Below are 223,841 nucleotides of genomic sequence, written 5' to 3'. Positions count from 1 at the left end.
CTTGTGGTGGATACGGTTGCGGGGGCGATCGAGAACGGGGAGATCAACCCGGATACACCGTTCAAGGTCAGCGAACATGCCTGGAGAACCGGCGGCGCCCCCTCCGGCACCGCGACCATGTTCGCTGCACTCAAATCCGAAATCTCCGTCGGTGACCTCCTGAAAGGGGTGATCATCCTGTCAGCCAACGATGCCTGCATCATCCTCGGCGAGGGGCTTTCCGGTTCGGAGGAGAAGTTCGCCGAACGCATGACCAGCCGTGCCCGCGATCTCGGCCTCAAGGTCACCACCTTGAAGAACGCGTCCGGACTGCCTGATCCTGGAAACCGCACGACAATGAAGGAGCTCGTCCTGCTGTCCCGGCACCTGCAGCAGACCTATCCCGAGATCTACAAGACCTATGTCGCAGCCGATTTCGAGTGGAACAAGATCCGCCAGCGCAATCGCAATCCGCTCGCAACCCAGGGCCTCGGCATTGATGGTCTTGCGGCAGGCTTCACGGAAGGGCAGGGCTATTCCATCGCGGTTTCCATCGAGCGCGACGGCAAGCGGCTGTTCCTTGCGCTGGGCGGGCTTGCCACCGATAAGGAGCGCCAGGAAGAGGCCAAGCGTGTTCTCGAATGGGGCCTCGCCAATTTTGACTACCGCAAGCTCTTCGCGGCCCAACAGCCCGTAGGCGAGGTCAGCGTCTATGGCGGCGTACGCTCCTCGGTGGAAGTGGCGGCGAAGGAGGATGTCGATGTCTTCATCCCCTCGACCAACCCCGAGCGCATTACAGGACATATCACCTATCGCTGGCCAATCTATGCGCCGGTGGAGCCAGGCAAAGAAGTGGGCAGACTGTCACTTTACGCCGGGCCCAAGCTGCTGCGCGAGGTTCCTCTCTACACGAGCGGCAGCGTGGCAGAGGGAAGTCTGACAGACCGGGCGCTGGATGCCGTGAAGGAGCTTCTGCTTTTCTGGTGGTGACCGCCTAAAAGTACATTGGAAGCGGCGGGAACGGTTTGCCTGGAACCGAAGTTCGATTAAAGGAAGAGGTAAGGCAGCGGTCTGCCTCCCATTTCAGGAAGTTATCCTTGGCGCGCTCGGGTCTATTCATCAGTTTTGAAGGCGGGGAAGGGGCGGGAAAGTCCACCCAGATCCACCGTTTGGCCGGTGCCCTGCGGGCTAAGGGCCATGATGTTCTGGTGACCCGGGAACCTGGCGGGTCGCCGGGGGCCGAGGCCGTGCGCCATGTTCTGCTGAACGGTGCGGCAGAGGCCTATGGCACCCGCATGGAAGCCCTTCTCTTCGCGGCAGCGCGGTCCGATCACGTCGAGCAGGTCATCCGGCCGGCTCTGCAAAGAGGCAGCATCGTTCTGTGCGACCGGTTCATGGACAGCTCGCGGGTCTATCAGGGCGTAACCGGCAATCTGGAACATGACTTTATCGAGGCGCTGCAGCGGGTCGCGGTCAATGGTGTGGTTCCGGACAGAACCATCATCCTGGACATTCCGGCCGATATCGGTCTTGAACGGGCGCGCAGCCGTGGAGAAGCGGAACGCACCGGTCCCGACCGGTATGAACGGGAGCAACTCGATACACACGAAAAGCGGCGGCATGGGTTTCTGGACATTGCGATCCGCGAGCCGGAGCGCTGCAAGGTGGTGGATGCCACGCGCAGCGAGGACGAAATCGCCGCAGAAATCAGAAAGCTTGTGGAAATCCTGTTGAAGCCGACATCCGCCCGGGCCAGTCAGCGCATGGACAATGCGCGATGAGCGAAACCGACCCCGGATTGCTCGACGGCGCGATTCCGCCCGCCGCAAACACTGCTCTCTTCGGCCATGCAGATGCGGAATCCTTCCTCGCTGAATCCTACCGGTCCGGCAAGGGACACCACGCCATCTTGATCGAAGGGCCGGAAGGGATCGGCAAGGCGACGCTGGCCTTTCGGTTTGCCGCGCACGTCCTGAAACACGAGAGCCCTCTCGATGCACCGGGGCAACTCGATGTGCCGGATCCCAGTTCCGTGTTGGGGCGACAGATGGCGTCTGGCGCGTCGCACAATGTCTTGCATGTCGAACGCCCGGTCGACGAGAAAAGCGGTCGGCTGAAAAGCGCGATCACGGTAGACGAGGTGAGGAAAGTCGGGAAGTTCTTCGGCCAAACCTCCGGCTCCGGCAATTGGCGGATCGCCATCATCGATCCGGCGGATGACATGAACCGGAACGCCGCCAATGCTCTGCTGAAGATCCTGGAGGAACCGCCAAAGAAATCGCTGCTCCTCCTTCTGACCCATGCGCCGGGAAAATTGTTGCCCACGATCCGGTCCCGCTGCATGCGCCTCAGGCTGGAGCCCCTCGGTACCCATGATATGGAGGCCGCTCTCGGCCATCTCGGTCTGACCGTTCCCCCCGCCTCCCGGGACACAGTGCTGTCGCTTGCGGGCGGAAGCGTCGGCGAAGCTTTGAAACTCGTCAATTATGGCGGGTTGGACATTATCGCGGCTTTTCGCGAGGTCCTGTCCTCGCAAGGTCCGGTCCGGCGCCGCAAGATGCACAAGCTTGCGGATGTGCTGGCTGCGAAGGACGCCGAGGTGATCCACGGGTTCTTCATCAGCCATGTGACGGGCGAGCTGATGCGCATGGCGCGGGAACAGGCTATCGCCGGTGATTTGGCCGAAGCCGACCGCCTTTCCCGTCTGTCGACCGATCTCGGAGAGCGGATCGCCATTTCCCAGGGCTATAATCTGGACAAGAAGCAGACGATCATGTCCATTCTCGAAGCCTTCGCCTGACGCTTTCTCCAAACTTGCTGTTTCACCCGCCGCAAACATGCGCTAAGAGCGGGCAGCCAAAGATTTCAAGACCATCGGACACCCCGGATCATGACCGACAAGACGCCTTTTTACATCACGACGGCAATCTCCTATCCCAATGGCAAGCCCCATATCGGCCATGCCTATGAGCTGATTGCAACCGATGCCATGGCGCGTTTCCAGCGGCTTGACGGCCGCGAGGTCTTCTTCCTGACGGGCACGGACGAGCATGGGCAGAAGATGCAGCAGACGGCCCGCAACGAGGGCATTACTGCGCAGGCACTCGCTGATCGCAACTCCGCTGAGTTCCGGGCGATGACCACGCTTCTGAACGCCTCCAACGACGATTTCATCCGCACCACCGAACAGCGCCACCACAAGACCGTGCAGGAACTGTGGCGTCGCATGGAAAAGAACGGCGACATCTACAAGGACAGCTACGCGGGCTGGTATTCGGTGCGCGACGAAGCCTTCTACGCCGAGGACGAGACCGAGGTGAGGGCGGATGGGGTGCGCTACGGGCCACAGGGCACGCCGGTGGAATGGGTGTCGGAGGAAAGCTATTTCTTCCGCTTGTCCGCCTATGGCGACCGGCTTCTGGCGCACTACGAAGCGAATCCCGAGTTCATCGGTCCGCAGGAGCGGAAGAACGAGATCATCTCCTTCGTGAAGTCGGGCCTGAAGGATCTTTCGATTTCACGCACCACCTTCGACTGGGGCATTCCGGTTCCCGGCGATCCCGCCCATGTCATGTATGTCTGGGTGGACGCGCTGACCAATTACCTCACCGCCACCGGCTGGATCGAGGGCGGCGAGCGGGCAAAGTTCTGGCCCGCCAACATTCACATCATCGGCAAGGACATCATCCGTTTCCACGCGGTCTACTGGCCCGCCTTCCTGATGTCGGCAGGCGTTCCGCTTCCGGAGAGGGTCTTCGCCCACGGCTTCCTGCTCAACAAGGGCGAGAAGATGTCGAAATCGCTCGGCAACGTGGTGGACCCGGTCAATCTGGTGAACCATTTCGGCCTTGATCAGGTGCGCTATTTCTTCCTGCGCGAAGTCTCCTTCGGCCAGGACGGTTCCTATAGCGAAGAACAGATCGGAATTCGCATAAATGCGGATCTTGCGAACGGCATCGGCAATCTGGCAAGCCGCTCGCTGTCCATGATTGTCAAGAACTGCGATGGTGCCATTCCCGCGCCGGGTGAACTGACCGATGCGGACAAGGCAATCCTTGCTCTTGCCGACGAGACCGTCGCGACCGCGCGTGAGGAAATGAACCGGTTGCAAATTCACAAGGCGCTGACGGCGATCATTGCGCTGGTTTCCGAAGGCGATCGCTATTTTGCGGGCCAGGAGCCCTGGGCTCTGAAAAAGACGGACCCTGCCCGCATGGCGACCGTGCTTTACGTCACCGCAGAAGTGGTGCGGCAGATCTCCATCCTGCTGCAGCCCTTCGTGCCTGCCTCGGCGGGCAAGCTGCTTGATCTCGTCGCCGTCCCGGAAGACCGCCGCTCCTTCGAATGGCTGGGCGAAAAGGGCAGGTTGACCGCCGGCACACCGCTCGTTGCGCCGACGCCGGTCTTCCCGCGTTATGTCCCCAAGGAGGATTGAGCCGGTGCTGATCGATACCCATTGCCATCTGGATTTCCCCGATTTCGCCGAGGAACTGGATCAGGTCGTGGCCCGTGCGCATGCGGCAGGCGTCAAGCAGATGGTCACCATTTCGACCCGGGTGCGGAAGCTGCCTCAGCTTCTGGACATATGCGCCCGTTTTCCTTCCGTATTCTGCTCGGTGGGCACCCATCCCAACAATGCCAACGAAGAGCTTGACGTTACGGCAGACGAGCTGGTGCGTCTTTCCGACAACGAGAAGGTCGTGGCTATCGGCGAGGCTGGACTGGATTATTTTTACGACACGCAGAAGCCGGAAGACCAAAAGACCGGCCTGCTGGTCCATATCGACGCCGCTCGCCGGACTGGGCTGCCGCTGGTGATCCACAGCCGTTCGGCAGACGAGGATATGGCTTCCATTCTGAGAGACGAAACAGGGAAGGGGGCGTTCCCCTTCATTCTCCACTGCTTCTCCTCGGGCGCCGAGCTTGCCCGGGTGGGCGTGGAGATGGGCGGTTATGTGTCCTTTTCGGGGATTCTCACCTTCCCGAAGTCGGAAGAGATCCGCGAGATAGCGGCCACGGTGCCGATGGACCGTCTGCTGGTGGAAACGGATGCGCCATATCTCGCGCCAAAGAAATGGCGAGGGAGGCGAAACGAACCTTCCTATGTGGTCAACACGGCGGAATTTCTGGCCGACGCCAAGGGCGTTTCTTACGAGGATATGGCGGCGGCCAGCACGGACAACGCCTACCGGATCTTCTCAAAACTGCCAAGGATCTGACGCGTGGCGATAACACGGCGCTTCACCATTCTCGGATGCGGATCTTCGCCGGGCGTGCCGCGCATTACCGGCGACTGGGGCGCCTGCGATCCGAACAACCCGCGCAATCGGCGGCTCCGGGCGGCCTTTCTGGTAGAGCAGATCGGCGAGGATGGCGGCAAAACCTCGGTTGTCATCGATACAGGCCCCGATTTCCGGCAGCAGATGATCAATGCCGGCGTGCAGCATATCGATGCGGTTCTTTATACCCACGCGCATGCCGATCATCTGCACGGGATCGACGATCTCAGGGGCTATTTCCACGCCACGCACAAACGCATTCCCATATATGCCGAACCCATCACCATGGAGCGCATCCGCCAGGGCTTCGGCTATTGCCTCGAAACGCCGCCGGGTTCCAGTTATCCGCCGATTGTCCGGCCGGAACTGATCGAAGACCTGGAAAAACCGGTCGTGATCGAAGGGGCGGGTGGGGCGATCGAATTTCGCCCGCTGAAGCAGATTCATGGCGATATCATCTCGCTCGGCTTCCGCATCGGTGATCTCGCCTATTGCAGCGATGTCAGCGACTTTCCGGAAGAGACCGTGGGCAAACTCTTCGATCTCGATGTGCTGATCATCGATACGCTGCAATACCGCTTTCACCCGAGCCATCTTTCGCTCGAGCAATCGCTTGGCTGGATCGAGCATGTTCAGCCGAAGCGTGCCGTGCTGACCCATATGCATACGCCTCTGGACTATGAGACGGTGATGGGGGAAACTCCGCCGCATGTGGAACCAGCCTATGACGGACTCGTCATGGAAATTGACGTAACCAACTGATCCATCAGGAGAAATGCAGTGGATGTCCGCAAGCCAATGGACGGACAGGCCGTTCTCCTGATGCTGATGTGCTGCTCGATCTGGGCGGTTCAGCAAATCGGGCTGAAGGTGACCGCTGCGGATGCGCCACCGGTGCTCCAGATCGGCTTGCGCTCCGGGATAGCAGCGGCCTGCGTTCTGATACTGATTGCCATCCGGCGCGAGCGCATTTCTCTGGCGCGCAATCTGCTGATCGCCGGGATCGGGGCAGGGCTCGTCTTCTCCATCGAGTTCATCCTTGTCGGCGAAAGCATCAAGCTGACATCCGCCTCCCATGTCGTGGTCTTCCTCTACACGGCGCCGATCTTTGCGGCACTGGGCCTGCATTGGCTTCTGCCATCGGAGCGACTTGCTCCCATGCAGTGGGCAGGAATAGCCGTGGCCTCAGCGGGCATCGCGATTGCCTTTCTGGCCCATGAAACCAATGTCGGACAGGATTTGCCGCAGATGCTGATCGGCGATCTCTTCGCGCTGCTTGGCGGCGCATGCTGGGGTCTGTCCACAGTGATCATTCGCGGAACGGCGCTCAGCCGTGCGCCCGGTGCCCATACGCTGTTCTACCAGCTGGCCACCGGCTTCGTCTGCATGACATCCGCCGCCATCTCCATGGGCCAAGGCACCATCAATCCCGGTCCTGCCGTCTTCGCCAACATTGCCTTTCAGGGCTTCGTCGTATCCTTCTTCAGCTATCTCGTCTGGTTCCAGCTGCTGACGAAGTACAAGGCTGGACAGCTGGGCGTCTTTTCCTTCCTGACGCCCATTCTCGGCGTAATCGCCGGCATCGTTCTTCTGGGCGAACCCTTGACGCGCGAATTCGTCATCGGCGCCGTCTGCGTCCTGACCGGTGTCATCACCGTCAGTGCTTATCCCTGGCTGCGCAAGGATCGACGCAATCCAGCCTGATGGACGCGATGCCGGATCGGGCATATCAATAAGTTCCATAATCTATCTTATGTGATTTGGATTTTGCCTTTGGTGCGGTCGTTCTTTTCAATGCCGCCGGTCTTCCCGCGCGCTTGGCTCTGCCCTAGCTTAAGACTGTCGATTTTCCCACGCTCGGAAGGTTTGAGAGATGCGCCGCACGGAATTCTGCCTCACTGGACGCCGTTGGGTTTTGGCTGCCCTTGTCGCGGGCCTGGCACTTCTGCCATGGACCGGTACGGCATGGGCAGATCCGACAACAGATGCGCAATCGGTTATCACCAAACAGATCGAAGCATTTCTCACCGATGACGCCGATACCGCCTATGCCTTTGCCTCGCCGTCCATAAAAAGCCTGTTTCCCGACAAGGATCGCTTCTTTGCCATGGTGCGGAAAAGCTATCAGCCCGTCTACAGGCCCGGAAACTATGCTTTCGGTCGTTCCCGTGTCGTCGGCAATGGGGCTGCCGTTTTCCAGGAAGTCCTGATTCAGGGAAAGGACGGACTGGATTGGTCTGCGGTCTATGAATTGCTGCGCCAGCCGGACGGCGGCTACCGCATCAATGGTGTCCAGATGTTCAAGAACACGACCAGCCAAGGCATCTGAAGCTGATCAAGGGTAGGGGAGCCCCCTACCCTAAGCATCTGTTTTTATTTTGTTTTATACGGGCTCGATATCGCCTTTTGCCCACATTTCCTGCGTTTCCGCCATGAAATCGGCGAACCTGTCCTCGGCAATCGCCGTCCGGATACCCTGCATCAGCTCCTGATAGTAAGCAAGATTGTGCCAGGACAGCAGCATGCCGCCCAGCGCTTCGTTGGCGCGGACGAGATGGTGGAGATAGGCACGGGAATAACCGCGGCTGGCCGGGCAGCTCGACTGCTCATCCAGCGGACGCGTGTCTTCCGCGTGGCGCGCGTTGCGGATGTTGACCTTTCCACGCCGGGTGAAGGCCAGCCCGTGGCGGCCCGACCGGGTCGGCATCACGCAGTCGAACATGTCGATTCCGCAGGCGACGGATTTCAGGATGTCGTCCGGTGTCCCGACGCCCATGAGATAGCGCGGCTTTTCCGTCGGAAGAACCGGCAGCGTCGCGTCAAGCATGCGCAGCATGACGTCCTGCGGCTCGCCGACAGCAAGCCCGCCGACCGCGTAGCCCTTCAAGTCCAGCTCCTTGAGGCCTTCCGCGCTTTTCACGCGGAGCGCCTCGATATCGCCCCCTTGAACGATGCCGAACATGGCCTTGCCCGGCTGGTTGCCGAAAGCAACCTTGCAACGATCCGCCCAGCGCAGCGACATTTCCATGGCTCGCTGGATTTCCTTCGGTTCTGCCGGAAGTGCCACGCATTCGTCGAGCTGCATCTGGATATCGCTGCCCAGCAGGCCCTGTATCTCGATGGAGCGTTCGGGCGACATGTGGTGTTCACGGCCGTCGATATGGCTCTTGAAGGTCACGCCCCGTTCGTCGAGCTTGCGCAGCCCGGAGAGCGACATGACCTGAAAGCCGCCGCTGTCCGTCAGGATCGGGTGCGGCCAGCGGATCAGTTCGTGCAGACCGCCGAGGCGCGCCACGCGCTCCGGGCCGGGCCGCAGCATCAGATGGTAGGTGTTGCCGAGAATGATATCTGCGCCGAGATCCCTCACTTGATCCAGGTACATCGCCTTGACCGTACCGACGGTGCCGACAGGCATAAAGGCTGGCGTTCGGATCGTACCGCGCGGCATGGTGATAGCGCCAAGCCGCGCCTTCCCGTCGGTCTTCTTCAGGTGAAACTGGAAGTTCTCGGTGGGTGCGTCACGCACCGTATCGTCATAGGCGAAGGTCATCGGTCATCCCGGAAAAGCAGGCTGCCATCCCCGTAGGAATAGAAGCGGTAACCCGTTGAAATGGCGTGGTTATAGGCGTTTCGCATGGTTTCCAGCCCGGAAAAGGCGGAAACCAGCATGAAAAGCGTCGATTTCGGCAGGTGGAAATTGGTCATGAGGACATCGACAAAACGGAAGCGGTAGCCGGGCGTGATGAAGATGTCGGTCGCGCCTGACCATGCCTTTAGCGTTCCATCCACTTCTGCGGCACTTTCGAGCAAGCGCAGCGAGGTGGTGCCGACGGAAACGATGCGCCCGCCCCTCGCCTTCACCGCATTGAGCGCCGCGGCAGTCTCCGCACTCACATGGCCGATTTCGGAATGCATCTTGTGATCGGCCGTATCGTCCGCCTTGACGGGCAGGAAGGTCCCCGCGCCCACATGGAGGGTCACGAAGTGCCGTTCGACGCCCGCCGCATCGAGGCGTGCGAAAAGCTCCGGCGTGAAGTGCAGGCCAGCGGTCGGGGCGGCCACGGCGCCCTCTTCGCGCGCATAAATGGTCTGGTAGTCCTTGCGGTCGCGTTCGTCCTCGTGCCGCTTGGCGGCGATATAGGGCGGCAGCGGAATGTGGCCGACGGCAGCGATGGCCTGGTCGAGATCCGGTCCGGAGAAATCGAAAGCAAGTTCGATCTCACCCGCCTCCCCCTTTTCGGCGACGGTGGCGACCAGCGTGCCCAGCAGGCAAGTCTCGCCCGTTCCGCTACCGAAATCGATCCGGTCACCCTGCTTGATCCGCTTGCCGGGACGGGCAAAGGCTTTCCATCGGCTCGCGCCGACACGCATGTGCAAGGTGCAGGAAACGGGGGTGCGTTCCGCTCCGTCGCGCAACCGGACCCCCTCCAGCTGCGCGGGGATGACACGGGTGTCGTTGAACACCATGGCATCGCCAGGCCGCAGGAAATGCGCGAGATCCCTGACCACCTGATCGGAAAGCTCCGGCATTTGCCCGGGCTTCACGACAAGCAGGCGAGCGCTGTCGCGCGGTTCGGCAGGCCGAAGCGCGATATTCTCCTCAGGCAGGTCGAAATCGAACAGGTCTACGCGCATGCAGCGCCCTTCCCTTTACAAAGCGAAACCCGCCCGGCGCCATGGAGACATCGGGCGGGTTGTTTCCTGGTACAAACCGATCAGAGATCGGCGGCAACCCGCATGGAGACGATGACGTCGGGATCCTTCACGGGCTCGCCGCGCTTGATCTGGTCGACAGTGTCCATGCCTTCGATCACCTGACCCCAGACCGAATACTGGCGGTTCAGCCAGGGTGCATCGGTGAAGCAGATGAAAAACTGCGAATTGGCCGAGTTGGGGTTCTGGCTGCGGGCCATGGAGCAGGTGCCGCGCACATGGCTCATGTTCGAAAATTCCGCCTTCAGGTCCGGCTTTTCAGAGCCGCCCATGCCGGCCCGGGCCGGATTGAAGCTGTCGGAACCCTGCTTGCCATACTGGACGTCGCCGGTCTGGGCCATGAAGTCCTCGATCACGCGGTGAAACACCACGCCGTCATAGGCCTTTTCACGCGCCAGTTCCTTGATGCGGGCCACATGGCCGGGGGCCACGTCGGGAAGAAGCTGGATCACAACCTTGCCCTTCGTGGTTTCCATGACGATCGTGTTTTCCGGATCCTTGATCTCGGCCATGTCTCTTCTCCTTCGTTGGGGGTCCCGTGCCCCATTTTGGCGAGGGCGACGTCATCGCCCCCTTCGTTGCGTGCGGCGGCTCACTGCGCGCCGACGGTAACCTTGATCATCCGGTCAGGGTCGGTGACTTCCCCGTTGCCGCCCTCACCGCGCTTGATCTTGTCCACGGCGTCCATGCCGGAAACGACTTTGCCGACGACCGTATACTGGCCGTTCAGGAAATCGCCGGGCGCGAACATGATGAAAAACTGGGAATTGGCAGAATTCGGGTCCTGCGCGCGCGCCATGCCGACGGTACCCCGTTCGAAAGGCTTGTCGGAGAATTCGGCAGGCAGGTCGGGCAAGTCGGAACCGCCGGTGCCGGCGAGCAACGGTTCGTAACCCTTGTCGGCATTGCCGTATTTCACGTCGCCCGTCTGGGCCATGAAGCCGTCGATCACCCGGTGGAAGACCACGTTGTCATAGGCGCCCTTGGAGGCGAGTTCCTTGATGCGCGCCACATGCTTGGGCGCGACATCATTGGCAAGCTCGATCACGACCGGACCGTCCTTCAGCTGGATGGTCAGCATGTCGGCTGCGCGCGCCGCGCCCGTAAGCGAGGCGGCAACCAGAAGTCCGGCGAAGGCCAGTTTGAAGATCTTCATGAAAGCTCCGTTCTCTTCAGATCGATAAAGGCTTTTATCGTTTTTGCATCTTCGCAGCGAGCGGTCCCAGCACCTGCGGCGGTACGAATGGGCTCACATCGCCACCCATGCCGGCTATCTGCCGCACCAATGTGGCCGTTATGGGCCGCGACAGGGTGCCTGCGGGCAGAAACACCGTCTGCACATCAGGCGCCATGCGGCTGTTCATGCCGGCCATCTGCATTTCGTAATCGAGATCGGTTCCGTCGCGCAGACCGCGGATCAGCAGAGAAGCACCCTGCGCCCGGGCCGCATCCACCACGAGATTGGCGAAGGAGACCACGCTTACACGCTGGCGCGCTTCGGGCAGCGCTGCAGCCAGGCTTGCCTCAAGCAGGCCGGCCCGTTCCTCGAAGGTAAACAAGGGCACCTTGCCCGGATGAATGCCGATACCAACCACCAGCTTGTCGGCGATGTTCAGCGCCTGAAGCAGCACGTCCATATGGCCATTGGTCAGCGGGTCGAAAGACCCGGGATAAAAGGCGGTCGTCATGGTCGGTCCGATTTGAATTTCCGGCTCGCCTTTTGTCACGGATGGCCGTGCGCCGCAAGTGCAGCGCCGCCAGACGCGAGCGAAGCGGGCAAGATGAACGGCAGATGAACGGACTATTCAAGATGGTTTCAGGCGACGGATGGTTAAACATCGCTCATGGAACCAAAAGGACGCCCGGCCATTTACCCCGGCGACGTCCCGACCGGTTCCAGCCGGCCCATGAGAGGACGGTTGGATGAGGAAGATTACGATCATGCTTAATGCTTTCCTCACGGAACTTTCCTCTCGCGTGCCGCGTTGAAGTTCGAATTCCAGACACCAGGCACAGAGAAATTATATTGGAGGATCAGCGAGATGCCCGATAAGATTACCATGATCAGCGTGTGCTGGATGACCCTGATGGGTGTTATGTTCGCTGCGATGTTCACGCTTTCCGACAATGATGCGCGAACCATTCACCACACCACCTCACGGGTCGTAACCGCCCATTCATAATCGCATTTCATGCTCGTGGCTGCGGGACGAGACAGTCCCCAAGGATGGAGGGAATTGAGATGGTAATGAGTTTGATAATGCTCGCCGCCCTCATCGGCCTGATGTTTTTCGGAAGCATGGCCTCCGCATTTTCGGAGATGCGCCGCGAACAGCACGACGGCGACGATATGCCCGTACTGCACTCCTGATCGCTGCGACTTCCCACGCGGCCAGTTCCAGAAATAGAAAAAAGCCGGAGGTTCGCCACCTCCGGCTTTTTGATTTGTCGAACCGGGGTTGGGCGCCTCAGGCGCCCTCGCCCTCTTCCGTGTCAGGAGCAGGCTCGCCCTGCGCCATCGTTTCCACGACTTCTGCCTCTGCAATCGGATCGTCATCGCCCTCAGGCTCACTGATCCGCTCGACAGACACGACCTTTTCATCTTGCGCCGTCGAGAAGATCGTTACGCCCTTTGTTGCGCGGCTGGCGATGCGAATGCCATCAACCGGCACGCGGATGAGCTGCCCCCCATCGGACACCAGCATGAGCTGATCCTTTTCCTCGACGGGGAAAGCGGCCACCAGTTCGCCGATTTCGTTGGTCTTCGACGTGTCGGTGGCGCGGATGCCCTTGCCGCCACGGCCGGAGATGCGGAAATCATAGGACGATGAACGCTTGCCATAGCCTTTCTCGGAAACGGTGAGCACGAACTGCTCCCGCGCCTTCAGCTCCTGGTACCGCTCTTCCGAGAGATCGCCCATTTCGGTGACTTCTTCGCCGACCAGCGCAATATCTTCCTCGTCAACACCGCTGGCGCGGCGTTCGGCGGCGGAACGCTTGAGATAGGCGGCACGCTCCCAGGCCTCCGCATCCACATGGCTGATGATCGTCATCGAAATGAGGCGATCACTCTCCGCCAGCGAAATGCCGCGGACACCGATGGAGTTACGGCCAGCGAAGACGCGCACGTCATCGACCGAGAAGCGGATGGCCTGACCGAGCGCGGTCGTCAGCAGCACGTCATCGCGATCCGTACAGGTCTCGACCGAGAGGATTTCGTCGCCGTCATCCTCCAGCTTCATGGCGATCTTGCCGTTGCGGTTGACCTGCACAAAGTCCGACAGCTTGTTGCGGCGCACCGTGCCACGCGTGGTCGAGAACATGACGTCGAGGTTGTCCCACGTCGTCTCGTCCTCGGGCAGCGGCATGATGGTCGTGATGCGTTCGCCCTGCTCGAGCGGCAGCATGTTGATCAGGGCCTTGCCCTTGGACTGCGGCGTGCCGATCGGCAGGCGCCAGACCTTCTCCTTGTAGACGATGCCACGGGAGGAGAAGAACAGAACCGGCGTATGCGTATTCGCCACGAAGAGCCGCGTGACGAAATCCTCGTCGCGGGTTGCCATGCCGGAACGGCCCTTGCCGCCGCGACGCTGGGCGCGATAGGTGGTCAGCGGCACCCGCTTGATGTAGCCGAGGTGGGACACGGTCACGACCATGTCTTCCCGGGCGATCAGGTCCTCGTCGTCCATGTCCGGGCCGCCATCGACGATTTCCGTGCGGCGCGGCGTGCCGAATTCGTCGCGGACCGCGGCGAGTTCGTCCTTCACGATGGTCTGGATGCGCAGACGGGACGAGAGGATATCGAGGTAGTCCTTGATCTCGCCGCCGATCTTGGCAAGTTCGTCGCCGATTTCGTCGCGGCCAAGTGCCGTTAGGCGGGCAAGACGCAGCTCGAGGATGGCGCGGGCCTGCTCCTCGGAAAGGTTATAGGTACCGTCCTCGTTGATCCTGTGGCGCGGATCGTCGATCAGCAGGATCAACGATTCCACGTCGGCGGCCGGCCAGCGGCGCTCCATCAGCTGCTCGCGCGCCGTCTGCGGATCGGGTGCGGTGCGGATGAGGCGGATGATCTCGTCGATATTGGCGACCGCGATGGCAAGACCCACCAACACATGCGCCCGCTCGCGCACCTTGCGCAGCAGGTACTTTGTCCGTCGGCTGACCACTTCCTCGCGGAAAGCCACGAAAGCACGCAACATGTCGAGCAGCGCGAGCTGCTCCGGCTTGCCGCCGTTCAGCGCCACCATGTTGCAGCCGAAGGAGGTCTGCAGCGGGGTGTAGCGATAGAGTTGGTTGAGAATCACTTCCGCATTCGCATCGCGCTTCAGCTCGATCACGACGCGGTAGCCTTCGCGGTCCGACTCGTCGCGCAGATCGGAAATGCCCTCGATGCGCTTCTCGCGCACCAGTTCGGCCATCTTCTCGATCATCGTCGCCTTGTTCACCTGATAGGGAACCTCGGTGATGATGATCTGCTCCCGGTCACCGCGCATCGGCTCGATGCGGGCACGGCCGCGCATGATCACGGAGCCCCTGCCCGTCTCGTAGGCCGATTTGATGCCGGCCCGGCCGAGCACCAGCGCGCCCGTCGGAAAGTCCGGACCCGGAATGATCTTCATCATCTCGGGCAGGTCGATGGCGGGATCGTCGATCAGCGCGATGCAGCCGTCGATCACTTCGGAGAGATTGTGCGGCGGGATATTGGTCGCCATGCCGACCGCGATGCCGCCCGCGCCGTTGACCAGCAGATTGGGGAATTTCGCGGGAACGACGACCGGCTCATGAAGGGTGCCGTCATAGTTGTCGCGGAAGTCGACCGTTTCCTTGTCCAGGTCGTCGAGCAGCGAATGGGCGGCCTTCTGGAGACGGCATTCCGTGTAGCGCTCGGCTGCCGGCGGGTCGCCGTCGATAGAGCCGAAATTGCCCTGCCCGTCGATCAGCGGCAGGCGGAGCGACCAGTCCTGCGCCATGCGCGCCAGCGCATCATAGATCGCCAGGTTGCCGTGCGGGTGATATTTACCCATCACGTCCCCGGTCACACGGGCGCATTTGACGTATTTCTTGTTCCAGTCGATGCCCAGTTCCGACATGCCGTACAGGATACGGCGATGCACGGGCTTCAAGCCGTCGCGCACGTCGGGCAGCGCACGGCTCACGATCACGCTCATTGCGTAATCGAGGTACGACCGCTGCATTTCCTCCATGATGGAAATGGGTTCGATGCCTGGGGGGAGCTTCCCGCCGCCTGGTGTGGATAAGTCAGTCAATTCGGATCACATCTCTGTTGAGAATCAGTCAGATTTTTATAGCGGAAAGCGCCCTGTAGCGCCAATTTGCGGGGCGTTTTTGGCCGGTAGAGCAAGGTTTTACACAGGAAGTGAGCCAATTCGAAGGCAGGGCTCCGGGCCATGCCCGCGCTCTCAGCCCGGCCCATCCGCGATGCCGTGCATTCGCTGTCGTTTATGCCTATAATCGACCTCTGCCGGATGCGATTCTGGCCACGCAAAACGATCCGATGGAGAACCAAGGCCTATGGAAGCGCTGATCAGTGCCTTTACGACGCTCATCGTGACGCTCGATCCTCCCGGCATGGCGCCCCTGTTCCTCGGTCTCACCGCCGGCATGAACCGGGACCAGCGAAAGCAGGTGGCGGTGCGCGGCTGTCTGATCGCGTTTGGGATCCTTGCGGTCTTCGCGCTCTTCGGGTCGAAAGTCCTCGGAACGCTCGGCATTTCCATCGGCGCCTTCCGTATCGCCGGCGGCATGCTGCTGTTCTGGATCGCCTTCGAGATGATTTTCGAGAAGCGTCAGGAGCGCAAGGAAAAGACCTCGGAAGTGGCCATCACCAAGGACCACATCCATCACGTCGCCGTCTTCCCGCTCGCCCTGCCGCTGATCGCCGGTCCCGGTGCAATTTCCGCCACGATCCTGATTGCTGGCTCCATGCCCGGCACGCTGGAGCGTGTGGAGCTTCTGGGCGTCATCGGCTTCTCGATCGGCTTGCTGTTCCTGGTCATGCTGATTGCAGACCGCTTCGACAAGCTTCTGGGCGTCACCGGACGGGCGATCATGACCCGCCTTCTGGGCGTGATCCTCGCGGCGCTCTCTGTCCAGTTCGTGGTGGATGGCGTGAAATCCGCTTTCCGGCTCGGCTGAGCCGGCTCAGGCGGTCCGGCGACGTGCCCGCACCTCCTGGCATACATCCAGGGAAGACAGGACACGATTGCTCGACGGCGGGTACTTCTCAAGCAGATGTGTCGGCCGGATAGGACGTGAAACCAGGTTGCCGCTACAGTTGGGGCAACGCATTCCCAGCACGGTCTCCGCACAATCGAGGCACCAGGTACATTCGAAAGTGCAGATCAGCGCATCGGCGCTCTCCGGCGGAAGATCCCGGTCACAGCATTCGCAGTTGGGGCGCAGCGCGAGCATCATGATCCTTTCCTGAAAACACAAAACCCGCAGGCAGAACCTGCGGGCTTGAAAAACGTCGATCAGAACGGAATGTCGTCATCGAGATCACTGGAGAAGCCACCCCCGCCTTGTGCGCCGCCGCGGCTTCCGCCGCCGCCGCCGCGGGCAGGCGAACCACCGCCGCCGCCGGAGCCGTAATCGTCGTAGCCACCGCCGTAATTGCCGCCACCGCCGCCGAAGTCACCACCCTGGGACATGCCGCGACCGCCGCCCTGCCCGGCACCGTCGCCGCGGCCCCCGAGCATGGTCAGCGTGGAGTTGAAGCCCTGCAGGACGACTTCCGTCGAGTAGCGATCCTGACCGTTCTGGTCCTGCCACTTGCGCGTCTGCAGCTGGCCCTCGACATAAACGGTCGAGCCCTTCTTGAGGTACTGCTCGGCCACCTTGCAGAGGCCTTCGTTGAAAATGACGACCGTATGCCATTCGGTCTTTTCGCGGCGCTCGCCGCTGTTGCGGTCGCGCCAGCTTTCCGAGGTCGCAATCCGAAGATTGGCAATCGGCCGACCGTCCTGCGTACGACGGATTTCAGGATCCGCCCCCAGATTTCCGACCAGGATCACCTTGTTGACGCTGCCAGCCATGCTCACCATCCCTGCTGCCCTGATGGCAGTCGATCTTGCTGCCCGGCCAGGCCGGGTCTCTTCCAAAAATTCGTCAGCACCTTAACGCATGCCGGGAGGAAAGGTCGCCCTCCCCTCCCCAAAACGCACAGGTTTTTTGTTCTTTTTTTGTTCTAGTCTTTCGCTAAACTCACGTCAACCGAATCGATTTCCTGCCGCTGCTGTCGCTTTCCCGCTCGACAGCGCCGACGTGATCACTACATAGAGGCTTCCTAATCCAAAAGCCGATAGCCCGAGCGAAGACGATGAGCGAACTGAAGACGATTTCCATACGCGGCGCGCGCGAACACAATCTGAAGGGCATCGATCTCGATCTGCCCCGTAACTCGCTGATTGTGATGACCGGACTGTCCGGTTCGGGCAAGTCGTCGCTCGCTTTCGATACGATCTATGCGGAAGGCCAACGCCGCTATGTGGAAAGCCTGTCCGCCTATGCGCGCCAGTTCCTGGAAATGATGCAGAAGCCGGATGTCGACCAGATCGACGGCCTGTCGCCGGCGATTTCCATCGAGCAGAAGACCACCTCGCGCAATCCCCGCTCGACGGTCGGCACGGTGACGGAGATCTACGACTATCTTCGTTTGCTTTTCGCCCGCACCGCCGTGCCCTATTCGCCGGCGACCGGCCTGCCCATCGAAAGCCAGACCGTCAGCCAGATGGTGGATCGCATTCTCGATCTGGAGGAAGGCACGCGCCTTTATATTCTTGCGCCCATGGTTCGCGGCCGCAAGGGCGAGTACAAGAAGGAACTCGCCGAGCTGATGAAGAAGGGCTTCCAGCGCGTCAAGGTGGACGGCCAGTTCTACGAGATCGCGGAAGCCCCTGCCCTCGACAAGAAGTACAAGCACGACATCGATGTGGTGGTGGACCGTGTCGTGGTGCGAAAGGATATCGCCGCCCGCCTGGCGGACAGTCTCGAAACCTGCCTCAAGCTCGCCGACGGCCTGGCGGTCGCCGAATTTGCCGACAAGCCCCTGGCGGCTGAGGATACCGCGGCCGGAGGTTCTGCGAACAAATCGCTGAACGAAACCCATGAACGGGTGCTTTTCTCGGAAAAATTCGCCTGCCCGGTATCCGGCTTCACCATTCCCGAAATCGAGCCCCGGCTGTTTTCCTTCAACAATCCGGCCGGCGCCTGCCCGACCTGCGACGGCCTCGGCTCACAGCAGAAGATCGATCCGGCGCTGATCGTGCCGGAGCCGGAGCGGACCTTGCGCGATGGGGCGATTGCGCCCTGGGCCAAATCCACCTCGCCCTATTATAACCAGACGCTGGAAGCGCTCGGAAAGGCCTATGGTTTCAAGCTCGGCAGCCGATGGAACGACCTGCCGGAAGAGGCGAAGGACGTGATCCTGAACGGAACGGAGCGGCTGATCGAATTCCAGTATGCGGACGGTGCCCGCAGCTACAAGACGACCAAGAATTTCGAAGGCATCATTCCGAACCTCGAGCGCCGGTGGAAGGAAACCGACAGCGCCTGGTCGCGCGAGGAAATCGAGAAATACATGTCGGCGGCACCCTGCCCGGCCTGCAACGGCTTCCGCCTGAAGCCGGAGGCCCTCGCGGTCAAGATACAGGGTCTGCATATCGGCCAGGTGACGGAAATGTCGATCCGGACTGCCCGGGACTGGTTCGAGGAACTGCCGGCAAAGATGAGCGCCAAGCAGAACGAGATCGCCGTCCGCATCTTCAAGGAAATTCGTGACCGGCTGCGCTTCCTCAACGATGTCGGGCTCGATTATCTCAGCCTGTCGCGAAATTCCGGCACCCTCTCCGGCGGCGAGAGCCAGCGCATTCGTCTCGCCTCGCAGATCGGCTCGGGACTGACGGGCGTGCTTTACGTCCTGGATGAACCGTCCATCGGTCTGCACCAGCGCGACAATGCCCGGCTGCTCGAAACCCTGAAACATCTGCGGGATATCGGCAATACGGTCATCGTCGTCGAACATGACGAGGACGCGATCCTGACCGCTGACCACGTTGTCGATATCGGCCCGGCTGCCGGTATCCATGGCGGCCAGATTGTCGCCGAGGGTACGCCACGGCAGATCATGGACAATCCGAAGTCTCTCACGGGAAAGTATCTTTCCGGTGAGCTCGGCGTCGCCGTTCCGGCCGAACGGCGCAAGCCGAAGAAGGGCAAGGAAATCAAGGTTATCGGCGCCCGCGGCAACAATTTGAAGAATGTGACGGCCGCGATCCCGCTTGGCCTTTTCACCGCTGTGACGGGTGTTTCAGGTGGCGGCAAGTCCACGTTCCTGATCGAAACGCTCTACAAGGCCGCCGCACGCCGCGTCATGGGCGCGCGCGAAAATCCCGCAGAACATGATCGCATCGATGGCTTCGAGCATATCGACAAGGTCATCGATATCGACCAGTCGCCGATCGGCCGCACCCCGCGCTCGAACCCGGCGACCTATACGGGCGCTTTCACGCCGATCCGCGACTGGTTCGCCGGTCTGCCGGAGGCGAAGGCGCGCGGCTATCAGCCGGGCCGCTTCTCCTTCAACGTGAAGGGTGGGCGGTGCGAGGCCTGCCAGGGCGATGGTGTCATCAAGATCGAAATGCACTTCCTGCCGGACGTCTACGTGACCTGCGACGTTTGCCACGGCAAGCGCTACAATCGCGAAACGCTGGATGTGCAGTTCAAGGGCAAGTCGATTGCCGACGTGCTGGACATGACCGTGGAAGAAGGCGTGGAATTCTTTGCGGCCGTGCCCGCGGTGCGCGACAAGCTGCAGGCGCTCTCCGATGTGGGGCTCGGCTATATCAAGGTGGGCCAGCAGGCGAACACGCTTTCGGGTGGCGAGGCGCAGCGCGTCAAGCTAGCCAAGGAATTGTCGAAGCGCTCGACCGGCCGCACGCTCTATATTCTGGACGAGCCGACGACCGGCCTGCACTTCCACGACGTCGCGAAGCTGCTGGAAATGTTGCATGAACTGGTCAATCAGGGCAATTCGGTCGTGGTCATCGAGCACAATCTCGAAGTCATCAAGACCGCCGACTGGATCCTCGATATCGGACCTGAAGGGGGCGATGGCGGCGGCGAGCTTGTCGCTTGCGGGCCGCCGGAGAAGATCGTCGACGAGCCCCGCTCCTATACGGGCCAGTTCCTCAAGGAGCTTCTGGAGCGGCGGCCAGCCCGCCGCGCTGCGGCGGAATGAACCGATAGAACGCTCGGGAGGAGCGATATGACCCGATCAGGAACAGTGCGCGTGGGTATCGGAGGCTGGACCTTCGAGCCCTGGCAGGGACATTTTTACCCTGAGAAACTCAAGGCGAAGGACGAGCTTGCCTATGCCAGCAGCAAGTTGAGGACGATCGAGGTCAACGGCACCTATTACAGCACCCAGAAGCCGGAGACTTTCGCCCGATGGGCTGCGGAAGTGCCGGACGGTTTCGTCTTCACGCTCAAAGCGAGCCGTTATGCCACCAACAAGAAGGTGCTGGGGGAAGCGGGCGAATCCGTCTCCCGCTTCCTGAATTCCGGCGTTGCGGAGCTTGGCGATCGCCTCGGCCCGATCCTCTGGCAATTCATGGCAACAAAGAAGTTCGATCCCGAGGATTTCGAGGCCTTTATGAAACTGCTTCCGGCCTCGCAGGCAGGCGTTCCGCTGCGCCACGCCGTGGAGGTCCGCCATGAGAGCTTCGGCGTGCCCGAGTTCGCGGCGCTTTTGCGGAAATATGGCATTGGCCTCGTGATCGCCGATCACGCCGAGTACCCCATGTTGGCGGATGTCACCGCGGACTTCACCTATCTGCGCCTCCAGACGGGCTCGGATGCCGAACCTTTCTGCTATGACGAGGTGCGCATGGCTCAATGGGCCGAACGCCTGGCCGCCCTCGCAGAAGGGGAAGCCCTGTCCGGTCTCCCCTTGGCCGATTCCACGTATAAGACGAAAAAACAACCAAGAGATGTATTCGCTTACTTCATAACGGAGGGAAAGGTGAATGCACCTGCGGGAGCCATGCATTTGCAAGCGATAATCGATGCTAAATAAGGTGTTTGGCCGCCTGGAGGTCAAATATTTTTGTTAGCCGTCTACGCACGTGCTGGTTAGTAAATTGTGACAATGTCGTGAATGGGGTAATGAGAGACGCAGGACTCGTCGCAACGCAAGCCTGGAAATAGGAGTGTCATGCGATTGTGTTTAGGCAAATAGACTTTGCCGTTTCTCGCACCCTTTTCAGGATACCCGCATGACCGGTTCCATTGTCTTCATCAATCTGGCAGGCGCTGTGGCGCTTCTTCTGTGGGCCACCCGCATGGTGAGGACAGGAGTGGAACGGGCTTATGGCAACCTGCTCCGTGAAAAGCTGCGCCACGCCATCGGCAACCGTCTGACGGCAGCCATTGCGGGCTTCTTCATGGCCATCGGGCTGCAAAGCGCCACGGCGGTGGCCCTGATCGTGTCAGGATTTGTGGCCTCCAGTTACATTTCCACCACCATCGGCATTGCGACGCTTCTGGGGGCGGACTTCGGTTCGGCCTTCGTCGTACGCCTGCTTCGGCACGATCTCTCGCTGCTCGTGCCGGTGCTCATGCTGCTCGGCACCCTCTGTTTCCGCGCCAGTGAAAAACGTGACTGGCGCCAGTTGGGTCGCATCTTTTTCGGTCTCGGGCTTCTGCTGCTCTCCCTGAGGCTCATCGGCGAGGCGTCGGATCCGCTGAAGCACAGTGATCTGCTGCCGGTCGTCATCAACTATCTCTCCAAGGACTGGATCACCGCATTTCTGCTCGCCGCGCTTCTGGCCTGGGCCTTTCATTCCAGCGTGGCGTCCGTGCTCCTCTTTGCCTCGCTCGCCGACCGGCACCTGCTCACCAACGAACTCCTGATTCCGCTGGTGCTCGGCGTGAATTTCGGCGGAGCGGTCATCGGGGCGATGCTGACGAGAAGCGAAGCGCCGGCCGCCCGCGTGGTACCGCTCGGGAATGTGGCCATCCGTGGCTTCGGAACCCTTCTGGCGCTCGTTCTGCAGCTCGTATTCAAGATCTCGCCGGACATCTTCGCGTCAGGACCCGGCGATGCCGTGGTGCTGATCCACATGAGCATCAACCTCGCGGTCATCATTCTCGGCTTGCCGGTGTGCCATCTGGTGGCCAGAGCTCTCGAGGGTTGGCTCGGAAAACCGGTGGCCACCGAGGCGGCCAATCAGGACGACCGCATTTCGGCTCTCAGCCCCGCCGATCTTGCCAATCCCCGGCAGGCCATCAACAATGCGACGCGTGAAGTCATGGCGGTCTGCGACAAGATCGAGGTGATGCTGACCCGCATTCCGGAGGTCTTCGAGAAGGCGGACGAGAGGGGCATGGCTCGCATCGAGGCGCTGGACGATGAGGTTGACCGGCTGCATCGGGACATAAAGTTTTACCTGGCCCGTATTTCCCAGACAGCGCTCGACCCCAAGTCGGCGGCCCAGTGCCAGGACCTTCTGGGGGCCACGATCAAGCTCGAACAGACCGCCGATATCATCTCCCAGAACATGCTGACGCGGGCCCGCAAGAAGCATGCCCGCGACATCCAGTTTTCGGCGGAAGGCTGGAAGGAACTGCGGGAGATGCATGACGAAGTGGTGCGGAATGTCCGCATGGCGTTCAATCTCCTCGTCAATCCCGATGTCGAACAGGCCCGCCAGCTGGTGGCGCAAAAGGAAGCGGTGCGCAATCTGGTGCGCTTGAGCGAGGAAAAGCATATGCAGCGGCTGCGCGACGGCAATGTGGCGAGCTATGACTCCAGCTCCATTCACATCGATACGATCCGCGATCTCAAGGAAATCAACTCGCTGGCGATTTCCATCGCCTACCCCGTGCTGGAAAGCGCAGGCATGCTGCGCCAGAGCCGCCTGCTTTAAAAGGCGCCAAGCCGTTCACCATCCTCCCGGTCGGCGAACAGAGTGGAAATGGCGGCCGGTAAATCTTCGGCCGTCAGCCCCTCGCCCGCTTTTGCACCTGCGGCCCCATGCAGCCAAACACCGGCAGCCGCCGCATCGAAAGCGGGCATGCCTTGCGCCATCAATCCTGCGATAAGACCGGCGAGCACATCGCCGGAACCCGCTGTTGCCAGCCATGGCGGGGCATTGTCGTTGATATGCACGCGGCCGTCCGGAGCGGCGATCACGGTGTCGGCGCCCTTGTAAACGATGATGGCCTTCGAGCGGCGGGCGGCCTGAAGGGCCTTTTCGACCTTGCCTTCCCCTTCCGCAGCAAGATCGGGAAACAATCTTGCAAACTCTCCTTCGTGAGGCGTCAGAACCAATGTGGGGTCCGCATTGTCGTCATAAAGCGAAAAGAGTTGGTCTGGATTGTCGCGAAAGCTGCTGATCCCGTCTGCATCGAGAACCAGGGGACGTCCCGCAATCCGTTCGACGAAATCCCGCGCGGTCTTTCCAGCTCCAAAGCCGGGCCCCAGAACAAAGGCTGTCAGGCGCGGATCCGCGACCCACGCGTTCAGCGCGGCAAGATCCGGCAAGGGGCGGATCATGACTGCGGTGAGATGGGCGGAAAGTGTGGCCACCGCCGCCGGCTCGGCACCGATCGTTACAAGTCCGGCGCCGGCGTGAAGGCCCGCCATGGCCGAAAGCCGGGCGGCACCGGTTGCCGCAGCTGGACCGCTGAACACGGCGAGATGCCCTCGCCGAAACTTGTGACTTCCGGCATCCGTCCGCGGCAGCCGCCACAGCGAGGGCCCATTGCGACGGATCGCACCCGCCTCGGAACGGATGATCCGCCCGGGGATGCCGATGTCGAAAACCTCCACTGGGCCGCAAAGCATTCGTCCCGGCAGCAGCAGATGGCCCGGCTTGCGCGTCATGAAGGTGATTGTTCGGGTCGCACGAAAGGCTGCGCCGCGGATCTGACCCGTGGAACCGTCCAGACCGGAGGGCAGATCGACCGCAAGGACGGGAATGCCGCAATCGGCAATTCGCGAAATCAGGCTTGCGAGTTCATCGGGAACGTCGCGGGCAAGGCCGGCGCCGAAGACGGCGTCAATCACCACATCGCCGGGAGACGGTCTGTAATGGAAGAGCGGCTCTGCATGGACGGGACACCGTCGCCACGCTTCCGCCGCATCGCCCTTGAGTTGATCAGCTGCACCGAGCGCAAATACGGAACAGGACGCACCGGACTGAGCAAGCGCGCGCGCAGCTACATAACCATCGCCCCCGTTGTTGCCGGGTCCGCACAGGATCACGAAACGGAGCGCTTCGGGAAAGTGCCGCAGCGCCGCAGCGGCCACGGCCTGACCGGCCCGTTCCATCAATCCGAAACTGTTTATGCCGGAGCGAGCAGCCGCTAGATCCGCCTGTCCCATCTCCCGGGGTGTCAAAAGAATGTCGTTCAGTAAAGTGTGCATAAGCCCAATTTGAAGCCATTCCGGATGCTTTGCAACCGGACGCCAGGGTGGTCACATGATGAATAATTAGGCATTTGCACAAAGTACAGGCATTCATATTTTGTACTGCACGCATCGTTTCGCTCGAGACGCCTTTCTGGGCCAATTTCGGGTAAAAAACTTGGATTGGGAGGCTCCAGAGGCCCGAAAATCCGGCCACTTGCCGCTATTCGAAAAAAAATCATAAATTTTCGGACCAAATCGAAGTTTGGCACGCGGTGTGCATTCGTTAATGGCGAGCGGGTCAAAGCCTGCTTTAACCGGAACGCGGAGAGACATTTTCTCATGAAAAAGATCGAAGCCATCATCAAGCCGTTCAAGCTCGACGAGGTCAAGGAAGCCCTTCAGGAAGTAGGCCTGCAGGGCATCACGGTAACCGAGGCCAAGGGTTTCGGCCGCCAGAAGGGGCATACGGAATTGTACCGTGGCGCTGAGTACGTGGTCGATTTCCTCCCCAAGGTGAAAGTTGAAGTCGTCGTTGCCGATGAAAATGCGGAAGCAGTCATTGACGCGATCCGCAAGGCGGCGCAAACCGGACGGATCGGGGATGGCAAGATCTTCGTATCGAATGTGGAAGAGGTCATTCGCATCCGCACCGGCGAAACGGGCACAGACGCAATCTGATCCCGCCTGAGCCGGTGTCGGCTCGGGTTCCCTCTCGTTGTTTACAATCTCAAGGAAAACGTCAAATGACGACTGCAAAAGACGTTCTGAAGCAAATCAAAGAAAACGACGTAAAGTTCGTTGACCTGCGCTTCACGGATCCCAAGGGCAAGCTGCAGCACGTGACCATGGACATCGTCTGCGTAGACGAAGACATGTTCGCTGACGGCGTCATGTTCGACGGCTCGTCGATCGGTGGCTGGAAGGCCATCAACGAGTCCGACATGGTGCTGATGCCCGACCTCGACACCGTGCACATGGACCCCTTCTTCGCCCAGTCCACGATGGTGATCCTCTGCGATATCCTGGACCCGGTTTCCGGCGAAGCCTATAACCGCGATCCGCGCGGCACCGCCAAGAAGGCCGAAGCCTACCTGAAGGCATCCGGTATCGGTGACACCATTTTCGTTGGCCCGGAAGCAGAATTCTTCGTCTTTGACGACGTCAAGTACAAGGCCGATCCCTATAACACCGGCTTCAAGCTCGACTCCACCGAACTGCCGTCCAACGACGACACCGACTATGAGACCGGCAACCTCGGCCACCGTCCGCGCGTCAAGGGCGGCTACTTCCCGGTTCCCCCGATCGACAGCCTCCAGGACATGCGCTCCGAAATGCTGACGGTCCTGTCGGAAATGGGCGTCGTCGTCGAAAAGCACCACCACGAAGTGGCTGCCGCACAGCACGAACTGGGCGTGAAGTTCGACGCGCTTGTCCGCAACGCCGACAAGATGCAGATCTACAAGTATGTCGTGCACCAGGTTGCCAATGCCTATGGCAAGACCGCAACCTTCATGCCGAAGCCGATCTTCGGCGACAACGGCTCGGGCATGCACGTTCACATGTCCATCTGGAAGGACGGCAAGCCGACCTTCGCTGGTGACGAATATGCCGGCCTGTCCGAGAACTGCCTGTATTACATCGGCGGCATCATCAAGCATGCCAAGGCCCTGAACGCCTTCACCAACCCGTCGACCAACTCCTACAAGCGTCTGGTCCCGGGCTATGAAGCGCCGGTTCTGCTGGCCTACTCCGCCCGCAACCGTTCGGCCTCCTGCCGCATTCCGTTCGGCACCAACCCGAAGGCAAAGCGCGTTGAAATCCGCTTCCCGGATCCGACCGCCAACCCCTACCTCGCCTTCGCTGCCATGCTGATGGCCGGTCTTGACGGCATCAAGAACAAGATCCATCCGGGCAAGGCCATGGACAAGGATCTGTACGACCTGCCGCCGAAGGAACTCAAGAAGATCCCGACCGTCTGCGGCTCGCTGCGCGAAGCGCTGGAATCGCTGGACAAGGACCGCAAGTTCCTCACCGCCGGCGGCGTCTTCGACGACGACCAGATCGACTCCTTCATCGAACTGAAGATGGCCGAAGTGATGCGTTTCGAAATGACCCCGCACCCGGTCGAATTCGACATGTACTACTCGGTCTGATGACCTGAAAGATCGGGACGGCTTCACGCGAAGCCGTCTCTTTCAAAAAAAACCGGCCCATTGCGATGGGCCGGTTTTTTGTTGCCGGAAGCCGGAAGGATCAGGGTTTGCTGAGCCGTTGCTTCAGAAGCTTCAAATAATCGTCGTTCTCCCCCTCCGAACCGCTGGAAGCCTGGCCTTTGCACTGCGGGTCGTAGTCGGGCTGCATGCCCATCCTGACACAGGAGGCCACCTTCCAGCCCGGCGGAAGGGCTGTCAGATCCACCTGCTTCCACTTCGGATGTCCCTTGGCCGTCAGGTCGGAGAGATGGGTGAGGATGAGGTTGGAGATATCCGCGACTGCGGTGCAGCTTTGCCTTTGGTAGGCTTTCCCCTTGGCATCATAATCGAAGGTCATCAGGACCGCCTTGACCGCCACCGCATCCACCGGCTCCTTCTGGAACGGATAGGTACCGCCTTCGATGCGAGCCGGAATGTAGCTGGCGAGCAGGGGCTCCTCTTTCACCGGCACGAGATGGAACTTCTGCGGGTCGATCTCCGCCCCGGCAAAGAGGGCGGCCGGCGCGCCGGCGACGTAGAACAGGGCGTCGATTTCGCCTGAAAGCAGCTTTGGAAGCGCCTCGTCGGGGTTGATCGGCAAACGCTCCCCACCCTTGACCTGAAGAATGTCGAGCATCAGGGAGGACGTCAGATAGGTACCGCTATCCTTCTTGCCGACGGCGAAGGTCTTGCCGGCCAGATCCTTCAGCGACCCAATGTCCCGCCGGGCCAGCACATGCACCTCTTCATTGTAGAGAGGGAACATGATGCGGACACCGCGCACCGCCTTCTGTAGTTCCTTGTCCTCCGCTTCGAAGGTTTTCAGGTAATCGAGGACATCGCTCTGAACGATCCCGAACTGGGTGTTCTTCCGGTTGCGCACCGCGGCAAAGTTTTCGAGGGAACCGGCGCTTTCCACCACATTCAACGGCTTGCCGCAGCGATCGGCGAGCCCGGCGATGTCGCGGCCTATCTGGATATAGGTCCCCTTCGGGCCTCCTGTCATGATGCTCCGCTCCACATCGGCCGCCGCTGCCGGCAATGTGAGCGAAACGGCAAGCGAGGTGAGAAACAGTCGCCGCGAAATCATCAGGCAAATCCTTTCAGCAGGGGCTATCGAGGTCTCGGATGAGGCTGCGCAAGGTCAGAACCGGGACACGCACGAAAATGTCCTCAAGGGCATCGGTAATGCAAGCCCCGCCCTCCAGCGTTTCCGCCAGTCGCTGGCGCTCGGCGAACGAGATCGATTTCAGGCCGGGGGCCCGCGCAAGGGCGTCGGCAACCCGATCGCCCGGTCGGGGGCCAGCCTTGCGGTCGCCGGGTGCGTCCGGCTGTTCGGGCTCCGGTTGTTCAACGGCCTGGTCTGTCGCGATTTCTTGCCGGGCCTCCGCCTCCAGTTGCTCGAGCCGTTGACGGGCGGCAGCAAGGTCTCTGGCGAGACTGTCGCGCTCGGCCGAGATCCGCTCGTTGGATTTCCGCGCGTCCTCCAGTTCTTTTCCCGTTTGCCGGCTGTGAAGCTCCACATTTTCTTTCGCCGCTTCCAGCGCATTCATCTGTCCGGTCAGGTCGGACAGCTTCAGCTTCAGCTCGCCGGCTTCGCGCAGGGCCTGCTCCCGTTGCCGGGAGAGCCTTACATTGGCGCTCTGTTGCCGGTCGAGATCGTCTTTGACCTTGGCAAGCTCGGCCGCTGCCAGCTCGATCTGACGGTGAAGCTCGTCTTCCGCGCTCGTATCGGCCTGCGTGCCCGTGGCCTTGAGCCGCAATGCCTTCAGTTCGGCCTCTACCGATGCCGCGCGGCTTTTCAATTGCACCAGTTCGGTGCGCAGCTCAGCGGCATCCCGCATCGCATCCTCGCGTTGCTTCAGCGCATCCTGGTAGAGCTTATAGAGCGGACCGTCGCTGGAAGCCGGCGGTGTCGCCGGCTTTGCCGGAGGCTCGGCGCGGTCGATGAGAAAGCGTGCACCGGCGTAACCGCCACCCAGTCCCAGAGCCAGCGCCAGAACCCCGGTGATGATGATCGCGGCAGCCCCGCCGCCTTGCCCGCCGGAATTGCCGTCCCTGCCCCATTGATTGGCCAAATTATGCCCCCTTGATAATCGTCAGGATTGCGCGGAACGATTTTGCCGCCCGCCCGCTTGCAATCATGCATACACAAACGCTTGAAAACCATCGAAATCAAGGGCCTCTTCCAAGGAAACCCTTGATGTCCGCTTCGAGTGTCACCACATTGTCATTGAAAGGAAGTGCCCATGAAACAACGATTTGCCAAGTTCAGAATAGGTGAAGTTGTACGCCACCGGGTCTTTCCCTTCCGTGGCGTCATCTTCGATGTGGATCCGGAATTTGCCAATACCGAGGAATGGTGGAATGCCATTCCGGCGGAAGTCAGGCCGTCCAAGGATCAACCCTTCTATCACCTGCTCGCGGAAAACGACCAAAGCGAATATGTCGCCTACGTCTCCGAGCAGAATCTGGTTCATGACGATAGTGGAGAGCCCCTGCGCAATCCGAACATCGGCCAGATCTTCGAAGGGCAACTCGGTCATTACAAACCGAAATTCACCACTGCCCATTGATCGGGTCGCTGTCTGCAACGGAAAAGCCCGGCACGTAGGCCGGGCTTTCTCGTTTGTGTCGACAGAGCGAGATTACTGAGCCTGAGTGGCCTTCTTCTGGGCTTCCTCGAGCTTCTTGCGTGCTTCCTCAGCCTTCTTCTGCAGGCCTTCTTCCAGCGAACGCTGGGTTTCGGCAAGCTTGGATTCGGAGATCGGCTCACCGTCGAATACGCCGGAGAAACCCTGCAGCGAAATCTTGATCGGGTTCGGCTGGCGACGGAAGTTCATCGAGGTCAGAACCATCTCGTTACCCTTGCGGATCGAAGACAGCATTCCGTCGGTCAGCGGAACTTCGGCCGTGCAACGGTCCGGCAGGCAGACGACGTAGTCAAGCTTGGAACCCTTGCCGCCATCGATCTGCATGACGATGCCCGGGGGGATCAGGCGGGCGGACGGGACCGAGACCTGCATGATCTTGCGATTGACTTTGCCGGACACGGAGATCAGGCCAACCGCCGTGATCATCTGGCCGTTATTGGCGCGCTGGATGTTCTGAACCGCGCAGATATCGTTGTCTTCCTGCTTGGCGCAGGTCTTGTACCAGCCGAGCGGTCCGGCACCGGCAGCGGGTGCTGCGGACTGGGCGTTAGCGAAGGACGGCACAGCAGCGGCAGCCGTGGCAATCGCCAGCGCCGAAAGAGCCGTCTTGAGGGTTTTGTCTGCCTTGAAGATCATAACGATGTCCGTCTCCTGAAATCCTGTCGCCAGCATCGCGGCGGTGCCGGAATATCTCCTCACCAGTCGCTCTAGGGCCTTGCCAGACCACCTGTGGGGCAAATGAGGCAATTGAATGACCCTGCTGCTTCGGCCCTCCTGTTACATTGCCGACGGAGGGATATCCAGTCTTTCTTTAGGACTTTTTGGGCGCTTCTTGCGGTTTTCGGGCAGGCGTGTTGGATTTGAAACGCTCATGATACGATTTCGCTCGAATCATACTCCACCGAGCGGATCGACGATCATGAAACGGCTTTTCATTTCCCTGTATTTATTGCTTTTTTGCACGATTGCCCACGCAGAACCCCTCCACGGAATAGCCATGCACGGAAGTGCGGCGTTGCCTGCGGATTACACGGCCTTCCCTTACGTCAATCCGGGCGTGAAAAAGGGCGGCAAGATCAGCTATGGCGTGGTCGGCACCTTCGACAGCCTCAACCCCTTCATTCTGAAAAGCATGCGTACCACGGCGCGCGGCATGTGGGATCCGGAATATGGGAACCTCGTCTTCGAATCGCTGATGCAGCGCTCGCGCGATGAAAATTTTGCCCTTTACGGTCTCCTCGCGGAAACCGTGGAATGGGATGATGCCCGGTCCTTCATCCAGTTCAATCTCAATCCAAAGGCAAAATGGTCTGACGGGCAGCCCGTGACGCCAGAGGACGTCATCTTCTCGTTTGAGCTCATGCGGGACAAGGGGCGGACGCCCTTCTCCAAGCGCCTCGATGGCGTGGCGCGGCTGGAAAAAGTGGGCGATCGCAGCGTGCGTTTCACCTTCAACGAAAAGGCCGATCGCGAAACGCCCTTGCTGATCGGCATGTCGCCCATCCTGCCCAAACATGCGGTCAAGGTGGAAAGCTTTGACCAGACATCGCTCGAGCCGCCCATGGGGTCCGGGCCCTACAAGGTCAAGTCGCTCAATCCCGGCACATCGATTACCTACGAGCGCGACCCCAACTATTGGGCCAAAGACCTGCCGTCGAAGATCGGCTTCGATAATTACGACCAGATTACTGTCCAGTACTTCCTCCAGGACACAGCGCTTTTCGAAGCATTCAAGAAAGGCGATGTCGACATCTATGCCGAGGGCAGCCCGACCCATTGGACGCGGGCTTATGATTTCCCGGCCGTGAAGAATGGCGATATCGTCAAGGCGGAGTTCAAGCCCGCCCTGCCCTCCGGCATGTTTGGCTTCGTGTTCAATACGCGCAAGCCGATGTTTGCGGATGTGAAGGTCAGGCAGGCGCTCAGCCTCGCGTTCGACTTCGAATGGGCCAACAAGAACCTCTTCGACAACGCCTATGAGCGCACGCAGAGCTTCTGGCAGAATTCCACCTTCTCCAGTTTTGGAGTGGCCGCAAGCGACGCGGAAAAGGCGCTGCTCGGCCCGGCGGCTGCCAAGGTCGAACCGGCGATTCTCGATGGAACGTACAAGCTTCCCGTGTCAGATGCGTCAGGGCGGGACCGCAAGCTGTTGCGGCAGGCCGTCGATCTCATGAAGGAGGCGGGCTACACGATCAAGGGGTCCCAGATGGTGGATACCACCGGCAAACCCCTCGCCTTTGAAATCATGACCCAGAATGCAGACCAGGAGAAATTGGCTATCGCCTATCAGCGTTCGCTGAAGGCCATCGGCATCAGCGCGAGCATCCGCACGGTCGATGACAGCCAGTACCAGTCCCGCACCAACAGCTTCGACTATGACATGATCCTGAAGGGCTATGTCTCCTCGCTTTCGCCGGGGGTTGAACAGTCGGGCCGCTGGAGTTCGGCGGCGCGGGACAGGCAGGGAGCCGACAGCTTTGCCGGGGCCAACGATCCGGACCTTGACCGCATGATCGAGGCGATGGAAAAGGCCCATTCTCCGGAGGAATTCCAGACCGCCGTCCGTGCGTTCGACCGGTTGCTGCTTTCTGGCCATTATGTTGTGCCACTTTACTTCTCGCCGCTGCAGCGGGTTGCCTATCGCAAGACGGTCGGTCATCCCGAGAAGCTGCCGCTTTATGGTGTGCAACTCTCCACTTGGTGGGATCAGCGTGCACAGTGAATGACTGGCGCGAGGGGGGCAGACAAAGTCTCCCCTGTCGCGAAAGTGAACGGACGGCGGTTTTTCTTTTGGGTAAGCTGTCGAATAAGAGGCCTCGTATTTGGCCGGGAAAGGACATCCCATGGAAAATATCGTGATCGACATCATTTCGGATGTCGTATGCCCCTGGTGCTATCTGGGCAAGGCGAGGCTCGATCTCGCCATTGCCGAAGTGCAGGACACCGTTGGGGTGGAAATCAATTGGCGCCCCTATCAACTCAATCCCGATTACCCGCCGGAAGGCGTCGACCAGAAGCGTGCGCTTGCCGCCAAGCTCGGCGGCCAGGAGAATGTGGACCGCGCCCATGCCATGCTGACCGATTTCGGCAAGCAGGTGGGCATCCACTTCAATTTCGATGCCATCAGCATCGGGCCGAATACGATGGACGCGCATCGTCTTCTCCTGTGGGCCCACACCGAAGGCCGGGACATGCAAGGACGGGTGGCGCAGGCGCTTTTCAAGGCGAATTTCGAGGAAGGTCGCAATGTGGGTGACCACGCCGTCCTCCTCGACATTGCAGAAAAGGCAGGCCTTGACCGGGCCGTGATCGCCCGGCTTCTGGCGAGCGATGCGGATAAGGATGTGATCCGCGGCGAGATCGCCGCCGCCCAGCAAATGGGTGTTTCCGGGGTGCCTTTCATGGTCTTCGATCAGCAATATGCGATATCCGGCGCGCAGACCCCGGATGTGCTGGCTGGCGCGTTGCGTGACATCGCCCGCATGAAGGCGGAGGCTCGGGCCAAGGCAAACTGACCGATACCTCAGGCGTATCTGAGTACGATCTGGCCGCCGGCTCCGTCAGGGACCGGCGGCTTTTTGCGCGGAGGCCAACAGGGCAGCGGCAAGGTTTCCCGCTTCCCGAAAATAGTCTGGGTCGCGATGCATCAGCACGGTTGCAAAGCCCCCATCCATCAGAAGCATGAGCTGCCTTCCAACCTTTGCCGGTTCGGCGCATCCTGACGCGCTGCTGATGTCGACAAACCAGGATTCCACCCGTTTCTTGTGCTCCCTGGCGGCCACAATGGCAGGGTGACCGGGCATGTTGGCGAGTTCAGCCGACGTCCTCAGAAAGCCGCATCCGCTCCATTTTCGATTTGTTGCTGCACGGGCAAGGCCGTTGAAGACGGCCCTTATCCGGTCCGGCGCGGCACCGTCGGCCTTGTCGAACCAAAGGCGGAACCGGTCGAGATTGGGCTGGTCCCGTTCCGCCAGATAGGCGGCAATCAAGGAATCCTTGCTGTCGAAATGGTAATAGAGCGTCCGCTTGGTCACGCCGGCACGCTCGGCCACCGCATCCATGCTGACAGCACGGATGCCGTCGCCGTAGAAGAGATCGGCGGCAGCGGCAATGATCTTCTGGCGGGTATCAGATGGAGCTTTCATACCGGTTATGTATACCGGGTAGTGAGTATACACAAGCCATTACGTTGGTCAGATTTGTCTCGTAAAACCAAACGGAAAGGAATTTACGATGACACATCTCGTCTTGTTCGAACGGCGTGGAGAAATCGCCATCCTGACACTCAATCGTCCGGAAAAGCTGAACGCCCTGTCCTACAACCTGATCGACGAATTGCTCGGCCTCCTCGACCGGGTGGAAACCGCACCCGATCTGCGCGCCATCGTCCTCACCGGCGCAGGTCGCGCCTTTTCGGCTGGCGGAGACATCCCCGAGTTTGCCGAAAGCGTGGCCCGGGGCACGGACGAGGCCCTGCAGAAGTTCCTGGCCCGCGGGCAACGATTGACTGCCCGCATAGAGTCCTATGCCAAGCCTTTGATCGTAGCGGTGAACGGCCTTGCCTATGGCGGCGGTTGCGAAATCACCGAAGCGGCACCGCTTTCCCTTGCGGCCCAATCGGCGGTCTTTGCAAAGCCCGAAATCCGGCTCGGCATGCCGCCGACCTTCGGCGGCACGCAACGCCTTCCCCGCCTCGCGGGGCGTAAGCGCGCCATGGAACTGCTGCTGACCGGAGAGCATTTTTCCGCCGGCCGCGCACTCGAGCTGGGGCTTGTCAACGCGGTGGTTCCCGATGCCGAGCTTATGGAGCGGAGCCTGGATTTGGCCGCGCGGATCCTTCGGCATTCATCGCTCGCCATTGCGACGGTGATGACAGCGGTCACGCGTGGGCTGAACCACAGCATCGCGGAAGGGCTGGCTGTCGAGGCGGCGCAATTTGCGCGCATGGTGCCCACACGCGATCTCGCGGAGGGCTTGGCGGCCTGGCAAGAGCGCCGCGCCCCGGATTGGCGCGGCGTGTAGGGTTTAGCTGCCGACCAGACCGGCCAACTGGGTCATGATGACAGCCGCGCCGGAGAGACGCTTTTCCGGTGTCGGCAGATCCCGCGACAGGAAGACCGAATGATCGGGGCGGATCTTCGCCATCGATCCCTGCTTGCCGATATAGCCGACCAGCGCTGCGGGATTGGGAAACTCCCGATTGCGGAACTGGATGACCACGCCCTTGGGCCCGGCTTCCAGCTTTTCCACATTCGCCACGCGGCAAAGAGACTTGATGTAGACCACCTTGAGCAGGTGCTGCACTTCGATGGGCAGCGGCCCGAAACGGTCGATCATCTCCGCGCCGAAACCGTCGATGTCCTTCAGGTCGTCGATCTCGCCGAGGCGGCGATAGAGGCCCATGCGCAGATGCAGGTCCGGCACGTAGTCTTCCGGGATCATCACGGTCGCACCGACGGAAATCTGCGGCGACCAGCCGCTTTCCTGCACGTCCTCGTCGCCCTTCACTTCGGCGACAGCCTCTTCCAGCATCTGCTGGTAAAGCTCGAAGCCGACTTCCTTGATGTGACCGGACTGTTCCTCGCCAAGCAGGTTCCCCGCCCCGCGAATATCCAGATCGTGGCTTGCAAGCTGGAAGCCCGCGCCGAGCGTATCCAGCGACTGCAGCACTTTCAGCCGGCGTTCGGCCGTCGCCGTCAGCACCTTGTTGACCGGCAGCGTAAAGAGCGCAAAGGCACGGATTTTCGAACGGCCAACGCGGCCGCGGAGCTGATACAGCTGGGCAAGACCGAACATGTCGGCCCGGTGCACAATCAGTGTATTGGCGGTCGGCACGTCGAGTCCCGATTCCACGATGGTCGTCGAAAGCAGCACGTCATATTTGCCGTCATAGAAGGCGTTCATCACGTCTTCCAGTTCGCCGGCCGGCATCTGCCCATGGGCAACGGCGACCTTCAGCTCCGGCACGTCCGATTGCAGGAAGGCCTGGATGTCTTCAAGATCCGCAAGGCGTGGGCAAACGTAGAAGCTCTGCCCGCCGCGATAGTGCTCGCGCATCAGCGTCTCGCGGATGACGAGCGGATCGAAGGGCGAGATGAAGGTACGCACCGCCATGCGATCGACAGGCGGCGTCGTGATCAGCGAAAGCTCGCGAACCCCGGTCATGGCAAGCTGCAACGTACGGGGGATCGGCGTCGCCGAAAGCGTCAGCACATGCACGTCGCTCTTCAGCTCCTTCAGGCGCTCCTTGTGCTTCACGCCGAAATGCTGCTCCTCATCGATGATCAACAGGCCGAGATTGGCAAACTGGATGCCGGAGCCGAGCAGTGCATGGGTGCCGACGACGATATCGACCTTTCCGTCGGCGAGTTCCTTCTTTGTCAGCGCCAGCTCCTTGGCGGTGACGAGGCGGGACGCCTGCGCCAGCCGGATCGGCAGACCGCGGAACCGTTGCGAAAAAGTCTTGAAATGCTGACGGGCAAGCAGCGTCGTGGGCACGACCACGGCCACCTGCACTCCGTTCATGGCGGCCAGGAAGGCGGCGCGCAGTGCCACTTCCGTCTTGCCAAAACCCACGTCCCCACAGACGAGGCGGTCCATGGGTCGACCGAGGGACAGGTCGTCGCGCACGGACTCGATGGCCGTCAACTGGTCCTCGGTCTCGTCATAGGGGAAGCGCGCGGAGAACTCGTCGTATAGCCCGTCCGGGGCGGCCAGCACTGGCGCCTTGCGCACCATGCGCGCGGCGGCGACCTGAATAAGCTGGCCGGCCATGTAGAGCAGGCGCTTCTTGAGCTTGGCCTTGCGCATCTGCCATGCGCCGCCGCCAAGCTTGTCCAGCACCGCTTCGTTTCCATCCGAACCGTAGCGGGAGAGCAGATCGATGTTCTCGACCGGCAGGAAGAGCTTTGCCTCATCGGCATAAAGAAGCTCGAGGCAGGCATGCGGCGCGCCGGCAGCCTCGATGGTGCGAAGGCCGATGAACTTGCCGATGCCGTGCTGCGCATGAACGACGAGCGAGCCCTCGTCCAGCCCCGCGACTTCAGCAATAAAGTCCGCGCCGCGCTTTCGCCGTTTGGAGCGGCGCACCATGCGGTCGCCGAGAATATCCTGTTCGCCGATGATGGAGAGATTGCCGGTTTCGAATCCTCCCTCCAGACTGAGAACCGCCGATGCCGCCTCACCCTTGCCGAGGCGCTCCAGATCGGAGAGCGCCTTGACCGGCTTGACCTTTTCCAGCCCGTGTTCGTTCAGAACCTGCATCAGCCGGTCAAGCGATCCTTCGGTCCAGCCGGTCACGAGCACCTTGCGGCCCTTGGCGCGGCGCTCGGCAATATGCTTGACCGCAAGATCGAAGACATTGGCCCGCTCGCCATCCGCATTCTCGGCCTGGGTCTTGGCCCAGCGCGGGCCGGTCTGCGCGTCGATGCTGATAACCTTGCGGCCTGCCGCATCCATCTCGTTGAAAGGCGACAGCCGAAGGGCGCCCAATGCTTCCAGCATCGCATTGAAATCCCGGGGAGCCAGATAGAGCTCGCCCGGCGAAACGGGCTTGTAGGGCGCGCCCTGGGCCATCTGCCCCTTTTTCTGCTCGCCCGCCTGCAGGCGCGCCTCGAAATAGTCATGCACCAGCTTCGAACGCTCTTCGGCGGACTCACGCAGCGTATGGTCGCTGACGATACGGAAACCCTGGAGATAGTCGAATACCGTTTCCAGCTTTTCGTAGAAGAGCGGAAGCCAGTGTTCGAGACCCGCATAGCGGCGCCCTTCCGACACCGCCGCATAAAGCGCATCGTCGCGGGTGGCCGCGCCGAACATGGAGAGATAGCGGCTGCGGAACCGCGAAATCGTGTCCGGCGTCAGCGACACCTCGCTCATCGGGTTGAGATCGAGGGAGCGGGCCTGCCCTGTCGTGCGCTGGCTGGCCGGATCGAAGGTGCGGATGCTCTCCAGCGTGTCGCCGAAGAAATCGAGGCGCACCGGCTCTTCCTGTCCCGGCACGAAGACATCGAGAATACCGCCGCGCACGGCATATTCCCCGACTTCCCGCACCGTCGGCACCCGGTCGAAACCGTTCCGTTCCAGCCGCGCCGCGATATCGTCCATCTTCAGCTGATTTCCGGGCCGCGCCGAAAAGGCAAGGCTTTCGATCACGTCCCGCGGTGCGACCTTCTGCAACATGGCATTGGCTGTGGTCAGCACGATGGCCGGATGGGGCTTGCGGGCATGCGCGATCAGACCGGAAAGTGCGGCCAGCCGGCGGGCGGAATTGTCTGCGCTCGGCGATACCCGGTCATAGGGAAGGCAATCCCAGGACGGAAGCGTCAGCACGGGAATGTCAGGCGCGATGAAGCCCAGCATTTGCTCGAAATCCGCAAGCCTCTGCCCATCGGACATGATGAAGGCGACAGGCGCGCCCGCACGGGCAAGCTCGGCCAGAATCAGCGGCTCCATGCCGGCCGGGACATTGGCAAGGGTCAGAGGCTCGCCGGCCGCGGCGATCTTCCGCGCGTCAAATCCAGAAATCATCGGTTCTCACTGTCCCGGTCTGTCGTTCCGGCCGGTCACCGTCACGGGGTCGAAGTCCGGACTATAGCTCGCAACACGGCGGAAGAGTTCCGTATGGTGGCGCTCGGGCGTCGGTGCCGCACCGGTTACCCAGGACAGGAGGTCATGGTCGTCTTCCGCCATGATCACCTCGAGCGCGTCGAGCTGCTCCTCGCTGAGATCGGCAATTTCCGCTTCGGCGAACTGGCCGAGCACCAGGTCCATCTCGCGGATGCCCCGATGCCAGCACCGGTAAAGAATCCGGCGCCTGCGGGGATCGAGATCGGCACTCGTGCGGCTAAGCCCAGTCATATGAACCATCCCTTGCTGTGGTTGCGCCTCTATACCCCCTGCGGGATGGTTTGTCAGCCTTGCCAAGGACGCATTTTCCATAGCATTTACTGCATCATGCGCCCGCAATTGCTCGATCCCCTGTTTGCCTCCGTCACATCGCTATCCGGCGTTGGGCCGAAGCTCGCTGCCCTCATTGCCCGCCTGCTCGGCAAGGAGGATGTGGAGGATGCGCGGGTGGTCGATCTCGTGTTCCATGCGCCCTCCTCCATCATAGACCGGCGCAACCAGCCGGGCATCGCCCTGGCGCCCCAGGGCGTCGTCGTGACGATCACCGCGCGCGTCGATCGTCACCAGCCCCCGCCAAGGGGAAAAAGCAATGTGCCCTACCGCGTGATGCTGCATGATGACACGGGAGAGCTGTCTCTGGTTTTCTTCAAGGGCAATGCCCAGTGGCTCGAAAAGGCGCTGCCGCTCGATGAAACCGTGATCGTCTCCGGCAAGGTCGATTGGTTCAATGGCCGGCCGAGCATGGTGCATCCCGACTACATCATGCGGGAGGCGGCAGCCGAAGACATGCCGCTTGTCGAGCCGATCTATCCCCTGACGGCGGGTCTTTCCCTCAAGGTGCTGCGGCGCGCGGTCGGCGAAGCGGTCGTGCGGGTGCCATCGCTGCCTGAATGGATCGATGCGGAATTTGCGCGCCGCCAAGGATTTCCCGACCTGAAACAGGCCTTTACCGAGCTCCATAGCCCCCGGGACGGCATCGATCTCGAGCCGCAGGCACCCCATCGCCGACGGCTTGCCTATGACGAATTTCTGGCGGGTCAGCTCTCGCTGTCGCTGGTCCGGCAGCGTCTCCGGCGGGTGCCGGGTACGCCGGTGCGCCCCACGGGAAAAATCACAGATGCCATCCTCGCCGCCCTTCCCTTCCGCCCGACCGGCAGTCAGGCCGCCGCAGTCCGGGATATCCTGAAGGACATGGCCAGCGACCAGCGGATGCTCCGCCTTCTGCAAGGCGATGTCGGTTCCGGCAAGACGCTGGTTGCCCTGCTTTCCATGGCCGCCGCAGTGGAAGCCGGCGGGCAGGCCGTGCTGATGGCGCCGACGGAAATCCTCGCCCGCCAGCACCACGCCACCATCTCGAAGATGGCCGCGCCTGCGGGCCTTGGGGTGGAAATGCTGACCGGTCGCACGAAGGGCAAGGAGCGTGAAGCGATCCTCCAACGCATTGCTTCCGGGGAGGCCCAGATCATTATCGGCACCCATGCGCTTTTTCAGGATCAGGTTTCCTACAGCAACCTGTTGATGGCCGTCGTGGACGAGCAGCACCGCTTCGGCGTTCACCAGCGATTGCGCCTGACCGCGAAAGGCATCTCGCCGCACATGCTGGTCATGACGGCGACCCCCATTCCGCGCACGCTCGTGCTGGCGGCTTTCGGCGATATGGACGTTTCGAAACTCACGGAAAAGCCGGCCGGCCGCAAGCCGATCCAGACGATCACCGTCCCTTCCGAACGCACCGGCGAAATCATCGACCGCCTTCGCGCTGCGCTTTCCGAAGGCAAGAAAGCCTACTGGATCTGTCCGTTGGTGGAAGAATCGGATGTGGTGGAGCTGATGTCCGCCGAAGAGCGCTTCGCTGTCCTGCAAGGCGAATTACGCGCCCCGATCGGTCTCGTGCACGGCCGCATGACCGGTCCGGAAAAAGATGCGGTGATGCAGGCCTTCAAGGCCGGCGAAACCCGCCTTCTGGTGGCAACCACCGTCGTGGAGGTGGGCGTCGATGTACCGGACGCGACGATCATGGTCATCGAACATGCCGAGCGATTTGGCCTTGCGCAGCTCCATCAGTTGCGGGGCCGTGTCGGGCGCGGCGACGAGGCCTCCACCTGCATCCTGCTTTACAAGGGGCCGCTCGGCGAAACCGGCAAGGCACGGCTTTCGATCCTGCGGGACACGGAAGACGGTTTCGTCATTGCCGAAGAGGATCTCAAGCTGCGCGGCGAAGGCGAATTGCTGGGAACACGCCAGTCCGGAACGCCAGGTTTCCGGATTGCCAGCCTGGAAGCCCATGCAGACCTGCTGGAAGTGGCGCGCAAGGACGCCGCCTATGTCCTCGAGAAGGATCCCGATCTCGTGTCACCGCGCGGTGAGGCGCTGCGCGCCCTTCTCTATCTGCACCGACGCGACGAGGCGATCCGTTTCCTAAGAGCTGGTTGAACCAGCCGGTGCCGTATCCATTATTTGCGGCACGACCTTGGGCATATAATCCGGCGTGATCAGACCCGCCGACAAGAGAACCTTGGCGGCATCCTCGGGGCTCATGTCCAGCATCACGATCTTCCGCTTCGGCACATAGATCAGGAATCCGGCCGTCGGGATGGGCGTCGGCGGCAGGAATACCGCAACGACCTCTTCCCCCAATTCGTTGAAACGGACGGCAAGCTCACCTTTCGGCTCCCCGGAAATGAAAACCAGCGACCAGAGCCCAGGGCTCGGATATTCGATCAGTCCGACCTTCTTGAACGAGGTCGACTGTTCCTTCAGCACCGACTCGAAGATCTGCTTCACACCCTTGTAGATGGAGCTGACCAGCGGCATGCGATGCACCAGCCGCTCGCCGAAATCCACGACGCTGCGCCCGATGAGGTTCTTGCCGAGCAGCCCGACGACAGTAATCAAAACCACCGCGATCAGCAGGCCGAAGCCGGGAATCGCAAATTTCAGATAGCTTTCCGGGTTGTAGCGGACAGGAATATAGGGCTTCACCCAGCTGTCGGCCCAGTGAATAAAGGTCCAGGTGAGCCAGATGGTGATTGCCATCGGCGCACAGATGATCAACCCGGTCAGAAAATTGTTCCGAAGCCGGGTTGTGAAGCTTTCGCGCTGAATTGAAGGCTCCATCGGAAGGAAACTCTCCTCATCCGGTGGTTAGAAGATGCTACGCCGACAATGCAGGATCGAACCGGGACATGCAAGGGCGCAGTTGCCGCTGCCTGCACCCACCTTCGTTTCAGAGAAGAAAGTCCGAAGCGGACAGTGCCGATACATTCTTGACCAGAATGGAGAAATCTGCGCCCGCGAGGCCATCGACATCCGCATAAACGACGACGTCGGTGCCAGATTTCACGTACCAGACATCATAGCCATGGTGAGCGCTTGCCAAATGGTAGACGAACTGCTGATCGCCGCCGACGCGGACATTCGCATCGACGCCAGTCAGATCGATCTTGTCGGAACCCCGGACGAAATCGAAGATCGTATCGCGGCCGGCAACGGCCACGGTTGATTCAGAAATCGCGTTGAAATCGAAATAGTCCTTACCCGCGCCGCCGAACAGCCGGTCAGCCCCCATGCCCCCGTTCAGGAGGTCGTTGCCGGTATCGCCGGCGAGCGAGTCGTTGCCGGCGCCGCCATAAATGCGGTCATCGCCGGCAAAGCCTGACACGATGTCGTTGTCTCTGGACAGGCTGATCGTATCATTGCCCGCGAAGATGGCCTTGAGAAGGTTTGCGTCGTCGGCTCTGGTGGCAGAGGCCGCCACCCGTGCCAGTGTCGCCCCGTCAAGAGCGAGGCCCTTCAGGGTCCAGTCACTCCGGAACAAGCCCGCAGCATCGTCATGCAGTCCTGCGGAAAGGGCATTGACCGGTCCGCGAAGATATCCGAATCCGGTCATCTGCAACGTGCTTGCACCGCTTGCCGCAAAATCCTGACCGCTCGCATTGTCGTACACGAATGTGTGGAAATATCGGGTTCCGCCGATCGACAGGAAGTTGTCCGCCGTTGCCGTCGTGCCTGCGCCAAACATCCCTGACAGGCTGAAATTGCCGTAGTTGAAACTCTTGCTCGCGATAAACTGCACCATCGGCATCCCTCCTGAATCGATGCCATTTAAAACAATTTATCGGCAAACACACAGCGGCCGCGCTGGACTAGTCCAACGCGGCCTGCTCAAGCCGGTTTCGGGCAGTTGTAGTTGCGTCTCATTCCACCGTGACGGATTTCGCCAGGTTACGCGGCTGGTCCACGTCGGTGCCCATGAAGACCGCCGTGTGATAGGCAAGCAGCTGGATCGGCAGCGAGAAAATCATCGGCGCGATCAGTTCGTCGACTTCGGGCAGGACGATCGTGGCCATGGTCGGCAGGGTCGAGGCAGCAGCGCCTTTGGCGTCGGTCACGAAAATGATCTTGCCGCCGCGCGCGGCGACCTCCTGCATGTTCGAGACCGTCTTCTCGAAGAACCGATCATGCGGTGCAATGACGATAACCGGCATGTTTTCATCGATGAGGGCAATCGGCCCATGCTTCAGCTCGCCGGCCGCATAGCCTTCGGCATGGATATAGGAGATTTCCTTGAGCTTCAGCGCGCCTTCCATGGCGAGCGGGAAGCTGGTGCCGCGTCCGATATAGAGCACGTCCTTGACCTTGGAGAGATCGCGGGACAGCTGCTCGATCTGACCATGAATGCTGTTCAGTACCGCGCTCATCACGCGGGGAACCTCGGTGAGGTGGCGCACCAGTTCCTTTTCCTCTTCGGCCGTCAGCGTGCCGCGGGCCCGGCCGGCAGCGATGGCCAGCGAGGCCAGCACCGTCAGCTGGCAGGTAAAGGCCTTTGTGGACGCAACGCCGATCTCGGGACCAGCCAGGATCGGAAACACCGCATCGGATTCCCGGGCAATGGTCGATTCCTTCACATTGACAACCGCGCCGATCTTCAGGCCGTTTTCCTTGCAATAGCGCAGCGAGGCCAGGGTATCGGCGGTTTCGCCGGACTGCGAAATGAAAAGCGCGGCCTGATCCGGGGAAAGCGGCATTTCCCGATAGCGGAATTCGGAGGCGACATCGATTTCCACCGGAAGACGGGCGTAGCGTTCGAACCAGTATTTGCCGACAAGGCCGGCGAGATAGGCGGTACCGCAGGCGGAGATCGCCAGACGCGAAACACCGGAAAAGTCGATCAGACCGGTTTCACCATTCACGGTATGGTTGGCGAAATCCACGTAATGGCCGAGAGCATGGGAAATGACCTCGGGCTGTTCGTAGATTTCCTTTTCCATGAAGTGACGGTGGTTGCCCTTGTCGACCAGGAATGCGGATGCCTGGGAGATCTGGCGGGGACGTTCTACCGGATTGCCCGCGAAATCGGTAACTTGCGCGCCCTCATGGGTGATGATCGCGCAGTCGCCATCCTGCAGATAGGCAATCTGGTTCGTGAAAGGAGAAAGGGCGATCGCATCCGACCCGAGGAAGGTTTCGCCCTTGCCGAAACCGAGTGCCAGCGGCGGGCCGGAGCGCGCACCGAGCAGTGTGTGGGGATCGTCCTGGAACAGGACAACCAGGGCATAAGCGCCGCGCACACGGTTCAGCATCTTCAGCATGGCATCGCGGTGGGAAAGCCCCTCGCGGGTATATTTCGCGAGCAGATGCGCCACCACTTCCGTATCGGTCTGGGAAGCGAAATGCGCGCCTTCGGCCTTCAGTTCGTCGCGGAGTTCGGAGAAGTTTTCGATGATCCCGTTGTGAACCACGGCCACGCCTTCGACGAAATGCGGATGCGCATTGGTCTCGTTCGGCACCCCATGGGTAGCCCAGCGGGTATGGGCAATACCCGTCGCGCCCGGCAAGGGCTCTTCGGCAAGCTTCTTGCGGAGGTTGACGAGCTTGCCTTCGGCGCGGCGGCGGTCGAGGACGCCGTCATTGACGGTGGCAACACCGGCGGAATCGTAGCCGCGATATTCGAGGCGGGTCAGGGCTTCCACAAGCCGGTCGGCAACCGGTTCAGTCCCGACGATACCTACAATTCCGCACATGAAAGCCTCTCCGTTTTGCAGTGCAACAGTTGCGCCTTTCCTAGCGAATTCCCCCAGGAACTCAACCGTCGAGGCGGTCACATTCGGTTTCGAAGCGTTACAACCGGCCCGCTTCTTTGATCGTGGTAAAAATGGGCGTCAGCTACGCTTCTTCGCGGCCTTGATCGCCGCATTGCGCTCGCGGATCACCTTGGCGCGCCCTTCCTTCAACTGCTGTCGACCGCGCCCCAGAGCCAGTGCATCTTCCGGCACATCCGCGGTGATGACACTGCCAGAGCCGATGATCGCACCATCTCCGATTGTGACGGGGGCGACGAGGGAGCTGTTCGATCCCACAAAGGCATGCGCGCCGATGCGCGTCTCGAATTTGTTGTATCCATCATAATTGCAGGTAATGGTCCCCGCGCCGATATTGGCATGGGCGCCGATAAAGGCATCGCCGATATAGGTGAGGTGATTGACCTTTGCGCCCTCGCCGATTTCCGCCTTCTTCACCTCGCAGAAATTTCCAACCTTGGCATTCTTGCCGAGTTGCGTTCCGGGACGAAGCCGCGCAAAGGGGCCGACCGCAGCGCCGGTGGAGACATGGGCGCCCTCGATATGGCTGAATGCATGAATGACCGCACCGGACTCGATGCGGACGCCTGGACCGAAAACCACGTTCGGTTCGATCAGCACGTCGGGTTCGATGACCGTGTCATGACACAGGAACACGGTCTCCGGCGCAATCATGGAAACGCCTGACAGCATCAGCTCCGTACGGCGGCGCTGTTGCCACATCCGTTCGATGACGGCCAGTTCGGCCCGGGTGTTGCAACCGGTCATTTCCTCTTCCGGCGCATCGACAGCCGCGACCTTGCCGCCGAGAGACCGGGCGATTTCGACGATATCCGTGAGATAGAATTCGCCTTTGGCATTGTTATTGGTGATGCGCGAGAGAAGGTCGGCAGCCTTCGCTCCGCTGATCGCCATCAAGCCGCTGTTGCACCAGGTGACTTTCCGCTCTTCCTCCGAGGCGTCTTTCTCCTCGCGAATGGCGATAAGCTCGCCCTGATCCACCAGCAAGCGGCCGTAGCCATGGGGATTGTCGGTTCTGAAGCCGATGACGACCACGTCGAAGCCTTCGCGCAGCTTGGCGCGGGCTGCGACCAGCGGGGCCTTCGTCAGCAGGGGTACGTCGCCATAGGCGACCAGAATGTCGTCGAAGCCTTCAGCAATGGCGTCCTTCGCCATTTGCACCGCATGGCCGGTTCCCCTTCGCTCGCTCTGGAAATAGGAGCGGACCTGCAGGCCCCCGATCTTGGCAGCCTCGGTGACTTTTTCCGCATCACGCCCCGTCACCAGCGCGATATCGCCGATATCTGCATCGCGGATCGCCTGCATGACATGGGCAATCATCGGACGTCCGCCCACCGGGTGGAGGACTTTGGACATGGACGATTTCATGCGGGTGCTGTCCCCGGCGGCAAGCACTACGGCCAGGCAACGATTTGCGGTCATCATCTCTCTCCCCATTCCCGAAACAGCCCGCCTCGCGCCAGGGCGCAGACGGTTGCAGGGCCAGCAAAATCTTTCCGTGCTCTATCAAAAAAGCCGGCATTATCAATATGGGCGCATTCAACCTTCGCTGCGCGCGTCCACCCGGGTCAGAAGAATCTTGTCGATCCGCCGCCCATCCATGTCGATAACCTCGAAGCGATAGCCGAAGCGCTCGAGCACGTCGCCCTCCTCGGGTGACTTGCGCAGTTCCTGCACCAGATAACCCGCAATGGTCTCGAAGTGCCCTTCGGTTTCGATGGCATCCAGCTCCAGCGCCAGCTCCACTTCGTGGATCGGCGTGCGGCCGTCGATGAGATAGCTGCCATCGTCCCGTTGACGGATGAGGGCGGAATCCTCCTCGTCGTAATTGGAGGGCAGAATGCCGACGATCGCTTCCAGCAGGTCCGATGGTGTGAGAATGCCTTCCGTGCTGCCATATTCATCGACGATGATGGCGATGTGCATGGGTGTGGCCTTGAAGATTTCCAGCGCCTTCAGGCAGGACGACGTTTCCGGGATCGCGGGAATATCCTTGACCAGATCGCGCAGGCTGAACGTGTTCGGGTCGATGGCGCTGGAAAGGATTTCCCGCGCATGAACCGCGCCGATCACATTGCGGTCGTCGCCTTCCACCACGAGATATCGAGAATGGCGGGTCGCCTCGATTTCCTGGCGGATTTCATCAAGACTGTCATGAACGTCGAGCGACACGACCTCTGTGCGATGGGTCATGATGGATTTGACCGAACGGTCACCGAGACCGATGATGCGGCGGAGAATATCGTGCTCCCCCTTCTCGATCACCCCGCTCTCCGCGCCTTCGGCAAGGACCGCATGGACTTCCGCTTCCGTTACTTCATCGGCGCTTTTGGAAAGCATGCCGGTCACCCGCATCAGCACATGCGCCGATGCCTCGAACAGAAAAACCACGGGAGCCGCGATTTTCGACAACACGGACATGGGCTTGGCGACGAAAAGCGCCAGCGCTTCAGCATTCCCGAGAGCGAGCTGTTTCGGAATCAGCTCGCCAATGATGACGGAGAAGTACGTAATGCCGGTCACGACGACGGCAACGGCCACGGAATCGGCGTAGGGACCGACCCAGGGCATGGCCGCAAAGACAGGGGCAATCTTGTCGGAAATGGTTGCGCCACCATAGGTACCGGCGAGGGTCCCGACGAGGGTAATGCCCACCTGAACCGTCGAGAGGAAGTTGCCCGGATCCTCAGCAAGCCTCAAGGCCGTCAATGCACGGCGGTCGCCCTGCTTCGCCTTCTGCCGCAGAATCGGCTTGCTGGCCGAGACGATGGCCATTTCGGACAACGAAAAGAAGGCATTGATCAGAAGCAGGATGAAGATGACTGCCAATTCAGTCGTAATCATAAACCACCATGGGTTGGGTCGCACCGGTGCCGGTCCGGACGATCAGCGTGTCAGGCGGAACCGCGCCCTTATCCGGCTGGGTCGCACGGCGCCAGAAGGAGCGCGGAACCCAGGAGGCAAGACGGAGCCGTGCTCCGTCAGATAGAGCAGGCGGCGGGCAAATACAATCTCCCGCAGCTCTAAATGAAAAGGGCGCCACGAAAGCGCCCTTTCCCAGACCGTTTGGATCGACGCTTTCCGCGTTTACTGCGGCAGCTTGTCGTCAACGCCTTCGATGTAGAAGTTCATGCCGAGAATGGTGCCATCATCGGCGCTCTCGCCATCCTTCAGCCAGTCGGAACCGTCCTGCTTCTTGATCGGGCCTGTGAAGGGCTTCAGTTCGCCGGACTTGATCTTGGCTTCGGTTTCCTCGGCCATCTTCTTCACGTCATCGGGGATGTTCGTGTACGGCGCCATGGTGAGAATGCCGTCCTTCAGGCCGTCGAAGCTCTGTTCGGACTTCCAGGTGCCGTCGAGCAGCGCCTTGGTGCGCTTGACATAGTAGGCGCCCCAGGTGTCGACGATCGCGCTCATCTGCGCATTCGGGCCGGCCTTGATCATGTCGGATGCCTGACCGAAGGCCTTGATGCCGCGTTCTTCGGCAACCTGCATCGGCGCAGTCGTGTCGGTGTGCTGGGTCAGCACATCGACGCCCTGGTCGATGAGCGCCTTGGCCGCATCCGCTTCCTTGCCCGGATCGAACCAGGTGTTCACCCAGATGACCTTCAGCTTGAAGTTCGGGTTGACGGTGCGGGCGCCATGCAGGAACGAGTTGATGCCAGCCACCACTTCCGGAATCGGGAAGGACGCGATGTAGCCGGCAACACCGGTCTTCGACATCTTCGCAGCGATCTGGCCGTTGATGAAGCGACCTTCATAGAAACGGGAATTGTAGGTGGAGACGTTCGGCGCAGCCTTGTAGCCGGTCGCGTGCTCGAACTTCACGTCCGGGAACTTGGCAGCAACCTTCAGCGTGGCATCCATGAAGCCGAAGGATGTGGTGAAGATCATGGCGCAGCCGGAACGGGCCATGCGCTCGATGGCGCGCTCGGCATCCGGACCTTCCGGCACGTTTTCGAGAAACGGCGCTTCGACCTTGTCGCCCATTTCCTTTTCAAGCTGCTGGCGGCCGAGTTCGTGGGCCTGTGTCCAGCCGCCGTCCGTCTTGGAACCGACATAGACGAAGCAGACCTTCGTCTTGTCGGCGGCCAGCGACGCGCCGGCAGACACGACCATGGCCGCGGTTGCAGCCAGTGCGAGAGCAAGTTTCTTCATGCGTGTACCCCTCTTTTGTTTTGGGTCTTTTCAATTGGTGGCGGGTTGGGAGCTCGCCATGGTATCCGGATGCAAGCGTTTCACATTTTCGATGGGAGACGCAAGCATCCACTTCGGATTTTTATCGGTCCGGAACAAACGGCTTGCCGAGGCAGGCAGGCGTGTTGATCAGCGTTGTCCGACGGTTGTGGGAAATCACGATCAGCACGACGACCGTGGCGATATAGGGCAAGGACGACAGGAACTGCGACGGGATCGACAGGCCGAGCGCCTGAGCGTGCAATTGCCCGATGGTCACGGCCCCGAACAGATAGCCTCCCGCCAAGACCCGCCAGGGGCGCCAGGATGCGAAGACCACCAGCGCCAGCGCAATCCAGCCACGCCCGGCCGACATGTTCTCCACCCATTGCGGTGTATAAATCAGCGACAGCTGCGCACCGGCAAGACCGGCGCAAGCGCCTCCGAACATGACCGCCAGATAGCGGGTCCGGATCACGGAAATGCCGAGCGCATGGGCCGAACCGTGATTGTCGCCGATGGCGCGGATCTTCAGACCGGTTCTCGTCTTGAACAGGAACCAGTTGACGCCCGCCACGAGCGCAATCGACGCATAGAAGACAATGTCCTGCTTGAAGAAGATCGGCCCCACGAAGGGAATATCGGAGAGGACGGGGAACACGATTTGCGGCAGCTTGATGCCGGGAACACCGACGAAGCTTTCACCCAGATTGCCCGAAACACCCAGACCGAGAATGGTCAGCGCAAGCCCGGTCGCCACCTGGTTTGCCACCAGTGTCAAGGTGAGGAAGCCGAAGAGCAGCGAGAAAAGTGCCCCCATGGCAATGCCGGCAAGAATGCCGAGGTAAGGTGACCCGGTCGTTTGCGCCGTTGCGAATGCGGCGACGGCGCCCATGATCATCATGCCTTCGACGCCGAGGTTCAAAACCCCTGCCCTTTCGGTCACGAGTTCGCCCATGGCGGCGATGACCAGCGGTGTCGCTGCGGTAATGACGGTGAGGATGATGGCTTCGAGAATCATGTCACGCGCCTCCCTGAACCTTGCTGGAGAAGGCGTTCCACACCACCCTTATCTTGTAGCGGATGAGCGTATCGCAGGACAGAACGAAAAACAGCAACATACCCTGGAACACCCGCGTCACCTTGTCGGACACGCCGATCGAGAGCTGTGCGGCCTCGCCACTGACATAGGTCAGCGCCAGGACGAGACCGGAGGCAATCGCGCCCAGGGGATTGAGGCGGCCAAGAAAGGCAACGATGATTGCGGTGAAGCCGTAACCCGGGGAAATGCTGGGCTGGAGATGCCCGATCGAACCGGACACTTCGGAAATGCCGGCAAGACCCGCCAGCCCGCCCGAAAGCAACATCGAGAACCAGATCATGCGCCGGCTCGAGAAACCGGCAAAGCGTCCTGCCCGCTCGCTCTCGCCCAACACCGTGACTTCGAAACCCTTGAGGGTGAAATTCATCATGATCCACACGGCAACGGCCACGACGATCGCGAAGATGAATTCCGCATGCATGGAGCCCGTGGAAAAAAGCGGCTGGAGCACGGCGGACGGAGAGAAATCCAGCGAAACCGGAAAGTTCATACCCCCCGGGTCTCGCCAGGGTCCACGCACCAGCCAATCGAGGAACAGCTGCGAGATATAGACGAGCATCAGGCTGGTCAGAATTTCGCTTGTGTTGAGCCGGCTTTTCAGGAAAGCGGGAATGGCTGCATAGGCCGCGCCCCCGATCATGCCCATGATGAGCATCAGGGGCAAAAGCGCTGCATTCTGGAACCCGGGAACGAGGATCGGCAGCATCGAACCGGTGATGGCGCCAATGGTGAATTGCCCCTCGGCGCCGATATTCCAGTTGTTCGACCGATAGGCCACGCAAAGACCGACGCCCATGAGAATGAGCGGACCGGCCTTGACCGCGATCTGGTCGAGCGACCATGGATCGACAAGCGGCTCGATGAAGAAGGTATAGAGCGCCTCGGTCGGGCTTTTGCCCAACAGCGCAAAGAGAATGGCGCCAGCGATTCCGGTCAGGATCAGGGCCAGCAAAGGGGAAACGAAAGCATAGAAGGCCGATTGCCCCGCCCGCTTTTCCAGTTCAATGCGCATGGGCAGCCTCCGGCGCGGATTTTGTCTCGTGAATACCGCCCATCAGCAACCCGATCTTTTCCAGCGTCAGCTCGCCGGCCGGATAGGGTTTTGAAAGCCGTCCCTCGGAAATGACCGCGATTTCCGTGGCCACTTCGAAAATTTCGTCCAGATCCTGGCTGATCACCAGCACCGCGGAGCCACTGCGCGCGAGATCGACGAGCGCCTGACGGATCCGGCTGGCCGCGCCTGCATCCACACCCCAGGTGGGTTGGTTGACGATGAGCACGGAGGGCTGGCGGTCCAGCTCCCGGCCAACGATGAATTTCTGCAGGTTGCCGCCGGAAAGCGAACCCGCGGCCGGATCCTCTCCGCTTTTGCGGACATCCATGGCGTCGCAAATGCGCTTGGTCGCCGCCTTGACGGCCGCATGGCGGATGATCCTCAGGGAACCGGATATGAAGGCCTTCCGGTCGGACTTGTGACGCGCCAGGACGAGATTGTCGGACAGTGGCAAGGTTGTCACCGCGCCGTGACCATGCCTCTCCTCGGGAACGAAGCCCGCACCGAGGAGGCGCCGCGCGGAAATGCCGAGCCGTCCGACGGGTTGCTCCCGAATGCGAACCGCCGTGTTGTCCGGTGTGGGATATTCGCCGGAAAGCGCGTCGAAGAGTTCACCCTGGCCGTTCCCGGCTACGCCGGCAATCGCAAGGATTTCTCCGGCCCTGACGCGCAGGTTGACGTCCTTCAGCGAGACCGCAAAAGGTGTTCGCGCAGGCACGTTGAGGTTCACCGCCTCGAGCTGCGTGCCGCCGGAGGGAATATCGGCAATGCGCTTCACCGATTCCACATCGCTGCCCACCATCATGCGGGCCAGCGAGGCCGGCGTTTCCTGGCGCGGGTCGCAGGCCCCTGTCACCTTGCCATGCCGCAAAACGGTGGCCCGGTCGCAGATTCGCTGCACTTCCTCGAGACGGTGGCTGATGTAGAGAACGGAGCGACCCTCCGCCTTCAACTTCGCCAGCGTTTCGAACAGCCGGTCCGCTTCCTGGGGGGTGAGAACCGAAGTCGGTTCATCCAGAATGATCAGGCTGGGATTTTGCAGGAGCGCGCGCACAATCTCGATGCGCTGGCGCTCACCGACGGAAAGGTCGGCCACATGCGCCTTCGGATCGAGCGGCAGGCCGTAGTTTCGCGACAATGTTGCCGCTTCGTCGGAAATCTTGGCGAGCGAAATTCCCGGGTCGAGCGACAAGGCGATATTCTCGGCAACGGTCAGTGCCTCGAACAGGGAGAAATGCTGGAAAACCATGCCGATGCCGGTCTTCCGGGCTTCGCCCGGCGATCCGATGCGCACCGGTTCGCCCTTCCATATGATTTGCCCAGACGTCGGCGCGAGAACGCCGAACAGCATTTTCACAAGTGTGGATTTGCCCGCGCCGTTCTCACCGAGAAGGGCGTGTATTTCGCCTGGCTGTATTTCCAGGTCGATGCCGTTGCAGGCTGCGAATTGACCGAAAAGCTTGGTCAGCTTGTTCACGGTCAGCAAGGCGACGTTCCGAGACGCGTCCAATGCCGGCACCTATCCCCCATTTTCTCCTGCCATATCCCTCCGGATATGGGTCCGGATCTTCAGGGGATCAGCAGCGTTGTTCCGCTCGTTTTTCTGGCTTCAAGGTCCGCATGGGCCCTGCCCGCCTCTTCGAGCGGGTATTGCTGGTTTATATTGATACGCACTTTGTCCGTTTGGACAATATCGAATAGCGCATTTGCACAAGCCTGCAGCGCCTCCGGAGTGGCAGTATAGCCGAAAAGCGTCGGCCGTGTCGCAAACAGTGAACCTTTCTGCGAAAGCATCGCCATTTCGAAGGGCGGCACAGGGCCGGAAGAGTTCCCGAAACTCACCCACAAACCCCGCAGCTTCAGACAATCCAGCGAGCCCGGAAACGTATCCTTGCCGACGGAGTCATAAACCACGTCCACGCCCTTGCCCCCGGTCAGCTCCCTGACGCGGGCAACAAAATCCTCTTTTCGGTAATTGATGATGTGGTCATAGCCATGGGTGCGGGCAAGCTCGGCTTTTTCCTCCGAACCGACGGTGCCGATGACAGTCGCGCCGAGCGCCTTGGCCCATTGTCCGGCGATCAGCCCGACACCACCGGCTGCCGCATGGAACAGAAGAACAGTTTCCTTGCCCACCTGAAAGGTCTGGTTCAGCAGATATTGCGCTGTCATGCCCTTCAGCATCATGGCTGCGGCCGTTTCGAAGGACACGCCTTCCGGCAGCTTCACCAGCTGGCGGGCTGCCAGATTTGCCTTTCGGCTGTAGGCCTTGTCGCCCGTCCCGTAAGCCACCCGGTCGCCCACCGAAAAACCCGTGACATCAGGGCCGACCTTGACCACAAGCCCCGCCCCTTCCTTGCCGGGAATGAAGGGCAGTCCGTTTGGTGCCTTGTACAGGCCGGTGCGGAAATACACATCGATGAAGTTGAGGCCGATGGCCCTGTGCTCCACCTGCACCTCGCCGGACGACGGTTCGGGGAGATCCACCGTTTCGAGCCTGAGAACTTCCGGGCCGCCGAGTTCGCGGATGAGAATCGCTTCGGTCTTTTCCATGTCAGAGTTCCTTGCGCCCGAGATTCGGGAAAAGCTGGAGGACTGCACCGATGAAGTAGAGGTAGAGGCCCGTTGCCGAAAACAGCACGATGACCCAGACCGGCGTCACGAAGTGCAGAAGCAGCGAGTAGGCGCCGAGAACACACCAGAGCAGAAAGATGGCGAGATTGACCGGACGCAACCGCTGAACCCGGACCGGATGCAGGAAGTGCACGGGCAGGAAGGTGAGCAGCACCGAACCGAAGACCAGAATGCTCGTCACAACCGGTCCCGCACCCGTCACGAATATGGTGAGGATGATCATGTTCCAGACCACCGGAAATCCCGAGAAGAAATACTCGTCCGTCTTCATGCCCGTATCGGCATAATAGATGGCGCTGGAAACCACGATCAGACCAGCCGCGACAAAGGACCAGGGTGCACCCAGGATGCCGCTTTCATACAGCGCAAAGGCCGGCACCAGCACGTAAGTCACGTAATCGATGATATTGTCGAGCGTATCGCCCGACCAGTTCGGCAGCACTTCCTTGACGCTGAGCTTGCGGGCGATGGGCCCGTCGATTCCATCGACGAGCAGCGCCAGACCGAGCCACCAGAACATATCCACGAACCGGTGCTCGGCCGCCGCAATGACACTGAGCAAGGCGAGGAAGGAGCCGGATGCCGTAAGGATATGAACGGAAAAGGCGCGGATTTCCGCATAGGGAACCGGCTTGTAGTTGAAGATTCGCTTCAGCAGAGTCATGGCCTCTTTCGCCTTCTCCCAGAACGACCCGGCGCATGTTTCCGGTCCGTCGAACCCCGAAAGGCCTGTCCTGCCGGCCCTCTCTCCCTTTCGGATGCCACGTATGGGCTGCTGTCGTCCAGCAAAAACACCGCCCATGCGTTGTCCGTCCCCAAAAGCTGCGTCCAATCATCCCATGGATTTCATCACGGAAAAGGCCTAAATTTTGTGACATCTGAATGAGATTCCGGACGTGTATGATGGACATTTTCGAGGTTGCGGTCGTCGGTGGCGGCTTGGCAGGGCGTATTGCGGCTTTGGCGCTGGCCCGCGCAGGCCGCAAGGTTGTGCTTCTGGCTCCGGAGGCAAAGCCCGACCAGAGAACCACCGCACTGATGGACCAGTCGATCGCCTTCATGGAGAGGCTCGGCGTGTGGCAGGAGATGGTAGAAAGTGCAGCCGCGCTCTCGACCATGCAGATCATCGACGGAACGAGCCGTCTGCTGCGCGCGCCCCCCGTTGCTTTTCGGGCCTCGGAAGTGGGCCTTCCGGCATTCGGCTATAATTTCCCCAATGCAGCCATGCTCCCGGTTCTTGAAAAGGCGCTTTCCGCCGAAGCCAATGTGAGCGTCATCGAACAGGCGGCGCGAGACATCCATCCCGGCCCGGATTCCGTCCGGCTGACCCTTGAGGATGGCCGCGAGATCGAAGCGGCCTTTGTTGTCGGCGCCGATGGACGCAGTTCCGCTGTCCGCGAAAGCGCCCATATCGATGTTCGCACCTGGTCCTATCCCCAAAGCGCGCTGGTGCTGAATTTCCGGCACGAACGCCCGCATCGCAACATGTCGACGGAGTTTCACACGGAATCGGGGCCTTTCACGCAGGTGCCCCTGCCCGGCAATCGCTCAAGTCTCGTCTGGGTTCTGAAGCCGGCGGAAGCCGAAGCCTTGCGGGACCTGCCGGCAGAAGTGCTCGGCGCCCGCGTCGAAGCGCGCATGCAATCGCTGCTCGGCAAGGTCGAGGTGGAGGCCGGCGTTCAGGCCTGGCCGCTGTCCGGCATGATGGCGAAGGCATTCGGCAAGGGACGCGTTGCCCTGGTCGGCGAAGCCAGTCACGTCTTTCCGCCGATCGGCGCCCAGGGCCTGAACCTCAGCTTGCGCGATATCATGGCGCTTGTCGAAATCGTGGCGCCGCTGTCAGGCGGACCGATACCTGCGGATGCAGGCAATCGCTTCGACCGCAGGCGCCGGGCGGATGTCATGACCCGAACCGCCAGCGTCGATATGCTCAACCGTTCGCTCCTGTCGGATTTCTTGCCGATGCAGGTGCTTCGGGCAGCCGGTTTGCACGTGCTGGCTGGTTTTTCGCCGCTGCGCAATCTGGTGATGCGCGAAGGCGTAGAGCCAGGGCGTGGTTTCCGCTCGATACCCTCAGTGTTGCGCGAGCAGTTCCGTCGGAAGCAGGCCTGACCGCAAGGCGTAAAGAACGGCGGTAATCGTTCCTACGGACAGGACGGTCGAAATCAGGATCGTGGCTGACGCCCGCTCCTGCCAAACGCCATATTGCTGACCGATGACGAAGACATTGGCCGCTGTCGGCAAAGCCGCCAGCAGCACGGCCGCCTGGACCCAGACCGGATCGAAGCCACCGACCGTCGCAAGAACCAGATAGACCGCCAGGGGATGAAGCAGCAGCTTGGCGGGGATGATATAATAGATTTCCGCCGGAACCCGCCGCAGCGGTCGCAGCGCCAGTGTCACCCCCATGGCAAACAGCGCGCAAGGGGCCGCCGCCTGGGCCAGTGTATCTATGAACTGTTGCGCCGGCCGTGGCACGGGGATGGCAAAAAGCACGAAAAGAAAACCCGCCGCGCAGGACAGGATGAAGGGGTGGAACGCCACCTTCCTGACGATGTCGTAAGCAAGTCTGCCAAGCGAGCGCTTTTCCCCGCCGGCAAGAGCCATCATGGCCGGTGCGACGACAAAATGCATGGCATTCTCGAAGCACACGATCAGCGCGACCGGAACGGCCGCCCTTTCGCCGAGAGCAAGCAATGCCAGACCGGGGCCCATATACCCGATGTTTCCATAGGCAGCGCCGAAGGCTTGGAGCGTCGCTTCTCCGACCGGGTTGCGCCGGAGCCATCGTCCCGCACAAAAAACCAGGGCAAAGACGCAATAGGTCGCCGCAATATCGGCCAGGATGAAATCGGCCCGGGTGAGATCCTCCAGCGGCGTTCTGGCCACAAGTTTGAAAAACAGCGCAGGCAAAGCGGCATAGATGATGAACGTGTTCATCCATCCCAGCGCATCGGCTGGCTGCCGGGTGATGCGGGCCGCGATGTAACCGATCAGGATCAGGCCGAAAAACGGCAGGAGGAGCGCCAGAATATCGAGCATCGGCCTGTCTTCATGCGATGGAATTCGGGATAGGCTCTATCCGATTTGACCGAGGATTGGAAAGGTCTGCTGAAACCAGATGGCCATATCGCTGATATAGCCGAAGATGAAGGCAAGGCCCGTCAAGACGAGGAGGAGGCCGAGAATCTTTTCCACCATCCCGAGATGCCGGCGGAAACGGGTGAGGAAACGCATGAACGCGCCGGAAAAACCGGCGGCGATCCAGAACGGAACCGCAAGCCCCAGCGAATAGATGGCCAGCAGAAGAGCCCCGCCACCGACCGTATCCCTGGAGGCGGCGACGCCCAGAATCGCGCCGAGGACCGGGCCGATGCAGGGGGTCCAGCCAAAAGCAAAGGCAAGACCCATGATATAGGCGCCCGTCAGCGTGGCCGGTTTGGCGCTGGCCTGAAAGCGGGCTTCGCGCGCCAGCAGTCCGATGCGGAAGACCCCCAGAAAATTCAACCCCATGATGATGATGATCAGCCCGCCGATCTTGGAAAGAAGATCGAGATGCTGGCGCAACAGCCCGCCAATCGTTGAGGCCCCTGCCCCAAGCGCCACGAAGACGGTCGCAAAGCCGAGCGTGAAGAGGAAGGCCGGACCCAGAACGGCCCAGCGTCCCGCGGAAGCCCCCTTGTCGCGCTCCATTCCGGACCGGAAATCATCCACGGAAATACCGGCCATATAGCAGAGGTAAGGCGGCACGAGCGGCAGGACGCAGGGCGACAGGAAGGACAGGGCTCCCGCGAGGAGCGCGCTGAAAAAGGAGATATCTGCGATCATGGGGTGGCCTTGTTTTTATTCGCCTTGCGCTGGCGTTGTCCTACCCAAACCACCCCTCCCATGCCAATCACCTTTCCGTTTGCCGGCTCGGCAAATTGTCGCGGAAAAAGCGAAAAAAGCACGAAAATCTGGGTTGACCGGACCGAACCTCGTGCCTATGTTCCGCGCACTTCCCGCCGGGGTGCTTCGAAGCGCCGATAGCGGCTCGGGAGCGCGTAGCTCAGTCGGTAGAGCAACTGACTTTTAATCAGTAGGTCCAGGGTTCGAATCCCTGCGCGCTCACCATCGTTTTCCTGTCCATACCGAAGATATCGATAACGGCTCGTGCCGTGCGTGCCAGCGAACTCCCGGTTATACCCCTGCTTTGCGATAGAGGGCGGCGAGCTGTGTCTGGGAAGACGGCAGTTCCGGTACGACGACCATCGTGGTGATCTTGCCGCGCTTGAAGGCGTTGAGGAAGGGCTGGTAGTCCTGGAAAGCGACGCAGCCATGGGAGCCCTTCTGGCCGCGCAGCAGATTGGTATGGGTGAGCAGACCCGTGCGATTCTTGGGATCCCGGCCGTCGATGGACGTCATGCGGATCGCCTCGACGCCATAGAAGCGCTTCTCACGCATCGAAAGGCGATAGATGCCGGCAGGCGTCGGACCGCGCATCTTCACGTGTTCGTAACGCGGATTGTCTCGCATTGCGCCAATGCCCGAATGCGCGCGAAGCTTCGTGCCGTCGGGCAGATAAACCGTCGCGTTGGAAACGTCGTAAATGGCGACTTTCCTGTTGTTGCCGGTCCAGCCGCCGCCATCCGATTTGCGCTTGAAGAGATCGCCGAACAGGGAGCGCTCCGGCTTTGCCACCGCCACCGCGTCGGGCGTGTCGGTATTCTTGCGAATGGAAGGCTTTTGCGGAGCAGGCGTCGCATCGGGAATCACCTTCGCGACAGAGGGCCGAGCCTCAGGCAAGGGGATCACGCTCGGCAGGGCAAAATCCTGTTCCGTCTTGCCTTCGTCCAGCACCAGGTCGAACGGTTGCGCAGACCGGGTCGGCAGATCCTCCACCAGCGCGGTCATCAGGGACGAGCCTGCGGCAATTGCCTGCCCCTGGAAGAGAGGCGAAGGCTTGGCGGGAGCCGCCGCCGCGACGAGGGTGACCCGGTCAGCCTTCTCGGCTTTGTCGGCCAGCGCGAGCTTGGCAAAGACACTCCGATGATGCGCCTTCTGAATGGCCTCTGCGGTCAATTGGCTCTGGCGGATCTCGCTTTCCGACGTCTTCCTGTATCGGCCGGACTTGATCGCGGTCGGTTCCTGCTCCAGAACGCGGCCATTCGCCAGCGCGACCGAGAATTGCATGTTGTGATCAGAAATGGTGCGGCCTGCTTCGTGCAGGGCACTCAAGCCTGTCGCCACGGCCCAGATGGAGCCGGCGACAACGCCACAGGAGAGCACGGCGCTCAAAGCGATGCTCAGGGAAAGGCTGCGGGACGATTTCGCCGCAGAACGCGCAAACCTATTCACAGACGCCATGACTACCGTTACCCGAAACACGTTACTGGACCCGGACCAACACCCTTGTCCGTGGGTCGTTACACTGGCCGAAGCACGGGGCCATCAAGCCTCCGCACCTGAGCTGAACGGGTAAAGCATGAACAAATATGGTAAGTAATTTCTAAACGGATGTCCCGTCCCGGGATAAAAAAGCGAAATTTCACAGTGTCTTGTAGAATAGCTCGGTTTGTCCGGGCGGGCTTGTACGGGAACAATCGGCCGACTGTGCTGTTGAACCATAACGAAAGGAGACCTGCCATGTTCACGACAAATACCTGGCTGCGGATCGTCGTTTCCATGCAGCTGAACGCCATCCTGTTCGGCATCGGCGCAATTACTGTCCTGTCGGTTCCCGCACTTGCGGCACACGCAAAGTTTCTGATTCCCGCGGTTGTGGTTGCCGCTTTCGGGTTGGCGCCATTCCTGTCGCTGGTGGTTTACCCGCGCATGCGGCTACGGCATTGGGGCAAACGTAACTGGATCCGCGGCGATATCGTTTCCGGACACGGCTAAAAGCCCGCGCACCCTTTGAGGGCACCGAGCCATTTGACACATGTTCCCTTCGCTCCGCACCCGCGAAGCGAAGGGGTACATTCCTGACTGGAGCAAGGCAGGCCCTACGGCATCTTATCCGTTTGCGTCGTCCATCTTGGTATTCAGCGTGTTGAAAGTCGTGCCGATCTGTCCGCCGAGCGACGTCGCTCCTGCAATCAGCGCTACCGAGATCAGGGCCGCTATCAGTCCATATTCAATAGCCGTTGCGCCTGCTTCATCCCGAAGGAAGCGGGAAAGAATGCTCATCATGGTCGTACCCTTCTACAAATCGAACCGTCGATCACAAAAAGCATCACAGGCAATGATGGAAAGAAGCTTACATAGGAGTACAATTTATTACTCAATAAAACCTATAGATTATAATCACATCATAGGAAATGTTTACGCCCTTACATGCTCCGGACCGGAGGGTGCCTTCCGGTCCGGAGCAGAAAATCGCCCTTCACACGCTCGTGTCGCTCAGGGTATCCAATCCTGCGCATAGGCCCATTGGTTGAATTTCCACCAACACTCCTTGGCATTGCCGCCGGCCGCAAAGTCCAGCAGCTCGTCGGGCAGTTCATCGCTTTCAATAGACCGAGGCAAGATCAGGATGGCCTCGCCTTCGGCCTCTTCCAGCACCCGGATACGGATAGCGGGGATAGGATCGTTACCCAACAGCTGGCGGAGTGCCGCATGGGGGTCCGTCAACAGCAAGGCGCGGAACGCGCCATCCTCCTGTGCACGCTGAAGCGCTGCACTTTCAATGCGTGCGCGCGCCTGTCGGAACATTTCCGGCTCGATCAACATGGAGAGACTGTCCTTTCCGTGCTTCAATTGACCCGGCTGCGCGGGCACGGTGTCTGGCCCACGCCGAACGGGTATTCGAGGAAGGCCATGAAAAGCGTCCCACCCGAGGCCAGATCCAGCAGCTCGTCAGGAAGTTCGTCATCGGCAATATTGCGCGGAAGCACCAGCGTCACCTCGCCGGGCGCCTCTTCGATGACTCGAATTTTCATCGACGGGATCGGATCGCTGCCCATGAGGTCCCGCAGCGCTGCGTGGGGATCTGCCTTCAGCAACTCCCGGAAAGCGGGATCGGAGCTGGCGCGCGAGATCAGACCGGTTTCAAGATGGGCACGCGCCTTGGCAAGGCCCTCACTAAAGTCACTCATGACAATTTTCTCCGATTGGGTTCGTCCTTTACAAACCCCGAAAAGAAAAGCCGCTGCAAAAAGCAGTTTCACGACAGCTTAAAATTCGCTGGTCCGAAATTTATCTCGATTTTTATTCGGGATATTCGGCGAAATCCGGGGCTGGTGATGAAGGTTATAAAACAGACTTGCGCTCTCGATATTGAAGTACCCGAAAAATTTCATGTCATCTTTCACCGGCGTCCTCGCCCGGGAACGGGATCACAGCATGAAGCAAGCCCCCTGCCCGTGAATGCAAGCGCAGCGAGCAGGAAGGCAAAACAAACTCTATTTTCCCGCGCGGTATAATTGACGTTTGGCATGATTAATTTATGGTAAATTTCAATCAAAGGTGGGAGGAACATGCAATGGCTCTATTTACATACACGCTGGGAACTCCGGTTTTCCCGAGTTACGACTACAACCCCTTTTTCGATGCGCTTGTGGATTTCAGAACGGCGACAGAAGGGGCGAAATCGGCAACGCTTCTGAACATGACCTTGGCAAACGGTCTAAAAATTCAGATTGCCGGTTCTGGATTTACTTATGATTCTGGAAATGAATTTGTCGGCGGTACCATTAGCTCCATAAAAGTGTTCAAGGCCGATGGCATAACGCAAGTTATGTCCTGGATGAATCTGTCGGTTGCCGCGGGGACATTCAGCGATATTGCCGGGTTCTTCTCGCCTTATGACCTGACGGCGTGGATCGGGCGGAACAACGACACGATCAACGGTGGCGCTGGCGATGACGACCTGTTCGGCTTCGATGGTAACGACATCATCAATGGCGGCGGCGGTAGCGACTTCATCGATGGGGGCCGCGGCGACGACACCTATAGTGGCGGAGACGGATATGATCAGTTGTCCTTCGCAACCACCTTTGGCGATCCGCTGGCATTCCGGGGCATAGACCTGAACGCGACGACGGGCACGGTCATCGATCCCTATGGAAATTCGGAGACGTTTACGAGCTTCGAATCCTTCCGCGGGAGCAGCTTCGGCGACCGTATCGTCGGCAGCGGGGCTGACGAGGAGTTCATGGGCCTGGGTGGCAGCGACTACATGGATGGCGGCGGGGGCTTCGACATGGTCCGCTATCATCGTGACGACAGAAGCGGTGGCCTGGGCGGCGTGACCGTCAATCTGACCACGGGCATTGCAATCGACGGCTTCGGTCGAAGGGATACGCTTGTCAGTATCGAGGGCGCGCGAGGCACCGAAAAGAACGATACGCTGATTGGCTCGAGCGTGCACAATGTTCTGATCGGCGGCGGCGGCAATGATTATCTGGACGGCGGGCTCGGGGCGGACACACTGCGCGGAGGCGCTGGAAACGACACCTACATCATCGACAATGCGGGTGACGTCGTGCAGGAAAATCCGGATGGAAACCTGGGCGTGGACACCGTCCGCGCCTCGATTTCCATCAATCTGGCCTCCACCGCGATGTTCAATGGAACGGTCGAAAACCTCATACTGCTCGGCTCCACCGCCCTCAATGGCATCGGCAATGCAGCAAACAACGTCATCACCGGCAACGATGCGGCAAACACGCTGATGGGGCAGGACGGGATCGATACGCTGAATGGTGTCGGCGGCAGCGATACGCTGTATGGCGGTAACGGAAACGATGTGCTGACGGGCGGACTGGGTGCCGATTTCTTCGTCTTCAATACCGCACTCAATGCGTCGACAAATGTGGATCGCATTACCGATTTCACCGTAGTGGATGACACCATCCGGTTGGAAAACGCCATATTCACCGCACTGACCACAGCGGGTACGCTCAATGCCGCCTTCTTCGTCAAGAATACCACCGGTCTGGCCGGCGATGCGGATGATCGGATCATCTACGAAACCGATACCGGCAAGCTGTATTATGACAGCAATGGCAGCGCAGCAGGCGGGGCGATTCACTTTGCGACGCTCGCACCCAATCTCACCACCCTGACCGCTGCCGATTTTGTCGTCATCTGAACGAAGGCGGAGCGTATCTCACGGAAAAAAGGGGTCCGGTCGGAATGGCCGGACCCCTTTTGATGGAAGGCGTTTTTCTCTTGTCAGGCAGCGGTGATGCAGGCCTTCCGTCCAGCCTGTTTCCCACGCCTTCGCGCCTCTACTCCTACGGCGCGCTGCAATGCCTCGCTAATGGCGCGCTGCGGTAACTAATTGATATTTATGCGGAACTCCATCCATCCTTATCCGTTTTCAGGACGCGGGGCAATGATACACAACAGGAGTTACGACAATGGCAAATCAGCAGCAGCAGTCCTCCGGTGATACCTCCAAGCGCGGCTTTGCGTCCATGGACGAAGACAAGCAGCGCGAAATTGCATCCAAGGGCGGACAGGCCTCTGGCGGCAATTTCAAGAATGATCCGGAACGGGCTGCCGAAGCCGGCCGTAAGGGCGGACAGCACTAAAGCGTGCCATTCCTTGACGAGAGAGGCGGGGCGATTGCTCCGCCTCTTTTCCGTGAAAGCCCTTACCAGGAAAAAATCCCATGCAGGAACAAACCGTATTACGCGACATCTTTGTAACGGGCTTGCGAAATGCCCATGCGATGGAAAATCAGGCCTTGTCCATGCTGAAACCGCAGGTCTCGCGCATCGAAAACTATCCGGAAATGGCTGCACGCCTGCAAACCCACATTTCCGAAACCGAAGGCCAGATCGAGCGGCTGGAAACCATTCTCGGCAGTCTGGATGAGGACCACTCCACGCTGAAGGATTTCGCCCTCTCCATTGGCGGTTCCGTGGCGGCGATGGGGCATACCCTGGCCGACGACGAGATTCTGAAGAACACCCTCGCCTCGTTCGCTTTCGAAAATTACGAGATAGCGGCGTACCGTTCCCTGATTTCCTTGAGCGAACGGGGCGGCTTTCAGGCGGCTCGGCCCCTTCTGGAGCAGAACCTCCGGGAGGAGAAGGATATGGCGGGCTGGCTCGAGACCGAGTTGCCCTCCATTACCGGACGGTATGCCGATCTTTCCATGGCCGGCCAGGACGCGAGTGCCTGACCCGGTCGCCGGACAAGGGAAATAGGCCCCGAACGGGGCTTATTTTCACGATGCATAAAATTTTGTCGAATTTTTTCAGCGGATTTCCTTCCCTTGTCACTACTGTTGTCCTTGGCAGCTACTTTCGACCCGGTCTCCCGGAAAGAAAGCGCTGATCTCAATCCAACAGAGAATTGGAAGCGAAAATGTACAAGATAGCCCTCACATCCCGCGTCATCGACACTATCCATTTTACGGACGAAGACGGCCGCCTTCGGGTCTGCTTCATCAACGGAGCGGAGAAAGTGTTCACGGGTGTCCCCGCAGCGGTGGTTCAGGAAATGGCCTCGTCCCCGTCGCCCTGCGATTACTATCTCAACAAGGTCCATAACTGCTATCGCCGCGCCGCCTGAGGCGTGTCCGGCAAAAGGCTGAGAGCGCGGCTTTCGGACGGCCGGCGCGTCATGCACCGGCAACCGACGGCCACAGGATGTGACCCGGTTCGGAAACGGATCATCTGTCTCCGCGCCCCGCCTTGCGGCAAGCGGACAATGGCTCGTTTCGCTTGGTAATGCACCTCCGAAAATCTACGGGGTTTTTTCGTTATAGGTGGCAGGCCGGATCTGCATCCATTCCGGATCGTCACCGGTGAGGTCCCGGATAGATCTGTTCACCGAGTCCGAAAGCGCCAGAAGCGCCAGATAGTCGGCCGATCCAGGCTGAAGATTGGTCATGTCGATCCGCAGATGTCGATGAAGCCTCGCGGCTGCCTCCACCGCGGCAGCCCGTTCCCGATCGCTCAATTCCTTTCGTCGCTTGTGTCGCGTCATGGTTCTTCTCCTGCTCAAGCGGAAAAGAACATAAAGTGAACAAATTTCATTTCAAGCAAAAACTGTTCGCTTAGACGCAGAAATGCAAAGGGAGGGTTTCCCCTCCCCTTGCAAGCGGCCTGTTGCGGTCCGTCGGATCAGGCAGCGTAACGGCCTGCCTGATAACCCTGGCCCTGGGACAGGGTAAACCGGGCCACCAGATCGCGCAGGCGGTCGGTTTCGGCGGCGAGGGTCGCGCTCGCTGCGTTGTTTTCCTCCACCATGGCCGCATTCTGCTGGGTCATCTGGTCCATCTGGTTGACGGCTGCGTTGATTTCCCGAAGGCCGACGGATTGTTCCTGTGCCGAAGAGGCGATCCGCTCCATATGGCCATTGACCGCGGAGATGAGGTCCTCGATCTTGCGAAGGGCAGCGCCCGTTTCGCTGACATACTGGACACCGCCCCGAACCGCGACATTGGACGTTTCGATCAGGCCCTTGATCTCTTTCGCCGCATTGGCGGATCGCTGCGCGAGTTCCCGCACTTCCTGGGCGACGACGGCGAAGCCCTTGCCGGCTTCGCCTGCCCGGGCGGCTTCCACCCCGGCATTGAGTGCCAGGAGGTTCGTCTGGAAGGCGATTTCATCGATGACACCGATGATGTTGGAAATCTGGTTGGCGGAGCCCTCGATACGGCCCATGGCATCGACCGCCTTGGACACGATTTCGCCCGAGAGACGCGTGCTGGAATTGGCTTCGGTGGTCACCCCCCGCGCCTCTTCCACGCGACGCTGCGCATTGCTGACATTGACCGTAATCTCGTCGAGAGCAGCGGCGGTTTCTTCCAGGGATGCCGCTTGTTGCTCTGTCCGCCGGGAAAGGTCGCCGGCACCCGCATTGATCTCCCGGGTACCATTGTCGATATTGCCAACGGCCGCGGCCACGGACCGGATCGTTTCTTCCAGCGCTTCGGCCGTACGGTTGAAATAGTCCCGGACGACGTCGAAATCATTGTTGAAGGCGGTCGTGATCCGGACCGTCAGATCGCCAGCCGCAAGGCGCGCGAAAGCCGGTTCGACGGCATCGATCAGCGCGCGCCGTGCGTGAATGGTCGCCTGTTCCGAGGCCTCCGACATTTCTTCACGGCTGCGCAGCTCCATCTCGGCCGCCTGTCTCTGCATCTCGTCGCGCTCGTCCTGCGCCCGGCGCAGCACTTCGAGCGCCACGAACATGGATCCGATCTCCGCCTTGTTGGTGGTCTTGGGAAGAGCCAGACCCCGCTCTCCGCCGGCCAGGCGCCGCATGACATCCGTCAGCACGTTGATCGGCTTCGCAATGCTGCGGCCGAGCGCCGTCACGATCACGGCTGTCGCCAGCGCCAGAAAGCTCGCCATGCCGAAAACGGCGATGTTCACATAGAAGGCAGCGGTATCGCGGGCATCTCCGGCTTCGGCGGCGGCCTTGTCCAGCTCTGCATCCAGACCTGAAATGGTCGCCGATATGCTCTCGAAAGCCTTGTTCATCTCACCACGCGCCGCCGTCTCGTCGGCGATGGCTTGAACAATGGCGTTGAAAGCAGCGGTGTAGGCATCGAGCTTCTCGAAAGCGCTCTTCTTGTTGTCAGCCCCTCCGAACGAGGCTTCGGGAGAATTGCGGATCGCTGCCACCGTATCCAGCACATTCCCGGCATACTTGTCGGTCCGGTGCAGCAGGAAGTCCTTCTCGTTGCGGCGCAGAGACAGAAGGATGATTTGCAGGCTGGCATTGTTCAGCGGCCGGAAGTTCACTTCCAGCGAATGCGCCGCCTTGCGCAGCGCGCCGAGCTGTCCGCTTTCGTCATCCAGACCGACCGCCATTTCCCGATCGATGACCCCCTGAAGATTGGTGCTATAGGCCTCGAGGCTTCCCTGCAGGGCATCGATACTGGGTTTCATCGACGGGTCGATGGACTGCGACAGCGTCTGAGACGCCGAGACACCGGCCTCCACGCTGCTCTTGACCGTCCCGACCAGCGTCTCCACCTTGGTCAGCAGGAAGTCGTTCATTCCCGACCAGGACTGAAGCAGATGGACCTTGATCGTCTGCGCCTGGCTTCTGGCACGGGCCATGTCGTCGAGGCGACCATCGTAGTGTTTATTGATAAAAGTCCCGACGACGAAGGTCGTTACCAGGCCGCCAAGCCCAAGGCAGGCCAGCACCGCAATCAGGGTCATCTTGGCGGTAATTGTCATCCGGTTCAAAAAAGGCATGGCGAAGCATCCGATAACGAAATTTCCGGGACAGGCGGATACGCCGGAAGATCATCGACCGGGAGCCGAACTCGGCTAGACGCATAAAAGCGGTATTCACAAGCTATGCGCTGTTAATTTTAAACGAATGTTACTTTTTGGCCCGTGAGACCCCGTGAAAGGGCCAAAAAATACCCGATAAATTGTAGGGTTACACCAAAAAATAGATCCAGGCGCAAATCGCTTGCCGTTAGGGCGCATCGTCAGCCGTCTGTCCTTTCTCCACAGCCCGACCGTCATCTCAGGCAACAATCAAAGTTGACTCCTTTAATCATCTATTGCAGTAAACATGACAAAATGACTCATATTAAATGGCAGTGCAGGAGGCGGAATGACCAGCCGTGAACCCCTTGGCGGAAAAGAACCACCCCCGACCCTCTGCCTGCACCGGGTTGAGAACGGTCAGGGCAGGATGGTCGACGGCGAATCCCTTTTTGGCGGACGCCGGGAGATCGACATCCGCTTCGGTCAGTCCGTCTACCGTCTCCGCATTACCCGGCAAGGCAAGCTTATCTTGAATAAATGAGGATCCCCATGACGTCCAAAATGACCCCCGACGCCATTCGTGCCGCGCGCGAAGACCATGCCAACCTGCGCGAAAGAGATATTGCCGCCCGGCTGGGCATATCGGAGGCAGAACTTGTGGCCGCCGATACGGGCTATTCGGCGACACGGATTCAGGCCGATCCAGCCGCCCTACTCGCCCATGTCAAACCTCTGGGCGAAGTCATGGTGCTGACGCGCAACGAGACCGCTGTCCATGAGAAGATCGGCCTTTTTGAAGAGCTGCACCCGGGGAAACAGGTATCCATGACCCTCGGCGAAAACATCGACCTGCGCATATTCGGCAATCGCTGGAAACATGGCTTTGCCGTCCGCCGCCCGGTCAATGGCGACATGCGCCGCAGCCTCCAGTTCTTCGATGGAGCCGGCAGCGCCGTTTTCAAGCTGCATCTCCGCCCCGCTTCCGATATTGACGCCTTCGACCGCCTCGTTGCCGCCCTCGCCCTGCAAGATCAGAGCCGGACATTTTCGGCGGATCCCGGCCGGGCTGAAAACATCGATGACACCCTCGTCGACCGGGACCGGCTGCGCCGCGAGTGGCAGGGCATGACCGATCCCCACCAGTTCTTCGGCATGCTGAAGCGACTGAACATATCAAGGCGTACGGCGATACGCGAAGTCGGCGACGATATTGCCTGGTCGCTGGATCGATCGGCGGTGGAAATCCTGCTGGAGCGGGCTGCCGCCAGCGAAGCCGAACTCATGTGCTTCGTTTCGAATCCGGGATGCGTGCAAATTCACACCGGTCGCATATTCCATGTGCAAAAGATGGGTCCCTGGATCAATGTGATGGACCCGACCTTCCACCTTCATCTGCGACAGGATCGCATCGCCGAGGTCTGGGCGGTTCGCAAGCCAGCCGATACGGGCCACGTTACCTCCATCGAAGCCTATGACCGGGACGGCGAAATGGTCATCCAGTTCTTCGGCAAGCGAAAGGAAGGCAAGGCCGAGCTCGACCTCTGGCGCGATCTTGCCGAGGCGCTCCCTCGCGCATCGAGCAGCGTGGCGTGAGGGGATCTGCCATGCTCATGCGTTGCTCCCTTCTGGCGTTCACCCTGCTTTGGCCCCTGCATTCCAATGCCATGGCTGCCGACTACAAAAGGATCGTGTCGATCGGCGGTGACGTAACGGAGATCGTCTTCGCGCTCGGCGAAGGCAATCGCCTCGTCGCCCGCGATACGACAAGCACCTATCCCGCCGAGGCGAAGGCCCTTCCGGATGCGGGCTATGTCAGGGCTCTTTCGGCGGAAGGGATTCTCGGCATGCGCCCGGATGCCGTGCTCTCCAGCGCGGGAGCCGGCCCACCGGAGCAAATGGAGGTGCTCAAGGCGGCCGGGATTCCCGTGGCGACCGTGCCGGAAGGCCATGACGGTGCGGCCATCATGGCCAAGATCGAAGCGGTCGGCACGTTCCTTGGCCGCAAGACAGAAGCCGACCTGCTGGCGCGGAAGGTCAAGGCGGATCTGGACGAGGCGATTGCCGCCGCCAGCAGGCCGGCCGACCGGCAAAGCCGGGTTCTTTTCATTCTGAGCCTCGCCGGAGGAAAGATCGTTGCGGCAGGGGAAGGCAGCTCTGCCGATGCCATGCTGCACATGGCAGGCGCGCAAAACGCCGTCTCCGGCTTCCGCGGCTTCAAGGCCTTGACCACCGAAGCCATCATCGACGCAAGACCGGATGCGATTTTGCTCATGGACCGGGCCGATCACGCCGCGGCAATGGACCAGATCGAGAATGACCCGGCCCTCGGCACCACGCCCGCCGTTCGCAACCGACGCATTATCCGAATGGATGGCCTCACTCTCCTGGGGTTCGGACCACGCACCGCGACGGCAGTCCGGGATCTTTCCCGCGCGCTTTACGGCTCAAAACCATGAGCGCCATCGGAAATGCCTTGCCCGGAGCGCCGGAACAGGAAGACCGTCCGGCCGACGGCGGGGCGCAACCCTTGGCTTGGATCCTGCCCGGGCTGGCGATTGTCTCGCTGCTCGCCATCGGCTTTGCGGTGACGGTCGGCGCGTCCGATGCGTCGCTCCTGCGCCTCGTCCGGGCCCTCCTCGGGCAGGGCGTGGATATGACGGCTCTCGAGCGGGATCGCCTGATCCTGCTGGACCTGCGCCTCCCCCGCGTCATCATGGGATTTCTGGTCGGCGCCTCCCTTGCGGTTTCCGGCGCCGTCATGCAGGGCCTGTTCCGCAACCCGCTGGCAGATCCCGGTCTGACCGGCGTTTCGTCAGGCGCAAGCCTCGGTGCGGTCCTCGCAATCCTGCTGGGAGACCGCCTTTTCGGTGGATTCGCCCCTTCCCTCGGAACGTTTGCATTGCCCGTCGCCGCCTTTATGGGCGGATTGCTCAGCACCTGGCTGCTTTACCGCGTTGCAACGCAGGGAGGGCGCACCTCGGTCGCGATCCTGCTTCTGTCGGGCATTGCGCTCGCCGCCCTGACCGGGGCGCTGACGGGGTTCCTGATCTTTCTCGCCGATGATCGCGAATTGCGCGATCTGACATTCTGGAGCATGGGATCGCTGGCCGCCGCAAGCTGGTCCAAGCTCGCGGCCGCAACAGCCATCATGCTTCCCGGATTGCTTGTGGCACCGTTTCTGTCGCGGGGCCTGAATGCGCTGGCCCTGGGAGAAGCGGCGGCTTTCCACATGGGCATCCGCCTTCAGCGGCTGAAGGCGGTCGCCATCGCCAGCGTTGCAGCGGCAACGGGAGCAGCCGTAGCCCTGAGTGGCGGAATAGGCTTTGTGGGCATCGTCGCACCCCATCTGGTACGCATGATGTTGGGGCCGGATCATCGCCGCCTTCTGCCCGCATCGGGTCTGATCGGAGGGGCCCTGCTGGTGTTGGCCGATAGCGCCGCCCGCACCCTCGCCGCCCCTGCGGAACTGCCCATCGGCCTTCTCACGGCTGCGGCGGGCGGACCGTTTTTCCTCTGGATCCTGTTGAAGAACCGCGCCCGTCTGGCTGCGTGAAAGGAACGATCATGATCGAGGCCAACACCCTCTCGGTCGCCATCGGCGGTCGACCCATTCTCCGTGGAGTGGATTTGGCAATAAAGCCCGGCCGGCTGACGGCCATTGCCGGCCCGAACGGTTCCGGCAAGAGCACCCTGCTGAAGACACTGGCAGGCGAATTGCCCTACACCGGAACCCTGACCCTTTTCGACCGATCCCTGAGCCTCTACGCACCGGAACAGCTGGCCGCCCTGCGGGGCGTCATGCCCCAGTCCTGCGACGTCGCTTTTCCATTCACGGTGTCGGATATCGTCGCTCTGGGGTTTGAAAGCAGCCGCAGGATGCGCGGGCAGGAAAGGTCCACGGCCATCGCCCGCGCCCTGGATCGAGCCGGATTGGCCGGCTTCGCAACGCGGAACTATCTGGAGCTATCGGGCGGGGAACAACAGCGTGTCCAGTTTGCCCGCGTGCTTTGCCAGATCCCGCAGCCGGTTGCCGAAACGGGCCGGCCAAGCCTGCTCCTGCTCGACGAACCCGTGGCGAGCCTGGACATACGGCATCAGATCGCCATCATGCAGCAAGCCCGCGCCTATGCCCGGCAGGGCGCCATGGTGGTGGCCGTGATGCACGACCTTAATCTCACGGCTCTGTTCTGCGATGACCTTCTCCTGATGCGGGAGGGACACCTTCTCATATCCGGCCCCGTGGGCGAGGTGATAACGGACGCCATCCTCGAAAAGGTCTACGGATGCCGGCTCAAGGTCAATGCCGTTCCGCCGGCCGGAATGCCTTTTGTGCTGCCCCAGACAGCCGCGTAAATCCCGTCTGAGCACCAGCAGGCCCCGTGGCCTTCCCGACACGCCGAACGACGAAGCCCGGTTTTCGGTTTTCAAACAGTCGAAAGGCCCGCCTGGACGCGGGCCTCCCCGTTTCGGTCTATGGCAACGGTTCAGAAGGTTGCCTTTGCGGTGACAAGGAAGGTCCTCCCGCGCCCCGTGTCGATGCTGGAGCCGCCGGGCGGCGTGCTGAGCGCCGGCGTATAGGTTTCATCGAACAGATTGACGACATTGCCGGACACTTCGAAGCCGTTCCGGAATTTGTAGTTGGCAAAGAGATCGACCAGACCGTATCCGGATTCGAAAGGCGATTGTCCGGGAGCGGCATTAACCTGCCCCACATAGCTTTCCGACACGGCGTAAAGCCGGGTTCCGACCGTCAGGACCTGATCTTCGAGGAAACGCGCGCCGAATGTTGCCGAGAAGACGTGATCCGGCACATAGGATTGCGCGCCAAGACCGTTGACCTGTGAAGGCAGTTGGCTGTCCGTGTAGGTATAGGCAGCACTGGCGAAATAGTCGCCATTGTCATAGGCCGTTTGCAGTTCGACGCCCTGGACCGTGGATTCACCCGCATTGTTGCGGAAATAGGCCCCACCGGTCGGAGTAAAGGCGGCCGTAATGTAATTCTCGATCCGGTTATGGAAATAGTTGGCCTTGAACCGAAGGCTGTCCGTTTCCGTGACCACGCCATCCAGAACGAAGTTCGCGCCCACTTCCCATCCACGCGAGGTTTCCGGTTCGAGGAAGGGATTGGGGAAGAAGGATTGCCGAACGCCCGACGAAGGATGGCTACCGCCCATGAAAATCTCGTTGATCGTCGGCCCGCGCGAAGTTTCCGCATAGGTGACGTAGGGCTGGAACCAGTCGAGCGGCTTCAAGGCCAGCGTGGCGCTCGGGTTGAGCCGCCCCTCGCTGCGGTCGACGCTGTAGGGACCGGCAGGAAGGCCCACCGGATTTCCCGCCGCCACCGAACCATCGCCCGTCAGGTGGAACCGGTCGTAGCGCAGACCGAGTGTAAGGTCGGTGATCCCGTAGGAAAACGTGGTGCTTGAAAAGACGCTTGTCGTCTGGTTTCTGCCCGAGCCGTTCACGCCCCGGTCCGTCACATTGCGGCTGTTCACGACATCATAGATGTCCTGAAAGAATTCGACGCCGTAGTTCGATGTGACGGCCACTTCGCCCAGATCAAATCTCGACGTATTGGACAGATCGAAGCCTGTGCCCCGGTTTGAAATGTTTCGGCCCTGCGCGTTGCCACCGCCCGGAAAGATCGGGCTATGGTCATAGTGCATGGTGACATCGCTGAGATAGGCATTGGCCCTGAAATCGATCAGGTCGTCATCCGGCGTATAGGCATAGTTGAGGGCGTAGTTTTGGGCATTGACGGTCTGGTAATAGGAGTTGGCGAGGAAATCGTCGTTGAACAGGTTACCGGTCAGCTTGAGGCTATGGGCATCGGAAGGCGTAAGCTCCACTTTGAACAGGCCGTTCAGCACATCCTGCTCGGTTCCACCCACAATATCCCCGTTGCCGTTCCGATAGTTGCCGGGATCGCGCTTCGATAGGCCACCCGTGATGACAATCGCATCATTGGGCCTGATCGCACCGATGATCGCCTCCGACCAGCCAGCGCGATTGGTGCCATAGGTAGCCGTGGCAAATCCGCCATAGGACTTGCCCTCCCCGATCAGGTCAGCCGCATCGTAAGTCTTGAAATTGACCGAGCCGGCAAGGCTGTTGCCGGAGCCGGCGCCGCCTCCATAGCCCCTGGTGATGTCGATCCCGCCGAGAAAGGCCGGGTCCACATAGGCGAGGCCCTGCGCTTCATGGCCGGTGAAGCGGAAATTCTGACGCACGCCATCGATCATCATGTTGACGCGGCCTGAGCCCTCGAGACCCCTTATATTCACGGCAAGGCCGGGGTTCTGGACGTTGTCTCGCGTGAAGGTCCCGGGCGTGGCACGCAGCACGTCGTCAAGGTTCTTGCCCCCGAACTGCTCGATCTCGTCCGCCGTCACATGGCTCTTAAGTTGGGCGGTCCCGTAAGCATCCGCCTCGCCTCCGTCGAGAATGATGGGTGTGAGGTAGCCGTCATCCTTCTGTTCTTCAGCAGCGGAAGAAGTTTTCTTTTCCTCCTGCGCGGCAGAAACGCCTGCGGCAGCAAGAAGGGCAAGGGCGGTGCAGGCGAGAAGAGCTGGCTTCGAAAACCGGGCAGCCATGATCGTTCCTTTCGGTGAGAAAAGGCCGGGCTGGCTGGGTCGCACAGGCGAGGTGGCTGGCTGGGCAGGACTGGAGCGCCTTGTCAGGCGGTGCTGTCGATCTATTTTACATGAGTTTTTGAGTCAAGTATTTCTGCCCGCTTTTCGCCGTGTTTTCCAATGGTCCTCAGCTCTCGATCCGGAGCTTGATACGGTCCGCCGCAAATCGGGTGCGCGAGTATTGAAAGCGCCGTCCGTCCGGATCCGCATTCACAGCAAGCGTTTCCAGCAGAATGGCGCCAGGGGAGAGTTTCAGTTCCGCAACCTCCTCGGCAAGGGCATGCCGGGCGATGACGTCAGTGGAGTGCCTGACATAATCGGCGATGCCCACTTGTTCCAGCGCCCGGGTAATCGAGCCGTAAATTTCGAAAAGCCGGGGAATGTCGGCAAATTCCAGACCGGCGAAAACATGGCTTGCGCGGGACAGCGGCACGCCATCCGCCCCGCCCAACGTCTCCAAGGTGATGCACTCCGTGCCTTCGGCAATGCCCAGCGCCGCAGCAAGGTCCACATCCGCCCGTTTCCTGCCATGGCCGAGGGACTGAAAACCGATCCGCTCCGCCTGTCCCTGAAGCCCTTCGGAAAATCGCGTCCGTCGACCGATGGGATAGCTGAGGCGGTCGCGCCGCAGAATCATCGTGCCCCTGCCCTGCACGGCCTGCACCAGGCCTTCCGAGGCAAGCGAGGCAAGCGCGTTGCGTACCGTGTGACGGTTGACGCCGAACCGTTCCGCCAGCTGCATTTCCGACGGCATCATCCCGCTGTCACCGAACTCCCCCATGGTGATGGCCTGCCGGATACGGTCGGCAATCTGCCGCCACAGAGCGACACCAACGCGCCGCTCGACCAGTTTTTCCCGCTGCGAACCGTTGGCCATGTCATCCCCCTGTCATTTGCACCGGGTAATCCTATAATCAACATGTATGGTTGTCTATATAAATAGACATTTCGACGGGACAAACAGGAGTACCGCGATGGAGAAGGACTTCCCCTCCCGCCCGGAACGGGCGGAGCGCATGGGGTTGCTGGCAAGGGCAAGCCTTGCGGAGCTGCAAGCATATCTCGCGCACATCGGAGATGCGATGGAAGCCGAGCCCGTACGCGGCCCGGAAACCGGACTGGTGATGCTTCGTGGTCGGATCGGCGGCGGCGGCAACGCCTTCAACCTCGGCGAGGCAACGGTGACCCGCGCGACGGTACGACTGGGAAGCGGCGAGATCGGCCACGGCCAGCGTCTGGGGACTGACCGGGAGGCCGTTCGCCTGTCGGCCATCGCCGATGCGCTCGCAGAAAGCGGGCGTCATCAGGCGGAACTGAATGCTCTTCTCGATCAGGTGCGAAAGCGGGTCACGGAGGAAGCAGCCCGCCTTGCCGAGGAAACGGCGGCCACCCGCGTCGACTTCTTCACCATGGTCCGCGGAGAGGATTGAACCATGCAGGACACCAGCATTTTCACCGGCGGCTTTGCCGATCCCGTCTTCCAGGGACAGGCCGCTTTCCGCGCCGTGATGGATGCCATGGCCAATCCGGGTCGCATCGGCGAAACCGATGGTACGGCAACGGCTCCGGGGAATGTGCCCTCGGCCATGGCCGCACTGGCGCTCACGCTGTGCGACCATGAAACGCCCGTCGGCCTCTCCGAAAGCCTGAAACAGTCGGCCTTTCCCGCTTGGCTTGCCTTCCATGCGGGCGCACCTCTCGCCGAAACCGCCTTCGATGCGGCTTTTGCCTTCATCACCGCAGCCGATGGCTTCCCCGACTTCCAGGGCTTTCCGATCGGCAGCGACGAATATCCTGACCGTTCCGTGACGCTTGTCGTGGAAATCGACGCGCTGGAGGGAGGTCCGGACCTGACCGCCCGTGGCCCCGGCATTCGCGACCGTATCACCATCGCGCCGAAGGGCCTGCCCGCCGATTTCCTCGCCCGCTGGCAGGAAAACGGCGCGCTCTTTCCCTGTGGCATTGATCTCGTTCTGGTCGAGGGGCAGCGTTTCCTCTGCCTGCCCCGCACCACCCGTCTGCAATCCAGGGAGGCCTGAGCCATGTATGTTGCCGTCAAGGGCGGGGAAGCCGCCATTGCCCATGCCCATCGCCTGCTTGCCGACCGCCGAAGGGGCGAGCGCGCCATTCCCGCGATCGGAATCGACCAGATCGAAAGCCAGCTTTCGCTTGCCGTCGACCGCGTGATGGCCGAGGCGTCGCTGTACGATCCGGCGCTTGCCGCACTCGCCATCAAGCAGTCACGCGGTGACATGATCGAGGCGATCTTCCTGCTGCGCGCCTATCGCACCACGCTGCCCCGCTTCGGCTACAGCCAGCCGGTGGATACGGGCGAGATGCGGATCGAGCGGCGCGTATCCGCCACCTACAAGGACCTTCCGGGCGGCCAACTGCTCGGCCCCACCTTCGACTACACCCATCGCTTGCTCGACCCCGCCCTTCAGGCAGACGAGAGCGTGGAAGAGCCGGTCACCCGCACGCCCTCGCCCGAGAATACCAGCCGGGTCACGGACATCCTGAACGGCGAAGGCCTGATCGAGGCGGACAGCAGCATGGATGTAAACCACCAGCCGGGCGATATCACCCGCACACCCATGGATTTCCCCATGACCCGCGACACGCGCCTGCAGGCGCTTGCCCGTGGCGACGAGGGTTTCCTGCTGGCGCTCGCCTATTCCACGCAGCGCGGCTATGCCCGTACCCATCCCTTCGCCGGTGAAATCCGGATCGGGATGGTCGAGGTGGAGATGGATCTACCGGAACTCGGCTTCAGCGTGCCACTCGGCGAGGTGCGCCTCACCGAATGCCAGAGCGTCAACCAGTTCAAGGGCTCGTCCACCCAGCCGCCGCAATTCACCCGCGGCTACGGCCTTGTCTTCGGCCAGAGCGAGCGCAAGGCCATGGCCATGTCGCTGGTCGACCGGGCGCTTCGTGCAGAGGAGTTCGGCGAGGACATCGTCGCCCCCGCGCAGGACGAGGAATTCGTCATCGCCCATTCCGACAACGTGCAGGCCAAGGGCTTCGTCGAGCATCTGAAGCTCCCGCATTACGTCGACTTCCAGGCCGAACTGGACCTCGTCCGCCGCATGCGCGCCGAACAGGGAATAGCGCCCTCCACCCCTACCAGCGAACACAAGGAGGCAGCCGAATGAGCGGGCTTGCGACCTATAATTTCGCCTATCTGGACGAACAGACCAAGCGGATGATCCGCCGCGCCATCCTGAAGGCCATCGCCATTCCCGGCTATCAGGTCCCCTTCGCCTCTCGCGAAATGCCCATGCCCTATGGCTGGGGCACTGGCGGCGTGCAGGTGACGGCAGCGATCCTCGGACCCTCCGACGTGCTGAAGGTCATCGACCAGGGCGCCGACGACACCACCAATGCGGTCTCCATTCGCGCCTTCTTTCAGAAGGTCTCCAACGTGGAGGTCACCACTCACACGAAGGATGCCACGATCATCCAGACCCGCCATCGCATTCCGGAAGAGAAGCTCACGGAAGGCCAGGTGCTCGTCTATCAGGTGCCGATCCCGGAACCCTTGCGCTTCCTCGAACCGCGCGAGACCGAGACCCGCAAGATGCATGCGCTCTCCGAATACGGCCTCATGCATGTAAAGCTCTACGAGGACATTGCCCGCAACGGCCATATCGCCACCACCTATGCCTATCCGGTGAAGGTCGAGGGGCGCTATGTGATGGACCCCTCGCCGACCCCGAAATTCGACAATCCAAAGATGCACATGTCGGAGGCGCTCCAGCTGTTCGGCGCGGGCCGCGAGAAGCGCATCTATGCGCTGCCCCCCTTCACCGATGTGGTCAGCCTCGATTTCGACGATCACCCCTTCACTGTCCAGCACTTCGACAAGCCCTGCGCGCTCTGCGGCGCGGACGGCGTCTATCTGGACGAGGTGGTGCTGGATGACCGTGGCGGACGCATGTTCGTCTGCTCGGATACCGATCATTGCGAGGACCGCCGCGCGCAGGGCTTCCTCGGCGATCAGGGCGTGCCCCTGAAGGAGGCTGCGGAATGAGCACCCAACCGCTTCTGAAAGTGAATAACCTGACAAAGATGTACGGGGCGCGGATCGGCTGTGCCGATGTCAGCTTCGATCTATGGCCGGGCGAAGTGCTCGCCATCGTCGGGGAATCCGGCTCCGGCAAGACCACCCTGCTTTCCTGCCTCTCGACCCGGCTCGAAGCGACCTCCGGTTCTGTCGAATACCACATGCGCGACGGGGCCTACCGGGAGCTTTCGCATCTGACCGAGGCCGAACGGCGCTTCCTCATGCGCACCGACTGGGGCTTCGTGCACCAGAACCCGGCAGACGGGCTGCGCATGACGGTATCGGCCGGTGCCAATGTGGGCGAACGGCTGATGGCCATCGGGCATCGCCATTATGCCGAGATCCGCGAGGCCGCCTCCGACTGGCTGTCCCGGGTGGAAATCTCGCCGAGCCGCATCGATGACCAGCCGCGCGCCTTCTCCGGCGGCATGCGCCAGCGCCTGCAGATCGCTCGCAACCTCATCACCGGTCCGCGCCTCGTCTTCATGGACGAGCCGACCGGCGGCCTCGATGTCTCGGTGCAGGCCCGCCTCCTCGATCTCGTTCGCGGCCTCGTGCACGATCTCGGCCTGTCGGCCATCGTCGTCACCCATGACCTTGCGGTCGCCCGGCTGCTGTCACACCGGATGATGGTGATGAAGGACGGCCACGTGATCGAGCAGGGTCTCACCGACCGTGTGCTGGACGATCCGCGCGAGCCCTACACCCAGCTTCTCGTTTCCTCGATCCTGCAGGTCTGATGTGATGACCCATCCCCTCGAAGTCTCCCGCGTGGCGAAAAGCTTCACCATGCATCTGCGCGACGGCATCCGGCTGGATGTGGTGCGCAATGTCTCCTTCTCCGTGCCCTCCGGTCGCTGCGTCGTTCTCGGCGGCCCCTCGGGCGTCGGAAAGAGCTCTATCCTCAAGATGCTCTACGGCAATTACGGCGTCGATAGCGGCGAAATCCGCGTTCTGCATCGCGGCGAACCGGTCGATCTTGCGACGGCCGATCCTCGCACCGTGCTTGAAGTACGCCGTGAAACCCTCGGATATGTCAGCCAATTCCTGCGTGTAGTCCCCCGCGTCAGTGCGCTGGATGTCGTTGCCGAACCGCTGGTTGCCCGTGGCACTCACGTCCATGAGGCCCGAGCAACGGCCGCCTGTCTTCTGGCGCGCCTGAACCTGCCGGAAACGCTCTGGAGCCTCCCGCCCGCGACTTTCTCCGGCGGCGAGCAGCAGCGCGTGAACATCGCCCGAGGTTTCATCACCGATCACAGAGTCCTGCTCCTCGATGAGCCGACCGCCTCGCTCGACGCCCGTAACCGGCAAGTGGTGGTGGAGATGATACGCGAGAAAAAGCAGACCGGTACAGCCCTGCTCGGCATTTTCCATGATGAGGAAGTGCGCGATGCCGTCGCCGACGAGATCCTCGATGTGTCGACCTTTTCAGTCCGGGAAATGGCCGCATGACCAAGCTGAGCGAAACACCCCTCATTCATCCGACCGCCGAACTGCACGACGTCAAGCTCGGTCGTTACACCGAAGTGGCAGACCGCTGCCGCATCAGCGAGACGGAGATCGGCGATTATTCCTACATCATGCAGGATGGTTCGGTCTGGTGTGCCACTATCGGCAAGTTCGCCAATATCGCATCGTCGGTTCGCCTGAATGCCACCAACCACCCGACCTGGCGGCCAACGCTTCATCACTTCACCTACAGGGCAGGTGATTACTGGACCGAAGAGCAGAACGAGACGGACTTCTTTGCCTGGCGACGCGATAACCGTGTGATCATCGGACATGATGTCTGGATTGGCCATGGCGCAACGGTGCTGCCCGGCGTGACCGTCGGCGACGGAGCCGTGATTGGCGCGGGCGCCGTCGTCTCGAAAGATGTGGAACCCTACACGATCGTCGGCGGCGTCCCGGCCCGCACCATCCGCGAGCGCTTTGACAGAAAGACTGCAGAAGCCTTCATCCAGCTTGCCTGGTGGGATTGGGACCATGACAGGCTCCGTTCAGCACTTCCGGATTTTCGTACCTTAAGCGCTGCGGATTTCATCTGCAAATACAGCGCCTAACAGGCAATTGTTACAGTTAATGTATAACTTTCATACTGCAACAAAACCGCCTTCGAACTGACATCCAGCCTTCATGAAGCTCCTGTATGTCAATGATCAGACGAATGAAGGGCGCGCTTCCGGCCGCCCGAACCGAGAAGAGGGATGAACCCATGTTCCAGCTCCGAGACGTGACCTGCCAGTTCGGCCGCAAGCTTGCGGTGAACAATGTCAGCCTCACCATTCCGCAGGGACAGATGGTGGGCATTATCGGGCGCTCGGGGGCGGGCAAGTCCACCCTTCTGCGGATGCTGAACCGGCTGGCCGCTGCCACCGCAGGTTCGATCCACTACGGCGATCTGGAAGTCGGCCGACTGAAGGGCGCCGCCCTGCGCGCCTGGCAGAAGGACTGCGCCATGATCTTCCAGCAGTTCAATCTGGTCCCGCGACTGGACGTGCTGACCAACGTGCTTCTCGGACGCCTCAACGAGCGCTCCACCTTGATGAATGTCCTCGGGCTTTTCAGCCGCGAGGAACGCATAGAGGCGATTGCAGCGCTGGAGCGTCTGGGGATCGAGCAGGTGGCCCTGCAGCCCGCCGGTACGCTTTCCGGTGGCCAGCAGCAGCGTGTCGCCATTGCCCGGGCACTGATGCAGCGTCCAAAGGTCCTGCTCGCCGACGAGCCCATCGCCTCGCTCGATCCGCTGAATGCCAAGATCGTCATGGATGCGCTGCGCGACATCAACGAGCGGGAAGGCATCACCGTTATCGTCAACCTGCACACGCTCGATACCGCCCGTGCCTATTGCCAGCGCATCGTCGGCATGGCCGATGGTCGCGTGGTCTTCGACGGCCCGGCGGAGCATCTGGACGGCCAGGCCGTCGCCACCATCTACGGAACCGAAGACGGACTGGACGAAACGATGACCTCGACCGCCCTGCCCGAGCGCCCCGCTGTCGCGGCTCGCAAAACCGCATCCTCCAGCCTCCAGCCACTGGTTCTGGCGGGCCTGTAACCGGTCCGGATCGTCAGCCCGCGTCAAGGGCCCCCACTTCATCTGCCACGCAATGTTCCGGCAAGGACCGGACGAGGGAGACTATTGTCATGAAGAAGATCCTGTTCAGCACGGTCGCGCTGCTGTCGCTCATGGGTGCAGCCCATGCCGAAGACCTGAAGGAGTTCCGCATCGGCCTGATCGGCGGCGAGAACGAAGCAGACCGTCTGCGCAATCATCAGTGCCTCACGGAAAAGCTTCCGGCCGTTCTGGGCGTCGAGAAGGTCTCGCTCTTCCCGGCTGCCGATTATGACGGCGTCATTCAGGGCCTGCTCGGCGGTACGCTCGACTTCGCCGAACTCGGCGCCTCCGGCTATGCCAAGGTTGCGCTTGCCAAGGCCGATGCCGTGCAGCCGATCCTGACCACCGTCCAGACCGACGGCTCCAAGGGCTATTACTCCATCATGGTCGCCCGCAAGGACAGTGGCATCACCAAGCTTGAGGACCTGAAGGGCAAGAAGCTCGGCTTCGCCGATCCGGACAGCACCTCCGGCTATCTCGTTCCGCTGGTTTCGCTGCCGAAGGACATCGGCATGCCGGTGAAGGAATTCTTCGCCGAAACCGGCTTCGGCGGTGGCCACGAAAATCTGGTTCTCGAAGTGCTGAAGGGCACCTTCGATGCCGGCACCACCTTCGGTTCGGGTGTGGGCGAGTTCAAGACCGGCTACACCTCCGGCAACCTGAAGAAGATGGTCGACAAGGGCATCCTGAACATGGACGACCTGGTCGAGCTGTGGCGTTCGCCGATGATCCCGAACGGTCCGCTCGTCGTCCGTACCTCGCTCAACGACGACATGAAGGCCAAGTTCAAGCAGTTCATGCTCGATCTGCCGAAGTCCGATCCGGCCTGCTTCGCGGCTATCGAAGGCGGCGACTTCCAGTCCTTCACGGAAGTGACCCCGGATTTCTACGCACCGATCATCGAAGCCCGCAAGGCAACCGTCGGCGGCTGATCCCCTTCCGCCCCCCTGGCCGGCAGAGTCTGAGGGCTCTGCCGGCTTTTTTCCGATCCGGCGAATGGCGTAACGACATGACAAATCCCCAGCCAAACCACGCGCGGCTTTCCCCCCGGGGCAGCGACGTCGAACGCCACTGGGCGGAACTGGCCGCCCGTCGGCGCATGTACAGTATCCTCGGCCTCGTGGGCATTATCGTCGCGACCATGGGATCGCTCTGGTTCGCAAACGAAACGAATGCAGGCAAGTTTTTCGACCGCCTGCCCTATTTCTTCGACTTCTTCCGCGATTTCGTCCCGCGGGACGGATGGGAGATTTTCCGCGCCCTTCTCGACCTGCCCTCGCCCTATGACAATGGCAGTTTCGAGTATAATTATCCGGAGGGGCGGCACTATCTGACCAGAAGCCTCTACCTTCCCGAATATGTCTACAAGATGATCGAGACGCTGAACATCGCGCTCTTCTCGACCGTTATTTCCGCCATCATCGCGTTCTTCCTGGCTTTTCTGGCCGCCCGCAACCTCATGCCGAATGCCTGGCTTCGCAACGGCGTTCGCCGCCTTCTGGAAGTGCTGCGGGCCTTTCCCGAAGTGGTCGTGGCCGGCTTTTTTCTCGCCATCCTCTCACTCGGGCCGCTGCCCGCCATCGCAGCCGTCACGCTGCACACGATCGGCGCTCTCGGGAAGCTCTTCTTCGAGGTGATCGAGAATGCCGACATGAAGGCGGAGGAAGGTCTGCGCGCCGCCGGCGCCAACTGGATCGAGCGGGTCTGGTTCGGCATCGTGCCGCAGGTGCTTCCCAACCTCGCCAGCTATACGCTTCTGCGCCTTGAGATCAATGTGCGCGCCTCCACCATCATCGGCGCCGTCGGTGGCGGCGGCATCGGGGAGTTGCTCCGCCTGTCGATCAGCCAGAACCACGAGGCGAAAACCCTCGCCATTGTCCTGCTGCTCCTGCTCACCATCATCGGGGTAGACCAGCTTTCCGCCTGGTTGCGGGAGCGGATGGTCGGCGCACAGGCCTTCCGCACGGCATAAGGAAAAATTTGCATGCAACAGGTTGTCGACCGCCCCCCGCTGCAGACCGTGGCTCTCCGATACGGCGAGATTCTCCGGATCAGCGACCGCCGGAAGTACCGTATGCCGCTGGCCCTCCTCGCGCTGACGCTCTATTTCGTTGCGAGCTGGTGGTTCTTCTCCATCGGCACGGTCCTGTCCCGCGCAAACTGGTCCATTGCCGGAAGCTATCTCGCCCAATGGGTGAGCTACGAAATCCGGCCCGAATTCCGCATTGCCCCCGACGGCTCGATGACCCTGAATTACGGTCGCCACTCCCCGCTCGGCGACAATCCGCAGCCGGATTGGGTCACGGTCCAGACCGAAACGCGCACTGTCAGCCTTCCCGCAACCATCCCCTCCGCGCCGGCACCGGCACCGGCACCAGCGGCGGCGGCAAGCGGCTTCATGGCGCCCTCGGCCCCGACCACGACGACCGCGCCAACCTCCGCGCCCGCCCCCGTCAGCCAGACCGTGATCACCCATGCCGAGGTCACCTACGACCGGAGCACCGCGATGGTTCTCGACCCCGGCAAGGTCACCATCCGTCATCGCGGCGAGATCCTGGAAATCGCCCTGTCGGGAGGCCGGGCCGAGCCGCTCGGCCCGTTGCCGGTCTGGGCCGAGCAGAAACGCCCCGGCGAGAAGATCGTGCTCTCCTACGGCCTGACCGGATGGGCGGAAGTCTCTGCGGATCGGGTGGTTGCCCGCAATCGCTTTTTCGGTTGGGCGAACTTCTTCTTCGACACGCAGTCGGCTTTTTTCGGCAAGCCCTACACCGACGTGCTGGGTCTGATCCTGTGGGGTGAGCGCCTCGATCCCGCCCGTTCCAATCTGGCGCTGGCATGGGACGATATCTGCCACAATGCGGAATGGCAGCACTTGGACGTCTGGACCAAGCTGCTGCAGACCATCGTGATGGCCTTTGCCGGGACTTTGTTCGCCTGCCTTGTCGCCTTTCCCATGGCGTTCCTCGCCGCACGAAACGTGACCCGATCCTGGCCCGCGAACCAGCTGACGAAACGATTTTTCGATTTCCTTCGATCGGTGGACATGCTGATCTGGGCTCTTTTCTTCACAAGGGCATTTGGTCCCGGGCCGCTCGCCGGCATGTCGGCGATCTTTTTCACCGATACGGGGACGCTCGGAAAACTCTACTCGGAAGCCCTGGAAAACATCGACGACAAGCAGCGCGAGGGTGTCCGGTCCGTCGGTGCCTCGCCGGTCAGCGTCCAGCGTTTCGGCGTGCTGCCGCAAGTCATGCCGGTTTTCGCAAGCCAGGCGCTTTATTTCTGGGAGTCCAACACACGCTCCGCCACCGTCATCGGCGCGGTGGGAGCCGGCGGCATCGGTCTCAAGCTCTGGGAAGCGATCCGCACCAACTCCAACTGGCACAACGTCGCCTACATGGTCCTGCTGCTGCTGATTGTCGTCTTCCTGTTCGACGCCATCTCGAATGCGCTGCGCAGCCGGCTGATCAATCGCAGCCGGGCCTGAAACCGGCGCCTCATTCTCAAGGACCCATTCCATGACCAGCGAATTTGCGATCCGCAACGCCCGCATCGTTCTCGGCGACGAAGTGATCCGTGGCGACCTTCTCATCCGGGACGGCACGATTGCCGCCATCGCCAGCGGATTGTCGGTACAGGGCGAAGACTGGGACGGCGATTATCTGATCCCCGGGCTCGTCGAACTCCACACCGATCATCTGGAAGGGCATTATGCCCCGCGGCCCGGCGTGCGTTGGGACAAACTGGCCGCCATCCAGGCCCATGACGCACAGGTGGCGTCTGCGGGCATCACCACCGTCTTCGATTGCCTTCGTCTCGGCTCCGACGAGAAGAAGGGCTTTGATGCCGGTGAAATGCGGGACATGGCCGATGCGCTCGAGCAAGCGGCCGGAGACGGTCGCCTTCGCGCTGAACATGCCCTTCATCTGCGCTGCGAAGTCTCCGCACCTGATGTCCTCGACCATTTCGAGCCTTTTCTGGAAGACCGCCATGTCGGATTGATTTCGCTGATGGATCACGCGCCTGGCCAACGCCAGTTCCAGACGCTCGATCAGTACACGCTCTACTACAAGGGCAAGACGGGCATGTCCGACACAGAATTTGCCACGTTTGTGGCCCGTCGGCAGGCCAATTCCCAGGAATTCGCCGCCCGTCATCGCCGCATTCTCGCCGATCATTGCCAGGCCCGCGGAATTCCGGTCGCCAGCCATGACGACGCGACGCTCGACCATGTGAAGGAGTCGCTGGACCATGGTGTGGCTCTCGCAGAATTCCCGACGAGTATGGAAGCGGCCCGGGCTTCGCACGCCGCCGGTCTCAGCGTCCTGATGGGCGCGCCCAACATCGTGCGTGGAAAATCCCATTCCGGAAACATCGCGGCGCGCGATCTCGCAGACGCCGGGGTGCTCGATGTACTCTCTTCCGATTATGTACCCCTGAGCCTGGTGCACGCTCCCTTTGTTCTGGCGGGCGAGATGGAGGCCATGAGCCTGCCGCAGGCGATCGCGCTCGTGACGTCTACCCCTGCGAGAACGGTCGGTCTCACCGATCGCGGCGAGATTGCCCCCGGCAAGCGGGCGGATCTGGTCCGCATCCGGCATCGGCAAGGCGTTCCGGTGGTCCGAAGCGTCTGGCGTCAGGGCATGAGGGTTGCGTGACGGTGCAGCGACAATTGTACAAATCTTCAAATAAAACCTGAGCATAGGTGCAATTAATTTCAGGTTTCGCTCCCCTAGCGAAAGGCCGGCCTTTCCGCTTAGTCTCTGTTCGAAACCGAGCCCGAACGGCTCGCGGCCGAGACCCGTCATCATCCATGGCGGGTCTCGGCCTCTTTGGAAGCGAGGCAGACTCATGAGCACCCTGGAACAACGTCTGGCGCAGGCACGAGCAGAAGCGGGTCTTGCCGATCTGCCCCACGGCCATTTCATCGACGGCGCTTACCTTGTTTCTCCGGGCACGGAGGAGATGGAAAGCTTCGATCCCGGACTTGGCAAGCCATTTGCCCGTTTCGCCAACGGAACGGCGGAGGATGTGGATCGCGCGGTGACGTCCGCGCGAAAGGCGCAACGCGCCTGGGCCCGCACCGCACCCGTGGAGCGCGGCCGCGTGCTCCGTCGTATTTCCGATATGATCCTCGCCGAAGGCCGGCGCCTGGCACTGGTCGAGATGTTCGACGCGGGCAAGCGATTGAGCGAAGCGGAGGGTGACGTCCGCAGCGCGGCGCGAACCTTCGAATATTATGCCGGCGCGGCCGACAAGCTCGAAGGGGCGCAGATCCCCGTCGGCGACGACTATCTGGCCTACACCGTGCATGAACCCGTGGGCGTTGTGGCCCAGATCATCCCCTGGAACTACCCCCTCACCTCGGCTGTGCGCGGCGTGGCGCCGGCGCTTGCCTGCGGGTGTTCCGTGGTGCTGAAGCCGGCCGAGCAGACGCCCTTCACCGCCCTGCTGCTGGCAGATATCGGCCATAGGGCGGGCGTTCCCGCCGGCGTCTTCAATGTGGTGACCGGTACAGGCCAGCGCGTCGGCGGCCCCCTGACCGCCCATCCCGATATCGATCACATCACCTTCACCGGCTCGGTTCCGACCGGCAGCCGGGTGATGACCGAGGCAGCGCGCAACATCACCCGGGTAACGCTGGAGCTCGGCGGCAAGTCGCCGCACGTGCTGCTGGCCGATTGCGATCTCGACCGTGCCATTCAGGATGCCATGGGCGCCATCTTTGAAAATGCCGGCCAGATATGCTCCGCCGGCTCCAGGCTGATCGTCGAGCGCAGCATTCGCGACGAAGTCGCGGAGCGGCTGGCAAGCGCCATGGCAAAGCTGAAAACCGGCCATGGCTATGCCAATCTGGATGTCGGCGCCGTGAATTCCGCCGAACAGCTCGACCGCATCGAAGCCCATGTGGAGCGTGCCCGGGGCCAGGGTGATCCCGTCATTGCCGGCGGCAGCCGCATCCGCCCGGACGATGCGCCGGAAGGTTGGTATTTCGCACCGACCGTGGTCGAGGCTGCGAGCCCGCAGGATCCCATCGTCCAGGAAGAGATCTTCGGACCGGTGCTGGCCCTTCAGGTTGCCGAGGATTTCGACCACGCGATCGCCCTCGCGGACGGGACGGATTATGCCCTCGCGGGCGCGATCCATACCCGCGACCTGACCAAGGCGATCCGCTTTGCGCGGGAAGTGGATGCAGGCCAGATCTACGTCAACGAATATTTCGCAGCCTCCGTGGAAGTCCCCTTCGGCGGCAATGGAAAATCGGGCTTCGGACGAGCCAAGGGTCTGGAAGGCCTCAAGACCTATTGCAAGCTGAAATCGGTTGCGATGAAGCTCGTTTAACCAGTCGGCGCCTTCCCTTCCCCGCACTCCGCGCTTTCCCTTCGGAACCAACGCTGACCTCGCCGGTTTTCGGCGAGGTGCCCGCCTTACGCGTTGGCCCGGAAGGAAGGAGTGTCCTCATGAAACCCGAACCCCACCATCTCCAGCCGGATCCGCCCGAAGGCGACCCGGCCGTGATTGATCGCGAGCTGGCCCGTCAGGACCGGAACGAAGGTCGGCAGACGGCCCGCGAGATCCTCTCCGGGCAGGCAAAGCAGCCGGGAGAAGGCCCCTCCAGCGATGCGCGCGCCGCCGCAGAACTGCGAGAGGGCGCCGAAGCGGATACGGCCAAGCCCGTTTCCGAGGCGCCTGCCCGCAAGAGCGCAGCCGCGCGGTCCATGGACGAAGCGGCCCCACAGACCGGCGTGCGTCCCGGTCCCTGATCCCAACCGACCCGGAGAATACCATGGGAAGAAAGAACCTGCATGAATCCGTCGTGGTCATCATGGGTGCTTCGAGCGGCATCGGCGAAGCGACCGCACTGGCCTTTGCGCGGCGTGGCGCGCGCCTCGTCCTCGCCGCCCGAAATGCAGCCGCCCTTCAGGCTGTCGCGAAACTCTGCCGCGATGAAGGAGTGGACGTGCTGGTGCACCCGACCGATGTGACCAAGGCCGAGAAGGTCCGTGCGCTTGCGGAAGCGGCCCAGAGTTTCGGCGAGATCGACATCTGGGTCAGCAATGCCGGGGTCGGTGCGGTTGGCGCTTTCGAGGAAACGCCCATTGAGGCCCATCACAAGGTGATCGAAACGAACCTCATCGGCCACATCAATGACGCCCATGCTATCTTGCCGATCTTTCGCAAGCAGGGGCACGGCATTTTCGTCAACATGATCTCGCTCGGCGGCTTTGCCTCCACGCCGTTTGCCGCGGCCTATGGCGCCAGCAAGTTTGGCCTCAAGGGATTGTCTGAAGCCCTTCGGGCCGAGGTGTCGGATATGCCGGATATCCATATTTGCGATATCTACCCCGCCTTCATCGACACGCCGGGCCTTCATCACGGGGCGAACTATACCGGCGCGGAACTGGCGGCGCCTCCTCCCGTCTACGATGCGCGCAGCGTGGCGGATGCCATCGTCCGCGTGGCCACACAGCCGAAAGACACGACCACGGTCGGGAGCTTTACCGATCTTGTGCGGGTCGGACATTTCCTTGCGCCGGCACTGACGGCACGCGCCATGGCCTGGGTGATGCGTCGGCATTTCGAAAAGGCTCGCCGGACGACGGCTTCGTCGGGAAACCTGTTCCGACCGGCAGCGGATCCGGGCGGGATCGATGGAGGGTTACGTCCCTCCGTTCCGGCTTCGATCGGCATCGGCCTTGCAGCGACCTTGTTCGTGACCGGCTTCGTGTTGGGCGCCTCGGGCGAAACACGACGCATGTAACAGGAGAAGGGCCCGCCGTTTCAGCGGGCCCTTTCCATCAACGCTTGCGATCAGGCGCTTCGGTCGCGGGGTCCTCGCCGAGAACCGAGGTGTTTTCCTCGAGCAGAGATTGGGGCGCCTCGGGCCCGAGACGGCGCTCCGCCTCCATCCAGTGCTCCAGATCCTGCCCATCCGGTTGACCACGCTCCAGCCAGATGGCGTGGGCCTGCTCCCGGATGAGATCGGCGCGGTTTCGCGATGAAGTCTGTGACGGGCTGCCTGTGTTCATGACTGTCTCCTTTTTGCGGGCTGATAACGACCCGCAAATTCAGATGGTTCCGTCACGCGGCGGCTTTCGGAGAAGCGGTCAGTCCGGGGCAATTCAGGCCGGCTTCCTCGCATGCATCCAGGAGCGCGAAGCGGGCCGCCGTGCAGGTCTCGCCGTCTTCAAGCGCGCTTCGGCATGCCTCAAGCGCCCTTTGATAGGCAGCGCCGGAGCGGATGGGCCATTCGTTTTCCAGAAAATCGAGAGCGTCGTAAACGTTCAGAAATATTCGCTCCAGTCCCCCCTGCAGCTCGACGCGAAAGGGTGGGGCGAAAGGCATGGCATTCAAAGTCATGGATATGCGGCTCCTTGTCGGCCCACAAACGTCCCTTTCGGTGAAAGGTTCCATCGGTCCTGTTCCTGCGCTTCCAATGTTGTGCAGACCTGTCCTTTGGAAGGGCGCGGCGGGAGAACTCCAGCGCAGCATTCTTTTTCATGCGCGCGGCGCTTCAATTCCGCTGCGGTTTCCTCTAAGGAACGGTATTTGCGTGCCGCCCCAGGGGTGGCAGGACTTCATCGATTGCGAGGAAATGGCATCCCATGCTCGAACTGCTCAGAAAAGCGTCCAAAACGGTGGTTGCGAAGGCCCTGTTCGTTCTGCTCATCGCATCCTTTGGCATTTGGGGCGCATCCCAGCGCATGGAGCATGGCTCATCCACGACGGTCATGACTGTCGGCGACGAACAGATCAGCCTGTCCGAATTCCGCCTCGCCTTCCAGCGGCAGGTGGCGAATCTCTCGCAGCAGCTGGGTACGCAGCTGTCCACCGAACAGGCCCGCGCCTTTGGCGTCGAACAGCAGCTCTACGCCGAACTTTCGGCCGGCGCTGCGCTCGACCAGCTGGCCTCCGACATGAAGCTTGGCCTTTCTGAGGATCGCCTGGCCCGCATCATCGCGGAAGATCCGGCCTTCAAATCCGTCAACGGCGCCTTTGACCGCCAGCTTTTCGAAAGCCGTCTGCGCAATGCAGGTCTGGCTCCCGACCAGTATATTGCGGAACGCAGCAAGGTGGCCGTGCGTGGCCAGATCGTGGATGCCGTCTCCGACGGGTTTACGGCCCCGAAGGCGCTGGTCGATGCGCTGACGCTCTATCGCGATGAAAGCCGCACGATCGACTATCTGCTGTTGTCCAATGCCAATATCGATCCGATCAAGGCTCCCGCAGATGATGTGCTGGCGAAGTGGTTCGAGGGCGTAAAGGCGCGCTATCGTGCGCCGGAATTCCGCAAGATGTCCTATGTCCACCTGAAACCGGAAGATATCGCCGATGGTTCGGCCGTGACCGAGGATGCCATCAAGGCCGAATTCGAGAAGCGCAAGGAAAGCTTCAAGACGCCCGCTTCGCGCACGATCGAGCAACTCTCCTTCCCGAGCAAGGAAATGGCGGAAGCGGCCGAGACGGCGCTGAAATCCGGCACCACCTTCGACCAGCTCGTCAAGGATCAGGGCAAGGCGGAAGCCGATGTCCTTCTCGGCGAATTCACAAAGGACAAGGTTCCCGATCCGGCGATTGCGGATGCAGCATTCGCGGTCACCAAGGATGGCGGCACGTCGGATGTGATCGACGGCTCCTTCGGTCCGGTCATCCTGCGCATCACCAACATCAAGGCGGAAAGCGCGCGGGACTTTGACTCCGTCAAGGAAGAGATCCGCAAGGAACTGGCCCTCGTCAACGCGGGCGAGGAAATCCTGAACGTGCATGACCGCTTCGAGGACCTCCGCGCGTCCGGCATGACCATCCCGCAGGTGGCCGCGCAGCTGAAGCTGAAGACGGCAACTGTCGAAGCGGTCGATGCCAATGGTCAGGATCCGGACGGCAACCCGGTCAAGGACCTGCCGGAAGGCAAGAAGCTGCTCGATGCGGTCTTCAAGACCGAACAGGGCGCGGAAACCACGCCGCTCGCCGCTTCCGACAACGGCTACATCTGGTACGAGCTGACCGAGGTGAAGCCTGCCCGCGACCGCACGCTTGCCGAGGTTAAGGACAAGGCCATTGCCGACTGGACTGCCGAGCAGCAGGCGGCCGCGCTGGCTGCGAAGACCGAAGAGCTGGCCAAGGAAGTCAAGGCCGGCAAGGCGCTCACCGATATTGCAACCGCCATGGGTCTCCAGGTCGAGAACAAGGCAGGCCTGAAGCGCGGCGCGGAGGACACGGTTCTCGGACGCGGCGCAATCGCTGCGGCCTTCTCCGGCCCGGTCGGCACGGTTGCCCATGATCTGTCAGCCGATGGTACCGGCCAGATCCTGCTCAAGGTCACCGACGTTTCCACGACGGGCACCACGGACGCGCTCTCGCCCGAGCAGGACGTGACCGGCCTTGCCCGCGCGGCCGGCGACGACATTCTCGACCAGATGGTGTCGCGCCTCCAGACGGACTATGGCGTGACCGTCAACCGTGACCTCGCCCAGCAGGCGATGACGCTGAGATAAGCCCGCACCGGAGGGGCAAAAATGGCCGAACTGAAACCGCTCATCGCAAAAGCCGCCAATGGCGAGGCGCTGACGCGCGACGAGGCACGCGCTGCCTTCGAGATCCTGATGTCCGGCGAAGCGACGCCCTCGCAGATCGGCGGCTTTCTGATGGCCCTGCGTGTCCGCGGCGAAACCGTCGACGAGATCGTCGGCGCCGTCGAGGTCATGCGCTCCAAGATGCTGCCGGTGGAAGCCCCGGCCCATGCCATCGACGTGGTGGGGACCGGGGGCGACGGAAGCCATACCTACAATATCTCCACGCTCGCCTCGCTGATTGTCGCCGGCGCGGGCGTTCCTGTCGCCAAGCATGGCAATCGCGCCCTGTCGTCCAAGTCGGGCACAGCGGATGCGCTGTCAGCACTCGGCGTCAATCTGGAGATCGGTCCGGATCAGATTTCCCGCTGCATTTCCGGCGCCAATATCGGCTTCATGTTCGCGCAGCTGCACCATTCGGCCATGCGCCATGTGGGACCGACCCGTGTCGAACTCGGCACCCGCACCATTTTCAATCTGCTCGGTCCGCTCTCGAACCCGGCCGGCACGAAAACGCATCTTCTCGGCGTCTTCGCACCGAAGTGGGTAACGCCCATGGCAGAGGTGCTGAAGGACCTGGGTTCCGAAAGCCTCTGGATCGTGCACGGCTCCGGGCTTGATGAAATCACTACCACCGGCAAGACCGAGGTGGCTGCGCTGGAACATGGAAAGATCCGCACCTTCGAACTGACGCCGGCCGATTTCGGCGTGGAGGTTGCCACCATCGAATCGCTGCGCGGCGGCGATGGCGTGGCCAACGCAGCCGCCTTGAAGGCGGTGCTCGAAGGCGCCCGCAATGCCTATCGCGACATCGCGGTCTGCAATGCGGCGGCAGCCCTGGTGGTCGCCGGCAAGGCGGAAACCATCCGCGACGGCGTGCGCCTCGCCAACCTGTCGCTGGACGATGGCGGCGCCGCGGAAGCCCTTTCGCGGCTCGTCGCGCTCTCCAACGAAGCGTAAGGAGCGCCCGATGAGCGATATCCTGAAGAAGATCGAAGACTACAAGCGGGTGGAAATCGAGGCTGCCAAGGCCCGCTTGCCGCTTGCAGACCTCAAGGCCCGAGCCGCCGATGTCGAGCCGCCGCGCGGCTTTCTCGATGCCTTGCGGCGGAAGAAGGCAGCCGGTCAGTTCGGCCTGATTGCGGAAATCAAGAAGGCCAGCCCGTCCAAGGGCCTGATCCGCCCGGATTTCGATCCGCCGGCGCTGGCGGAAGCCTATGAGGCCGGCGGAGCCGCCTGCCTTTCCGTTCTGACCGATACGCCGAGCTTTCAGGGCGCGCCCGAATTTCTCACCGCGGCCCGCGCTGCCTGCAGCCTTCCCGCGCTGCGCAAGGATTTCATGTTCGACACCTATCAGGTCCATGAAGCCCGGGCCTGGGGCGCGGATTGCATCCTGCTGATCATGGCGTCGCTCACGGACGACGATGCCCGCCGGCTGGAGGACGAAGCCTTCTCGCTCGGCATGGACGTGCTGGTGGAAGTCCACGACGCGCCGGAAATGGAACGGGCGCTGACACTCTCCTCGCCGATGATCGGCATCAACAACCGGAACCTGCGGACCTTCGAGGTCAGCCTGTCCGTCAGCGAGGCACTGGCGCCTATGGTGCCGGAGGACCGGCTGCTTGTCGGCGAGAGCGGCATTTTCACGCCTGCGGATTGCGCCCGCCTGCAGCAGGCCGGCATTACCACCTATCTGGTCGGCGAAAGCCTGATGCGGCAGGAGGACGTGACGTCTGCGACGCGCACGCTTCTCGGGCTCGACACCAGGGCAGCGGCCGAGTGATGAGCGGCGACGGTCTCACCCATATCGGGGCATCCGGCGAGGCCCACATGGTCGATGTGGGCGACAAGGCGGAAACCGTGCGCAGCGCAACCGCCGAAGGCACCGTTCGCATGAAGCCGGAAACGCTGGAGATCATCCTGGCGGGCGACGCCAAGAAGGGCGATGTCATCGGCACGGCGCGTCTTGCGGGCATCATGGCGGCGAAGCAGACCGCCAACCTCATCCCGCTCTGCCATCCGTTGATGCTGACCAAGGTGGTGGTCGACATCACCCCGGATGCGGCGCTGCCCGGCCTGAAGGTTCAGGCCACCGCGAAACTGACGGGCAAGACCGGCGTTGAGATGGAGGCCCTCACCGCCGTTTCCGTCGCCTGCCTGACGATCTATGACATGGCCAAGGCCGTGGACAAGGCAATGGAAATCGGGGGTATCAGGCTGCTCGAGAAAACCGGGGGGAAATCCGGCGATTTCAGACATCCAGAAGGACGCTAGACGATGACACTGCTTCCCGTTGCAACGGCTCTTTCCCGCCTGCTCGACAAGGCGTCTCCCATTGACGAACGCGAGGATGTCTCGCTTGACGAAGCCGTCGGGCGCGTTCTGGCCGATGACATTGCCGCGAAACTGACCCAGCCGCCCTTCGATGCCTCCGCCATGGACGGCTATGCGCTTCGTGCAGCCGATATTGCCGAAGTGGGCGCGGAACTGAAGGTGATCGGGGAATCGGCCGCAGGCCATGGTTTTCCCGGCACGGTCTCCGAAGGGGAGGCCGTGCGGATCTTCACCGGTGCGCCCGTTCCCGAGGGCGCGGACACCGTCATGCTCCAGGAAGATGCCGAAGTGCTCGAAGGCGGGCGCATGCGCTCCAGCTTCGCGACCGCCAAAGGCCGCCACATTCGCCCGAAGGGGCAGGATTTCGCGCTCGGTGAAGTGGTGCTCGAAACCGGCCGCCGGATGGATTTCGCCAGCCTTCTGGTGGCAGCGGGCATGAACCATGGCACCCTGCCCGTCTGGCGCAAGCCGGTGGTCGCCCTTCTCGCGACCGGTGACGAACTGGCAAGCCCCGGCACGGAACCCGGTCCGAACCAGATCATCGCCTCCAGCACCTATGCGGTGGCGGCGCTCGCCCGCCAGTCCGGTGCAACGGTCATCGATCTCGGCATCGTGCCCGATCGACGCGAAGCGATCTCCGCCGCCATCGCCGAAGCGCGGGCGCGCCGTGCGGATGTGCTTGTCACGCTCGGCGGCGCTTCCGTCGGCGATCACGATCTCGTCCAGGGCGTGCTGACCGATGCGGGCATGGAGCTCGATTTCTGGAAGATCGCCATGCGCCCCGGCAAGCCGCTGATGGTCGGCAATCTCGGCGCCATGCATGTGCTGGGCCTGCCCGGCAATCCCGTCTCCAGCATGGTCTGCGCGCTGCTCTTCATGGAGCCGCTGATCCGCAAGCTGGCGCATCAGCCTTCGGCCCGTCGGGAAGCCATGGCGACCACGGTCACGGCGCTTGCCCCCAACGATCACCGTCAGGATTACATCCGCGCCCGTCTGCAGAAAGATGTCGCCGGCAAGCTCTCGGTGGAAAGCTTCGGCAAGCAGGATTCATCCCTGATGAAGCAGTTCAGCCAGTCCGATTGCCTGATCATCCGCCCGCCGCACGCGCCCGCCCTGCCGGCTGGCATGGGCTGCCCGGTGCTGCTCCTGCATCCGGAAAATCTCTGATCCCACCGGATAAAACGTTTCTGGCCGTCCGTTTGGGCGGCCTTTGCTTTTTTATTGTTATGATAATTCTATAAAAGCAATAGACCGGGGCCAGCGTCCGGCTATGCTGGGCCATTGCCGAATCCAGTCGTGACGTGAGGGGTGCCATGTTGGAACGAAGCCCGAGGCATCGTGAAATCCAGATCAGCTTCCGCTCGCTTGCCGAGAAGATCCTCGCCCGCGAGGGGGCGATCGTGGTGGAAACGGGCTGGAAGAGCAAGACCGGGAAGGCCCCGGCCACCACCGCCGATTTCGTCTTCAAGCGGCCGCCGGAAAACGAGCTGACCGTGGTGGAAGCCCGCCTTTCGCGGACCCGGCGCATGGATGACGGCCTGTTCCGCAATGCGCTGGAAGAGGTCAAGCGCCATCGAGAGGCAAAGAAAGCCAAGAATGCCCTTCTGATCCTGACGGCGGAGCCGACCTCTTTCCAGGCGCAGGACGCCGAGCGGCAGGGCGTTGCGCTCTGGGGCATCGCGCAACTCGTGCCGCTCGCCATCAAGACGCCGACCCTGGCCGAAGCGCTGGCGGATCTGCTCCGGGAAATTTCAAGCGATCCCCACCATTTTGCCGAGCCGATGCAGGTGCTGGAGGCCCACACCGCCCGCGCAAAGGCCCGTGGCGAGGGTGCAAAGCTGATCGCGGAGCTGGACCAGACCAAGCCCGGCCGGGAAAATCACCGCAAATTCGAGCAGATCGGCGAAAAGGCCGTCCGCCTTCTGTTCTCCGAACAGGTCCAGCGCTGGAGCGTGCCCGTGATCATCGAGGACGGGCTGAACCGGCCGACGCTGGTGGTGCGCCTCGCCCCCCGCCACGATGTCTGGCAGGCCCTTTCGACAGAGTTTTCAAGCCGGTACATGACCATGGGTTTCGCCAATGCCGCCGAACCCGCCGGACAGGGTGAGGTGCTGGCCGTCAGCCGGCACCTGCATCCGAAAGCACGCCGCTCCATCGGCATCCTGATTGCCCGTGGCGGCTTTGAGCAAGGCGCGCGCCGCGCGGCCGTGGAAACGCTGCGCGACCATGGAAAGCTGGTGCTGCTCGTCAGCCTCCAGGAGCTCAAGGAGATGCTGATCGCCCGCGACGCAGGCGACGAGTATCACGATTTCTTCCACGAACGCGCCAGCGACCTGATGGCGGACAATCTCGTCTGATCACTGCTTCTCACGCTCGGACTGCTCCCCCTCCTTCTGCTCGATCAAGCGCAGAATATGGCGGTTGACGGCAGCCTCGTCGCCGGAAAGAGCCAACAGCTGAGCCTCCAGCACGTCGATGTCGATTTCATCCCGCTCGAGCCGTACCGGAGTCGCATCCGCGAGCTTTGCGCTGGAAAGGTTCGGCGGAAGCGGTGCGGGCTCCGGTCGCGGCGGGGGGCTGGTGGCGGCCCTGTTGCGCAGCAGGGCAAGCCTTGCGATGCCATAGGCGGTGAAAAACGGCGCGATGACCAGAATGACCTTTATCCAGTCCGGTGAGTTGAAATAGATCTGGTTCACGTCCAAGCAAGCGGCCCTCCCCTTCGGAACGAGTGCCACCGGAGGCTGACGAAGCCACCGGTGACCGGGAAGTTAGAAAACCGTCAACGAACGGCCGCCCCGGCTTTTAAACCGAAGTTCTGGACATGACCGAGGCCTCCCGGCCGCAATGGCCAAGACGCTAGAGCGGGCGGGATGCACCTTGCAAGATGCCGCCGCTTCGTTGACAGGGTTTCTACGCCCCTGGACACGGGATTTTGCCCGTATCCTGAAGGCAACGTTAGCAGGCCTGAAAATGCAGTCAACGCTTAATTAGGATGACATCAAGTTTCCCATTCGCAGCGGGTGACAGCGTCCCTGCTTTCCCGTTCGGAACGAGTGCCACCGGAGGCTGACGAAGCCACCGGTGACCGGGAGATCAAAAAACCGCAAACCTACGGCCGCCCTGGCTTTTAAACCGAAGTTCTGGACATGACCGGGGCCTCCCGGCCGCAATAGCCAAGGCACTCATGGCTTCGGGGGTTGAACCCCTGTGCTGAGGTAAATGGTAGCGGCAGGAAATCTGCAGTCAATTCTTAATTAGATTTCTCTGCAACTGCTGACGCTATCACAAGCGCCAGCAAAAAGGGCAGGACCCTTTCGGACCCTGCCCCTGATTGTCACACCAGCCGGCTCTGTTCGAGTGCGGCGGAGATGAAGCTCTGGAAGAGCGGATGCGGTTCGAGCGGCCGGCTCTTCAGTTCCGGATGGTACTGAACACCGATGAACCACGGGTGATCGGGATACTCCACCGTTTCCGGCAGCACGCCATCCGGCGACATGCCCGAGAACAGCAGGCCGCACTGCTCCAGCCGCTCCTTGTAGTCCACATTCACCTCGTAGCGGTGGCGGTGGCGCTCGGAAATATCCGTGGAGCCATAGATGTCGGCGATACGGGTGCCCTTCTTGAGCGCAGCCGTGTAGGCGCCGAGGCGCATCGTGCCGCCGAGATCGCCGGATGCCTTGCGCTTTTCCAGCTGGTTGCCCTTGACCCACTCGGTCATCAGGCCGACCACCGGCTCCTTGGTCGGGCCGAATTCGGTCGACGAGGCATTGTCGATGCCAGCGAGGTGACGGGCTGCTTCCACGACGGCCATCTGCATGCCGAAGCAGATGCCGAAATAGGGCACCTTGCGCTCACGGGCGAATTTCGCCGCCGCGATCTTGCCTTCCGATCCGCGCTCGCCGAAGCCGCCGGGAACGAGAATGCCATGCACCTTTTCCAGATAGGGCGACGGATCTTCCTTTTCGAAGATCTCGGACTCGATCCATTCCAGCTTCACCTTCACCCGGTTGGCAAAGCCGCCGTGATGCAGCGCCTCGATGAGCGACTTGTAGGCGTCCTTGAGGCCCGTATACTTGCCGACGATGGCGATGGTGACTTCGCCTTCCGGATTGTGGATGCGCTCGCAAACCTGCTGCCAGGCATCCAGACGCGGCTTCGGCGCCGGCTCGATGCCAAAAGCGGCCAGCACTTCCGAGTCGAGACCTTCCTTGTGATAGGCCATCGGCACGTCATAGATATTCGCAACGTCGAGCGCCTGAATGACGGCGGACGGACGGACGTTGCAGAAGAGCGAGAGCTTGCGGCGTTCCGCTTCCGGGATTTCCCGGTCCGCACGCACCAGCAGGATGTCGGGACGCAGGCCAAGCGCCTGCAGTTCCTTCACCGAATGCTGGGTCGGCTTGGTCTTCAGTTCCCCGGCAGCCGGGATATAGGGCATCAGGGTCAGGTGGACATAGACGGCCGTGCCGCGCGGCAGATCGTTGCCGAGCTGGCGGATCGCCTCCATGAAGGGCATCGCCTCGATATCGCCGACCGTGCCGCCGATTTCGCAGAGCACGAAATCATAGTCTTCGTTGCCCTCGGTGACGAAATCCTTGATCTCGTTGGTGACGTGCGGGATCACCTGAACGGTCGCGCCGAGATAGTCGCCGCGGCGTTCCTTGTCGATGATGTTCTTGTAGATCCGCCCGGTGGTGATGTTGTCGCTCTTGGTCGCGGAACGCCCCGTAAAGCGTTCGTAGTGACCGAGATCGAGGTCCGTCTCGGCACCGTCATCGGTCACGAACACTTCGCCGTGTTGCGTGGGAGACATCGTGCCGGGATCGACGTTCAGGTAGGGGTCAAGCTTGCGAAGGCGAACCCGATAGCCTCGGGCTTGCAGCAACGCGCCAAGAGCTGCGGCCGCGATCCCCTTGCCAAGGGAGGAAACCACGCCGCCAGTGATGAATACATATCGCGCCATGGGCTTCACCGATTACCGTTTCCGAATTGATTCCGCCAGCCCCCGAAACGACATTTCTGCCGAAGACCTGTGGATGCTGACGTCTGCACAAAAGAAATCCGGCAGGCTTTTGGCCTGCCGGACGGGGTGATGTTCAGGGACCTCACTGGCCCGTGGGAACGCCGGACTTGTCGGCGGGTGCCGCCGGCTGGGCCGGAGCGGCAGGAGCAGCCTGACCGTTGGTGGCGGGCGCTGCGGGCGCAGCCGGAGCCGCCTGGCCGTTCGTTGCCGGTGCCGCGGGCGCCTTCTCGCCGCCGAGCTGGTCGAGAACGCCGTTCTGGCCGGCGCCCTGCGGGATCCTGTCCAGAATGTCGGTCGGCTTCGCCTCGTACTTGGCCAGGATGCCCATACCGAGCGCCAGCACAAAGAACAGCGTCGCGAGGATCGCTGTGGTGCGGGTCAGCGCATTGGCCGTGCCGCGCGCCGACATGAAGCCGGAGCCGCCGCCGATGCCGAGACCGCCGCCTTCCGAGCGCTGGATGAGAACCACGCCAATCAGCGCGATCACCACCATGAGATAGATGACAAGCAATACGGTTTGCATGGGTGTCCAATCCTGCCCCGTCATGCGGGGCGAAAGTCGTTTTGCGGGCTCTTTACAGGAGGCAGGGGCTTATTCCAAGCCCCCTGCCGCCCTCAGGCCAGCAATTCTTCATAAGCATTGTAGATGGCAAGGAAGTCGGCGGCTTTCAAGCTCGCCCCACCGATAAGCGCGCCGTCCACATTGGCAACGCCCATCAACTCCTTAGCATTGCCCGGCTTTACCGAACCGCCATAGAGCAGGCGCATCCCCTCGCCTTCCTTGCCGAAGCGCGCCTTCAGCTCGCTGCGCATGAAGGCATGGGCCTCGGCCACGTCGCCGGCCGTCGGGGTCAGGCCGGTGCCGATCGCCCAGACGGGCTCATAGGCAATCACGGTATTCTCGGCGGTTGCCTCGTCGGGAACAGAGCCGGCAAGCTGGCGCTTCAGCACGTCGAGCGTCTCGCCCCCCTTGCGCTGCGCCTCGGTCTCGCCGATGCAGATGATGGCGACAAGGCCGGCCGACCAGGCAGCCGCCGCCTTTTCCGACACCAGTTCATCCGATTCGGCATGATCGGTGCGACGCTCGGAATGGCCGACGATCACATGCGTGCCGAAGCAATCGGCAATCATGTCCGCGGAAATGTCGCCGGTATGGGCGCCGGATTGCTTGGTGTGGCAATCCTGCGCGCCGATCATCAGCGGGCTGTCGGTTGAGAGCGCGGTCGCCACGTAGAGCAGCGTCGCCGGCGGGCAGATGAGGCTTTCCACCTTTTCGCTCAAGTCCCCCTGGACGCCAGCGGCCATCGCCTTCAGCTCGTCGAGGGAGTTGCGAACGCCGTTCATTTTCCAGTTGCCAGCCACGAGCGGCTTAACGTCAGGTGTCATCGGTCCTCATCCTTCAAATGGTGCCGCCTCCCCTAGCAAAAGCCTTGCGAAAAGGGAAGCGAAGCCTTGTCATTCCGGATAGGCGCTCAGCGCGTCAGCAGCCAGTTCAGCACCCGGCGCCAGTCGGTCATCCGCACCGGCGTTCCGTGCGAGCCCGAATTGTAGAGCGTGAAGCGCACCGGATAGCCCTTGGCATGCAGCTTGTCGTAGATCGCCGCCTGATCCTTCGCGCTATAGACCTTGTCCGATCCGCCATGGGTAAACCACAGCGGACGCTTGGACTTGAAGAAGGCGCTCTTGAAAAAATCCGGATCCGGCGCCCCGCCCATGATCAGCATGCCCTTCAGATTGGCCACCGCATCCGCCTCGCGGGTAATGCCCCAGCAGAGAAAGCTGCCCATGGAGGCACAGGAAAGAATGACCGGATTGCCGCCGCTCGCCGCCTTGGTTGCCGCAATGAGTTCCGCCACCTGACGGACGCCATCCGTATCGAAATGCCGGATCGTCGGCGCGTAGTAGACGCCTCCATTTTCTACAGCCAGGTTCTTCAGCCGGTTGAAATTGCCGCCAAAGCGGTAATCGTTGGAGCCGAGCCGGCGATCCCCGTCGCGGCCATGGATGAAGATGACGGTGAAACTCGCCCCTTCCGCCGCGCCGACCCGTGTTACCTCAAGGGGACCCGAGGGAAGCGCGACCGCCTCGTCCGCCTGCATCCTGCGCGGCGCAAGATCCACCCAGGCACGCTTGACGCGCCGCTCCGGCTCCTCGTCGCGCCCGTTGATATCCCGCATCTCCTGATAATCGATGACCTCGTAATCGCCGCCGTCGCGGCTTTCCATCACCGTCTGGGTGGAGAAAAGCTCGTCCTTGAAGGGGGCAAGCGGACCGTTTTCGGCAGCAAGGGCCACATCCGAAGCCACGGACAGCAGCACAAGGCAGGCTGCAAGGGAACGTTTCAGCATGGCAGGAGCCCTCCGGACCGCAAAATCTGCCGGCTAATGGCACGCAAATAGTGGAAATCGCAAGGGCCGGGGGCAATTCCACGGCGGCGTCCATCGCGAACAAATGCGGAATCTGCCAGTATCCGACAAGCGATTCGCAGCCTTCGAACGATTGCGGTGAAATTCCGACTATCCTAGAAGGCAGGCGCATCACCCCCTGCATTCTGTGAAGAACCGATTGGCCCATGGACGATAACAACGATCTCTTCTCCTCCATCCCCCCGGAACCGAGGCGGGAGAGCCAGAGCCCAAAGGCTGACCCCGTGACCCCAAAGCCCGCAAAGGCGGAAGCGCCGCGCGCACCCGCAGCGCCCGCGTCACCCTCCGGTGACAGCTACGATGCCTCTGCCATCCGGGTTCTCGAGGGACTGGAGCCGGTGCGCATGCGTCCCGGCATGTATATCGGCGGCACGGACGAAAAGGCGATGCATCACCTTTTCGCCGAGGTGATCGACAATTCGATGGACGAGGCCGTGGCCGGCCACGCCAATTTCATCGAAGTGTATCTGAACAAGGAAGGCTTCCTCTCCGTCACCGATAACGGGCGCGGCATGCCGGTGGAAAACCATCCGCAGGTGCCGGGCGTCTCCACGCTCGAAGTCATCATGACCAAGCTGCATGCCGGCGGCAAATTCGACGGCAAGGCGTATGAAACCTCGGGCGGTCTGCATGGCGTGGGCGTTTCGGTGGTGAATGCGCTGTCCGACTTCGTGGAAGTGGAAGTCGCCCGCAACCGCAAGCTCTACCGCCAGACCTTCTCGCGCGGCATTCCGCAAACGGGCCTGCAGGAACTCGGCGACGTCCATAACCGGCGCGGCACGAAGGTGACCTTCCGCCCCGACAAGCAGATCTTCGGCGAGCATGCCCGCTTCGATCCGGGCCGCATTTTCCGCATGGCCCGGTCCAAGGCCTATCTCTTCGGCGGCGTCGAAATCCGCTGGGCCTGCGATCCCGACCTGTTGCCGCAAGGCTCCGAAGTGCCGGAAAAGGCGGTGTTCCATTTCCCCGGCGGCCTCAAGGATTATCTCCAGGCCAATCTCGGCAAGGATTTCACCGTCACCCGCGAAATCTTCGCCGGCAAGTCGGAGAAGACCGGCGGCCATGGTGCGATCGAGTGGGCGGTGACCTGGTATGGCGGCGACCAGCAGATCCATTCCTATTGCAACACCATCCCGACGCCCGAAGGCGGCACCCATGAGGCGGGCCTGCGCATCGCGCTTACCAAGGGCCTGAAGAACTATGCCGAGCTGATCCAGAACAAGCGCGCCGCGCAGATCACTACCGACGATGTGATGATCTCGGCCATGGGCATGCTCTCGGTCTTCATCCGCGAACCGGAATTCGTCGGCCAGACGAAGGACAAGCTGGCGACCGTCGAGGCCCAGCGCATCGTGGAAAATGCGCTGCGCGATCCCTTCGATCACTATCTGGCGGACAATCCGGCGGAAGCGGCCAAGCTGCTCGACTGGGTGATCGAGCGCGCCGAAGAGCGCCTGCGCCGCCGCAAGGAAAAGGAAGTCAACCGCAAGACGGCGGTGCGCAAGCTGCGCCTCCCCGGCAAGCTCGCCGACTGCGCGCAGAACACGGCCGAAGGCGCAGAACTCTTCATCGTCGAGGGCGACTCGGCAGGCGGTTCCGCCAAGCAGGCCCGCAACCGCGCCAACCAGGCCATCCTGCCGCTGCGCGGCAAGATCCTGAACGTGGCGAGTGCCGGGCGCGAAAAGCTCTCCGCCAACCAGCAGATCGCCGACCTCATCCAGGCGCTCGGCTGCGGCACCCGCACCAAGTATCGCGAGGAAGACCTCCGCTACGAGCGCGTCATCATCATGACCGATGCGGATGTGGACGGCGCGCATATCGCCTCGCTGCTGATCACGCTCTTCTATCAGGAAATGCCGGAGCTGATCCGGGGCGGCCATCTCTATCTGGCAGTCCCGCCGCTCTATCGCATGACGGGCGGGGGCAAGACCTATTATGCCCGGGACGATTCCCATCGTGCCGAACTGATGGCGTCGGTCTTCAAGGGCAAGAAGGTGGAAATCGGCCGCTTCAAGGGCCTCGGCGAAATGATGCCGGCGCAGTTGAAGGAAACGACCATGGACCCCGCCAACCGCACGCTGCTGAAGGTCGCCATCGACGATGCCGATTTCGAAGGTACCCGCGATGCGGTGGATGCCCTGATGGGCACCAAGCCGGAAGCCCGCTTCCGCTTCATCCAGGACCGCGCGGCCTTCGCGGACAACCTGGACATCTGACGGGCGGCGGTGACCCCGCCTGCCCGTCCGACAAGAGGCGCGAGAAAAGAAGTGTAATCTAATAAAGATTTGACTGATCCAATTTTCGTGATAGCCTCCTTGTGATTGGGTAGGCGACGCTTGATAGTTTCGTCCCGAACCCATGAGCGTCTTGGCCGGTGCGGCCGGGAGGCCTCGGTCATGTCCAGAACTTCGGTTTAAAAACCGGGGCGACCGTATGTGTGCGGTTTTTTGAGCTCCCGGTCACCGGTTGCCTTACGAGGCTTCCGGTGACTTTACCCCAAGGGAGAAAGCCAATGGACTTCACACAAATTTACATGGCATCGCCGGACTGGATAAAGGGTCTATTCGTGGTCCTGCCGTTTCTGACGCTCTATGGAACGGCGCGCCTGTTTGCCCACCCCAAGCGCCCAGATGAAAGACACGTCGCACCGCCCGTCATCATCGCGGTCCCGGAGAAAAATCCGGCGGACACATTCCCACCGGAAATTTCGTCGGAGGCCCTGAAAGCCCTTCCGCTCGCCGATACGTCGGAAACGCAAAAGGACGGGTCTAGGCCAGACTCTTCTCCATAAAGACGCTGAGCGGGTCGGGCTGATAGCTGCCGAAGGGGCCGATCTCCCGGTAGCCGAAGGCGCGATAGAGGCCGAGGGCTTCCGGCTGGTAAATCCCGGTTTCGAGACGGATGGCGCCGAGGCCCTTCTCCACACCGATCGCCTCGAGGGCTTCCAGCAACCGACGGCCGAGCTTCAGCCCCCGGGCCTCCGGATCCACGAACATGCGCTTGATTTCCGCTGTCCCGTCGCCGGCGTCGACAAGCGAGGCGCAGCCGAGAACCACATCACCCTGCCGCGCAACCAGAAAGGTCACCTCCCGCTGTTCCAGGGAACGAATATCGAGCATGTGGTTGCTTTCCGCAGGATAGAGCGACGCCGCATAGGCATCGGACATTTCGAGCAGGCGTAGCACGCCGGGTTGTCTGGGCGGTTCAGGCTGGATCGTAACGGTCATTGCGGGCACATGTATCGTGAAGGATCATGCGACTGTTTCCGAGGCTGCCGTTGCGGTCAAGCCCCTTGCCCCCGATGCCATTTAGGGGGATACGTAATGACATTCGCATGTTTTAACGGATTCTTGACCGGTTTTTGCGAGCCTCGCGGAATGTGATGTTTTCGTCCGTGCAATGATTGCGCAAGTGTGATCCGAGGCCTGTTCCATGCGTCCCTTCGCCATTCTTGCCAGCAGCCTGCTGCTGCTCGCCACCACTGCATCCGTCGGCATGGGCAGCAATACGCCCCACTGGACCTACGAAGGCGAGGAAGGCCCCCAGCACTGGGCAAAGCTCGACCACTCTTTCGAGGCCTGCGAGCTCGGCCAGCAGCAATCGCCGGTGGATCTCGTCACGCATATCAAGGCCGACCTGCCCTCGATCAAATTCGATTACGGAGAAATCCCCACCGAAGTGGTCAACAATGGCCATACGATGCAGGTCAACGTGCCCTATGGTTATTCGATCACCATTGAGGACCACACCTACCAGCTCGTGCAGTTTCACTTCCACACGCCGAGCGAATATCAGATTGCCGGAGAAAGCTTCCCGCTGGAGCTGCATCTGGTCCACAAGGATGAAGATGGCAATCTTGCCGTCGTGGGCGTGCTGATCAAGGAAGGCGGCGTCAGCCCGGCGCTGGAGCGGATTTTCTGGGATGGTCCGGCCGAAGCCGGCAAGACAAAGCGCCTGATCGACGTCAAGACCGATCTTGAGTCCTTCCTGCCAAAGGAAAAAACCTATTTCCGCTTCATGGGTTCCCTCACCACGCCGCCCTGCTCGGAAGGGGTGAACTGGTTCGAGATGCGCAATCCGATCGAGGCTTCGATGGCCCAGATCGAGAAGTTCAAGCAGCTCTTCCCGATGAATGCGCGGCCGATCCAGCCGCTCAACAACCGGCTTGTCGTTGAAGACATCAAATAAGGCGGGAAAGGCTCAGGCCGCGCAGGCGACCTGAACGGCAAAACTCCGTGCTCTGGCGCGTTCTTCCATGATGGCCAGCTTCTCGACCATTTCCAGGAGGTCGCTGGCGGCGCTGCGGGCGGCCCCCTGCTTGCGGAAGACCGCGAGAAGGGCGGCGGCAATGGTAACCGCACCGGTTCCCCGGGCCGCCTTGCGCAACTGGAAGACGGCTTCGACGAAAACGACGCTGATATCGCGCTGAAGGCCTGCCGCCTCGAACAGGGCGCGCACCGCATGCATCCGCCCGTTGGACAGCACGGAGCGTACACGCCGCTCCTCGACGCCGGTCAGATTGACCAGCACACAGGCGATGAAATCGATGCGTCCTGCACAAAGTGCATGCATGAGAAAGGCAGGCGTGAGCCGGCAACCGGCACGAAGATGCTCCACCAGCGCCGGAATATCGCGCTCGTCCGCATCGGCAGCGATGGTGAGGGTGCCGGTATCGGCCGCTTCACGGGCTATGCGTTCGACACGCTTTTCCCCAACGGTCAAGCGTACGAAATCGAAGGCCGCGAGCGCCTCGCTGACGTGTTGCATCAACATATGGCGGACATCCGCTGGAAGATCGTCGCGTTCGAGGAGCAGGCTCCGAACCTCCGCGCTGCTGCCATGGCGGCGCGCGATCTCCCGGAATGCCGCGGGTGCGAACTGGTGTTCGGGATTTTCGAGCAGAAGCAGGATTTCGGGCTCGTCGCCGACTGCGGCAATCGCAGCCGAAACAATCACCGAAACCGACCGGCGCGAGGCAATCAGGCTGCGGCGCAGGCTGTCGCCGCGCGCGGCAAGCTCGACGAAATCGTCATCGGTAATCACGGGAGACTGGGTGATCACGGTTGCGGCAATTTCGGGCTGGTCTTCGGCAAGCGACAGCACCAGCGTGCGCGGCACGTTGGGCGAATCGGCGAGGGCTTCGGCGAGCGCAAGGCGCACCTTGGGGGACGGATCGTCCAGCAGATAGGTCATCGCCATGATGGCAGCCCGCTTTTCCTCCTCTCCCATGGTGGATCGAAGATAGGCGCGCCCGAGCGCATTGGCCGCCCTGGCGCGATCTGCAACCCTTGCCGTTTCCGACCACTTGAGAAAAGCCTGTACAATCACGGATACTGCCCCACAACGTGAATGATCACTGCATTCAACCCTTGAGGCAGCCTAGCGATGAATGGATTACGATTGGTTAACTACGTTCATTAAGAATATAAAGAATAGCCACCGCGATCGCCGGCCTTTCCCTCAATCCTGCGCAGAAATTGCCGCAAATCGCGGCTAGAATGGCTTTCTTACGATTCCCGGACTGGAATCCCGTCTTGGCCGGAAGGCCCGCAAGGAGACATGGAACCGGATGACCCTGCCCCCGAACGGCCTCCCCGTGGATTTCCTCACCCGATCCTGGCTGCTGATTCCCTCGCTCGAGGAGGCCGCAATCGCTGCCGGTTTCAGGAGCGGCGCCGACATCGTGGCCTTCGATCTTGCGTCGTTGAGTGCCGTCCGCCGCCCGGTCGCCGCCGAAACGCTCGTGCAGTTTCTCTTGCACGCCGAGCCTGGTTCCGAAAACGGGGGTGCGCCCGCAGTCTTCTTTCTGCTGCCTGAAATGGACGATATCACCGATCAGCTTCTGGAAATTCTCATGCCCGCGCAGCCGGCTGGCATTCTCTTTCATCTGAAGGATCCGCGCGACGTTCAGGAGATGGATGTTCTGCTCGCCGTTCATGAGGCCCTGAACGACTTGGAAGACGGCGTCACCCGTCTTGCCTGCGTGCTCGGCCATGGCTTCGAGCGCAACTTCGCCGGGCTTTCCCGTCGCCTGATGGCCCTTGGCTGGGATGCGGAGGCTTTTCGGGAGCATGTCGGCGCGCACCGCATGTTCGATTCCGAAGGCTCGTTGACCGACGGCTTCCGCATGGCGCGGGTTTCGGTGCTGAATGCAGCCGCCACGGCAGGCCTGGAGGCCATCGACGCCTCGTCCGGCCTGTGGGGGCCGGATCGCCTGATGCGAGACGTGGCGGAAGCGGCTGCCGACGGATTTACCGGCAAATTCGCACTCTCGCCCCGGCAGGTAACCGCGATCAACCACGGTTTCATCCCGAGCGAAGAAGAACTCGCTGCGGCGCAGGCTGTCCTCCAGCAGGCGGATCCCTCTGACGGCAAGCGCGCTCTTCGCGCCCTCAGAACAGTGCAGCGGGCCGCACCGCCAAAGGCACGAAACGATCAGGGTGCCTTGGGGCGAAGCATTTCGAAGACATCGCCGCCGTCGCAGTAATCCATATAGCCGAGCCGTCCGATAGGGCGTACGATCCCCATATCGATACGGCCGTCCCGGATGATTGCCTCATCCAGATGGATACCCACAACCTGCCCGAACGTGATGACCGTATCGGCGGGCTCGCCGGATAATCCCGTTGGCGCATGCACCTGGGTGACCTTGCATTCCAGCACCGCATGCGCCTCCCCCACAAAGGGAGCCGCAACGAGCGTTCCAGCCACAGGGGTCAGTCCGGCGATGGCAAATTCGTCGATCCCATAGGGCACGGCGACCGAGGATTCGTTCATGGCGCGCATCAGATCCCGGCTGACCATGCTGACCGTGAATTCGCCCGTTTCTGCAGCATTTCGCGGCGAATCCTTCCCGACCCCGGCCGCAAACATCACGATCTTCGGTTGATCCGAGACGATGTTGAAGAAGGAATAGGGAGAGAGATTGCGCGAACCGTCGCGACCCCGGGTTCCGATCCAGCCAATCGGTCGCGGCGACACGATCGCCTTGAACGGATCGTGCCGGAGGCCGTGGCGATTGCCGGACGTCTCATAAAATCGCATCAGTCCCCACCGACCCAGGTGACCGTGTCCGCAAGCTCCGGCCTTGGGCGTTCGACAGCCGGAAAATCGGTCGAGCCGATATGGATGAATCCGGCGACTTTCTCACCGGCATGGATGCCGAGCAGCGGATAGGCCCGGCTGTCGAAGGCAAACCATTCCGTCAGCCAATTGGCCACATAGCCAAGCGCATTGGCGGCAAGCAGCGTATTCAGGCAAAGCGCCCCTGCAGACATCACCTGCTCCCATTCGGGAATCTTTGCATGCGGTGCGGCCTTGCTGACGATGGCGACCACGACGGGCGCCCGGGTAAACCGGGTTTTCTCCACCGCGATCAGTTCGTCGCTCAGTCCCGGCTCTACGGCCAGACGCAAGGCCAGCAGCGCCTCGCCAATGCGCGCCCTCTCCTCGCCGCGATAGACGATGAAACGCCAGGGAGCCAGTTTTCCATGATCGGGAACGCGCGAGGCGAGCCGGAGCAGCTCCTCGATTTCCGCGCGCGAAGGCCCGGGCTCGCGCATCTGGAAAGCGGGGATCGACCGACGAACGGAAAGATAATCCTTGAGGGCCTGGTTTTCAGTCATGGGGCATCCATCGGGGTTTGTTGCAGGGAAAGACTCCGCGCAGAAGCGAGGCGGGTCTTGAAATTGCCATGGGCTTCGTTTTGAAGTGAAGCGGCGCGCAACAGATGTCAACCGGGTATCGCACATGTCGAGACTTACACGGGTTCTCCGGAGCCTTCTTCTTCTCCTGGCCATGCTTGGCTGGATGGGCAGCGCCCACGCCCAGGATGCGGGTTCGCTGAGTACCCCCGATGGCGGCACAGGCGGCGAGTCCGTCGGCAGCATGGCGGGCGGGGGAGAGGCGCCGGACGATTCCCTCAACGCTTTTCAGCAACTCGATGGCGTGGCGAAGATGCCGAAGCTCAACGCCTTCTCGGCAACCAACGACCCGCTGTCGCCAGCCGCCATGCTGAAGACCGTCAAACTGCAGGCGAAGCTGAAGGCTGACGGCAAGCCAGTGGAAGACGGCCTGATCTGGAGCATTTTCAGCCCCAATGCCGGTCCGGACGAAAAATTGCCGCTGGTTGCCACCGCCACCGGAGGATCCTCCACCTTCCAGCTGGCCCCCGGTGATTATTTTGTCAACGTGGCCTTCGGGCGCGCCGGCGTGACCAAGCGTCTGAAGGTGCCCATGGTCGGGGAAGTGGATCGGCAGTCCCTGGTGCTGGATGCCGGCGGGCTTCTGCTCAACGCCGTCTCCGGCACCGATCGGCGCATTCCGGCCGACGATCTCAGCTTCACCATCTATTCCACCGATATCAAGGAAGACGGAGAGCGCGGCCTGGTCATGGACGATGTCAGCCCGAACGAGGTGGTCCGTCTTAACGCCGGTACCTACCACATCGTCTCGAATTACGGTGATATCAACGCCATCATTCGCGCCGACATCCAGGTGGAGGCCGGCCGCCTGACCAAGGCAACCTTGCAGCATCGCGCGGCCCAGATCACCCTGAAGCTCGTCTCCGACAAGGGCGGCGAGGCCCTGGCCGATACGGCCTGGTCGGTTCTGACCTCCGCCGGCGATACGCTGGCGGAAAGCGTCAGCCCCTTCCCCACCGTCATCCTGGCTGAAGGCCAGTATACCGCGGTCGCAAAGAACAAGGACAAGATCTACCAGAAGGATTTCAAGGTGGTCGCGGGCGAGAACGTGGATGTCGAAGTGATTACCAGCCAGACCCTGCACCGACCGAATGGCGATCAGGCTTTCGTGGCGGACTAACCATGGCTGGGCAGCGCTTATGGACCGGTGGCTGCCTCTGCGGATCGATCCGCTTCACCGCGGAAGGAGAGCCGGGCTTTCCGCATAGCTGTTCTTGCCGCATGTGCCAGCGCGCCACGGGCGCCCTCACGGCCGTTTGGGTGGAATTTGATCGGCAGCGGGTGCATTGGACGGGAGACGGCGGCGCGCCGACACTTTACCGGTCCTCGGCCCGATCCAGTCGCGCTTTCTGCCCCCGATGCGGCTCTTCGCTCGGCGCAGTCGATGACGCACCCGTGATCGCTCTCTTGACCGGCTGTTTCGACACGCCGCATCATCTGCCGCTCAAGCCGAAGTCCCATTCCTATCGCGGTTCACGGCCGCGATGGTGGCATGTGACGGTCGATGACTAGCCCGCAGCAACCCGTCGCTGTCCCGTGGGAGCGAGGGAGAACACGGCATTATACAGATAGGTCAGAATTTCCTGCCTGCCCGCCATGCGGCTCAGCTCTTCCCAGTAGATCGTGCTGCCCACCGTTGAATTGATCATCGATCCGGACAGGCGACGGAATTCGCGGATAAGCAGCGAAATCCGCAGCGTGAGGGAGAAGCGGCTCACCAGATGGAAGAGCCGGCCATTCTGCCCCTCGAAATAGATCGGAATCACATTCGCTTTGGCCGCCTGGACCAGTTTGGCGGTGAAAATCTTCCAGGGCAGGTCTTCCGCCTTGCCAAAGGCCTTTTTCGCCGTTGCAACGCCGCCCGCCGGAAAGACCACGATGGTGACCCCTTCCTTCAGAAGGCGTACGGCCTCATTGCGCGTCTGCATGTTCATGGCAAGCGCTTCCTTGGTTTCCTCGAAACACACGGGAAGCGAATAGGGTGCCATTTCCGGCACCTTCAGAAGCTCGTTGTTGATGAGAACCCGGAAGGGACGACCAAGCTGTTCGGCAAGCGCCAGAACGGCAATGCCATCGCCAATGCCATAGGGATGATTGGCAACGATAACGACGGGGTTTTCGGAAAGATCCTGCGGCGGCCACTGTCCGTTCACATGCATCTTGACGTCGATGAGCTCGAGCATCTGCCCGAAGACACGATCACCCCGCGCGACGATCTGATCCCTCCAGGTCTCGTAGAGGTCGACGAAGCGGTCACGGCCCGACAACCCCTCAATCGTCCGGATAATCCAGCGCTTCAGCCTGGGATCCCGTTCGTTCGCGTAGGAAAGTTCCTTGAACCGCACCTTCGTCCGGGCCTAGTGCCCGCCCCCTTGATGTGCGGCGGTCCGATCCCCGGTCCGCCGCCTGCATTCGCTGATGATCATACTGATTACCATCATACTCCATTTGCGGAGATGATAACTAAGCAATGTTACGGATTTCTGACGGAAATCTGTGCATTTCGCCTCGATTTCCGTTCAGACGATCCGAACCTTGTCTCAGCCCCGGCGGGCTGCGGCCTTGCGCTTCAGGTCCGGGGCGGTTGCCTCGTCCTTCAGCGCGGCGATGGCATCCTCCAGGGAGAGCGAAACCTGGGCCTGCGAACCGAGTCGACGGATGTTCACCGAGCGCTCTTCCGCTTCCTTCTTTCCGCAGACGATGATGACCGGAACCTTGGTGACCGAGTGTTCCCGGACCTTGTAGTTGATCTTCTCGTTACGGAAATCGGTTTCCACGTTCAGCCCGGCATCGCGCAGCGCATCGGCCACTTCCTGGCCATAGGCATCGGCTTCGGACGTGATGGTCGCGACCACCACCTGCAACGGCGAGACCCAGAGCGGCATATGGCCGGCGAAGTTCTCGATCAGAATGCCGAGGAAGCGCTCCATCGAACCGCAGATGGCGCGATGGATCATGACCGGCTGGGTCTTTTCCGAATTCTGGTCGATGTAGAAGGCGCCGAAGCGCTCCGGCAGGTTGAAGTCCACCTGCGTAGTGCCGCACTGCCAGTCACGGCCGATGGCATCCTTGAGCGTATATTCGAACTTCGGACCGTAGAACGCGCCCTCGCCCGGCAAAATGCCGGTCTTGATGCGCCCGCCAGACTGCTCCTCGATGGTCTTCAGCACGTCCATCATCACGCGCTCGGCGCGATCCCAGAGATCGTCGGAGCCGACGCGCTTTTCCGGACGGGTCGACAGCTTGACGACGATTTCCTTGAAGCCGAAATCCTCATAGACCGAGAGAATGAGATCGTTAATCTTCAGGCACTCGGCCGCCATCTGCTCGTCGGTGCAGAAGATATGCGCATCGTCCTGCGTGAAGCCGCGCACACGCATCAACCCGTGCAGCGCGCCGGAGGGCTCGTAGCGGTGCACGGCGCCGAACTCCGCAAGGCGGATCGGCAGTTCGCGATAGGACTTCAGGCCATGCTTGAAAATCTGGATATGACCCGGGCAGTTCATCGGCTTCAGCGCGAAGACACGCTCGTCGTCGGTCTCGTCACCGGCAACCGTCACCTTGAACATGTTGTCGCGATACCAGCCCCAGTGACCGGAGGTTTCCCAGAGCGACTTGTCCAGCACCTGCGGCGCGTTGACTTCCTGATAGTCACCCTCGAGCCGGCGGCGCATGTAGGACACCAGCGACTGGAACATGCGCCAGCCCTTGCCGTGCCAGAACACCACGCCCGGCCCTTCTTCCTGGAAATGGAAGAGATCCATTTCGCGGCCCAGGCGGCGATGATCGCGCTTCTCGGCTTCCGCGAGCACGTGCAGATAGTTGTCGAGGTCTTCCTGCTCGGCCCAGGCCGTACCGTAGATGCGGGTCAGCATCGGATTGTTGCTGTCGCCGCGCCAATAGGCGCCGGCCACCTTCATCAGCTTGAAGGCGGTACCGATCTGGCCTGTCGAGGCCATGTGCGGACCGCGGCAGAGGTCGAACCAGTCGCCCTGATAGTAGATCTTCAGGTCCTGCCCTTCCGGAATCGCATCGACCAGCTCCACCTTGTACTTCTCGCCCTTGGAGGCAAAGACGTCCTTCGCCTTGTCGCGCGACCAGATCTCTTTGGTGAAGGGCTTGTTGCGCTGGATGATTTCCTTCATCCGCTTTTCGATCTTGGGCAGATCTTCGGGCGTAAAGGGCTCGTCCTTGGCAAAATCGTAATAGAAGCCGTTGTCGATGACCGGACCGATGGTCACCTGCGTGCCGGGCCACAGCTCCTGCACGGCTTCGGCCATCACGTGGGCGCAGTCATGCCGGATCAGTTCCAGCGCGCGCGGATCGGTGCGGGTGACAATCTCCACCTTTCCCTCGGATACGGGATCGGCAAGGTCCTGGACGGTACCGTTGACGGCAAAGGCAAGCGCCTTCTTCGCAAGCGACTTCGAGATCGACTCGGCCACTTCGCGGCCAGTCGTCCCCGGCGCAAACTGCCTGACGGAACCATCGGGAAATGTGAGGGAAACAGCTTCGGACATCTTCAAACTCCTTGATCCAGTCCCGCCAACGAATGCGGGTGGTCTGCGGTGGGGCACCAGGCCCCGGAAACGGGGCGGGTTTAGTATGATTTGACGCTCAAGTAAAGGAAGCGGCTTGCCTCAGCCCTGCCAGAAGTCAAGCGCAAGAGCGGTTGTCGGGAACGCGACGATCACCGCGGACGGAGACGGAAATCTGCCCATGTCATTTCAGGCGATTTTCAAAACGTCCGCGAATTTTGCGTCCCGGGGTGGGGAGATAACCATGAAACACCCGGCTAGCCGGTCGTACCCTGCCGCCAATAGCTCCACGGCTTCCACCACACCTGCCGCTCCGCCAGACGTTCGGGCACGGGATCGAAACCGGACGTTCCGCCGGGCCCGCAGCGTGTGACGCGGAAGAAGGTCATCCAGCCGCCGGCCCAGAGCCCGTGGCGGGCTATCGCCTCGTAGCCGAATTCGGAACAGGTCGGCATATGCCGGCAACTGTTGCCGATGAGGCTGGAAAGGGTCAACTGGTAGAGGCGGATGAAACCCATGCCGAAAAGCCGGTCGGGTGTCCTGGCGAAAGGGCCGGACCAGTTGCGGCCCCGCCGGGTCGGCTTGGACGGGCCGGGCGTCTCGTGCCGACATTCCGGAGCATTGCACATTGTGTCCGTATCCTCAGGCCGGAACGGCGCGTCTGGCCTCGATCTCGTCGATGGCTTTCACCACCGCATCGAAGGTCAGCATCGTGGACGCATGGCGCGCCTTGTAATCCTTGACGGGCTTCAGGAAACGCATGTCCTCGAAACGACCCTCAGGCCCCTCGCCGCCCTCCTTCAGCATGGCGAGCATATCCGCCCGCGCCTTGCGCACCTCGTCCACCTTTGCGCCCACTACATGCCGCGCCATGATCGACGAGGAGGCCTGGCCGAGCGCACAGGCCTTCACCTCATGCGAGAAGGCTGAAACCGTATCGCCCGTGAGCTTCACATAGACCTTCACCCGGGAGCCGCAGAGTTTCGAATGGGCATCGGCGGCCGCATCCGCATCCGGCATGGCCCCGGTCAGGGGAATATTGCCGGCAAATTCGAGAATCTTTGTGTTGTAGATGTCGTCCATGGACAAGTCCCGTATCCTGCGCCCCGCGAAAACCCTTGCTTCCGAAGCGCTTCAAAAGAAAAACAGAGCGTGTCGTTTTCCAGCTCTTTTCCGTGCCTTCCTCCATACTATATGTTAGGTCGTGTGCCGGTCACGAAAAAACAATGGTCTTTCGCATAAGCAGGCGACATGAGCAGAGTGAACAAGCGTGGTGCCGGCCAACACCGGAAAGCGTGATACGCCGGGCCACCCGACAAGGGCGATGCCCGGATTTTGCGTTTTTGGAATGGCTTGCGGTCAGGACAGCACGGTCCGCCCCGGCGGATCAGGAGGCAACAGACGAATGGATGCAATCATCAAGAACTTCCCGCGGGGCGCAGCCGACCAGGGCCGCCCGACGCAACAGGAAGCCGAAGACGCCGTTCGCGTATTGCTGCGCTGGGCCGGTGACGACCCGAGCCGTGAGGGCCTGCTGGACACGCCCGCCCGGGTCGCGAAAGCCTATCGGGAGCTGTTCGGCGGTTATGACCTCGCCGCCGAGGACGTTCTCGGACGCACCTTCGAGGAAGTCGCGGGCTATGACGAGATGGTCCTCGTGCGCGATATTCCCTTCTATTCCCACTGCGAACATCACATGGTGCCGATCATCGGCAAGGCGCATATCGCCTATCTGCCGGACGGGCGAGTGCTGGGCCTTTCCAAGATGGCGCGCGTCGTCGAGATCTACGCCCGCCGTCTCCAGACCCAGGAAACCATGACTGCGCAGATCGCAAAGTCGATCGACGAAACCCTTCGTCCCCGTGGTGTGGCCGTGCTGATCGAGGCCGAGCATATGTGCATGGCCATGAGAGGCGTGCAGAAGCAGGGTTCCACCACGCTCACATCCACCTTCACCGGTGCTTTCAAGTCCGACGCCGCCGAGCAGGCGCGCTTCATGATGATGGTTCGCAACCGCTGAAACCGACTGCAGGACAGAAAAATGACGACCTCTTTCGCCGCCCCGTCGGCCGACAAGGCCGTGCTGGAAGGTGCTGGCGCCTTCACGCCGAAATTTGACCGGAACGGGCTCGTGACCGCCGTGGTCACGGACTTCACCGACGGCGAACTGCTGATGGTCGCCCATATGAACGCAGAAGCGCTGGCGCTGACGCTCGAGACGGGCATTGCCCACTATTACAGCCGCTCGCGCAACATGATCTGGAAGAAGGGCGAGACGTCAGGAAACCTGCAGAAGGTCATGGATTTCCGCACGGATTGCGACCAGGACGCTGTCTGGCTGAAGGTAACGGTGGCCGGCCATGATGCGACCTGCCACACGGGACGCCGCTCCTGCTTCTACCGCACCGTATCGGCAGGCGCGGACGGCCCGCAACTCACCATTGCCGACGACAAGAGGCACTTCGATCCGGCGACCGTTTATGGAAGCGTTAAAGACGTTTCCAGATAGTCGAATCCGGTCTGCAACGGCCGTCCGGACAATTTGAAATAAATACTCGTTATATTCCAGAACCTTATCCGGGCCGCTGCGTTGAAAGCGCAGTGTACCGCATTACATGCATGGAAGAGTGGTAGCGGCTTAAACCAATTTGAAACCGGAACGGGCGCTTCATAGGGGCGAGGAGTGTTCAGCCAGGGGAAAATGATCATGCTGAACTGGAACTTGCACAGGTCCAACGCAACGCCGACACTCGATCCGATCGGCCCCAGCCCGCCGGCCGCCGATATCTCGCCGCCCGTTGCGCCGAAGAAGCCACGCACCCGCATCGCGCTTGCGCTTGGCGGCGGTGCAGCTCGCGGCTGGGCCCATATCGGTGTGCTGCGGGCGCTCGACGAGGCGGGAATAGAAGTGGGCATGATTGCCGGCACATCCATCGGTGCCCTTGTCGGAGGCTGTTATCTGGCCGGAAAGCTGGATGAACTGGAAGCCTTTGCCCGCTCCCTTACCATGCGGCGCATCGCAGGCCTGCTCGATTTCACCATCGGCGGCGGCGGCCTTTTCGGCGGCATGCGCCTGACCCGCCGGATGCAGGAGCATCTGCAAGGATTGAACATCGAAGATCTGGACCGCCCCTTCGTGGCGGTTGCAGCCGAAGTGAACACGGGCCACGAGGTCTGGATCACCAATGGTTCGCTGATCACCGCGCTCAGGGCCTCCTACGCCCTCCCCGGCATTTTCGAGCCGATCACCTGCAACAATCGTACGTTGATCGATGGCGCCATCGTGAATCCGGTCCCGGTCTCGGTCTGCCGCGCCCATGAAGAGCCGCTCGTGGTTGCGGTCAACCTGCACTACGATCTGTATGGACGCTCCGCAGTGGTCAAGCACAGTGCCAGCGTGCAGACGCAGGAACCCGCTCCGGCAAAGACCAGCGACATGCGTCTCGGTCTCACGGGCGTCATGGTGCAGGCGTTCAACATTATTCAGGACCGGATATCCCGCGCACGCCTTGCCGGCGATCCGCCGGATCTCGCCCTGCTGCCTCGTCTCAACGATATTGGCCTGTCGGAATTCCACCGGGCCGGCGAAGCCATCGAGCGCGGTTATGAAGAAGGGCGATCCAAGATCGCCGAACTCAAGCGACTTCAGGAAACCTTCGCCCGTTGACGAAGGTTTCCACATCGCGGGTCTTTCAACCGGCGATGTAAGCCTTGATATGCTCGGCTTCCTGCTCGATCTCGCGAATGCGGGATTTCACCACGTCCCCGATCGATATCATCCCGGACAGCTTGCCTTCCTTTTCCACCGGCACGTGCCGGAAACGGCGGCTGCTCATCATTTCCATAAGCTGGTTGACCGTATGGTCTTCGGTGCAACGATGGACGTTGGAGGTCATGGCGGTGGCAACCGGCATGTCGAGGGCCTGCGTGCCATGTTTGGCGATGGCACTGACCACGTCGCGCTCGGAAAAGATCCCGGCTATCTTGCCTTCCACTCCGACGATCACGATGGCACCGATTTTCCGTTCATGCAGAATGCGGGCCGTATCCCCGACTGTCGTATTCGGGCCGGTGGTGACGACGTCACGGCCCTTCTGGTCGAGAATAGACTTTACAGATACAGACATTCGCTTCCTCCCTTAGAAGATGCAACGTCCGGATCACACGGCCAGCAGACCGTCCTCCCAGATCCGGTCAAGGAATGGTGCCTGTCCTCGCCCGTGAATGCAATAGATTGTTTTTAGAGATCGTTAACTGGTGGCGCAGGCGCTTCCCAGGAAGAGCGCTCGAACAACGGGAAGGCGAAAAATCCGAAGACCAGACCACCGATATGGGCCTCCCAGGCCACCGCGGCCGAGGCATTCCCGAGAATCGGCAGGCCGAAAGCGACAAGAACGTTGCCCGCGAGCCAGACCAGGAGGAAGCTCACCGCCGGCCGGCTTGCCAGCACCTGGCTTACGGACAGGAGCGGATAGGCGAACACCGGGCGCCTCGAAAAGCGCATGCCGCGCGGCGGAAAGGCGAATCGGCAGGCCGCCCCCATGAAGGCGGAAATCACGCCGGATGCCCCGATCACCAGTTGCACTTCGCCCCAGTGGAGGACGGCGAAAAAGCCGGCCGATGCCACCGCCGAAACAACCCAGAAGACGGCCGAGCGAACCGTGCCGATCCGCATCGCGACAGGTGTCGCAAAACAGGCCAGCCACAGGCAGTTGAAAATCAGATGCTCCATGCTCCCGTGGAGGAAGGAATAGGTCAGTGGCGTCCACAACCAGGCCGGATCATCCATTGTCAGCGGATGAACATAGCGCGCCGGAATGAATCCGAACTCCCAGTCGATCCAGTTGGCCACGGCCGGACGAAGCACATAGGCTTGCGCCACATAGACAGCGGCCATGAACAGGATGATGGCGAGGAGCGGCCCGGGCACATTGATGGCCCGTTCACGTCGGGGATATTCGGGTTGGGGAAGCCGGTTTTCCGGCAGGTCTTGCGATTCGGTCATGAGGGGGAGCTTACTGCGGATTTGGTTTTTTCTGCGAGCGGATAAAAAAAGAGCCGTCCGGTTTTCACCGAACGGCTTCCGGGTCCCCCGGGCATGCCCGCTCCCGATAGTCGAGTGCTGAAGCGCGTGTCTTCAGATGTGCTGGATCTGCTTCTGCCATCAATCGGCCGACCCGGCAACGTCAACCCTTTGTTAACCTTAACGGTCCTTTCGTGGCACGGTTCTCGCTCCATGCCCTGCGTCCGGTCATTACGGCAGGCCGGGCGTATCAAGAGAGGACAGGCAGAATGAAACTGGCAGTCTCAAGGGCCATCGTCAGCTACTGGAATGAACTCCGGGGGATGGACCCTGCACCCACACGCGCCGCCCTGAAGCCTGGCTCGATCTCGAGCCTGCTTCCGGATCTCTTCATCCTGCAAAGGGACAAGGTCGGTACACCCCTCTTCCGGCTCGCGGGAACGCGGGTCTGCACCCTGATGGGCAAGGAATTGCGTCAGCAATCCTTCGCGGCCCTTTTTTCCGAAGACCAGCAACACAAGCTGAAGATGATGGTGCATGGCGTCGCCGACCGGTTGCGCCCCTGCATCCTTGCGCTGTCTCCGCGCCCCGATGACAGGGATCCCCTGGATCTGGAAATGGTTCTGTTGCCGATCATCGAGGAGGATCAGGATCTCCGGCTTGTTCTGGGCGTGATTTCGCCGGTGAACCGCAACCCTTCGCGTATCCTCTCCCCCCTCCAGAATCTGTACATCAGGGAGGTACAACCGCTGCGGCCGGAACAGGAGCAGATTGACCCGTTTCCAGTCGAGAATGGCGATGACGGCATCTTCACCATCCTGAAACGGATCATGGGTTTCGAAGGCAGTAAGCGCGGAAACACAATTGCTTAAGCCGCGGCGGCGAAAGTTTTAGAGGTTGAGAAGAATCAATCTTCACCCCAACCGAAACACGAACTTTTAACCGGGGATATTTATTGTCTGTGCAAACGCAACAGCAAGAAGACGTCTATGCAATCGTTTTCGGCCACATTCCACTCCGCAGCCGCGCAGCGCCCGCCTGAAACGCGGTCGTTTCAGCGTGTTACGGTCAATCTTCCTGGCCGCCTCATGCTTGCGAACTACGATGAGTTCGAATGCGTTGCAGCAGAAATGTCTCCCGGCGACACCCTCATCACCTGCCGCGGAAAACCCTCCGCCGGCGAACGCGTGATTGCCTATATCGACCACCTCGGCCGCATCGAGGGCACCGTGCTGCATCTGGTTCACGGCGGCTTCGTCATGAGCATCGTCGCCTCGGAGCGCAAGCGCGAAAAGCTGGCCGCCCAGCTTACCTGGATTGCCAACAAGCATGAACTCGGGCTGCCCGAAGATCGCCGCCATGACCGCCTGACGCCCCGCGACACCCGTGCCGAGTTGCTGCTCGACGACGGTCGTCGCTATGTCTGCCGGATCATGGACCTCTCGCTGTCCGGGGCCGCCCTGGACGTGGAATACCGTCCGCCGATCGGCACAGCCGTCCAGCTGGGCAACATGAAGGGCCGCATCGTTCGCCATTTTATGGAAGGCGTCGCGATGGAGTTCGCCTCGGTACAATCGAAAGATACGCTGCGCGAATTCCTGTAACCGCAACCGATCAGATCAATCCCACCGACCCGCCGAAAGGCGGGTTTTTTCATGGGCTCGACCAAGAAAAATCGCCCTTCTCCGAAAAAAGATTCAGGATATTTTTGCGCCATAACCGGTGCGACGCGAAGAATTGATATTAAAATATGTTTTATGCCGCATTTTATTCAATTTATACTTGTCGCAACGCGAAACGGCATCGCCCCAGCCGACCGAAAAACATCTGCAGTGATGCCAACCAAGCCACTGATAAAAAACATGTTTTTCCTAAACTCAGACAATTTTACGGGCTTTTTATCGGTGTTTTAGTCGATTACGCCTCGCATTTTCCGCAAATTTTCCGAAAGTTTAATTCAAGTCAAATTCAAACTATAATAGAGTTAAGCGCGCATTTGTACTTCATTTGAACGTGAAATTTCGCGAGGAATAAAAACATCCGTGTCATTGTGCTCTCAATCGGGGAGAACAACGATGACAACAAAAACAAAAATCAAGAACTGCATCGCCGTACTGGGTTTCACGCTTGTTTCTGCTGGCATGGCCCACGCAACTCCAGCCACGATGAACGTCATCGGCCGCGCCAACCCGCCGATCGGTGCCTATGAATTCTGCAAGGACAATCCGGGTGAATGCGACCAGACCTATTCGGATGTTGGTCCGATCGAGCTGACGGAAGCAAGCTGGAAACAGATCCTCAAGGTGAACTACAAGGTCAATTCCACGGTCGTACCGATGACTGACCAGGACATTTATGGCGTCGAAGAGAAATGGGCCTACCCCACGGATGTGGGCGACTGCGAGGATTATGCGCTGGAAAAGCGCAAGGAGCTGATCAAGGCCGGCTTCTCGCCTTCCGACCTGCTGATTGCGGTTGTCCTTCAGCCGAATGGCGAAGGCCATGCGGTTCTGACGGTCCGCACCGACCGGGGCGATTTCATTCTCGACAACATGCAGAACAAGGTCCTCCTCTGGTCTGAAACACCCTATCGCTACCTGAAGCGCCAGTCGGTGAACAATTTTGCCAGCTGGGACAAGATCCAGGACGGCCGGGCCACCGTGGTGGGCAGCGTCGGTCAGTAAGTTTTTTCGCTGGTGCCGGCCCCTGCCCGGCACTGGCACCCCCCTTGCACCGTCCCGATGCCGTCGGGCTGGCGCAGGATGGCAAGCCGGTCAGTCCCCCGCACCCGTCCCCCGACCGGAGCCATTGAGCCGATCCCGACTGTCCCCGGGATCGGCTTTTTCTTTTCAGGCCAAAAGCCGCGCCAGGCTCACGACGCACTGGCCGTAACTCCCGGACCAGAGCACCAGAACGAATCCTGCGGCCACAAGATCGCCCGTCCGCGCCCGGCCCTGCCGGGCCCAGACCGCCGCGACATCGTAGAGCAGCGCCGGCCCCGCAAGGAGCGTCAGCAGCCAGGGCAAGGGCCGGAGCTCCAGCCTTAGTCCGGGTTCCTGGACGGGCCAGCAAAAGCCGAGCGACAGGCGCAGGCAATCCTCCATCAGCAGGGAAACGAGAAAACCCATCAGGGCATGGGCCACCAGATCGATCAGGTTCATGTGTTGTTAACCATATTTGCAGAGTCTCGATGCATCGATTCCAGTGCAAGTGCCGTGCCGGCGCGCCACGAGGTCAAGCCTGACCCGAGACGCCCGAACCGCCCATCGAAGCGATTGCGAGAGACAGATGACGATTAGCATGCAGGCGACGGCCGAAGTCGAGGAAGAACCGCTGATTTCCAACAGCTTTCTCCTACGCGCCCTGATTTATCTCGGAATCATGGCCTCCCTGACGCTGATGCTCGTGTTTGGCGGACACTGGCTTGGCAAGCGCATCACCCTGGCCGGACATACGGATAGCCGCGAAATCGTGACCATAGACATCGGCCGGGACCGGCTGATGGTTCCGGCCAACGTGATCCGTTTTGATACGCAGCGTCATTCCGGCACAGCCGAACGGGTGGATCTCTACCTCGCCTGGCCGACGATGGAAGGCTATTCCCGCGAGGACTCCGCCCGTTTTAACAATGTTTCGGGAAGCCGTTCGCTGATCTTCCTGCAGATGACCCAGTCCGTCATGTCGCGCGACATGTCCGGGCGCATCCAGCCGATCTATAGCCATTATTTCGACGGTCAGCCGGAAGCCTTCGGGAGCGGCCTGACCCTGCATCGGTTCAAGCCGGAGGCCGGCTATCAGGATGACGTGCTGCTGACAGCGCCTCGTGGAGACGAGCCGGAATATGCGGTTCGCTGCATCCTTCCCGGCGCCGATGCCGGCGCGACGGGCGGGGATTGCCAGCGCGATATCGTGGTCGGCAACGACCTGTCCGTGCTCTACCGCTTTTCCAGCAATCTCCTTCCCCAATGGCGGGAAATCGATCGCGCCGTGACCGACTACATCGGCGATCGCGTCAGCCAACCCTCGGGCGCACATCGATAAAATGCGCGTGGTGAGAAGAACCGATCATTAAACATAAACCGATTGGTAACGCTAATCCGATAGCGTTCCAGTCAAGCGGCAGTCCGGAGATCGATCCGGCCATGGCAATACAAATGCAAGCAAAGAGTAGTGTAGTGTCAAAAACAGCATCCACCGTAGCAGCCGGACGCACCGGCATGTTCGTCATCCGTACGGTCACATGCCTGCTTTTCGCAGCGGCCCTTCTTCTGACCGGTACCGGTACGGAGGCCTTCGCGAAAGGCTCCAAATATGCCGGCATCGTCGTCGACGCCAAGACGGGAAACGTCCTCTACAGCGAAAACCCGGATAGCCTGCGTTACCCGGCCTCGCTGACCAAGATGATGACGCTCTATCTGGTGTTCGAGGCGCTCGAAAGCGGACGCATCACGCTCAACACCCGCGTTCCGGTCTCGAAGAATGCTGCGGCGGAACCCCCGTCCAAGCTTGGCCTGCGCCCGGGCAACACGATCACCGTGGAACAGGGTATTCTCGGTCTGGTGACCCGGTCTGCCAACGACGCCGCCACCGCACTCGGTGAATTCATCGGTGGCTCGGAAGGCCGCTTTGCCCAACTGATGACGGCAAAGGCCCGCGCGCTCGGGATGACACGCACCACCTACCGTAACGCCAATGGTCTTCCGAACACCGCACAGATGACGACGGCACGGGATCAGGCCCGCCTTGGCATCGCTCTTCGCAAGCATTTTCCGCAGTACTACCACTATTTCTCCACCCGCAGCTTCAAGTTCGGCAAGCAGGTGATCGGCAACCACAACCGGCTTCTTGGCGCGGTGAAGGGCGTTGACGGCATCAAGACCGGTTACACGCAGGCTGCGGGCTTCAACCTGGTTACCTCGGCACAGGCCGGTGGCCGCTCCATCGTCGGTGTCGTCATGGGCGCTCCGTCCGGCGGTTGGCGCAATGCCCGCATGACCAAACTCGTTCAGGCTTACCTTCCGCAGGCCTCGCGCCGTGGCGGCGGCGAAGAAATCGTCGCAAAGGTCGATCCGGCGCCCGAGCCGGTCGAGGAGCAGTCCACCCAGGCAGCCTACGCGCCGGAGCAGTCTGAAGACAATGCAGCATCCGCCGCTCTTGCGCCCGCCGGCCATGGCGTCGTCCTGCCACAGACCGGCCCGCTGCCCGACAGCCGCTACCAGGCCGAGCCCGATCTCGCCAATGCGACGCTGACGCCCGACGGCACCGCTGGCGTTCGCCAGAAGGCTTCCGCCGACGAGAATTCCGGTATACAGCCGCTTGCCGCCCCGATCCCTGCTGCCAGCGTCGGCAACGACGACCAGGATATCGACACCCTCACCACCGCTTCCACGCCCAAGGGTTGGGTCGTTCAGGTCGGTGTCTCCCCCACCCCCAAATTGGCCATGGGCCTGCTTGAAGCAGCCAAGGCCAAAGGCGGAAAGGTATTGCGTTCCGCCAAACCCATCACCGTTGCTGTCGCAAGCGGCAGCGGCAAGCTCTACCGCGCCCGCTTCGCCGGTTTCGATGGCCAGTCCGATGCCGTCAATGCGTGCAAGGTGTTGAAGCGCCGCGGTGTGAGCTGCTGGGCCAGCGCCCAGTAAAGGCAGCCCGACCAATGCCCCTCCGCACCGGGCGGAGAGGCACCCCGGGGACGGAGGGCATCCGTCTCGAAGACCCTCGATTTGTTTGTTTTGCGTGACGAGGAAAATAGTAATGGCCATCAATGAAAACCGGCCCGGACCGGTGGACTATCCGGTCAAGCCCATGAGCAGCCTGGGGCCGACTCTCCATCCCCTGCACGAGGCCGCGCTCAAGCTCGCCGATTTCGGGCTCACCCGGGTCCGGTCGAAATCCAAGACCCGCGATCTTGTGGCCATGCTGCTCTCGCACGGCGCCCGCGCCTGGCGGCTCAACCAGCCACCCGTTTCGGTGCATCTCTATGTGGCGCCGACCGAAGGACGGTTCCCCGTCTATCTGCGTATACGCTAGGCGGCGGACCCATTCGATACGAACAGGGCGGCATCCCGCGATGCCGCCTTTTTTCATGCCCTATTTGAGGTTGGATCTATCCAGGATCGCTGTCCCCACACGGCCGGCTCCTGGTGAGCCCGCCCCTCACGCCCATGTTCTCGATAGAATCGAGTTCGCGGAGAACCTCTTCCAAACAATCCATGACGAAATCATCGGCCCGTTCCCGAAAGCGCTTCGGGGTGGGCTCTGGCGGTAACCGGATCACGAGGGGCTCGGGGCGGGACATATAGCCCAGCATGAACATGCTGCCACCGATCAGGCTGTGATAGGCCAGGACCATGACAAACTTGATCCAGTCCGGCGAAACGGCATAGATTTTCAAGAATTCCATTCCCGGCGCTCCCACGAGAGGGCGTCACCGGAGCCCGCAGGCTCCAGTGACCGGGAGATAGAAAACCGCTAAAAGACGGCCGCCCCGGCTTTTAAACCGAAGTTCTGGACATGACCGAGGCCTCCCGGCCGCAATGGCCAGAAACGAATGGGTACGGGACTCGACTATCAAAGCATGGTCGCTCTTTTGGACGGGGTTTCCATGCCCCGGGGCACAGTAATTTGCTGGCACCCTGAAGACGACGTTAGCAAGCGCTGAAATTCAGTCAAGCCTTTTTTAGATAACACGAAATCTCGATGTGGCGGGCGGGCTTAGAGAAGACCCAGCTCCATCAGCTCCCGCTTCAGGTCGTCGGGCATGTCGGTCACGCCCTGCCCCAGACTGGAGACATCCTTCGGCGCATCTTCAGGCTTGAGATAGCGCCATCCCTGAAACGGCCGCTTCGGCTGGAGCGCGGTTTCGATCACTTCCGGCCCCAGCACCAGATCGCAGCGGGTAATCCCGTCCTCGCCCTGGAACGTCCTGATATCGATGAGGATCTGGCGCGCCTGCACCTGCCCCTTGATCACCCAATACAGCGAGCCGCCGTCGAGCAGCTCCTCGATGCGCTTCGGCACCATGCGGGTCGTGTGGATGCTGTGCGGTTCAAGTCCTACCGCCATGGCAATCAGCGAACGCCGGCTGACCCATTCGCGCAGGTCCTCGATGCTTTCGGCACCGACGCAAAGTTTGAGCATATGAAGGGCCATGCCATGCTTTCCATCACGGGAAGGGCGCGCCCTTCCCTCAGCACTCCACGAGGTTGACGGCGAGGCCGCCGGTGGAGGTTTCCTTGTATTTTTCGCTCATGTCGTAGCCGGTCTGGCGCATGGTTTCAATACAGGCGTCCAGCGGCACGAAGTGCGTCCCGTCGCCCTTCAGCGCCAGGGACGCTGCGGTCACCGCCTTCACGGCACCCAGCGCATTGCGCTCGATACAGGGAACCTGCACCAGTCCCGCAACGGGATCGCAGGTCATGCCGAGGTGATGCTCAAGGGCAATCTCGGCAGCATTCTCGATCTGGGCCGGCGTGCCGCCCATGACGGCTGCGAGACCGGCCGCCGCCATCGCGGCCGCGGACCCCACTTCACCCTGACAGCCCACTTCCGCGCCGGAAATGGATGCGTTGTGCTTGATGATGCCGCCGACCGCCGCCGCGGTCAGCAGATAGTCGCGAATGCCGCGCTCGTCCGCATCCTCATGGAAATGCAGGTAATACCGGATGGTCGCCGGCACGACGCCCGCCGCCCCATTGGTCGGCGCGGTCACCACGCGGCCCCCGGCGGCATTCTCCTCGTTTACCGCCATGGCATAGACGCTCAGCCAGTCATTGGCGAGCAGCGGATTGACCCGGTTGCTGCGCCATTCCTCATGCAGCTTGTCGTGGATCGAGCGCGCGCGGCGGCGGACGTTCAGGCCGCCCGGCATGATGCCTTCGCCACGAAGGCCCCGGTCGATACAACTGGTCATCGCCTGCCAGATCCGGTCCAGACCGGCATCGAGCTCTTCGCGGCTCATCCGGGCCTCTTCATTGGCGCGCTTCATCTGGGCAATCGTCTTGCCGGAGCGCGCGGCCATGGCCAGCATTTCCTCTGCCGTCCCAAAGGGATAGGGCACATTGGCGGGCGGCTTGGCCGACTGGTCGCTGCGGCGCATCGCCTCCAGTTCCAGGTCTGTCACCACGAAACCGCCGCCGATGGAATAATAGATCTGCGTCAGCAGCACCCGGCCGTCCCGGTCGAGCGCCGAGAGGCTCATCCCGTTCGCATGACCCGTCAGCGGCGTCTTCTTGTCGTAGACCAGATCGGTGGCGGGCTGAAAGGCGTAAGACGGATGTCCCAGCGGCTGCACGGTTCCCGTGCGCTCCACCTCGGCCACGATGGCGTCCATCCGATCGGGATCGACGAGATCAGGACGCTCGCCGGTCAGGCCAAGAATGACTGCCCTGCCCGTTCCGTGCCCGATGCCGGTATAGGCCAGCGATCCATGCAAACTCACTTTCAGTGCCTTCACCTCGGCACCGGCGGGGCGCGGCCAGTCGGACGAGGCGACGAGATCGAGAAAGCGGTTCGCCGCCGTCATGGGTCCCATCGTATGGGAGCTCGACGGACCAACGCCGATCTTGAACACATCGAAAACCGAAAGAAACATCCTGATACCCCCCGAATCCCGGCAATTTGCCGGGTAAAATTGACGGATGCAAGGCAGGTATAGGCTCTTCAGGCCCTTTGCCATGGCGATCCACCGACACACGATCCTTAAGCGGCGACATCCGATTCCGCCATCGCCTTTCGCTCGGGCAGGGCGGCGGCCCGTGTTATTGTACGGGCGGAATCACAGGCGCGGCACAGGCTGGAGACATCGAATGCAGGCCATAGACTATTTTGCCCTGACACTCTTCATTCTCGCCTGGACCCTTTATTCCCACGTCACCAACGGCACCATACGCCTGTTTAAGCGGGAGAGCCTGACCCGAATCATGACCGAGTACCGCCGGCGCTGGATTCTGAATTCGCTGGGCCGTGACCTGAAAATGATCGATACGCAGATTCTGGCCGGCCTGCAGAACGGCACGGCCTTCTTTGCCTCCACCTCCATTTTCGCGCTCGGCGGCTGCTTCGCGCTTCTCGGCGCCACGGAAAAGGTGGATGCGATCTTCCGCGATCTGCCGATTGCCTTCCATGGGGGCCGCACCGCCTTCGAGCTGAAGGTTGGCGGCCTGACGGGGCTCTTCGGCTATTCCTTCTTCAAGTTCGGCTGGTCATACCGGCTGTTCAACTACTGCACCATTCTCTTCGGTGGCTTGCCCATGCTGGAGGACACCCGGAAGAATCCTGTAGCGGCCCGCGCCGCGGCCGAACGCGTGATCCAGATGAATGCCATAGCCGCCAGCCATTTCAATGCGGGCCTGAGGGCCATTTTCCTTTCCATCGGCTATCTCGGCTGGTTCGTGAATGCCTATCTTTTCCTGATCACCACCGCCTTCGTGCTGGTCATCCTGATCCGCCGGCAGTTTTTCTCGCCGGCCCGGCGCGTTCTCATGGAAGACATTGCAGCCGGCGACAAAGGGCCTTCACCGGCAATTCATTGACGGCAGGCTGTCCATGACCGGGCGGCTGCGCTATGTGACGCCTCGTCCCGATCACAACAGGCACAACCGATGACCGACCCCGCAAGCCGTCCCGAGACCCAAGCCCCCGCCATCCGCATCGGCTGGCTCGATGCCTTCAGAGGCCTCGCGCTGGTGGCCATGGCGAGCTATCACCTGATCTGGGATTTCGAGTATTTCGGCTATCTGGCGCCGGGCACGGCGGGCCATGGCCTGCCAAAGCTCTATGCACGCGGCATCGCCACTACCTTCCTTTTTCTTGCCGGGCTCGGTCTCGTGCTGGCGCACCGAAACGGGATCCGGTGGGATCGCTTCGGTCTGCGCTTCGCCAAGGTGGCCGGCGCGGCCGCGCTGGTGACGGTTGCGACCTGGTTCGCCATGCCCGAGGGCTTCATCCATTTCGGCATCCTGCACCAGATCGCGCTGGCAAGCGTGGTCGGTATTGCCTTCCTCAACCTGCCGCCGCTGGTCACCCTCATGGCAGCGGTTGGCGTTCTGGCGCTGCCCTTCTTCTACCAGTCGACCCTGTTCGATCACCCGGCCCTCTGGTGGGTGGGCCTTCAACCAAAGCCGCGGCTCTCCTTCGATTATGTGCCCTTCTTCCCCTGGTTCGCACCGGTGCTCGTCGGAATCGCGGTGGGAAACATTGGGGCATTCAGGGCCTGGCTCGGCCGTTTGGGGCAGCCGCCCAAGAGTGCGCGCCCGCTGGGATTTATGGGCCGGCACAGCCTGCTGGTCTATCTGCTGCACCAGATCCCGTTGTTCGGCCTCGTCTGGCTGCTCAGCATGGTCGCACCGCCAGATCGCGCCGCATCCTACACCCAGGAATGCATGCAAAGCTGCTCCGCCTCAGGCGGTGAGGCTTTGTGCCGCAAATTCTGCCAATGCACCCTGGATGCGCTGCAGGCCGATAACATGCTGGAGCCGCTCCAGACCGGGAAGATCAGGGTCGAGGATGAAAAAATCCAGTCGCTGGCGCTGCAATGCTCGATGAAAGCCCAGCAGCAGTAAAAAGCGGGAACGGCGTCAGGTTCCGACGCCAATTTCCGCAAGCCGCGTCAGGCACGCTTCTTCGACATTGTCGAGTTCGGACAGGGTATCATCAATATCCTTGCGCTTCTGGCGCAATTCGTCCCGCTTTTCATCCACCCGCTTCATGAGAAGCTTCAGTTGCCCGATCTCGCCCGGGGGTTCCTTGTAGACCTGAATGATTTCCCGGATTTCGGCAATCGTGAAGCCGATGCGCCGGCCCCGCAAAATCTCCTGAATGAGGGCCCGATCCGCAGGCCGGAACAGACGCGTACGCCCCCGCCGCTCCGGATGAATCAATCCCTCATCTTCGTAAAAACGAAGCGTACGCGTGGAAACGCCGAACTCGCGCGTCAACTCCGTAATCGAATAATACTTCTTCACAGCTCTTGCTTCCTGTCCGCCGGTCGACGCAGATCCCCGCGCAACCTCTTTGCCTTCCGGAAAGGCTCATTCCCGTCCTGTTGCCGGTCATACTAATTTGATTTACGTAAAAGTCAATTTTCGTGGCGCGGCGTCCACCTAGGACAACATGAACCACCAGGTCGCGAGGCCCAGGAAGGAAAAGAAGCCACAGACATCGGTCAGCGCCGTCACAAAGACTGCCGATGATACGGCCGGGTCCGCTCCGCTTCGGTCAAGCAGAAGCGGAATCAGGATGCCGCCCAGCGCGGCCACCAGGAAATTGATGATATTGGCGGTGGCGAAGACACAGCCGAGTTGAAGATCGCCGAACCAGAGGCCCGCGACCAGCCCCATCACCGTTGCCAGCACCAGCCCGTTGGCCAGACCGACACCCGCCTCGCGCCGGATGATGCGGGGCGCATTATAGAGATCGAGTTCCCGGGTCGCGAGCGCCCGCACGGAGACCGTCATAGTCTGGGTGCCCGCATTTCCGCCGATGGCGGATACGATCGGCATCAGCACCGCCAGCGCCACCATTTTCTCGATGGAATGGTCGAACAGGCCGATGATGCTCGCGCCGAGGGCTGCCGTCAGCAGATTGACGAACAGCCAGGGCAAACGCGACCGCGCAATGGAAATCACGCTGTCGGACAGTTCTTCGTCACCCACGCCGGCGAGACGCTTGATATCCTCGTCGGCCTCCTCGTGGATCACGTCCACGATGTCGTCGATGGTCAGCACGCCGACCAGACGGTTGTTCTCATCCACGACAGCGGCGGAGAGAAGGTCGTATTGTTCGAAGAGCTGCGCCGCCTCTTCCTGGTCCATTTCGGCCGGAATGGGGTAGCTCGTATCGCGCATGATCTCTTCGATGCGCACCTGGCGCTTGGTCCTGAGGATCTTGTCCAGATCCACGGCACCCAGCAGCTTGAAGGTGGGATCGATCACGAAAATCAGCGAAAAATGCTCCGGCAGGTCCTCTCCGTTGCGCATGTAGTCGATGGTCTGGCCCACGCTCCAGAAAGGGGGGACGGCGACGAATTCCGTCTGCATCCGTCGACCGGCCGAGCTTTCCGGATAGTCGAGCGCGCGGCGCAGCCTGACCCGCTCCGTAAAGGGCAGTTGCGCAAGGATTTCCTCGCGGTCTTCCTCATCCAGATCTTCGAGAATGTAGACGGCGTCATCCGAATCGAGATCGCCGATCGCCTCTGCGATCCTCTCGTTCGGTATCTGCTCGAAGATTTCGAGACGGATCGCTTCGTCCACCTCGGTCAGCGCCGTCATGTCGAAGTCGTCGCCGAGCAGGCTGATCAGCGCGATGCGCTGCTCCGCGCCCAGCGCCGCAATCAGGTCGCCCAGTTCCGATTCGTGCAGCCGCGCCACATCGCGTCGAAGGAAGAGAATGTCGCGGTCCGCGATGGCCGCGCCGACAAGCGCGAGGAAATCGGGCCGGATGGAACCGTCTTCGGTATAAATGTCGAGGGCAGGTTCGTCGGCTGGTTTGCGGGGGCGGACCTGTTCCAGCGTTTCCGTCATCTGACCGCCCTCCCCGTATGAAATGACTGACCGTTCGTCGTGCAAACCCCGAAAGGCTCAAAAACAAAGTATGTGCAAGCGCATAGCCTGTTGTCGAAACCGCACCGGACTGCCTGTTTCAACCCGCCTCGCCCTGCCCTCCTGCTACTCCAAGAGCGGCGCAAGGTCCAGCGCTGCCGGCGATTTTTGACGCCCTGCCGAAGGCATTTTCATGGCTGCCCGAAAGGTTTAGGGTCCGCACCGAAAACTCCACCCGTGAAAGCGCCGCAATGCCCGTTCTGACGATCCTCCAATATCCCGATCCGCGCCTGAAAACGCCCGCCGTCCCCGTCACATACTTCGATGACGCCCTCTCGACGCTCGCCGACAATCTGCTCGAGACCATGCGGGCCGCACCCGGTGTCGGCATTACGGCCTGTCATGTTGGCATTTTCGAACGTGTCGTCGTGATCGAGCTGAAGCCCGGCGAACCGCGGCTTTACATCAACCCTGAAATAGAGGCCTTTTCAGACGAACGCATGACAGCCACCGAAGGCAGCGTCTCCATGCCGGGCGTGACGGACGATATCGAGCGGCCACGCGCCATCAGGCTCCACTGGCAGGATCTCGAGGGCAAACGCCACGAGGGCGTCATGTCCGGATTCGAAGCCGTCTGTATGCAGCACGAGATCGACCAGCTCGATGGCATTTTCTGGCTGCAGCGCCTCTCGCGCCTCAAGCGGGAACGGCTGGTGAAGCGATTCCAGAAGGCAAGCCGTTGATCGCTTCCGGCGCGGTCGTGACCGCAGGTCCGAACACCGCCTCGAACGCCGCCTTGAGCAGGATATCCACATCGCTCATCATCACCGGCAGCCCCAGATCTACCAGGCTGGTCACGCCATAGGCGGTGATGCCGCAGGGGACAATTCCCCCGAAATGGGAAAGATCCGGATCCACATTCAACGAAAAGCCATGGAAGCTCACCCAGCGGCGCAGGCGTATGCCCAGCGCCGCCACCTTGTCTTCGGCCATCGATCCGTCGGGCAGCGTCGGCTTTTCCGGTCTGCGAACCCATACGCCCACCCGGTCTTCCCGGCGCTCGCCCTTGATGTTCATCTGGTCGAGCGTGCCGATCACCATCGCCTCCAGGGCGGCGACGAAGGCGCGGACGTCCTGCTTGCGCCGCTTGAGATCGAGCATCACATACCCCACCCGCTGACCGGGCCCGTGATAGGTATATTCGCCACCTCGCCCCGTTTCATGAACGGGGAATCGGTCCGGATCGATCAAGTCCTTCGAATCGGCACTGGTGCCTGCGGTATAGAGCGGCGGATGCTCAAGCAGCCAGACAAGCTCATCCGCCCGACCGTCCGCAATGGCCGCGACGTGATTTTCCATGAAATCGACGGCATCGCGGTACGCGATCAGACCGTCGCTGACCACCCAGCGCACCGGCGGAGAGCCGGCTACAGCAGAAAAGAGCGGCGCGAAATCATTGCGGTCCATCGGGATTCTCCGGTTCATCAGGCAGCCCGTCCCGGATTCATCGAGCGGCGGACAGCATAAGCCTATGTGGCAAAAAACTTTTCCGATGCCAAGATGCCCGGAAAACAAGGCGCTCCGGCGCGCTTCGTCCCCGGCAATGTCATAGTTTTGAAAAATTCTCTCGGAGTGCCCTTGCACCCCCCAAACGCTTTTGCTACATGCAGCCCCGCCGGAGCAATTCGGCCTACCACGATGCGGTCGTGGCGGAATTGGTAGACGCGCAGCGTTGAGGTCGCTGTGGGGCAACCCGTGGAAGTTCGAGTCTTCTCGACCGCACCAAATAAAACCCGCTTCGGCGGGTTTTATTGTTTTTGGCAAAGCCTTTGCCGTTGTTTCCTGAAGTCAGATGTTAAACGCGTCCGCGCCTCTGCCGGTGAAGCTTCCGGCTGAAATCGCGCGACACGAGCGGAAGAAGCGGCGTGTCGGGGCATCCATGGCCGGGCCCCTCGCCATCCCCTGTCAGCAACCAGAGCTGCGACACACCGAGAATGGCGGCAAGCTTGCGCAACGCGCCATGGGAGGGTGCGGCACGATCCGCTTCCCAGTACCGAATGGTCGCGGAATGAAGGTTCATCTCGCGAGCGACGGCCTCCAGCGTCATTCCGGCCGCGTCACGGGCGTGACTGAGCCGTCCACCGAGCGTGTCGTCCAGATCGCCTTCCGCCATGTCGTCAGGCGGGCGGGAATGCGGCATGCCGAACCTCCTGCTGGCGAAAGAGTTTCGCCGGTTCACTGCGTCCACGGGGCGCCGCTCTGCCAGAGCTTTTGCGCGTTGGACATAAGCTATTACAAAAATCCCGGATTTAAAGGGGCAAAGACGACATTCCTCGCCGGATGCGGTCAAGAGGGAACGCTTCACGGCGTCGCCGCGCTTGCGGCAAGGGGGCGACTCTGCTTCTCGTGTCCTCCGCCTCCGCTCGCACCCAACCGGTTCAACGCACCATGTCTGAGACACCCACGATCATCCGCGGCATGCTCCTGATGACCGCCTGCATGGCCGTGCTTCCGACCATGGATGCGATTGCCAAATACATGGCCGTCGTCGAAGGCATGTCGCCCGGACAGGTGACCTTCTACCGGTTCTTCTTCCAGATGGTCGCAACCGTGCCCCTGCTGGTTTCCATGAGCGGCCGGGATGCCTTTCGCGCCAAGCGCCCATTTGCCAACCTGCTGCGCGGCGTTCTGCACGGGGCCGCGAGCCTGCTGTTCTTCGTTGCGGTAAAATACATGCCGCTGGCCGACGTCTTTGCGATCTATTTCGTGGAGCCCTTCATGCTGACGGCTCTGTCCGCCCTGTTTCTCGGCGATAAGGTGGGCTGGCGGCGGTGGCTGGCGATTGTCATCGGCTTCGGCGGCGCCATGATCGTCATCCAGCCGAGCTGGGAGATTTTCGGATGGACGGCGCTTCTTCCGGTACTGTGCGCCTTTCTCTTCGCGCTTTACATGTTCCTGAACCGAGCGATCGGTGATGCCGATCCTCCACTGACCATGCAAACGGTTGCCGGGATGGGCGGCACGGTGTTCATGGGCCTTGCTCTCTTTGCAGGCCACCGGATCGGCAATGCGGACTTTGTGCCCTCCCTGCCGCAAAGCGGGCTTTCGCTCGCCCTTCTCGTCATTCTCGGCGCCATATCCGGTTATGCCCATCTGCTGGTGGTAAAGGCCTTCCGAATGGCGCCCCTGTCTGTTCTGGCGCCCTTTCAGTATTTCGAAATCATCTCGGCCACCATCCTCGGCTATATGCTTTTCGGTGATTTTCCCAATCCCGCCAAATGGTTGGGCATATCGATCATCGTCGGCTCGGGCCTGTTTATTCTCTGGCGGGAGCAGGTAAGGGCCAAGAGCGCCGCGGCACCCGTATAAAATTGCACCGCAGGGTGTAAGCTCGCGTTTACCGCCCTTCTTGCGAGTTTTTCAACATTGGGTGGGTAAGTTGCAACTCGGTTTCATGATGAAACGGAGCTGCAAGATGAGTGAACTCAGACTCCCGTTCCCGGCCAATGTCATCGCCGGAAAGGGCAAGATTACCGCCCGCGACGTCGCCCAGCTGAAGGCCGAGGCGTTTTCCGAGGGGATCAAGGATGCCGAAGGCGCGGTGCTACTTTTCGCCCTTAACGGCGCCTGCCGCGAGACCTGCCCGGAATGGGCGCAATTCTTCGTCGAAAGTCTGTCCGAATTTATCCTGAATCGCTGCCACCCGAAGGGAACGCTGGACGTGACCAACGCCTTGTGGCTGGAGCGCATGCTGGCCGCGGACGGCATCATCGGGACGCCGCTGGAGTTTGAATTGCTCCACAGCCTTCTCAAGCGGGCGCCCTACGTCCCGGACAGCCTGAAAGTGTTTGCTCTGAGCCAGATCCGGCATGCCATCCATTCCGGCAGCGGAGCGTATGCCCGGCTTCGGCCCGCGCCGCAGAAGGGCGTCTCTGAAACCGACATGGCATTTGCCCGCCTGGTCATCGATGCCGGCGGTGGAGAAGGCGTCGCCTCCCCGGCCCAGTACCGGGTGCTCCTGTCCATCGATGCGATTGCGCATCCGGGATTGAACGAAAACGGCTGGGTACGCTTTCTGTTTATGGTTCGGCCTCAACCGGAATCCCGCAGCGACCGCAAGCGGACAAACCGCGCCGCTGCGTGACCGCTTCCGGCAGCGGATCGTAGGCTTTGCTAAAATTGTCAGCCCGATGGTAACGGATCGTCGTGGCCGGGAATGCTAGAGACCTGAGGGACAACCCGTATTAACCGGAGGTGTGACTTGAACGGTCTGGTTGCCGCTTCGCTGCTGCTCGTCATCAATTTGGGGCTGATCTGGCTTCTGATGGCCGCCCCTCTGGGGCGCCGGACCCTGACCTTTCGCCGTCGGTACAAGCTGCACCAGGACGCGCTCTGGCAGGCTGTCTATCCTCTGGGTGAAAATGCTGCCTGGAACCCAAACATCGTGGAGAGCGGCCCGGCGGGTGAAAAGCCGGGCCATGCCCGGCAGGCCTATTCCTACCCGGATCGTCACGGCAGACCCATCACACGCATATTGGCGCTCGAAACCCGGGTGGATGAGACCGGGAAGTCCTTTTCGAGCCAGATCGTCGAAGACAGTGCGCTGGATCCATCCTACTGGAAGCATTTCGATGAACGCAGGCGGGTCCTGCCCACCGTCGATGGCGCTGTCCTCGAAGTGGAGGTAACGGATCGCTATCGCGGGCTTGCCATGTTGCTGTTCCGCTATTTCGCCACGCGCCGCGAGCTGGACAAGCTCGCACAATGGGCGGAGACCGGGGCCGCGACGAGCGGCGGCCTGATCGAACATCCGCTGACGCAGGTGGCGAGCGCCATTCTTTCGACCCTGTTGCTGTGGCCCTTCTTCGGGCTCAGCCGTTACGGCCTGATGCTCTCGACAATGCTCACCGTGGTCATCGTCCTGCACGAATTCGGTCATGTCGCCGCATACCGCACATTCGGACATCGGAGTGCCCGGATGATTTTCGTGCCCTTCCTGGGCGGGATCGCCATCGGCGGACGCCCCTATAACAGTCTGTTCGAAGTGGCGACCTGTGCCCTGATGGGTCCCGGCCTGTCCGCATTTCTCGTGCCGTTGATCATCGCCGCCCAAGCATTTCTTACCGCCGGTCACCAGCCGGAGGCATGGTCGACCATTGCCATGACCTTTCTGCTGATTCTCGGCGCGTTCAACCTTCTCAACCTCCTGCCTATGTATCGCTTCGATGGCGGGCAGGTGCTGCGGCAGATATTTCCCACGCGGCGCCTGCTGATCCTGGGCAGCTTCACCATGACCCTGGTCATTCTCGCGGTGGGCTGGCGCATCGGTTTGCCGACCGTTGCCCTAATTGCCGGACTGGCCGTATTCACACTAATGAGCCTGATGTCCGCCGGTCGCGTGAAGCCGCGAGAGGCATTGGTGCCGATGTCGGGAGCGGAAAGATTGCTGGCTGGATTTGGCCTCTATGCCGCGCTTGCCATACACGCATTTGCCGTCGTGCATGCCTGCGAGAAGCTCTTTCTCTGACCGGCGCTCTGACGCTTTATGACCATAAAGCATCGCTTCAGAGACACTCCCATTCATAAAAGGACTAATATAAGTTTTGGACTTGCCGCAGGGTAAGCCGTGGGGCAAAACATGTCCCGAAACGAATATATTGGGAGTGTTGAGATTATGGATGTACGCGCCGCAGTAGCCGTTCAGGCTGGTAAGCCCCTGGAAGTCATGACGGTCAAGCTGGAAGGTCCGAAGGCGGGTGAAGTCCTGGTCGAGGTCAAGGCTACCGGCATTTGCCACACGGATGATTTCACCCTGTCCGGCGCCGATCCCGAAGGCCTTTTCCCGGCCATTCTGGGCCATGAGGGCGCTGGCGTCGTGGTTGACGTCGGTCCGGGCGTCACCTCGCTCAAGAAGGGCGACCACGTCATCCCGCTCTACACGCCGGAATGCCGCGAGTGCTATTCCTGCCTGTCTCAGAAGACCAACCTCTGCACCTCGATCCGCGCAACCCAGGGCCAGGGCGTGATGCCCGACGGCACCTCGCGCTTCTCGATCGGCAAGGACAAGATCCATCACTACATGGGCTGCTCCACCTTCGCGAACTTCACGGTGCTCCCGGAAATCGCGCTGGCCAAGGTCAACCCGGACGCCCCGTTCGACAAGATCTGCTACATCGGCTGCGGCGTGACGACGGGCATCGGCGCCGTCATCAACACCGCCAAGGTGGAGATCGGTTCGACGGCCATCGTCTTCGGCCTCGGCGGCATCGGCCTTAACGTCATCCAGGGCCTGCGCCTTGCCGGCGCCGACATGATCATCGGTGTCGACATCAACAATTCCAAGAAGGAATGGGGCGAGCGCTTCGGCATGACCCACTTCGTCAACCCGACCGAAGTGGAAGGCGACCTGCTGCCCTACCTCGTCAACCTGACGAAGCGCGGCATCGACCATATCGGCGGTGCGGACTACACCTTCGACTGCACGGGTAATACCAAGGTGATGCGCACCGCGCTTGAGGCCTCCCATCGCGGCTGGGGCAAGTCCGTCATCATCGGCGTTGCCGGTGCGGGCCAGGAAATATCCACCCGTCCGTTCCAGCTCGTGACCGGCCGCCAATGGATGGGCACCGCCTTCGGGGGCGCTCGTGGCCGCACCGACGTGCCGAAGATCGTCGAATGGTACATGGAGGGCAAGATCCAGATCGATCCGATGATCACCCACCTCCTGCCGCTCGAAGACATCAACAAGGGCTTCGACATGATGCACTCGGGCGAGTCCATCCGTTCGGTCGTCGTGTACTGATTGACAGGCCAGCGCCCGCCGCACAGGCCGGCGCTGGCCCTCCCCGCATGCTCCTTTCCGAAATGACCGATTTTGCCGGACCCGATTCCGGAGAGGCATCCCCATGGCTGCGAGCCGACGCAGCGGAAGCGATTTTTCGGCACGGAGGAATATTGAAATGTCTAATATTACATTGCATCCGTCGATTGACGGCGGCGTAACCAAGGGTTCGGCCGATTTTGCTGGCGGCACGCTCGTCTGCAACTGTGCGGAGCAGCCTGTACGTCTGAAGATCAAGGGAAATGTGGCGCACAATCACGCCTGCGGCTGCACCAAGTGCTGGAAGCCGGCGGGTGCGAAATTTTCCGTCGTCGCGGTCACGGGGACCGAGAATGTGACGGTGGAAGCCAATGGCGACAAGCTCGCCGTGGTCGATCCGTCCGCCCTCATCCAGCGTCACGCCTGCAAGGCTTGCGGCGTCCACATGTACGGCCCGGTCGAACGCGACCACCCGTTCAAGGGTCTGTCCTTCGTGCACCCGGAGCGCTTCGAGGAAGCAGGCTGGGCTGAGCCCGGTTTTGCCGCGTTTGTCTCCTCGATCATCGAAGCCGGTGTTGCCCCGTCTGACATGGACGATGTGCGCGCGCGGTTGAAGGACATCGGCCTTGAACCCTATGACTGCCTGAACCCGCCGCTGATGGACTACATCGCCAGCTGGACCGCACGAAAGAGCGGCGCGCTCAAGGACTGACGCCGGAAAGGCCCATTGCCGGGAGAGAGCGGCGATGGGCCATCCACCAGCTGCCAAAATGATTGAGTACCTGAATGATGGTCCAATTAAAGTAATTGCAAAATGCCGGACGCGGTGCAGTGTTCCGCCCGATAGGCCCTTGGAATCAAGACATTCACGGCCTGTCTTTACGGAAACACCATAGGGGAACCTGATGAAGATTCGCTCGATTGCCACCGCCCTCGCCCTGTTTGTCCTGCCCGGCCTCGCCGCCGCCGACCCGGTCGGCACCTGGAAGATCAGCGGCACCAACCTGGAAGATAATTCTCCCTACGAGGGCACCGTTTCCATCGAACGCGTCGGCGGTGTTTACCGCGCTGAGTGGGAAATCGATGGCAAGAAGCTGCACGGCATCGGCCTTGGCGGCAAGCTCGTCGGTTCCGATTTCACCGTCGGCCCGGCAAGCCCTGACGACAACGTGATCTCGCTGGGCTATACGCAGGACGATGCAACCGGCATGGGGATCTATCTCCAGATGCCTGACGGCACCTGGCAGGGCGTCTGGACTGCGGGCGATTCCGAAAAGTCGAACCCGGAAGCCTGGACCAAGGCAGAGTAAGGATAAAGATGACTGACAGCCCCGCAAACGCACAGGGCCCCGAGATCCTCGTCGATGCGGATGCCTGTCCGGTCAAGGCGGAAATCCTGAAGGTGGCGGAACGTCATGCAATGCCCGTCACCTTCGTTGCCAATTCGGGTCTGCGCCCCTCGCGCGACCCCATGGTAAAAAACGTCATCGTGTCCGCCGGCTTCGACGCGGCGGACAACTGGATCGCTGAAAAGGCGAAAACGGGGGTTATCGTGATTACGGCCGATGTTCCCCTCGCCGTGCGTTGCGTTGCCGCCGGTGCGCTGGTAACCGGTCCCACGGGACGCGTATTCGATGAAGCGAATATCGGCATGGCCAGCGCAATGCGCGATCTTTCGGCGCATTTGCGCGAGACCGGCGAAAGCAAGGGCTATAATGCCGCCTTCAGTCCGAAGGACCGCTCCCGCTTTCTTGAAGCGCTTGACCGGCTTTGCCGCCGGGCAAAATCCATGAAACCGCAATCCTGAGCCCACGCCGGAGATATCCATGAAAGTGCTTTCCCAGAACACCGCATTTGGCGGCATGCAGGGAGTTTTCTCCCACGAATCCGAAGCCACGAAATGCGAGATGACCTTTGCGGTTTTCGTGCCGCCGCAGGCAATCAAGGAAAAGCGGCCCGTGCTGTGGTACCTGTCCGGTCTGACCTGCACCCACGCCAATGTGATGGAAAAGGGTGAATATCGCCGTCTGGCCGCGGAGCTCGGCCTGATTGTCGTCTGCCCCGATGTCAGCCCGCGCGGCAATGACGTGCCGGACGAACTGACCAATTGGCAGATGGGCAAGGGTGCCGGTTTCTACCTGGATGCGACTGAAAAGCCCTGGGCCGAACACTACCAGATGTACACCTATATCACGGAGGAACTGCCGGCCTTCGTCAGCCAGCATTTCCGCATGGACATGGATCGCCAGGGCATATTCGGCCATTCCATGGGTGGCCACGGCGCCATGACCATCGCGCTGAAGCATCCCGACCGCTTCCGGAGCTGCTCCGCTTTCGCCCCGATCGTGGAACCGTCTACGGCCCACTGGTCGGTCGATGCCTTCGAGAAATATCTAGGCTCTGACCGCGCCGCCTGGCGGAAATATGATGCCTGCGCGCTGGTAAAGGATGGTGCCCGCTTCCCGGAATTCCTCATCGATCAGGGCAAGGCAGACAGTTTCCTGGAAAATGGCCTGCGCCCCTGGCTGTTCGAGGAAGCCGTCAAGGATACGGACATCAAGCTGACGCTGCGCATGCACGACCGCTACGACCATTCATACTATTTCATCTCCACCTTCATGGACGATCATCTGCGCTGGCATGCAGAGCGCCTCGGCGCTTGATGCAGGGGCGGGCATGCCCTGCCCGCCTGGCCTTTTCCCTGCTGAGGGAAAAGCATGAGCCTTGGGGATTGCCATCCCCCGCGCGCTTTGCGAGATTTGCCCGACCGCAGACGGCTGCGGCGATGGATTCGCCATCGACCATTCGCGTGGGACGGCCCCGCATTTTCAAAATGAGGAGTCTCCCATGGCATGGGTCTATCTGTTTATTGCGGGCATTTCGGAAATTGGCTGGGCCATCGGCATGAAATACACCGATGGCTTCACAAAGCCCGTTCCGACCATTCTCACACTGGCCGTGATGGCCGTCAGCGTCGTCTTTCTGGCGCTTGCAGTAAAGCATCTGCCGCTCGGCACCGCTTACGCGATCTGGACCGGTATCGGCACGCTTGGCACGGTCATTCTGGGAATATGGCTGTTCAACGAGCCCTCAGACCTGGTGCGCCTTCTGTGCATCGGCCTGATCATCGTGGGCATTGTCGGCCTCAAGATCGTCAGCTGACACCCTTGGCCGTTTCCGGCGCATGGAGCGCCGGAAGCGGTCTTCAGCTGGAAAGGGCAGCCAAGGCATCGGCCGCAGCCGTCGCCTCGCCGAAACGCTTGGCGCGGCGGGCAACCGCTTCCTCGTCTTCGCCCCAGTGCTCCACCGTCCAGTCTTCTTCCAGATGGGCAAGAGCCCAAAGGGTGTGGAGATCGATACGCCCGAGCGCATAGGCCAGCGTTAGCAGAGCGGAACCGGAAATGGTGGTTATCGTATGCAGCGCGGCAAGCGCGACCGGATCGGTGAAACGCGCCACGGCCGCTGCAACCGCATCCAGCGCTTCCTGAGGCTGTGCCTGATACATCACCCCTTCCGCCAGGATCAGACGGGCGCCCAGCGTCTCGCCTGCCCATTCCAGAATGGGATCCCACCGTTCTGCCTGCCGTTCGACGAGCGCTGCAGGCTCGGAGGCGCGGTAGCACAACATGTCATTGCCGGCATAACGCGCGATGTCGTCGGCAACCGGCTGCATATCCGGCGCGATGCCATCGATGGCCGTATTGACGAGCTTGGTCACGGGCATCGTATTCGGATCGATGAAGTCCGTCTGCGCGTCCCATTCCCGGGCGATGATTTCCGCAAGCGCCCGCGTGGGCAGCGTGAGTGCCTTTTTGGCTGGCGTCTTGAGTGTGCGGCCATCCAGACGGAGTCCGAAACCGCCATCTTCCTCCTCGATGGTCACCGCCTCGTAGAAGCGCTTCGGAAGAGGCTTCTTCATCTGGATCTGCGCCCGACGGATGGGATCGGGATGGCTCAGGCCTTCGGAAAGGTCGTTGAGGAGGTCACGCATGGTCTTTACTCGCCAATCAGGTCAATCAGGTCTTCCGGCGTGCGGGCGATGCCGTCAGCGCCGGCTGTTACCAGCTCCGGCACGGTCGCATAGCCCCAGGCAACGCCGATCGCCCTTGCGCCGGCCGCCTTCGCCATCTGCATATCGTAGATCGCATCGCCGATCACGACGGTTCGGGAAGGCTCGATGCCGGCCTCGTCACAACATTCCGACACCATGGCCGGATGGGGCTTCGAGGGGCAATCGTCCGCTGTCCGCGAAACATGGATATGGGGCCGGAGGTCGTGGCTGTCCATGATCATGTTGAGCCCGGCCCGCGACTTTCCGGTGACGGCGCCGAGGATCAGGCGCTTGTCGGCAATGACCGTGTCGAGCATGGTGCGGATACCCGGGAAAAGAGGCTCCTTGAAGCCCGTCTCACCCCGCACATCGGCGTAGATCGACTTGTAATAGGCCATCATGCGGACCGCTTCGTCATCCGCATGGGTCTTGCCCTGGATCCGGGCGATGGCAATGTCGAGCGTCAGGCCGATGATCGATTTCGTCGCCTCGAAACTGGGGCGGGCAAAGCCGAAATGCGCGAACGTGCGTTCCATCACGTCATGGATCAGTCCGGCGCTATCAACGAGTGTGCCGTCGCAATCGAAGAGGACCAGTTTCATTCGCCGTCCCGATCTCCGTCCTCGATGTTCAGGCCAAGCAGGTTCCAGGTCTGTTCCATGTGAGGCGGCAGGGGGGCAGTTACCTTCAGGCGGCCACCGTTCGGATGCGGGATATCGATATGGCGCGCGTGGAGATGCAGGCGTTTCTGGACGCCCCCGGGGAAGTCCCAGTTCGGATCGTCGATGAAATACTTCGGATCGCCGATGATGGGATGGCCCATATGAAGGGCGTGGACACGCAGCTGGTGCGTGCGCCCGGTATAGGGCTCCATTTCCAGCCAGCAGAGGTTCTGCGCCACCGTATCGATGATCCGGTAGAAGGAGACGGCGTGATCGGCCCCCTCCTCGCCGTGCTTGGCGATCCGCATGCGGTCCCCGTCCGGCGTCTGTTCCTTGACCAGCCAGGTGGAAATCTTGTCTTCCCTCTTGCGCGGCACGCCCTTGACCAGCGACCAGTAGGTCTTCTTGGTGTCGCGTTCGCGGAAGGCAGCCGTGAGCTTCTGTGCCGCGCCGCGCGTGCGGGCAATTACGAGAACGCCCGACGTATCACGGTCGAGGCGATGGACGAGGCGGGGTTTTTCACCCCGCTGGTTGGTCCAGGCTTCCAGCATCTGGTCGATATGGCGGTTGACGCCGGAACCGCCCTGCACGGCAAGACCGGCGGGCTTGTTCAGCACGATCACCTTGTCGTCCTCGTGCAGCAGCATGCGGGACAAGAGCTCGTGATCACCGGCGTGCTTCAGTTCCTTTCCGGCAATGGGACCGGTTTTGACCTTGTCCACGTCGAGCGGGGGCACGCGCACCACCTGCCCGGGCTGCACCCGCGTATCGGACTTCACCCGCCCGCCATCGACCCGGATCTGGCCGGACCGAAGCAGCTTCTGAAGGGGGCCGAAGCCAAGGCCGGGATAATGCACCTTGAACCAGCGGTCGAGGCGCATGCCCGCTTCGTCCGTGTCCACCTTGATATGCTCGATGCCTGCCATGTAACCGATCCACGTCTGCCGGGCGCTTGCCCGAGAAAGTCAAAGGCTGGCTTTAGAGTATTTCTCCCGGGCTGGGAAAGGGAAAAATGCCTCAAAGCACGGCACGGGTGACCGTCAGGCCGGCAAAGACCGCGCCCAGCGAGAGAATGAGACTGCCGCCCACATAGAGCAAGGCGTAGGCGGTCGCGCCGCGCTCCAGCAAGGCGGCGGCGTCGAGCGAAAAGGACGAGAACGTCGTGAAGCCTCCGAGGAAGCCGGTCACCAGCAGAAGCCGCACCGGTTCCGATGCCCCGAAACGCCGGGCGATGCTCTCCACGAAAACGCCGATCACGAAGGATCCGACCACATTGACGATCAGCGTACCCCAGGGAAAGCCGGGGCCGAACAGGCGGGTCGCCCCCAATCCCGTCGCATAGCGCAACATCGAGCCAATCGCTCCGCCTAAGGCTACAAGCAGGAAATTGAGCATGTCCAGTCACTCCGGGGCACGGGCCGATTCCATCAAAATGATTGTGCCGCTGCCGACTTGCCGATGAAAAGCGCAAGGTCGCTCAATTCTTATCGAATTCCGCAACAAAAGATGAAGCCGTCCTTCCTAGTCTCCGCGAAAGAAATGAAACGCGGTGATGACGGCAGTGACACAGGTTGTGACATTATCGGCGAACACGGCGGCTATTGCGATGGAGATGCTGAAACCGGTCCAACGCAAGAGCCCCAAGACGGCCGTGCGAGAAAACGAGCGAACGGCCATGCTCGCCGAACCGGAACGCAATGTGGAATCGATCCTTCCACCATCCGAAAGCATTTCGGGCGTGTCCGCACGCCTTTCCATGCTGGAAAACCGCTTGAACCAGAACCACACCACCCTCGACCAGGCGGTGGAAGCCTATCTCCGCTCCGGCGGCTGATCACGCAGAACAACGAGCGAAGGGGCGGCGCCGGGAAACCGGCGCCGCCCCAATCTGTTGCTTTACTTGTGCATATGGGCTCCGGCCTTGACCTTTGAGGGGTCGACGACCGGGAAAGCAAGCTCCACGGCTCCGGCCTTTTCGAAGGTCAGTGTGACCGGCACGGTATCGCCTTCCTTGAAGGGCGCCTTCACGCCCATGAACATCATGTGCAAGCCACCCGGCTTCATTTCGACCGTCGCCCCGGCGGCAACCGGAAGGCCTTCCGGGAGAGCCCGCATCTTCATCACGTCGTTTTCCATGGTCATTTCATGGATCTCCACGTGATCGGCCACCGGCGAGGATGCGGAAACCAGACGGTCATCCGCCGCGCCGCCATTGGCGATGGTCACGAAGCCGCCACCCACGGCCTGACCGGGCAGCATGCCCTTCAGGAAACCACCGGACAGCGCAAGATCGCCCGCCTTGCCCGCACCCTGCTCCATCATCATTCCGGCATGAGCGCCATGCTCATGGCCTTCGCCGGCAGCCACGATGGAAATCGTCGGAGCCGGATGTTCGAGATCGTGGGGGTTCTGCCCTTCCTTGGCGATGTCGCTCCAGGTGACGGAACCGTCCGCACCGCATTTCTGCGTGGTGACGAAAGGCAGAGCGGTACCGGCTTCAACGCCTGCAATCTTGCCGGTAATCTCGAAGCCATCGAACATATCGTCGGGAATTTCGCCTCCGGTCCAGCGGATTTCCACGGCGCCGGACGTGACCTTCTTGCCGTGCAGTTCATAGGTCTTCTGATAGTCGCCCTTGACGATCTCGATCTTCCAGCCCGTCTTCAGCTTTGGCTTGGCATTGATAAAGCCTTCCGGGATCTTCACCGACACTTCGTTGGTGGCCTTGCCGTCGCAACCGTGGGGAATGCGCAGCTCACCCGTGTAATAGGACTCGGCCGGCGCTTCCCCGACGGAGAAACTCGCATGGGCAAAGGCGGCAGTGCCCGAAAACAGCATGGCAAGGGTGGCAGCGGCGGAAAAAAGGGTCTTGTGCATGGTTATGTCCTTCCATGACGGGCGGCCTCTGGCGGTCGCGCCCCGTCATCCGGCTTCGTCGGAAGCCTCAATGTCGACGTTGTATGAAGAGGTCAGGCGTCGACGGAGGAAGGTGGTCCACGGGCTGCGTGGATCAGAGCCACCCACCTGCGCGGCTCGGCAGGGGTGACGGCAACATAGGCGGGCCGTTCGCCCGTTGCGACATAGGCGATCGCTGCAGGCGCGGCGGGCAGAATGACCGATGCGGACAGACGGCATGCGTCGCAGGCAGGATAGGAGATCTTGTGCTTTTCCGGAGCCTGCGGCAGGCAGAGATCCGGCGCGCTGCCATCGGGCAGCTGATAGGCAAGCGCCAGGGGATCCTGGACCGTAACCTCGACGGCGGGCCTATGGGCCAGACCCAGGAACAGCAGCGACAGCACGCATGCTAGGCGTACCAGATGCCCTGCCCTTTCCATCGTCCGTTCCATGCCCGTCTCCGTTGTCGCCTCCCGTTAGCGCATCCCAACGCGCTTTGCAAAGGCCTGCGCAACTTAGCCGCAGTTTCAGAAAGCCTGTTTGATCCGGCGCAATCAGCGAAGATTTTTTGCGGGAAACGACATTTTCGTCTTGCCAAGGCCGGTATCAGGACGATAATTGCCGCATTCTGCTGGGAGAAGCCGCTTCGATGCGGTGCCGAAGGAGCAACCGCCCCGGAAACTCTCAGGCAAAAGGACCAGCAGAAGCCGAACGGAACTCTGGAGAGGGGGCTGCCATGAGGGTAGCCACGCCGAAGGGATAACAATCTCAGGCGCAGGGACAGAGGGGGCTCAAAACCAAGGCAGACATGCCGCGATTCGAGCCCGGTGCAAAGCACCGTATCCTGGAGGCCCCGCTTGGACGAGCACACCACCCTACTCAAGACTCCCCTTCACGGGCTGCATCTTTCGCTTGGCGCGAAGATGGTACCCTTTGCCGGTTACGACATGCCCGTGCAGTATCCGCTCGGGGTCCTGAAGGAACATCTCCACACCCGCGCCGCCGCCGGCCTGTTTGACGTGTCGCATATGGGGCAGGTCACCATTCGCGCCCGTTCCGGCAACAACGCCGATGCTGCCCGCGCCCTCGAGACCCTTGTACCCGTCGACGTGGTCGGGCTCGGCGTCGGTCGCCAGCGGTACGGCCTCTTCACGAATGACGACGGCGGGATCAATGACGACCTGATGATCACCAACCGTGGCGATCACCTGTTCCTGGTCGTCAACGCTGCCTGTAAGGAAGCCGATTTCGCCCATCTCGAAAAGCATCTCGGCGACACCTGCGAAGTGACCCCGATCCGCGACCGCGCGCTGATCGCGCTTCAAGGTCCGCTATCCGAGAAGGCACTTGCCACGCTCTCTCCCGATGTGGCCGCCATGCGCTTCATGGATGTGATGTCCACAACGCTGGTCGGGGCGAAATGCATCGTCTCCCGGTCGGGCTACTCCGGTGAGGACGGCTACGAAATTTCCGTTCCGGAAGCCAAGGCAGAAGAACTGGCCCGCGCCCTTCTCGCCCTCGATGGCGTTGAAGCCATCGGTCTCGGCGCTCGCGACTCGCTCCGCCTCGAAGCGGGTCTGTGCCTCTATGGCAACGACATCGACACCGGAACAACCCCGGTCGAAGGCGCCCTTGAATGGGCGATCCAGAAGGTTCGTCGCACCGGCGGCGAGCGCGCCGGCGGCTTCCCCGGCGCCGAGCGCATTCTCTCCGAACTCGCGAATGGCGCTGGCCGTCGCCGGGTCGGCCTGAAGCCCGAGGGCAAGGCGCCCGTGCGCTCCCATGCCAAGCTTTACGCCGACGGCGAAGGCCGGACCGAACTGGGCGAAGTCACGTCAGGTACCTTCGGCCCCACGGCGGAAGGTCCTGTGGCCATGGGTTACCTGCCGAAGAGCCATGCGGCACCCGGAACAACCGTCTATGCGGAAGTGCGCGGCAAGTACCTGCCGATGACCGTTTCCACCCTCCCCTTCATCACCCAAACCTACAAGCGCTGAGCGCCTCCAGACTGGACAAGAGGAAAATCCATGCTGAAATTTACGTCTGAACACGAGTGGCTGAACATCGAGAACGGCGTCGCGACCGTAGGGATCACCAACCATGCTGCCGAGCAGCTGGGCGATCTGGTGTTCGTCGAACTCCCGGCCGTCGGCAAGAGCTTCTCCAAGGGTGGCGATGCCGCAACCGTGGAATCCGTGAAGGCGGCCTCCGAGGTCTATTGTCCGCTGGATGGCGAAATCACCGAAGTGAACGAGGCGATCGTTGCCGATCCGTCGCTCGTCAACTCCGATCCGCAGGGCGCCGGCTGGTTCTTCAAGCTGAAGCTCGCCAATCCCGCCGATGCCGATGGCCTGCTGGATGAGGCCGCCTACAAGGAGCTGATCGCCTGATGTCCTCCCCGGTCGAATTCTCCTTCACCGACTACCAGCCCTATGACTTTGCCAACCGGCGTCATATCGGCCCCTCCCCGCGCGAAATGGACGAGATGCTGAAGGTCATCGGCTATCCGTCCCTCGATGCGCTGATCGACGACACGGTGCCCGCCTCCATTCGCCAGAAGCAGCCGCTTTCCTGGGGCGCGCCCATGACCGAACGCGAGGCGCTCGACCGCCTGCGCGAGATCGCCAACAAGAACACGAACCTCGTTTCGCTGATCGGCCAGGGCTATTACGGCACCATCACGCCGCCGGTCATCCAGCGTTGCATTCTGGAAAACCCCGCCTGGTACACGGCCTATACGCCCTACCAGCCGGAAATTTCCCAGGGCCGTCTCGAGGCGCTTCTGAACTACCAGACCATGGTCTGCGACCTCACCGGTCTCGATGTCGCCAACGCTTCGCTGCTCGATGAGGCAACCGCGGCGGCCGAAGCCATGGCCATGTCGCAGCGCGTGGCAAGCTCCAAGGCCAACGCCTTCTTCGTCGACGAGCACTGCCATCCGCAAACCGTCGCGCTCATCCACACCCGCGCCGAGCCGCTCGGCTGGGAAATCATCGTCGGCGATCCGGAAAAGGATCTCGACCCGGCTAAGGTCTTCGGTGCCCTCTTCCAATATCCCGGCACCTACGGTCATGTGCGCGACTTCACCAAGGTGATCTCCGCACTGCACGCCGCCGGCGCCATCGCAACGGTCGCCGCCGATCCGCTGGCGCTCGCGCTGCTGAAATCGCCCGGTGAAATGGGCGCCGACATTGCCGTTGGCTGCACCCAGCGCTTCGGCGTGCCGATGGGTTACGGTGGTCCGCATGCGGCCTACATGGCCGTCAAGGACGCCTACAAGCGCAACATGCCGGGCCGTCTTGTCGGCGTGTCCGTCGATGCCCGCGGCAATCGCGCCTACCGCCTGTCGCTCCAGACCCGCGAGCAGCATATTCGTCGTGAAAAGGCGACGTCGAACATCTGCACCGCCCAGGTGCTGCTGGCCGTCATGGCCTCGATGTATGGCGTGTTCCATGGTCCCGAGGGAATCAAGGCCATTGCGCAGAGCGTGCATCTCAAGGCCGTCCGCCTTGCCATGGGCCTCGAAAAGCTGGGCTTCAAGGTCGAGCCGAAGGTGTTCTTCGATACGATCACCGTTCATGTCGGCCCGCTTCAGGGCGCGATCATGAATGCCGCAGTCGCCGAGCAGGTCAACCTGCGCAAGATCGGCAATGACCGCATCGGCATCTCCCTGGACGAGCGCTCGCGCCCGGCCACGCTGGAAGCCGTGTGGAAGGCCTTCGGTGGCAATTTCCGCATCCGCGAATTCGAGCCGGCCTATCGCCTGCCCGACACGGCGCTGCGCAATACCGAATACATGACGCATCCGATCTTCCACATGAACCGCGCGGAAAGCGAGATGACCCGCTACATCCGCCGTCTCTCGGACCGCGATCTGGCGCTCGACCGGGCGATGATTCCGCTCGGCTCCTGCACCATGAAGCTGAATGCGACGGCGGAAATGCTGCCGATCACCTGGCCGGAATTTGCCGAACTGCACCCCTTCGTGCCCGAAAACCAGGCCGTCGGCTACAAGGAGATGATCGACGACCTCTCCGCCAAGCTCTGCCAGGTCACCGGCTACGATGCCTTCTCCATGCAGCCGAACTCCGGCGCGCAAGGGGAATATGCGGGGCTTCTGACGATCCGCAACTATCACCTCGCCCGCGGCGAAGGTCATCGCGATATCTGCCTCATCCCCACCTCTGCCCATGGCACCAACCCGGCCTCTGCCCAGATGGCCGGCATGAAGGTCGTTCCGGTCAAGGCCAAGGAAAACGGCGATATCGACATGGAAGATTTCCGCGCCAAGGCGCAGCAGTATTCCGCTCAGCTGTCCTGCTGCATGATCACCTATCCCTCGACCCATGGCGTGTTCGAGGAAACGGTGCGTGAAGTCTGCGAGATCACCCACAGCCATGGCGGCCAGGTCTATCTCGACGGTGCCAACATGAATGCCATGGTGGGCCTGTCCCGCCCCGGTGACATCGGCTCCGACGTCAGCCACCTGAACCTGCACAAGACCTTCTGCATTCCGCATGGCGGCGGCGGTCCCGGCATGGGTCCGATCGGCGTCAAGGCGCATCTGGCGGCCTATCTCCCGGGTCATCCGGCTGAAAACACCGAAGGGGCCGTTTCGGCCGCTCCCTTCGGCTCGGCCTCGATCCTGCCGATTTCCTGGAGCTACTGCCTGATGATGGGCGGCGAAGGCCTGACCCAGGCGACCAAGGTGGCGATCCTCAACGCCAACTACATCGCCGCCCGCCTCAAGGGCGCCTATGACGTGCTCTACACCTCGAAGTCCGGACGGGTGGCGCATGAATGCATCATCGACACGCGCCCGCTGGTGGACAGCGCCGGCGTGACCGTGGACGACATCGCCAAGCGCCTTGTCGATTGCGGCTTCCATGCTCCGACCATGAGCTGGCCGGTTGCCGGCACGCTGATGATCGAGCCGACCGAGTCCGAAACCAAGGCGGAGATCGACCGCTTCTGCGATGCCATGCTGGCGATCCGTGAGGAAGCCCGCGCCATCGAGGAAGGTCGGATGGACAAGGTGAACAACCCGCTGAAGAACGCTCCGCATACGGTGGAAGACCTGGTCGGCGAATGGGATCGTCCCTATAGCCGCGAACAGGCCTGCTTCCCGCCGGGTTCCTTCCGCGTGGACAAGTACTGGGCCCCGGTCAACCGCATCGACAATGTCTACGGCGACCGCAACCTCGTCTGCACCTGCCCTCCGATGGAGGAATACGCGCAGGCGGCGGAGTAAGGCTTTCAGGAAAGAAAATCAGATGGCCGCTCCGGGAAACCGGGGCGGCTTTTTTATCAAATGACTTGAAGAGCGGTCGTCACCAAGGCGAATAACCCGAAGCAAAGCAGGATCAGACCTGAAAACCGCGACACCCAGAGTGAAAATCCGTCGGGCAGTCGATGCTTCAGGCCCGTAACGAGGCCGCACAAGAAGAACCACCAGAGCAGCGAGCCGGTAAACACGCCCGCCGTCGTGACAATCGCGCCGGAACCGTCACTGGCAAGGCCGAGCCCTGCGAAAATTGCTGCGAAAGCCAAGATGGTCGTCGGATTGGAGAGGGTGAGGAAAAAGGTTGTCGCCGTAACCTTGAGGAGATCGCTGACACCGGCGTCCGTGGCGGCGGCTTTCGGCGCGCCTGCCGATCGAAGAGACTGAATGCCAAGCCAGAGCATGAAGAAGCCCCCGATCAGGCCGAGCGGAACGGATATTCTGGCGAGGATGGAGGCAAAAACGGCAAAACCAGAGGCCGCGAGCAGGGCATAGGCCCCATCGGCCAGCGCCGTCCCCAAACCACCCGCCACACCGGCCCAGAAGCCGCGCTGAAGCGTGCGGTTGATGCAGAGAGCCCCTATGGGCCCGACCGGCGCTGCAATGGCAAGGCCGAGCAGAATACCTTTGAGAAAAAGAATGAAGGTCATGAGGCGCTTTTCAGGATGGAGAGCAATCCCTCCTGCTTAGCACGCCCTACTTGGCCGGCAAACTCGCCTTCATTTTTGCATAGATCTCGGGAAACACCTCAGAGAACGGCCGGGCATTACGGAGATCTTCTTCGCTCGCTTCCCACGTATCAGGGTCGCTCGCTATAGCGCGCTGGATCTCTTCCTCCTCCTCATCTGAGAGAGAGCGTATGTTAGACCATCTCGTCATAGTCGTGTCCTTTCCCGCCTACTCGACCTTCGCATGGAAACAACGGAAATAGCCTCACTCCCCATAAACCGGAAAATGACGGTCACCATCTCGGACCGAAATTCTCCGATGGCCATCATGCGGTTGCCTCTGGCACTCACGATGACAGAGCGTTCCAGAAATCCCCGATCCAGATCGGCAAAATCCAGCCGGTGCTTCCTGAGATTGCTGATCCGCTTCGGCTCATCCCACAATATGATCATGCGCGCATCTTACCCATAAGGCAAGATGCGTCATTCTTAAATTTAGGGAATTATAAATTACAGATCAGCCTGAACGACCGGGTTGCCCTTGGCAGCAAGGGCCGCCAGATCCGCAGGCTTCAGCTCGACCGATTCCCCACATCCGCAGGCAGATGTCTGGTTCGGATTGTTGAAGGTGAAGCCCGAGCGCAGGGTGGTCTGTTCGAAACCCATTTCGGTGCCGAGCAGGTAAAGGGTCGCATGCGGCGCGACCCAGACGCGGGCACCGTCGCGCTCGACCAGATCATCCTTCGGGTCGGGTTCGATGACAAGATCCACCGTATATTCCATCCCGGCGCAGCCGCCCTTCTTGACGCCCACACGGATGCCCTTGGCCTCCGGGCCGGATTTCAAAACGATAGCCTTCACCCGTTCGGCGGCGGCCTCGTTGATGGTCATGATGGCAAAGCCCATGTCTTCACGTCCCTTTCCACAACCGGGTTCAAGGCCCGATGCTTCGAAACATAATGTAAGCGCAGCCGGTAAAGGCTTCAATACCAGCCGACGGCCACCTGCGCCTCTTCCGACATCCGGTCCGCAGACCATGGCGGATCGAAGGTCAGCTCCACCTGCACGCCGGAAACACCTTCCACGGCGCCAACGGCATTCTCGACCCAGCCCGGCATTTCGCCGGCCACCGGGCAGCCCGGCGCGGTGAGCGTCATGACGATCTTCACCATGCGGTCGTCTTCGATATCGATCTTGTAGATCAGGCCGAGTTCGAAAATATCCGCCGGAATTTCCGGGTCATAGACCGTCTTGAGCGCCGCGACGATATCATCGGAAAGGCGCGCAAGCTCCTCCTGTGGGATGGCCGAATTCACCAGCCCTTCGCGCGGATCGGCTGTTTCCTCGGTCGTGGTCATGGCAAATTCTCCTTACGCAAAGAAGGTGCGGGCGTAATCCAGCGCTTCCACCAGCGCATCCACTTCGGCGCGCGTGTTGTAGAGCCCGAAAGATGCCCGGCATGTGGAGGTGACGCCAAAGCGTTTCAAGAGCGGTTGGGCGCAATGGGTTCCCGCCCGGACGGCCACGCCCCGGCGGTCGATCACCATCGAAACGTCATGGGCATGGATGCCCTGAAGCTCGAAGGAGAAGATGCCACCCTTATCCGGCGCATTGCCGATGATACGGAGTGAATTGACCGAACGGAGCTGCTCTGCGGCATAGGCCGCCAGATCCGCCTCATGCGCCGCAATCGCGGCACGGCCGATCTTCTCCATATAATCGAGCGCGTAGCCAAGCCCGATTGCCTGCACGATCGGCGGCGTCCCCGCCTCGAACCGGTGCGGTGGATCGTTGTAGGTTACGGCTTCTTCGGAGACGTCGACGATCATCTCACCGCCGCCCATGAAGGGACGCATCTCCTTCAGCCGGTCCATCTTGCCGTAGAGCACACCGATCCCCGAGGGACCGTAGAGCTTGTGGCCGGTCATTACATACCAGTCGCAGTCGATGTCGCGGACATCGACCGACATGTGGACAGCCCCCTGGCTGCCGTCGACCAGCACGGGAATGCCGCGCTCGCGGGCAATACGGCAAACTTCCTTGACCGGCACGATGGTGCCGAGCGCGTTCGACATGTGGGTGATGGCGATGAGCTTCGTCTTCTCCGTCAGGCTCTTTTTGAAAGCCTCGATGTGGAAGGCGCCGTCATCATCGACCGGCACCCACACCAGCTTCGCGCCCTGACGCTCGCGGATGAAATGCCACGGCACGATATTGGAGTGATGCTCCATGATCGTGAGGACGATCTCGTCGCCCTCCCCGATCTTCGGCATGCCATATCCATAGGCGACCGTGTTGATCGCCTCGGTCGAGGACTTGGTGAAGATGATCTCGTCCACCGAACCCGCATTCAGGAAGCGGCGCACCTTCTCGCGCGCCCCTTCATAGGCATCGGTGGCGGCATTGGAGAGGAAATGCAGGCCGCGATGCACATTCGCATATTCCTGCGAATAGGCATGCGCGACCGCATCGATCACGACCTGCGGCTTCTGGGCCGATGCGCCATTGTCGAGATAGACGAGCGGCTTGCCGTAAACCTCCCGCGACAGGATCGGGAAATCCTTGCGGATGGCTTCGACATCATAAGGGGTCGCGGGCGTGATCCTGTCCATGTCAGCCATGCTTCTCCAGCCAGCCGGCGATGACGCCTTCCAGCGCCTCGACCAGGGCTTCCTCTTCCAGTTCCTCGACGATTTCGGCCACGAAGGCATTGACCAGAAGCGCGCGCGCTTCCTTCTTCGGAATACCGCGTGCCATCAGATAGTAGAGGTGCACCTTGTCGATGTCGGCAACGGTTGCGCCATGGGCGCACTGCACGTCGTCGGCAAAGATTTCCAGCTCCGGCTTCACCGAGAATTCAGCCTCGTCGGAGAGCAGCAGCGTGTTGCAGGCCATGCGCGCATCGGTCTTCTGCGCATCCTGCGCCACCCGGATTTGCCCCTGGAACACGCCCTTGGCGCGGTCGAACACCACGTTGCGGATGATTTCCGTCGAGGTCGTGTCCGGCACGTCATGGCCGAGCGTCAGCGTGACGTCCGTATGGCTGTCGCCGCCGAGCAGGTTGACGCCACGCAGCGTCAGGTCGGCGCCACCGCCTGCGGTCACCACGTGGATTTCCTGGCGAACGAGCTTGCCGCCGGCATTGATGACGTAAAGCTTCAGCTTCGCATCCGCATTCAGCACGATCTTGATCTGCCCGAGATGGGTATCGGCGGCCCCCTGCTGCTGCAGGATGATCCAGGTGATTTCGGCACCGTCTTCCAGCACCAGATCGGACACGGAAGAAACAAAGGCGGCATTGTCAGTCACCGCACGGTGACGCTCAATGACCACGGCCTTCGAACCCGCGCCGAAGCGAACCGGGAAGCGGCTATGCGCCTGTCCACCGGCCTGGTTGGCCTGCAATTCGATGACCTCGGCAAGCTCTGCACCAGCAGGCACGTCGAGTGCGTATCCGTCCCGGACGAAGGCGCCGTTGATGCGGCCGATGGCATCGTCAGAGCCGCGCTCGGCAAGGCCGGTGGCGGCTTCACCGCTTAGCAGCTGGCCGGCAAAACCGGTAACGGTGACACCCTCCACATCGGCGGAACCGGAAGGCTTGCCACCAGACAGGGCGAGAACATGCGAACCGGCCACGACCGGGTCGGTGGCGGAGGCGATCTCGGAGCTTGCGGCCGGCACCGTCTTCAGCAGCGTGCGCAGGTCGGTATAGTGCCAGCTTTCGATGCGCCGGGTCGGCAGACCCTGCGTCTTCAGTGCGTTGAGCAGCCGGTCGCGGGCGACCATGACCGCGCCATCGCCCGGAAGCTCGGAAAGAGCCGCCTGATAGGCGTCGAGGATCTGCGCCTCGGCAGCGGTCTGGCGGTTGAGTTGCGTGACATTCATGAACGTCGTCCTTTTATCTCAAGCGTTTCCTGGCGGAACCGCCTCAGGCCGCGGCACCGATGATATCGGCATAGCCATTGGCTTCGAGTTCATGGGCAAGGGTCTTGTCACCGGTCTTGATGACCTGGCCCTTGTAGAGAACATGCACCGTATCCGGCACGATGTAGTCGAGCAGGCGCTGATAGTGGGTGATGACCACGACCGCACGGTCGGGCGAACGCAGCGCGTTGACGCCATCGGCCACGATCTTCAACGCATCGATGTCAAGACCGGAATCGGTCTCGTCGAGAATGCAGAGCTTCGGCTCCAGCAACGCCATCTGCAGGATTTCGGCGCGCTTCTTTTCGCCGCCGGAGAAGCCCACGTTCAGCGGGCGCTTCAGCATGTCGGGATCGATCTTCAGGTGGCTTGCAGCCTCCTTCACGCGGCGCATGAAATCCGGCGTGGTCAGCTCGGCTTCGCCGCGCGCCTTGCGCTGGGAATTCATGGCCACCTTCAGGAACTGCATGGTGGCAACGCCAGGGATTTCGACCGGATACTGGAAAGCCAGGAAAATGCCCTTGGCCGCCCGTTCGGCCGGATCGAGTTCAAGAATGCTCTCGCCATTATAGAGGATATCGCCGGAAGTGACTTCGTAATCGTCACGACCGGACAGGATGTAGGAAAGCGTGGACTTGCCGGAGCCGTTTGGGCCCATGATGGCAGCCACTTCGCCAGCCTTCACGGTCAGGTTCAGGCCCCGGATGATCTCGGTGTCCGTATCGGCGATCTTGGCGTGCAGGTCTCTGATTTCAAGCATGTTTCCGTCCTTCCATAAGCGGGGTCAAGGCCCGCCGATATCGTATGTCCTCAAAGGCCACTTTTGGCCGAACCCTCGAGATAGGTTTCCATAATCACAATGGCTTCCGCGATGACCGCATCGGCCAGAAGCTTGAGTTCCCTCAGATGGTTCTCTCCGATATCCATCAGCGTCCCGTTCGCCGTCGGATAACGGTAACGCGTGGACGCCGAGGAAAGCGGCTCCAGTTCAATGAAGAGCTCTCGCATCGGATGATCCTTGGGTAGAAGATCCGATAGCCCGCGAATGCTGTGCATCGGTCCTGCTGCGATACCTTCTACCTCCAGAACGCCGCGAAGTGCCTTCTCCACCGCCTGTTGCAGGAAATAGGCGGATTGACGCCTGTGTGCCTGCATCAGGTCCGCCGATACCGCGAGCTCCTCGCGCACGAGCTGAATGAACGACCTGACCCGCGCCGCCCTGATCGTCTCCGCGCTCGTCACGGCATTTCTCCGTAAAGGAGCCGGCCATGCTCGACGATCTGGCTTATCATCGAGGTGTTGAGCCCGAGACTGGCGCGAAACGTCTCCAGATCGCAGGGAATGACATCCGTTCCGATCCAGCATCCTTTCAGCGGCGCATCGACACGCTCGTAGTCATCGCAGCCGAAACCACCATCTTCCTTCGCCACCACCAGCAGGTCGAAATCGCTATCGGGACGCGCCGTGCCACGGGCGCGGCTGCCGAAAAGCCAGATCATCTGCGGGTCTAGAGCGTCCCTTAGCCGGCGCACCAGCTCCCCAAGCGCTTCCGCTTCCGAGCCGTGAGGCCCGAAATTCGGCGCAACCGCCAGGGAAGTCGAACGCGCGCCCATCATCAGCCCACGCTGCCTTCCAGCGAAATATTGATGAGCTTCTGGGCTTCGACGGCGAATTCCATCGGCAGTTCCTGGATGACTTCGCGGACGAAGCCATTGACGATGAGCGCGATGGCTTCCTCTTCCGGAATGCCGCGCTGCATGACGTAGAACTTCTGGTCCTCGGAGATTTTCGAGGTGGTCGCCTCGTGCTCCACCTTGGCCCGCGGGTTCTTCACCTCGATATACGGCACGGTGTGCGCACCGCATCGGTCGCCGATCAGGAGCGAGTCGCAGTTCGTGAAGTTGCGGGCGCCTTCCGCCTTGCGGTGGATGGAGACCTGCCCACGATAGGTGTTGTTGGAACGACCCGCCGAGATGCCCTTTGAAATGATGCGGCTCGAAGTGTTCTTGCCGAGATGGATCATCTTGGTGCCGCTATCCACCTGCTGATAGCCGTTCGAGACGGCGATCGAGTAGAACTCGCCACGGGAATTGTCGCCGCGCAGGATGCAGGAGGGGTATTTCCAGGTGATCGCCGAACCGGTTTCCACCTGCGTCCAGGAGATCTTGGAATTGTGGCCGCGGCAATCGCCACGCTTGGTGACGAAGTTGTAGATGCCGCCCTTGCCTTCCTTGTCGCCCGGATACCAGTTCTGGACGGTGGAATACTTGATCTCGGCATCGTCGAGGGCCACGAGCTCGACCACGGCCGCATGCAGCTGGTTTTCGTCGCGCTGCGGCGCGGTGCAGCCTTCGAGGTAGGAAACATAAGCGCCTTCCTCGGCGATAATGAGGGTGCGCTCGAACTGGCCCGTGTTCTTCTCGTTGATGCGGAAATAGGTGGAAAGCTCCATCGGGCACCGTACGCCCTTCGGCACGAAGACGAAGGAACCGTCGGTAAACACCGCGGAGTTCAGGGTCGCATAGTAATTGTCAGTCGTTGGAACCACCGAGCCGAGATATTTCCTGATCAGGTCCGGATATTCGCGGATGGCCTCGGAGATCGACATGAAGATCACGCCGGCCTTCTTCAGTTCTTCCTTGAAGGTCGTCACGACCGAGACGGAATCGAACACCGCATCGACGGCGATCTTGGAGGTCTGGACGCCCGCCAGAACTTCCTGCTCGCGCAGCGGGATACCGAGCTTTTCGTAGACCTTCAGAAGCTCAGGATCGACCTCCTCGAGCGACTTCGGGCCGGCCGTGCTCTTCGGCGCTGCATAATAGTGGATGTCGTTGAAGTCGATCTTCGGATAATCCACCCGCGCCCAGGTGGGCTCTTCCATGGTCAGCCAGCGGCGATAGGCGTCAAGGCGCCATTCCAGCATCCACTCCGGTTCCTGCTTCTTGGACGAAATCAGGCGGATGATATCTTCATTCAGGCCCTTCGGGGCCTTGTCCACTTCGATTTCCGTCTCGAAACCGTATTTGTACTGGTCGACATCGATCTGGCGGACCTGATCGATCGTTTCCTGCACAGCAGCCATTCTCGTTCTCCAATCAGGCCGGGATCAAGGCCCGGCAGCTTGTCAACGTGACGGTTGAACACCGCCCTCATGTAGTTCTGCAGAAGGGTGTTTTCACCCCCTCTTGTCCAGAGGAAAATTGCATTTCCTCAAATTTATTGGCGCTTATGCAGCACCGCTCATCCGCCTGCGAGCCGCGATACGGCCAAAGGCAGCAATCGCCCGGTCTATCTCAGCCTCCGTCGTTGTCGGCCCCAGGGAAATGCGCAGCGCGCCGAGCTTCGGATCGAAACCCATGGCAGCCAGTACATGGCTTTCCCCCACCCGTCCCGACGAGCAGGCGGAGCCGGCCGAAAGCGCAATTCCTTCCAGATCGAAGGCGATCTGCCCGGTTTCCGATTTCAGTCCGGGAAGCGAAAAGAAACTCGTATTGGGAAGACGCGGCCCGCCTTCGCCATGGATGATCACATCAGGCGCTGCGGCCCGGAACCCAGCCTCCAGCCGGTCGCGCAGCACAGCAAGACCGTCCGACCGCGCAGGCATGTCCTCAGCCACCGCCTCAGCCGCCGCACCGAAGCCGATGATGGCGGGGAAATTCTCTGTCCCCGAACGGTGACCTTTTTCCTGCCCGCCACCCCGGATCAGGGCAACAGGCATCAGCGTTTCCCCCTTGCTGATCAAGGCTCCCACGCCCTTGGGTCCGCCGATCTTGTGTGATGACAGAATAAGGAAGTCCGCCTCCTGCGCATCGGCAAGATCGAGACGACCCGCCGCCTGTACGGCATCGACGACCAGAAGACCGCCCGCCGCCTTGACGCAGGCAGAGACATCCGCAAGGGGCTGGACGATGCCGGTTTCGTTATTCGCGAACATGACCGCGACCATGGCGATGCCTGTTGCGCCGTCGTGGTTCGCGAGAAGATGGGAGAGAGCATCCAGATCGACACGACCGTTCGGCAGAACGGGGATTCCGCTCATCTGTTCCGGTTGAAACCGTCCCCCCTCGCGGATGGCGGGGTGCTCGATGGCCGACACATAGAGATGCCCGATCCGTAGCGGGGCCCGTCCCATGCGGAAATCGGGCGTGAGCACCAGATTGGCCGCTTCGGTCGCTCCGCTCGTGAAAATCACCTGTGCGGGATCACGGTGAGCAAGGGCCGCAACCTGACGCCGTGCTTTTTCGACTGCCGCCCGGGCGGCCCGACCTTCCGCGTGCACCGAAGAGGGGTTTCCGGGCAGCGCCAAGGCTTCGACAAAGGCCGTCCGTGCCGCTTGCGAAAGCGGGGCCGTGGCATTCCAGTCGAGATAAAGCCGTGATCCGCTCATGGGCCTGATTTCTTACCGGCAAGGGCCGGCGGTGCATTTTTCTTGAATTTCCTGTCGCGCTTGCCTTAAGACACCAAAGCACCCAAGTGCAGCCGCACAGACAGTTTTTAATGGTTCTAAACTGGGTTTTAGAAAACATGACAACAGGAGTCAAGTCAGCTCCCCTGTCATGCCCAAGGTTTGGTGACCGAAAAACGCGACACCGGAGTACCGATGCCTGAAGTCATTTTCAACGGCCCCGCCGGCCGCCTGGAAGGCCGTTACCAGCCTTCGAAGGAAAAGAGCGCCCCGATCGCCATCATTCTTCATCCGCACCCCCAATTCGGCGGGACGATGAACAACCAGATCGTCTACCAGCTCTTCTACCTCTTCCAGAAGCGTGGCTTCACCACCTTGCGGTTCAATTTCCGCTCCATCGGCCGCAGCCAGGGCGAATTCGACCATGGCGCAGGCGAGCTTTCGGATGCCGCGTCGGCGCTCGACTGGGTGCAGAGCCTGCATCCGGACAGCAAGAGCTGCTGGGTTGCCGGTTATTCCTTCGGTGCCTGGATCGGGATGCAGCTTCTGATGCGCCGCCCGGAAATCGAAGGCTTCATATCGGTCGCGCCGCAGCCGAATACCTATGATTTCTCCTTCCTCGCCCCCTGCCCGTCCTCCGGCCTGATCATCAATGGCGATCAGGACAAGGTGGCGCCCGAAAAGGACGTCAACGGCCTCGTGGAGAAGCTGAAGACCCAGAAGGGCATTCTGATCACCCACAAGACGGTACCCGGAGCCAACCACTTCTTTACCGGCCAGATCGATTCGCTGACCGCCGCCTGCGAAGACTATGTCGATCGTCGCCTCGCCGGCGAACTGGTGCCGGAACCGGCCGCCAAGCGCATCCGGTAATTCAGACATATCTGATAAAAAGCATTGAGACGGATCCTGTCTTCGGATAGGATCCGTTTTGTCGTTTGTGGGAGCACGCCATGGATCCGCTCATCAAGTCACCCGAACAGCCGCTGGATGAAGACGACGGCCTCTATGGCTACACGGCGGCCGAACTGGAGGAACTCCTTCGCGAAGGCGAAGAGTCGGGGATCTGCGAGCAACCTTTCGAAGAAATTTTTGACGAATTATTTGAGAAGCACTTTGGCAGGAAGCCGACCCTTGAAGAACGTTCAATTGACCCTCCGAGCCAGGAAGGACTTTGACTGAGCGTTCCGCTACACGGATCGTCATTTGGTGAGAACAGACGACCACCTGCGCGGCGGCCCTGAATCGCATGCTGCAAAATCTTGGTCGACAACCCTTTCTCGGCAAACCCGTCGATGGCATGGATCCGGGTACAAGGGTGATCGTGCACAGGTCGCACATGATTTACTGTCGCATCCTGCCAGACAGTGTTCAGGTAGTCAGAATAATGAACGCTCGCCAGCGCCCAATTTCCTAGGGCTTTGAGAGCACGCCGCCCGTGACTGGTTCGCTCACGCCCGTCGTCCCCGGAAACGTGAGCGGCAGGCCTTTCATCGACCGGACCGCCAGATAGGCCCAGGCCTCAGCCTCCATGGCATCACCGTTGAAATTTGCCTCTTCGGCAACGATCACCCGTGCACCTCTCGCGGCTGCCAGCGCCTTGAGGTCCTGCATGATCACGCCGTTGAGGCGGCCACCGCCACAGATGACGAACAATGCCGGGAAAGGCTCGAGATGCGCCGAGGACTGGATGATCGAAGCGGCGGCGACATAGGCCAGCGTACGAGCCCCATCGGAAAGCTCGGCCTCGCCGCGAAGGGGCGGTGCAAAATCGTTGCGGTCAAGCGACCGGCGCCGGGCATCCGTGAAGAAAGGGTGATCCAGATAGCGCCGGGCAAGGGCGTGCAGCACCTGCCCCTCGCTCGCGATGCGCCCGCCCTGGTCGTAGGGAACACCCGCCTCGCTATCGACCCACTGGTCGATCAGCGTATTGCCGGGGCCGCTGTCATAGGCGCGGATGTCACCGGCGGGTGAAATGGCGGTGAGATTGGAGATGCCGCCGATATTGACGAAGCAGACCGTTTCATCGGCCCCGGCCACGCCTGCAGCCAGCGCCGCATGATAGGCGGGCACGAGCGGCGCCCCCTGCCCGCCATGCTCCATGTCCCTCGCCCGCATATCGTAAACCACCGGGATCCCGGTTTCCCGGGCAAGAAGGCCGCCATCGCCCAGTTGCACGGTCAGACCCTGCTCGGGCCGGTGCAGCACCGTCTGGCCATGAAAACCGATAACATCGATACTCTCCGGCGACAGCCCGTTGGCGTTTAGAAACGACCTTACCGCAGCGGCATGCCGCAAGGTCAGTTCCCGCTCGATGACCGCGAGGTTGGCCGGCCGCTCCTGTCGATTGCGGATGGCCCTTGCCTCTTCCAAAGCCTGCTTCAGGCTCTGCCGAAACGCGGAATCATAGGCGATCCCGAGGAACGGTCCCCGCTCCACGATCCGCTCACCGTCCGTTCGGACAAGCGCCACATCGATACCGTCCATGGACGTGCCGCTCATCAGGCCGATCGCCGTCATCAGGTCTTGTGTCATGAGGTCCAACCCCGAAAGGCCATGAATTTGATGCATGGCGAAAAAAACAATGCTAAAGCCCCGCCAGACGATCTACCGGCTAACAGAGTTTGAGGTCATGACCGAGTTCAAATCCGATTTCCTTCGCACCCTTTCCGAGCGCGGCTACATTCATCAGATTTCCGATGAATCGGGCCTCGATACTCTTCTACAGAAGGAAACCGTGACCGCCTATATCGGCTTCGATCCGACGGCGCCTTCGCTGCATGCCGGATCGCTGATCCAGATCATGATGCTGCACTGGTTCCAGGAAACCGGTCACCGCGCCATTTCGCTGATGGGCGGCGGCACCGGCATGGTGGGCGATCCGTCCTTCAAGGACGAAGCCCGCCAGCTGATGACCATCGACACGATCGAAGACAACATCGCTTCCATCAAGAAGGTTTTTTCCAACTACCTGAATTACGGCGATGGTCCGAAGGACGCGCTGATGATCAACAATGCCGACTGGCTGAGGAAGATCAACTACCTGGAATTCCTGCGCGATGTCGGCCGCCACTTTTCGGTCAACCGCATGCTGTCCTTCGATAGCGTGAAGACGCGTCTCGACCGCGAGCAATCGCTCTCGTTCCTGGAATTCAATTACATGATCCTCCAGGCTTACGATTTCACCGAGCTCGCGCGCCAGTACGATTGCCGCCTGCAGATGGGCGGCTCGGATCAGTGGGGCAATATCGTCAACGGCATCGATCTCGGCCATCGCATGGGCACGAAGCAGCTCTATGCGCTGACCTCGCCCCTCCTGACCACCTCATCCGGCGCGAAGATGGGCAAGTCCGCCAACGGTGCGGTCTGGCTGAACGCAGACATGCTCTCCGCCTATGATTTCTGGCAGTACTGGCGCAATACCGAAGATGCGGATGTCTCCCGCTTCCTCAAGCTCTACACGAAGCTGCCGATGAGCGAGATTGCGCGCCTCTCGGCTCTCGGCGGATCCGAAATCAACGAAGTGAAGAAGATCCTCGCCACAGAAGTGACGTCGATCCTGCATGGCCGGGCGGCCGCCGAACAGGCAGCCGAAACGGCGCGCAAGACCTTTGAGGAAGGCGCCCTTGCAGAAAACCTTCCCTCCATCGAGGTGCCGGCGGCTGAGCTGGAAGCCGGTATAGGCGTTCTCGCTCTGTTTGTTCGGGCAGGCCTTGCCGAATCGAACGGCGAGGCGCGCCGCCACGTGAAAGGCGGCGCCGTAAAGGTCAACGACAAGGGCGTCACAGACGAGCGCCAGATGATCGGCACGGCGGACGTGTCGGCAGACGGCGTGATCAAACTCTCGCTCGGCAAGAAGAAGCACATTCTGGTGCGGCCCTCCTGAACCCGATCAGGATTGCGCCAGGGGAATAGGCCGGTTTTTACCGGCCTTTTTCATGGCCGCCTACTGGAACTCGAAGACCTGCCGGAAAATGCCCGGTGCAATGATGGAAAGAGGATTGATTGTCAGGTTCGGCTTTTCAAACGGCCCGGTCAGCTTAAAAGTGATGCCAAGCAAGCCGCGATCGCGACCATTTCCCAACAGGATTCCGATGACCGGCAGCTCCCCGAACAGGCGATTGAGGCCATAGGCTGGCATGAAGGTGCCGGTGACATCCATCTTTCCAGCGGCATCACGCACGACACCCTGGAACGTCGCGCCGACCTGGGTCCCGCGCAGAACCCCGTTTTCAATGCCAAGCGTGCCGTTGCTGTAGGTAAAGTAGGCAAAGCCACGCTGGAATTTTTCCGAGCGCACGTCGATATCGCGCTTGACCGCCTTGTTCAGACTGCGCCCATCCTTGCCTGCCGGCGTGGAAACCATGGTCTGCAGGCGCTCTTCATTCGCAAGGCTAAAGTCCCGCAGATCGATATTGCCATTCCAGCTACCCTGTTTTCCCGGGCGAAGGCGCATGTTCAGCAGCCCTTTCTGCAGCCGGCTATAGAGCCCCAGGAAACGGAAGGTGGAGCCGGCATCGCCGCTTGTCAGCTGCATGAAGCGCCCGCGGCCGTCTTCCACCACCTGTCCCACCACTGGCTGCCCGTTTCCGGTCAGCGCCGACAGCTGCAGCTTGCCGCTATCGGATGTCAGGGGCGCATAGGCCAGATCGACATTGCGAAGGGTCTCGTCGCCAAAGCCGTAAATCTTGTCCACTTTGGCCCGCAGCACCATGGCAACGGATTTTCCCGGCTTGTCATCGGTGCCCGCATTGCGAAGCCGGTCGATGGCCGCGCGGACATCGATGGCCGAACCCGCGACGGCCACATCGAAGCCCGACCGGATCGGCCGCACGGAAAGGCTGAAATTGTCGTTCGCCGCCAGCTTTACCTTCTCGAACGAAGCGACGACGAGTTTGCCGTTTCGAGCGTCGATCTTTCCGGTTGCGCCGAAACCGTCACCGGTAATGACAAGGTTCCGCACCTCGACCTTGTTGTCTTCAGCGGGTCTGACATCGAATTGGGCCTTGGCGGGAATGCCCGCTCCCTTTTTCCAGCCGCTTCCGGGCACGGTGAGCGTCGCCGCAGAAAGATCCGCCTCCACCGTCTGGAGGCCTTCCGGCCTTACAGAGACTTTTGCCTTGACGGTGCCGCTGACCACCTGGTCCAGCTTGGGGAACAACCGGGCGATATCGGCGGTGCCGAGGTTCAGGGTCATCATCCGGTCGCGGATGGCCTCGTCAGCTTCGTCGAAAGGCTCGGTCGCCGCAAGCTGCATGGGAACGCCATCGATCTTGCCTTCCGCATTGAGAACCGCCTTCTCGGGCGTGATCTCGGCAGTGCCGGTCAGAGCGGTCAGGCGCCGGCCCTGAAGGGGTTTCATGACATCCACATTTGTCAGAGTCATGGATGCTTTCCAGTCCGGTTGAACATCGTCCTTTGCGTTCAGACCGAAATGGGCCTGGACCTTTGCACGGATATTGCCCGCCAGATCTTCCGGCTTCAGATCGGCCCTACCCAGAAACTTGATCGGGCGATAGGTGATCAGTTCGGCGACCGCATCCGCAGCCCCGGATACCGTGATATCCGTATCGGCGGTCAGCGGGTCGCTGAAGAAATCCGGAATCGCAAAGGTGCCGCCGTCGATATTCACGGAGCGATCCGTGGCGAAGTAGGACGTACCGGATTTGATGTCGGCCAACAGGCTGGAGCCCTTGATGTCGATGTGACCGGTCGTGCCTCGCACGGGCGGAATATCCCCGGCAATGTTCATTCGCGCATTCGTCACATCGAAGCTGATGTTGAGCTGATCATCGGCAAGCCTGAGACTGCCGTCCTTGTTCCGCACACGCTCCGAAGGGACGAAGACCTCGATGGATCCATTCGAGACCGAACCTGCGAACATGTTTTCCGCCACCCATTTGCGGGCATTGGGAGCGATCCAGTAGGGCCAGAGTTGCTTGAGCGTCTGCATCTGCGCACTGGCCACCTGCGCCGCGAAGCTGATTTCCGGCTCCTTGCCCCCCAGTTTCATCTTCAGCGAGCCGATAATCGAGCCGCGATGGGTCGATGCGGTCATCTGATCGAAGATCAGCTCCCGGGTTCCGGAAAGATAATAGCCGGCGGCCTGCGCATTGAGGTCGGTCGGTGGTGCGGCGGCCGCTTCGGTGAAAACCTTGCCGTCCTTGACGAGAAAATCGATGCCGAAACCTTTTCCCGCCTCCGGCCGGATCCGATCGAGATCGATGAGGCCTCCGGTGAAAGGCAGTTTCGTCTGCGCGAAAACCATGGAGGAAGGCAGAAACTCGACCGAATTCTTGTTGAAATCGTAGACCGCGTTCACATCGGCGCCATCGAGCGGCTGCGGAATGCCATGCAGGGTCAACGTGCCCGGATTGACCTTGGCCGACATCGAGATTTCCGGAAAGACGTCGGCCGATTTCCGTTTGGCGGAAATTTCCGCAAAGGCCGTCGCCTCGAGTTTTTCCTCGATCCGCCCTCGCCAATCCGGCCCCGGACCGAAATGAAGAAGAGGCACGTCACGGGCGGAAGCCCTCAGGGAAACGGCCTTGCCCAGCTTGCGCTCGGCAAGGACGGTAAAGGGAATGGCATCGCCCTTGATCTCCAGCCCGCCGTCCATCGACAGGGAACTGTCCTCTCGCCTTTCAAGCACGAAATGCGCCTTTCCGACCGTGACATCCTTCCCATCAGGACCGGCCGCCAGCAGTTCCATGCCACGGATTTCCAGTGCATCGGTCCGGGCGCGGTCCACGAAGCCGCCAAAGAGATCGAGCTGGGCAAAGCCGTTATCGACGAGATCGGGGATCTGATCGACGCGCATGCGGGTGAGATCGAGACCTTCCCCGGTGGAAAACAGCGCCGTATCGAAGCTCACATCGTCTGCCTCGATGCGCGTGATGGTCAATTCACCCTTCAGCAGCCGGAATGGATCGAGAGCGAGGCGGATTGCGCCCGTTTTCGACACGACGCGGCCCGTTTCCTGATCCTTCATCACGACTTTGCGCGCCTCGATGGCCAGCTGGCGATTGTTGGCGAAGCGGATGGCCGAGCTGTCGACGGTCGCAAGATAACGCGGCCCCACGGCGCCATTCAGGGCGCCCTCGGCACGGGCCGTCAGGGTCCTGTCGAGCAGCCCCGCCTCGATGGCCATGAACGCGCCGCCCGTCAGCAACGCCAGCAGCATGACAAGCGTCATGCCCGCTTTCAGCAGGAACAGGGAAAACCGCACGACAAGCGACCGCGGCCGGCGCGCAGCCTTTTCTTTCGCATGCCGGCGCCTGCGCCGGCCCTCGCCACGGGCCTGCCGATCCTTCATTGATCCTCCTCACCCCCGGAACGGACTTTTGATCCGCCGCCTTGTCTGGACGCATCGCGTCCATGCCCTATATTCGAAGATGCTATAACCAGATGGCGCTTGGCCACAATGCAGTCTCTATGCCGATGGAAAGGTTTCCACATGTCAGCCGAACAATCTCCGATCGCCGCCGGCTCCCCGGCACCTGAATTTACCCTGCCGCGAGATGGCGGCGATACCGTGTCGCTTGCCCATTTCAGCGGCCGTCCGGTCGTGCTCTTTTTCTATCCCAAGGACAATACGCCGGCCTGCACGAACGAAGCGATCGCCTTTACCGCACTGGCCGATCAGTTCGCCGCCCTCAACGCAGCGGTCATTGGCATTTCCGCGGATAACGTCAAAAGCCACGACAGGTTCATAAAAAAACACAGCTTGTCGGTGATTCTGGCATCCGACGAGGACCATTCCGTACTCGAAGCCTACGGAGTGTGGAAGGAAAAGAGCATGTATGGCAAGACGTACATGGGCATCGAACGCACCACGGTGCTGATCGACGGGAACGGGAAAATTGCCCGTATCTGGGAAAAAGTGAAGGGTGATGGCCATGCGGAAGACGTGCTAGCGGCTGCCCGGGCCCTTTGAACGGGCTCGCTTGGCAAAGGGTGGCAAGGGCGTGGGCAAGGATAGCCATAAAAGCTTCGGTTCTCTTCGGGAGGGCTGTGTGGCCGCCATCCTTGCAACCGATCTGGACAGGAAAACCGCCATCGCCCGGGAAGCGGCCCGTCGCTGGTTCAGCCGGTCGATTTCCTTGCGTTCTCCCCTGGACCCAGCGCTGCCCGACCGGCCCGGCCGGCCCGAGAAACCGCCTCTTGTTCCTCCCCGCGAGATGAAGAAGCGCTCCCTTCATACCGAGAAGGGACGCATCGCCATGCTGCATGCCCTCGCCCATATCGAGCTCAATGCGGTGGATCTTGCGCTCGATATCGTCGCCCGTTTTGCGAGCGAGCCGGTTCCGCAGTCCTTTTTTGACGGTTGGATGCAGGTGGCTTTCGAGGAAGCCAAGCACTTCGGCATGGTACGGGAGCGCCTGCAGGCGCTGGGCGCCGATTATGGCGATCTACCAGCCCATGACGGGCTCTGGCAGGCCGCCCATTCCACCCGCAATTCCCTCAGCGCCCGTCTTGCGGTCGTCCCCCTGATTCTCGAAGCCCGCGGCCTCGACGTCACGCCCTCGCTCCAGGAAAAGATGGTCGAAACCGGCGATCTCGAAAGCGCAGCGGTCCTGTCCGTCATCTACAACGACGAAAAGGGCCACGTCGCAATCGGCGCCAAATGGTTCCGTTTCCTCTGCGCCAGGGAGAGAAAGGACCCGGCAGAAACATTCCGGCAGCTGGTGCGGGCCAATTTCCGCGGCCCGCTGAAGCCACCGTTCAATGATATTGCCCGCGCAGAAGCCGGCCTGACGCCCTCCTTTTACCGGTCCCTTCCCTCCATCAGCAACGCTTGAAAAATCAGCGTTTTCAGGCCTTGCAGCGGACCCGCAACGCGCAAATAAAGAGATTATTAACCTTAATGGTTTCTAATCATCCCAATTTGGCGGAGTTCTCATGCTCCGCTGCAAGGGAGCCAGACCGTGAGCCAAAGCCATGACAGCCGTGTATTCGGCAAGCGCAAACCGGATCACTTCCTGATTCTTGCAAGCGGCGAAAAGATCCGGCATGTCCGCATTCGCCCCTGGATGACCGGCGTTGCCATGACCGTGCTGGGGGTCTTCAGCGTCGGGTATCTGACGGCCACCGCCTATCTCGTGCTTCGCGACGACCTGATCGGCGCCACCATGGCCCGTCAGGCCCGCATGCAATTCGAATATGAAGACCGCATTGCTGCGCTTCGGGCGCAGGTCGACCGGGTGACATCCCGGCAGATGCTGGATCAGCAGGTCGTGGAAGACAAGGTCGAGAAGCTGCTTGAGCAGCAGAATGCCCTCGCCTCCCGCCATGGAAAGATGGGAACGCTGATCGAGCGTGCCGAAGCCTCGGGCTTGACCGAAGACAGCGCGACGGCGCCGGTTCAGACGGCTTCCGCCGGGGGTGGCCTCAAGGCCATCGACGCGCTGATGGGCAATGCGCCCGCAACCGCAAACACCGTTTCGGCCCTCGGATATCAATCGGCGGATGCGGATGGGCACGAAAGCACCGGCGACCGCGCCGACCGGCTTTTTTCCAAAATGACCCTCTCGCTGAAGTCGCTCGAACAGGAACAGAAAGACCGGGTCCAATCCTTGACCACGGGCGCGACCGAAACCGCCGACCAGATCGAATCGATCATGGAACGGACTGGCGTTCCGATTGAAACCACGACCGAAAGCAAGGAAAACGATGGCCAGGCCGAAGGAGGTCCATTCGTGGCCGCTCTTCCCGAAGACACGTTCGACCTGTCGCTGGCTCGTCTCGATTCGGCCCTGAACCGCCTGGAGTCGATCCGCGCCACCGCCCTGCGCCTGCCTTTCACCAATCCCGCCCCGGGACGGGATATCACGAGCACGTTCGGCAACCGCACCGACCCCTTCCTCGGCAAACTCGCCATGCATACGGGCGTCGACTTCCGCTTCGAGACCGGTGAACCGGTCAGAAGCACCGGAGCTGGAAAGGTCATCGCTGCATCCGCAGTTGGCGGCTATGGCAACATGGTGGAGATCGACCACGGAAACGGCATTACCACCCGCTATGGCCATCTCTCGAAGATCTCCGTCGCCGTGGGCGACCAGGTGGACAACGGAACCATGATCGGCCGCGCCGGCAGCACGGGCCGCTCGACCGGTCCGCATCTGCACTACGAAGTCCGATATCAGGGGGAGGCCGAGAACCCCATGCGCTTCATCAACGCTGCGACGAAACTCAAATCCTACCTGCGCTAGGTTTTACCGTCTGGCGGGCATCGCCCGTGGCATTTTGGACGCGTTCATCATATTTCCGCCGGAAATTTACTGTTCAGACAAACTTAGACCCGTGTTGCCGGCTAAAAAGCCTGCATTTCCTTGACTTTGGGCCCCAATCGGACTATTCCGCCCTGCGCCCGCAGTGATTGCTGGCAGATTCAACACGTGGTTTCCCTTAAACCAGAACGGATTCAAATTCCCTTTGACCACCTTTGCTGACCTTGGCCTGAGCCCGAAAGTCCTCGCCGCTGTAACCGATGCAGGTTACACCATTCCTACTCCCATCCAGGCTGGCGCCATTCCGCCGGCCCTGCAGCGCCGCGACATCTGCGGCATCGCGCAGACGGGTACGGGCAAGACGGCGTCCTTCGTGCTGCCGATGTTGACGCTGCTGGAAAAGGGTCGCGCCCGGGCGCGGATGCCCCGGACCCTCATTCTGGAGCCGACGCGCGAGCTCGCGGCGCAGGTTGCGGAAAATTTCGAGAAATACGGCAAGAACCACAAGCTCAACATCGCCCTCCTGATTGGCGGCGTGTCCTTCGACGAGCAGGACCGCAAGCTGGAGCGCGGTGCGGATGTCCTGATCTGCACGCCCGGCCGCCTGCTGGATCACTGCGAGCGCGGCAAGCTGCTGATGACCGGCGTCGAAATCCTGGTCATCGATGAAGCAGACCGCATGCTGGACATGGGCTTCATCCCGGACATCGAGCGGATCGCGAAGCTCATTCCCTTCACCCGGCAGACCCTGTTTTTCTCGGCAACCATGCCGCCGGAAATCCAGAAGCTCGCTGATCGCTTCCTGCAGAATCCGGAGCGGATCGAGGTGGCCAAGCCCTCCTCCACCGCTAAGACCGTGACGCAGAAGCTGGTCGCCTGCCACAACAAGGATTACGAGAAGCGGGCTGCCCTGCGCGACATCATCCGCGCACAGGACGATCTCAAGAACGCAATCATCTTCTGCAATCGCAAGAAGGATGTGGCCGATCTGTTCCGCTCGCTGGACCGGCACGGCTTCTCCGTCGGCGCGCTCCACGGCGATATGGACCAACGCTCGCGTACGACCATGCTGCAGAACTTCAAGGACAACAACATCACGCTGCTCGTCGCCTCCGACGTGGCGGCCCGTGGTCTGGACATCCCCGATGTCAGCCACGTCTTCAACTTCGATGTTCCGATCCATTCCGAGGATTATGTGCACCGCATCGGACGTACCGGCCGCGCAGGCCGTTCCGGTGCGGCCTTCACGCTGGTCACCAAGTCCGACCTGAAATACGCGGAAGCGATCGAAAAGCTGATTGGCCAGAAAATCGAATGGCTGAACGGCGACCTCTCTTCCCTGCCCGCCCCGATGGAATCCACCGAGCGGCCGCGCAAGGGCAAGGAAAGCCGTGACGGCAAGCGCCGCGGCGAACGGAAGAACCGCCATGAAAAGCCCATCGAGGAAGATATGATCGAAGCCGTCGAAGTCGTGAGCGAAACCCGCGCCGAGCGCCCGCAGGAGGTTCGTCAGCCGCAGCCGCAGCAGCCGGCCCCCGCGCGCCAGAGCCGGCCGAGCCCTGCGAACGACGACGGACGTCGCGACCGCCGCAACCGCCATCGTGACCATGATGATGGTCCGACCCCGGTCGGCTTCGGCGATGACATTCCCGCATTCATGCTCATCGCGGGTCTGGCTGCGAAGGCCTGATCCATGTCCTCCGACAGACCCTCACCCTTCAGCCCCGGTTTTCCGGGGCTTTCCTTTCCTGGGGTGGGCGCAGGACTTGCCGTCCTGCGCGATGGCAGGATGTTGTTGTACCGCCGGGTCAAGGCGCCCGAGGCCGGCAGCTGGAATATATTGGGCGGCAAGGTCGATCACATGGAGCCCGCCGCGCAGGCAGCGCGTCGCGAGGCGGAGGAAGAAAGCGGTCTTTCTGTCGGAAACGTCGAGTTTCTGTGCCTCTCGGAACAAATTATTGCCGATGATCAACAGCACTGGCTTTCGCTGATCTACAGCTGCAGCGAATTTACCGGAGAGCCGGCTATGCCAGAGCCGGACAAATTCACGGCCTTCGGCTGGTTTGGCCCGGACAACTGGCCCGAACCCTTGTCGCGCTTTGCCGCTGATGCCGTGCGCGCCCTGACGGATAAGGGTTACTTCGAACGCAACGCCGCCTCGTAGGCGCGCCGCGCCCACAGCGCCATGACATCGGGATCGTCAAGCGCCTCGTCCGGAATCGACCAGTAGGGCATATGCGCCTGCTTGCCGGTCTTGCTTTCATAGGCCCACTGCACCGACCCGGCGGCTGCAAAATGCGGCGCCGTTTCCGCGTCCGCCTTGAGAAGCAGCTCGCCCTGATAAACGATCGCGAGAATGCGGCCGTCACAGTACACGCCCTTTCCGCCGAACATGCGCCGGATCGTCACGGTTCCCAATGCCCGGAACATATCCTCGATATCGTTATTCTCCATGCTTCTGTCCCTCCAGAATGCCCCCGGCTTCAAGCACCGCCTCCGGCGTATCGACATCGAGATGGGCTGCCTCGCCCAGCTCCACGTCGACGACCGGAAGGCCTGAGCCCTCGATGATCACACGGGCGCCGACATCGCCTTCGAGACGCCGCAAGGCCGGGTAAAGCGCGCGTGGCAAAATGACGGGATTGCCCCGTTTGCCCCCGGACACGGAGCGGATGATGGCACGCCCGCCCTGCTCGTGGAAGGCATCGATCAGCCGTTTGATATCCGCCGCGGTAACGCGCGGCATATCGGCCAGCATGACCAGCACGCCGTCCGCCGCCGCGACATCGGGATCATCAAGTCCTGCGGCAAGCGAGCTTGCCATGCCGCTTGCAAAGTCCGGATTGTGGATGAAGCGCGGCGCGAGTGCGCCAACGGCTTGGCGAATATCCTCCTGACGATATCCCGTGACCACGGCAACGCTGTCGCTGCCTCCTTCCATCACGGCCCTCGTTGCATGCCTCACCAGAGGCTCGCCGGCAAATTCCGCCAGAAGCTTGTGGCCACCTGCGCCCATACGGCTGGCCCGCCCTGCGGCGAGGACGAGTGCGGCCACGCTTACCGTCCGCGGCGCGGCTTCCGATCCCGCCCTCGGGCTCGGACGCAAGGGAATTTCCTTGAGCAACCCACCCACACCCCAGCCCGTCAGATCTTCGGGGTCAGGCATCCGGCCCGCGAGAATGCGGTTCAACACCCAGTCAAACCCGTTTTCCGCCGGGCTTCGCGCGCAACCGGGCGCGCCGATGACGGGAACGCCGCCGATTTCGCCGAGAACCAGGAGATTGCCGGGATCGACCGGCAAGCCGGCATGGATGATCCGTCCTCCCGCCTGCCGGATGCCGGCTGGAATGACATCGTCGAAATCCGTCAGTGCAGACGCACCGAAGATAACGATCAGCCGGCGCGGGCCGCCTTCCGCATGAAGATGGGCAATGGCCTCGGCCAGCGCCTTCGAATCATGATCGACACGCAATTCCCGTTCGATGCTGCTGCCGGAAGCGTGCAGTCGCCTGGCCAGCACGCGGGCTGTCTTGTCCATCACCGAAGGCTTGAGTGTCGGCAGCACCGTCGCAATAAGGCTGACCGAATGGGGCTGAAAGGGAAGAATCTCGAAGGGAAGGTGGTCCGCCAGCAGGCGTTCGGCATCGCGCACGCGCGCCTCCTCCGCCGCAAGCGGAATGATCTTGACGGTCCCCACCATTTCTCCGTCCTCGACCGGCACGTGGCTGGAGAGGCAGGCGAAGGTGATGGCCGGGTCGATGCGGTTCAGGCGATTGACGGCGTCGCGGTCGGCAACGAACAGTCCGTTCGCCGTCGCATGAATGTTCACGCGCCCCGTCGCCGCCTCGGTCAAGCGATGGTGACTGCCGCGAAACGCGCGGGCTATGCGCTCCGCTGCCCGGTTTTCATCGAGATCCCCGCTTTCCAGGCGTACGGCAATAACCGTTTCATGCCCATGGGCGCGCAGCAGGTCTGCCTCTTCCTCTGTCAGGCGGTGCCCCTTGGGAAAGGACGGTCCCTCGGTCCGTAGCGCATGCGCAAGCACCAGGCCCGCACTGTCTGCCAAAGGATAGCGGCCAAACTTCATGCCCTATCACCGACCGGTGATACCAGGTCACGCCGGCGATAGGCGCGGATGATATCCGCCAATACGGCAACCGCAATCTCGGCGGGGCTGGCGGCCCCGATATCCAGTCCGATAGGTGCGGAAATCCGCCCGATCTCCTCCTCCGAATGACCAAGCGCCATCAGCCGTTCCACTCGTTTGGCATGGGTCTTCCGGCTTCCCAGCGCCCCGACATAGAAACATCCGGTGCGGAGCGCCGCTGAAAGCGGATAGTCGTCGATCTTCGGATCGTGCGTCACCGCAGCCAGTGCGGTATGCGGGTCGAGCGGGCGATCCCGCAGCGCATCCTCGGGCCAGTCCGCCCGGACATCCACCCCGTCGAAACGTTCCGGCGTGGCGAAGGCTGTGCGAGGATCGATGACTGTGAGGTCGTAACCGGCAATCCGGGCCATGGGGGCAAGTGCCTGGCTGATATGGACCGCGCCGATGACGACGATTCTCGCGGGAGGCAGGTATATGTTGAGAAAGGCCGGTCCGGAGGCGGTTTCCACCATGCCGGGCTTGCCACTGCGAAAGGCCTTCGCCAGCACCTCCGCCTCGATGCCCTCTATGGCCTCGCCCTCGCCAACCAGCCGCACGGTCTGGCCATCCGGCCCCGCCAGCGTTCCCACAGCCTGCCGGTTGACCCGCGCCCGGTTGAGTGCATGCAACAGCTCGCGCTTCATGCGGAAATCCTCTCGAGCTGGACCCGGATTCGCCCACCGCAGGAGAGCCCGACCCGCCAGGCGGTTTCGTCTGCCACGCCAAAGTCCAGCTGCCGGACGGTACCGCTGGCAATCACATCAGCCGCTTCTGCAATAACCGCCCCCTCGACGCAGCCGCCGGAAACGGAACCGAAGAAGTTGCCGTCACTATCGATGACCAGATGGCTGCCGACAGGGCGCGGAGCGGAGCCCCAGGTTTCGATGACGGTAGCGAGTGCCACGCCCCTGCCCTCTGCCAGCCAAACCTCGGCAGCGATCAACGGGTCCTGCATATCCTCAGCCATACTCATGCTCCTTGTCTTTACCGGGGTGACGGCCGAAAGCGTCCGAGCGCGTCCCGATCGTCCTGATCCTGGGCTCCACCTCCGGACAGAGCGTCCACAAGCGCCTCCAGGGAGTCCAGGTTATGAACCGCCCGGAAAGAATCCACATGCGGCAAAAGGGCCTTCACACCCCGCGCCCGCGCTTCGAACCCCTCGAAACGCAGAAGCGGATTAAGCCAGATAAGACGCCGGCAGGATCGATGCAGACGGTCACTTTCCTGTTCGAGAAGCGCGACGCTGTCCCGTTCCAGCCCATCGGTGAGCAGCAGCACCACGGCGCCTTGTCCCAGGACGCGCCGACCCCAGAGGCGATTGAACTCCCGCAAGGTTTCGCCGATGCGGGTTCCACCGGACCAGTCGGAAACCATGGCCGTGCACGCATCGACCGCCAGATCCGGATCGCGATTGGCGATCTGGCGGGATACATTGGTCAGGCGCGTTCCGAAAAGAAAGACGTGCACTCGCTTCCGCCGGGAAGCCAGCCCATGGAGAAAGTGCAGGAAGACCCTGCTATACTGGCTCATCGAGCCCGAAATGTCCGCCAGAACCACCAGCGGCGGCGGCACCTCCCGGGCCTTCCGGAAGCGCGGCAGAAGCAGATCGCCACCCGTGCGCAGGCTGGCCCGCAAGCTTTCCCGGGGATCGAAGCGGCCGGAAGACGCGCGACGGTAGCGCCGAAGCCGCATGCGGTCGTCGGGAAGGGCAAGCTTTTCCAACGCCTTTCGCGCTTCCGCCAGTTCGGCCGCCGTCATCTGCGCAAAATCCATCTTGCGCAGCACCTCGTTGCCGGATGCCGTGAAGCGGCTGTCGGAAATGACCTCCGGAGGCGTCTCCTCGGCCGGGGTTCCCTCCTTGCGCCCCTTGAAGGCGTCGCTGACGCGTGCCGCAGCCGCGCGCTGTTTTTCGGGCTCCTTGCGGGCGCCGGCAGGCAACATCATGGCCATCATCTGGGAGAGATAATCGCGCGTACGCCAGAAAAGCAGAAACGCCTCGTCAAAGACCTGCTGGTCCTCCCGGCGTTTGACGAAAACCGCAGACAGTGCGGCTCGAAACTCCTCGCGCGATCCCACCCCCAGCGCAACCGCCGCTTCGATCGCATCGGTCACCGATGCCGTCCCGACCTTCATGCCGGCCTTTCGGAGCGCGCGCGCGAAATAGACGATGTTGTCGGCAAACCGGCCATCGCCTTCGGCCAGCGCCGGCAGCACGAGACCCTGATGCGGCTGGTCGGAAACGCCGCCCGTTACCACGGTTTCAACCCTCCGCCTGCTGGGCGGCGCGAACCTCGGCCAGAAGTTTTGCGCCCTCGCTACCGGCGATCCGGGCAATGTCGTCCTGGTACTTGAGAAGCGCCCCGACCGTATCGCCGATGGTCTCCGGGTCGAGAGCCACCCGGTCCAGCTCCGTCAGCGCCGTGGCCCAGTCAATCGTTTCGGCAACACCGGGGTTCTTGAACAGGTCGAGCTTTCGCAAACCCTGTACATAGGCCACGATTTCCCGCGAGAGCTCTTCCCGGCAACCCGGCACCTTCTGCCGGACGATCGCGAGTTCGATCTCTGCGGAGGGATAATCCACCCAGTGATAGAGGCAGCGGCGCTTCAGTGCGTCATGCACTTCGCGGGTTCTGTTGGTCGTGATGATGACGATTGGCGGCGCTTCGGCGCGAATGGTTCCAAGCTCGGGCACCGTCACCTGAAAATCGGAAAGGACCTCCAGCAGGAACGCCTCGAAGGCTTCGTCCGCCCGGTCGAGCTCATCGATCAGGAAAACCGGCGGCCCCTTGCCGAGCGACGGCGAGAGAGCCTGAAGCACCGGCCGGCGGATCAGGTGACGTTCGGAAAACAGCCCTTCCTCGATCCGCGACCGGTCCCGCTCGCCAGAGGCTTCGGAAAGCCGGATGTCCAGCATCTGCGCGGGATAATTCCATTCGTAGACGGCCGTCGAAACGTCGAGCCCTTCATAGCACTGGAGACGGATCAGATCACGACCCAGGACCCGGGAAAGAACCTTGGCGATTTCTGTCTTGCCGACGCCTGCTTCTCCTTCCAGGAAAAGCGGACGCTTCATCTTCAGCGCCAGAAATACCACCGTGGCCAGAGAGCGCCCGGCCAGATAGCCCTGGCTGGCCAGCATCTCGATCGTCTGTTCGATATTTCCGGGCAATGTACCGGATGAATCCGCCGTCATGTCTCCCCCATGATGAGCGAAATGCCGCTCTTAAGGAGGAGCTTATAACGCGCGATAGCCCCGGTCCAGATAGATCAGCGCCTGATCCTGCGAACCGAAATGCACGGCCTGCACCTCGCCGAACAGCACCGTATGCGTGGCGGTGACCTTCTGGTCCACGACGCGGCAATCGAAGGAAACGGTGGCCGTTTCGAGAATCGGTGCGCCTGTTGCCAGCGTGGTCCAGCGACCAAGGGCAAACCGTTCTTCCGCCGTCAGCGTGTTGCGCCCGGCAAAGGCATTGGCCAGCGGCTGCATCGTGGCCCCGAGACTGTTCAGGGCGAAAATGCCGCTTTCGAAGAAGATCCGGTTATTTTCGTTGCCATTGTTGAGGCAGGCAAGAACCATGGGCGGGTTGTCCGATACCGAACAGGCCGCGGTGATCGTGACTCCGCGCCGCACGCCGTCGAGCGCAGTCGTAACGATCTGTACGTGACCCGCATAGCGGGCCATGGCGTCGCGATAAACCTGCGCATCGACCATATGCTTGTCCAACACCCGTCGCCTCCCGATGGTCCGCGGCCCTCACGGCCGCCGGAACGCACATAAGCCCATCGGCCACCAATATGGGATTGAGATATTACCTTTTCCACAATGTCCTGAATTGCGAGATGATGCGAAACGGCAACCTTCGCTTTTCCTTTGACGGAATGTGCGGTGAGGTTAATAGGTAGGCAACAGGTTCAATCCGGAGATCGCGTCCTTGATGGCTTCCGTGCGACTGTCTCTCGCCGCACTGCTGTGCCTTGCCTCGACAGGCCTCGCACGGGGGGAAGATTTCGTCATTGGCGTGGTCGCGCCCGCCAAAGGCGCCTATGCGCTTCTGGGCAGTCAGGTAGCGCAGGGCGCTTCCTTTAGAGCGGCCGAAACGGGTAACCGCATCGTCCCGATCGCCGATGGCTGCGAGGCGGCCGACGGGTCCCGCATCGCCACCGAACTGATTGCCGCCGGGGCACAGGCAGCCATCGGGTTTCTCTGCACGGAATCCCTCGAAGCGGCATTGCCCGCGCTGAAGGAAGCGGGCATTCCGGCTCTGACCGTCGGTGTCCGGTCCGACATTCTCATGGAAGACGCCCTCAAGAACGACTGGCCGCTCTATCGGCTTGGCCCGTCCGAGTCCGCGGAGATCGAGCGCCTGGCCGCTGAAATCGGCACGGCCTGGAGCGCCGAGCCCTTTGCCCTGGTAGACGATGGCGCCGTGGGAAATCACGACCTCGTCGAGCAGCTCCGTGACCGGCTGGAGGAAAACGGCGTGAAGCCCGTTCTCTTGGAAACATTGAGGCCCGGTCAGGACCAGCAGCTGACCCTTGTGCGCCACCTGTCCTCTGCGGGGGTCCTCCGTGCCTTTGTCTCTGCCGACCGGGACGACATAGCGGTCCTGATGCGTGACCTGATCGGCGAAGCGGCACCCATATCCGTTCTTGCCGGCGCTTCCGTCGATACGACGCCGGGAACCGTGCCCCTTCCTGCCGGCCTGGACGTGCTGGTGCTGAAGAATGCGGCCGCCGACCCGGCCAATGCGGAAAAGGTCGCGGCCATCAGGGCAAAGGGCATCGAGCCGGAAGGCTATGTCATTCCGTCGATAGCCGCTGTCGATGTGGCGGACCAGCTGCTCAAGGCCGCTGCAGCGGAAAGCAAGGCGGCCCTCGACGTGGTGAAGGGTCGCGCATTCGATACGGCCTTCGGTCCGATCCGTTTCACCGATACCCATGAGCTGAACGAGAACCCTTACGAAATTCGCCGCTGGGACGGCAGGAAATTCGTCGCACCACCCGCCAATTGAGTGAATCCGCCGCCTGGAACCGTTGCCGCCTGGGTGAGCCCGATGCTATGAGGCCGGCACGTGCCGCCTTTTCTCTTCCGGAGTGCCCGATGTCCCTTCCTCTTCGCATTGCCCCGTCCATCCTCGCCGCCAATTTCGCCAAGCTCGGGCAGGAAGTCGCCGATGTGACCGCGGCCGGAGCGGACTGGATTCACCTGGACGTCATGGACGGCCATTTCGTTCCGAACATTTCCTATGGTCCCGATGTCATCAAGGCACTGCGGCCGCACACGGACGCAATCTTCGATTGCCACCTGATGATCTCCCCTGCCGACCCCTATCTCGAAGCCTTCGCCAAGGCAGGTTGCGATATCATTACGGTTCATGCGGAAGCGGGCCCGCACCTGCACCGGTCGCTCCAGGCCATTCGCGCCCTGGGCCGCAAGGCCGGCGTGTCCCTGAACCCGGCAACGCCGCTGTCGGTTCTGGAGCACGTGTTGAACGATATAGATCTGCTGCTCATCATGAGCGTCAATCCCGGTTTCGGCGGACAGAAGTATATTCCTGCCATGACCGACAAGATCCGCGCCGCGCGGGCCCTGATCGGCGACCGCCCGATCGAACTCGAAGTCGACGGCGGCATAACGCCAGAAACTGCGCCGCTTGCCTTCAAGGCAGGCGCCAATGCCCTCGTCGCAGGCTCCGCCGTCTTTAAAGGCGATGGCGTCGAGGATTACCGCAAGACAATCGCACTGCTGCGCCAATCCGTGGAGGCGTAGGGCTTGGACAAGGGGACAGCACCAAACCGAACGGCCCGCCTATCCGGCGCAGCCGATGCTGACCCCTCCTTGCCCTTCGGTATGGTTCTCCTGATCGGAGCGCCCCTGTGGGGGGCGGCCATGGTCCTCAGCCTGCTTCTCTGGCAGTGGCATGCCAACCGGCTCCTGACATATCATCTGTGGGAGCTTTGCGGCTTCTTCTTTGCCGGCGGGATCCTCGGCTGGCTGGCAAGCCTCGCCATCGCCCGCAGGATCAGCCGCAATCGCCGTCAGGACTATCGGTTGGCGGCCTGCTTTTTTGGCTTGATCCTCGGGACGACGGGCTTCACGGCCCTGTTGGTCGCCATCCAGTACCGCGCCTTCTATGCCCGCTGGCATGATCCCTTCCTGACTGTAACCTGGTGTATCCAGCTGGTGACAACCCTGCTCGGTTCGATATACCAGTTTCTCGTGCTGGGCTTGCCCAATTACCTCCCCGTCGCCCTGCCGCTCGGTCTGATCGTCAGTTTCGCACTTGCGAAACGGATGCGTTGAGATCGGGGCCGCCATTTGATAAAGCGACGCCAACACCGACGCTCCCAAGGAAGGCTTTCGCATGATCCCCCGCTACTCCCGGCCTGAAATGGTTTCCATCTGGTCCCCGGAAACCAAGTTCCGCATCTGGTTCGAAATCGAGGCGCATGCCTGCGATGCGCTGGCAAAGCTGGGCGTCATCCCCGCGGAAGCGGCCCGGACGATCTGGGAAAAAGGCGGCGCGGCCACCTTCGACGTCGCACGCATCGACGAGATCGAAGCCGTCACCAAGCATGACGTCATTGCCTTTCTCACCCATCTGGCCGAAATCGTCGGCCCCGACGCCCGGTTCGTGCATCAGGGCATGACGTCGTCGGACGTGCTGGATACCTGCTTCAATGTGCAGCTGGTGCGGGCCACCGACCTGCTTCTGGCGGATATGGACAAGCTGCTGGCCGCCCTGAAGCGTCGGGCCTTCGAACACAAGGATACCGTCACCATCGGGCGGTCCCACGGCATCCATGCCGAGCCGACCACTTTCGGGGTCAAGCTGGCGCTGGCCTATGCGGAATTCGAGCGCTGCCGCGCCCGGCTCGTCGCCGCCCGCGAGGAAATCGCCACCTGCGCGATCTCCGGCGCTGTCGGCACGTTCGCCAATATCGATCCGCGCGTGGAAGAACATGTCGCCGAAGCGATGGGCCTGAAGGCAGAGCCGGTCTCCACCCAGGTCATCCCGCGTGATCGGCACGCCATGTATTTCGCGACGCTGGGTGTGATCGCCTCCTCGATCGAGCGCCTCGCCACCGAGATCCGCCACCTGCAACGCACGGAAGTTCTGGAAGCCGAGGAGTATTTTTCTCCGGGTCAGAAAGGCTCTTCCGCCATGCCCCACAAGCGTAACCCGGTGCTGACAGAAAATCTGACCGGCCTTGCCCGCATGGTTCGTTCTTACGCCATGCCGGCGATGGAGAATGTGGCCCTCTGGCATGAGCGCGACATCTCGCACTCTTCGGTGGAGCGCATGATCGGACCGGATGCGACCGTCACGCTGGATTTCGCCCTGGCGCGCCTGACAGGTGTCGTCGACAAGCTTCTCGTCTACCCCGATAACATGATGAAAAACCTGAACAAGTTCCGGGGCCTCGTGCATTCCCAGCGCGTGCTGCTGGCCCTCACCCAGGCGGGCCTCTCCCGCGAGGACAGCTACCGCCTCGTTCAGCGCAATGCCATGAGGGTCTGGGAGGAAGGCAAGGACTTTCTGGAAGAGCTGCTCGGCGACAGCGAAGTTCGCGCCGCTCTCTCCGAAGCGGAAATCCGGGAAAAATTCGATCTCGGCTACCACACCAAACATGTGGATACGATCTTCGCACGCGTCTTCGGCACGTCGAACCTCTAGACCCCACGCATCGGACGAATTTCATGCCCCGCAAATTGCGGGGCATTTTGCAGGTTCCTTTAGTCATTTTTCATAAGAATTTGCCCTATAGCCTCCTTCGTCGATAACGACTCAATCGGACGGATGATCGATGCAAAAGAACGATATTCGACATTATGCGCCGGTCCCGGGCGCCAGCAGTTTCGGCAAGCTGAAGCAGCGGGAGCAGGAAGAACGGGAGCGACGGGATGCCTGCACCTATCCCGTCAAGTTGGACGCAGACGGATTTTCCGCACGAGCGGAAATCGTCAACATGTCCCGCTCGGGCATGGCCATTCATATCCAGTCGAAACCGCCGCATCTGGCAGGACGTCGGGTCAGCGTCACGGGACGGACCGTCGGCGTCCTGAACGGAACGGTGCGCTGGCAACGGGGCCAGGAACTGGGCGTCCAGTTCGATGCCTTGACCAATACCAAGGCACGGATCAAAGCCTATTTCGGCTTCATGAAGCGCAATCAGCAAGGGTCTTGACGGAGCGGGCTCCGGCACGCACATAAGCGCCATGAAAGCATCTGACGCAGACATTCTCATCATTCCCGGTTACACCAACTCGGGCGAACACCACTGGCAAACCCGCTGGCAGTCGAAACTGAAGACAGCGCGGCGGGTCGAACAGGCCGAGTGGTCGAAACCGGTGCGCGAAGATTGGGTTCGCCGGGTGGTGGAGGAAGTAAACGCGTCGGAAAAACCGGTGGTCCTGGTGGCCCATTCCTTGGGCGTGCCCACGGCAATACATGCCATTCCCGATTTTCGGAACAAGGTTGCGGGGGCCTTTCTTGTCGCCCCCCCTGAAGTCACCAATCCCGCGATCCGGCCCAAGCATCTCATGACCTTCGGGCCCTACCCGCAGACCCGCCTGCCCTTCCCCTCGATCACCATTGCCAGCCGCAACGATCCTTTCGGCAGTTTTGAACATGCGCAAGACATGGCAGCAGCCTGGGGATCGCATTTCATCGATGCCGGGGAGTCGGGGCACATCAATTCCGAGTCCGGACATGGCCCCTGGCCGGAAGGCACAATGGTATTCGCCCAGTTCCTCTCCAGGTTATAGAAGATTTTACTACATTCCACTTAAGTTGCATGACGCCCCTGGAAAAACGTGTTACGATTTAATACGAAATTAAGGCGTCGCAGAGATAGTTTCGGCTATTCGATTGGACGGATAGTTAACTTGCCATCTAAACCGCTCTTTTTCAGCACGAATCAAGCGGAACCGCCGCACGAGCCGGGGGACGACAAGTGGCGTGACTATCAGTTCGAGTATTGCCTGATCGTCATCGGTCCGGATACGCGGGTTCTTTCCAGCACGGTCAGCGATCACTGGCCGCTGCCTTTTGAAAACAACGCGATTATTGGCCGCTCCCTGACCGAACTGATCCATCCTCACGACCAGCCTGTTCTGCTCCGGATGATTACCGAGAGCGCACGACGCCCGGACATTCCCTTTCACGCACAGGTCCGCTTCGGCACCCGGGACACGCATCATTGGGTTCTCGTGATTCTCGGCGGCCATCACGGCAATGCGCTTGATGGTCTGGAGGTTCAACTCGTGCCGACCCGCAATCCGGCCGATGTGCTGGACGATATGGTCGAGCGTGAAAGCCGGTGGAACTATGCGCTTGTCGGCTCCGAACTGGGCGTCTGGGACCACAATTTCAAGACAGGCACCTACTACTATTCCGATGTGTGGAAAGGTCTGCGCGGCATTCCTGCCGAAGAAGACGTCAATCCCGATTTCGAAGACTGGATTGGCAACATTCACCCCGATGACCGGGAAAAGGTCATCGAGGCGGTGGCGGGACAGAATGCAGGCGACGAGCGCTATCAGGTCTTCGAATATCGCGAGCGTCACCGGGACGGACACTTCGTCTGGATCGAGTGCCGCGGTTCCGTCGTGGAATGGGATCAGAACGGGGCTCCGCTGCGGGTTGTCGGCACCGACACCGACATCACCAAGCGCAAGGAGGACGAGGCAAGGCTGGAAAAGCTCTCGCAGCGTCTGGAAATGGCGCTGGACGTCTCCCAGATCGGCGTTTTCGAGGCCGATCTGGAAACTGGTCTGGCCGACTGGGACGACAATGTCCTGAAGATCTTCGGCCTGGAAGGCACGGAACACATCAAGCCCTTCAGCGTGTGGGAAAGCATGGTTCTGCCCGAGGACCGCGACATGGCGCTTTCCAGGGCGGATAACGGAGCCAACGAGAAGAAACCGTTTCGCAACGAATATCGCATTCGCCGGCCTGACGGCAGCGTGCGTTACATAAGGGCGCGCGCGGCCCCCTTCCGGAATTCCACCGGACAGGACCGGATGATCGGCGCGAACTGGGATGTCACGGAAGACGTCCTGCTGCGCCAGGAACTGGCGGCGGCAAAGGATCTCGCCGAAAGCCGCAACCGCGAGCTGGAAGAAGTCCACGCGCGCATCCGGCACAATGCCCTTCACGATTACCTGACCGGATTGCCCAATCGCCGTTATCTGGAAGAATTCCTCGAGCGGGAAACCGCCTTGGGCGTGCGCGACCGCCGCCCTCTGTCGGTTCTTCATATCGACCTCAATCGCTTCAAGCAGATCAACGATACGCTCGGGCACGAGGCGGGCGATGTGCTGTTGAAGGAAGCCACCAAGGTGTTGCGCAGCCTGGTACGCGGCGACGACTTCGTGGCCCGTATCGGCGGCGATGAATTCGCCTTCGTATCGCGGTCCATGGGCACGCCGCGCCGCCTTGCAGCCCTCGCAGATCGCATCATCCGGGAACTGTCCAAGCCGGTTCCCTATCACAGCCACTTCATCCGTATCGGCGCCAGCATCGGGATTGCCATGGCGGAGGGTGAGAATATCGACGGCAAGCAACTGCTTTTGAACGCGGATATCGCGCTTTACCGCGCCAAGAGTCGCGGCCGGAACCGGCACGAGTTTTTCTCGCCCGAAACCCAGAACGCCATCATCCGGACCAAGCGGCTCTCCGACGAATTGCTGCACGCGCTGGAGCACAAGGAATTCATCCCCTTCTACCAGCCCCAGTTCTTCGCCGACGACCTGCGTCTTGCCGGCATGGAAACGCTGGTGCGCTGGAACCATCCCGAGCGGGGCATCATCACCCCGGACAATTTCCTGTCGGTGGCGACCGACCTGGATGTCGTCTCCTCCATCGACGCTTTCGTTCTGGAGAGAGCCCTCGCCGACATGGCGCAATGGGAGAAGGACGGCCTGAAGATCGACCGCATCTCGGTCAATGTCTCCGCCCGGAGACTGGACGATCCCCAGCTGATCCGGAAGCTGAAATCGCTGAAGATCAAGCCCGGACGCGTCTCTTTCGAGCTTCTGGAGTCGATTTTCCTCGACGACCACGACCAGTCTACAGCCGATACGCTGGCCGCTCTTCGCTCGCTCGGCATCCAGATCGAGATCGACGATTTCGGCACGGGCCACGCCTCGATCATCAGTCTCATGAAGATCAATCCGCATATCCTCAAGATCGACCGGGCCCTGGTTCGCACGCTTCCGGAGTCCTCGGAACAACGGCGCCTGGTTGCGTCCATCGTGGAAATCGGCAAATCGCTGGATATCAAGGTTCTCGCAGAGGGCGTCGAAACCCGGGATCATATCCGCATCCTGCAGGATGTCGGCTGTGACATCCTGCAGGGATACGGGCTCGCCCGGCCCATGCCGGCGGAACATATTCCGGACTTTATCCGGGAAAAGCGCTGGATGGCCTGACCCATGAAAAAAGCCGCCTCAACGGGCGGCTTTTTCACTTCTCATGCGGGCTGCTTACTCGTCGAACAGCTGCTGTTTCGCGACAGCGTGCAGCTCGGTCAGCTTGGCGATGATCTGCTCCTCGGTAATCTTGACCGAAGCAGCGTCGAAATCGCCCTTCACCTTGCGGATCACGTCATCGTCGCCCGCTTCGATGAAATCGGCAGCGACAACTTCCTTGGCATAGGCGTCGGCATCGGCGCGGCCGATCTGGCCGGCAGCCCAGAGGCCCAGAAGCTTGTTGCGGCGTGCGACCGCCTTGAACTTCATTTCTTCGTCATGGGCGAACTTGTTTTCGAACGCCTTTTCGCGATCACTCATGCCAGTCATGGGGCAATCTCCAGAATCTCAACCAGAATGCTTTGCTGTTTCCATTAATAGAAGGTGGGGGACAAGTTCAATCCGTACAAGGCGTGAAAATGCGGATTGGCGGACATTGACCGTCGGGCGCACTTTCCAAGCGAAGATGGGACTGCCGCATTGTGAATTGTGATCTTTTCCTTTATGGGACGCGCTAACGAAAAAATCCGCGCGCCGGCCAAAGGCGCCCAATAGCAGAGACATTCATCATGAACCGTCGCCGCCGTATCTACGAAGGCAAGGGCAAGATCCTTTACGAAGGTCCCGAACCAGGCACGCTCATCCAGTTCTTCAAGGATGATGCCACGGCATTCAACAAGAAGAAGCACGAAGTCATCGACGGCAAGGGTGTGCTCAACAACCGGATCTGCGAATATATCTTCTCGCATCTGAACCGGATCGGCATACCCACCCATTTCCTGCGCCGGCTGAACATGCGCGAGCAGCTGATCCGCGAAGTGGAAATGATTCCGCTGGAAATCGTCGTGCGCAACGTCGCTGCCGGCTCGCTGGCCAAGCGCCTGGGCATCGAGGAAGGCACCGTCCTTCCCCGCTCCATCATCGAATTCTATTACAAGTCGGATGCGCTTGACGACCCGATGGTTTCGGAAGAGCACATCACGGCCTTCGGCTGGGCCAATCCCGCCGAGCTCGACGACATCATGGCGCTCGCCATCCGCGTCAACGACTTCATGACCGGCCTTTTCCTCGGCGTGGGCATCCAGCTCGTCGATTTCAAGATCGAATGTGGCCGCCTCTTCGAAGGCGACATGATGCGCATCATCCTGGCCGATGAAATCTCGCCGGACAGCTGCCGTCTGTGGGACATCGAAACCCGCAACAAGCTGGACAAGGATCGCTTCCGCGAGGATCTCGGCGGCCTGCTGGAGGCCTATCAGGAAGTGGCCCGGCGTCTGGGCATCATCAATGAAAACGAGCCCGTGCGTGGCACTGGGCCGGTACTCGTCAAGTAAGCAGGGGATTAGACAAGTGATCAAGGCACGTGTGACCGTCACGCTCAAGGACGGCGTTCTCGATCCGCAGGGCAAGGCCATCGAAGGCGCACTCGGCAGCCTGGGTTTCTCCGGCATCGGCAATGTCCGTCAGGGCAAGGTCTTCGATCTGGAACTCGCCGAGACCGACAGGGCAAAGGCCGAGGAAACCCTGAAGGCCGTATGTGAGAAACTGCTTGCAAACACCGTGATTGAGAACTATTCTATCGCCCTCTCCTGAGGTGCGATAAACATGGCAGAGATCACCAACGAGCTGATGTACGAACTGCTGAAACGAATGCAGGCCGATATTCACGGCTTGAAAGACGGACAGCGTGAGATAAAGGCTGAGATCAACGCCATGCGGGGAACACTGGTTTCTGTGCAGCAGGATATCCATAATATTTATGGAATACTGGCAGACCATAGTATGCGGCTTGACCGCATCGAGCGCCGGCTGGACCTGCGCGAACTCGCGGAAGCAGGCGTTCCCTTCGATTATCACGGCTGATATTCTTTGCCGCATATTCGCCCATCCGCCGTGCCAGAACACACGGCTGATGGACAGAGCCAGACCAGAACCCGGAGACCCGAGCCCATGAAATCCGCCGTCGTTCAACTTCCCGGCCTCAATCGCGACCGCGACATGATCGCCGCGCTGACGAAGATTTCGGGCAAGGCGCCGGTCACCATTTGGCAGACCGAGACCGAGATTCCCGATGTCGACCTGATCGTGATCCCCGGCGGCTTCTCCTACGGCGACTATCTCCGCTGTGGCGCGATTGCCGCCCGGATGCCGGTCATGCAAGCCATCAAGGCGAAGGCCGAACAGGGGGTGAAGGTTCTGGGCGTCTGCAACGGCTTCCAGATCCTGCTGGAGGCCGGCATGCTGCCGGGTGCGCTGATGCGCAATGCATCGCTGCGCTTCGTCTGCAAGGAAATCAGGCTGGAAGTCGCCAATGCCGACACGGATTTTACCCGCGCCTATGCCAAGGGCCAGGTGATCCGTTGCCCGGTGGCGCATCATGACGGCAATTATTTTGCCGATGCGGAAACGTTGAAAACCATCGAAGGCAATGGTCAGGTCGTTTTCCGCTATACGGAAGAGTCCAACCCCAACGGTTCCATCAATAACATTGCCGGCGTCATGAATGTGAAGGGCAATGTGCTGGGCATGATGCCGCATCCCGAAAACCTCATTGAAAGCGCCCATGGGGGCAATGACGGCCGTGGCATCTTCGCGTCCGCCCTGGACGTGATCGCAGCCTGAGACGGCTTTGACCCGCAACCGCGGCCGAATGGGCGCGGTGCGCCCTTCCCCGCAGGATCGATCCCATGACACTCTCTCTCCGTACGCTGCTGCATGTTGTTCCGGCGCTCGCCGCCGCAAGCTTGGCCCTAGGCGGCTGCACCACGTCCAGACCCAGTCCGGTTACGGGCGCATCAAAGGCCGCCTTGCCGGTGATGGAGCGGGTCGCGCTCGGCGCCAATGCCTGCTGGTTCAAATCGAAAGACCCGGCCTTCGCCGGCTACCGTCTGGCACCCGAACTCAATTCCTTCTCCGGGCGTCCCCGTATCCTGCTGGTCAAGGCGCATAGCCCGGAATCGCGGCCGCTGCTGGTGGTGCAGGCGGAAGGCAATCCGGCTCGTCTCGATGCCTTCGGTCCGATGATGGGAGAATCGGTTTCCGGCCGCATTTCCAAGGATGTAAACCGCTGGGCGCAGGGCGGCAGCGGCTGCTAGGACTGGCCTTTCCGTTTAGGCCAACGCGGATAAAAAGCAGATCGAGCACGCGCCCTTCCGGGCGCGTTTTGCTGTCCGGAGCGCCTATCCGATATAGCGGGAACGCCTGTATTCGCGGTTGGCCTCCGCCCGGCTGAGGCCGATATCCCGCAACTGCGCTTCCGTCATCTGGCTGAGAGCCTTCCGGCTTTTCCGGATCTGCCGCCATTTCTCGAACCTTTGTGACAGGCGCTGGAGCCAGGAAGGTTGCCGCCCGCCGGAAACGGAAAGAGCCCTGCCCGGCAAGGGATCTGAGTTTTGTGATACAATTGGGACAATTTTGCTGATTTTCTGCATTTCGCATCGAACTCTCTGGTAGATATCGCAGAAAAAATAGATACATTACGGAAAAATTGTCACAACCGGAGACATTGTCCCCATGACAACTTGGCTTCCCGATCTCACCAAGGGCTCCGGCCCGCTCTATGTGCGGCTTGCCGATCAGATCGAGGCAGCCATTGACGATGGCAATCTTCCACCGGGCACGAAGCTTCCACCACAACGCAATATTGCTTTCGATCTCGGTCTGACAGTCGGGACGATCAGTCGGGCCTATGCCCTCGTGCACGAGAGGGGGCTGGTCTCGGGCGAAGTGGGGCGTGGGACCTATGTTCTGGACAGAAGCCGGACCTTGCCCGGAACGGAGGCTGATCCCGTTGTGAATGCTTTGGCGGGCACCCGGGTGCAGAATGCCGAACCCGACAAGTTGCGCTTCGACAGCGCATCCGCGCCCGATATCGGACAGGCCCTCGTCATTGCGGATATTACCGCTTCGGTGATCCGCAGCCATCCTTGGGAAATCGCGAGCTACACCCGCAACTTTCCGCTGGACTGGTCGGAAGCAGGGGCGAGATGGCTGGGTCGCGCTGGTTTTTCGCCGTCTCCGGATGCCATTGTTCCGACGGTGGGGGCCCATGCGGCCGTGGTCGCCATCCTGTCTGTCGTCACGGTGCCGGGCGACAAGGTCGCCTTCGAGCATTTAACCTACTCGCAGGTCAGCCGGGCCGCAGGCTTGACCGGACGCCGCTGTGTGCTGGTGGAGAGCGACGAGCACGGGCTGATCCCGGACGATTTCGAGAGGGTTTGCGCCCAGCAGCATCCCAAACTGCTTTTCGTGATGCCCAACGTGCAAAATCCCACGCTGACCATGCTGCCCGAGCAGCGCCGCCGCCAAATTGCGGAAATCGCGCGGAAACACGGTGTCTGGATCGTCGAAGACGACCTTTACGGAACGCTGATCACCGATCCGCCACCGCCCATGTCCGCCTTTGCGCCGGAGCGTACCTTCCTTGTCAGCGGTCTGTCGAAGTCGGTTGCGGCCGGTGTGCGGGGCGGATGGGTTTCCTGCCCTCCCCTGTATGCGCCGCGGGTGCGCATTGCCCACAAGATGATGACGGGCGGCCTGCCCTTCCTGCTTGCGGAAGTGACAGCGCGGCTCGTGCTGTCGGGCGAGGCGGAACGCTTGATGGCATTGACCGTTCACGAACTGGCGGCCCGTGAAGTCATGGCGCGACAGGCGTTTTCCGGCATAGAATTCCGCTCGCGACCCGGTGTTCCCTTCCTTTGGATGAAGCTGCCGGAACCCTGGCTCTCGGGAACATTCAAGAAGGCTGCACAGGACGAAAACATCCTGATCGACGATGAGGATGAATTCAAGGCGGGCCGTTGCGGCAGCCCGCATCCGCATGTGCGCATCAGCTTCTCCACGCCCGCCAGCCGGGAAACCGTGTTCAAGGGCTTCAACCGCCTCTCCTGCCTCCTTGCCAGCGGCCGGACGGGATATGAACGGCTTGCCGGCTGACCGGCAGCCGGCGGATGCAGCGAAAGCTGGAAGGAGCGCGTCACCGGAAGTTCTGAGAAAGGTGGGCCGAGACGCATTTTTCCTGTCGCGCCGGAGAAAGGCTTGGGTTAAAGAGACGCGGAATTCATCTGCCTGTCTGAGGGGCCTCCGCCATGAGCGTTTCGAACACCCGCCCGATCACCCCGGATTTGATTGCCGCCCACGGCCTGAAGCCCGACGAGTATGAGCGTATTCTCTCGCTCATCGGCCGTGAGCCGACCTTCACGGAGCTCGGCATCTTCTCGGCCATGTGGAACGAGCACTGCTCCTACAAGTCGTCGAAGAAGTGGCTGCGCACCCTGCCGACCAAGGGCCCGCGCGTCATCCAGGGACCCGGCGAGAATGCGGGCGTGGTCGATATCGACGACGGCGATTGCGTCGTCTTCAAGATGGAAAGCCACAACCATCCCTCATACATCGAGCCCTATCAGGGTGCGGCGACCGGCGTAGGCGGCATCCTGCGTGACGTCTTCACCATGGGCGCCCGCCCGGTAGCCGCGATGAACGCGCTGCGCTTCGGCGCGCCGGATCATCCGAAGACGCGCCACCTCGTTTCGGGTGTGGTTGCAGGGGTCGGCGGTTACGGCAATTCTTTCGGCGTTCCGACCGTTGGCGGCGAAGTGGAATTCGATGCCCGTTACAACGGCAACATCCTCGTCAACGCCTTTGCCGCCGGGCTGGCGAAGTCGGATGCGATCTTCTACTCGAAGGCCGAAGGCGTAGGCCTCCCCGTCGTCTATCTGGGCGCCAAGACCGGCCGTGACGGCGTCGGCGGCGCGACCATGGCCTCTGCGGAATTCGATGAGTCGATCGAGGAAAAGCGCCCGACCGTACAGGTCGGCGACCCCTTCACCGAGAAGTGCCTGCTGGAAGCCTGCCTCGAACTGATGGCGACCGGTGCGGTCATCGCGATCCAGGACATGGGCGCGGCAGGTCTCACCTGCTCGGCGGTGGAAATGGGCGCCAAGGGCGATCTCGGTATCGAGCTGAACCTCGATCTGGTACCGGTCCGCGAAGAGCGGATGACGGCCTATGAAATGATGCTGTCCGAAAGCCAGGAGCGTATGCTCATGGTGCTTCGTCCCGAAAAGGAAGAAGAGGCCAAGGCCATTTTCGTGAAATGGGGACTGGACTTCGCCATCGTCGGCAACACCACGGATGACTTGCGCTTCCGCATCCTGCACCAGGGTGATGAGGTCGCCAACCTGCCGATCAAGGAACTGGGCGACGAAGCGCCTGAATATGATCGCCCCTGGACGCCGGTTGCCCCCAAGGCCCCTCTGGCGGCCGGCGACGTTCCGCAGGCCGATGTGGCAGACGCCCTCGTCAAACTCGTGGGTTCGGCGAACAATTCGTCCCGCCGTTGGGTGTATGAACAGTATGACACCCTCATTCAGGGCAACTCCCTTCAGCTCCCCGGCGGCGATGCCGGCGTCGTCCGTGTGGAAGGTCACGCCCACAAGGCGCTGGCCTTCTCCTCCGACGTCACGCCGCGTTATGTGGAAGCCGATCCTTACGAAGGCGGCAAGCAGGCTGTCGCCGAATGCTGGCGCAACCTGACGGCCACCGGTGCCCTGCCACTGGCAGCCACCGACAACCTCAACTTCGGCAACCCCGAGCGCCCGGAAATCATGAGCCAGCTGGTTCATGCCATCAAGGGTATTGGCGAAGCCTGCCGCGAGCTGGAATTCCCGATCGTTTCAGGCAACGTGTCGCTGTACAACGAGACCAACGGCCAGGCGATCCTGCCCACCCCCACCATTGGTGGCGTCGGCCTGATCAAGGACTGGGCGAAGATGGCCCGCATCCGCTTTGCCGAACAGGGTCAGGCCATTCTGCTCGCCGGCGCGCCCGGTGAATGGGGTACGCATCTCGGCCAGTCCGTCTATCTCCGCGATATTCACGGCCGCACGGACGGCTCCGCGCCGCATGTGGATCTGAAGCACGAAAAGCGCGTCGGCGAATTCGTACGGGGGCTCATTCTCGAAGGCCTGGCAACGGCCGTTCACGATTGCTCGGCCGGAGGCATCGCGCTTGCAGTGGCGGAAATGGCGATGGCCTCGGGCATCGGCGCACATTTGAACCAGCCTGAAGGCAAGGATCCGATCCCGGTCTTCTTTGGCGAGGATCAGGGCCGTTATGTGCTGACCGTCAAGGAAAGCAACCTCGACCGGGTCTTTGCCCGCGCAGAGGCCGAAAACGTGTTCTGCCCCTGGATCGGCCGCACCGGCGGCTCCTGGGTAACGCTCGGACAGGCCCGTCCGGTATCAATAGAACAATTGCGTTCTGCCCATGAATCATGGTTCCCTGATTTCATGAGCGGCGGCGAATCCCTTCCGGCTGCCGCTGAGTAAGTGACGGTCGAGGAGACAAACGTATGCCCATGAACCCCGGCGATATCGAAGACATGATCAAGGCTGGCATTCCCGGCGCAAAGGTCACCATCCGTGACCTGGCCGGTGACGGCGATCATTATGCAGCCGAGGTCATTGCGGAAGCCTTCCGTGGAAAGACCCGTGTGCAGCAGCACCAGATGGTCTATCAGGCCCTTCAGGGAAATATGGGGGGCGTGCTTCACGCCCTGGCGCTGCAAACAAGCGCTCCGGATTGACATAAAAAAGGGCGCCCGAGGCGCCCTTTTTTCATGCCGGGCTTTCGACCGGAACGATGCCGGCCGGATCGGGCAACAGCTCCGATGTGAAGGCCGTATATTGAAGCGCGGGAATAGGCCCTGCGGTGAACAGAGTGAAATCGAAGTTTCCACGCCGGCTTGGCCCCAGCACATATTGTCTGTGCACCCGCAGGAAATCCCGCTTGATGCGGCGATAGTGATCGTCGGTGAGCACATTGCGGAAACGCAGGCGAATATGACGCGGCTGGCGCACATCAGGGTGCCCGCAAGCGGCGGGCACATTCGCCTTGTAGAAATTGATGATGTCGGTCAGGGATTGCACATCGATCCATTCAATATCGGAACAGGCGGCAATCAACCGGACCCGCGCCCGCATCCGGTGCGCGGAGCGCAAGAGCGCGCATTGCAGGGCCGCGCCCCCAAGCGTCGCGAAGATGACCTGCTTGCCCCGAAAGAAAGCGGGATCCTGTTCGAGAATCCGGCCCACGACCTGAACCGCGAGGTTCGATCCCATGGAATGGGAGGTAATGACATATTCGTCGGCCGGTGCGTCAAAGGCCCGTCGAAGCGCTTGCACATGCCGCTCGATCCAGTCGTTGAATTCCGGATCGTTTTCTCGCGCGACCTTCACCGCCATTTGCCAGTTCGCGAAAAGCGCGCGGGTGTGAAGGCGCTCCGCAAAGGGCACGAGCACGCCGCGAAACAGGATCGCGCCGAGCGGAATACTCCAGAAGAGATGCATGGGCGGGAAGCCGAGGAGCACCGGCAAGAAGGCGACCAAGCCCGCAAGCAGGATGCAGGCTGCCATATACAGAAAGGGAAACACGAAAAAGGCGGCAAAGCGCCAGGCGGTGCGCAAAAAGGCCAGCAATCCGCCCTCCGCAAAAGCCGCCGTCAGAAAGGCCCGGAATCCGCGAACGATCTCCGTCAGGGTTCCGCATGAGCGCAGCGAGCGAATGAGGTCATTGTGATGGAAAAGATGAATTCGGCTTTCAGTGCGCCATCCAGGGCCTGTTGCCGTGACGGTAAATGCCTGGTCGTCCAGGGGCAGCACGGAAAAGTCCGTCTCCCAGACTTTGCCGGCCTGAACTGCGGAACGCTGATATCGGCTGTAGTGATCTTCCGCCGAAAGGGGCTCAAATCCTGAAAAGTGAACCACTACACGCTTTTCAATAGGCAACCCGCTACTCCTCGATGATCTGCTACCCGTGTGAAATATCGCAGTCGACAGCTCAAAATATGGCCTTATCTTTATGGCGTCACAGCGAAGCGACCAACGCCGGCGCTTTCGCCGGAACGATTATGTCAGGCTTATCAACAGGATCTTGCACGGTGTTTTTACCGGAAACGGTCTGGAATTTGTACCGGGAAATGATATCTACTGCTCACGACCCAAAACCGGCGGGCCTTGAACCCGATTGCGAAAGGACAGAACCATGAGCGGTATCCACGAATTCATCGACAATGAAGTGAAGAGCAACGACGTCGTGCTGTTCATGAAGGGCACGCCTCAGTTTCCGCAATGCGGTTTCTCCGGCCAGGTCGTCCAGATCTTGGATTACCTCGGCGTGGGCTACAAGGGCGTGAACGTCCTCGCGGATCAGGAAGTGCGCGAAGGGATCAAGGCCTATTCCAATTGGCCGACCATTCCGCAGCTCTACATCAAGGGCGAATTTGTCGGCGGTTGCGACATCGTGCGGGAAATGTTCCAGGCTGGCGAGCTCCAGTCGCATTTCCAGAACCAGGGCATTGCCGTTCGCGGCGCAGCCTGAGGCGCAAGCGGCTATAGGCCGCCTCTGACGTGCTCGATCGAAACAACGAAGGCGCTACCACCCCGTGGCGCCTTATCGCATTTTTACGGGATTTGATTGAACCATGTCCACCACTGCTAAAACAGCGGCCGACCGCCTCGGGCGGATGGGCCGGAACGAATTCATTGCCATCATGGCCGCTTTGATGGCGCTCAATGCGCTCGCCATCGACATCATGCTTCCCGGCCTGCAGGAAATCGGCGCCAGTCTGGGCGTCACCAATGAAAACCACCGCCAGTATGTGATCACGGCCTATCTGATCGGCTTCGGCATCGCGCAGCTGGCCTATGGTCCCGTGTCTGACCGATTCGGTCGCCGCATTCCGCTTCTGGCTGGCCTCGCAATCTATATCGTCGCCGGGCTGTCCATTGTGGCCGTTCCTTCCTTCGGGCTGATGCTCGCGCTGCGATTCCTGCAGGGATTGGGCTCTGCAGCCATGCGGGTCATCACCGTCTCCATCGTGCGCGACATTTTCGGCGGGCGTCAGATGGCGGAAGTCATGTCGCTGATCATGATGGTGTTCATGATCGCGCCCGTTGTCGCGCCGGCGACGGGCCAGGCCGTCATGCTGTTCGGCAATTGGCACCTCATCTTCATCTTCATATCGGTCGTCGCGCTGATCGTCGGCACGTGGACCTATTTGCGCCTGCCGGAAACGCTCGATCCGAAGGATGTCCGTCCGCTCAATCCCCGTTCGGTGTTCGAAGGCTTCCGCATCGTCCTCACCAACCGCATAGCCTTGTGCTACACCTTGGCGAGCACCTTCATCTTCGGAGCGCTCTTCGGCTTCATCAACTCTGCACAGCAGGTCTATGTCGGCGTTTACGGGCTGGGACTGTGGTTCCCCCTGGCATTCGCGGGTGTGGCGGCCTTCATGTCGCTGTCCTCCTTCCTGAATTCCAGGCTGGTCGGGCGCTTCGGCATGCGGCGTCTTTCCCACGGTGCCCTGATGGGCTTCATGGCGGTCAACGGCCTGTGGCTGCTCACGCAGATGATGTTCGACGGACCGATGCCCTTTGCGCTGTTCATCGCGTTTTTCGGCCTCGCCATGTTCCAGTTCGGCTGGATCGGTTCGAACTTCAACTCCCTGGCCATGGAACCGCTCGGCCATGTCGCGGGCACGGCATCCTCGGTGCTGGGCTTCATGGGCACGATCGGCGGAGCCATTATCGGCGCGGGCATCGGCCAGGCCTTCGACGGCACGGCGTTGCCGATGATCGAGGGGTTCTTCGGCGTGTCTCTGATGGGGCTGGTCTTCGTTTTGATCGCCGAGAAGGGAAGCCTGTTCCAGCCGCAGAACAAGAACAAGCCGGCCTGAGCCCCACGCGTGTCTTGACCTTTTCAGGGCCGGCGGATCATTCGCCGGCCTTTTCCTTTTGCTGCGCGTGCAGCGCCGCGAAATCGAAGAGCTGCCCGTCCAGCAGATGGGATGGGTTCACATGCCCCAGCGCGCGCAGCATGGTATCCTTGCGGCCCGGCATCTTGCGCTCCATGTCGGCGATCATCGCTTTCATGGCATTGCGTTGCAGCCCGTCCTGCGAGCCACAAAGATCGCACGGGATGATGGGGAAGCGCATGGCATCGGCGAAACGGGCCAGATCCTCTTCGGCGCAATAGGCCAGCGGCCGCAGCACCATCAGGTCCCCTTCGTCGTTCCGAAGCTTCGCCGGCATGGCGGCAAGCCGACCTCCATGAAAGAGGTTCATGAAGAAGGTTTCCAGAATATCCTCGCGATGATGCCCGAGAACGAGCGCATCGCACCCCTCCTCCCGCGCAATCCGATACAGATTGCCGCGCCGCAGCCGCGAGCAGAGCGAGCAATAGGTTGCCCCCTCCGGCACTTTCTCCTTCACCACCGAATAGGTATCGCGGTACTCGATGCGATGCCTGACCCCGATCGAGGCTAGATAGTCGGGCAGAATGTGCTTCGGAAAATTGGGCTGCCCCTGATCGAGGTTGCAGGCGACAAGATCCACCGGCAACAGACCGCGCCATTGAAGATCCAGCAGGATAGCAAGAAGACCATAGGAATCCTTGCCGCCCGAAAGACCGATCAGCCACCGTTTCTGCCCGTCGAGCATGCTGAAATCGGCCAGAGCCTGGCGCACCTGCCGCAGCAGGCGCTTGCGCAGTTTCTTGAAGGCAACGCTGTCCGGCGCATCGCGGAAAAGCTGCGCCACCGGCCCGTCTGCGGGCGCGAATTCCTCCATCGTCTCCTCGGGAATCGGAATGTTCATGGATTTGCTCCCTGCAGGATGGGAAGAGGCGAACGGGCGAGCAGCACGTCGAGTTCGGCTTGGCGCGCCTCGATCAGCCCGTCCCGCTCACGCAAGCGGGCATCGATTCCACCGGGGTGGCACATGATCACCGCACCGTCGGCCGGATGATCGAGCCATGTTTCCAACGCGGCGGCAAATCTGTCCGGCTGACGCCAGTCATAGAAGCCGATCAGCGGGCCGCGGACCGGGTAGCCTGCAGCCCGCATGGCCTCGTCGAAGCCGCGCGCCAGAGCCCGGACGAAGCCGATCTTGGCGGCAAGAGCGACAGTCCCGGCTGCCGTGACAGAAGGAGAACCCCTCAACCACGGGCGGCTTGCCCGGGCGGCGAAATGCCCGGCCCGCGCTGCCAGCCAGTGACGGACGGGGCGAAGAAAGTGCACATGCTGATGGCCATCAAGATAGGCTGGCGGACCGCCCCAATGCAGTTCGAACGCTTCGAGCTGTCGGTCGAGCTCGGCAGCGATAGCCGCGTCATGAAGCCGGCTGGCCGCGACCGCGGTAATGAGGCTCCGAAGCCCCGGCATCCGGCCGCTGCCGTCGAGCGACAGTCCGGTCAGCCCCTGAAAATCCGTCAGCGTCAGGTGAAGCCCCGGCGGCGCCGCGTCGATCCCGGCCACATGCTTCAGGCGTTCCGCCTCGTCCGGCCATTCGGGAAACAGCGTCATGCAGCCTGTCCCTGACAGGCGCCCCGCCTCGATCAGCTGCCGGATGCCGGCGCTGACGGCGGGCGACAAGGCATAATCATCCGCAACGAGATGGAACCGCGCGCTCACTCTGCCTCCTTGCTCCCGGACAGATGGATATCCCGGACGATGTAGAGCGGCCGGTCCTTGGCTTCGCTGACGCCCACCCAGAGATATTCGCCGATCAGGCCGAGCAGCGCGAGGTTGAAGCCACCGAACACGGCGACCGCCACCATCAGGCTCGGATAACCCGGGACGTCGATCCCGTGAAACAAGACTTCCAGCAGGATTTTCAGCCCGTAGGCCAGGCCGCAGAAACCGGTAAAGATGCCGATTGCCGAGAAGATGCGCAGCGGAATGACCGAAAAGGAGGTAATGCCCTCGATGGAAAGGCCGATGAGCGCGAGCCGCGACCACCGGGAGCCCGAGCCGATGCGCTCGTCGGGCGTATAGGGAACTCCCTTCTGGCGAAAACCCGTCCAGGCGTAGAGACCCTTGTTGAAACGGCGCTTGTCGCGCACGGTCAGCAACGCATCCCGCACGCGCTTCCGCATGATGCGGAAATCGCCGGCATTCTCGGGCACGAGATAGCGCTGCTGGAAATTGATCAACCAGTAGAAGGCGCGGGAACCCAGGCTCTTCTTCAGCGATTCCTGCCGTCGATCATCGCGCACAGTGTAGACAACGTCGAGAGTCGGGACGGAAACCAACTCTTCGATGAGCTGGATGCAGACGGCATAGGGATGCTGAAGATCCGCATCCACCATCATGACATAATCGCCCCCAGCCTGCTCCAGACCGGCGAAGAGCGCGATTTCCTTGCCGAAATTGCGGCTGAGTTCGACGATCTTCCATTTTCCTGAAAGATGCTCCCGGTAGGCCGCAATACTGTCGTCCCGGCTGCCGTCATCGACGAGCACCGTTTCGAGCGCCAGACCGAAGCGATCGTGGATCTCGGCTTCCAGGCGGCGCAGGAAGTCCGCGAGGCGCTCCGCGCTTCCGCTCTCATTCAGAAAGGGTATGACGACCGACAGGACCGGCATGGATGTCTCCCGTAAACTTATCCGGTTCAATGGCCTCTCGATACGGCGAAGGCAAGGCCTTGCGACAAGATTCCCCTTCAGGGCATCGGCTTGAGCAGCCAGATATCGAAGGTCCAGGGATGCGCGTGACCGTCAAGCGTGAAGCTGTCCGGTTGCAGGACCGAGGGCATGATGGCTTTCACCCTGCCGACGCATTCCTTGTCGCTGCGCAGGCACAGGCCAATCATGCCACGCTTCTGGGCCTGTTCCGGCGTGATGTAGTGGCGGGCGACATCGAAGCTGTCCGCCTCGAGCGTGATCAGATCCATGGAGGAATAGAAGGAGACGGGATTGGCGAGAGCCGCCTGCCCGATCACCATGGCACCATTGGGTCCACCCACATCTTTCCACCGGCGGTCCACCTCGGCCGCAATCGCCGGCAGAGGCGCATTGTAATACCCGGAATCCAGCGAGAGTTCGTAACGGTACCAGAAGGGCGATATGCCGACGATGATCACGCAAAACAAGATGGCCGCCCCCACGGCGCGCCGGATGCGGGCCTCGTAATAGGCCGTCGGCACGAGAAGCGCGATGATAAGGGCGTAGGCGGTGTAAAACGGCACACCCCAGACGGCGCTCAGCTCCGCATCGGCGAGGTAACCCAGCAGGATCGTCAGCAGCAGAGGCCAAACGGCAAAATGCAGCAGCGCCCTGCCCTTGGCGCTCGATGCGAGCGCGGCCACCTGTCCGATGGGGACCACCGGAAAGCGGTCCACGAGATCACGCATGCAGCGGGCCACGAGGAACGACAATGCAGTGTAACCAAACGGAGTGACGAGGAACAGCGCGGAATCCGCCAGATTGGGGCCCTCGCCGTCATCCTGTGCTGCGGCATAGGTAATCGGCAGAAACCCGTTGCCGAAAAGCCAGGCGACATGCGGCGCCACCACAATTGCGAAAGCGGCGGTTGCCACAAGACCGAACCGCGAGAACAGAAGCGTGCGGACCTCCCGATCCGTCAGCGCGTGGATCAGCAGGGCTGCCAGCATCACCACGGAATGGTACTTCGTGAGCATCGCCAGACCACCGAAGAAACCGATGGCGAAAGCATCGCCCATTTTCCCGTTCTCGATCCCGCGCAGATAGAAGAGGAACAGCAGCGCCCAGATGGGAGTCATGGCTGCATTGGCATTGAAATTCAGGCCAATGAAGGAAATGGGCGGCATGACCATCGCGAGAACCACGACAAGCACCTGGAAGCCGTATCCGCCATACCGGGTCGCGATACGCCAGAGCGCGAGAAGGGCGACGCCCGCATTCAACCCCGCCAGAACATAATAGGCAAAATCCGTCTTTGGGAAAATCCGGAACCAGGCGGCGGTTTCCCAGGCGAAGAATGGAGGATGCTTGAAATACCCCCACTGCCAGAGGACGCCCCAGGCATAGTTTTCGTACATGTCGCCATGCCGGTCCAGACCGGGACGGGACAGATAGCCGTGCAGTGTCAAGGCCACCACGAACAGGCCGATCAGCAGCAGCGGCAGCATCGATGGGGAACGCCGGTAAGCGTGTTGTTCGGTCATGGACTCCAGACACTCGACGGAAAAGGGCGGGAAAGACAGTCGCGCCCATGGGCTGATGCTGGGTAACATCCCGCCTTACTGCGGGCAAGCCCAAGACAACAGCTGTAACCAACAACATCGTGAACGCAAAAAGGCCGCCCGGAGGCGGCCTTCTCTGAATGCGGTTCGCGTCGATTAACGCGAATAGAATTCCACCACCAGATGGGGTTCCATGATGACCGGGTACGGAACGTCGGAAAGGGTCGGTACGCGGGCGAAGGTTGCAACCATCTTGTTGTGGTCGACTTCGATATAGTCAGGAACGTCGCGCTCGGCGAGCTGCGAAGCTTCCAGAACCATCGCCAGCTGCTTGGACTTCTGACGAACTTCGATGACGTCGCCGGCCTTGCAGCGGTAGGAACCGATGTTGACGCGAACGCCGTTCACCATCACGTGGCCGTGGTTCACGAACTGGCGGGCAGCGAAAACGGTCGAAACGAACTTGGCGCGGTAGACGATGGCGTCGAGACGCGATTCCAGCAGGCCGATCAGGTTTTCCGAGGTGTCGCCCTTGCGACGGTCAGCTTCGGCGAAGATCGCGCGGAACTGCTTCTCGCGCAGGTCGCCGTAATAGCCCTTCAGCTTCTGCTTGGCGCGCAGCTGCACACCGAAGTCCGAAAGCTTGCCCTTGCGGCGCTGGCCGTGCTGGCCCGGGCCGTATTCACGGCGGTTGACCGGGGACTTCGGACGACCCCAGATGTTTTCGCCCATACGGCGATCAATTTTATACTTGGCAGATTCGCGCTTGCTCATCGCATTTCCCTTGTGTTCGATCGTGATGCCGACACGAATGCCGGCAGGTCAGGAAACGCGCCCTCCTCTGGATCCTCTCGGACCCTGACAGGACCGCGCCATTGGCGAACGGGCGATCCACGGGACACGTCAAATGAAACACCGGACATTTCTGCCCGGCGTTGGGGCGGTCTTTAGGGCCTGGATGCAAAATTGTCAACAAGGGTGCCTAAGCGGTCTTGAACTTTGATTTTCGTCAACCCATCTGGGGTGGACGCAGCACCGGGCCCCTCTGACGCGAGCGCCGGATTCCCGTGATGTCGGAGCTGTGAACATTAATCCATCCGGCAAAGGAAACCCTCCATGGATTTTCTTTGGACAGACTTCCTGGGCACCGCATTGTGGATGTGGCTTGCCTTTCTCGCCCTCGTCATAGTTCTTCTCGTTCTCGATCTCGGGCTGCTGCACAAGGACAGCAGGGAAATCGGCATCAAGGAAAGCTTCGTTCTTTCCGCTTTTTACATTGCGCTTGGCCTTGCCTTCGGCGGCTTCGTCTGGTTTCAGAACGGCGCTCAATCCGGCATGGAATACCTGACCGGTTTCGTGGTCGAAAAAAGCCTGGCGATGGACAATATCTTCGTCATCGCCATGATTTTCGGCACATTCGCCATTCCCCGCGCCTATCAGCACCGCGTTCTTCTCTTCGGCATTCTCGGCGTCATCATCCTGCGCGGCATCATGATTGCGGCGGGCGCTTCCGTGGTCGAAAACTACCACTGGGTTCTCTATCTCTTCGCAGGCTTCCTGGTGCTGACCGGCATCAAGATGCTGTTTGCCGCAGACCACGCCTATGACGTGGAAACCCACCCGGCCCTGAAGCTCATGCGGAAATATTTCCCCGTGACGCAGACGCTGCGGGGCGAGCGCTTCATCGTTCGGGAGCCCGACCCGAAAACCGGCAAGCTCAAGACCTATATCACGCCGCTGCTGCTGGCCCTCGTGATGGTGGAACTGGCGGATCTGGTCTTTGCCGTCGATTCGATCCCTGCAGTCTTTGCGATCACCACCGATCCCTTCGTGGTCTACACCTCGAACATCTTCGCGATCCTCGGCCTCAGGGCTCTCTACTTCGCCCTTGCCGCCCTGATCCATCGATTCGTCTATCTGAAATATGCGTTGTCGGTGGTCCTGATCTTCATCGGCTCCAAGATCTTCATCGCCGACATGCTGGGCTTGGCGAAGATCCCGCCGATGATATCGCTCGGCGTCACCGTCGGCATTCTCGCCACCGGTATTCTCGGTTCCCTGTGGGCCACGCGGAACGAGGAGAAAAATGAGGCGATTGGCGGGGCGTAAGCGCCTCCGGTCTCACTCAGCCGCAACGCCCTGCCCGGAAAGCGGGGCGTTCGGATCTCCCGGTGCGGTCTGCGCGTCCAGATCGGGGAAGGCGACAATTCGCTTGCCCGAAAAATCCGTGTGAACGACCACCAGACCCTGCTCTTCGAAATAGCTGAGAAAGCGGCGCGCGCGACGCGTGGAATGGGTTCCATAAGCGCGTGCAATGTCGGCGTCGGAGGGGCAGGTCGATTTTTCAAGCGCATGCCGCGCCAGGAGCAGGAAGACGCCCTGGAGGTCGTCGGTAACCTGGCCGGACAGACGAACGGCCTGCTCCCATTCGCCGGTCGCCGCCATCAGCGCATCGACCCCGGACCGGGTGACGGCAAGCCGCCGACGAAACTCGGGCAAGGGCATGGGCGGACCGGGAATGCGCCGCATGCGCACCCGCACGAGAAACTCCTGAAACAGCACGGCATCGGATCGGAAGGCCGCTTCCGGATCGGACAGAATCTCGGTCATAACGCCTGTCAGGCGCTCCTGCCGCTCTTCCGGGCTGATATCGGGCTGGCTCGTCTTCGTCTCCGGCTGCGGGGCGATTGCCGCCGGCGGCGCCTTGGAAAGCTCCGCAAGAATATCGGTCGTGGGCTTGGGCTCGCGAACCGGTCGCCGCGCGATCGGACGGTTGAACTCCTCGGGGTCGGGCGTGAAGATCAGGTCCTCGACATCGACGGGTGCATCCGGCAGCGGCATCAGTTTCGGGCTCGATGAACGGGCCGAGGTCTCCACGGCGCCGATTGTCACCGGCAGGGGACGTCGCGAAAGCGCAGGGCCGAGCGCCACAAAGCTGCCGCGCTTGAGATCGCGGAACATTTCTGCCTGACGGCGATCCATGCCAAGCAGATCGGCAGCCCGGGCCATGTCGATATCGAGAAAGGTGCGCCCCATCAGAAAGTTGGAGGCTTCGGCAGCGACGTTCTTCGCCAGTTTGGCCAATCGTTGCGTGGCGATCACACCGGCAAGTCCACGTTTGCGTCCCCGGCACATCAGGTTCGTCATCGCCCCGAGCGAAGCCTTGCGGGCATCGTCCGCCACCTCGCCGGCGACTGCAGGCGCAAACATCTGGGCCTCGTCCACCACCACAAGCACGGGATACCAGAACTCGCGATCCGCATCGAACATGCCGTTGAGAAAGGCGGCGGCGGCCCGCATCTGCTGGTCGATCTCGAGACCTTCCAGCGTGAGGACGCAGGACACCCTGTGTTGACGGATGCGGTTGGCGATCCCGGCGAGCTCCGCCTCTGTTCGCTCTCCATCCACGACCACATGGCCGAACTTGTCCGCAAGGGTCACGAAATCCCCTTCCGGATCGATGATGCATTGCTGCACCCAGGGAGCCGATTGTTCCAGCAGGCGGCGCAGCAGATGGCTTTTTCCGGACCCGGAATTGCCCTGCACCAGAAGTCGGGTCGCCAGCAGCTCCTCGATATCGAGCTTGGCCGGCTCACCGCCACCCAGCGTTCCCATATCGATGCCAACTTTCAATTCACCACTCCGGACCAGTTCAGACGTTGCGATTCTTCGCCGCGCAGGCAGGACAAGCCTTTACCAAGCTTTGCGGGCGAGCGCCTTCGAAAAGCGGCGCTCATTCACAACCTCTTTGCCCGCCTCCATCGACTTCCGGCCGCTTTTTCTATATTATTAATTTCGCATTTTATTGATTTCAATGTTTTGAATGGGACGAGTCATGCACGAGAACACAGGATTTTCCGGTATCGACCCCTCGGCGGAACCCTTTTCCTGGCCCCGCGAAGAAACGATTCGGGAAAAGGAAGAACGGGACGTTCTCACGCGCACGCTGAAGCTCATTCACGATTTCGCAGAAATGCTTGTGGCGGACCCTTTGGGAATCGAACTGCGCGATGAAATGGAACTGCCCATTGCGAAAGAAACGATGATCAGCTGCTTCGCGCTGGTTCTCATGGCGGAGACCCGTCCGGAATGGCGGAAGGCCTTCTATAATTCCGGGCTGAAGCTTGCCCATTTCTGGCCGGATATCGGTCCCCAGCGCCTCTGCCTGCCTGCCAGCCTGTTCGAGGATGGAGGGGATGCCGGAGCGCGCCGGACGGATCTTCTGCTCAATGCCGATCGTATCCGGGATTTCAGCAAGGCCTACAGCCGTGTCGGCCCTGAACACAAGCGGATCGCCTCCATCTTTGACGAAGCGATTGCGAGGCTTGTCGGGTTGCTCGAGTCGTGAGGGACGAGTCAGCGGACCGAAAGTCCGAACCCTTGCATCAGTCGCCGGGTGGGAAAATCGGGGTTGCCGGAGGTGAAGATGGCGAAATCCTGATTGTCGGGATGCACCGCATCGGCCACCTGGGGAACCAGGCTGCGCGCTCGCCGCGCAATCGCTTCTGCCGGATCGATCCAATCCACCGGCCAGGGTGCAAGCCGCCGGAACATATTCGCCATGAAGGGATAATGCGTGCAGGCAAGCACCACGATATCCGTCTTCCGGCCATCCGGCATATCGACAAAGCACTGGGCGATTTCTTCCAGCACGGCTTCATCGGATAGGCCTTCGCCGCGCACATAGGCTTCCGCCATGCGTGCGAGGTTCTGCGAGCCGACGAGGCGCACATGGCACTGGGAGGCAAAGGACTGGATGAGATCCCTGGTATAGGCTCGCTTGACCGTGCCGGGCGTGGCCAGCACCGAAACGAGGCCCGAGCGTGTGCGCTCCGCGGCAGGCTTGATGGCGGGCACCGTGCCCACGAAGGTCATGTCGGGAAAAGCGGCCCGCAAATCGGCGCCGACCAGCGTGAAAGCGGTGTTGCAGGCGATGACGCAGACTTCAGGCCGGTATTCCTCCAGAAGACGGGCGAAGAGACCGATGATCCGCTCCTTGAGCGCCTCCTCTTCCCAACCGCCATAGGGAAAGCCGGCGTCATCGGCCACATAGATGAAGCCGCGCTCCGGCATCAGCACCCGCGCCTCGCGCAAGACGGTAAGACCGCCGATACCGCTGTCGAACATCAATATCGGCTTGAGTTCAGCCGTCATTGCCCTGTTCACCATCCTGCCCGCCCCTCTCTGCCGCCGGTGCCGCCCCCTGAGGGTACCGGCGCTGGAAACGGTCCAGCGACGAAACCACGCCGCGGATGACCCCGATTTCCTGCGATGTAAAGGCCCGGCGCGACAGCACGGCGCGAAGATTGTCCACCATCTTCGGCTTTTTGGCGGCAGGATGGAAGTAACCGCGCGCGTCCAGCGCTTCCTCCACATGGTCGAACAGGCCGAACAGCTCCTCCTTCGTCGCGGGGCGCTGTTCCACGGGCTGAAACAGGGTCACGCTCAGGTCTTCCATGCCGGATTTCATCCATTCATAGGACATGAGCAGAACTGCTTGCGCGATATTCAGCGAGGCGAAGGCGGGGTTGACGGGGAAGGTCACGATCTCGTCTGCCAGCGCCACTTCCTCGTTGGACAGTCCCCAGCGTTCCCGCCCGAACAGCACGCCGATGCGCTCTCCGTCGCGGTGCTTCTGGCGCAGCGTCTGACAGGCCGTCACCGGGGATCGAACAGGCTTGAAGCCGTAGCGTTCCCGTGCCGTCGTCGCATAGACGAAATTGAGGTCGGCAATGGCCGCTTCCAGCGTTTCGAAGACGGTCACCCCATCGATGACGTGATCGGCCTTCGACGCTGCCGAACGCGCCTTCTCGCTCGGCCACCCGTCCCGGGGATTGACAAGGCGCAACTCCGCCAGGCCGAAATTGGCCATGGCGCGCGCGACCATGCCGATATTCTCACCCAGCTGCGGCTCGACCAGTACGATGACTGGGCCGTCCTCGATGCGTTCCTTCTCGCTGTTTGTACCTGACATGGTGCGACCGGTTCCGTGAATACTTACCGGCCGCTCTCCTGACACATTCAGCCGTCCTTTGCAAAGGCCAAGGACAACGGTCGGCCATCATCCGGCAGTCAGCCGGTAGGCCTCTACCCCCTCACCCAGGTTCGAGTTGTTCGCCACCCGTACCCGCGCCGCCTGCTCGTCATAGAGAAAGGGCAGAAAGGCGAAACGCTCTCCCCGGGTCACGGCCGAAACTTCATGCAGAAGCGAGCATGAAAAGACGATAGCGCCACCCACAGGGGCGCGGAACTGTTTTGCTCCGAACTCCGGGAAGCGCAGATCGCCTCCGTCGAAATCATCGTTCAGGTTGACCGACACGGCAAAGCGGCGATGCGCGGTACCGCCCGTCGTATTGTCCCGATGCGGTTTGAAATGCGCCTGATCCCCGGCCGCATAGCAGGACACGATATACCGTTCCATGCGGGTGGCGCGAAACTGGAAGGCCTTGAAAATCTCCGGTACGATCCGCTTGATCACCCGCGCCTGCGTCTGGGCGATCATGCCTTGCTCGGTGATGACGAAATCCTTGCGCCGTTTGTGGGTCGGATCCGTGACGACCACCGTCTTGCCGCCCACTTCGCGCATGAAGCCGCTCTCCTGGCCGCCATGTTCCCGGTAGAGCTCCATCAGCTCGTGGCAGAAGTCGGGCTCGAAGACATTCGGCAAAACGAGGACGGGGGCATGAAGGCCATTCCCCGGATAGTCTTCGATCGCGGGCAATCCTTCGAGAAGGGCAAAAAGCGCGGCAATATCCGGCCGCCCGGTCCGAAACGGCAAGACCGACAGCACGCGCAGCGAGGGATCGAGGACGATCCAGCGCATCACCACATCCCGGCTTCCCTCCTCCAGGGAGGCGGCGCCGAAGGCGCGCGAAATATGCAGATGGGGATCGAGGAAGTACCGGTAACCGGGAATGCTGTCGGCGATCCGCTTTTCCCCCACGTCGGAGGCGTCATTGGTAATGCCGAAGAAGGAAGCCTTCCTGTCATCGAAAAGATCAGGCCTGGACTTTACCGCCGCAATGGCGGCCTGCGCTTCCTCATGCTGTGCGGTGGCAAAGAAGGCGAGAACGATATAGCGACCGCCCACGGTATCGAAGCGGAAATCGGGATTTGAAAGCGAGGCAGCCCGAAACCAGGGTGCAGGATCGCCCGTCATCACGCGTCTAAATTTCATATAGAAACCCCATTATTTAGATATAATGGAATTTCTAATATGATTCATGCAGCCTGTAAATCCTGGAGCGTTTACTCCGCAGGGGCAGTCAGGTTAGCCACCCGGCGCAGATCGCCCTCTGCAAAGCCGACGAGCTGCTCCTTGACGGAAACGCTTTTCTCCTGATCGTTCGTGACGCCGTTCTCGTAATCGTCGATCACGAACTTCCCCTCTTCCTCGATCACCCGGAACCGGCGCCTTGCCGGGGGTTCCTTTTCGAAACCCTGGAAGCATTTCATGGCGTTGAACTGGACCTCGACGGGCGTGACCTGCACATCCCGGTCGGTTTCCGCCGGCAGGGCCTTGAAGGAAATGTCTTCCAGCGGGCAACTGTCCTGGCCGCCGATCAGCGGATCGTAATCGAAGAGCATTTCCTCGGATTCGGCCATTTCCGCCACCTTGTAGGCAATCCGGTAGGTGGCGGCAAAACTCCGGGAGAAAACGCTGTCGAGACGCTTGTCGTCGAAGATCGCGCCTTGGGTTTTTCCGGACGCAATGTCGAACAGAACTTTTACCGGGGCCGTGGCATCGCCAGCCAGAGCGGCGCTGGACAGGGTCATGAGGATAGCGGCGACGAAAGCCGGACGGACAATCGACATGGTCTGCACTCCGAAACGGGTTGTGGCGCCTTACTGCTTCGCGATCTCGAGCATCTGCTCCTTGATGCCTGTCCCGGAGCTGCCATTCTCCACGATATAAATGTCATCGATGACAGGACGACCGGCTTCTTTCTTCACATGGAAGATGACGACGGAATCGTCCTTGTTGGCCGGATCGTCGCCCATGCAGGCCCGATTGTTGAAGAGCGCCGTCACCTGACCGTCGCCATCGTCCTCGATGCGGACATTCTCGAACGGGCAGCCATCCTGACCGTTGGCAATCACGTCATGATCGAAGGGGCTGCCGGTCGTCTCGCCTTCCGGAGGATCGTAAGCCGGGTGTTTCGATGCCTCGCGATAGGCATCGGCGAAGGCCTCGCTATAGATGCTCTTCAGCAGATCCTCGCTGAAATAATCGTTGCTCTCGGGATCGTCGGCCTTCCAGTTGCCCTCCACCAGCGTCATCAGCTGCTTGACCGGAGCGGTCATGTCGGCCGCAAGCGAAGGGGTCGCGGCGGCGAGGAAAAGCGGAAAGAGAACAACGGAGATCTTCTTGAGCACGGAGGTCGGTCCTTTCATCGGGCTGGACGCCGGTTGACTGGCATCCTCTGCACCTTTTAGCAAGACATAACCATTATACGCGTGACGGACAATGTGAGCGGCTGGCGCAGCGCGCTTCGCAAATCGACCAATTTTGGGGGCGAAAAGGCAAGCATCGACTTTCTGGTGCCTTTGCGATCCTCTCGGGGGATGCTATAGCGCGGCATCTCGCATCAACTCCCATGGGGGAATTCCCGTCTTGGCTCCCCCGATACTCTAGAGGATGGTTTTCATGAACAAGATCAAGGTGGCAAATCCGGTCGTCGATCTCGACGGCGACGAGATGACCCGCATCATCTGGCAGCTGATCAAGGACAAGCTGATCCTCCCTTACCTTGATCTCGACATCGAATATTACGACCTTTCGGTGGAGAACCGCGACGCGACCAATGACCAGGTCACCATCGACGCGGCAAACGCGATCAAGAAGCACGGCGTCGGCATCAAGTGCGCCACGATCACGCCGGACGAAGCGCGCGTAAAGGAGTTCAATCTCAAGGAAATGTGGAAATCGCCGAACGGCACGATCCGCAACATCCTGGGTGGCGTGATCTTCCGTGAGCCGATCATCTGCAAGAACGTGCCGCGTCTGGTTCCCGGCTGGACCAAGCCGATCGTCGTCGGCCGCCATGCCTTCGGCGACCAGTACAAGGCCACCGACTTCAAGTTCCCCAGCAAGGGCACGCTGACCATCAAGTTCGTCGGCGAAGACGGCCAGGTGATCGAAAAGGAAGTCTACAAGGCGCCCGGCGCCGGTGTCGCGCTTGCCATGTACAACCTCGACGAATCGATCCGCGAATTCGCGCGCGCTTCGATGATGTACGGCCTGATGCGCAAGTGGCCGGTCTACCTGTCGACCAAGAACACCATCCTGAAGGCCTATGACGGCCGCTTCAAGGACATCTTCGAGGAAGTCTACCAGAACGAGTTCAAGGCCAAGTTCGACGAAGTCGGCATCATCTACGAACACCGCCTGATCGACGACATGGTCGCCTCCGCCCTGAAGTGGTCGGGCGGCTATATCTGGGCCTGCAAGAACTATGACGGCGACGTGCAGTCGGACACGGTCGCGCAGGGCTTCGGCTCGCTCGGCCTGATGACCTCCGTGCTGCTGACGCCGGATGGCAAGACCGTGGAAGCGGAAGCCGCCCATGGCACCGTGACCCGCCACTACCGCCAGCACCAGAAGGGCCAGGAAACCTCGACCAATTCCATCGCCTCGATCTTCGCCTGGACCCGTGGCCTCGCCCACCGCGCCAAGCTGGACGACAACAAGGAGCTGGCGAAGTTCTCCGAAACGCTCGAGCGCGTGTGCATCCAGACCGTCGAATCCGGCTTCATGACCAAGGACCTCGCGCTCCTCATCGGCCCGGATCAGCCCTGGCTCTCCACCACCGCCTTCCTCGACAAGATCGACGAGAACCTGCAGATCGCAATGGCCGCCTGAACGTCCATTGAGCTTTGAAAAAGTGAAAACCCGGCCAGGCGCCGGGTTTTTTCTTGGTCGTATCGGGCAGCCCGGCTATCCTGCCGCCCATGCACCAGGAGGATCGTGTCATGACCGGCAATCTCACGCTTTACACCAATCCCATGTCTCGCGGCCGCATAGCCCGGTGGATGATGGAAGAATCGCACCAGCCCTACGAGGTGGTGAATGTGCCCTTCGGCCCGTCGATGAAAACATCGGACTACAAGGGCATGAACCCCATGGGCAAAGTGCCGGTTCTGAAGCATGGCGAAAACATCGTCACGGAATGCGCTGCCATCTGTGCCTATATGGCCGAGGCCTTTCCGGAACGCGGCCTCGCACCCCACCCGGAAGAACGGGCCAATTACTATCGCTGGATGTTCTTCGCTGCCGGTCCGCTGGAGCAGGCCGTCACGAACCGCGCCATGGGCTTTCAGGTTCCGGACGACAAGCGCGGCATGAGCGGCTATGGCTCCTATGAACAGGTCATGGACACGCTGGAAAAGGCGGTTTCCGCCTATGATTTCATCGCCGGCAACCGCTTCACCGCTGCGGATGTCTATGTCGGCTCCGCGGTCGCCTGGGGATTGATGTTCGGCTCCATCGAAAAGCGTCCCGCGTTCGAGGACTATGCACGGCGCATTTCCAGCCGGGAAGCCTATCGCCGCACCCATGCCCTCTGCGAACAGGAGGGGGAAGCGATGAAGAAGGCTGCCGGCTGATCACCCGATTGCGCGCACCGGCTGCCGAAGGATGGTCTTGAGCTTCTCCGGCACGACCCGACGCGGATCGGACAGATAAACCTCATGATGATGCCCGTTGAAGGTCAGGCCTTGCGCGGGCATCAGTTCGTCATGCAGGCGGGCGAGAACCGGCGCTTCCGCATCGTAGCTGCCCACATGCAGCGTCTGGAGACATTCGCCCTCCGCAAGCCGCAACCGACGGAGATCTCCCGCCGCCGGCGCGCCTTTTCTCCTGGCGCCCTGGATGGCCTGCTCCATCATCGTTTCATCCACGAAAGGCGGCACCGCGATGAGCATGGTCCACTTCCAGGTTTCCTTGCGCCGCAGGATGAAATCCCTGGGATCGTCGGCCCACCAGAGTCCTTCGAGAGGCGGTACGATATAGTCTTGCCCGGCCGCCTTGCTCAGGAACTTCAGACCATAGGATGCGGCATAGAGCGTTTCGACCGCCGCCCGATAGGCTGCAGTCCGGTTCGGATCGCCCGTCCCGTCCACGGCCAGATAGTCCATCGCCGGCAGATTGATCCGCTCGAACCGTCCGAGGGGCGCCCGGAAGAAGCCGGGCAACGCCTTCTTGAGGTCGTGCTTGATCATGACTGGACCGGTATGCAGATTTCCGTAATCAGATCCTGCGGCGCGGTATCCTGCGGGGTGTTGACGTAGATCTCGATGGCCGGCTCGTTTCGAATTTCCAGATTGGCCGCCGGCAGCCATTGCCCGTAAAGCCAGCTATAGGCCAGATGCAGCTCGCTATAGGGTCCCCTGTGGGTGAGAACGGCGTAGCGTCCGCCGGCAATGGTCAATCGCTTCAGGGGCGGCTCAACTGCCAGATTGGGATCGGCAACCTCCACACAGGCCATCGAACGCAGCGCATCGGCCGGCTTGCCCTCGGGGTCGTCATAATACACGCCGTAAAGTCTGGCTCCCGGCCGCGCGAGATTGCGCGTCCACAGGAGACCCCACAGGGTCTCGAATGCCTTGCCGATCGTGATGTAGGGGCCACTATGGTCCACACCGATGGCAGGGGTTGGTTCAAGCGTTCGGAACGTTACGTCATACATCCACATGTCTCCTTGCCGGATGGCAGTCTTGAGCGCCACATGCCCGCCATTGCGCCGATAGGCGGCGGGCGACAGGCCGTAGCTGGCCTTGAATACGCGGGAGAAGGAGGAAAGGCTTGGATATCCATTCCGGCGGGCAATGGCGATGACCGGCTCTGCCGTGGTCGCCAGCGCATTGGCCGCCCGCTGCAGCCGCAGCCGCCGCACGGTCTGGGCCAGGGTTTCCCCCTGGACGCCCCTGTAGATCCGATGCCAGTGATAGGGCGACAGGCAGGCAATTTCCGCCAGCCTGTCCATATCCAGTTCCTCGTCCAGATGGTCGTGTATATAGGCCGTTACCCGTCTCAGCCGTGCCTCGTAATGCGTCCAGGTGCCTATCTGGTTCATACCGCCTTCCACTTCTTCCCCCGCCCTCTTTCCAGCATGGAACGACTTCACAAATCCTGCGGACCTTTCGAAAAGCAAGGCATAGTATCGGCAGAAATGCTACGGGCAATCTTGGTCGCGGAGCCTGCCCTTCGGCAGCACGCAATGGCAGAGAGAGGGAAGCTGGATGACGGACAGGCTGGTTCCGAAACTGGTGACGGTGTTTCAGGAGGGGTATGATTTTTCCCGTCTGAAACAGGATGCGCTTTCCGGCCTCACCGTCGCCATTGTTGCCCTGCCCCTGTCTATGGCCATAGCCATAGCCTCGGGCGTAACGCCGGATCGCGGGCTGTTCACCGCAATCGTCGGCGGCTTCCTGATTTCCGTGCTCGGCGGCAGCCGGCACCAAATCGGCGGTCCTGCCGGCGCTTTTATCGTGCTGGTGTCGGCAACCGTGGCCCGCGAAGGCATAGACGGTCTGCTGATTGCCACCTTCCTCTCCGGCCTTTTCCTGATGGCGGCGGGTTTCCTGCGCCTCGGGCGCTTCATTCGCCTGATTCCCTATCCGGTCACGGTGGGCTTTACCGCAGGGATCGCGGTGATCATCTTCGCCAGCCAGATCCGCGACCTGACGGGCATTCGCCTCGACGGGCCAGAACCCGGACCTGTCATCGGCAAGCTCTCGGCACTCGCATCCTCCGCCGCAACGCTCAATCCCGCGGCGCTCGGCCTTTCCCTCGCCACCATCGTCCTCATCTTGGCAATCCGGCGCTTCCGGCCCACCTGGCCGGGCCTGTTGATCGCCGTCGCCCTCATGGCCACCCTCACCCAGTTGCTCCACCTGCCGGTCGATACGATTGCCAGCAAATTCGGCGGCATACCCCGCACCCTGCCGCTGCCGCAACTGCCCTCCTGGTCGATGGAAAAGGTGATTGCGGTGCTGCCGGATGCCATCGCCTTTACCTTGCTGGGCGCGATAGAATCGCTGCTGTCCGCCGTCGTCGCCGACAGCATGACCGGGCGGCGCCATCGCTCCAGCATGGAACTGATTGCCCAGGGAGCGGCCAATATGGGCTCTGCCCTGTTCGGCGGCATCTGCGCGACCGGAACGATTGCCCGCACTGCCACCAATGTGCGCTCCGGTGCCACGTCGCCGGTATCGGGCATGCTGCATGCCCTGTTCCTGCTCGCCTTCATGCTGGTGGCCGCCCCGCTTGCGGGCTACATACCGCTCGCGAGCCTGGCCGGCGTGCTTGCCGTCGTGGCCTGGAACATGGTGGAAAAGCCGGCCTTTGCCGCCTTGCTGCGCTCGTCCCGGGCGGATGCAGTCGTGCTGATGGCCACCTTCCTCCTCGTCGTGTTCCGCGATCTGACGGAGGGCATCATCATCGGGCTTGCGCTTTCCTCCATCCTCTTCATCGACCGCATGAGCAAGACGCTGAAGCTCGAAGAACGGCCCGACCGCGACGAAGAGACGGAAAATCCCCTGCCCGGCACGCCCCGCGACACCCTGATCTACCGGATCGAAGGCATTCTCTTCTTTGGTGCCGCGCCGCAGGCCGGACCGGTGCTCGACCGCATCGCAAACGGCTATCGCTATGCCGTGCTCGACTGCCAGGCGGTACCCTTCATGGATTCCACGGCCGCAAACCTCATCGAAGGCGCTGTCCGCAAGGCCGAGAAAACGGGTACGGCGGTGTTCATATCCGGGGCATCGGACACGGTCCGCAAGACACTGGAAAGCCATGAGGTCCACGCACCGCGCGTGACCTTCTCGCCATCGCTGGACGCCGCCCTCGCGGCCATTTCGGCGGCGAAGGGTGCGCCGGCAGAGGCCACGCCCACCTGACGCCTGCTTTCGACGCAGATCGTTCGTGACCCTGCGGCCATCCCTTTATCCACGAAAAAACCTCCCGTCTTGCGGCGGGAGGTTCTTGTGCCTGCGGGAAAAAGGATCAGCCGGCCAATGCGGCCTTGACGGCTGCAATCGCCGCCTCGGCCTGCGCTCCGTCCGGACCGCCGGCCTGGGCCATGTCGGGACGGCCGCCGCCGCCCTTGCCGCCGAGGGCCGCAGAAGCAATCCGCACCAGATCGACGGCGCTGAAGCGGCCCGTCAGATCGTCGGTCACGGCCACCACGGCGCTGGCCTTGCCATCGGGAGAGACACCGATGAAGGTCACGACGCCCGAGCCAAGGCTTGCCTTGCCCTCATCTGCCATGGGCTTGAGGTCCTTGGCATCGACGCCCGACATGATCTTGCCCATGAATTTCACGCCGCCGACCTCTTCCGGCGCATCGCCGCCGGCGGTCCCGCCGCCCATGGCGAGCTTGCGCTTGGCATCGGCGAGCTCACGCTCCAGCTTCTTGCGCTCTTCCATCAGGCTTTCCACGCGCGAAACCACATCGCCCGGCTGGACCTTGAGCGTGGAGGCCAGCGCCTTCACGCGCTCGTCCTGCTCGGCCAGATAGGCGCGGGCGGCATCACCCGTCACCGCCTCGACGCGTCGAACGCCAGCGCCTACAGCGCTTTCGGAGAGAACACGCACGAGACCGATCTCGCCGGTTGCGGCCACATGCGTGCCGCCGCAGAGCTCGAGCGAATAGGCTTTGCCGGCCTTCTCGCCACGCACCGCCCGGCCCATGGAAACAACACGCACTTCATCGCCGTATTTTTCCCCGAAGAGCGCCATGGCGCCCTCGGCAATCGCATCGTCCACGCTCATCAGGCGGGTGCTCACCGGCGCGTTCTGAACGATGATTTCGTTCGCCATGTCCTCGATGATCTTCAGTTCGTCGGCGGACATGGGCTTGGGATGGGACACATCGAATCGCAGCCGCTCCGGCGCCACGAGCGAGCCCTTCTGCGCCACATGCGTGCCCAGCACTTCGCGCATGGCTTCATGCAGCAAATGGGTTGCGGAGTGGTTGGCACGAAGCGCGCCACGGCGGGCATGATCGACGGTGAGGATCACCGCGTCACCCGGCTTCACCGATCCCTCGACCACCTCGGCCACATGCACGAACAGGCCTTCGCCCTTCTTCTGCGTATCCGTCACCTTCAGCTTGGCGCCATCGGTTTCCATCACGCCGGTATCGCCCATCTGGCCGCCGGATTCGCCATAGAACGGCGTCTGGTTGACCACGACCTGCACGCTCTCGCCGGCAGAAGCGCTGTCGACAGCCTTGCCCTCGCGCACCAGCGCCTGCACCACGCCTTCGGCGCGCTCGGTGTCGTAGCCGAGAAACTCGGTCGCGCCGTGCTTTTCCTTCAGCTCGAACCAGATCGTCTCGTTCGCCTTGTCGCCGGAGCCGGCCCAGTGGGCGCGTGCCTCGGCCTTCTGGCGCTGCATGGCATCGTTGAAGCCGGTCAGGTCCACATGAATGCCGCGGGCGCGCAGGGCATCCTGCGTCAGATCGAGCGGGAAACCGTAGGTATCGTAGAGCTTGAAGGCGGTTTCACCATCCAGGCTGTCGTCCTTGGAGAGATTTGCGGTCGCATCGGACAGCAGCGACAGGCCGCGCTCCAGCGTCTTGCGGAAACGGGTCTCTTCGAGTTTCAGGGTCTCGGAAATCAGCGCTTCGGCGCGCTGCAGCTCCGGATAGGCGCGGCCCATTTCGTTGACCAGCGTCGGCAGCAGCTTCCACATCAGCGGATCGCGGGAACCGAGCAGCTGCGCATGGCGCATGGCGCGCCGCATGATGCGGCGCAGCACATAGCCGCGGCCTTCGTTGGACGGCAGAACGCCGTCTGCAATGAGGAAAGCGGAGGAGCGCAGGTGATCGGCAATCACGCGGTGGCTCGCCCGGCGCTCGCCTTCGGCCGGTACGCCCGTATGCTCCACCGATGCGGCAATCAGCGCGCGGAACAGGTCGATATCGTAATTGTCGTGCTTGCCCTGCAGCAGGGCGGCGACACGCTCCAGGCCCATGCCGGTATCGATGGACGGACGCGGCAGCGAGACGCGCTCTTCCTTCGTCACCTGCTCATACTGCATGAAGACGAGGTTCCAGATTTCGATGAAGCGGTCGCCATCCTCTTCCGGCGAACCCGGAGGGCCGCCCCAGATATGGTCGCCGTGATCGTAGAAGATTTCCGAGCACGGGCCGCAGGGACCCGTATCGCCCATGGCCCAGAAATTGTCGGAGGTCGGGATGCGGATGATCCGGTCGTCGGAGAAACCGGCAATCTTCTTCCAGAGCCCGAAAGCCTCGTCATCATTGTGATAAACGGTGACCAGCAGACGCTTGGCGTCGATCCCGAATTCCTTGGTGATCAGGTTCCAGGCAAGCTCGATCGCGCTCTCCTTGAAATAGTCGCCGAAAGAAAAGTTGCCGAGCATCTCGAAGAAGGTGTGGTGGCGCGCGGTATAGCCGACATTGTCGAGATCGTTGTGCTTGCCGCCGGCACGCACGCATTTCTGCGCCGTGGCTGCCGTGGAATAGGGGCGATGTTCCAGACCGGTGAAGACGTTCTTGAACTGCACCATGCCCGCATTGGTGAACATCAATGTGGGATCGTTACGCGGCACGAGCGGGCTCGACGAGACGATCTCGTGGCCATTCTTCTTGAAGTAGTCGAGAAAGGTCGACCGGATTTCATTCACACCGCTCATGATACGCCCTTCATAGCCGCCCTCCGGCGGAACCATTCCATAAAAACCATTGGCTTTTATCGCCCCCTCTTGGCCCTGTCCAGCAGGACAAACGAAAGCGGCCGGGGATCGGGCGATCCACGGCCGTTTTTCTAAAATAAAGGTGAGGCGAAGGCGTTACATATCGCCCGCACCATCGTCTTCTCCGGCATCCGGACCGCCGTTCTGGAGGAAGCGGTCGGCAATCAGCCCTGCATTCTGGCGCAGAGCCATCTCGATCTCGCGGGAGAGATCCGGATTGTCGCGCAGGAAGGTCTTCGCATTCTCGCGACCCTGGCCGAGGCGCTGGCTGTTGTAGGAGAACCAGGCGCCGGACTTCTCGACGATACCGGCTTTTACGCCAAGATCGATGAGTTCGCCCGTCTTGGACACGCCTTCGCCATACATGATGTCGAATTCCACCTGCTTGAAGGGAGGCGCCATCTTGTTCTTGACCACCTTCACGCGGGTCTGGTTGCCCACCACCTCGTCGCGCTCCTTGACGGAACCGATGCGGCGGATGTCGAGACGAACGGAGGCGTAGAACTTCAGGGCGTTGCCGCCTGTGGTGGTTTCCGGCGAACCGAACATCACACCGATCTTCATGCGGATCTGGTTGATGAAGATCACCATGCAGTTGGACCGGGAGATGGAGGCGGTGAGCTTGCGCAGCGCCTGGCTCATCAGGCGGGCCTGCAGGCCCGGCAGGCTGTCGCCCATCTCGCCTTCGATTTCCGCCCGCGGCGTCAGCGCCGCCACGGAGTCGACCACCAGCACGTCGATGGCGCCGGAGCGCACCAGCGTATCGGTGATTTCGAGCGCCTGCTCGCCCGTATCCGGCTGCGAGATCAGGAGGTTCTGCAGGTCGACACCCAGCTTGCGGGCATAGACCGGGTCGAGCGCGTGCTCGGCGTCGACGAAGGCGCAGATACCGCCCTTCTTCTGCGCTTCCGCAATGGTCTGCAAGGCAAGCGTCGTCTTGCCCGAGCTTTCCGGGCCGTAAATCTCGATGATGCGGCCCTTGGGCAGGCCACCAATGCCAAGCGCGATATCGAGGCTCAGCGAGCCCGTCGATACGGTATCGATCTCCACGACATTCTCATTGGAACCGAGCTTCATGATCGATCCCTTGCCGAACGCCCGTTCGATCTGGGAGAGAGCCGCGTCCAGTGCCTTGCTTTTATCCACCGTTTTGTCCTCTACAAGCCGCAAAGAATTTTGTGACATATGATCCACCTTTAGGTTATTGAAGCTGCACAGGCAACGAAGCTTCCCATGGCCTGTATGTACTCTTTTTGTTCCGCTATTTCAAGAGCCGATCATGCCCTTGAAACAGAAAGACAAACAAGCGTTTGTTCTTATTTTGTTTTCGAGTGCCGGAACGCGCTTCAGAAAGGTCGGGAAGAGCGAGGCCGGGAGGAGCGGAGGCCCGCGAATCGTCCGCGGCGCCAGGGAGACAACGAGGGCTCATGAGGGGATCATCCATACTGGTTCTGGGCGGCGCCCACATGGACCGGCGCGGCCGGATCGGCGGCGAAACCGTGCCCGGCGCCAGTAATCCGGGCAGTTGGTTCGAGGAAGCGGGTGGCGGCGGCTTCAATGCCGCGCGCAATCTCGCAAGACTCGGACATGCCGTCTCCATGGTCTCCCCGCTGGGCGGCGACCGCGAGGCCGAGGCCGTTGCCGAGGCTGCCGCCCTGGCGGGCGTGGATCACCACCCCATGGTTTTTCTCGACCGGAAGACGCCCAGCTACACGGCCATTCTCGAGGCAGACGGCAATCTCGTGATTGCGCTCGCCGATATGGAGCTCTACCGGCTGTTTGGCCCGCGCCGGATCGAGGCGCGCCAGATGCGGGACCGTCTTGCAAAGGCTGACCTGTTGCTGGTCGATGCGAACCTGCCGCAGGAAACCCTTGTGGCCATCGGACGCGCAGCGGAAGGACGAGGACTTTCCCTGGCGGGCATTGCCATATCGCCAGCCAAGGTGGTGCGGTACCGGCCGATCCTGTCCGCGCTCTCCGCCCTTTTTCTCAACGAGGCCGAGGCGGCCGCCATCGCCGGCGAGCGGGCGGAAAGCGCGGCAGATTGGCCGAAGCTTCTGCGCCGGGCCGGGTTGAAGGGGGGCGCGGTCACCCGCGGCGCACGCCAGACCGTCCTGTTTGATGAAAACGAAGCTGTCGGCCTTACCCCGCCTCCTGCCGACAGGATCGCGGACGTCACGGGTGCCGGCGACAGCTTTGCGGCGGGCGTCCTGTCCGCCCGGATGCATGGCCTCCCCCTTTCGGAAGCCATCCGCTGGGGCACCGCCGCGGCCCGCATCACGCTGGCATCGCCACTGGCCTGCGCGCCCGATCTTTCGCCAGAAAGCCTTGCCGCCGTGCTGCCCCTTGTGCCTCGCGCCGAAATATTGTCTTGAATAGCGTCAACCCCGGGCCTGCCTCTCAAGGCCCGCTGCTCCGGATAGAACCGATGACCCGACCGATCTCCCAGTCCCTTCCCGTTTCCTTTTCCCGTGAAGTCGCCGCCGCCAAGGCCCGCGGCGCGCCCATCGTTGCGCTGGAATCCACCATCATCACGCACGGCATGCCCTATCCCGGCAATCTTCATATGGCGGAAAGCGTGGAAGCGATCATCCGGCAGGAAGGCGCCGTTCCGGCCACCATCGCCGTCATTCACGGCACGCTGCATATTGGCCTCGAAAAGGAAGACCTGCTGGAGCTCGCCCAGACCAAGGGCGCCATGAAAGTATCCCGCGCCGATCTCGCCTTTGCGATTGCGGAGCGCCGCACCGGCGCCACCACCGTTGCGGCGACGATGATTGCCGCAGCCCGCGCCGGCATCAAGGTGTTCGCCACCGGCGGCATCGGCGGCGTACACCGGGGTGCGGAACTCAGCTTCGACATATCCGCCGATCTGGAGGAATTTGCCCGCACGCCCGTCATCGTCGTCTGCGCCGGGGCGAAAGCGATCCTCGACATTCCGAAGACGCTCGAAGTGCTGGAAACCCGGGGCGTGCCGGTCGTGACCTATGACAGCATGGAATTCCCGGCCTTCTGGTCGCGCGGTTCCGGCCTGCCCTCGCCGCTGATGCTGAACAGCCCGGCCGCCATCGCCAATTTCCAGAAGACGCGCGATCAGCTCGGCATCGATGGTGGCATGCTGGTCGCCAATCCCGTGCCGGAAGCGGCGGAAATTCCGCGCGAGGAAATGGAAATCTATATCGGTCGCGCCCTTTCCGATGCCGAAGACAACGATATTGTCGGCAAGGCCGTCACGCCATACCTGCTCGACCGCATCTATCACCTGACCGAGGGCCGCTCGCTGCGCACCAACATCGCCCTCGTGGAAAACAATGCCCATCTGGCCGCCGAAATCGCGGTTGCCATGGCGCTCTGAACCGATCCGGTCAGAACATTGAAAAGGCGGCCCACGAGCCGCCTTTTTCTTGTCTCACCGGGACTCTGCCGGATCAGTTCTTGCCGTCCAGCATTTCATAGACCGCCTCGGCAAGCTGCTTGAGCGAGAAGGGCTTGGGCAGGAAGCCGAACTTGGCATCGGCGGGCAGGTTGCGGGCAAAGGCATCCTCGGCATAGCCCGAAACGAAAATGAACTTGAGGTCGGGATAGTTCTTCCGCAGCTCGGTCAACAGCGTCGGCCCGTCCATTTCGGGCATGACCACGTCGGAAACGACGATGTCCACCTTGCCGTCCAGCTCGTCCATGATGTCGAGCGCCTCGATGCCGGAGCCGGCCTCATGCACCGTATAGCCGCGGGTTTCCAGCATGCGCTTGCCGCCCCGGCGGACCGCTTCCTCGTCCTCGACGAGAAGCACGACCGCCGACTTGCCGGTGAGATCGACCGGTTCCTTGGCAGCGACCGGCGCGGAAGAGGCGGCCGCCGCCGGCGCCGCGGTGCCGGAAACCGTGCTCTGCGGTGCCTTTTCCGGAATGATCTCCGGAATGAAGCGCGGCAGGAAAATGCGGAACGTGGTGCCCTTCCCGACTTCCGATTCCGCCTGGATATGGCCGCCGGACTGCTTGACGATGCCATAGACCATCGCCAGGCCGAGACCCGTGCCCTTGCCCACTTCTTTCGTGGTGAAGAAGGGCTCGAAAATCTTGTCCATGATTTCGGGTGCGATGCCCGTCCCGGTGTCGGAAACCTCGATCACCACATGGTCTTCCGGTGGCACGTCCGTCGCATTCAGCGCCGCGATGTCACCGCCCTTGTAATTCCGGGTGCGGATGATCAGCTCACCGCCCTTGGGCATGGCATCGCGGGCATTGACGCAGAGATTGATGAGCACCTGCTCGAACTGGGACAGATCCGTCTTCACAGGCCAAAGGTCGCGACCGTAATCCACCTGCAGCTTCACATTGGTTCCCGACAGAAGCCGGTCGACCAACATGCGCAAATCGCCCACCACGTCTGTCAGCACCAGAACGGAGGGCCGCATGGTCTGCTTGCGCGAGAAGGCGAGCAACTGCCGCACCAGCACGGCAGCGCGATTGGCATTGCGCTTGATCTCCATCAGGTCGGCAAAGCTCGCATCGGAAGGACGCGCCTGCAGCAGCAGGTGATCGGACGAGAGCAGGATTGCGGTCAGCACGTTGTTGAAGTCATGGGCGATGCCCCCGGCCAGCGTCCCCACCGCATTCATCTTCTGGGTCTGCGCCATCTGCGTTTCGAGCGCCTTCTGCTCGGTGATCTCGACCGCATAGATGATTGCCGATTCTTCCGGGGATTCCTCGGACTGGTCGATCACGGCATTCACGTAATAGCGGATATGCCGGGTCTCATCCTTGGGATGACGCAGGTCGATCGGGGCGATGTCGCCCTGCCGGTCGCGTGCGGCGGCCAGGGCTCCCTCCATGATCTTCCATTCGGCCGGCGGCACGATCCGCTCGAAGCGGATGCCGGTTTCGACGTCGTCCCGGCTGACCACGCCGGCAAAGAGCCGCAGAAACGGCGCATTGGTCCGCAGGATCCGCTCGTTGCCATCCACCGAGGCAATTGCCATGGGGGTGTTGTTGAAGAAGCGGTTGAAGCGCATCGCCGCCATCGAGGCGCCGTCGTCATCCTGCCGCTCGCCGCCCCGCGCCAGCACGATGGTGCGGCTTTCGCCGGGCGCGCCATCGCGGGCGAAGGTCACGCTGTGCACGAGGCGCACCGGAAGGCTCTGACCGTTGGTGCGGCGCAGATCGAGATCGACGGTCGCCGTCTTGCGGGCGCCCGGATCAGCCTCGATGGATTGTATGAGCGCAAGCCCCTCGCCGGCCACGATATCGGCGACGGAGAGCGCACCGGGGGCGAATTTCGTCAGGTCGATCCCCAGCCAGTCCGCCAGCGTTGCATTCAGATAGATGATCTCTCCCCGACGCCCCGCCGAGAAGAATCCGGCTGGCGCATGGTCGAGATAGTCGATGGCATTCTGCAATTCCTTGAAGAAGCGCTCCTGGTCGTCCCGTTCCGCCGTGATATCGGTGATCTGCCAGACCCGGTTCGACGGCTGCCCCTTGGCCTGGGGCGGCAGGATGCGGGCCTTCAGCCGGTACCAGTGCGCGCCCGAACTGCCCATCGGCTGGCCGAGCGGCTTGAGCAGCCGGAATTCCTCGTGGCCGCCATGACCGGACTGCAAACGGTTCGACAGGCGGTAGAGCGCCTCGCCGGATTCCTTGGTACGGGAGAGGAGCGTTTCCAGCGATTGCACGTCGCGCGCCTGCCCGGCCCCGGTCAAGTCTCCATAGGCGCGGTTGGCGTAGAGAATGCGCCCCTTGGAGTCGGTGATCAGAAATCCGTCCGGATGGCTGTCGAGGTAACCGCGGTCCACGCTGATGCGGCTTGCCGGCGGCATGATCTCGACAAAGCCGATGATCGCCGAAACGATGAAGAAGATGCCGGCCATCGCCAGAACGCCGAGCAGGCCCAGCACCAGTTCGTTGGTCAGGGAATCCCGCATCAGCACAAAGGCGGCCGAGGCCGCCACAAGGATGACCGCCAGGAGAAGGATACGCCATGTCGCGCCGCGCGCGGCCGTGCGGTCCACCAGGGCCTTCTTGTCTTTCACGGCCACCTTGTCGATTTCCATTCGTCCCCCACCCTCCAATGCCCTTTGCTGGACCACCGGAGGCACGCCGGCCTTTCTGCCATCCTTGCAAACCCCGGCGGCCGCAACCTGCCGCCCGACCGCCCGGATGACCGAATCAATAGTGGAATTTTGCTTCACGATGAAGGGAATAGACAAGCTGGCCCATGCAATTCCCCAAGTTAACGGATTGGGCCGCCGCCGGGAGAAGATCAACCTCCCGAAAAGCGCAACCCGACCTGCAGGAATGCTTGGACAAGCACCTCGGCGCGCTTGTAACGAGTCGAAAAAAGGCGTTTCCTCGGGAAAAGAAGGGCGTTTGGACCGGTTTCCCGCCCTTCAGCGACAGATTTTGAGAGCAACACAATACTGTCCGGATGGCCTCCCACCACCGGATTTCGGCATCAACGCCGGGAGACGTTTGCATGGATACGGATTCTGTGGGTCTGAAGTTCGCCCTCGCCATTCTTCTGGTCGGCATTGCCATGGCCGGTTTCTTTGCCATGGTCGTCGTGTTCCGGCGGCGGTTTCCGGGCGGATTCTTCGGCGCGGTTCCGGCCTTTGGCGGTAGCGGCTTTCTCGGCCAGGGTCGGGGTCGGCAGAACCGGATCCGGGTCGTGGAAACCGTGCAGGTCGATCCCAAGCGCCGCGCCATCCTGATCCGCCGCGACAATACCGAGCATCTGTTGCTGGTGGGCGGTCCGACGGATCTCGTCATCGAGAGCGGCATCGATACACCCTATGAGGCGGCGGAACCGGAGGACGACTACGATTACGAGGAGCCGGTGCAGGAGCCCTATCGGCCGGAGCCGCCGAGACCGCAAAAGGTGTTCCAGCGCCCGGAGCCCGTCCGCCCGGTGGACCGTCCCCAGCCGGCCGCCTATCAGGAATGGGAAGACGATTTCGAGGATGCGGACAGGGCCAGCGGCCAGTATTTGCGGCCCTTGTCAGTATCGGGCAATCCGGACACCGGCATTCGGCCGGTGACGCTGGCGCGGGGTATCCGCCCGGCAGGCGCGTCCCTGCCCTCATCCGCGACCAGTGACGATGCGGAAGAGGCGGCCATCGCCCGGGAACTGGAAGCGGCCCGCCGCCGCACGCAAATTCCCGCACCGCAGGCTGCCGCGCCCGGCGGCAGTGCGGATTTCGACGATATTCTGGCGCGTGAAATGGAAGAGCGCCTGGAGGCCGCAAAGCGCCAGGCCCGCGGCGGCGATCAGCCACGCCGTCCCATCACGGCCAGCCGCCCGCAACCGCAAGACCAGCGCAGCATGCAGGCCGGCATCAATCGCATTTTCGGCGACGGCGGCGAAGGCTGACATCGATCCCATGCAGCGGAAAGTCATGACCTCCACCAAAGGTGGAGGTTTGAAACGCTGCGCTTGAACCGCTAGAAGCGGTTTTGTTAGCGCTTAGT

At 61.3% G+C, this 223,841-nt stretch carries 223 protein-coding genes, 2 tRNA genes and 1 riboswitch (1 of these 226 running past the window's edge); of the genes, 119 read left to right on the top strand and 106 right to left on the bottom strand.

The features are described from left to right. The 8 genes from ACT54B_RS11825 to ACT54B_RS11790 form a co-directional block, all read left to right on the top strand. Positions 1-969 carry the 3' portion of a D-alanyl-D-alanine carboxypeptidase family protein gene (locus ACT54B_RS11825; protein ID WP_476045598.1) on the top strand. The gene continues 189 nt to the left of window position 1, outside the view, so the window shows 969 of its 1,158 coding nt (coding positions 190-1,158); its start codon lies beyond the left edge, outside the window; it ends in the stop codon at positions 967-969. A gap of 107 nt (positions 970-1,076) precedes the next feature. Continuing rightward, positions 1,077-1,760 carry a dTMP kinase gene (gene tmk, locus ACT54B_RS11820; protein WP_476045109.1) on the top strand — a complete coding sequence of 228 codons (684 nt, stop codon included), beginning with the start codon at positions 1,077-1,079 and terminating at the stop codon, positions 1,758-1,760. After that, on the top strand, positions 1,757-2,779 hold the full coding sequence (locus tag ACT54B_RS11815; protein ID WP_476045108.1) for a DNA polymerase III subunit delta': 1,023 nt from the start codon (positions 1,757-1,759) through the stop codon (positions 2,777-2,779). Before tmk ends, ACT54B_RS11815 begins: the two co-directional genes overlap by 4 nt. 90 nt (positions 2,780-2,869) lie before the next feature. Beyond that, positions 2,870-4,414, top strand: a complete 1,545-nt coding sequence (gene metG, locus ACT54B_RS11810; protein ID WP_476045107.1) for a methionine--tRNA ligase — start codon at positions 2,870-2,872, stop codon at positions 4,412-4,414. Positions 4,415-4,418: 4 nt separating this feature from the next. Then, positions 4,419-5,198: a TatD family hydrolase gene (locus ACT54B_RS11805; protein ID WP_476045106.1), complete on the top strand. Its 780-nt coding sequence runs from the start codon at positions 4,419-4,421 to the stop codon at positions 5,196-5,198. Between the two features lie 3 nt (positions 5,199-5,201). After that, positions 5,202-6,020, top strand: a complete 819-nt coding sequence (locus ACT54B_RS11800) for an MBL fold metallo-hydrolase (protein ID WP_476045104.1) — start codon at positions 5,202-5,204, stop codon at positions 6,018-6,020. A gap of 18 nt (positions 6,021-6,038) precedes the next feature. Continuing rightward, entirely contained in the window at positions 6,039-6,962 is a 924-nt protein-coding gene (locus ACT54B_RS11795) for a DMT family transporter (protein WP_476045102.1), read from the top strand. Between the two features lie 169 nt (positions 6,963-7,131). Beyond that, positions 7,132-7,587 carry a DUF4864 domain-containing protein gene (locus ACT54B_RS11790; RefSeq protein ID WP_476045101.1) on the top strand — a complete coding sequence of 152 codons (456 nt, stop codon included), beginning with the start codon at positions 7,132-7,134 and terminating at the stop codon, positions 7,585-7,587. Between the two features lie 54 nt (positions 7,588-7,641). On the opposite strand, the gene tgt is transcribed toward ACT54B_RS11790, so the two are convergent. From tgt to gyrA, 6 genes are all read right to left on the bottom strand, one after another. Then, positions 7,642-8,808, bottom strand: coding sequence for a tRNA guanosine(34) transglycosylase Tgt (gene tgt, locus ACT54B_RS11785; protein WP_476045099.1), 1,167 nt, complete (start codon positions 8,806-8,808; stop codon positions 7,642-7,644). Then, entirely contained in the window at positions 8,805-9,893 is a 1,089-nt protein-coding gene (gene queA, locus ACT54B_RS11780) for a tRNA preQ1(34) S-adenosylmethionine ribosyltransferase-isomerase QueA (protein WP_476045097.1), read from the bottom strand. The genes tgt and queA overlap by 4 nt, the downstream gene beginning before the upstream one ends. Positions 9,894-9,973: 80 nt before the next feature. Next, positions 9,974-10,483, bottom strand: coding sequence for a peptidylprolyl isomerase (locus ACT54B_RS11775; protein ID WP_476045095.1), 510 nt, complete (start codon positions 10,481-10,483; stop codon positions 9,974-9,976). 80 nt (positions 10,484-10,563) lie between these two features. Further along, positions 10,564-11,127: a peptidylprolyl isomerase gene (locus ACT54B_RS11770; protein WP_476045093.1), complete on the bottom strand. Its 564-nt coding sequence runs from the start codon at positions 11,125-11,127 to the stop codon at positions 10,564-10,566. A gap of 34 nt (positions 11,128-11,161) precedes the next feature. Further along, positions 11,162-11,659: a pantetheine-phosphate adenylyltransferase gene (gene coaD, locus ACT54B_RS11765; protein WP_476045092.1), complete on the bottom strand. Its 498-nt coding sequence runs from the start codon at positions 11,657-11,659 to the stop codon at positions 11,162-11,164. Positions 11,660-12,439: 780 nt separating this feature from the next. After that, entirely contained in the window at positions 12,440-15,238 is a 2,799-nt protein-coding gene (gene gyrA, locus ACT54B_RS11760) for a DNA gyrase subunit A (protein WP_476045091.1), read from the bottom strand. 265 nt (positions 15,239-15,503) lie between these two features. Here gyrA and ACT54B_RS11755 point away from each other — a divergent pair, with 265 nt between their 5' ends. Continuing rightward, positions 15,504-16,127 carry a MarC family protein gene (locus ACT54B_RS11755; RefSeq protein ID WP_476045090.1) on the top strand — a complete coding sequence of 208 codons (624 nt, stop codon included), beginning with the start codon at positions 15,504-15,506 and terminating at the stop codon, positions 16,125-16,127. 6 nt (positions 16,128-16,133) lie between these two features. Here the strand turns inward: ACT54B_RS11755 and ACT54B_RS11750 are convergent, their stop codons facing one another. Further along, positions 16,134-16,403 (bottom strand): DUF1272 domain-containing protein, encoded by a 270-nt coding sequence (locus ACT54B_RS11750; RefSeq protein WP_476045597.1) that lies wholly within the window; start codon positions 16,401-16,403, stop codon positions 16,134-16,136. A gap of 62 nt (positions 16,404-16,465) precedes the next feature. After that, positions 16,466-17,026 (bottom strand): single-stranded DNA-binding protein, encoded by a 561-nt coding sequence (locus tag ACT54B_RS11745; protein ID WP_476045089.1) that lies wholly within the window; start codon positions 17,024-17,026, stop codon positions 16,466-16,468. A gap of 284 nt (positions 17,027-17,310) precedes the next feature. Here ACT54B_RS11745 and uvrA point away from each other — a divergent pair, with 284 nt between their 5' ends. The 3 genes from uvrA (at position 17,311) to ACT54B_RS11730 (ending at position 22,918) form a co-directional block, all read left to right on the top strand. Then, positions 17,311-20,229, top strand: coding sequence for an excinuclease ABC subunit UvrA (uvrA, locus tag ACT54B_RS11740; protein WP_476045087.1), 2,919 nt, complete (start codon positions 17,311-17,313; stop codon positions 20,227-20,229). A 27-nt stretch (positions 20,230-20,256) separates the two neighbouring features. Further along, on the top strand, positions 20,257-21,066 hold the full coding sequence (locus ACT54B_RS11735; RefSeq protein ID WP_476045086.1) for a DUF72 domain-containing protein: 810 nt from the start codon (positions 20,257-20,259) through the stop codon (positions 21,064-21,066). A gap of 199 nt (positions 21,067-21,265) precedes the next feature. Further along, positions 21,266-22,918, top strand: coding sequence for a Na/Pi cotransporter family protein (locus ACT54B_RS11730; RefSeq protein WP_476045085.1), 1,653 nt, complete (start codon positions 21,266-21,268; stop codon positions 22,916-22,918). Here the strand turns inward: ACT54B_RS11730 and ACT54B_RS11725 are convergent. After that, positions 22,915-24,420 carry an NAD(P)H-hydrate dehydratase gene (locus ACT54B_RS11725; protein WP_476045084.1) on the bottom strand — a complete coding sequence of 502 codons (1,506 nt, stop codon included), beginning with the start codon at positions 24,418-24,420 and terminating at the stop codon, positions 22,915-22,917. The genes ACT54B_RS11730 and ACT54B_RS11725 overlap by 4 nt on opposite strands. 324 nt (positions 24,421-24,744) lie before the next feature. Between ACT54B_RS11725 and ACT54B_RS11720 the strand changes: the two genes are divergently transcribed. Together ACT54B_RS11720 and glnA are read left to right on the top strand one after the other, a co-directional pair. Beyond that, complete coding sequence (locus ACT54B_RS11720; RefSeq protein WP_183366094.1) at positions 24,745-25,083, top strand: P-II family nitrogen regulator; 339 nt, start codon at positions 24,745-24,747, stop codon at positions 25,081-25,083. Positions 25,084-25,148: 65 nt separating this feature from the next. After that, positions 25,149-26,558 (top strand): type I glutamate--ammonia ligase, encoded by a 1,410-nt coding sequence (gene glnA, locus ACT54B_RS11715; RefSeq protein WP_476045083.1) that lies wholly within the window; start codon positions 25,149-25,151, stop codon positions 26,556-26,558. 100 nt (positions 26,559-26,658) lie between these two features. Here glnA and ACT54B_RS11710 read toward each other — a convergent pair whose 3' ends face one another. Together ACT54B_RS11710 and ACT54B_RS11705 are read right to left on the bottom strand one after the other, a co-directional pair. Then, positions 26,659-27,687: a TAXI family TRAP transporter solute-binding subunit gene (locus tag ACT54B_RS11710; protein WP_476045082.1), complete on the bottom strand. Its 1,029-nt coding sequence runs from the start codon at positions 27,685-27,687 to the stop codon at positions 26,659-26,661. A gap of 13 nt (positions 27,688-27,700) precedes the next feature. After that, entirely contained in the window at positions 27,701-28,675 is a 975-nt protein-coding gene (locus ACT54B_RS11705) for a hypothetical protein (RefSeq protein WP_476045081.1), read from the bottom strand. A 171-nt stretch (positions 28,676-28,846) separates the two neighbouring features. Between ACT54B_RS11705 and hspQ the strand changes: the two genes are divergently transcribed. Beyond that, complete coding sequence (gene hspQ / locus ACT54B_RS11700; RefSeq protein WP_476045080.1) at positions 28,847-29,173, top strand: heat shock protein HspQ; 327 nt, start codon at positions 28,847-28,849, stop codon at positions 29,171-29,173. A 72-nt stretch (positions 29,174-29,245) separates the two neighbouring features. Here the strand turns inward: hspQ and ACT54B_RS11695 are convergent, their stop codons facing one another. Next, complete coding sequence (locus tag ACT54B_RS11695; RefSeq protein WP_476045078.1) at positions 29,246-29,887, bottom strand: invasion associated locus B family protein; 642 nt, start codon at positions 29,885-29,887, stop codon at positions 29,246-29,248. 283 nt (positions 29,888-30,170) lie between these two features. On the opposite strand from ACT54B_RS11695, the gene ACT54B_RS11690 reads away from it, so the two are divergent. Next, positions 30,171-31,973: an extracellular solute-binding protein gene (locus ACT54B_RS11690; RefSeq protein WP_476045076.1), complete on the top strand. Its 1,803-nt coding sequence runs from the start codon at positions 30,171-30,173 to the stop codon at positions 31,971-31,973. A 121-nt stretch (positions 31,974-32,094) separates the two neighbouring features. Next, complete coding sequence (locus ACT54B_RS11685; protein ID WP_476045075.1) at positions 32,095-32,766, top strand: DsbA family oxidoreductase; 672 nt, start codon at positions 32,095-32,097, stop codon at positions 32,764-32,766. 45 nt (positions 32,767-32,811) lie between these two features. Here ACT54B_RS11685 and ACT54B_RS11680 read toward each other — a convergent pair whose 3' ends face one another. Then, positions 32,812-33,396, bottom strand: a complete 585-nt coding sequence (locus tag ACT54B_RS11680) for a TetR/AcrR family transcriptional regulator (protein ID WP_476045074.1) — start codon at positions 33,394-33,396, stop codon at positions 32,812-32,814. Between the two features lie 88 nt (positions 33,397-33,484). Between ACT54B_RS11680 and ACT54B_RS11675 the strand changes: the two genes are divergently transcribed. After that, entirely contained in the window at positions 33,485-34,273 is a 789-nt protein-coding gene (locus tag ACT54B_RS11675; RefSeq protein ID WP_476045073.1) for a crotonase/enoyl-CoA hydratase family protein, read from the top strand. A 3-nt stretch (positions 34,274-34,276) separates the two neighbouring features. Here the strand turns inward: ACT54B_RS11675 and mfd are convergent, their stop codons facing one another. Then, positions 34,277-37,780 (bottom strand): transcription-repair coupling factor, encoded by a 3,504-nt coding sequence (gene mfd, locus ACT54B_RS11670; RefSeq protein WP_476045071.1) that lies wholly within the window; start codon positions 37,778-37,780, stop codon positions 34,277-34,279. 6 nt (positions 37,781-37,786) lie between these two features. Next, a complete protein-coding gene (locus ACT54B_RS11665; RefSeq protein ID WP_476045070.1) occupies positions 37,787-38,110 on the bottom strand; it encodes an FAD assembly factor SdhE in 324 nt (107 codons plus the stop codon). A gap of 96 nt (positions 38,111-38,206) precedes the next feature. Here ACT54B_RS11665 and recG point away from each other — a divergent pair, with 96 nt between their 5' ends. Continuing rightward, positions 38,207-40,312, top strand: coding sequence for an ATP-dependent DNA helicase RecG (gene recG / locus ACT54B_RS11660; protein ID WP_476045068.1), 2,106 nt, complete (start codon positions 38,207-38,209; stop codon positions 40,310-40,312). On the opposite strand, the gene ACT54B_RS11655 is transcribed toward recG, so the two are convergent. The 11 genes from ACT54B_RS11655 to pcsA form a co-directional block, all read right to left on the bottom strand. Beyond that, positions 40,298-40,996, bottom strand: a complete 699-nt coding sequence (locus ACT54B_RS11655; RefSeq protein ID WP_476045066.1) for a DUF502 domain-containing protein — start codon at positions 40,994-40,996, stop codon at positions 40,298-40,300. The genes recG and ACT54B_RS11655 overlap by 15 nt on opposite strands. Positions 40,997-41,105: 109 nt before the next feature. Continuing rightward, complete coding sequence (locus ACT54B_RS11650; protein WP_476045065.1) at positions 41,106-41,957, bottom strand: calcium-binding protein; 852 nt, start codon at positions 41,955-41,957, stop codon at positions 41,106-41,108. 118 nt (positions 41,958-42,075) lie between these two features. Beyond that, positions 42,076-43,902, bottom strand: coding sequence for a glutamine--fructose-6-phosphate transaminase (isomerizing) (gene glmS, locus ACT54B_RS11645; protein ID WP_476045064.1), 1,827 nt, complete (start codon positions 43,900-43,902; stop codon positions 42,076-42,078). Positions 43,903-44,040: 138 nt separating this feature from the next. Beyond that, complete coding sequence (gene glmU / locus ACT54B_RS11640; protein WP_476045062.1) at positions 44,041-45,402, bottom strand: bifunctional UDP-N-acetylglucosamine diphosphorylase/glucosamine-1-phosphate N-acetyltransferase GlmU; 1,362 nt, start codon at positions 45,400-45,402, stop codon at positions 44,041-44,043. A gap of 117 nt (positions 45,403-45,519) precedes the next feature. Further along, the gene (locus tag ACT54B_RS11635) at positions 45,520-46,824 is read right to left on the bottom strand and encodes a hemolysin family protein (RefSeq protein ID WP_476045061.1); all 1,305 of its coding nucleotides are present in this window, start codon (positions 46,822-46,824) and stop codon (positions 45,520-45,522) included. A gap of 243 nt (positions 46,825-47,067) precedes the next feature. Next, the gene (locus ACT54B_RS11630; protein WP_476045060.1) at positions 47,068-48,138 is read right to left on the bottom strand and encodes a BMP family ABC transporter substrate-binding protein; all 1,071 of its coding nucleotides are present in this window, start codon (positions 48,136-48,138) and stop codon (positions 47,068-47,070) included. Between the two features lie 121 nt (positions 48,139-48,259). Continuing rightward, positions 48,260-49,177, bottom strand: a complete 918-nt coding sequence (locus ACT54B_RS11625; protein ID WP_476045057.1) for an ABC transporter permease — start codon at positions 49,175-49,177, stop codon at positions 48,260-48,262. Position 49,178: 1 nt separating this feature from the next. Further along, the gene (locus tag ACT54B_RS11620) at positions 49,179-50,270 is read right to left on the bottom strand and encodes an ABC transporter permease (RefSeq protein ID WP_476045056.1); all 1,092 of its coding nucleotides are present in this window, start codon (positions 50,268-50,270) and stop codon (positions 49,179-49,181) included. Then, positions 50,260-51,831: an ABC transporter ATP-binding protein gene (locus tag ACT54B_RS11615; RefSeq protein WP_476045054.1), complete on the bottom strand. Its 1,572-nt coding sequence runs from the start codon at positions 51,829-51,831 to the stop codon at positions 50,260-50,262. Before ACT54B_RS11615 ends, ACT54B_RS11620 begins: the two co-directional genes overlap by 11 nt. Before the next feature lie 50 nt (positions 51,832-51,881). After that, entirely contained in the window at positions 51,882-52,865 is a 984-nt protein-coding gene (locus ACT54B_RS11610; protein ID WP_476045052.1) for a quinone oxidoreductase family protein, read from the bottom strand. A 1-nt stretch (position 52,866) separates the two neighbouring features. After that, positions 52,867-53,610, bottom strand: a complete 744-nt coding sequence (gene pcsA, locus ACT54B_RS11605; protein ID WP_476045051.1) for a phosphatidylcholine synthase — start codon at positions 53,608-53,610, stop codon at positions 52,867-52,869. A 239-nt stretch (positions 53,611-53,849) separates the two neighbouring features. Between pcsA and ACT54B_RS11600 the strand changes: the two genes are divergently transcribed. Beyond that, complete coding sequence (locus tag ACT54B_RS11600; protein ID WP_476045049.1) at positions 53,850-55,058, top strand: UbiH/UbiF family hydroxylase; 1,209 nt, start codon at positions 53,850-53,852, stop codon at positions 55,056-55,058. On the opposite strand, the gene ACT54B_RS11595 is transcribed toward ACT54B_RS11600, so the two are convergent. Further along, positions 55,020-55,988: an AEC family transporter gene (locus ACT54B_RS11595; protein ID WP_476045047.1), complete on the bottom strand. Its 969-nt coding sequence runs from the start codon at positions 55,986-55,988 to the stop codon at positions 55,020-55,022. The genes ACT54B_RS11600 and ACT54B_RS11595 overlap by 39 nt on opposite strands. 36 nt (positions 55,989-56,024) lie before the next feature. After that, positions 56,025-56,774 carry a cytochrome c biogenesis CcdA family protein gene (locus tag ACT54B_RS11590; RefSeq protein WP_476045046.1) on the bottom strand — a complete coding sequence of 250 codons (750 nt, stop codon included), beginning with the start codon at positions 56,772-56,774 and terminating at the stop codon, positions 56,025-56,027. A 209-nt stretch (positions 56,775-56,983) separates the two neighbouring features. On the opposite strand from ACT54B_RS11590, the gene ACT54B_RS11585 reads away from it, so the two are divergent. Beyond that, positions 56,984-57,059, top strand: a tRNA-Lys gene (locus ACT54B_RS11585). 66 nt (positions 57,060-57,125) lie between these two features. Here ACT54B_RS11585 and ACT54B_RS11580 read toward each other — a convergent pair. Further along, positions 57,126-58,292, bottom strand: a complete 1,167-nt coding sequence (locus tag ACT54B_RS11580) for a DUF2778 domain-containing protein (protein WP_476045045.1) — start codon at positions 58,290-58,292, stop codon at positions 57,126-57,128. Between the two features lie 279 nt (positions 58,293-58,571). Here ACT54B_RS11580 and ACT54B_RS11575 point away from each other — a divergent pair, with 279 nt between their 5' ends. Further along, positions 58,572-58,826: a hypothetical protein gene (locus ACT54B_RS11575; protein ID WP_476045043.1), complete on the top strand. Its 255-nt coding sequence runs from the start codon at positions 58,572-58,574 to the stop codon at positions 58,824-58,826. A gap of 114 nt (positions 58,827-58,940) precedes the next feature. On the opposite strand, the gene ACT54B_RS11570 is transcribed toward ACT54B_RS11575, so the two are convergent. From ACT54B_RS11570 to ACT54B_RS11560, 3 genes are all read right to left on the bottom strand, one after another. Next, positions 58,941-59,117 carry a Flp family type IVb pilin gene (locus ACT54B_RS11570; protein ID WP_476045042.1) on the bottom strand — a complete coding sequence of 59 codons (177 nt, stop codon included), beginning with the start codon at positions 59,115-59,117 and terminating at the stop codon, positions 58,941-58,943. A gap of 210 nt (positions 59,118-59,327) precedes the next feature. Then, complete coding sequence (locus tag ACT54B_RS11565; RefSeq protein ID WP_476045040.1) at positions 59,328-59,657, bottom strand: NHLP leader peptide family natural product precursor; 330 nt, start codon at positions 59,655-59,657, stop codon at positions 59,328-59,330. 23 nt (positions 59,658-59,680) lie between these two features. Further along, a complete protein-coding gene (locus tag ACT54B_RS11560) occupies positions 59,681-60,022 on the bottom strand; it encodes an NHLP leader peptide family natural product precursor (protein WP_476045039.1) in 342 nt (113 codons plus the stop codon). Between the two features lie 350 nt (positions 60,023-60,372). Between ACT54B_RS11560 and ACT54B_RS11555 the strand changes: the two genes are divergently transcribed. The 4 genes from ACT54B_RS11555 to ACT54B_RS11540 all read left to right on the top strand — a co-directional run bounded on the left by ACT54B_RS11555 (position 60,373) and on the right by ACT54B_RS11540 (position 63,452). Next, positions 60,373-62,019, top strand: coding sequence for a calcium-binding protein (locus tag ACT54B_RS11555; RefSeq protein WP_476045037.1), 1,647 nt, complete (start codon positions 60,373-60,375; stop codon positions 62,017-62,019). 271 nt (positions 62,020-62,290) lie between these two features. Then, positions 62,291-62,464 carry a con-10 family general stress protein gene (locus ACT54B_RS11550; RefSeq protein WP_476045035.1) on the top strand — a complete coding sequence of 58 codons (174 nt, stop codon included), beginning with the start codon at positions 62,291-62,293 and terminating at the stop codon, positions 62,462-62,464. 80 nt (positions 62,465-62,544) lie between these two features. Further along, positions 62,545-63,060, top strand: coding sequence for a ferritin-like domain-containing protein (locus tag ACT54B_RS11545; protein ID WP_476045034.1), 516 nt, complete (start codon positions 62,545-62,547; stop codon positions 63,058-63,060). Between the two features lie 185 nt (positions 63,061-63,245). Next, a complete protein-coding gene (locus tag ACT54B_RS11540; protein WP_476045032.1) occupies positions 63,246-63,452 on the top strand; it encodes a KTSC domain-containing protein in 207 nt (68 codons plus the stop codon). A gap of 174 nt (positions 63,453-63,626) precedes the next feature. Here the strand turns inward: ACT54B_RS11540 and ACT54B_RS11535 are convergent, their stop codons facing one another. Together ACT54B_RS11535 and ACT54B_RS11530 are read right to left on the bottom strand one after the other, a co-directional pair. Continuing rightward, positions 63,627-63,869: a hypothetical protein gene (locus ACT54B_RS11535; protein WP_476045031.1), complete on the bottom strand. Its 243-nt coding sequence runs from the start codon at positions 63,867-63,869 to the stop codon at positions 63,627-63,629. Positions 63,870-64,006: 137 nt separating this feature from the next. After that, complete coding sequence (locus tag ACT54B_RS11530) at positions 64,007-66,097, bottom strand: methyl-accepting chemotaxis protein (protein ID WP_476045029.1); 2,091 nt, start codon at positions 66,095-66,097, stop codon at positions 64,007-64,009. A gap of 370 nt (positions 66,098-66,467) precedes the next feature. On the opposite strand from ACT54B_RS11530, the gene hemP reads away from it, so the two are divergent. From hemP to ACT54B_RS11505, 5 genes are read left to right on the top strand one after another with little or no spacing between them, the layout of a single operon-like run. Continuing rightward, a complete protein-coding gene (gene hemP / locus ACT54B_RS11525) occupies positions 66,468-66,662 on the top strand; it encodes a hemin uptake protein HemP (RefSeq protein ID WP_476045028.1) in 195 nt (64 codons plus the stop codon). Beyond that, positions 66,659-67,714: a hemin-degrading factor gene (locus tag ACT54B_RS11520; protein ID WP_476045026.1), complete on the top strand. Its 1,056-nt coding sequence runs from the start codon at positions 66,659-66,661 to the stop codon at positions 67,712-67,714. Before hemP ends, ACT54B_RS11520 begins: the two co-directional genes overlap by 4 nt. An 11-nt stretch (positions 67,715-67,725) precedes the next feature. Then, positions 67,726-68,577: a heme/hemin ABC transporter substrate-binding protein gene (locus ACT54B_RS11515; RefSeq protein ID WP_476045025.1), complete on the top strand. Its 852-nt coding sequence runs from the start codon at positions 67,726-67,728 to the stop codon at positions 68,575-68,577. Then, a complete protein-coding gene (locus ACT54B_RS11510) occupies positions 68,574-69,674 on the top strand; it encodes a FecCD family ABC transporter permease (protein WP_476045024.1) in 1,101 nt (366 codons plus the stop codon). The genes ACT54B_RS11515 and ACT54B_RS11510 overlap by 4 nt, the downstream gene beginning before the upstream one ends. Positions 69,675-69,685: 11 nt before the next feature. Then, positions 69,686-70,474 (top strand): heme ABC transporter ATP-binding protein, encoded by a 789-nt coding sequence (locus ACT54B_RS11505; RefSeq protein WP_476045023.1) that lies wholly within the window; start codon positions 69,686-69,688, stop codon positions 70,472-70,474. A gap of 131 nt (positions 70,475-70,605) precedes the next feature. Here the strand turns inward: ACT54B_RS11505 and ACT54B_RS11500 are convergent, their stop codons facing one another. Together ACT54B_RS11500 and phnF are read right to left on the bottom strand one after the other, a co-directional pair. Beyond that, positions 70,606-72,714 carry a TonB-dependent receptor domain-containing protein gene (locus tag ACT54B_RS11500; RefSeq protein WP_476045022.1) on the bottom strand — a complete coding sequence of 703 codons (2,109 nt, stop codon included), beginning with the start codon at positions 72,712-72,714 and terminating at the stop codon, positions 70,606-70,608. Positions 72,715-72,880: 166 nt separating this feature from the next. Beyond that, positions 72,881-73,630, bottom strand: coding sequence for a phosphonate metabolism transcriptional regulator PhnF (phnF, locus tag ACT54B_RS11495; RefSeq protein ID WP_476045021.1), 750 nt, complete (start codon positions 73,628-73,630; stop codon positions 72,881-72,883). A gap of 97 nt (positions 73,631-73,727) precedes the next feature. On the opposite strand from phnF, the gene phnG reads away from it, so the two are divergent. From phnG to ACT54B_RS11420, 15 genes are all read left to right on the top strand, one after another. Beyond that, positions 73,728-74,183: a phosphonate C-P lyase system protein PhnG gene (gene phnG / locus ACT54B_RS11490; protein ID WP_476045020.1), complete on the top strand. Its 456-nt coding sequence runs from the start codon at positions 73,728-73,730 to the stop codon at positions 74,181-74,183. 3 nt (positions 74,184-74,186) lie between these two features. Beyond that, a complete protein-coding gene (phnH, locus tag ACT54B_RS11485; RefSeq protein ID WP_476045019.1) occupies positions 74,187-74,792 on the top strand; it encodes a phosphonate C-P lyase system protein PhnH in 606 nt (201 codons plus the stop codon). 3 nt (positions 74,793-74,795) lie between these two features. Continuing rightward, entirely contained in the window at positions 74,796-75,905 is a 1,110-nt protein-coding gene (locus ACT54B_RS11480; RefSeq protein WP_476045017.1) for a carbon-phosphorus lyase complex subunit, read from the top strand. Continuing rightward, entirely contained in the window at positions 75,902-76,783 is an 882-nt protein-coding gene (locus tag ACT54B_RS11475; protein WP_476045016.1) for an alpha-D-ribose 1-methylphosphonate 5-phosphate C-P-lyase PhnJ, read from the top strand. Before ACT54B_RS11480 ends, ACT54B_RS11475 begins: the two co-directional genes overlap by 4 nt. Continuing rightward, entirely contained in the window at positions 76,780-77,556 is a 777-nt protein-coding gene (gene phnK / locus ACT54B_RS11470) for a phosphonate C-P lyase system protein PhnK (protein ID WP_476045015.1), read from the top strand. Before ACT54B_RS11475 ends, phnK begins: the two co-directional genes overlap by 4 nt. 4 nt (positions 77,557-77,560) lie before the next feature. Beyond that, positions 77,561-78,268 carry a phosphonate C-P lyase system protein PhnL gene (phnL, locus tag ACT54B_RS11465; protein WP_476045013.1) on the top strand — a complete coding sequence of 236 codons (708 nt, stop codon included), beginning with the start codon at positions 77,561-77,563 and terminating at the stop codon, positions 78,266-78,268. Beyond that, complete coding sequence (locus tag ACT54B_RS11460; RefSeq protein ID WP_476045011.1) at positions 78,265-78,879, top strand: DapH/DapD/GlmU-related protein; 615 nt, start codon at positions 78,265-78,267, stop codon at positions 78,877-78,879. The genes phnL and ACT54B_RS11460 overlap by 4 nt, the downstream gene beginning before the upstream one ends. Before the next feature lie 152 nt (positions 78,880-79,031). Further along, positions 79,032-79,874 (top strand): phosphonate ABC transporter ATP-binding protein, encoded by an 843-nt coding sequence (phnC, locus tag ACT54B_RS11455; RefSeq protein ID WP_476045010.1) that lies wholly within the window; start codon positions 79,032-79,034, stop codon positions 79,872-79,874. Positions 79,875-79,963: 89 nt separating this feature from the next. Continuing rightward, positions 79,964-80,866 (top strand): phosphonate ABC transporter substrate-binding protein, encoded by a 903-nt coding sequence (phnD, locus tag ACT54B_RS11450; RefSeq protein WP_476045008.1) that lies wholly within the window; start codon positions 79,964-79,966, stop codon positions 80,864-80,866. 77 nt (positions 80,867-80,943) lie between these two features. Beyond that, positions 80,944-81,906: a phosphonate ABC transporter, permease protein PhnE gene (gene phnE, locus ACT54B_RS11445; RefSeq protein ID WP_476045006.1), complete on the top strand. Its 963-nt coding sequence runs from the start codon at positions 80,944-80,946 to the stop codon at positions 81,904-81,906. Between the two features lie 12 nt (positions 81,907-81,918). Then, the gene (phnE, locus tag ACT54B_RS11440; protein WP_476045005.1) at positions 81,919-83,421 is read left to right on the top strand and encodes a phosphonate ABC transporter, permease protein PhnE; all 1,503 of its coding nucleotides are present in this window, start codon (positions 81,919-81,921) and stop codon (positions 83,419-83,421) included. Between the two features lie 31 nt (positions 83,422-83,452). Then, positions 83,453-84,592, top strand: a complete 1,140-nt coding sequence (locus ACT54B_RS11435) for an alpha-D-ribose 1-methylphosphonate 5-triphosphate diphosphatase (RefSeq protein ID WP_476045003.1) — start codon at positions 83,453-83,455, stop codon at positions 84,590-84,592. Positions 84,593-84,785: 193 nt separating this feature from the next. Beyond that, the gene (locus ACT54B_RS11430; protein ID WP_476045001.1) at positions 84,786-86,276 is read left to right on the top strand and encodes an aldehyde dehydrogenase family protein; all 1,491 of its coding nucleotides are present in this window, start codon (positions 84,786-84,788) and stop codon (positions 86,274-86,276) included. Between the two features lie 119 nt (positions 86,277-86,395). After that, entirely contained in the window at positions 86,396-86,698 is a 303-nt protein-coding gene (locus tag ACT54B_RS11425) for a hypothetical protein (protein WP_476045000.1), read from the top strand. A gap of 23 nt (positions 86,699-86,721) precedes the next feature. Further along, positions 86,722-87,696: an SDR family oxidoreductase gene (locus ACT54B_RS11420; RefSeq protein WP_476044998.1), complete on the top strand. Its 975-nt coding sequence runs from the start codon at positions 86,722-86,724 to the stop codon at positions 87,694-87,696. Positions 87,697-87,733: 37 nt separating this feature from the next. Here the strand turns inward: ACT54B_RS11420 and ACT54B_RS11415 are convergent, their stop codons facing one another. Further along, on the bottom strand, positions 87,734-87,964 hold the full coding sequence (locus tag ACT54B_RS11415; protein ID WP_476044996.1) for a DUF2934 domain-containing protein: 231 nt from the start codon (positions 87,962-87,964) through the stop codon (positions 87,734-87,736). Positions 87,965-88,016: 52 nt separating this feature from the next. Continuing rightward, the gene (locus ACT54B_RS11410; RefSeq protein ID WP_476044995.1) at positions 88,017-88,295 is read right to left on the bottom strand and encodes a DUF982 domain-containing protein; all 279 of its coding nucleotides are present in this window, start codon (positions 88,293-88,295) and stop codon (positions 88,017-88,019) included. Between the two features lie 245 nt (positions 88,296-88,540). On the opposite strand from ACT54B_RS11410, the gene ACT54B_RS11405 reads away from it, so the two are divergent. The 6 genes from ACT54B_RS11405 (at position 88,541) to ACT54B_RS11380 (ending at position 95,196) form a co-directional block, all read left to right on the top strand. After that, on the top strand, positions 88,541-90,430 hold the full coding sequence (locus tag ACT54B_RS11405; protein WP_476044994.1) for a peptidylprolyl isomerase: 1,890 nt from the start codon (positions 88,541-88,543) through the stop codon (positions 90,428-90,430). Between the two features lie 21 nt (positions 90,431-90,451). Further along, positions 90,452-91,465, top strand: coding sequence for an anthranilate phosphoribosyltransferase (gene trpD, locus ACT54B_RS11400; RefSeq protein ID WP_476044993.1), 1,014 nt, complete (start codon positions 90,452-90,454; stop codon positions 91,463-91,465). A 10-nt stretch (positions 91,466-91,475) separates the two neighbouring features. Next, positions 91,476-92,288 (top strand): indole-3-glycerol phosphate synthase TrpC, encoded by an 813-nt coding sequence (trpC, locus tag ACT54B_RS11395; protein ID WP_476044991.1) that lies wholly within the window; start codon positions 91,476-91,478, stop codon positions 92,286-92,288. Continuing rightward, the gene (gene moaC / locus ACT54B_RS11390) at positions 92,288-92,779 is read left to right on the top strand and encodes a cyclic pyranopterin monophosphate synthase MoaC (RefSeq protein ID WP_476044990.1); all 492 of its coding nucleotides are present in this window, start codon (positions 92,288-92,290) and stop codon (positions 92,777-92,779) included. The genes trpC and moaC overlap by 1 nt, the downstream gene beginning before the upstream one ends. A gap of 3 nt (positions 92,780-92,782) precedes the next feature. After that, positions 92,783-94,006 carry a molybdopterin molybdotransferase MoeA gene (locus tag ACT54B_RS11385; protein ID WP_476044989.1) on the top strand — a complete coding sequence of 408 codons (1,224 nt, stop codon included), beginning with the start codon at positions 92,783-92,785 and terminating at the stop codon, positions 94,004-94,006. Between the two features lie 146 nt (positions 94,007-94,152). Continuing rightward, entirely contained in the window at positions 94,153-95,196 is a 1,044-nt protein-coding gene (locus ACT54B_RS11380) for a restriction endonuclease (protein WP_476044987.1), read from the top strand. Here the strand turns inward: ACT54B_RS11380 and ACT54B_RS11375 are convergent, their stop codons facing one another. From ACT54B_RS11375 to ACT54B_RS11355, 5 genes are all read right to left on the bottom strand, one after another. Beyond that, positions 95,197-95,541, bottom strand: coding sequence for a hypothetical protein (locus ACT54B_RS11375; RefSeq protein ID WP_476044986.1), 345 nt, complete (start codon positions 95,539-95,541; stop codon positions 95,197-95,199). A 632-nt stretch (positions 95,542-96,173) separates the two neighbouring features. Next, entirely contained in the window at positions 96,174-97,802 is a 1,629-nt protein-coding gene (locus tag ACT54B_RS11370; RefSeq protein ID WP_476044985.1) for a CTP synthase, read from the bottom strand. A gap of 142 nt (positions 97,803-97,944) precedes the next feature. Then, positions 97,945-98,385 (bottom strand): preprotein translocase subunit SecG, encoded by a 441-nt coding sequence (secG, locus tag ACT54B_RS11365; RefSeq protein WP_476044984.1) that lies wholly within the window; start codon positions 98,383-98,385, stop codon positions 97,945-97,947. Between the two features lie 92 nt (positions 98,386-98,477). Further along, entirely contained in the window at positions 98,478-99,248 is a 771-nt protein-coding gene (gene tpiA / locus ACT54B_RS11360; protein ID WP_476044983.1) for a triose-phosphate isomerase, read from the bottom strand. Between the two features lie 86 nt (positions 99,249-99,334). Beyond that, the gene (locus ACT54B_RS11355) at positions 99,335-100,210 is read right to left on the bottom strand and encodes an alpha/beta hydrolase (protein WP_476044982.1); all 876 of its coding nucleotides are present in this window, start codon (positions 100,208-100,210) and stop codon (positions 99,335-99,337) included. 224 nt (positions 100,211-100,434) lie between these two features. Here ACT54B_RS11355 and parE point away from each other — a divergent pair, with 224 nt between their 5' ends. Together parE and ACT54B_RS11345 are read left to right on the top strand one after the other, a co-directional pair. Next, the gene (gene parE / locus ACT54B_RS11350) at positions 100,435-102,504 is read left to right on the top strand and encodes a DNA topoisomerase IV subunit B (protein ID WP_476044981.1); all 2,070 of its coding nucleotides are present in this window, start codon (positions 100,435-100,437) and stop codon (positions 102,502-102,504) included. A gap of 296 nt (positions 102,505-102,800) precedes the next feature. After that, positions 102,801-103,079, top strand: a complete 279-nt coding sequence (locus ACT54B_RS11345; protein WP_476044980.1) for a hypothetical protein — start codon at positions 102,801-102,803, stop codon at positions 103,077-103,079. Here ACT54B_RS11345 and ACT54B_RS11340 read toward each other — a convergent pair. Continuing rightward, positions 103,057-103,515, bottom strand: coding sequence for a GNAT family N-acetyltransferase (locus tag ACT54B_RS11340; protein WP_476044979.1), 459 nt, complete (start codon positions 103,513-103,515; stop codon positions 103,057-103,059). The genes ACT54B_RS11345 and ACT54B_RS11340 overlap by 23 nt on opposite strands. A 205-nt stretch (positions 103,516-103,720) precedes the next feature. Here ACT54B_RS11340 and ACT54B_RS11335 point away from each other — a divergent pair, with 205 nt between their 5' ends. Further along, positions 103,721-104,476 carry a carbonic anhydrase gene (locus ACT54B_RS11335; protein WP_476044978.1) on the top strand — a complete coding sequence of 252 codons (756 nt, stop codon included), beginning with the start codon at positions 103,721-103,723 and terminating at the stop codon, positions 104,474-104,476. Positions 104,477-104,488: 12 nt separating this feature from the next. On the opposite strand, the gene ACT54B_RS11330 is transcribed toward ACT54B_RS11335, so the two are convergent. Beyond that, positions 104,489-105,616, bottom strand: a complete 1,128-nt coding sequence (locus tag ACT54B_RS11330; protein ID WP_476044976.1) for a DUF2336 domain-containing protein — start codon at positions 105,614-105,616, stop codon at positions 104,489-104,491. A gap of 241 nt (positions 105,617-105,857) precedes the next feature. Here ACT54B_RS11330 and ACT54B_RS11325 point away from each other — a divergent pair, with 241 nt between their 5' ends. Further along, on the top strand, positions 105,858-106,775 hold the full coding sequence (locus ACT54B_RS11325) for a hypothetical protein (RefSeq protein ID WP_476044975.1): 918 nt from the start codon (positions 105,858-105,860) through the stop codon (positions 106,773-106,775). On the opposite strand, the gene ACT54B_RS11320 is transcribed toward ACT54B_RS11325, so the two are convergent. Both ACT54B_RS11320 and ACT54B_RS11315 read right to left on the bottom strand, forming a co-directional pair. Continuing rightward, positions 106,724-107,332: a flavin reductase family protein gene (locus tag ACT54B_RS11320; protein ID WP_476044974.1), complete on the bottom strand. Its 609-nt coding sequence runs from the start codon at positions 107,330-107,332 to the stop codon at positions 106,724-106,726. The two genes, ACT54B_RS11325 and ACT54B_RS11320, sit on opposite strands and share 52 nt — an antisense overlap. After that, entirely contained in the window at positions 107,332-107,913 is a 582-nt protein-coding gene (locus ACT54B_RS11315; protein WP_476044972.1) for a nitroreductase family protein, read from the bottom strand. Before ACT54B_RS11315 ends, ACT54B_RS11320 begins: the two co-directional genes overlap by 1 nt. Positions 107,914-108,175: 262 nt before the next feature. On the opposite strand from ACT54B_RS11315, the gene ACT54B_RS11310 reads away from it, so the two are divergent. Together ACT54B_RS11310 and ACT54B_RS11305 are read left to right on the top strand one after the other, a co-directional pair. Next, positions 108,176-109,111 (top strand): hypothetical protein, encoded by a 936-nt coding sequence (locus tag ACT54B_RS11310; protein WP_476045596.1) that lies wholly within the window; start codon positions 108,176-108,178, stop codon positions 109,109-109,111. A gap of 2 nt (positions 109,112-109,113) precedes the next feature. Further along, positions 109,114-109,503: a GFA family protein gene (locus ACT54B_RS11305; RefSeq protein ID WP_476044971.1), complete on the top strand. Its 390-nt coding sequence runs from the start codon at positions 109,114-109,116 to the stop codon at positions 109,501-109,503. Here ACT54B_RS11305 and ACT54B_RS11300 read toward each other — a convergent pair. The 4 genes from ACT54B_RS11300 to ACT54B_RS11285 form a co-directional block, all read right to left on the bottom strand. Continuing rightward, positions 109,500-110,336 carry a lysophospholipid acyltransferase family protein gene (locus ACT54B_RS11300; RefSeq protein WP_476044970.1) on the bottom strand — a complete coding sequence of 279 codons (837 nt, stop codon included), beginning with the start codon at positions 110,334-110,336 and terminating at the stop codon, positions 109,500-109,502. The genes ACT54B_RS11305 and ACT54B_RS11300 overlap by 4 nt on opposite strands. Positions 110,337-110,531: 195 nt before the next feature. Continuing rightward, the gene (gene thrS / locus ACT54B_RS11295) at positions 110,532-112,511 is read right to left on the bottom strand and encodes a threonine--tRNA ligase (RefSeq protein ID WP_476044969.1); all 1,980 of its coding nucleotides are present in this window, start codon (positions 112,509-112,511) and stop codon (positions 110,532-110,534) included. Between the two features lie 275 nt (positions 112,512-112,786). Further along, on the bottom strand, positions 112,787-113,158 hold the full coding sequence (gene yidD, locus ACT54B_RS11290; RefSeq protein WP_476044968.1) for a membrane protein insertion efficiency factor YidD: 372 nt from the start codon (positions 113,156-113,158) through the stop codon (positions 112,787-112,789). 13 nt (positions 113,159-113,171) lie between these two features. Continuing rightward, positions 113,172-113,612 (bottom strand): iron-sulfur cluster assembly scaffold protein, encoded by a 441-nt coding sequence (locus ACT54B_RS11285; RefSeq protein WP_476045594.1) that lies wholly within the window; start codon positions 113,610-113,612, stop codon positions 113,172-113,174. A gap of 322 nt (positions 113,613-113,934) precedes the next feature. On the opposite strand from ACT54B_RS11285, the gene folE reads away from it, so the two are divergent. The 3 genes from folE (at position 113,935) to ACT54B_RS11270 (ending at position 116,196) form a co-directional block, all read left to right on the top strand. Then, positions 113,935-114,549 carry a GTP cyclohydrolase I FolE gene (gene folE / locus ACT54B_RS11280; protein ID WP_476044967.1) on the top strand — a complete coding sequence of 205 codons (615 nt, stop codon included), beginning with the start codon at positions 113,935-113,937 and terminating at the stop codon, positions 114,547-114,549. 21 nt (positions 114,550-114,570) lie between these two features. Next, positions 114,571-115,038 carry a phosphoribosyl-AMP cyclohydrolase gene (gene hisI, locus ACT54B_RS11275; protein WP_476044966.1) on the top strand — a complete coding sequence of 156 codons (468 nt, stop codon included), beginning with the start codon at positions 114,571-114,573 and terminating at the stop codon, positions 115,036-115,038. Between the two features lie 198 nt (positions 115,039-115,236). Continuing rightward, positions 115,237-116,196, top strand: coding sequence for a patatin-like phospholipase family protein (locus ACT54B_RS11270; protein ID WP_476044965.1), 960 nt, complete (start codon positions 115,237-115,239; stop codon positions 116,194-116,196). Positions 116,197-116,221: 25 nt separating this feature from the next. On the opposite strand, the gene ACT54B_RS11265 is transcribed toward ACT54B_RS11270, so the two are convergent. Both ACT54B_RS11265 and ACT54B_RS11260 read right to left on the bottom strand, forming a co-directional pair. Then, positions 116,222-116,656 (bottom strand): CBS domain-containing protein, encoded by a 435-nt coding sequence (locus tag ACT54B_RS11265; protein ID WP_476044964.1) that lies wholly within the window; start codon positions 116,654-116,656, stop codon positions 116,222-116,224. Between the two features lie 113 nt (positions 116,657-116,769). Next, entirely contained in the window at positions 116,770-117,534 is a 765-nt protein-coding gene (locus tag ACT54B_RS11260; RefSeq protein WP_476044963.1) for a rhomboid family intramembrane serine protease, read from the bottom strand. Positions 117,535-117,821: 287 nt separating this feature from the next. Here ACT54B_RS11260 and ACT54B_RS11255 point away from each other — a divergent pair, with 287 nt between their 5' ends. The 4 genes from ACT54B_RS11255 to ACT54B_RS11240 all read left to right on the top strand — a co-directional run bounded on the left by ACT54B_RS11255 (position 117,822) and on the right by ACT54B_RS11240 (position 120,236). After that, positions 117,822-118,424: a PAS domain-containing protein gene (locus tag ACT54B_RS11255; protein ID WP_476044962.1), complete on the top strand. Its 603-nt coding sequence runs from the start codon at positions 117,822-117,824 to the stop codon at positions 118,422-118,424. 117 nt (positions 118,425-118,541) lie between these two features. After that, a complete protein-coding gene (locus tag ACT54B_RS11250; RefSeq protein WP_476044961.1) occupies positions 118,542-119,156 on the top strand; it encodes a PilZ domain-containing protein in 615 nt (204 codons plus the stop codon). 51 nt (positions 119,157-119,207) lie between these two features. Further along, a complete protein-coding gene (locus tag ACT54B_RS11245; protein ID WP_476044960.1) occupies positions 119,208-119,465 on the top strand; it encodes a hypothetical protein in 258 nt (85 codons plus the stop codon). Between the two features lie 162 nt (positions 119,466-119,627). After that, positions 119,628-120,236, top strand: coding sequence for a transglutaminase-like cysteine peptidase (locus ACT54B_RS11240; protein ID WP_476044959.1), 609 nt, complete (start codon positions 119,628-119,630; stop codon positions 120,234-120,236). A 165-nt stretch (positions 120,237-120,401) separates the two neighbouring features. Here the strand turns inward: ACT54B_RS11240 and ACT54B_RS11235 are convergent, their stop codons facing one another. Then, positions 120,402-120,713, bottom strand: a complete 312-nt coding sequence (locus ACT54B_RS11235) for a hypothetical protein (RefSeq protein WP_476044958.1) — start codon at positions 120,711-120,713, stop codon at positions 120,402-120,404. 127 nt (positions 120,714-120,840) lie between these two features. Between ACT54B_RS11235 and ACT54B_RS11230 the strand changes: the two genes are divergently transcribed. The 3 genes from ACT54B_RS11230 to ACT54B_RS11220 all read left to right on the top strand — a co-directional run bounded on the left by ACT54B_RS11230 (position 120,841) and on the right by ACT54B_RS11220 (position 123,579). Next, the gene (locus tag ACT54B_RS11230; protein ID WP_476044957.1) at positions 120,841-121,593 is read left to right on the top strand and encodes a hypothetical protein; all 753 of its coding nucleotides are present in this window, start codon (positions 120,841-120,843) and stop codon (positions 121,591-121,593) included. Positions 121,594-121,706: 113 nt separating this feature from the next. After that, positions 121,707-123,191 carry a serine hydrolase gene (locus ACT54B_RS11225; protein ID WP_476044956.1) on the top strand — a complete coding sequence of 495 codons (1,485 nt, stop codon included), beginning with the start codon at positions 121,707-121,709 and terminating at the stop codon, positions 123,189-123,191. Positions 123,192-123,303: 112 nt separating this feature from the next. Continuing rightward, positions 123,304-123,579, top strand: a complete 276-nt coding sequence (locus ACT54B_RS11220) for a hypothetical protein (protein ID WP_476044955.1) — start codon at positions 123,304-123,306, stop codon at positions 123,577-123,579. A gap of 76 nt (positions 123,580-123,655) precedes the next feature. Here the strand turns inward: ACT54B_RS11220 and ACT54B_RS11215 are convergent, their stop codons facing one another. The 3 genes from ACT54B_RS11215 to ACT54B_RS11205 all read right to left on the bottom strand — a co-directional run bounded on the left by ACT54B_RS11215 (position 123,656) and on the right by ACT54B_RS11205 (position 126,142). Continuing rightward, positions 123,656-123,952, bottom strand: a complete 297-nt coding sequence (locus tag ACT54B_RS11215) for a hypothetical protein (RefSeq protein WP_476044954.1) — start codon at positions 123,950-123,952, stop codon at positions 123,656-123,658. A gap of 311 nt (positions 123,953-124,263) precedes the next feature. Next, complete coding sequence (locus ACT54B_RS11210) at positions 124,264-124,701, bottom strand: DUF1489 family protein (protein ID WP_476044953.1); 438 nt, start codon at positions 124,699-124,701, stop codon at positions 124,264-124,266. A gap of 37 nt (positions 124,702-124,738) precedes the next feature. Continuing rightward, positions 124,739-126,142, bottom strand: a complete 1,404-nt coding sequence (locus ACT54B_RS11205; protein ID WP_476044952.1) for an L-serine ammonia-lyase — start codon at positions 126,140-126,142, stop codon at positions 124,739-124,741. A gap of 214 nt (positions 126,143-126,356) precedes the next feature. Here ACT54B_RS11205 and ACT54B_RS11200 point away from each other — a divergent pair, with 214 nt between their 5' ends. Both ACT54B_RS11200 and ACT54B_RS11195 read left to right on the top strand, forming a co-directional pair. Beyond that, on the top strand, positions 126,357-127,082 hold the full coding sequence (locus tag ACT54B_RS11200) for a DUF599 domain-containing protein (RefSeq protein ID WP_476044951.1): 726 nt from the start codon (positions 126,357-126,359) through the stop codon (positions 127,080-127,082). Positions 127,083-127,151: 69 nt separating this feature from the next. Next, positions 127,152-128,111 carry a heparan-alpha-glucosaminide N-acetyltransferase gene (locus ACT54B_RS11195; protein ID WP_476044950.1) on the top strand — a complete coding sequence of 320 codons (960 nt, stop codon included), beginning with the start codon at positions 127,152-127,154 and terminating at the stop codon, positions 128,109-128,111. Positions 128,112-128,126: 15 nt separating this feature from the next. On the opposite strand, the gene ACT54B_RS11190 is transcribed toward ACT54B_RS11195, so the two are convergent. Together ACT54B_RS11190 and mgtE are read right to left on the bottom strand one after the other, a co-directional pair. Next, complete coding sequence (locus tag ACT54B_RS11190) at positions 128,127-128,513, bottom strand: MerR family transcriptional regulator (RefSeq protein WP_476044949.1); 387 nt, start codon at positions 128,511-128,513, stop codon at positions 128,127-128,129. 138 nt (positions 128,514-128,651) lie between these two features. Continuing rightward, positions 128,652-130,070 (bottom strand): magnesium transporter, encoded by a 1,419-nt coding sequence (mgtE, locus tag ACT54B_RS11185; protein WP_476044948.1) that lies wholly within the window; start codon positions 130,068-130,070, stop codon positions 128,652-128,654. A gap of 269 nt (positions 130,071-130,339) precedes the next feature. On the opposite strand from mgtE, the gene ACT54B_RS11180 reads away from it, so the two are divergent. Continuing rightward, entirely contained in the window at positions 130,340-130,831 is a 492-nt protein-coding gene (locus ACT54B_RS11180) for a peptide deformylase (RefSeq protein ID WP_476044947.1), read from the top strand. On the opposite strand, the gene lipB is transcribed toward ACT54B_RS11180, so the two are convergent. Next, complete coding sequence (gene lipB / locus ACT54B_RS11175; protein ID WP_476044946.1) at positions 130,785-131,555, bottom strand: lipoyl(octanoyl) transferase LipB; 771 nt, start codon at positions 131,553-131,555, stop codon at positions 130,785-130,787. The two genes, ACT54B_RS11180 and lipB, sit on opposite strands and share 47 nt — an antisense overlap. Positions 131,556-131,788: 233 nt before the next feature. Between lipB and ACT54B_RS11170 the strand changes: the two genes are divergently transcribed. Further along, positions 131,789-131,873 (top strand) — tRNA-Leu (locus ACT54B_RS11170). Positions 131,874-131,943: 70 nt separating this feature from the next. Here ACT54B_RS11170 and ACT54B_RS11165 read toward each other — a convergent pair. Further along, the gene (locus ACT54B_RS11165) at positions 131,944-132,288 is read right to left on the bottom strand and encodes a helix-turn-helix domain-containing protein (RefSeq protein WP_476044945.1); all 345 of its coding nucleotides are present in this window, start codon (positions 132,286-132,288) and stop codon (positions 131,944-131,946) included. Positions 132,289-132,536: 248 nt separating this feature from the next. Here ACT54B_RS11165 and ACT54B_RS11160 point away from each other — a divergent pair, with 248 nt between their 5' ends. From ACT54B_RS11160 to ACT54B_RS11120, 9 genes are all read left to right on the top strand, one after another. After that, positions 132,537-133,457: a DMT family transporter gene (locus ACT54B_RS11160; protein WP_476044944.1), complete on the top strand. Its 921-nt coding sequence runs from the start codon at positions 132,537-132,539 to the stop codon at positions 133,455-133,457. A gap of 106 nt (positions 133,458-133,563) precedes the next feature. After that, complete coding sequence (locus tag ACT54B_RS11155) at positions 133,564-134,232, top strand: hypothetical protein (protein WP_476044943.1); 669 nt, start codon at positions 133,564-133,566, stop codon at positions 134,230-134,232. 117 nt (positions 134,233-134,349) lie between these two features. Then, positions 134,350-135,615, top strand: coding sequence for a zinc metalloprotease (locus ACT54B_RS11150; protein ID WP_476044942.1), 1,266 nt, complete (start codon positions 134,350-134,352; stop codon positions 135,613-135,615). Between the two features lie 147 nt (positions 135,616-135,762). Further along, positions 135,763-136,890: an S-(hydroxymethyl)glutathione dehydrogenase/class III alcohol dehydrogenase gene (locus ACT54B_RS11145; RefSeq protein WP_476044941.1), complete on the top strand. Its 1,128-nt coding sequence runs from the start codon at positions 135,763-135,765 to the stop codon at positions 136,888-136,890. A gap of 157 nt (positions 136,891-137,047) precedes the next feature. Then, positions 137,048-137,620, top strand: a complete 573-nt coding sequence (gfa, locus tag ACT54B_RS11140) for an S-(hydroxymethyl)glutathione synthase (RefSeq protein WP_476044940.1) — start codon at positions 137,048-137,050, stop codon at positions 137,618-137,620. 193 nt (positions 137,621-137,813) lie between these two features. Further along, positions 137,814-138,218 (top strand): hypothetical protein, encoded by a 405-nt coding sequence (locus ACT54B_RS11135; protein WP_476044939.1) that lies wholly within the window; start codon positions 137,814-137,816, stop codon positions 138,216-138,218. An 8-nt stretch (positions 138,219-138,226) separates the two neighbouring features. After that, positions 138,227-138,715 (top strand): YaiI/YqxD family protein, encoded by a 489-nt coding sequence (locus ACT54B_RS11130; RefSeq protein WP_476044938.1) that lies wholly within the window; start codon positions 138,227-138,229, stop codon positions 138,713-138,715. A 19-nt stretch (positions 138,716-138,734) separates the two neighbouring features. Then, the gene (gene fghA / locus ACT54B_RS11125; RefSeq protein WP_476044937.1) at positions 138,735-139,571 is read left to right on the top strand and encodes an S-formylglutathione hydrolase; all 837 of its coding nucleotides are present in this window, start codon (positions 138,735-138,737) and stop codon (positions 139,569-139,571) included. A 184-nt stretch (positions 139,572-139,755) separates the two neighbouring features. After that, positions 139,756-140,070: a DMT family transporter gene (locus ACT54B_RS11120; RefSeq protein WP_476044936.1), complete on the top strand. Its 315-nt coding sequence runs from the start codon at positions 139,756-139,758 to the stop codon at positions 140,068-140,070. A gap of 43 nt (positions 140,071-140,113) precedes the next feature. Here ACT54B_RS11120 and ACT54B_RS11115 read toward each other — a convergent pair whose 3' ends face one another. The 4 genes from ACT54B_RS11115 to crcB form a co-directional block, all read right to left on the bottom strand. After that, on the bottom strand, positions 140,114-140,899 hold the full coding sequence (locus tag ACT54B_RS11115; protein ID WP_476044935.1) for an ATP12 family chaperone protein: 786 nt from the start codon (positions 140,897-140,899) through the stop codon (positions 140,114-140,116). 5 nt (positions 140,900-140,904) lie between these two features. Continuing rightward, positions 140,905-141,561 (bottom strand): HAD-IA family hydrolase, encoded by a 657-nt coding sequence (locus ACT54B_RS11110; RefSeq protein ID WP_476044934.1) that lies wholly within the window; start codon positions 141,559-141,561, stop codon positions 140,905-140,907. Continuing rightward, complete coding sequence (locus ACT54B_RS11105) at positions 141,558-142,547, bottom strand: RluA family pseudouridine synthase (RefSeq protein WP_476044933.1); 990 nt, start codon at positions 142,545-142,547, stop codon at positions 141,558-141,560. The genes ACT54B_RS11110 and ACT54B_RS11105 overlap by 4 nt, the downstream gene beginning before the upstream one ends. Before the next feature lie 91 nt (positions 142,548-142,638). Further along, positions 142,639-143,016, bottom strand: coding sequence for a fluoride efflux transporter CrcB (crcB, locus tag ACT54B_RS11100; protein WP_476044932.1), 378 nt, complete (start codon positions 143,014-143,016; stop codon positions 142,639-142,641). Positions 143,017-143,173: 157 nt separating this feature from the next. Here crcB and ACT54B_RS11095 point away from each other — a divergent pair, with 157 nt between their 5' ends. Then, positions 143,174-143,455, top strand: a complete 282-nt coding sequence (locus ACT54B_RS11095) for a hypothetical protein (protein ID WP_476044931.1) — start codon at positions 143,174-143,176, stop codon at positions 143,453-143,455. A 62-nt stretch (positions 143,456-143,517) separates the two neighbouring features. On the opposite strand, the gene ACT54B_RS11090 is transcribed toward ACT54B_RS11095, so the two are convergent. Together ACT54B_RS11090 and ACT54B_RS11085 are read right to left on the bottom strand one after the other, a co-directional pair. Then, a complete protein-coding gene (locus tag ACT54B_RS11090; protein ID WP_476044930.1) occupies positions 143,518-144,498 on the bottom strand; it encodes a copper chaperone PCu(A)C domain-containing protein in 981 nt (326 codons plus the stop codon). Between the two features lie 92 nt (positions 144,499-144,590). Beyond that, complete coding sequence (locus ACT54B_RS11085) at positions 144,591-144,968, bottom strand: hypothetical protein (RefSeq protein WP_476044929.1); 378 nt, start codon at positions 144,966-144,968, stop codon at positions 144,591-144,593. A 170-nt stretch (positions 144,969-145,138) separates the two neighbouring features. Further along, positions 145,139-145,226: riboswitch (glycine riboswitch) on the top strand. 147 nt (positions 145,227-145,373) lie between these two features. Here ACT54B_RS11085 and gcvT point away from each other — a divergent pair. Genes gcvT through gcvP form a run of 3 tightly spaced genes read left to right on the top strand, consistent with a single transcriptional unit; the run spans position 145,374 to position 149,767 of the window. Next, the gene (gcvT, locus tag ACT54B_RS11080; protein ID WP_476044928.1) at positions 145,374-146,513 is read left to right on the top strand and encodes a glycine cleavage system aminomethyltransferase GcvT; all 1,140 of its coding nucleotides are present in this window, start codon (positions 145,374-145,376) and stop codon (positions 146,511-146,513) included. A gap of 30 nt (positions 146,514-146,543) precedes the next feature. Continuing rightward, positions 146,544-146,906, top strand: a complete 363-nt coding sequence (gene gcvH, locus ACT54B_RS11075) for a glycine cleavage system protein GcvH (protein WP_476044927.1) — start codon at positions 146,544-146,546, stop codon at positions 146,904-146,906. Beyond that, on the top strand, positions 146,906-149,767 hold the full coding sequence (gcvP, locus tag ACT54B_RS11070) for an aminomethyl-transferring glycine dehydrogenase (RefSeq protein ID WP_476044926.1): 2,862 nt from the start codon (positions 146,906-146,908) through the stop codon (positions 149,765-149,767). The genes gcvH and gcvP overlap by 1 nt, the downstream gene beginning before the upstream one ends. A gap of 56 nt (positions 149,768-149,823) precedes the next feature. Here the strand turns inward: gcvP and ACT54B_RS11065 are convergent, their stop codons facing one another. The 11 genes from ACT54B_RS11065 to ACT54B_RS11015 form a co-directional block, all read right to left on the bottom strand. Next, the gene (locus ACT54B_RS11065; protein WP_476044925.1) at positions 149,824-150,447 is read right to left on the bottom strand and encodes a LysE/ArgO family amino acid transporter; all 624 of its coding nucleotides are present in this window, start codon (positions 150,445-150,447) and stop codon (positions 149,824-149,826) included. Between the two features lie 225 nt (positions 150,448-150,672). After that, complete coding sequence (locus ACT54B_RS11060) at positions 150,673-150,918, bottom strand: BrnT family toxin (protein ID WP_476044924.1); 246 nt, start codon at positions 150,916-150,918, stop codon at positions 150,673-150,675. 57 nt (positions 150,919-150,975) lie between these two features. Continuing rightward, positions 150,976-151,371, bottom strand: coding sequence for a Fe-S cluster assembly scaffold SufA (gene sufA / locus ACT54B_RS11055; protein ID WP_476044923.1), 396 nt, complete (start codon positions 151,369-151,371; stop codon positions 150,976-150,978). A 77-nt stretch (positions 151,372-151,448) separates the two neighbouring features. Then, complete coding sequence (locus ACT54B_RS11050) at positions 151,449-151,823, bottom strand: SUF system Fe-S cluster assembly protein (protein WP_476044922.1); 375 nt, start codon at positions 151,821-151,823, stop codon at positions 151,449-151,451. Positions 151,824-151,835: 12 nt separating this feature from the next. Further along, complete coding sequence (locus tag ACT54B_RS11045) at positions 151,836-153,077, bottom strand: cysteine desulfurase (protein ID WP_476045593.1); 1,242 nt, start codon at positions 153,075-153,077, stop codon at positions 151,836-151,838. A 1-nt stretch (position 153,078) separates the two neighbouring features. Then, complete coding sequence (gene sufD, locus ACT54B_RS11040; protein ID WP_476044921.1) at positions 153,079-154,350, bottom strand: Fe-S cluster assembly protein SufD; 1,272 nt, start codon at positions 154,348-154,350, stop codon at positions 153,079-153,081. A gap of 43 nt (positions 154,351-154,393) precedes the next feature. Then, positions 154,394-155,149, bottom strand: coding sequence for a Fe-S cluster assembly ATPase SufC (sufC, locus tag ACT54B_RS11035; RefSeq protein ID WP_183365926.1), 756 nt, complete (start codon positions 155,147-155,149; stop codon positions 154,394-154,396). A 50-nt stretch (positions 155,150-155,199) separates the two neighbouring features. Then, on the bottom strand, positions 155,200-155,631 hold the full coding sequence (locus ACT54B_RS11030; protein ID WP_476044920.1) for a HEPN domain-containing protein: 432 nt from the start codon (positions 155,629-155,631) through the stop codon (positions 155,200-155,202). Beyond that, positions 155,628-156,005, bottom strand: a complete 378-nt coding sequence (locus ACT54B_RS11025) for a nucleotidyltransferase domain-containing protein (RefSeq protein ID WP_476044919.1) — start codon at positions 156,003-156,005, stop codon at positions 155,628-155,630. The genes ACT54B_RS11030 and ACT54B_RS11025 overlap by 4 nt, the downstream gene beginning before the upstream one ends. Continuing rightward, entirely contained in the window at positions 156,005-157,474 is a 1,470-nt protein-coding gene (gene sufB / locus ACT54B_RS11020; protein WP_476044918.1) for a Fe-S cluster assembly protein SufB, read from the bottom strand. The genes ACT54B_RS11025 and sufB overlap by 1 nt, the downstream gene beginning before the upstream one ends. A 144-nt stretch (positions 157,475-157,618) precedes the next feature. Further along, a complete protein-coding gene (locus ACT54B_RS11015) occupies positions 157,619-158,779 on the bottom strand; it encodes a cysteine desulfurase family protein (protein ID WP_476044917.1) in 1,161 nt (386 codons plus the stop codon). A 213-nt stretch (positions 158,780-158,992) separates the two neighbouring features. Between ACT54B_RS11015 and ACT54B_RS11010 the strand changes: the two genes are divergently transcribed. The 3 genes from ACT54B_RS11010 (at position 158,993) to ACT54B_RS11000 (ending at position 160,214) form a co-directional block, all read left to right on the top strand. Beyond that, the gene (locus ACT54B_RS11010; RefSeq protein ID WP_476044916.1) at positions 158,993-159,670 is read left to right on the top strand and encodes an alpha/beta hydrolase; all 678 of its coding nucleotides are present in this window, start codon (positions 158,993-158,995) and stop codon (positions 159,668-159,670) included. Positions 159,671-159,750: 80 nt separating this feature from the next. After that, positions 159,751-159,975 carry a hypothetical protein gene (locus ACT54B_RS11005; protein WP_476044915.1) on the top strand — a complete coding sequence of 75 codons (225 nt, stop codon included), beginning with the start codon at positions 159,751-159,753 and terminating at the stop codon, positions 159,973-159,975. A gap of 62 nt (positions 159,976-160,037) precedes the next feature. Further along, positions 160,038-160,214: a type II toxin-antitoxin system RelE/ParE family toxin gene (locus ACT54B_RS11000; RefSeq protein ID WP_476045592.1), complete on the top strand. Its 177-nt coding sequence runs from the start codon at positions 160,038-160,040 to the stop codon at positions 160,212-160,214. On the opposite strand, the gene ACT54B_RS10995 is transcribed toward ACT54B_RS11000, so the two are convergent. Beyond that, positions 160,211-161,332 carry an anhydro-N-acetylmuramic acid kinase gene (locus ACT54B_RS10995; protein WP_476044914.1) on the bottom strand — a complete coding sequence of 374 codons (1,122 nt, stop codon included), beginning with the start codon at positions 161,330-161,332 and terminating at the stop codon, positions 160,211-160,213. The genes ACT54B_RS11000 and ACT54B_RS10995 overlap by 4 nt on opposite strands. 97 nt (positions 161,333-161,429) lie before the next feature. Here ACT54B_RS10995 and tyrS point away from each other — a divergent pair, with 97 nt between their 5' ends. After that, positions 161,430-162,683, top strand: coding sequence for a tyrosine--tRNA ligase (gene tyrS, locus ACT54B_RS10990; RefSeq protein ID WP_476044913.1), 1,254 nt, complete (start codon positions 161,430-161,432; stop codon positions 162,681-162,683). 60 nt (positions 162,684-162,743) lie between these two features. Here tyrS and ACT54B_RS10985 read toward each other — a convergent pair whose 3' ends face one another. Continuing rightward, positions 162,744-166,112 (bottom strand): YhdP family protein, encoded by a 3,369-nt coding sequence (locus tag ACT54B_RS10985; protein ID WP_476044912.1) that lies wholly within the window; start codon positions 166,110-166,112, stop codon positions 162,744-162,746. 141 nt (positions 166,113-166,253) lie between these two features. Between ACT54B_RS10985 and bcp the strand changes: the two genes are divergently transcribed. The 5 genes from bcp to ACT54B_RS10960 all read left to right on the top strand — a co-directional run bounded on the left by bcp (position 166,254) and on the right by ACT54B_RS10960 (position 171,190). Continuing rightward, complete coding sequence (gene bcp, locus ACT54B_RS10980) at positions 166,254-166,733, top strand: thioredoxin-dependent thiol peroxidase (protein WP_476044911.1); 480 nt, start codon at positions 166,254-166,256, stop codon at positions 166,731-166,733. Positions 166,734-166,764: 31 nt separating this feature from the next. After that, positions 166,765-167,598: a ferritin-like domain-containing protein gene (locus tag ACT54B_RS10975; protein WP_476045591.1), complete on the top strand. Its 834-nt coding sequence runs from the start codon at positions 166,765-166,767 to the stop codon at positions 167,596-167,598. 126 nt (positions 167,599-167,724) lie between these two features. Further along, the gene (locus ACT54B_RS10970; protein WP_476044910.1) at positions 167,725-169,008 is read left to right on the top strand and encodes a peptidoglycan DD-metalloendopeptidase family protein; all 1,284 of its coding nucleotides are present in this window, start codon (positions 167,725-167,727) and stop codon (positions 169,006-169,008) included. Positions 169,009-169,231: 223 nt separating this feature from the next. Next, positions 169,232-170,716 (top strand): DEAD/DEAH box helicase, encoded by a 1,485-nt coding sequence (locus tag ACT54B_RS10965; RefSeq protein WP_476044909.1) that lies wholly within the window; start codon positions 169,232-169,234, stop codon positions 170,714-170,716. A gap of 3 nt (positions 170,717-170,719) precedes the next feature. After that, positions 170,720-171,190 carry an NUDIX domain-containing protein gene (locus tag ACT54B_RS10960; protein ID WP_476044908.1) on the top strand — a complete coding sequence of 157 codons (471 nt, stop codon included), beginning with the start codon at positions 170,720-170,722 and terminating at the stop codon, positions 171,188-171,190. On the opposite strand, the gene ACT54B_RS10955 is transcribed toward ACT54B_RS10960, so the two are convergent. The 7 genes from ACT54B_RS10955 to ACT54B_RS10925 are packed head-to-tail and all read right to left on the bottom strand — an operon-like array spanning position 171,163 to position 176,888. Beyond that, complete coding sequence (locus ACT54B_RS10955; RefSeq protein WP_476044907.1) at positions 171,163-171,480, bottom strand: TfoX/Sxy family protein; 318 nt, start codon at positions 171,478-171,480, stop codon at positions 171,163-171,165. The two genes, ACT54B_RS10960 and ACT54B_RS10955, sit on opposite strands and share 28 nt — an antisense overlap. Continuing rightward, the gene (locus ACT54B_RS10950; protein ID WP_476044906.1) at positions 171,470-173,113 is read right to left on the bottom strand and encodes an NTP transferase domain-containing protein; all 1,644 of its coding nucleotides are present in this window, start codon (positions 173,111-173,113) and stop codon (positions 171,470-171,472) included. The genes ACT54B_RS10955 and ACT54B_RS10950 overlap by 11 nt, the downstream gene beginning before the upstream one ends. Beyond that, positions 173,110-173,817 carry an XdhC family protein gene (locus ACT54B_RS10945; protein ID WP_476044905.1) on the bottom strand — a complete coding sequence of 236 codons (708 nt, stop codon included), beginning with the start codon at positions 173,815-173,817 and terminating at the stop codon, positions 173,110-173,112. The genes ACT54B_RS10950 and ACT54B_RS10945 overlap by 4 nt, the downstream gene beginning before the upstream one ends. Continuing rightward, a complete protein-coding gene (locus ACT54B_RS10940) occupies positions 173,814-174,146 on the bottom strand; it encodes an XdhC family protein (RefSeq protein WP_476044904.1) in 333 nt (110 codons plus the stop codon). Before ACT54B_RS10940 ends, ACT54B_RS10945 begins: the two co-directional genes overlap by 4 nt. 11 nt (positions 174,147-174,157) lie before the next feature. Further along, on the bottom strand, positions 174,158-175,387 hold the full coding sequence (locus ACT54B_RS10935) for a vWA domain-containing protein (protein ID WP_476045590.1): 1,230 nt from the start codon (positions 175,385-175,387) through the stop codon (positions 174,158-174,160). Between the two features lie 46 nt (positions 175,388-175,433). Then, the gene (locus ACT54B_RS10930; RefSeq protein WP_476044903.1) at positions 175,434-176,366 is read right to left on the bottom strand and encodes an AAA family ATPase; all 933 of its coding nucleotides are present in this window, start codon (positions 176,364-176,366) and stop codon (positions 175,434-175,436) included. Between the two features lie 42 nt (positions 176,367-176,408). Then, the gene (locus tag ACT54B_RS10925; RefSeq protein ID WP_476045589.1) at positions 176,409-176,888 is read right to left on the bottom strand and encodes a flavin reductase; all 480 of its coding nucleotides are present in this window, start codon (positions 176,886-176,888) and stop codon (positions 176,409-176,411) included. Positions 176,889-177,111: 223 nt separating this feature from the next. Here ACT54B_RS10925 and ACT54B_RS10920 point away from each other — a divergent pair, with 223 nt between their 5' ends. From ACT54B_RS10920 to ACT54B_RS10890, 7 genes are all read left to right on the top strand, one after another. After that, on the top strand, positions 177,112-178,188 hold the full coding sequence (locus ACT54B_RS10920) for an ABC transporter substrate-binding protein (protein ID WP_476044902.1): 1,077 nt from the start codon (positions 177,112-177,114) through the stop codon (positions 178,186-178,188). 89 nt (positions 178,189-178,277) lie between these two features. Next, positions 178,278-178,946 carry a ribulose-phosphate 3-epimerase gene (gene rpe, locus ACT54B_RS10915; RefSeq protein ID WP_476044901.1) on the top strand — a complete coding sequence of 223 codons (669 nt, stop codon included), beginning with the start codon at positions 178,278-178,280 and terminating at the stop codon, positions 178,944-178,946. A gap of 120 nt (positions 178,947-179,066) precedes the next feature. Beyond that, positions 179,067-179,480, top strand: a complete 414-nt coding sequence (locus tag ACT54B_RS10910; protein ID WP_476044900.1) for a hypothetical protein — start codon at positions 179,067-179,069, stop codon at positions 179,478-179,480. A 61-nt stretch (positions 179,481-179,541) separates the two neighbouring features. Beyond that, a complete protein-coding gene (gene purB, locus ACT54B_RS10905; protein WP_476044899.1) occupies positions 179,542-180,855 on the top strand; it encodes an adenylosuccinate lyase in 1,314 nt (437 codons plus the stop codon). Positions 180,856-180,985: 130 nt separating this feature from the next. Next, positions 180,986-181,366, top strand: coding sequence for a PilZ domain-containing protein (locus ACT54B_RS10900; RefSeq protein WP_476044898.1), 381 nt, complete (start codon positions 180,986-180,988; stop codon positions 181,364-181,366). Positions 181,367-181,397: 31 nt separating this feature from the next. Continuing rightward, positions 181,398-181,946 carry an RBBP9/YdeN family alpha/beta hydrolase gene (locus ACT54B_RS10895; protein WP_476044897.1) on the top strand — a complete coding sequence of 183 codons (549 nt, stop codon included), beginning with the start codon at positions 181,398-181,400 and terminating at the stop codon, positions 181,944-181,946. A 120-nt stretch (positions 181,947-182,066) separates the two neighbouring features. Beyond that, positions 182,067-184,613 carry a sensor domain-containing protein gene (locus ACT54B_RS10890; protein WP_476044896.1) on the top strand — a complete coding sequence of 849 codons (2,547 nt, stop codon included), beginning with the start codon at positions 182,067-182,069 and terminating at the stop codon, positions 184,611-184,613. Positions 184,614-184,667: 54 nt separating this feature from the next. Here the strand turns inward: ACT54B_RS10890 and ACT54B_RS10885 are convergent, their stop codons facing one another. Then, complete coding sequence (locus ACT54B_RS10885) at positions 184,668-184,982, bottom strand: DUF1476 domain-containing protein (protein WP_476044894.1); 315 nt, start codon at positions 184,980-184,982, stop codon at positions 184,668-184,670. A 239-nt stretch (positions 184,983-185,221) separates the two neighbouring features. Between ACT54B_RS10885 and purC the strand changes: the two genes are divergently transcribed. From purC to ACT54B_RS10860, 5 genes are all read left to right on the top strand, one after another. Then, positions 185,222-185,986, top strand: a complete 765-nt coding sequence (purC, locus tag ACT54B_RS10880) for a phosphoribosylaminoimidazolesuccinocarboxamide synthase (protein ID WP_476044893.1) — start codon at positions 185,222-185,224, stop codon at positions 185,984-185,986. 16 nt (positions 185,987-186,002) lie between these two features. Continuing rightward, a complete protein-coding gene (gene purS / locus ACT54B_RS10875) occupies positions 186,003-186,245 on the top strand; it encodes a phosphoribosylformylglycinamidine synthase subunit PurS (RefSeq protein WP_476044892.1) in 243 nt (80 codons plus the stop codon). Between the two features lie 12 nt (positions 186,246-186,257). Further along, positions 186,258-186,515, top strand: a complete 258-nt coding sequence (locus ACT54B_RS10870; protein WP_476044891.1) for a hypothetical protein — start codon at positions 186,258-186,260, stop codon at positions 186,513-186,515. Between the two features lie 87 nt (positions 186,516-186,602). Continuing rightward, complete coding sequence (purQ, locus tag ACT54B_RS10865) at positions 186,603-187,274, top strand: phosphoribosylformylglycinamidine synthase subunit PurQ (RefSeq protein WP_476044890.1); 672 nt, start codon at positions 186,603-186,605, stop codon at positions 187,272-187,274. A gap of 65 nt (positions 187,275-187,339) precedes the next feature. Then, positions 187,340-187,747, top strand: a complete 408-nt coding sequence (locus ACT54B_RS10860; protein WP_476044888.1) for a hypothetical protein — start codon at positions 187,340-187,342, stop codon at positions 187,745-187,747. An 84-nt stretch (positions 187,748-187,831) separates the two neighbouring features. Here the strand turns inward: ACT54B_RS10860 and ACT54B_RS10855 are convergent, their stop codons facing one another. Continuing rightward, positions 187,832-188,083, bottom strand: a complete 252-nt coding sequence (locus tag ACT54B_RS10855) for a DUF1127 domain-containing protein (protein WP_476044887.1) — start codon at positions 188,081-188,083, stop codon at positions 187,832-187,834. An 82-nt stretch (positions 188,084-188,165) separates the two neighbouring features. On the opposite strand from ACT54B_RS10855, the gene ACT54B_RS10850 reads away from it, so the two are divergent. The 3 genes from ACT54B_RS10850 (at position 188,166) to ACT54B_RS10840 (ending at position 192,237) form a co-directional block, all read left to right on the top strand. Further along, positions 188,166-189,587: an aminotransferase-like domain-containing protein gene (locus ACT54B_RS10850; protein ID WP_476044885.1), complete on the top strand. Its 1,422-nt coding sequence runs from the start codon at positions 188,166-188,168 to the stop codon at positions 189,585-189,587. 152 nt (positions 189,588-189,739) lie between these two features. Beyond that, positions 189,740-191,980: a phosphoribosylformylglycinamidine synthase subunit PurL gene (purL, locus tag ACT54B_RS10845; protein ID WP_476044884.1), complete on the top strand. Its 2,241-nt coding sequence runs from the start codon at positions 189,740-189,742 to the stop codon at positions 191,978-191,980. A gap of 23 nt (positions 191,981-192,003) precedes the next feature. Then, positions 192,004-192,237 carry a BolA/IbaG family iron-sulfur metabolism protein gene (locus ACT54B_RS10840; protein ID WP_476044882.1) on the top strand — a complete coding sequence of 78 codons (234 nt, stop codon included), beginning with the start codon at positions 192,004-192,006 and terminating at the stop codon, positions 192,235-192,237. 31 nt (positions 192,238-192,268) lie between these two features. On the opposite strand, the gene ACT54B_RS10835 is transcribed toward ACT54B_RS10840, so the two are convergent. Continuing rightward, positions 192,269-193,438: a hypothetical protein gene (locus ACT54B_RS10835; RefSeq protein ID WP_476044880.1), complete on the bottom strand. Its 1,170-nt coding sequence runs from the start codon at positions 193,436-193,438 to the stop codon at positions 192,269-192,271. A 256-nt stretch (positions 193,439-193,694) separates the two neighbouring features. Here ACT54B_RS10835 and grxD point away from each other — a divergent pair, with 256 nt between their 5' ends. Then, positions 193,695-194,030 (top strand): Grx4 family monothiol glutaredoxin, encoded by a 336-nt coding sequence (gene grxD, locus ACT54B_RS10830; RefSeq protein WP_476044878.1) that lies wholly within the window; start codon positions 193,695-193,697, stop codon positions 194,028-194,030. Positions 194,031-194,175: 145 nt separating this feature from the next. Continuing rightward, a complete protein-coding gene (locus ACT54B_RS10825) occupies positions 194,176-195,387 on the top strand; it encodes a multidrug effflux MFS transporter (protein WP_476045588.1) in 1,212 nt (403 codons plus the stop codon). 37 nt (positions 195,388-195,424) lie between these two features. Here the strand turns inward: ACT54B_RS10825 and ttcA are convergent, their stop codons facing one another. The 5 genes from ttcA to rpsD form a co-directional block, all read right to left on the bottom strand. Beyond that, positions 195,425-196,279: a tRNA 2-thiocytidine(32) synthetase TtcA gene (ttcA, locus tag ACT54B_RS10820; protein WP_476045587.1), complete on the bottom strand. Its 855-nt coding sequence runs from the start codon at positions 196,277-196,279 to the stop codon at positions 195,425-195,427. Positions 196,280-196,302: 23 nt separating this feature from the next. Continuing rightward, positions 196,303-197,121 (bottom strand): ChbG/HpnK family deacetylase, encoded by an 819-nt coding sequence (locus tag ACT54B_RS10815; RefSeq protein WP_476044876.1) that lies wholly within the window; start codon positions 197,119-197,121, stop codon positions 196,303-196,305. Beyond that, on the bottom strand, positions 197,118-198,074 hold the full coding sequence (locus ACT54B_RS10810; protein ID WP_476044874.1) for a glycosyltransferase family 2 protein: 957 nt from the start codon (positions 198,072-198,074) through the stop codon (positions 197,118-197,120). The genes ACT54B_RS10815 and ACT54B_RS10810 overlap by 4 nt, the downstream gene beginning before the upstream one ends. Before the next feature lie 77 nt (positions 198,075-198,151). Beyond that, a complete protein-coding gene (locus ACT54B_RS10805) occupies positions 198,152-199,636 on the bottom strand; it encodes a glycosyltransferase family 39 protein (RefSeq protein ID WP_476044872.1) in 1,485 nt (494 codons plus the stop codon). A gap of 174 nt (positions 199,637-199,810) precedes the next feature. Beyond that, complete coding sequence (rpsD, locus tag ACT54B_RS10800; protein ID WP_476044870.1) at positions 199,811-200,428, bottom strand: 30S ribosomal protein S4; 618 nt, start codon at positions 200,426-200,428, stop codon at positions 199,811-199,813. Positions 200,429-200,770: 342 nt separating this feature from the next. Here rpsD and ACT54B_RS10795 point away from each other — a divergent pair, with 342 nt between their 5' ends. Next, entirely contained in the window at positions 200,771-201,763 is a 993-nt protein-coding gene (locus ACT54B_RS10795) for a TerC family protein (protein ID WP_476044868.1), read from the top strand. A 12-nt stretch (positions 201,764-201,775) separates the two neighbouring features. On the opposite strand, the gene ACT54B_RS10790 is transcribed toward ACT54B_RS10795, so the two are convergent. Beyond that, positions 201,776-203,287, bottom strand: a complete 1,512-nt coding sequence (locus ACT54B_RS10790; protein ID WP_476044866.1) for a helicase HerA domain-containing protein — start codon at positions 203,285-203,287, stop codon at positions 201,776-201,778. Between the two features lie 202 nt (positions 203,288-203,489). On the opposite strand from ACT54B_RS10790, the gene ACT54B_RS10785 reads away from it, so the two are divergent. Further along, positions 203,490-204,002 (top strand): hypothetical protein, encoded by a 513-nt coding sequence (locus ACT54B_RS10785; protein WP_476044864.1) that lies wholly within the window; start codon positions 203,490-203,492, stop codon positions 204,000-204,002. Positions 204,003-204,010: 8 nt separating this feature from the next. Here ACT54B_RS10785 and murI read toward each other — a convergent pair whose 3' ends face one another. The 5 genes from murI to ACT54B_RS10760 form a co-directional block, all read right to left on the bottom strand. Further along, complete coding sequence (murI, locus tag ACT54B_RS10780) at positions 204,011-204,823, bottom strand: glutamate racemase (protein WP_476044862.1); 813 nt, start codon at positions 204,821-204,823, stop codon at positions 204,011-204,013. Next, complete coding sequence (locus ACT54B_RS10775; RefSeq protein WP_476044860.1) at positions 204,798-205,628, bottom strand: RNA methyltransferase; 831 nt, start codon at positions 205,626-205,628, stop codon at positions 204,798-204,800. Before ACT54B_RS10775 ends, murI begins: the two co-directional genes overlap by 26 nt. An 87-nt stretch (positions 205,629-205,715) precedes the next feature. Next, complete coding sequence (locus ACT54B_RS10770; protein ID WP_476044858.1) at positions 205,716-206,831, bottom strand: 2OG-Fe(II) oxygenase; 1,116 nt, start codon at positions 206,829-206,831, stop codon at positions 205,716-205,718. A gap of 71 nt (positions 206,832-206,902) precedes the next feature. After that, positions 206,903-207,469 (bottom strand): hypothetical protein, encoded by a 567-nt coding sequence (locus ACT54B_RS10765; protein WP_476044856.1) that lies wholly within the window; start codon positions 207,467-207,469, stop codon positions 206,903-206,905. A gap of 30 nt (positions 207,470-207,499) precedes the next feature. Further along, positions 207,500-208,030 carry a hypothetical protein gene (locus ACT54B_RS10760; RefSeq protein WP_476044855.1) on the bottom strand — a complete coding sequence of 177 codons (531 nt, stop codon included), beginning with the start codon at positions 208,028-208,030 and terminating at the stop codon, positions 207,500-207,502. A 271-nt stretch (positions 208,031-208,301) separates the two neighbouring features. Here ACT54B_RS10760 and ACT54B_RS10755 point away from each other — a divergent pair, with 271 nt between their 5' ends. After that, on the top strand, positions 208,302-209,516 hold the full coding sequence (locus ACT54B_RS10755) for an NADP-dependent isocitrate dehydrogenase (protein ID WP_476044854.1): 1,215 nt from the start codon (positions 208,302-208,304) through the stop codon (positions 209,514-209,516). A 110-nt stretch (positions 209,517-209,626) separates the two neighbouring features. Continuing rightward, positions 209,627-210,259 carry a glutathione S-transferase family protein gene (locus ACT54B_RS10750; protein WP_476044853.1) on the top strand — a complete coding sequence of 211 codons (633 nt, stop codon included), beginning with the start codon at positions 209,627-209,629 and terminating at the stop codon, positions 210,257-210,259. Here ACT54B_RS10750 and ACT54B_RS10745 read toward each other — a convergent pair whose 3' ends face one another. Then, positions 210,260-210,874 (bottom strand): GyrI-like domain-containing protein, encoded by a 615-nt coding sequence (locus tag ACT54B_RS10745; RefSeq protein WP_476044852.1) that lies wholly within the window; start codon positions 210,872-210,874, stop codon positions 210,260-210,262. It lies immediately after the preceding gene. Next, on the bottom strand, positions 210,871-211,728 hold the full coding sequence (locus tag ACT54B_RS10740) for an AraC family transcriptional regulator (protein ID WP_476044850.1): 858 nt from the start codon (positions 211,726-211,728) through the stop codon (positions 210,871-210,873). Before ACT54B_RS10740 ends, ACT54B_RS10745 begins: the two co-directional genes overlap by 4 nt. A gap of 166 nt (positions 211,729-211,894) precedes the next feature. Between ACT54B_RS10740 and ACT54B_RS10735 the strand changes: the two genes are divergently transcribed. Continuing rightward, entirely contained in the window at positions 211,895-213,556 is a 1,662-nt protein-coding gene (locus ACT54B_RS10735; RefSeq protein ID WP_476044849.1) for a SulP family inorganic anion transporter, read from the top strand. 106 nt (positions 213,557-213,662) lie between these two features. On the opposite strand, the gene alaS is transcribed toward ACT54B_RS10735, so the two are convergent. Both alaS and recA read right to left on the bottom strand, forming a co-directional pair. Then, positions 213,663-216,320, bottom strand: a complete 2,658-nt coding sequence (gene alaS / locus ACT54B_RS10730) for an alanine--tRNA ligase (RefSeq protein WP_476044848.1) — start codon at positions 216,318-216,320, stop codon at positions 213,663-213,665. 156 nt (positions 216,321-216,476) lie between these two features. Further along, positions 216,477-217,565 (bottom strand): recombinase RecA, encoded by a 1,089-nt coding sequence (gene recA, locus ACT54B_RS10725; RefSeq protein WP_476044847.1) that lies wholly within the window; start codon positions 217,563-217,565, stop codon positions 216,477-216,479. A gap of 242 nt (positions 217,566-217,807) precedes the next feature. Between recA and ACT54B_RS10720 the strand changes: the two genes are divergently transcribed. Beyond that, complete coding sequence (locus tag ACT54B_RS10720) at positions 217,808-218,755, top strand: carbohydrate kinase family protein (RefSeq protein WP_476044846.1); 948 nt, start codon at positions 217,808-217,810, stop codon at positions 218,753-218,755. Between the two features lie 53 nt (positions 218,756-218,808). Then, positions 218,809-219,735, top strand: coding sequence for a pseudouridine-5'-phosphate glycosidase (locus tag ACT54B_RS10715; protein WP_476044845.1), 927 nt, complete (start codon positions 218,809-218,811; stop codon positions 219,733-219,735). 73 nt (positions 219,736-219,808) lie between these two features. Here ACT54B_RS10715 and cckA read toward each other — a convergent pair whose 3' ends face one another. Then, positions 219,809-222,427, bottom strand: coding sequence for a cell cycle histidine kinase CckA (cckA, locus tag ACT54B_RS10710; RefSeq protein WP_476044843.1), 2,619 nt, complete (start codon positions 222,425-222,427; stop codon positions 219,809-219,811). A gap of 422 nt (positions 222,428-222,849) precedes the next feature. Between cckA and ACT54B_RS10705 the strand changes: the two genes are divergently transcribed. Beyond that, positions 222,850-223,743, top strand: a complete 894-nt coding sequence (locus ACT54B_RS10705; RefSeq protein ID WP_476044841.1) for a flagellar biosynthetic protein FliO — start codon at positions 222,850-222,852, stop codon at positions 223,741-223,743. The last annotated feature ends 98 nt before the right edge of the window (positions 223,744-223,841 follow it).

Source organism: Gellertiella sp. DMC107, assembly GCF_056313605.1.
Note: the sequence above shows the minus strand (reverse complement) of the source record. Positions and strands in the feature narration are given on the sequence as shown.

What these genes read in the sequence shown, in the direction of transcription:
- sufA (WP_476044923.1), bottom strand. Translation starts at nt 151,371, where the DNA reads ATGGGCTTTGCCATCATGACCATCAACGAGGCCGCCGCCGAACGGGTG.
- phnG (WP_476045020.1), top strand. Translation starts at nt 73,728, where the DNA reads ATGGAGAAGGACTTCCCCTCCCGCCCGGAACGGGCGGAGCGCATGGGG.
- queA (WP_476045097.1), bottom strand. Translation starts at nt 9,893, where the DNA reads ATGCGCGTAGACCTGTTCGATTTCGACCTGCCTGAGGAGAATATCGCG.
- metG (WP_476045107.1), top strand. Translation starts at nt 2,870, where the DNA reads ATGACCGACAAGACGCCTTTTTACATCACGACGGCAATCTCCTATCCC.
- ACT54B_RS11015 (WP_476044917.1), bottom strand. Translation starts at nt 158,779, where the DNA reads ATGAGCGGATCACGGCTTTATCTCGACTGGAATGCCACGGCCCCGCTT.
- ACT54B_RS11005 (WP_476044915.1), top strand. Translation starts at nt 159,751, where the DNA reads ATGGATCCGCTCATCAAGTCACCCGAACAGCCGCTGGATGAAGACGAC.
- lipB (WP_476044946.1), bottom strand. Translation starts at nt 131,555, where the DNA reads ATGGACCGCAATGATTTCGCGCCGCTCTTTTCTGCTGTAGCCGGCTCT.
- ACT54B_RS11625 (WP_476045057.1), bottom strand. Translation starts at nt 49,177, where the DNA reads ATGATTCTCGAAGCCATCATCCTCACCGTCATTACCGCAGCGACACCG.
- yidD (WP_476044968.1), bottom strand. Translation starts at nt 113,158, where the DNA reads ATGTGCAATGCTCCGGAATGTCGGCACGAGACGCCCGGCCCGTCCAAG.
- ACT54B_RS11265 (WP_476044964.1), bottom strand. Translation starts at nt 116,656, where the DNA reads ATGTCTGTATCTGTAAAGTCTATTCTCGACCAGAAGGGCCGTGACGTC.
- ACT54B_RS11675 (WP_476045073.1), top strand. Translation starts at nt 33,485, where the DNA reads ATGACACATCTCGTCTTGTTCGAACGGCGTGGAGAAATCGCCATCCTG.
- phnD (WP_476045008.1), top strand. Translation starts at nt 79,964, where the DNA reads ATGAAGAAGATCCTGTTCAGCACGGTCGCGCTGCTGTCGCTCATGGGT.
- moaC (WP_476044990.1), top strand. Translation starts at nt 92,288, where the DNA reads ATGAGCGGCGACGGTCTCACCCATATCGGGGCATCCGGCGAGGCCCAC.
- ACT54B_RS11110 (WP_476044934.1), bottom strand. Translation starts at nt 141,561, where the DNA reads ATGAAACTGGTCCTCTTCGATTGCGACGGCACACTCGTTGATAGCGCC.
- ACT54B_RS11205 (WP_476044952.1), bottom strand. Translation starts at nt 126,142, where the DNA reads ATGTTTCTTTCGGTTTTCGATGTGTTCAAGATCGGCGTTGGTCCGTCG.
- ACT54B_RS11595 (WP_476045047.1), bottom strand. Translation starts at nt 55,988, where the DNA reads ATGCTCGATATTCTGGCGCTCCTCCTGCCGTTTTTCGGCCTGATCCTG.
- ACT54B_RS11775 (WP_476045095.1), bottom strand. Translation starts at nt 10,483, where the DNA reads ATGGCCGAGATCAAGGATCCGGAAAACACGATCGTCATGGAAACCACG.
- ACT54B_RS11410 (WP_476044995.1), bottom strand. Translation starts at nt 88,295, where the DNA reads ATGACTTTGAATGCCATGCCTTTCGCCCCACCCTTTCGCGTCGAGCTG.
- ACT54B_RS10795 (WP_476044868.1), top strand. Translation starts at nt 200,771, where the DNA reads ATGGATTTTCTTTGGACAGACTTCCTGGGCACCGCATTGTGGATGTGG.
- grxD (WP_476044878.1), top strand. Translation starts at nt 193,695, where the DNA reads ATGAGCGGTATCCACGAATTCATCGACAATGAAGTGAAGAGCAACGAC.
- bcp (WP_476044911.1), top strand. Translation starts at nt 166,254, where the DNA reads ATGTCAGCCGAACAATCTCCGATCGCCGCCGGCTCCCCGGCACCTGAA.
- ACT54B_RS11065 (WP_476044925.1), bottom strand. Translation starts at nt 150,447, where the DNA reads ATGACCTTCATTCTTTTTCTCAAAGGTATTCTGCTCGGCCTTGCCATT.
- ACT54B_RS11580 (WP_476045045.1), bottom strand. Translation starts at nt 58,292, where the DNA reads ATGGCGTCTGTGAATAGGTTTGCGCGTTCTGCGGCGAAATCGTCCCGC.
- ACT54B_RS10920 (WP_476044902.1), top strand. Translation starts at nt 177,112, where the DNA reads ATGGCTTCCGTGCGACTGTCTCTCGCCGCACTGCTGTGCCTTGCCTCG.
- ACT54B_RS11680 (WP_476045074.1), bottom strand. Translation starts at nt 33,396, where the DNA reads ATGAAAGCTCCATCTGATACCCGCCAGAAGATCATTGCCGCTGCCGCC.
- ACT54B_RS11480 (WP_476045017.1), top strand. Translation starts at nt 74,796, where the DNA reads ATGTATGTTGCCGTCAAGGGCGGGGAAGCCGCCATTGCCCATGCCCAT.
- ACT54B_RS11160 (WP_476044944.1), top strand. Translation starts at nt 132,537, where the DNA reads ATGTCTGAGACACCCACGATCATCCGCGGCATGCTCCTGATGACCGCC.
- ACT54B_RS11235 (WP_476044958.1), bottom strand. Translation starts at nt 120,713, where the DNA reads ATGAACCTGATCGATCTGGTGGCCCATGCCCTGATGGGTTTTCTCGTT.
- tgt (WP_476045099.1), bottom strand. Translation starts at nt 8,808, where the DNA reads ATGACCTTCGCCTATGACGATACGGTGCGTGACGCACCCACCGAGAAC.
- ACT54B_RS11095 (WP_476044931.1), top strand. Translation starts at nt 143,174, where the DNA reads ATGACGGCAGTGACACAGGTTGTGACATTATCGGCGAACACGGCGGCT.
- ACT54B_RS11710 (WP_476045082.1), bottom strand. Translation starts at nt 27,687, where the DNA reads ATGATTTCGCGGCGACTGTTTCTCACCTCGCTTGCCGTTTCGCTCACA.
- ACT54B_RS10955 (WP_476044907.1), bottom strand. Translation starts at nt 171,480, where the DNA reads ATGGAGAATAACGATATCGAGGATATGTTCCGGGCATTGGGAACCGTG.
- recG (WP_476045068.1), top strand. Translation starts at nt 38,207, where the DNA reads ATGCGCCCGCAATTGCTCGATCCCCTGTTTGCCTCCGTCACATCGCTA.
- ACT54B_RS10715 (WP_476044845.1), top strand. Translation starts at nt 218,809, where the DNA reads ATGACCCGACCGATCTCCCAGTCCCTTCCCGTTTCCTTTTCCCGTGAA.
- ACT54B_RS11750 (WP_476045597.1), bottom strand. Translation starts at nt 16,403, where the DNA reads ATGCTCGCGCTGCGCCCCAACTGCGAATGCTGTGACCGGGATCTTCCG.
- ACT54B_RS10705 (WP_476044841.1), top strand. Translation starts at nt 222,850, where the DNA reads ATGGATACGGATTCTGTGGGTCTGAAGTTCGCCCTCGCCATTCTTCTG.
- ACT54B_RS11215 (WP_476044954.1), bottom strand. Translation starts at nt 123,952, where the DNA reads ATGGAATTCTTGAAAATCTATGCCGTTTCGCCGGACTGGATCAAGTTT.
- ACT54B_RS11505 (WP_476045023.1), top strand. Translation starts at nt 69,686, where the DNA reads ATGATCGAGGCCAACACCCTCTCGGTCGCCATCGGCGGTCGACCCATT.
- ACT54B_RS10740 (WP_476044850.1), bottom strand. Translation starts at nt 211,728, where the DNA reads ATGAACCAGATAGGCACCTGGACGCATTACGAGGCACGGCTGAGACGG.
- ACT54B_RS11565 (WP_476045040.1), bottom strand. Translation starts at nt 59,657, where the DNA reads ATGTTGATCGAGCCGGAAATGTTCCGACAGGCGCGCGCACGCATTGAA.
- folE (WP_476044967.1), top strand. Translation starts at nt 113,935, where the DNA reads ATGGATGCAATCATCAAGAACTTCCCGCGGGGCGCAGCCGACCAGGGC.
- tyrS (WP_476044913.1), top strand. Translation starts at nt 161,430, where the DNA reads ATGACCGAGTTCAAATCCGATTTCCTTCGCACCCTTTCCGAGCGCGGC.
- ACT54B_RS11050 (WP_476044922.1), bottom strand. Translation starts at nt 151,823, where the DNA reads ATGACCACGACCGAGGAAACAGCCGATCCGCGCGAAGGGCTGGTGAAT.
- ACT54B_RS11570 (WP_476045042.1), bottom strand. Translation starts at nt 59,117, where the DNA reads ATGATGAGCATTCTTTCCCGCTTCCTTCGGGATGAAGCAGGCGCAACG.
- ACT54B_RS11685 (WP_476045075.1), top strand. Translation starts at nt 32,095, where the DNA reads ATGGAAAATATCGTGATCGACATCATTTCGGATGTCGTATGCCCCTGG.
- ACT54B_RS11180 (WP_476044947.1), top strand. Translation starts at nt 130,340, where the DNA reads ATGCCCGTTCTGACGATCCTCCAATATCCCGATCCGCGCCTGAAAACG.
- ACT54B_RS10805 (WP_476044872.1), bottom strand. Translation starts at nt 199,636, where the DNA reads ATGACCGAACAACACGCTTACCGGCGTTCCCCATCGATGCTGCCGCTG.
- ACT54B_RS11435 (WP_476045003.1), top strand. Translation starts at nt 83,453, where the DNA reads ATGACCAGCGAATTTGCGATCCGCAACGCCCGCATCGTTCTCGGCGAC.
- ACT54B_RS11475 (WP_476045016.1), top strand. Translation starts at nt 75,902, where the DNA reads ATGAGCGGGCTTGCGACCTATAATTTCGCCTATCTGGACGAACAGACC.
- ACT54B_RS10940 (WP_476044904.1), bottom strand. Translation starts at nt 174,146, where the DNA reads ATGAGTATGGCTGAGGATATGCAGGACCCGTTGATCGCTGCCGAGGTT.
- ACT54B_RS11305 (WP_476044971.1), top strand. Translation starts at nt 109,114, where the DNA reads ATGGCTGGGCAGCGCTTATGGACCGGTGGCTGCCTCTGCGGATCGATC.
- ACT54B_RS11105 (WP_476044933.1), bottom strand. Translation starts at nt 142,547, where the DNA reads ATGGCAGGCATCGAGCATATCAAGGTGGACACGGACGAAGCGGGCATG.
- ACT54B_RS10850 (WP_476044885.1), top strand. Translation starts at nt 188,166, where the DNA reads ATGACAACTTGGCTTCCCGATCTCACCAAGGGCTCCGGCCCGCTCTAT.
- gcvH (WP_476044927.1), top strand. Translation starts at nt 146,544, where the DNA reads ATGCTGAAATTTACGTCTGAACACGAGTGGCTGAACATCGAGAACGGC.
- ACT54B_RS10720 (WP_476044846.1), top strand. Translation starts at nt 217,808, where the DNA reads ATGAGGGGATCATCCATACTGGTTCTGGGCGGCGCCCACATGGACCGG.
- ACT54B_RS11155 (WP_476044943.1), top strand. Translation starts at nt 133,564, where the DNA reads ATGAGTGAACTCAGACTCCCGTTCCCGGCCAATGTCATCGCCGGAAAG.
- ACT54B_RS10765 (WP_476044856.1), bottom strand. Translation starts at nt 207,469, where the DNA reads ATGTCGATTGTCCGTCCGGCTTTCGTCGCCGCTATCCTCATGACCCTG.
- ttcA (WP_476045587.1), bottom strand. Translation starts at nt 196,279, where the DNA reads ATGGAGGAATTCGCGCCCGCAGACGGGCCGGTGGCGCAGCTTTTCCGC.
- ACT54B_RS10735 (WP_476044849.1), top strand. Translation starts at nt 211,895, where the DNA reads ATGACGGACAGGCTGGTTCCGAAACTGGTGACGGTGTTTCAGGAGGGG.
- ACT54B_RS11725 (WP_476045084.1), bottom strand. Translation starts at nt 24,420, where the DNA reads ATGCACACTTTACTGAACGACATTCTTTTGACACCCCGGGAGATGGGA.
- ACT54B_RS11025 (WP_476044919.1), bottom strand. Translation starts at nt 156,005, where the DNA reads ATGATGGGCGCGCGTTCGACTTCCCTGGCGGTTGCGCCGAATTTCGGG.
- ACT54B_RS10885 (WP_476044894.1), bottom strand. Translation starts at nt 184,982, where the DNA reads ATGACTGGCATGAGTGATCGCGAAAAGGCGTTCGAAAACAAGTTCGCC.
- ACT54B_RS11260 (WP_476044963.1), bottom strand. Translation starts at nt 117,534, where the DNA reads ATGACCGAATCGCAAGACCTGCCGGAAAACCGGCTTCCCCAACCCGAA.
- ACT54B_RS11405 (WP_476044994.1), top strand. Translation starts at nt 88,541, where the DNA reads ATGCTCGAACTGCTCAGAAAAGCGTCCAAAACGGTGGTTGCGAAGGCC.
- ACT54B_RS11385 (WP_476044989.1), top strand. Translation starts at nt 92,783, where the DNA reads ATGACACTGCTTCCCGTTGCAACGGCTCTTTCCCGCCTGCTCGACAAG.
- ACT54B_RS11120 (WP_476044936.1), top strand. Translation starts at nt 139,756, where the DNA reads ATGGCATGGGTCTATCTGTTTATTGCGGGCATTTCGGAAATTGGCTGG.
- ACT54B_RS11045 (WP_476045593.1), bottom strand. Translation starts at nt 153,077, where the DNA reads ATGGACAGGATCACGCCCGCGACCCCTTATGATGTCGAAGCCATCCGC.
- ACT54B_RS10825 (WP_476045588.1), top strand. Translation starts at nt 194,176, where the DNA reads ATGGGCCGGAACGAATTCATTGCCATCATGGCCGCTTTGATGGCGCTC.
- trpD (WP_476044993.1), top strand. Translation starts at nt 90,452, where the DNA reads ATGGCCGAACTGAAACCGCTCATCGCAAAAGCCGCCAATGGCGAGGCG.
- ACT54B_RS10755 (WP_476044854.1), top strand. Translation starts at nt 208,302, where the DNA reads ATGAACAAGATCAAGGTGGCAAATCCGGTCGTCGATCTCGACGGCGAC.
- ACT54B_RS11545 (WP_476045034.1), top strand. Translation starts at nt 62,545, where the DNA reads ATGCAGGAACAAACCGTATTACGCGACATCTTTGTAACGGGCTTGCGA.
- purQ (WP_476044890.1), top strand. Translation starts at nt 186,603, where the DNA reads ATGAAATCCGCCGTCGTTCAACTTCCCGGCCTCAATCGCGACCGCGAC.
- ACT54B_RS11665 (WP_476045070.1), bottom strand. Translation starts at nt 38,110, where the DNA reads ATGACTGGGCTTAGCCGCACGAGTGCCGATCTCGATCCCCGCAGGCGC.
- ACT54B_RS10895 (WP_476044897.1), top strand. Translation starts at nt 181,398, where the DNA reads ATGAAAGCATCTGACGCAGACATTCTCATCATTCCCGGTTACACCAAC.
- glmS (WP_476045064.1), bottom strand. Translation starts at nt 43,902, where the DNA reads ATGTGCGGAATTGTAGGTATCGTCGGGACTGAACCGGTTGCCGACCGG.
- ACT54B_RS10995 (WP_476044914.1), bottom strand. Translation starts at nt 161,332, where the DNA reads ATGACACAAGACCTGATGACGGCGATCGGCCTGATGAGCGGCACGTCC.
- fghA (WP_476044937.1), top strand. Translation starts at nt 138,735, where the DNA reads ATGAAAGTGCTTTCCCAGAACACCGCATTTGGCGGCATGCAGGGAGTT.
- ACT54B_RS11210 (WP_476044953.1), bottom strand. Translation starts at nt 124,701, where the DNA reads ATGGCCCTTCATATGCTCAAACTTTGCGTCGGTGCCGAAAGCATCGAG.
- purC (WP_476044893.1), top strand. Translation starts at nt 185,222, where the DNA reads ATGAACCGTCGCCGCCGTATCTACGAAGGCAAGGGCAAGATCCTTTAC.
- ACT54B_RS11255 (WP_476044962.1), top strand. Translation starts at nt 117,822, where the DNA reads ATGAAACTGGCAGTCTCAAGGGCCATCGTCAGCTACTGGAATGAACTC.
- ACT54B_RS11200 (WP_476044951.1), top strand. Translation starts at nt 126,357, where the DNA reads ATGCAGGCCATAGACTATTTTGCCCTGACACTCTTCATTCTCGCCTGG.
- ACT54B_RS11745 (WP_476045089.1), bottom strand. Translation starts at nt 17,026, where the DNA reads ATGGCTGGCAGCGTCAACAAGGTGATCCTGGTCGGAAATCTGGGGGCG.
- mgtE (WP_476044948.1), bottom strand. Translation starts at nt 130,070, where the DNA reads ATGACGGAAACGCTGGAACAGGTCCGCCCCCGCAAACCAGCCGACGAA.
- ACT54B_RS10925 (WP_476045589.1), bottom strand. Translation starts at nt 176,888, where the DNA reads ATGGTCGATGCGCAGGTTTATCGCGACGCCATGGCCCGCTATGCGGGT.
- phnK (WP_476045015.1), top strand. Translation starts at nt 76,780, where the DNA reads ATGAGCACCCAACCGCTTCTGAAAGTGAATAACCTGACAAAGATGTAC.
- ACT54B_RS11550 (WP_476045035.1), top strand. Translation starts at nt 62,291, where the DNA reads ATGGCAAATCAGCAGCAGCAGTCCTCCGGTGATACCTCCAAGCGCGGC.
- ACT54B_RS11345 (WP_476044980.1), top strand. Translation starts at nt 102,801, where the DNA reads ATGGACTTCACACAAATTTACATGGCATCGCCGGACTGGATAAAGGGT.
- ACT54B_RS11610 (WP_476045052.1), bottom strand. Translation starts at nt 52,865, where the DNA reads ATGGAAAAGACCGAAGCGATTCTCATCCGCGAACTCGGCGGCCCGGAA.
- ACT54B_RS11425 (WP_476045000.1), top strand. Translation starts at nt 86,396, where the DNA reads ATGAAACCCGAACCCCACCATCTCCAGCCGGATCCGCCCGAAGGCGAC.
- ACT54B_RS10840 (WP_476044882.1), top strand. Translation starts at nt 192,004, where the DNA reads ATGCCCATGAACCCCGGCGATATCGAAGACATGATCAAGGCTGGCATT.
- ACT54B_RS11165 (WP_476044945.1), bottom strand. Translation starts at nt 132,288, where the DNA reads ATGCCGCATTCCCGCCCGCCTGACGACATGGCGGAAGGCGATCTGGAC.
- ACT54B_RS11415 (WP_476044996.1), bottom strand. Translation starts at nt 87,964, where the DNA reads ATGAACACAGGCAGCCCGTCACAGACTTCATCGCGAAACCGCGCCGAT.
- ACT54B_RS10985 (WP_476044912.1), bottom strand. Translation starts at nt 166,112, where the DNA reads ATGAAGGATCGGCAGGCCCGTGGCGAGGGCCGGCGCAGGCGCCGGCAT.
- ACT54B_RS11790 (WP_476045101.1), top strand. Translation starts at nt 7,132, where the DNA reads ATGCGCCGCACGGAATTCTGCCTCACTGGACGCCGTTGGGTTTTGGCT.
- sufB (WP_476044918.1), bottom strand. Translation starts at nt 157,474, where the DNA reads ATGGCTGCTGTGCAGGAAACGATCGATCAGGTCCGCCAGATCGATGTC.
- ACT54B_RS11090 (WP_476044930.1), bottom strand. Translation starts at nt 144,498, where the DNA reads ATGCACAAGACCCTTTTTTCCGCCGCTGCCACCCTTGCCATGCTGTTT.
- ACT54B_RS11370 (WP_476044985.1), bottom strand. Translation starts at nt 97,802, where the DNA reads ATGGCGCGATATGTATTCATCACTGGCGGCGTGGTTTCCTCCCTTGGC.
- phnC (WP_476045010.1), top strand. Translation starts at nt 79,032, where the DNA reads ATGTTCCAGCTCCGAGACGTGACCTGCCAGTTCGGCCGCAAGCTTGCG.
- ACT54B_RS11085 (WP_476044929.1), bottom strand. Translation starts at nt 144,968, where the DNA reads ATGGAACGGACGATGGAAAGGGCAGGGCATCTGGTACGCCTAGCATGC.
- ACT54B_RS10770 (WP_476044858.1), bottom strand. Translation starts at nt 206,831, where the DNA reads ATGAAATTTAGACGCGTGATGACGGGCGATCCTGCACCCTGGTTTCGG.
- ACT54B_RS11340 (WP_476044979.1), bottom strand. Translation starts at nt 103,515, where the DNA reads ATGACCGTTACGATCCAGCCTGAACCGCCCAGACAACCCGGCGTGCTA.
- ACT54B_RS11230 (WP_476044957.1), top strand. Translation starts at nt 120,841, where the DNA reads ATGACGATTAGCATGCAGGCGACGGCCGAAGTCGAGGAAGAACCGCTG.
- ACT54B_RS11755 (WP_476045090.1), top strand. Translation starts at nt 15,504, where the DNA reads ATGGAAGCGCTGATCAGTGCCTTTACGACGCTCATCGTGACGCTCGAT.
- ACT54B_RS11325 (WP_476044975.1), top strand. Translation starts at nt 105,858, where the DNA reads ATGACCCTGCCCCCGAACGGCCTCCCCGTGGATTTCCTCACCCGATCC.
- ACT54B_RS10900 (WP_476044898.1), top strand. Translation starts at nt 180,986, where the DNA reads ATGCAAAAGAACGATATTCGACATTATGCGCCGGTCCCGGGCGCCAGC.
- pcsA (WP_476045051.1), bottom strand. Translation starts at nt 53,610, where the DNA reads ATGACTCTGCTGAAGCGAATCTTCAACTACAAGCCGGTTCCCTATGCG.
- murI (WP_476044862.1), bottom strand. Translation starts at nt 204,823, where the DNA reads ATGGTGAACAGGGCAATGACGGCTGAACTCAAGCCGATATTGATGTTC.
- ACT54B_RS11630 (WP_476045060.1), bottom strand. Translation starts at nt 48,138, where the DNA reads ATGAAGAAACTTGCTCTCGCACTGGCTGCAACCGCGGCCATGGTCGTG.
- sufC (WP_183365926.1), bottom strand. Translation starts at nt 155,149, where the DNA reads ATGCTTGAAATCAGAGACCTGCACGCCAAGATCGCCGATACGGACACC.
- ACT54B_RS11655 (WP_476045066.1), bottom strand. Translation starts at nt 40,996, where the DNA reads ATGGAGCCTTCAATTCAGCGCGAAAGCTTCACAACCCGGCTTCGGAAC.
- ACT54B_RS11460 (WP_476045011.1), top strand. Translation starts at nt 78,265, where the DNA reads ATGACCAAGCTGAGCGAAACACCCCTCATTCATCCGACCGCCGAACTG.
- ACT54B_RS11380 (WP_476044987.1), top strand. Translation starts at nt 94,153, where the DNA reads ATGTTGGAACGAAGCCCGAGGCATCGTGAAATCCAGATCAGCTTCCGC.
- ACT54B_RS10945 (WP_476044905.1), bottom strand. Translation starts at nt 173,817, where the DNA reads ATGAAGCGCGAGCTGTTGCATGCACTCAACCGGGCGCGGGTCAACCGG.
- ACT54B_RS11620 (WP_476045056.1), bottom strand. Translation starts at nt 50,270, where the DNA reads ATGCGCATTGAACTGGAAAAGCGGGCGGGGCAATCGGCCTTCTATGCT.
- gfa (WP_476044940.1), top strand. Translation starts at nt 137,048, where the DNA reads ATGTCTAATATTACATTGCATCCGTCGATTGACGGCGGCGTAACCAAG.
- ACT54B_RS10870 (WP_476044891.1), top strand. Translation starts at nt 186,258, where the DNA reads ATGGCAGAGATCACCAACGAGCTGATGTACGAACTGCTGAAACGAATG.
- ACT54B_RS11355 (WP_476044982.1), bottom strand. Translation starts at nt 100,210, where the DNA reads ATGCTGAAACGTTCCCTTGCAGCCTGCCTTGTGCTGCTGTCCGTGGCT.
- rpe (WP_476044901.1), top strand. Translation starts at nt 178,278, where the DNA reads ATGTCCCTTCCTCTTCGCATTGCCCCGTCCATCCTCGCCGCCAATTTC.
- ACT54B_RS11245 (WP_476044960.1), top strand. Translation starts at nt 119,208, where the DNA reads ATGGGCTCGACCAAGAAAAATCGCCCTTCTCCGAAAAAAGATTCAGGA.
- ACT54B_RS10745 (WP_476044852.1), bottom strand. Translation starts at nt 210,874, where the DNA reads ATGATCAAGCACGACCTCAAGAAGGCGTTGCCCGGCTTCTTCCGGGCG.
- purB (WP_476044899.1), top strand. Translation starts at nt 179,542, where the DNA reads ATGATCCCCCGCTACTCCCGGCCTGAAATGGTTTCCATCTGGTCCCCG.
- ACT54B_RS11520 (WP_476045026.1), top strand. Translation starts at nt 66,659, where the DNA reads ATGAGGATCCCCATGACGTCCAAAATGACCCCCGACGCCATTCGTGCC.
- ACT54B_RS11115 (WP_476044935.1), bottom strand. Translation starts at nt 140,899, where the DNA reads ATGCGTGACCTCCTCAACGACCTTTCCGAAGGCCTGAGCCATCCCGAT.
- thrS (WP_476044969.1), bottom strand. Translation starts at nt 112,511, where the DNA reads ATGTCCGAAGCTGTTTCCCTCACATTTCCCGATGGTTCCGTCAGGCAG.
- ACT54B_RS11195 (WP_476044950.1), top strand. Translation starts at nt 127,152, where the DNA reads ATGACCGACCCCGCAAGCCGTCCCGAGACCCAAGCCCCCGCCATCCGC.
- glmU (WP_476045062.1), bottom strand. Translation starts at nt 45,402, where the DNA reads ATGACCGCAAATCGTTGCCTGGCCGTAGTGCTTGCCGCCGGGGACAGC.
- hemP (WP_476045028.1), top strand. Translation starts at nt 66,468, where the DNA reads ATGACCAGCCGTGAACCCCTTGGCGGAAAAGAACCACCCCCGACCCTC.
- tpiA (WP_476044983.1), bottom strand. Translation starts at nt 99,248, where the DNA reads ATGACACCTGACGTTAAGCCGCTCGTGGCTGGCAACTGGAAAATGAAC.
- ACT54B_RS11250 (WP_476044961.1), top strand. Translation starts at nt 118,542, where the DNA reads ATGCAATCGTTTTCGGCCACATTCCACTCCGCAGCCGCGCAGCGCCCG.
- ACT54B_RS11730 (WP_476045085.1), top strand. Translation starts at nt 21,266, where the DNA reads ATGACCGGTTCCATTGTCTTCATCAATCTGGCAGGCGCTGTGGCGCTT.
- ACT54B_RS11600 (WP_476045049.1), top strand. Translation starts at nt 53,850, where the DNA reads ATGGACATTTTCGAGGTTGCGGTCGTCGGTGGCGGCTTGGCAGGGCGT.
- ACT54B_RS11530 (WP_476045029.1), bottom strand. Translation starts at nt 66,097, where the DNA reads ATGCCTTTTTTGAACCGGATGACAATTACCGCCAAGATGACCCTGATT.
- glnA (WP_476045083.1), top strand. Translation starts at nt 25,149, where the DNA reads ATGACGACTGCAAAAGACGTTCTGAAGCAAATCAAAGAAAACGACGTA.
- ACT54B_RS11320 (WP_476044974.1), bottom strand. Translation starts at nt 107,332, where the DNA reads ATGCGATTTTATGAGACGTCCGGCAATCGCCACGGCCTCCGGCACGAT.
- ACT54B_RS11285 (WP_476045594.1), bottom strand. Translation starts at nt 113,612, where the DNA reads ATGGACGACATCTACAACACAAAGATTCTCGAATTTGCCGGCAATATT.
- gcvP (WP_476044926.1), top strand. Translation starts at nt 146,906, where the DNA reads ATGTCCTCCCCGGTCGAATTCTCCTTCACCGACTACCAGCCCTATGAC.
- ACT54B_RS11500 (WP_476045022.1), bottom strand. Translation starts at nt 72,714, where the DNA reads ATGGCTGCCCGGTTTTCGAAGCCAGCTCTTCTCGCCTGCACCGCCCTT.
- ACT54B_RS11815 (WP_476045108.1), top strand. Translation starts at nt 1,757, where the DNA reads ATGAGCGAAACCGACCCCGGATTGCTCGACGGCGCGATTCCGCCCGCC.
- ACT54B_RS11770 (WP_476045093.1), bottom strand. Translation starts at nt 11,127, where the DNA reads ATGAAGATCTTCAAACTGGCCTTCGCCGGACTTCTGGTTGCCGCCTCG.
- purL (WP_476044884.1), top strand. Translation starts at nt 189,740, where the DNA reads ATGAGCGTTTCGAACACCCGCCCGATCACCCCGGATTTGATTGCCGCC.
- ACT54B_RS11430 (WP_476045001.1), top strand. Translation starts at nt 84,786, where the DNA reads ATGAGCACCCTGGAACAACGTCTGGCGCAGGCACGAGCAGAAGCGGGT.
- ACT54B_RS11130 (WP_476044938.1), top strand. Translation starts at nt 138,227, where the DNA reads ATGACTGACAGCCCCGCAAACGCACAGGGCCCCGAGATCCTCGTCGAT.
- ACT54B_RS11315 (WP_476044972.1), bottom strand. Translation starts at nt 107,913, where the DNA reads ATGACTGAAAACCAGGCCCTCAAGGATTATCTTTCCGTTCGTCGGTCG.
- ACT54B_RS11635 (WP_476045061.1), bottom strand. Translation starts at nt 46,824, where the DNA reads ATGATTACGACTGAATTGGCAGTCATCTTCATCCTGCTTCTGATCAAT.
- ACT54B_RS11420 (WP_476044998.1), top strand. Translation starts at nt 86,722, where the DNA reads ATGGGAAGAAAGAACCTGCATGAATCCGTCGTGGTCATCATGGGTGCT.
- ACT54B_RS11555 (WP_476045037.1), top strand. Translation starts at nt 60,373, where the DNA reads ATGGTAAATTTCAATCAAAGGTGGGAGGAACATGCAATGGCTCTATTT.
- alaS (WP_476044848.1), bottom strand. Translation starts at nt 216,320, where the DNA reads ATGAGCGGTGTGAATGAAATCCGGTCGACCTTTCTCGACTACTTCAAG.
- ACT54B_RS10775 (WP_476044860.1), bottom strand. Translation starts at nt 205,628, where the DNA reads ATGTCAGGTACAAACAGCGAGAAGGAACGCATCGAGGACGGCCCAGTC.
- phnH (WP_476045019.1), top strand. Translation starts at nt 74,187, where the DNA reads ATGCAGGACACCAGCATTTTCACCGGCGGCTTTGCCGATCCCGTCTTC.
- ACT54B_RS11515 (WP_476045025.1), top strand. Translation starts at nt 67,726, where the DNA reads ATGCTCATGCGTTGCTCCCTTCTGGCGTTCACCCTGCTTTGGCCCCTG.
- ACT54B_RS10810 (WP_476044874.1), bottom strand. Translation starts at nt 198,074, where the DNA reads ATGCCGGTCCTGTCGGTCGTCATACCCTTTCTGAATGAGAGCGGAAGC.
- ACT54B_RS11310 (WP_476045596.1), top strand. Translation starts at nt 108,176, where the DNA reads ATGGCGGGCGGGGGAGAGGCGCCGGACGATTCCCTCAACGCTTTTCAG.
- sufD (WP_476044921.1), bottom strand. Translation starts at nt 154,350, where the DNA reads ATGAATGTCACGCAACTCAACCGCCAGACCGCTGCCGAGGCGCAGATC.
- ACT54B_RS10860 (WP_476044888.1), top strand. Translation starts at nt 187,340, where the DNA reads ATGACACTCTCTCTCCGTACGCTGCTGCATGTTGTTCCGGCGCTCGCC.
- ACT54B_RS10855 (WP_476044887.1), bottom strand. Translation starts at nt 188,083, where the DNA reads ATGCAGAAAATCAGCAAAATTGTCCCAATTGTATCACAAAACTCAGAT.
- ACT54B_RS11225 (WP_476044956.1), top strand. Translation starts at nt 121,707, where the DNA reads ATGCAAGCAAAGAGTAGTGTAGTGTCAAAAACAGCATCCACCGTAGCA.
- coaD (WP_476045092.1), bottom strand. Translation starts at nt 11,659, where the DNA reads ATGACGACCGCCTTTTATCCCGGGTCTTTCGACCCGCTGACCAATGGC.
- ACT54B_RS11735 (WP_476045086.1), top strand. Translation starts at nt 20,257, where the DNA reads ATGACCCGATCAGGAACAGTGCGCGTGGGTATCGGAGGCTGGACCTTC.
- ACT54B_RS11010 (WP_476044916.1), top strand. Translation starts at nt 158,993, where the DNA reads ATGCCTGAAGTCATTTTCAACGGCCCCGCCGGCCGCCTGGAAGGCCGT.
- secG (WP_476044984.1), bottom strand. Translation starts at nt 98,385, where the DNA reads ATGCAAACCGTATTGCTTGTCATCTATCTCATGGTGGTGATCGCGCTG.
- ACT54B_RS11270 (WP_476044965.1), top strand. Translation starts at nt 115,237, where the DNA reads ATGCTGAACTGGAACTTGCACAGGTCCAACGCAACGCCGACACTCGAT.
- ACT54B_RS11590 (WP_476045046.1), bottom strand. Translation starts at nt 56,774, where the DNA reads ATGATCGCAGATATCTCCTTTTTCAGCGCGCTCCTCGCGGGAGCCCTG.
- mfd (WP_476045071.1), bottom strand. Translation starts at nt 37,780, where the DNA reads ATGATTTCTGGATTTGACGCGCGGAAGATCGCCGCGGCCGGCGAGCCT.
- rpsD (WP_476044870.1), bottom strand. Translation starts at nt 200,428, where the DNA reads ATGAGCAAGCGCGAATCTGCCAAGTATAAAATTGATCGCCGTATGGGC.
- parE (WP_476044981.1), top strand. Translation starts at nt 100,435, where the DNA reads ATGGACGATAACAACGATCTCTTCTCCTCCATCCCCCCGGAACCGAGG.
- ACT54B_RS11535 (WP_476045031.1), bottom strand. Translation starts at nt 63,869, where the DNA reads ATGACGCGACACAAGCGACGAAAGGAATTGAGCGATCGGGAACGGGCT.
- recA (WP_476044847.1), bottom strand. Translation starts at nt 217,565, where the DNA reads ATGTCACAAAATTCTTTGCGGCTTGTAGAGGACAAAACGGTGGATAAA.
- hisI (WP_476044966.1), top strand. Translation starts at nt 114,571, where the DNA reads ATGACGACCTCTTTCGCCGCCCCGTCGGCCGACAAGGCCGTGCTGGAA.
- ACT54B_RS10785 (WP_476044864.1), top strand. Translation starts at nt 203,490, where the DNA reads ATGCACGAGAACACAGGATTTTCCGGTATCGACCCCTCGGCGGAACCC.
- cckA (WP_476044843.1), bottom strand. Translation starts at nt 222,427, where the DNA reads ATGGAAATCGACAAGGTGGCCGTGAAAGACAAGAAGGCCCTGGTGGAC.
- ACT54B_RS10950 (WP_476044906.1), bottom strand. Translation starts at nt 173,113, where the DNA reads ATGAAGTTTGGCCGCTATCCTTTGGCAGACAGTGCGGGCCTGGTGCTT.
- ACT54B_RS11135 (WP_476044939.1), top strand. Translation starts at nt 137,814, where the DNA reads ATGAAGATTCGCTCGATTGCCACCGCCCTCGCCCTGTTTGTCCTGCCC.
- ACT54B_RS11510 (WP_476045024.1), top strand. Translation starts at nt 68,574, where the DNA reads ATGAGCGCCATCGGAAATGCCTTGCCCGGAGCGCCGGAACAGGAAGAC.
- ACT54B_RS11720 (WP_183366094.1), top strand. Translation starts at nt 24,745, where the DNA reads ATGAAAAAGATCGAAGCCATCATCAAGCCGTTCAAGCTCGACGAGGTC.
- ACT54B_RS11240 (WP_476044959.1), top strand. Translation starts at nt 119,628, where the DNA reads ATGACAACAAAAACAAAAATCAAGAACTGCATCGCCGTACTGGGTTTC.
- ACT54B_RS11220 (WP_476044955.1), top strand. Translation starts at nt 123,304, where the DNA reads ATGGCCATCAATGAAAACCGGCCCGGACCGGTGGACTATCCGGTCAAG.
- ACT54B_RS11690 (WP_476045076.1), top strand. Translation starts at nt 30,171, where the DNA reads ATGAAACGGCTTTTCATTTCCCTGTATTTATTGCTTTTTTGCACGATT.
- ACT54B_RS10750 (WP_476044853.1), top strand. Translation starts at nt 209,627, where the DNA reads ATGACCGGCAATCTCACGCTTTACACCAATCCCATGTCTCGCGGCCGC.
- ACT54B_RS11695 (WP_476045078.1), bottom strand. Translation starts at nt 29,887, where the DNA reads ATGATCTTCAAGGCAGACAAAACCCTCAAGACGGCTCTTTCGGCGCTG.
- phnL (WP_476045013.1), top strand. Translation starts at nt 77,561, where the DNA reads ATGACCCATCCCCTCGAAGTCTCCCGCGTGGCGAAAAGCTTCACCATG.
- hspQ (WP_476045080.1), top strand. Translation starts at nt 28,847, where the DNA reads ATGAAACAACGATTTGCCAAGTTCAGAATAGGTGAAGTTGTACGCCAC.
- phnE (WP_476045005.1), top strand. Translation starts at nt 81,919, where the DNA reads ATGCAACAGGTTGTCGACCGCCCCCCGCTGCAGACCGTGGCTCTCCGA.
- ACT54B_RS11060 (WP_476044924.1), bottom strand. Translation starts at nt 150,918, where the DNA reads ATGATCATATTGTGGGATGAGCCGAAGCGGATCAGCAATCTCAGGAAG.
- ACT54B_RS11575 (WP_476045043.1), top strand. Translation starts at nt 58,572, where the DNA reads ATGTTCACGACAAATACCTGGCTGCGGATCGTCGTTTCCATGCAGCTG.
- ACT54B_RS11145 (WP_476044941.1), top strand. Translation starts at nt 135,763, where the DNA reads ATGGATGTACGCGCCGCAGTAGCCGTTCAGGCTGGTAAGCCCCTGGAA.
- phnE (WP_476045006.1), top strand. Translation starts at nt 80,944, where the DNA reads ATGACAAATCCCCAGCCAAACCACGCGCGGCTTTCCCCCCGGGGCAGC.
- trpC (WP_476044991.1), top strand. Translation starts at nt 91,476, where the DNA reads ATGAGCGATATCCTGAAGAAGATCGAAGACTACAAGCGGGTGGAAATC.
- phnF (WP_476045021.1), bottom strand. Translation starts at nt 73,630, where the DNA reads ATGGCCAACGGTTCGCAGCGGGAAAAACTGGTCGAGCGGCGCGTTGGT.
- ACT54B_RS11560 (WP_476045039.1), bottom strand. Translation starts at nt 60,022, where the DNA reads ATGAGTGACTTTAGTGAGGGCCTTGCCAAGGCGCGTGCCCATCTTGAA.
- uvrA (WP_476045087.1), top strand. Translation starts at nt 17,311, where the DNA reads ATGAGCGAACTGAAGACGATTTCCATACGCGGCGCGCGCGAACACAAT.
- crcB (WP_476044932.1), bottom strand. Translation starts at nt 143,016, where the DNA reads ATGCTCAATTTCCTGCTTGTAGCCTTAGGCGGAGCGATTGGCTCGATG.
- ACT54B_RS10930 (WP_476044903.1), bottom strand. Translation starts at nt 176,366, where the DNA reads ATGACGGCGGATTCATCCGGTACATTGCCCGGAAATATCGAACAGACG.
- ACT54B_RS11540 (WP_476045032.1), top strand. Translation starts at nt 63,246, where the DNA reads ATGTACAAGATAGCCCTCACATCCCGCGTCATCGACACTATCCATTTT.
- ACT54B_RS11650 (WP_476045065.1), bottom strand. Translation starts at nt 41,957, where the DNA reads ATGGTGCAGTTTATCGCGAGCAAGAGTTTCAACTACGGCAATTTCAGC.
- ACT54B_RS10960 (WP_476044908.1), top strand. Translation starts at nt 170,720, where the DNA reads ATGTCCTCCGACAGACCCTCACCCTTCAGCCCCGGTTTTCCGGGGCTT.
- ACT54B_RS10910 (WP_476044900.1), top strand. Translation starts at nt 179,067, where the DNA reads ATGGTCCTCAGCCTGCTTCTCTGGCAGTGGCATGCCAACCGGCTCCTG.
- ACT54B_RS11335 (WP_476044978.1), top strand. Translation starts at nt 103,721, where the DNA reads ATGCGTCCCTTCGCCATTCTTGCCAGCAGCCTGCTGCTGCTCGCCACC.